Raw genomic sequence first — 225,244 nt, 5'->3', positions numbered from 1 at the left:
CCGCCGCACGGATGCACCGCGACTGGGGCACGCCCGTGTTCGTCCACCCGGGCGATCGGCACCTCGCCGCGCACCCGTACTCGTACCGACCGCAGACGAACCGCTTCGGGTTCGTCGCGCTCCACCCGGGTGGTCTGCGCCCCCTGGGTCGGATGCTGCTGGCCGGTGCGGTCACGGTCGACGGCATCGCGGACACCGAACCGCTGGAGAGCCGCGCCGACGTGCCGGGCAACCCGTGGATCATCGAGACCCCGGGGCACACCGACGGCCACGTGGCGCTGCACTTCGCCGACCGCGACGCCGTGATCGCCGGGGACGCGCTCGTCACCTTCGACCCGTACACGGGCGGGATCGGACCGCGGATCGTGGCACCCGCGGCGACCTCGGACGTCGAGACGGCGGTCGCGTCGCTCGACCGGCTCGCGGACACCGAGGCGAAGCACGTGCTGCCCGGCCACGGGCCGGGCTGGTCGCTCGGCGTGCGGCGGGCCGTCGCGCAGGCGCGGCGGGTGGCCGGCGCCGCCTGAAGCGGCGTCCAGCTCGCGAGTCCACGCGCTCAGCGACACCCCACGGGCGCTCCGGCGCGTGGACTGTCGGTGAGCGCGAAAGGTCTCGAGGGGGGTGCGCAAGACGCCACCGACGCGTTGGGCGCGACCAGAGCCGGCCTGGAGGCGCGGTGCGGGCCCGCCCCGCGCCTCCAGGCCGTGGGTGGTTGCGGTCAGGACGGGACGACGACGTCCTCGGGCAGACCGGACGCCGCGGAGCGGCCGGCGGCCTCCATCAGCGCCAGGCTCCGCAGGTTGTCGCGCCCGCTCGTCTCGGGGGTGGGGCCGCCCTGCACCGAGCGGGCGAACGCCTGCAGCCCGCCCTGGCGGTCGGTGTGCGCGAGCACGGGGAGCTCGACCGGCTCGGCGACGTCGTCCTGCGTGCGGCGGACGGTGACCCGGTCACCGTCGACCGCGTTCGGCTCACCGTCGCGGCTCGTGAACCAGAGCTCACCGTCCTCGCCCTCGATGCTCCACTCGCCGGCCCAGGCGGTGCGCGGGCCACGGCTCAGCCAGCTGCCGCGGTAGTTGACCACCGTGCCGTCGTCGAGCTCGATGATCATCGAGGCGACCGCTTCGTCCTGGTACTTGCTGTAGGCGGGGTAGCTGGCCTTGGCGAAGACCCGGACTGCCTCTTGCCCGGTGATCATCCGGAGCAGGTCGAAGTGGTGGATCGCCATGTCGTTGATCATCGCGTGCGGGAACCGGTAGTGCGGGTACGTCTCGGCGGGCTGGTCGTTGTCCCACTGCCGGAAGTCGACGTTGATCGCGGAGACCTCGCCGACGACGTCCGCCTCGAGCATCTCCTGCACCACCCGCGGTGCCGGGTACCAGCGGTAGTTCTGGCTGACCTGCAGCACCAGGCCGAGCTCCTCGGCGCGACGGACCGCGGTGACGGCCTCGTCGGTGGTGTTGGCGAACGGCTTCTCGACCAGGACGTGCTTGCCGGCATCGAGGGCCTCGAGCGCGAGCGGCACGTGCGTCACGGCCGGGGCGGTGATGACGACGGCGTCGGCCTCGACCGCGGCGAGCGCCTCGGTCAGGGACCCGAACGCCGCGGAGGCCGGGAGCCCGAGGTCGGTCCGCACGGCCTCGAGCGTCGGCGCCGACGGGTCGACGATCCCGACCACCTGCACTTCCGACACCTCTGGGATGGCGGTGCGGGCCCAGTTGCCGCCCCACCCTCCGAGACCGACGTGGATGATCCGGACGCTCATGCGTGCACTCCTTCGTGACTGCCGTCGTGGCTGGTGACGCACCACGGTCGCCGCGGTGCGTGCGTCCAGTCTGTCAGTGCGTGAAGGCGTACGCGATGAGCGCCATCGTCACGATGAACCCCGCCAGGTAGTTGATCCAGAGGAACCGCTTCCACCCGGCGTTCGCGGCCTCGGCGCCCTGGTCCGTGATGTTCCACCACGGCAGCACGTTGAGCGCGTACGGCACGACGACGATCGCGGCGATCGGGCCCGGGAACGCCGAGAACAGCAGCGCGACCCCGGCGACCAGGTACGCGACGAAGGCCAGGCGGACGGTGGCCCGGGCGCCGATCACGGTCGCGACGGAGCCGATGCCCCCGGCGCGGTCGGCCAGGACGTCCTGCACGGCACCGAACGCGTGCGAGGCCACGCCCCACAGGAAGAACGCGATGCACACAGCGACGAGCTCCCCGGTCCAGTGCGGGCCGGCGAGGGCGAGGCCGTAGATCGCCGGCGACACGAAGTGGGTGCTCGACGTGAGCGAGTCGAGGAACGGCTTCTCCTTGAACCGCAGGCCCGGCGCCGAGTACGCGATGACCGCGAACACGCTGATCGCCAGGACGAGCCACGACCACGGCCCGTTGCCGCTGACCGCGCCGAGCACCACGAGCGCGACGAGGAAGGGGACGTTCGTGACGACGACGGCCCACAGCGTGGTGCGGTGGACGCTCTTGTCGAGCAGGGCGCCCTCGACACCGCCCTTCCGCGGGTTGCGCAGGTCGGACTCGTAGTCGAAGACGTCGTTGATGCCGTACATCGCCAGGTTGTAGGGCACCAGGAAGTACACGACGCCGACCAGGAACGCGACGAGCGAGAATCCTCCGCCGCCGTCGACGCCGACCCCGCTGCCGAGCAGGTACGCGGCGCCGAACGGGTAGGCGGTGTTCACCCAGCTGATCGGGCGCGACGACACGAACAGAGCGCGCATGGTCGACGGCCTGGAGGCGGTGCTGGCGTTCACTTCGTGTCCTCCGCTGGTGCTGGGGTCGGGTCGGGCGCGGGGCGTGCGCCGGTCCGGTCGCGTGCGCCCGTCCGGTCGCGTGCGCCCATCCGGTCGCGTGCGCCCGTCCGGTCGCGTGCGCCCGTCCGGTCGAACAGGACCCACAGGCTGGGCAGCAGCACGATGGCGGACATCGCGTAGGCGAGGTCCTCGACCGGGATCGCACCGATCTTCGCACCGCTGATGAGCGAGGGGTCGTAGGCGACGATCCGCAGCGTGACGATGACGTTGTCGAACACCATCGTCATCACCAGCAGCGCGACGCCGGCGATCACGGACGTGAGCACCGCGACCCGGCGCCCGACCGCGGGCCGTCGACCCGCCGCACGGGCCCGGCGGGCGGCGACGATGCCGGCGACCACGGCCACGACCGCCGTGACGCCGAAGAACGGCAGGGCCAGGAGCGCGTACGCCCCGGTGCCGTTCACGCGCGCCGCCGATCGGTCGCCCGCTGCACCAGGGGCCGGACGAAGCCGACCAGGTCCATCGTCGAGTAGCAGAGCAGCAGCAGGAAGAAGAGCTCCTCGAGCGGGACCTCGGGCGCCAGGAGCACCCCGGTGAGCAGGTTCTGCGGCCCGATGAAGAAGATGCCGGCAGCGACACCGGCGACGTCCCACACCATGAAGAACGCGACACCGACGACCATCACGGCCGCCGCCCGCCACGGTGCCCGCCAGAAGAACAGCCGGAAGCGGGCGTCCAGCACGGTCATGCCGACCAGAGACACCACCAGGCCGGCGAGGTAGACCCCGGGCATCAGGCGGTCTCGGTCCGGTCCCGCGGAGCCCCGAGGGGTGTCGGCAGCGGCTCGGTGCTCCGGTCGCCGTGGATGCGCTTGAGCAGGACCTCGGCGCTGATCAGGCACATCGGCAGACCGATGCCCGGGATCGTCGAGGCGCCGACGTAGTACAGCCCCTCGACCTTCTTCGACACGTTCTTCTCGCGGAAGAACGCGCTCTGCTTCAGCGTGTGCGCCGGGCCGAGCATCGAGCCGTTCCAGGCGTTCAGGTCGTCCGCGAAGTCGCGCGGTCCGATCGTGCGTCGGACCCGGATGCGGTCGCGCAGGTCGGGCACCCCGGCCCGCTCGGCCAGCACGTCGATGGCACGGTCCGCGATCTGCTCGACCTGGTAGTCACCGGCACCGTCGATGCCGCCCTTGCCGATCGACAGGTCGGCGGGCAGGGGCACCAGGATGAACAGGTTGCTGGTGCCGGGCGGCGAGACGCTCGGATCGGTCTCGGAGGGGGCGCAGACGTAGATCGAGGCGGGGTCCGGCACGTGCCGGTCGTCCCCGAAGATCGCGCCGAAGTTCGCCTTCCAGTCCGCGGTGAACATCAGGGTGTGGTGCAGCAGGCCCGGCGTCGGACCGTCGATGCCGAGGTACACGAGCACCGCGCTCGGGCCCGGGTCGCGCTTCTTCCAGTGGTCGGCGCCGTGGGTGCGGTGCTCGCGGTCGAGCAGCTGCATCTCGGTGTGCTGCATGTCGGCAGCGCTGACCACGAGGTCGGCGGGGGCCGTGTGCTGCACGCCGTCGCGGTCGCGGTGGACGACCCCGGTGGCGACGCCGTCCTCGACGACGATCCGCTCGACCTTCGCACCGGCGATGATCTTCGCGCCCTCGGCCCGGGCGACCCGCTCGACGGCGGAGATCACCTCGGTGATGCCGCCCTTCGGGTAGAGCACGCCGTCGGCCAGGTCGAGGTGGCTCATCAGGTGGTACATGCTCGGCGCCGCGTACGGGCTCGTGCCGAGGAACACCGCCGGGTAGCCGAGGATCTGCCACAGGCGACGGTCGCGCACCGCGGTCTCGGCGAACGTGGAGAGCGGCTCGAGCAACAGGCGCGCCAGCTTGGGCAGGCGACGCAGGACGTCGGGTGCCGCGAGCTTCGTGAGGTCCTGGAAGCTCGTGTAGAGGAACCGACGCACCGCCATCGTGTAGGTGTCCTCGGCCGACGCGAGGTACTTCCGCATCCGCTCGCCGGCACCGGGCTCGATGGACTCGAACAGCGCGATGTTGGCCTCGGCGTCGGCCCGCAGGTCGATCGGCTCGTCGTGGCCCTCGCTGTAGACGCGGTAGCCGGGGTCGAGCTTCACCAGGTCGAGTTCGGCCTCGGCCGACGTCCCGAGCAGCTGGAAGAAGTGGTCGAAGACCTCGGGCATGAGGTACCACGACGGCCCGGTGTCGAACCGGAACCCGTCCTGCTCCCACGAACCGGCACGGCCGCCGAGCTGCGTGCGCTGCTCGAGCACCGTCACCGAGAAGCCGTCGCGTGCGAGCAGCGCCGCGGCCGCCAGGCCGCTGATGCCGCCGCCGATGACGACGGCGCGGCGCGCGGGCACCTTGCGCCGGGTGGTGGTGGCGACCGTCGTCGGTCGGGAGGCGCGGGGCGGGGTCATGAGGAGCCTCCCGGCCGGTGGGTGGTGACGCGTGACCGGAGCGGTGCGCGTCCGGCGAGGACCTGCGCGGCGAGGCGCACCTTCACCGGGTTGGGGACGCGCACGCGCGTCGTGACGAGGCGGCTCGCCGGCGTGCGCGCGAGTCGGTCGTTGAGTTCCTGGAACAGCGCGTGTGCGAGTCCGACCGCGTTGCGGGCGTCGGCCGGCAGCAGCCGGATCGTCCGTGCGGCGTGGTCGAGGTCGGCCTGCACGTCGGCGACCAGGCGGTCCTTCGTGGCCTCGTCGAAGGATCGGATGTCGACACCCGGGAAGTACGAGCGACCGAGCACCTCGAAGTCGGCGTGCAGGTCACGCAGGAAGTTCACCTTCTGGAACGCGGCGCCGAGCGCACGCGCCCCGGCGACGAGTTCGGCCTGGTCGAACGTCGGACGACCGGCCCGGTACACGAACGCGCGCAGGCACATCAGACCGACGACCTCGGCGGAGCCGTACACGTACGCGTCGAACGAGGCGTCGTCGTGCTCGGTGCGGTCGAGGTCCATGCGCATCGAGGCGAAGAACGGGGCGGTGAGCTCGGCGCCGAAGCCGGTGGCGCGGGCGGTGCGGGCGAAGGCGTGGACGACCGGGTTCACCGAGAAACCGAGCGCGATGGCCCGTTCGGTGTCGGCCTCGAGCTCGTCGAGCACCGTGCGGGCGAGCTCGCGGTCGAGCCCGGCCTCGGTCGCGGGGCCGTCGACGACCTCGTCGGCGACGCGGACCAGCGCGTAGACGTTCCGGATGTGCTCGCGTGTGTCGCGGGCGAGCATGCGGCTCGCCAGTCCGAACGACGTGGAGTACCGGTCGATGACGACACCCGACGCGGCCTCGGCCGTGGCGTCGTAGAGCTGGAGGCGAGCCGGACGGGATCCGGTCGCCGTGGTGGTGCTGTGGGTCACCGGGCGCGCTCCACGAGTTCGGTCACGAGGGCCTCCAGGCGGTCGGCGAGGTCGTACGGCAGCCGGGCGAGCTCGGCCCGGGCGAGTGCGGTGTGGTCGGCGACGCGTTCTTCCGCGGCGCCGCGCGCACCGCAGGAGACCAGGGTCGCACGGACCTCGTCCGCACGGGCCTCGGTCAGGTCCGGGTCGCCCAGGTACGGCTCGAGGTCCGGCCAGCAGTCCGTGGTCGCCGCGTAGGCGATGAGCATCGTGCGTTTGCCCTCGCGCAGGTCGCCCAGAACGGTCTTGCCGGTCATGGTCTCGTCGCCGAAGACCCCCAGCAGGTCGTCGACGATCTGGTACGCGATGCCGATCTCGCGACCGAAGGCACCGAGGGCGGTGACGATCTCCTCGTCGGCACCGGCCAGCACGGCCCCGGACTGCAGCGGAGCCTCGAACGAGTACACGCTCGTCTTCGCCCGCTCCATCGCCAGGACCTCGTCCACCGTCGGCATCACGCCGAGTGCCAGGTCGACGTCGGTCATCTCGCCGGCAGCGCTGGCGAAGACGGCCTCGTCGAACAGTTCGAGCAGTCGCTCGCGCCGAGTGCCGTCGACGCCAGCGGCCTCAATGAAACGGGGCGCACCGGCGAGGGCCAGGTCACCGGCGATGACGGCGGCGCTCATCCCCCGGTGCTCGGCGGTCGGCAGCGGCAGGCCGCCCGTCGTGCCGGTGTCGCGGAAGGACCCGGCGACGTTCGGCTGCCCGCGGCGCGACCAGTCACGGTCGATGACGTCGTCGTGCACCACGAGTGCGGTGTGCAGGAGCTCGTACGCCGCCGCGACGTTGGCGGCAGCGTGCGCGTCGGTGCCGCCCATGCCGGCGTACGCGGTCATGACCATGCGGGGTCGGAAGCGCTTGCCGCCCATGCTCGCCTTGCGGAGCACGCGCCACAGTTCTTCCGACGGTCGGCCGTAGCGCTCGGCGCGCGTCGACGACACGGCGAAGAAGCGCTCGAGGCAGTCGTCGACGAGCGCGAGGTCGATGTGCGGCACGGTGGTCGCTTCCTCGCTCATTGGCCTAACCTATCGAGACAGATGAACGCTTTCCCTGAATCCGTGGTGCTCCTGGCCGACGACCGTACCCCGATCGGCACGGCGGACAAGTTCACGGTGCACACAGCCCACACGCCCCTGCACCTGGCGTTCTCGTGCCACGTCCGGAACACCGACGGCGACGTCCTGGTGACCCGGCGAGCACTGTCGAAGAAGACCTGGCCGGGGGTGTGGACGAACACCTTCTGCGGCCACCCCGGTCCGGACGAGTCCTTCGAGGACGCCATCGCCCGTCGGGCCTCCCGCGAGCTCGGCATCACCGTGCGCGACGTCGAGGTCGTGCTGCCGGAGTTCCGGTACCGCGCGGTCGACGCCTCCGGCATCGTGGAGAACGAGGTCTGCCCCGTCTTCCGCGCCGTGACCGACGACACCCCTGCGCCCGCGGACGACGAGGTGGCCGAGTGGGCGTGGGTGTCCGAGGACTCTCTCAGGCAGGCCGTCGCCGGCGCGCCGTTCGCCTGGAGCCCGTGGCTCGGGTGGCAGCTCGCCGAGCTCGAGACCGCTGGGCTGCACGTCACGCGCTGACGCTCCCCCGCCTGCCGCGACGGGTTGTCCGACCCGAGCCGCAGGCGTACGCTCGACCGTCGGCAGCGCTCTGGGCGCCGCCACGACGAGACGAGAAGGGCAGGTGAGGCGCGATGTCGGGTGACCATCCTCGATCGGGCCGGCCGCCCGTGTCGGTCGTCGCGCCCGCTCGCTGAACCTGCCCCGCCCCGGATCACCTCCGGGGCGCCATCGCGCCCGCCTGCTCCCCACCGAAGGAGCACGCACATGGCACTGATCGACAACGCGATCTACGTCCGGGGACGCCGCGTGGAGTCTCCGTCGACCCTGTCGCGCCCGGCTCGTGGTGACCTGACGTGAATCGGGCTGCTCCGGCCCGACCCGCACGAGCTCGAGGCCGTCGCCACCGAGTTCGACCTGCACGAGAACGCCGTCGAGGACGCCCGCAAGGGACACCAGCGCGCCAAGCTCGAGCGCTACGGCGACACCCTGTTCCTGGTGCTCCGGCCGGCCTGGTTCGACCCGGCCTCGGGCACGGTGGAGTTCGGCGAGGTGCACCTGTTCGTCGGCGACCACTTCGTCGTGAGCGTCCGGCACGCCGCCCGACCCGACCTGGCGGTGCTGCGGGCACAGGTCGAGGCGGACCCGGAGTTCCTGGCGAAGGGGTCGGAGGCGGTGACCGCCGCTGTGCTCGACGAGGTCGTGGACGGCTACGGCCCCGTCGTCCAGGTGCTGCAGGAGCAGATCGACGCCATCGAGGACCAGCTGTTCGCCGGGCAGGTCGACCCCGGGGTCTCGAAGCGCATCTACCAGCTGCTCAGCGAGGTCCTGGCGTTCCAGCGGGCCACCACCCCGGTGCCGGCGATGGTCACGGGGCTGCTCCGCGGCGCCGACAAGTACGGCGTGGACGACGACGTGCAGCACCGACTCCGCAATGTGCACGACCACGCACTCCGCGTCACCGAGCGCGTCGACTCGTTCCGCGCCCTGCTCGAGAACGCCCTGACCCTGCACGCCACCCTGGTGTCGCAGGAGCAGAACGAGGCGATGCGCCGGATGACCAGCGCGAGCCTTGCCCAGGGCGAGGAGAGCCGGCAACTCGCCCGGGCAGCACACCGCCAGGGCGAGGAGGTCAAGAAGATCTCGTCGTGGGCGGCGATCCTGTTCGCACCCGGCCTGATCGCCGGCGTCTACGGGATGAACTTCGACCACATGCCCGAGCTGCACTGGCACTACGGGTACCCGGTCGCGATCCTCGGCATGCTCCTGCTGATGGGCGTGCTCTGGGCGATCTTCCGCAAGCGCAACTGGCTCTGAGCGGACGGCGGATCGACGCACAGGTGGCGTCGATCCGCCGGACGTGCATAATGATCTGGCCCGGAATGTGAACGTGCACATCGATGTGCCACGACACCCGGGCGGAAACGAGCAGCAATGGCGTCATCGCGGACACAGCAACCGCGTTCGCCCAGCATCCGTGACGTCGCACGGATCGCGGGCGTCTCGCACCAGACCGTCTCGCGTGTGCTGAACAACTCGGATGCGATCCGGGCCGAGACACGCGACAAGGTCCTGGCGGCCATGGAGCAGCTGCAGTACCGGCCGAACCGGGCCGCACGCGCCCTGGTCACGAGCCGGACCCACACGATCGGCGTCCTGACGGCCCGCCGCGCCCACTACGGTCCCGCCGTGGCACTGCAGGCGATCGAGGACGCCGCGATGCTCCGCGGCTACTCGGTCACGACGGCGAACATCGCCGAGGCGACCGACGCCGCCGTGCGGGAAGGACTCGGGCACCTGCTCGACCTCGACGTCGAGGGCATCGTCGTCATCGCGCCCCAGCAGCGGGTCTTCGACCTGATCGCGGAACTCGGCATCCGCACCCCCTACGTCACCATGCGCGCCAGCGTCGGCGAGGACCCGACGGCCCTGTGGGTGGACCAGATGGAGGGGGCACGACTGGCGACCGCGCACCTGCTCGACCTCGGGCACGAGTACGTCCGGCACATCGCCGGACCACAGGACTGGATCGAGGCCGACGCCCGCATGCAGGGGTTCCTGCGCGAGATGTCCGACCGCGACATGGCCGTCGCGCCGCCGATCCTGGGCGACTGGACCGCCGACTTCGGCTACCACGCCGGCCGTGAGCTGCTGCGGTGGCGGGACTGCACCGCGATCTTCTGCTCGAACGACCAGATGGCGCTCGGGGTGATGCACGCAGCGCGCTCGTACGGACTCGACGTCCCGGGAGACCTGTCCGTGGTCGGCTACGACGACATCCCGGAGGCGAAGCACTTCTGGCCGCCGCTCACCACGGTGCAGGTCGACTTCGCCGAGCTCGGGCGCCGCTGCGTGGACCTGCTGCTGCCGAGTGAGGGCGAACTGCTCCGCCCGATCGACATCGTCCCGCAGCTGGTCGTGCGCGCCTCCACGAGCGCTCCCCGCACGCGCTGACGCACCTCGGCCGCGACACGACCCGAGTACCTGCCACGAACTTTCGCCCAGGTACGCCCGAAACGACCCGGTACGCCCGAACCCACCAGGTACGCCCGAACCCACCCGGTACCCCCGGCAGTACCTGCCAGGAACGGGCATACCTGCCGCAAAGTTCCGACCAGGTACGCCCGAAGACACCAGGTACGCCCGGAACAACCCGGTACGCCCGGGACCTCTCGGTATGCCCGGAACCACCAGGCCGCCGCGGAGTACCTGCCATGTACGGGCATACCTGCCGCAAAGTTTCGACCAGGTACGCCCGGAACGACCAGGTACGCCCGAATTCACCGGGTACGCCCGGAACCGCACGGCGGCGGCGCACCGGCGAGCGCGGCTCCGGACGCGACCACGAAGCGGACGGGAGGCCCGTGGCGGGCCCGCCACGGGCCTCCCGACCGCGCATGCGGTTCCGCGCAACGAAACCCCCGTTCCCGGGGCCCCTGGCCCCAACCCGGGGGACGTTCTCGCCGTATCACGCACGCCGTTACGAAAACGCGACCAATCCGAATTGACAGCCGCACCGAGGCTGTGCGTAAATTGCCTCCGTCCAGCCGATGTGACCGTTCACATGAGCGTCACACCGAGCCGGATCCGGACGCGACAACGAAGTCCACACAGGCCCCCTGTGCTTTCGCTGCCGCAGCAGAACCACCCGAACACACTGCCGCACCGAAGCGGCAGAAGGAGATGCACTGTGGCGTCAACCCCGATCGACACCGGCCTCGAGACCCGGTCGATCACCGCACCCGAGACGATCCTCGAGATGCGCTCGATCACCAAGGAGTTCCCTGGTGTGAAGGCGCTGGCCGACGTCTCCCTCAGCGTCCGCGCCGGCGAGATCCACGCGATCTGCGGCGAGAACGGCGCCGGCAAGTCGACCCTGATGAAGGTCCTGTCCGGCGTCTACCCGTACGGCACCTACAGCGGCGAGATCGTCTACGAGGGCGAAGAAGTCCGCTTCTCGAACATCAAGCAGTCCGAGCAGGCCGGCATCGTCATCATCCACCAGGAGCTGGCGCTCATCCCGGAGCTCTCGATCACCGAGAACCTGTTCCTCGGCAACGAGCCGAGCCGCTTCGGGCGCATCGACTGGACCGCCGCGCAGCTGCGTGCGCAGGACCTGCTCGCCCGCGTCGGCCTGGCCGACGACCCGGACACGCAGATCAAGAACCTCGGTGTCGGCAAGCAGCAGCTCGTCGAGATCGCGAAGGCCCTGCACAAGGACGTCAAGCTCCTGATCCTCGACGAGCCGACCGCCGCGCTCAACGAGAACGACTCGCAGCACCTGCTCGACCTGATCGTCGGGCTGAAGGCCAAGGGCATCGCGAGCATCATCATCAGCCACAAGCTCAACGAGATCGAGCAGATCGCCGACGAGATCACGATCATCCGCGACGGCAAGGCCATCGAGACGCTCAACGTCAAGGCGGACGGCGTCAACGAGGACCGCATCATCCGCGGCATGGTCGGCCGCTCGCTCGAGTCGCGCTTCCCCGACCGCACCCCGAAGATCGGCGAGACCTTCTTCGAGGTCCGCAACTGGACCGTGCAGCACCCGATCGACGCGTCGCGCCTGGTCTGCAAGGCGTCGAACTTCCACGTCCGCAAGGGCGAGATCGTCGGCTTCGCCGGTCTGATGGGCGCCGGGCGCACCGAGCTGGCGATGAGCCTGTTCGGTCGCTCCTACGGCACCTGGATCGACGGCCAGATCATCAAGGACGGCCGCGAGATCAAGGTCACGAACGTCCAGCAGGCGATCGAGAACGGCATGGGCTACGTCTCCGAGGACCGCAAGGCACTCGGCCTGAACCTCCTCGACACCGTGAAGCGCTCGACGGTCGCCGCCGACCTGCAGAAGATCTCGAAGGCCGGCGTCGTCGACTCGCTCGAGGAGTACTCGGTCGCCGAGAAGTACCGCAAGATGCTCCGCACGAAGGTGCCGAGCGTCGAGGACAACGTCGGCAAGCTGTCCGGAGGCAACCAGCAGAAGGTCGTCCTGTCCAAGTGGATGTTCACCGACCCGGACATCCTGATCCTCGACGAGCCCACCCGCGGCATCGACGTGGGCGCCAAGTTCGAGATCTACGGGATCATCCAGCAGCTCGCCGCCGAGGGGAAGGGCATCATCCTCATCTCGTCCGAGCTCCCCGAACTCCTCGGTCTCTCCGACCGGATCTACACCATCTTCGAGGGCCAGATCACCGCTGACCTCCCGGCCGACCAGGCCGATCCCGAATCGCTCATGCGCAGCATGACCTCCGCGCGGAAGGGCGCCACCGCCTCATGAACAACCTGAAACTGCTCTTCGGCAAGGGCAACAGCATCGGCCAGTACGGCATGATCATCGCGCTCATCGTGCTGCTGATCTTCTTCTCGGTCACGACGAACGGGCTCATCCTCGAGCCGACCAACGTCATCAACCTGTTCCTGCAGTACTCCTACATCCTGATCCTGGCGCTCGGCATGGTCATGGTCATCATCGCGGGGCACATCGACCTGTCGGTGGGTTCGGTCGCAGCGGTCGTCGGCATCGTCGTGGCGCAGTCCATGGCCGTGTGGGACTTCCCGGTGTGGGCCGCCATCATCCTGGGTCTCGCGTGCGGTGCCCTGATCGGTGCGTGGCAGGGCTTCTGGGTCGCGTTCGTGAAGGTCCCGGCCTTCATCGTGACGCTGGCCGGTCAGCTCATCTTCCGTGGTGTGAACCAGATCATCGGCAACTCGACGTCGGTCCCCGTCCCGGACGCCTTCACCCCGATCGGCGCAGGCTTCCTCGGTGACTTCGGCCCCGACTTCGGCTTCAGCAACGGCACGCTGCTCATCGGCCTCGTCACGATCCTCGCGCTCATCATCATCGAGGCCCGTGGCCGTGCCCGCCGTCGGAAGATGCAGGCCGAGGTCCCGCCGCTGTGGGTCTCGATCGTCCGCACCGGCATCCTGGTCGCCGTCACGCTCGTCGCCACGTACCTGTTCGGCGCCGGCCCGGTCGGCACCTCGGTCCCGATCGTCGCGATCATCCTCGGCATCCTGACCATCGTCTACGGCTTCGTCACGAAGAACACGATCTTCGGTCGCCAGGTCTACGCCGTCGGTGGCAACGCCAACGCAGCCGTCCTGTCCGGCGTCTCGGCGCGGCGGGTCAACTTCTTCGTCATGATGAACATGTCGGTCCTCGCCGCGATCGCCGGCATGGTGTTCGTCGCCTACTCCGGCGCCTCGGGGCCCGCGGACGGCACCGGCTGGGAGCTCGACGCGATCGCCGCCGTGTTCGTCGGTGGCGCGGCGGTCGCCGGTGGTGTCGGCACGATCTCCGGCTCGATCATCGGTGGTCTCGTGATGGCGCTGCTGTCGAACGGTCTGCAGCTCATGGGCCTCGAGTCCAACCAGGTGCAGATCATCCGCGGCCTGGTCCTGCTCGTCGCCGTCGCCTTCGACGTCTACTCGAAGTCGCAGGGACGCCCGTCGCTGATCGGCGGCATGATGCGGCAGTTCCAGCGGAAGGACACCGAGCAGAACACGGTGGCCGCCCAGCAGCCGCGGTCCATCGAGGACCAGCCGGACAAGATCACCCTCCCCTAGTCCACCCCTCCCCACAGCGGGGCTCCGGCCCCACACCTCCTCAACGAAGAGAAAGCAATCACATGCGCAAGAAGATCGTCGCCGGCCTCAGCCTGGCGCTCATCGCGGGCCTCGCCCTCAGCGGCTGCTCGGCACGCGGCTCGTCCGACGACGCCGGCAGCACCAGCAGCATCAAGAAGGGCGACCTCATCGGCGTCGCCCTGCCGGCCAAGACCTCGCAGAACTGGGTCCTCGCGGGCGCCGCGTTCAAGAAGTCGATCGAGGACGCCGGCTTCAAGGCCGACATCCAGTACGCCAACGCCGGCAACCCGGTCCCCGACCAGCAGTCGCAGATCTCGGGCATGATCACCAAGGGCGCCAAGGCCGTCATCATCGGTGCCGCCGACGGTTCGCAGCTGACCGCGCAGGTCAAGTCCGCAAAGGACCGTGGCGCCGTCGTCATCGCCTGGGACCGCAACATCCTGAACACGAAGAACGTCGACTACTACGTGGCGTTCAACAACTTCAAGGTCGGCCAGCTCCAGGCCGAGGCGCTGCTCAAGGGCCTCGAGGAGAAGAAGGGCGACAAGCCGTACAACGTCGAGCTCTTCGCCGGTTCGCCGGACGACGCCAACGCGACCGTGTTCTTCAACGGTGCGATGGACGTCCTGCAGCCGAAGATCGACGACGGCACGATCAAGGTCGTCTCCGGTCAGACCACGTTCCAGAAGGTCGTCACGCAGGGCTGGCTCGCGCAGAAGGCCCAGTCGCGCATGACCGACCTGCTCTCGCAGTACTACACGGGTGACACCGAGCTCGACGGCGTCCTGTCGCCGAACGACACCCTCGCCCGTGCGATCCTCACCGCGACCAAGGCCGCCGGCAAGGACAACCCCGTCGTGACGGGTCAGGACTCGGAGACCGCGTCCATCCCGCTCATCATGCAGGGCACGCAGTACTCGACGATCTTCAAGGACACGTCGAAGGAGGCCCAGGCGGCCGTCGACCTCGTCTCCACGCTGTCGAAGGGCGACAAGCCCGACACGAAGATGGACAAGACGAACAACTACAACGGCAAGAAGACGGTCCCCGCGATCGAGCTCACGCCGGTCCTGGTCACCAAGGACAACGCTGTCGAGGCCTACAAGGGCAACGACACCCTCGAGGAGCTCGCCAAGAAGGGCTGATCTCCCCAGCACCACGGACGGCCCCGTCTCGCCTCGGCGAGACGGGGCCGTCCTGCGTCGTCCGGGGGCCGGCCACACGGCGGACGGGAGGCTCGGTGCACGTCGTGATCCGCGCCTCCAGTCCGCCGGGTGGTCCGCCCAGGGCACGTGGTCGCGGCCGGTCCGAGCCCCCGCCGGTCAGGGGTGGGCAGCGCGCAACCGGCGCGCGGCGTCGGCGAGGTGTGGGACGTCGGTGCGGGCGGTGCCGAACACCAGCGCCCGCGTCGTGTCGAAGTACCGCCGGGTCAGTCGCTCCCCCAGATCGGCCACGCGCGACCACGGGATGCCGGGCTCGCTCGCGGTGACCCCGGCCGGGAGCACCCGGACGGCCTCACCGATCTCGACCAGGCGCATCCGGACCGCGTCGTGCACCAGGTCCTCGGGTACCCGCTCGTCGTCGACGTAGCGCTGGATCGCCTCGCACGCCCGGAGGACGTCGTCGAGCCGGTCGCCGACGGCACGGCGGACGCCCTGCTCGGCACTCACAGCGGCACCGCGGTCCGGACGACCCCGGGGCGCATGCCCGCGGCGTCGACCACGTCGACCCGGACGCCGAGCAACCGCTCGGCGGCGTCCTGGATCCGCATGAGCGCGAAGATCCCGAGCCCTGCGTCGACGTCGACCATCAGGTCGACGTCGCTGTCCGGGCCGTCGTCACCTCGGGCGACGCTGCCGAAGATCCGGGGGTTCCGCCCGCCGAACCGCTGCACGATGTCGACGAGCTCCTGCCGGGCGGCGACCACCCGTTCGAGGAGCGGCTGGGGTTCCTCGACCGGCTGCAGGTCGATCGTCGTCGTGAAGCCCGCCGCCCGGAGCATCCGCTGCAGGGCGGCGAGCGACGGTTCACGCCGACCGTTCTCGTACGTGCTGATGACGCTCTGCGTGACGCCGGCGCGCCGGGCGAGCTGGACCTGGGTCAGTTCGGCGCGTTCTCGGGCGTCGCGGATGAGCACCGCGGCCGACAGTGGCGGGGCGGACCGTGGGGGAACAGCGGACATGCTGCAACGATACACAGCATCCAACATTTCGTCCGTCGCCGGACCGGCGCGGTTCAGCGGGGGTCGGAGACGTCCGCCCGGTGGAAGTTCTGCGCCGAGCGGGACGCCGTCGGGCCGCGCTGACCCTGGTAGCGGGACTGGTACTCGGCGGAACCGTAGGGCTTCTCGGCCGGGCTCGACAGCTGGAAGAAGCACAGCTGTCCGATCTTCATCCCCGGCCACAGTTTGATCGGCAGCGTCGCCACGTTCGACAGCTCGAGCGTCACGTGCCCCGAGAACCCGGGGTCGATGAAGCCCGCGGTCGAGTGGGTCAGGAGGCCGAGGCGACCGAGCGAGCTCTTGCCCTCGAGTCGCGCTGCGATGTCGTCGGGCAGCGTCACGACCTCGAACGTGGAACCGAGCACGAACTCGCCCGGGTGCAGCACGAACGCCTCGTCCGGGTCGGTCTCGACCAGGCGGGTCAGGTCCGGCTGGTCCACCGCGGGGTCGATGTGCGGGTACTTGTGGTTGTCGAACAGCCGGAAGAACTTGTCGAGCCGGACGTCGATGCTCGACGGCTGCACGAGCGAGGCGTCGTACGGGTCGAGGCCGATCCGGCCTTCGGCGAGCTGGGCGGTGATGTCGCGGTCGGAGAGCAGCACGGACGAAGCCTAGCGGCAGCGGGCGTCGCGCCGGTATGCTGCCAGGCTGCCCACCACCCGGGCGGGCGGCGTTCGGAGCAGTGATGACCACGTACACCGTCGACGAGATCACGGTGCCCGCCACCATGGACGACGACCCGGCGACCGTCGCGACCTTCGCCGAGTGGCTCGCGGTGTCCGACGGGGCCGAAGCCGCCGTGCACGGGCTGCACGAGTTGGCGTGGACACCGGAGGAGTACCTGCCGCTGTGCCGCGAGCCGGGCGCCCCGAGCCGGCTCGTCGTCGCCCGTGACGATCGCGGCACCGCGGTCGGTGCAGGCTCCTACGACACGAAGCAGGAGCCCGGCACCACCAACTGCTGGCTGACCGTCGGTGTCACCCCCGGGCACCAGCGCCGCGGTGTCGGAACGCTGCTCGCCGACCACCTGGAGTCGATGGCCCGCGCCGACGGGCGCACGCAGTGGAAGACGTACGCCGTCTCGCGGCAGGTCGGTCCCGCGTCCGGGCCGGGGTTCGTGCACGCCCCGACGGGGTTCGGCGCCGTCCCGGAGGACGAGGCCGGGGTGCGGTTCCTGACCGCCCGCGGCTGGCACTTCGGGCAGGTGAACCGGATCAGCCGGCTCCCGCTGCCCGCCGACGCATCCGTGGTGCGCGGACTGCACGAGCGGGCGTGTGCTGCCGCCGGTCCGGAGTACCGCGTGCACGCCTGGACCGGTCGCACGCCGGAGCAGTGGCTCGACGGCATCGCCCTGCTCGAGACCCGGATGAGCACCGACGCGCCCGCCGGGGACATGGAGGAGCCCGAGGACGTCTGGACCGCCGAACGCCTCCGGGAGCACGAGGACGAGCTCGCCCGGGCACCGCGCACCCTGCTCACCGTGGCCGTCGAGCACCTGCCGACGACCACCCTGGCCGGTTTCACACAGTTGTCCGTGCCGAACGATCCCGCACGCCCGGCACAGCAGTGGGACACCCTGGTGCTCCGCGAGCACCGCGGCCACCGGCTCGGCTGGCTGCTCAAGGTCGTCGGGATCCAGGAGCTCGAGCGGCGGTTCCCGGGGCGTCCCTCGATCATCACGTTCAACGCGGAGGAGAACCGCCACATGCTCGACGTGAACGAGGCCGTCGGGTTCGTCGGCGTCGGCTGCGAGGGCATCTGGGAACGGCGGGTCTGAGCGCGCATCCGAGGGGCCGCCTTCCAGCCGGCACGCCTACCATTGGACGGTCATGACCGTCACGTCACCCGAAACACAGCCCACCGGGTCAGCGCCGGACGCCGCCCCCGTCACCGGGCGCTCGTCCACCGTCGCGACGGTCCTCGTCATCGCGATCCCGTTGGCCGTCGCGTGCTCGATCCTCGGGCTGACGATCACCGGCGCGTTCAGCGCGGGTCAGCAGCTCGTGTCCGCCGGCGACGTCGTCGAGTACGGCCTGCCGATCGCCCGCGTCGTGCACGACACGATGGCTGCGCTGACCGTCGGGCTCCTCATCGTCGCGGCGTTCGCGCTGCCCGCGCAGAAGAAGGACCACGGCGCTCTGTCCAGCGTGCAGCACCGGGCCACCCGGTGGGCCGCGGCGACCGGCGCCGTCTGGTTCCTGGCAGCCGCGGTGAGCATCGTCCTGACCGGCGCGAACACCCTCGGTGTCCCGCTCACCAGCCCGGTGTTCGCCCGCAACTTCATGCTCTTCGCGTTCCAGGTCGAGATCGGCCAGGCGCTCGTGGTGTCGGCTGCCGCGATCCTGGTCGCCACGGTGGTCGCTGCGTTCGCCACCCGGGTGACGACCCTGGCGTTCGCCACCGTGATCGGCCTGTTCGCCCTGCTCCCCCTGGCCCTGTCCGGTCACGCCGCCGGATCGCTGGAGCACGCGAACGCGGTGAACTCGCTCGCGATCCACCTGGTCGGGGTGTGCGTGTGGGCCGGCGGCCTGGTTGCCGTGGTCCTGCTCCGCACCCGCACCAAGGGCGCGACCGGACGCGTCATCGCCCGGTACTCGACGCTCGCCGGCTGGTCGTTCGGGGCCGTGGCGTTCTCCGGCATCGTCAACGCGTCGCTGCGTCTGACCGGCCCGCTCGACCTGGTCACGACGACGTACGGCTGGCTCATCACCGTCAAGGCGCTCATCCTCGTGCTGCTCGGCGTCGCGGGCATCGTGCAGCGCCGGAAGCTCGTGCCCGGGCTCCTCCGCGCACCGCTCGACCGCCGCGTGTTCACCCGGTTCGCGCTGGCCGAGATCGTGTTCATGGCCGTGGCCATCGGCGTCTCGGTCGCCGTGTCCCGCTCGCAGCCGCCGATCCCGCAGACCCCCGCGACGGGCGAGGACACCCGCTCCGGCCTGATCGGGTTCCCGTTCCCGCCGGCACAGACCACGCAGACCTACCTGACCCAGTGGCACATCGACTGGGTGTGGCTCGGCCTGGCCGTCGTCGGGGCGATCTGGTACCTCCTGGCGGTGCGCAAGCTCCGGAAGCGCGGCGACGCCTGGCCCGTCGGTCGCACCATCGCCTGGCTGATCGGGTGCGCCCTGTTCATCTGGACCACGTCGGCCGGCCCTGCCGTGTACGGCATGATCCACTTCTCGTCGCACATGCTCCAGCACATGCTGCTGATGATGTTCGTCCCGCTGCCGCTCGTGCTCGGCGGCCCGGTGCTGCTCGCGCTCCGCACCCTGCCCGTCCGGAACGACGGCTCACGCGGCGCCCGCGAGTGGCTCATGCTCTTCGTGCACTCCCGCTGGATGCAGTTCCTCGGCAAGCCCGCCGTCGCGGGCATCATCTTCGCCGGGTCCCTCGTGGTGTTCTACTTCACGCCGGCGTACCAGGCCGCGATGCAGTCGCACGAGTGGCACGTCGCGATGATCATCCACTTCGTCCTGAGCGGCTACCTGTTCTTCTGGGTCTTCGTCGGTGTCGACCCCGGCCCGCAGCGCCCGCCGTACCCGATGCTCATCATCACGCTGCTCGCCACCCTGGCGTTCCACGCGTTCTTCGGCGTCGCGGTCATGACGTCGCAGTCGGTGTTCGCGCTCGACTGGTTCCACGCGCTGGGCCAGACGAACGACGCCGCACTGCTCGACGACCAGCACACCGGCGGCGGCATCGCCTGGGGCGCGTCGGAGCTGCCGATGGTGTTCGTGGCCCTGCTCGTCGTCCGGAACTGGATGCGCTCGGACAAGCGCGACGCCAAGCGCCTCGACCGCAAGGCCGACCGCGACGGTGACGCCGACCTCAAGGCCTACAACGAGCGCCTGGCGGCGATGAGCAAGCGGGACTGAACCGCCGGGCCGACCAGCGCAGGCAGCGCGGCAGGCCGACCGCGATCAGTCCCCGTGGACGATGCAGACCGCGTCGAGGTCCATCGCGGCCTCGAGCGCGGCCGAGATCCCCGATTCCCCGTCGGGGCCCGCGGGCGTGACGGTGTCGACCCACCACAACGGCGTCGCGAGGGTCGGGGCGTCGGGCAGGATCCGCTCGACCTCGTCGAAGGAGTCCACCCGGCGCACACCCAGCACGGTGATCACCGGGTGGGTGGCGTCACGGCACACCTGCATCATCGGGCCGTCGTCGAGCGCCCGGACGCCCCAGGTCTCGTCGTGCAGCAGGAGCGCCTCCGCCACCTCGCGCGTCTCCACCGGCTGCCGGCAGAGGATGGTGACGTCACGCGGCACCCTGACCGCCCACCATCCGGTCGTCGCGGACGTGGCCGTCGAGCGTGCCCTCGTCGTGCGCTGGGTCGAGCGGTGCACCGCCGACCAACTGCAGGAAGCGGTCCTCGTCGATGCGGTCGAGGAACGACTCGAGCGCTTCCCAGCCGTCCTCGAAACGGACGATCATCCCGCCGTCGGCGTCGACGTCAGCATCCGCTCGGGTCGACGAGCCGGAACCGGCTGCGAACGTCGCGGTCGTGGTGCGCGGCGGCGGCCAGACTCCGTCACGATCCAGGAAGCCGGCGGCCTCTGGGCCCACGACGACGGCGAGCGGCGACGGTTCGCCGTGCGAGACGGCCCGCACCAGGTGGTCGGCGTCGCCGCGGCGCTGCATGACCACGCCGAACACGGGGACGACCTGGTCGGCGACCCGCTGCACGGCGTCGAACATCCGGTTCGCCAGCCCTGGGTCGGTGTTCTCCTCGGGCACGGTGAGCACGGCGGACATCGTCTCGACGACGACCCCACCGACCAGGTGCGCTGTCATCGTCGCGGAGAACCCCTCGCCGACGGCGTACGAGGTCGAGATGCCGGGGGCCTCGTGCTTCGCGTACTGCGTCACGACCCAGCGGTCCCACGGCACGGTGAGCGGTTCGGCGGTGCCCCACCGGGTCGGGCAGGTGCCGACGGTGTGGCACAGCGCCTCGATCGCGGAGCCCATGTCGACCGCACGGCCCGGGTGGTGGCGGAGGGTCAGGTCGATGCTGATCTGTCGCACCGAGTCGGCCGAGACCGGGTGCTCGGGCGACGGGGTGCCCACGAGTTCGGGGCCGCGGTGCACGATGTCCTCGATGTCCGATGCGGCCACGCCGGTCCGGCCGTCACGCAGTGTGCCGTCGAAGTCGGACACCGCCCACGCGGCACCGTACGCGCCGAGCGCGTGCCGGAGTGCCGGGGTGATCGCCGCGGCCCGGCCGGTGCGGAGCACGACCGTCCGTCCGGCGTCCGCCGACCGGCGGAGCAGCGAGGCGAGCGCATCGGTCAGCCACACGACGGGCGAGGCGGACTCGACCACGATCGCCGAGCCGACCACGTCGTCGATGAGGGGATGCCTGACCATCCGGGTCCTCCTCGGTTCGGGGCTGGAACTCCCTGGACGGTACACACGGGGGCGACACCTGTCCGTCAGGCACGCAGCCTCACAGCGGAGACTCGGGAGGCGCGACACGCGCCCGCGAGACGGCGTACGGTGCGCGGTCGGCTGGCTTCCAGGCGAGAATCCGCTAGGCTTGCGGAGTCCCGTTCTGCGGGGCGCGCGAGTGTAGTTCAATGGTAGAACTCCAGCTTCCCAAGCTGGTAGCGCGGGTTCGATTCCCGTCACTCGCTCCGTCGGACGTACGCTCGCCGCATGTCGTTTCTCAACCCAGATGAGACTTCTGTCGAAGTAGTTGAGACTCCGGCCCCTGAAACGCGCACAACGTCGAGCTTGCCGACGCCGCGCACGCTTGCGCCACCCATTCCCTGGCACGGCCTTGAGGAGCGCGCAGACCTCGTTGCGCGGAATCCGCCGTCGTCCAGCACGGAGGGTCGGAGAGCACCGAGCGCACCTCGGCGGCGTCCTCGCCGCACAGGTCGAGGTGCACCCGGTTCTTGACGGTCTTCGGCTTCGGCACGAGCACGACGAAGTACAGCCCGAGCGCCCTTCGACCAGAACGCATACCTACCCTCAAGTGTCCGAGCTCAGCTACGAGGACTTCGCGAGTGTCGACTGCGCGCCGGACGACGATCCGTCTCAGTAGGCGATTGGCTATACCGTTCTACGGGTTGGCCGACTTCGTGGACGAAGAACAGCAACGGACTTCCACCGCTCGCCGGTCGACCTCGGTGCCCGAGCAGGCCTCAACGGGTACGGACGCCGCCTACAAGCGATCGCCTGCGTGAATCTCGAGGAGCTCCCATGACCGATGCCCAGCAAGGCACCCGTGCGTCACGCGTCGCTGCGACCCGCGAGGCGATCCTCACGTCCGCCGAGCAGCTCTTCGGTGAGTACGGCATCGCACATGTGTCCAGCCGGCAGGTCGGGGAGGCGGCCGGGCAAGGGAACACCGCTGCCGTCGGCTACCACTTCGGCGGCAAGGCGGAACTGATCCGCGCGATCCTCGCGCGCCACCAACACGCCATCAACGCGCTGCGACTCGCCGAACTCGAACGGGTCGGTGAGTCAGCGGACATCCGTGCGTGGATCGCGTGTTTCGTGCGCCCGACGACGACCCACCTCGAGTCCCTCGGCTCGCCGACCTGGTACGGCCGCTTCAGCGCACAGGTCGCCACCGATCCCGCGTGGGCTGAGATCGCCATGGACGAAGCGCGGGACACCCCTGGACTCATGCACATCACACGAGGGATCCAGAAGTGCGTGCCGGACCTCTCCGCACGTGTGTGTGCCGAACGGATGACGATGGGGCGCATCCTCCTCACGCAGGTCATCGCGGAACACGAACGTGCGCTCGAGCGAGGTGGCACCTGCATCTGGGAGAACTGGGCCGCTGTTGCGGACAGCCTCGTCGACGTCGTCTCCTCCCTGTGGCTCGCGCCGGTCGGCGCGGGCCACCACGGCTCGGACGCGGAGAGCACTGCACGCTGACTCGATGGTCCACCGTTCGGGGGACCCCGATCGCAGCGGGCATCAGAGGTTCCCCTGAGTTCAATCAAGCGTTTGATTCATCGCGGCTGAGCGGGTTGAATCGATGGTGGGCAACAGCTGTTGCCGCACCACGTGTCGACGAAACGCATGGTGCGCACCACCACCGTGAGGAGCACGATGACGAACACAGCACTGGCCAGCTCCATGGCTGCCAGCGACCTGGAGGAACTGCGCACCCGGTACCGGGCCGAACGGGATCGACGCATCCGCCCGGATGGATTGCGGCAGTACCAGGGCACGCGCGGCGCGTTCGGGTACTGGGCGACCGATCCATACACGCCACGCACCGACCGACCGGCGAAGACCGACCGAGTCGAGGTACTCGTCGTCGGTGGGGGGTTCGGCGGCCTCCTCACCGGGGCACGGCTGCGTCAGGCGGGCTTCACCGACATCCGCATGACCGAGGAGGGCGGCGACTTCGGTGGTACCTGGTACTGGAACCGGTATCCGGGCATCCACTGCGACATCGAGGCCTCCGTCTACATGCCGCTGCTCGAGGAAGTCGGGACCGTCCCCACCCGCCGGTATGCACCGGGCGAGGAGATCCGGCAGCACGCGGTGGCGATCGGCCGGCACTTCGCCCTGTACGACGACGTGCTGTTCCACACGCGCATCACGGAGCTCCGATGGGACGACGACGCAGCCGAGTGGCACGTCCAGACGGACCGCGGTGACGCGATGCGGGCGCGGTACGTGATCGTGTCCTCGGGGTCTTTGTCTCAGCCGAAGCTCCCGGCGATCCCGGGGATCGAGACGTTCAAGGGCCACACGTTCCACACCAGTCGGTGGGACTACGGCTACACCGGAGGTGATCAGACCGGTGGCATGACCGGACTCGCCGACAAGCGCGTCGCCGTCGTCGGGACCGGAGCGACCGGCATCCAGGTGATCCCACGGGTCGCGGAGGACGCCGAACACCTCACGGTGTTCCAGCGAACCCCGTCCAGCGTCGACGTCCGCGACAACCGGGACCTCCCAGCCGACTGGGCCACGGGCCTCCCGAGCGGATGGCAGCAGGAACGCATGGAGAACTTCCTCGCGGTCGTGTCCGGTGAAGAGACGGACGTCGACCTCGTGCAGGACGGTTGGACCTCCACCGCAGCGCTGCAGCGCACGATGCTCACCGGGCAGACGGAGGACACGCTCGACCCCGAGGAACGCGACCTGATGGTCGAGATCGCGGACGCCCGCAAGATGGACCAGATCCGTGCGCGCGTCGACGCCGTCGTCACCGACCCTGCGACCGCGGAGGTGCTCAAGCCCTGGTACCGGTACATGTGCAAGCGGCCGACGTTCAGCGACCAGTACCTCCAGGCCTTCAACCGTCCGAACGTGACCCTGGTCGACACGGCCGACACCGGTGGGATCACGTCCATGACCGAGACCGCTGTGGTGGTCGGCGACACCGAGTACGAAGTCGACGCCGTCATCTTCGCCACCGGGTTCGAGACCGGCGTCTCGGGCGTGGTCTCCGGAACGCTGCCCGTGCACGGGCGGGACGGCACGCAGCTGCTCGAAGCATGGACGCGAGGCCCGCGGACGTTGCACGGGTTCGTGTCACACGGGTTCCCGAACCTGTTCCACCTCGGGGCGCTGCAGAACGCGAACTCCGTGAACTTCGTCCACATCCTGCAGGAGCAGGCCACGCACATCACTGCACTGCTGGAACGTGCGCGCGACCAGGGCGCCCGACAGGTGGAGCCCTCGGTGGAAGCCGAAGATCGATGGTTGGCGACGATCCGCGAGGTGGAGGTGGACAACGCTGCGTTCCTGGCGGAGTGCACGCCCGGGTACTACAACGGTGAGGGCTCCCGGAAGCGCGGCGGCGGCGGGTACAGCCCCGGCCCGGTCCGGTTCCACCAGCTGCTCCGGCAGTGGCGGGAGACCTCGATCGACGAGGTCCTGGTGCCCGAACTCGCCGTCAGCGCCTCCTGATGCGCAAGCTGCACACGAGCACGAGCACGAGTACGCGGCGGAGACGAGCCGCGCGATCCGGCGGAGTGCGGATCGGCGCGGTGTTGACGTTGTCGGCGGCCGCAGCAGTCGTGCTGTCGGGCTGCGCCGCGCCCGCGGACGATGCGGTCCCGGCCGCAGCGCGCACGGACGACCAGACAGCACGCCGCGTCGTCCAGGTCGCGCCGGCACCAGAGCCCGGCTCCGGGTACGGACCGCTGCTGGAAGGGCCGTCGTTCGCTGCTGACGGGCGACTCATCGCCGTCGACGTCACCGCCGGGACCACACGGCCGAAGGTCGTCAGGATCGACCTCGACCGCCGGAAGGTAACGGCGTTCGGCGACGGTGCCGGTCTGACCGCGCCGACTTCTGCGCAGTTCAACCCGCGCGACGGCCGCTTGACCGTCACCGACTTCGCGACGGGGAAGGTCGTCAGCCTGGACGGCCGGGGAGGTGGCCTCCGCGTCGAGTTCGAGGGCCCCGTCGACGGCCGGCGGATGCAGCCGGACGACCTGACCTTCGACCCGGACGGGAACATGTTCGTCAGCGACGCGGCAGGGAACGCTGCGTCGACGGAGGATCCCGTCGGTCGGGTCGTCCGGATCGACGCGGCGACCCACCGCGCCACGGTGGTGGTCGATGCTCTCGCGTCGGCGAACGGGATCGCCTTCGACGAGGACCACCGTGGGCTGTGGGTGAGCGAGTACAACCGTAACCAGATCGACTACGTGGCTTTGGACTCGGAGCGGGAGGAAGCGACGGCGGTCCATCCGGCGATCCGCCCCGACGCCGGGGCGAGCCGCGTTGACTCCATCGCGATCGATGCTGCTGGGAACGTCTACCAGGGGTACGAAGGCAAACCCGTGATCGACGTCTTCAGCCGCGACGGGGCGTCCATCGCGCGGGTCAGTGTGCCCCGGTCAGATCGCGGGAAGGTGACGTCGGCGACGAACCTGGCGATCAGGCCCGGTACGACGCAGGCCTACATGACCGTCAGCGGTCCCGGTGGGTCGTTCGTCTACGGGTTCCGTGCGTACGGGAAGGGCACACCGCAGTCGAACGGCGGATGACGTCGCTACGAGCACCGTCACGGGACGCGGCAGCAGCTGCTGAGTTCGTCCCGGAGCGCTCCAGGTGCTCCGGGACGCTCCTGCGCAACGCGTGCGACCAACACCCTCGCCGCGACGGGACGGTCGGTCACGACGCCGTCCAGGCCGGCGCGCAGCATGACCCGCATCCTGACGTCGCTGTTTGCGGTCCACGCGTAGACCTCTCGTCCACGGAGGTGTGCACTGCGGATCACGGCGGAGGTCACCGATGCCTGCTCCACGGTGTAGAAGCCGACCGGGAGGTCCGGCAGCGGGCCGAAGTGCGGTCCCACGGTCAACCCGATGCGCTGCTCGGGCCGTTGCGCGAGCATCTGACGAACGACGGTCTGGTCCAGCGAGTGGAACCACGTGTCTTCCGGCGGGCCGACACTGTCGAGTTGCGCGAACAGTTCGGCGACCGATCGGTCGTCGGTGGCCGGCGTCGCCTTGAGCTCGATGAGCAGTGGCACGCCGAGTTCCCGTGCGCGGCTGACGTACGCGGACATCGTCGGGATGGTGCCAGCGTTGCCGTGCATCCGTACCGTCGTGCTCGTGACCGCGGCGGTCGTCATCGTGTCGATGTCCTCGTCGCGGCCGGCCAGCACGAGGAGGTTGGTGTCGTGGCTCGTGACGAAGGTACCGTCCCCGGTCTGCTGGACGTCCACCTCGACGCGGTCCGGGTGCAGGGCTGCCGCTGCTTCGAGGCCGGCGATGGTGTTCTCGGGCCCGCCCCGGTCGTACCCACGGTGGGCGATGACCAGGGGATCAGTCGACCGGTGCACGCCGACGGGCTGTGACACGGCACGCGACGGCACGAGGAGCGCAGTGCACCCAACGACGACGACGACCATCACCACGGCGACGATCCGACGGGATGTCGGACCCGGGGCGTCGACCCGTCCGCCGATCGGGCTCGCGATCCCCCTGGCGCTCTGCACGGTCGCCACGACGGAGAACGCGACCGCCTGCGCGGTCACCACCGTGAGCGCGGAGAGGACCAGGACGGGCAGGACGTCGACGACCGCCCGGAGCTGCTCGGAGGGGATGAGTTCGACGAGCGGAGTCGAGGACCAGACGACCAGGACGCGTGCGATCGCGGAGCCGACGAGCAGCACCGCGATCTGTCCCGCGACGGGCAGACCTGCGGAGCGGGTCACGCGGAGGCTCGAGAGCAGGCCCCGGATCGGCCCCTCCCCGGCGACGACCGTGAACGCCGGAGCGAGCACGACTCGGAAGCTGACGAACACGACCAGGGCGGCGAGGCTGCACCAGAGCGCTGCACTGAGCGGCGCCTTGAGGAACTCACGGCCGATGAACGGGGGAACTGCCAGTCCGCCGGTGACCGGCGCGAACACGGTAGTCCCCGCGAGCGGTTGCAGCACGGCGAGCTGCAGTCCGGTCACGAGGATGCCAGGCCGCAGGAGCCGAGGGGCAGCGGACCGGACCCCCCGCAACACCGTACGCACTGACGGTCGCCGGTCGGCCCGTCGGTGATCGGCGACCGCCAGGACGAGGACGGCCCAGCCGAGGGTGGCGGCCAGCGTGAGACCCGCGGCGGTCGCCATGCTGGCGAGAGCGACAGGGTCACCGATCAGGGTGACGAAGCCGGCCGGGGTCGCGGTGACCCCGCCGGCGCGGTCGGTCGCGAGCATGATCGACCACTGTGCCGTTGGGCGCACGATCACCGCGATGACGGCTGAGACCGCCAGGAGCAGCAGCCACACGCGGGCCGGGAGCCGGATCAGCTGGGTGAGCGTGTGGCGGATGGGCGGCACCACATGGCGGACGGGAGGCGCGACACGTGTCCGCATCGCGCCTCCCGTCCGTCGTCTCGTCGGCTCTGTTACTGGATGGACCAGCCGCCGTCGGACGGCAGGACGACCCCGTTGAGGTTCGTGCCGTCGTCGCTGAGGAGGAAGGTGATCGATGCAGCGAGCTGCTGTGCCGTGGCGACCGCCGGAATCGTCTGCAGAAAGGGCTGCAGGCGGGCTGCGCCCATCTCGGAGTCGAACCGGGTCGGGATGCCGGTGGCGACACCGCCCGGCGCGATCGCGTTCACCCGGATCCCGCTCGGGCCGTACATGAACGCGCTGCTCTTCGTCAGTCCGACGACGGCGTGCTTCGACGTCGTGTAGGCCATGCCGGCCGCGTTGCCGCGCAGTGCCGCCTCCGAGGCGATGTTGACCACCGAGCCGCGCCCTGCGGCGAGCATCGCCGGCAGGACCGCACGGGTGAGACGGAACGTCCCGGTGACGTTCACGCCCATGACACGCTCCCACACCGCGTCCGAGGTCTCGTGGAGCGGGGACATGGTGTCGGTGATGCCCGCGACGTTGGCGAGCCCGTCGATGCGGTCGCCCGCGGCCTGGACGACGCGCTGGACGTCGTCCTCGCTCGTGATGTCGCCGACGACCGTCACGACGTCGGCGTCGGGAAGTTCGTCGACCAGTGCTCCCAGACCAGCTTCGGCGATGTCGACCGCGATGACACGGCCACCTTCGCGGGCGATGCGGGACGCGGTGGCGCGGCCGATGCCGCCGCCGGCGCCGGTCACGACGACGGTCTGGCCAGCGAAGCGGCCCGGCACGATGGTCTCGCCGTTGTCGTCCGATGCCCCGTCGGTGGGCATTTCCCCGCCGTTCGCGGCGAGGACGAGGCCGTCGATGGCGGCCTGGGGAAGCTGGCCGTTCGAGAGCGCGACGAGCTGCTGCAGCGGCAGGCCGCGCGCGGGGGTGAGCGTTTCGGGGTCGGTGCCGCCCTGGGCGAGGAGGCCGCGGATGAGTTCACCGCCGACGGGGTGGTCCAGCCACGTGCCGACGGTGGAGGAGCCGGTGAGGATGACGTTGTCGTTCGACATGGTTGTGTCCTTTCTCGGGAGGCGCTCGAGAGCGCCCTCATGGACGGCGTGCGTGTGCACGCCGAGTGGTGGTCAGAATCCGACACCGGCGGCCGCGGTCACGGTCCCGCTCTCGACGCCGTCGGGGGTGCTCGAGCGGCGCTTCCGGGCCACTCGACCGGCCAGCACGGTCAGGACGACTGCGGCGACCGCCCAGATGCCGAGCTGCAGGATCCAACGACCGGCGTTCGCGCCGTCGAAGTAGATGATGCTGCGCATCGCTTCGTAGCCACCTGCGCCGAACCAGCTGTTGTGCACGCCCTGCCAGAACGTCGGCAGCATCGACACGGGGGAACTCCCACCGCTCGAGGGGAAGTTCAGTGCGACGAGGAACAGGATCTGCCCGAAGATCGCCGCGTTGCGGAGGAACGTGTTCAGCACGATGGAGAGCAACCCGACCGTGAACGTGTAGAGCATGCCCACCCCCAGCACTGCGGCGATCTCACCGAAGGTGCGGTCGTAGTCACCGACGAAAATGCTGAGCATCCCGAAGGCGATGACAGGGACGAGGACCGCCGCGATGGCGGCGACACCCGCGGCGGCCCGGGTCGTCGCTCGGGGCATGGCCTGTGCGACGACGGTGATGGTCATGAAGCCGCCGACGGTGCAGGCGACGAGGAGGAAGAACAGCACGCTACCGCCCGGGTCACCACTCGTGGTGGGAGCGACCTCCTTCGCGGTGACCGATCCGCCGAGCTCGTCGGCCACCTGGGCGCCGAGGTCCTGCACGGCGCCGACAGCGGTCCGGCCACCTCCGGAGGCGATGACCGTGGTCACGTTGCCGTCGTTGTCGATGAGGATCGCGCCGGCGGCGTCGCGGTCCGCCACGTCCTGCGTCGCTGCGGCGGTGCTCGTGGTGCGGGTGATCTCGAAGGCACCCTCGGCGCGGTCGTCGACCTTCGCGGCGATCTGCTTCGTGACGCTGGCCGGCCCCGCCACCGTGAGTGGGAAGTCGTGCGGAGCGGGTGCGTGGAGAGCGCTGAGGTAGCAGAGGCTGAAGGTGATGATGAAGAACAGCGGCATCATCACCACGGCGATGATGCGGGTCTTCGTGGAGGCTTGCCGGCGTTCATCGACGGAACCGGTGCTGACGACCTGGTCCAGGTGGTTCTCCGGCATGGTCATGAGGTCGCTGTCGCCGGTGGATTGGGGGGCGCGGTGTTCCGCGTGGGCGTTCATCGGGCAGTCTCCTCGGCGGTCAGTGCGGGCTGCGGTGCGGGCTGTTCCGTTGGTTCGACCACCAGGTGGCGGTGCTCCAGCGGTGCGGGGCGCAGCTCGGCGAGTTCGGCCTGCTGGTGTCGGTTGGTCTTGGTGAGGTGGACCACGAGGTTGACCAGCAGCAGTCCGACGGTCCAGGCGGCCAGCTGCGGCAGCCAGCGTCCGACGCCGTTGCCGCCGAAGTAGATCAGGGACCGGAACGACTCGTAGGCGCCGGCACCGAAGTAGGTGTCGTGGACGTGCTGCCAGAACGTGGGCAACATGTCGTGTGGGATGGCGCCGCCCCCCGACGGGAAGTTGAGGAAGACGACCAGGCCCATGATCGCGATGGTCGCCGCGTTCCCGAGGAACTGTTGCGCGAGGATCGCGATGTTGCCGACGGTGAACACGTAGAGCGCGTCGATCGCGAGGACGCCGACGATGGTTCCGAAGGATGCGCCGTAGTCACCGACGAAGATCGAGGCCATGGCGAACGTGAGGATCGGGGCTGCGATGGCGGACGCTCCGATGACGGCGAACCGGGTGGCGAGCTTCGCCTTCGGAGCGACCTGCATGAGCACGATGATCACGAGGTACCCCGCCAGCGACGAGTAGACGAGGAGGTAGAACAGCGACGTGCCGACGCTGTCTTCCTTCGACAGCGGGGCGACGTCGACGGTCTTCGCGGTCGTCCCCAATTGCTTTGCGACCTGATCGCCGACGGCCTGTACCGCTGAGGCGGCGGGTCGGCCGCCGCCGTTGGCGACGTAGGTGGTGACCGCGAACTGCTGCTTCTCCGCAGCGGAGGCCTTGTCGGCAGCAGTGGTGACCGGCTCGATCTTGATCGCTCCCGTCGTGTCCCGACGCTCGACGCTCCCACGTGCTTCGGTGAGGACGTCGGTCTGAGTCGCGGCGAACGCCGCTTGGTCGTCGAGCTTCGTCGTGATGTCGGTGACGACCTGCGCCGGCCCGGCGATCGTCAATGACAGGTCGTTCGGGGCTGGGTTGTGGATGGCGCTTCCGAACGCGAGCGGGAAGAAGACGACGAAGAACAGCGGCATGACGAACGCGGGCAGGACACGGAGGAGAGCGTTGCGCTCCTTCGGTTCCGCGTCGTCCTGCGGGGGGCTTGCTTGGGACATGACTCTCCTGGATCAACGATGTTGACAACAGTCAACCCTGTTGACAGCCTGTCTGTCAACACCGTTGACAAAATCCGGACGATTGCAGGACAGATGGGATGATCGAACGATGGACGACAAGGGAACGCGCCCGAGGGCGGACCGATCGGCGAAGGTCAAGGACGCCATCAGGGCCGCTGCGACGGCGATGTTCGCCGAGGAGGGCTACCACGCCACCGGTGTGCGGGACATCGCGCGGACCGCCGGTGTCGACCCGGCGATCGTCATCCGCCACTTCGGGTCGAAGGAGGGCCTGTTCCTGGAGACCATGTCGTTGCCCCCCGTGTGGCGGGAAGTGTTCGACGGGCCCGTCGACCAGGTGGGTCACGCGATCACGCGCCTGATCATGAGTGGACGAGAGGGCGGTCTCGGTCCGTACGCCGCGCTCATCCGCGCGTCCGACCGGCCAGAGGTGGCCGAGAAGCTCCGCCGAGCGTTGATCGAAGACTTCGTCATCCCGCTCGCTGCTCGTCTGGATGGGGAGGACGCCGAGCTGCGCGCCCACCTCTTCACGGCGCAGGTGCAAGGCCTGATGGACGTCCTCGCGGTGCGGCCGGACCAGTTCCTGTTGGACACTCCAGCGGACGTCATCGTTCGGTGGTACGGCGCTGCTCTGCAGCGCACGCTGACCGGTGCGCCCTGAAGCGCACGCGCAGAACGCACGGCGGAGTCAGTCACCGCCCCGAAGCGATGGTGCCGGTTCAGCCCTGTTCGGACGATGACCTCGAACCGTCTTCGGACTCGAGGTCGCGGAGGTAGGCGGTGAGGTCGAGTGGTTGCGTGTTGAGGAGCGTGATGTCCTCAGGTCGGATGGCTCGTTGCATGGCCTCGTCCTATCGGTTGATGACGCTGCGGGCACCGGCGTCGACGCCCATGGCGGCGAGGATCGTCATGAACCCCGTGAACCGGATGACTTCGGAGAGCCCCTTGAGGGTTCCCCATGCCGCGATCTGTGGCACACGGATGATCGCTCGGCGCTGCGAGGAACGGGTTGAGGCAAGTGGGGGGCGGGTGGTGACGGTCATGATCGAGTCCTTTCCAGAAGCGATACGTCGATCATCGATCGGCTGCGGATCGTGGGCGTCGTCGATCGGGACCGGCCGATGTACTGCGTTCGCAGTACACGTCACCCTGGCGGAACAGCCACACTCGGATGATGACGAGCACGGGCGACATCGCGCTGCCACGGAATCCCTGGTGGTTGCGGTGGCCGACCGTCCTCCCGATGGGTGCCACCGTCGTCGCGATCATCGCTGCCGTCATCGACAGCGTGCGCATCGTGCTGCACGGCGACACCCTGCTGCTGCTCGTCGGGGTCGTACTCGGTGCCGTGGGCGCCCTGATCGCTGGGCGCTGGCCCTGGCTCGGCCTGCTCCTCGCGGTCGCGGGTACCGCGATGACCGCCGTGCAAGCGTGGGATCCGACTGCTGAATGGACCATTGTCGTGTTCGTGCTCTTCGCGATCACGTTGCGAGGAGCTCCTCCCGTCCGCGGCATCATCGTGAGCGCGTTCCCCGTGTACCTCGTCGTGTCAGTGAACACGGGTGGGTACGTCAGCCCGGATGCGTTGGCAGCGTTCGCAGCGTGCATCGCAGGCGGAGCCGCTGGTGCTGGTATCCGCAGCCAACAGCAGTACTGGGCGAGCTTGCGGGCGCACGCCCGGGAAGCGATCGCGACACGAGATGCGGAAGCCAGTCGGCGAGTCGACGAGGAGCGCCTGCGGATCGCCCGCGACCTCCACGACGTGGTCGGCCACCAGATCGCGGTGGCGAGCATGCACCTCGGCGCAGTCGAAGTGACCGTGCACCACAAGCCGGATGCTGCCGCACGGGCAGCCGCGGAAGCACGCGAAGCCCTCCGCGCGGTGACCGGCGAAACGCAGCAGATCCTCGAGCTCCTGCGTTCCCGTGATCGAACCCCTGACCACACAGTCGCGGGCCTGGCGTCGTTGCCTGCGCTCATCGCATCGTTCGAGGGGGTCGGACTGGACATCCACAGCGACATCACCTTGCCGGCAGGTGAGGTGGCGCCCGTGACCGGGATGACCGTCTACCGCGTCACGCAAGAGGCGCTCACGAACGCCCATCGGTACGGCGCAGGCCAAGTCGCCCTCTCCATCAGCACCGACGGAGGCCACATCACGATCGACGCGCGGAACCGTCGCTCGACAGCAGACAATGGACACGGCAGCGGGTTCGGATTGATCGGCATGCGCGAACGCGTCGCCGCTGCCGGTGGCCTCCTTGACGTCGAGGACGACGAGGCGCATTTCACCGTGCGCGCCTCCATCCCGATCACGGAAGGACCACGCTGATGACGACGATCCTGCTGGTGGATGACCAGGCGATGATCCGCGTGGGACTGCGGACCATCCTCGACTCCCAGGACGACCTCACCGTCGTCGGCGAAGCCGGTGACGGCTTCGAGGCCCTGGAAGCACTCCGCACCACACCGGTCGACGTCGTCCTGCTCGACATACGGATGCCGGGCATCGACGGTGTCGAGACCACGCGTCGGATCCGCGCGACCTTCACGGCCGAGCAGACCAGGATCATCATCCTGACCACGTTCGAGCACGACGACATCGTCGTCGCCGCGCTGCGCGCCGGCGCGAACGGATTCTTGGGCAAGACCGTCGGACCGTCCGAGCTCGTCGCCGGGATCCGAGAAGTCGTGCTCGGTGGCGGTGCGCTCTCCGCGGCCGCACAAGCAGCCGTGATCAGCCAGGTGGCTGCGCAGCCTGCGCGGACAGTGGACCCCGACGTGCTCGCCCGCTTCGACGCCCTCACCCCACGGGAACGGGATGTCGTCGTGGCGATCGCGCACGGCGCCGACAACGAGGAGATCGGCCGGACGATGTTCGTCTCCCCGTTCACGGTGAAGACCCACGCCAACAGGGCCATGGCGAAACTCGGTGCCCGTGACCGAGCGCAACTGGTGTCACTCGCGTACCGGGCAGGCCTGGTCGACTGATTGTTTCTACTGCGATCGCAGTAGAGACGCCGCTTCATCGGGACGACGTCCCGCCGACCTGGTCGCCGGAGCATTGAGGAGTACCAGCCGCACGCCCTTGTGCGGCTTCCACTTCTCCACTCCGGGAGCATCATGCCCAAGGTCCTCGCCGCGATCGGACGCTTCAGCGCCCGGCACCGGCTCATCATCGTCGCCGCTTGGCTGGTGATCTTCGCCGCACTCACCGCGGTGACCGCCACCGGCATGAACACCGACGCGACCGGGTCCGCCGGCAACGACACCCCGGCCGCGAAGGCGCTCACCACCGTGCAAAACAAGTTCGACGTGGGCTCCTCGAACAACGGCGACGCGAAAACGTTGCAGCTGGTCCTCGAGACCCGCGGTGGTGCGAAGGTTACCGACCAGGCCACCGCAGCCGAGATCGCACAGGTCCTCACCGACGCGAAGAGCCTGCCGCACGTGAAGAGTGTCTCCGACCCCTTCGACCAGCAGAGCCCCATGGTCTCGAAGGACCGCACCACCATCGTGTCGACCCTGACGTTCTCCGGCCTCACCGAGGCGAACCAGGAGAAGACCTACGACACCGTCCTGGACTTCGCAGCCGATCAGCGAACCGACTTCCACGCGGAGGTCGGCGGGCACCTCTTCGGCGACACCTACGCCACCTTCGGCCCCGGCGAGGTCGTCGGCGTCCTGATCGCGTTCCTGGTGCTGTTCCTCACCTTCGGCTCGCTGCTCGCAGCCGGAGCGAACATGCTCGTCGCCATCACCGGCGTCGGCATCGGCACCGTCGGGGTTCTCGCGTACTCCGCCATCAACCCGATCCAGGGCACCACGCTGACGCTTGCGACGATGCTCGGTCTCGCAGTCGGCATCGACTACTCGCTGTTCATCCTCACCCGGTTCCGATCCGAGCTCCGCGAAGGACGCACCGTCGTCGACGCCGTCGCCCGAGCGACCGGAACCGCCGGGACTGCCGTCGTCTTCGCCGGCCTCACCGTCATCATCGCCCTCGTCGGACTCGTCGTGACGAACATCGAGACGATCACCGTGATGGGCTTCGCCGGCGCGTTCAGCGTCCTCATGGCCGTGCTCATGTCCCTCACCCTGCTGCCGGTGCTCCTGAAGACCCTCGGCCTGCGCGCGCTGCCCCGCAAGCAGCGCAAGCTCCTCGCCTCCGGCCAGTCCATCCCGCAGCGCCCCGCGGACCGGAAGAGCTTCCTGAATGGTTGGGCCACCTTCGTCACCAAGCGGCCCTGGCTGGCACTCTTCGGCGCCGTCGTCGTCCTTGGCGTCATCGCCGCACCCGTACTCGACATGAAGACCGCGTCGAACATCCCCGGCGGCTCGGACCCCGCCTCGTCTGAGCGGAAGGCGTACAACCTCATCGTCGACGAGTTCGGAGGCATCCAGTCACCGCTCCTCGTCCTCGTGCAGGGCGACGACGTCACGAGCAACCTCACCGCCGTCGAGGACGAAATCACGGCCCTCGACCACGTCGAAGCCGTCGTCCCCGGCCAGGTCACCAAGTCCGACGACGCCGCGCTCTTGACCGTCATCCCGACCGGCGGCCCCATCGCCGACAGCACGAAGCAGCTCGTCACCGACATCCGCGACGAAACCACCGCCATCAGCGGTGTCAGCGTCGAGGTCACCGGTGAGACCGCGATCGGTCTCGACAACACCGCGCAGATGAACCAAGCACTGATCACCTACATCATCGTGATCGTCGCCCTGTCGTTCCTGCTCCTGATCGTGATGTTCCGATCCCTGCTCGTGCCCCTGTTCGCCACCCTCGGCTACCTGTTCTCCGTCGGTGCAGCCTTCGGCGCATCCGTCGCGATCTTCCAGTGGGGCTGGCTCGACCCGCTCATCGCCGCCCCGCAGGGCGACCCGATGCTCAGCATCCTGCCGATCATCCTCGTCGGCGTCCTGTTCGGCCTCGCGATGGACTACCAGGTCTTCCTCGTCTCCCGGATGAAAGAAGAGCACTCCCGAGGCCTCAGCCCGAAGGACGCGGTGCACTCCGGCTTCACCAAGTCCGGCACCGTCCTCGTCGCCGCAGCGACCATCATGGCCGTCGTCTTCGCCGGCTTCGCCACCAGCGAGATGGCCGTCGCCGCCTCCATCGCCGTCGGACTCCTCGTCGGCGTCCTCGCAGACGCCTTCCTGGTCCGGATGATGATCATGCCGGCACTGCTGTCCCTGTGCGGTGAAGCCGCGTGGTGGATGCCCCGCTGGATGCAGAAGATCATCCCGAACCTCGACACCGAAGGCCACGGACTCGACCGCGCCAGCGAACACGATCGAGCGACGGGCAGCATCCCCGTAGCCGCAAACTAGCTCCCCAGACGAAACGGAGCGTCACGCTGCAGCCACAGCGGGACGCTCCGTTTCCTCACCCGGAAGGGGATCGGGTATCGAAACGCTTGCGGCCGTCTCCGGAGTGGCGTTCGAGCTAGGGACTGTAATGCGGTATGCGGTTTTGGCATGCCTGTTCCAAGGTCTCCGGCCAGCCAGGGGCCTCGCCGCCTTCTCCGTGACGTTGTCTATGAGCAGACGCTCGAGGCGATCGAGAACGGCACGCTTGAGGCTGGGGAGCGCCTGAACGATGAGGAGCTCACCAGCTGGCTCGGCGTTTCGCGCACCCCGGTGCGAGAGGCGATCGCGCGACTCGAGTCGGAGGGTCTCGTGGAGATGGGCCGCGAACCGGTATACGCGCGTCGCGAGCCTCTCTGGACCTGCGCACGATCAGGCGGCCATGCTCGTCGCCGCGCTGCACGCGCGGGTGATTGAGCACGCCCACGAGGCGACCGCTGATGCACGGAAGAGGGCTGCTGCTGCTGCTGCTGCTGCTGCTGCGAGCAAGCTCTCCGCTGATGTCGACGCGCACGACATCGAGGCGTACCGAGGTCTGCAGGACGCGGTTGCTGCGCTCATCGCAGGGTTCGATGACCCGCTCTTCACGGCGACGGAAGCGGCGGTGCGCAGCCGGTGCAGTCCATGCTGCTGCTCCGGACGCGAACATCGACTGGGACGCGGCGACTGCAACGGCGGGCGGACTCGCGAAGATCTGACCGTCGACGTTCGGCGTAGGGGACGTCCCGCGAGCCGACCCTTCAGCGCAGCGGTTTCTGCCTGACCCCGAGGTTCACCGCGGCTGCACCGAGTGCGAACCCGAGGACCGGGTCCTCAACTAAAACTGAACAACACGAAAACGACGGCGAAGCGCATCAGCTTTGCCGTCATTTTCGTCGTTCTGACCCGTCAGCCCGGAAGGTCTCACGTCTAGTGAGAAGAATCCGGACCGCGTCGATCTGGCCTTCTCGAGCAGCGCGGGTTCGATTCCCGTCACTCGCTCCGTCGGACGTACGCTCGCCGCATGTCCTCCTCTCCCGGTTCCCCCGAACACATCGCACCCGTGGTCGTCATCGGTGCCGGGGTCGTCGGCGCTGCGACCGCGTACGCGCTCACCGCCCGCGGCGAGTGCGTCCTGCTCGTGGAACAGCACGCCCGCGGGCACCACCTCGGTTCGTCACACGGTGCGACCCGGATCTTCCGGCAGGGCTACGCCGACCCGGAGTACGTCGCGCTGACCACGCGGGCGCTCGAACTGTGGGGAGCGCTCGAGGCCGCTGCTGACGAGGAGCTCATCGTCCGCACGGGGGCCGTCGACCACGGTCGGCCCGAGGTCGTCGACGCGATCGCCGCCGCCCTCGCCGACGCGGACATCCCGCACGAGTTCCTGACCCCGGACCAGGCGGCGGCGCGCTGGCCCGGGATCGCGTTCGAGGGGCGCGTGCTGACCCACTCCTCGGCCGGGCGCATCCGGTCCGACCGGACGATCGAGGCGTTCCTCACGCTGGCCGGACGGACCGGTCTCGCCGACCTGCGGTTCGACACGCGGGTCACCGGGCTCGAGGACCACGGTGACGACGTCACCGTGGCGCTGTCCGACGGCAGCGCGGTCCGTACCGCGTCCGTGGTGGCCGCGGTGGGCTCGTGGGCCCCCACGCTGGTCGGCGGGCTGCTCGCCGGACGCGGGTCGGGCCTCCCGGCCATCCGCGTCACCCAGGAGCAGCCGGCCCACTTCCCCAGCCACCTGCCGGACGCGGCCTGGCCGAGCTTCGTGCACTGGGCCGACGGCGACGACGTCTACGGGCTGCTCACCCCGGGCGAGGGCGTCAAGGTCGGGTTCCACGGCACCGGCCCCGTCGTCGACCCGGACCACCGGGACTCCACGCCGGTGCCGGCCGAGGCCGAACGGCTGCAGGCGTACGTCGCGCGGTACGTGCCGGGGGTGGACGCGACGAAGCCGACGTTCATCAGCTGCCTGTACGACAACTCCCCCGACGAGGACTTCGTCATCGACCGGGTCGGGCCGCTCACCGTGGCGACGGGGTTCTCCGGGCACGGCTTCAAGTTCGCGCCGCTGCTCGGTGAGATGCTCGCGGACCTCGTGACGGGCGGAGTGGCGCACCCGCGCTTCGCCCTGCCGGAGCCGGTGCCCGCGCCCTGACGCACCGACGGGTTCGCCGCACGCCGTCGTGTTCGTTCGACGCCGTCATGTCGTCGAGACGCCGCCGAATCCGGAGGCGTCTCGCGGACGACGCGGCGTCCTGCGCACACGCCGGCGTCTCACATGCGCGCGCACGCCGGCGTCTGGCGACCGGCCACTACGGTGGGAGCCGTGCGCATCATCGTGGCTCCGGACTCGTTCAAGGGCACCGCGACGGCGGCGGCCGTCGCCGGGGCCGTCCGTGCCGGCTGGCTGACCGAGCGGCCCGATGACGACCTGGTGCTCGTCCCGATGGCCGACGGCGGCGAGGGCACGCTCGACGCCTTCGAGACCGCCGTCCCCGGAGCCGTCCGGGTCCCCGTCACCGTGACCGGCCCGGGCGGCACCCGGGTCGGCACACACTGGCTGCGGCTGCCCGACGGCCGCGCGGTGGTGGAGCTCGCGGCGACGAGCGGCCTCCCCCTGCTCGACGCACCGATGCCGGACACGGCGACGAGCCGCGGGTTCGGCGAGGCGATCGCCGCCGCGCTCGACGCCGGTGCCACGGGGCTCGTGCTCGGCATCGGGGGCAGCGCGTCCACCGACGGCGGGCGTCCGGTGCTCGAGGCGCTCGGACTCGACAGCGAAGGCACCGACGGCCTCCGGGCACTCCCCCCGCTCGGCGTCACCGTGCTCACCGACGTGACCTCGCCGCTGCTCGGTCCGAACGGTGCCGCCGCCGTCTTCGGCCCGCAGAAGGGCATCACACCCGACCGTGTGGCGTCCTTCGACGACCGACTCGCCACCTGGGCCGCGCGCTTCCCCGACGTCGATCCGGGCACCCCGGGCGCCGGAGCCGCTGGCGGTGTCGGGTTCGGCCTGCTGGTGTGGGGCGCCGCGCTCGCCGGTGGGGCGGTAGCCGTCGCGGAGGTCCTCGGACTGCCGGCACTGCTCGGCGGTGCCGACGTCGTGATCAGCGGCGAAGGGTGCTTCGACGGCCAGAGCGCCGTCGGCAAGGTGCCCTCGGTGGTCCGTGCCCTGACGGCTGCGCACGCTCCCGGTGCCCGCTCGATGCTCGTCGCCGGCGCGATCGAGGCCCCGCTCGACGACTACTCGGCTGCCGCGTCGCTCACCGTGCTCGCGACGCAGACCACCGGCGAGCCAGACGACGCCCTCGCCGACCCGCTGCGCTTCGCCGCGATCGCCGGGCAGCGGCTCGCCCGGCTCGTCTGAGCGCGGCGCGCGGTCACGCTGGGCCGCGACCCGCCTGTCGGGAGGGCACAGGGGAGTCCTGGTTGTACCTCCCACCCGGCCGCGGGCTCGCGCACACTGGATCCGGGCCGGAACCGGCCCGCACCACCCCCACGAGGAGATCATTGCGCACCGTCAACGCCTACGCGGCACCGTCAGCCACCGAGCCGCTCGTCAAGACCACCATCACCCGTCGTGACGTCGGCCCGAACGACGTCGAGATCGACATCGCCTACGCCGGCATCTGCCACTCGGACATCCACACCGTCCGCGGTGAGTGGGGCCCCATCCAGTACCCGCAGGTCGTCGGCCACGAGATCGTCGGCCACGTCTCCGCCGTCGGCGAGAACGTCACGAAGCACCAGGTCGGCGACCGCGTCGGCGTCGGCTGCATGGTCAACTCGTGCGGCGAGTGCGAGAACTGCGTCGCCGGCAACGAGCAGTACTGCCTCAAGGGCAACATCGGCACCTACGCGAGTGTCGACGCCGACGGCTCGATCACCCAGGGCGGCTACTCGCAGGCCGTCGTGGTGAACGAGGACTTCGTCCTCCGCGTCCCCGAGTCGCTCGACATCGAGAAGGTCGCGCCGCTGCTCTGCGCCGGCATCACCACGTACTCGCCCCTGCACCACTGGAACGCCGGCCCCGGCACCAAGGTCGCCGTCGTCGGCATGGGCGGGCTCGGCCACATGGCCGTCAAGATCGCCGTCGCGCTCGGCGCCGAGGTCACCGTCCTGTCGCAGACCACCTCGAAGCAGGAGGACTCGCTGCGCTACGGCGCGAAGGCCCACTACGCGACGAAGGACCCGGAGACGTTCGAGAAGCTCGCGAACTCCTTCGAGCTCATCATCAACACCGTCTCGGCGAAGATCCCGATGGGCGACTACCTCGGCCTGCTCAAGGTCGACGGCACGCTCGTCAACGTGGGCGCTCCGGCCGAGCCGCTCGAGGTGCCGGCCTTCGCGCTCATCCCGCGTCGGCTCAGCTGGGCGGGTTCCGCCATCGGTGGCATCCGCGAGACCCAGGAGATGCTCGACTTCTGCGCCGAGCACGGCATCCTGCCGGAGACCGAGCTCATCAGCGCCGACCAGGTCAACGAGGCCTACGAGCGCGTGCTGTCCTCGGACGTCCGCTACCGCTTCGTGATCGACGCGGCCACGCTGGCGTAGTCGTCACCACCTGATCGACGGAAGGCCCGGTACCAGCTGGTACCGGGCCTCCAGTCTGTCGTCTCCGGGCCGTCAGCCGACCTCGTCACCGGACGGCAGCGCGCCGCACCAGTCGACGGAGCCCGCGTCGATGCTCGCCTCGAGCGCGCCGGAGGCCGCGTCGACGATACTCACGAGCTCGCCGGTCGCCGACTTCGTCGCGACCGCGACGAACTGGCTGTTCGGGGACGGGCAGACCGCGGTGACGCTCGCGTCGTCCGGGATCGTCACGGGCAGCCGGGAGGCACGTCCCCCGTCCACACGCACGATCCGTGCCGCGATGGTGCCGTCCGACCGCACGTCCCCCAGCACCCGCAGGTACGTGTCGTCGGACAGCTGGGCGATGCGGCCGAGGACGGCCGCATCGGTGCTCGCGGCTGGTGCCTGCAGCGCCGACTTCGACCCGTCGGTCAGGTCCAGCCGCTCGATGCCGGTGCCCGTCTCGACGACGGCCGTGGTGCCGGTGCCGACGAAGCCGTGCAGGTAGGTGGCGCTGCCGAGCCGGACCGGGTCGGCACGACCGCTCATGTCGACGAGCACCAGGTCGTCGCTGCCCGTCCGGACCAGCGCGCTCTCGGTCCGCGGCACGAAGGCCCACTGGGCGACCGTCATCGGCACGGCGCCCGTCTTCGGCTTGCCGTTCGCCGCGATCGCCGTGGGCATGTGGGTGCCCGTCATGTCGACCACGTACAGACCGGTGTTCCGGGACTGCCCGGTCGAGGTGTCGGCGTACTCGAACCCGAACGAGGCACCGTCGTCGGCGACGTGGAGCGCCGTGACGCGGCCCTCGGAGGTCGGCAGGGTGAGGTGTTCGACGGGGGCGTCGGCGTCCTGCACCCCACCGCTCAGCGCCACGATGTCGACGGACGAGCTGGCGTCCGTGCCGCTCACGACCACCAGGGAACGGCCGAGCCGGGCGTACTCCGAGATCGCGGTGCCCTCGTAGACGGTGGTGGCACCTCCGGCATCGAGGGATCGCCGGACGATGCGGTCCTTCGCCCCGGCCTGCCCCGGCACGAGTGCGAGCACGTCGGTGCTGCCGGTGCGGATCGCCGCCGTCAGGTCGGACGTGGCGCGCTGCCCGGGTGCCCGGACCCCCGCGACCGTCACGGTGTACTCGCGGTCGTATGCCAGGGGCCCGGCGAACTCGACCGCGATCGTGTTGCCGCTCGAGGTCACGGTGTGCGCCGCAGCCGGGCTGACCCGGACGTCGTCGGCGGCGACCCGCTGCAGCGCCTGGTTCGCCGTCAGGATCACCCGCTGGGCCGGACGGGTGACGAGACCGGTCGCGTCGTAGGACACGTCGCGGAGCCGCGGGCCCTGCTGCGAGCCGACGACCGCGGCGAGCGCGGCGACCACGGCGAGGACCACCACGACGGCGACGTACCGGCGGTGGAAGCGGTGCGCGACGGGGCGGCGCTCGCGGCGCTGGTCTCCGCGGCGCTGGTCTCCGCGGCGCTCAGAACTCATACGGGTCCTCGGGCTGCGCGATGTCGGTGATCTTCGCGGCCTTGACGACGATGCGGGCGTCGGCGGACTGGTCCGGGTTGGCGGCCAGCGCTCCGCGGACGGTGACCCACTGCCCCTCGTCGGGGGCGGTCCCGTCGCCGTCGCCGGTCACGACGCCGAGGCCGACCGGTTGCGCGTCCACGGCGCAGCAGCTGATCACGAAGCGGGTGAGGGTGAAGGACCCGTCGTCGCCCGGCACCACGAAGCCGGACAGTTCGACCTGCTTGCCGACGAGGGCCGTGGTGTCGGTGGTCTGCCGGATGAGCGCGGCCCAGTCCTTGACGCCGTACTCCGAGGTGTCGACGCCCTCGCTGCCGAGCAGCTGCACCGCGGACTCCGAGCCGGTCGCGTTGGACAGGGTCGCGGAGTCGACGCTCCGCTGCTGGGCGGTCCGGGCGGACAGGGTCGTCGGGGGCAGGACGAGCATCGCGACGGTCACGCCGATCGTGACGACGGCGGCGGCCCCGCCGAGGGCGAGGCGGACGGCGCGACCGCGGCCGGGGCGCGGCTCGTGCGCGTCGGCGTCGGCGTCGTGCCCGTGGGCATCGGCGGCGTCGTCGTGCTCGTCGGCGTGGTGCTCGTCCGCTTCGTCGCCGTGCGTGTGGCCGTACCCGCGTGCGGTGGCCACCAGTCCGGCGATCGACGCGGGTACCCCGACGGCGGCGAGCACGACCGTGAACACCGAGTACCGCGGGTTGATGTACAGGTCGAGGTGCCCGACCAGCGCGAGCCACAGCGTGCAGAGCGCCGCGGCCAGCACCGACCCGAGACCCAGGTACGCGGCCGCGTTGCTGCGTGCATCAGACGAGGACATTCATCACCAATCCGACGGCTCCGGCGAACAGGACGCACACGACGGACAGCAGCACCAGGAAGCGGACCCGGAACGTCGTGCGCAGCAGGGCGATCATCTTGACGTCGATGATCGGCCCGATGATCAGGAAGGCCGTGATCGACCCAGGCAGGAACGTCGACGCGAACGACAGCGCGAAGAAGGCGTCGACGTTCGAGCAGAGCGACACCGTCATCGCCAGCAGCATCATCGCCGCGACGGACAGCACCGGGTTCGAGCCGACGGCCACCAGGGTCGAGCGGGGCACGGCGACCTGGATCGCCGCGGCGAGGCCGGCACCGACGAACAGCGCCGGCATCATCGTCGCCGTCTCGCCACCGAACTGCGCGGCGCTCTGCCGCCAGCGGTGCAGGCCGCGGGGCGCTCCGACGGCCGCACGGCACCGTGCCTCGAAGGCGGGGAGCAGCAGGTCGGCCGGACGGCGGTGCGCGGCGACGATCCAGCCGACGAGGTTCGCGATGACGAACCCGCCGACGATGCGCACCGGCAGGATCCACCCCGACCAGCCGAACGCCTGCGCGGTGCTGATGATGACGAGCGGGTTGAGGATCGGGGCCGCGACGAGGAACGTGACGGCCTCGGCGGGGGTGAACCCGCGCATCATCAGGCCGCGGGCGAGGGGCACGTTGCCGCACTCGCACACCGGGAACAGCATGCCGATCAGGGAGATCACGGCGCGACGGCCGAAGGCGTTCTGCGGCAGGACCTTCTCGAGCGCGCCGACCGGCACCCAGACCTCGACGACGATCGACAGCACGATGCCGAGGACCACGAACGGCAGGGACTCGACGACGACGCTGATCGCCAGCGTGAGGAAGTCCTGCACGACGTCCGGCAGCCCGGTCGACCCGATGCTCGGGGAGAACAGCCGGATGCCGAGCAGGATCACGACGGCGAGCAGCACCAGGCCGGGGCCGGTGAGGCTCCGGGTGCGCTGCGGCGGCCGCGTGGTCGTCGTCACCGGGACAGGATAGGTGACGCGTCCTGCCCGCTGCTGCACGCGAGGCCTCGCACGGTGCGAGGGGGGGGCCGCGCGATCAGCCCGCGGTGACGCCGTCCAGGTGTCGGTCGAGCACGTCGATCGCCCAGTCGCCGGACTCCCCCGGAGCCAGCCGGACGACCTGCATCGCGAGCCCGTCCAGGAGCGCGTGCAGGCGGCAGGCCTCGTACTCCCGGTCGTCCGCCGGCACGCCGAGCAGCCGGAGGATCTCCTCACACCACGTCCGCATCGCCGCGACGGTCCGGTCGAGCGTCGGCCGGAGCGCGACGTCGGTGAGCGCGGCGTTGCCGAGTGCCAGGTAGACCTCGAGCTCGATGACCCGCTCCTCGTCGAGGGGCAGCAGCTCGAGCACGATCCGGCGTGCGCGTCGGGCCGGTGCCAGGTCAGCCGGGATGGCGTCGATGCGCTCCCGCGTCCGGTCGAACACGAGGGCGATGGTGTGCTCGCGGACGCTCGCCTGGGTCGGGAACGTGTAGCGGACCGTGCTCGGCGGCAGTCCGGCCTCGGCGGCGACGTTCCGCACGCTGAGCGCCCCGAGGCCGTCGCGGGCGAGGACCCGGCACGCCGCCTCGGACACGGTGCGGCGCCGTTCGTCGACGTCCATGCTCCTGGCCACGACGCCATACTCGCACAGTCGTACGAACTCGTGCTACCGTCGGTGTCGTTGTCGCACAGTCGTACGACAACGAGAACGAACGACTCCCGCAGGAAAGGACATCGTCATGGCATGGGCAATCCTCGTGCTCAGCGGCGTGCTCGAGGCCGTCTGGGCCACCGCCCTCAGCGCCTCGAACGGCTTCAAGAAGGTCGTCCCCACGATCGTGTTCGTCGCCGGGATGGCCCTGAGCATGGTGGGGCTGGCGTTCGCGATGAAGAGCATCCCGGTCGGTACCGCCTACGCCGTGTGGGTCGGCATCGGGGCGTCCCTGACCGTGGTCGTCGCGATCCTCCGCCGGCAGGAGGCCGCGTCCTTCGCTCGCCTCGCCCTGGTCTTCGGCCTGGTGGCGTGCGTCATCGGCCTCAAGGTGGTGAGCTGACGTGGCGTGGATCGTCCTGTTCGTCAGCGCCGCGCTCGAGACCGTCTGGGCGACTGCCCTCGGCGAGAGCGACGGCTTCACCGAGCTCCGACCGACGATCGTGTTCGCCGTCACGATCGTGATCAGCCTGGTCGCGTTCGGCTACGTCCTCAAGCACATCCCGATCAGCACGGCGTACGCGGTGTGGACCGGCACCGGCGCCGCCCTCACGGTGCTGTGGGGCATGGCCACCGGCGCGGAGCCCGTCACCGTGCTGCGCCTGCTGTTCATCGCCGGCATCGTCGGGTGCGTCGTGGGCCTCAAGCTCGTGCCGGCCCGCCCCGTCGCGGAGCCCGCTGCCGAGCTCACGCGCTGAGCGACAGCTCACGCACCAGCGACCCCGTGAGGTGTCGCTGACCCCGTGACGTCGGCGCAGGCCCGAGAACGCGCGCCGAGACGGACGGGAGGCCCGGTGCCAGCTGGCACCGGGCCTCCCGTCCGCTCGTGGTGGCGCTCACGGCACGCGTCAGACGGACGCGCCCGTCCACTCGTCCTCGGCGGCGACGTGGTCGCTGCCGACGGTGCCGGCCGCCATCGCGGCAGCGGCACGTGCCGCGTGCGACGGCGGGTCCGACGGGACGTCGGCGGGGCGACCCTCGTCGTTCAGCTTGCGCAGCTCCGGCACGATGTCCGTCGCGAGGATGTCGATCTGCTCGAGCACCGTCTTGAGCGGCAGGCCGGCGTGGTCGATGAGGAACAGCTGGCGCTGGTAGTGGCCGACGTGGTCCTTCATCGCGGCGTACCGGTCGATGACCTGCTGCGGCGAACCGACGGTGAGCGGGGTCTGGGCGGTGAAGTCCTCCATCGAGGGGCCGTGGCCGTAGACCGGAGCGTTGTCGAAGTAGGGCCGGAACTCGTTGATCGCGTCCTGCGAGTTCTTCCGCGCGAAGAACTGCCCACCGAGCCCGACGATCGCCTGGTCGGCGCGGCCGTGCCCGTAGTGCTCGAAGCGTTGGCGGTACAGGCCGACCATCTGCTCGGTGTGCTGGATCGGCCAGAAGATGTTGTTGTGGAAGAAGCCGTCACCGTAGTACGCGGCCTGCTCGGCGATCTCCGGCGTGCGGATCGAGCCGTGCCAGACGAACGGCGGGACACCGTCGAGCGGACGCGGGGTCGAGGTGAAGCCCTGCAGCGGCGTGCGGAACTTGCCCTGCCAGTTGACGACGTCGTTCTCCCACAGCTGGCGGACGAGCGCGTAGTTCTCGATCGCCAGGTTGACGCCCTGGCGGATGTCCTGCCCGAACCACGGGTAGACGGGGCCGGTGTTGCCGCGGCCCATCATCAGGTCCATGCGGCCGTCGGAGACCACCTGGAGCATCGCGTACTCCTCGGCGATCCGCACCGGGTCGTTGGTGGTGATCAGGGTCGTCGACGTGGACAGGGTGATGTCCTTCGTCTTCGCCGCCAGGTAGGCGAGCAGCGTGGTCGGCGACGAGGCCACGAACGGCGGGTTGTGGTGCTCACCGGTCGCGAAGACGTCGAGCCCGGCCTGGTCGGCGTGCTCGGCGATCGTCAGGATGTCACGGACGCGCTGGGTGTCGTCCGGCGTGGTGCCGGTCGTGGGGTCGGTCGTGACGTCACTGACCGTGAAGATGCCGAACTGCATGATGCGCCGCCTTTCGCGATTTCGATGCGTTTGCATCGACTTGCTGGGTACAACGTAGCGCACGCGTCAGCATTCCCGCCAGGCTCACGCCCGTCGGTCGGGCGGCCTGGAGGCCCGACTCGCCTCCCCGGGTCAGCGGGCGGCCGGCAGCGTGGCCGGGTCGGTGCGCGCGGCGTGGTGCATCCCGTCGAGGAACCACACGATGGTCACGACCGCCAGGACGCTCGCACTGGACGCCAACCGTCCCGCCACCAGGATCGCGGCGTGGTCGTGCGCGCCGTCGCCGGTCAGGCCGACCACGAGCGCCGCGACACCGATCGCCAGCGTGACCCCGGTCGCGACGAGGAGCACGACGCTCACCACCCGCCGCGGCCCCCGCCGGCCGTCTCGGTCGCCCCGGAGCCCGCGGTCGACCCGGGGCCCGACCGCGCGGACGATCCCGAGCCAGAACATCGCGATCGCGCAGGCACCGATGATGTCGCTGACCCGGTGCCACCCGTAGACCACGGTCTGGTTCGCCACGAAGACCGCGTACCCGGCACCGACGATGGTCACCAGCGGGCGGAACCGACGAGGGGTGACCATCAGGACCGCGAACAGCGCCGCCAGCGCGATCGTCGCGTGCCCGGACGGGAACGAGTTCGGCGTCGTCGACTGAGCGATCTCCGGGCGCACGGCGATACGCTTGACGAGCGTCGAGGTGGCCGCCGACGCGAGCACCACGAGCCCCGCGCCGAGCCCCACCGAGAGCCGCCGTCTGGAGAACGCCACGGCGACGATCACGACGACGAGCAACAGGATCACCGGCACCGAGATGACGTTGAGCGCAGTGTCCGAACTGAACAGGTCGGACTCCCGGACCCCGCCGAGCGCGGCGTCCTCCGCCTTCTGACCGACCGGGGTCAGCACCGCGACCCCGTAGACGAGAGGCACGATCACGAACCCCAGAGCCGCCAGCGCAGCCCACCGCACCCGTCGCGAGACCCACGGTCCGCGCGACTCGGATGCACTGCGCTCGGGTGTCAAGGTCACCGGGCTGGTCCTCCTCGGGGTGGTCGTCGTCGGGCTCGTCGCACGACTGGCGGCGGCGCTGCGATTGGGTCGGTCGGGGTCCGACACGATACCGTTGGAGCACCGGCCGGAGGCTGGGAACCGCACCCCCGTCGGCCGTGCACTGCGCGCTGACACGAGGGGATCGGTGATCCCCGCCGGGCCGTCGCACCACGCGGGACCGACGCACGTCGCGTCGGCAGTGTACGAGGAGGAAACCGAAGTGGCCATCAAGGAACCGGGCATCATCGCCTCGCCGAACCGGGGTCTCGCACTCACGGCCGGCAGCGTCCTCGCACTCTGGGGCGTCCTGGGCTTCTTCTTCGCCGCCGACGGCGACCCTGGCTTCTTCAACCGCCAGGGCGGCATGCTGTGGAACGCATTCGGCGTGAACCCGGCGCTCTGCCTGGTGTGGGTGCTGCTCGCCGCAGTACTGCTCATCACCGGCCTCGGCAACACCGTCGGATCGCGCAACGGCAACCTGCTCGTCGGGGCCCTGCTCGTCGTCTTCGCGGTGTACGGCTTCGTCTTCGTCGACACCTCGGCCAACGTCTTCGCCCTGAACACCACGGACAACGTGTTCCACGCGATCGTCGGTGTGCTCCTGCTGCTCACCGCGCTCGGTGCCGACAAGGAGAACCTCCGCGCCCTGCGTGCGGCGCGCGCCTGACACACCCGCTCGACCGCGCTCCCCGACGCCCGTCTGCCGCTCCGGCAGGCGGGCGTCGTCGTGTGTGCGGGGGGGTCCGGCGGTGTGTCGTCCGGTCACGACTCCCCGCTCAGGTCCGCCGGCCGGTCACGAACCGTCGTCCGTGGGACCGCGGAGCGACGAAACACGACCGCTCGAGGCGGGGCCGACGGGGAGTCGTGACCGCTCCACCGCGCCGTGGGGGGCGCTCGAACGGCGGCGCGGGCAGCCGCAGGTCGGACGCGTCAGTCGGCGTCGGGCTCGGCGTCGGGCTCGGCGTCGGGCTGCTTCTTCGGGGCCTCGAGCTCGGTGGCGACGATGCGAGGTGCCTCGGACATGAAGCGCCGGACGTCCAGGTCCACGATGATGTCCTGCGGCCGGAGCGGACGGGTGAGGAACAACCCCTCGAGCGAGGTCAGCCGCGACAGCGCCACGTAGGTCTGGCCTGCGCTGAACACCCGGTTGCCGAGGTCGACCACGGCCCGGTCGTAGGTGCTGCCCTGCGACTTGTGGATGGTCACGGCCCAGGCGAGCCGGAGCGGGAACTGCTGGAACTCCCCGACGGTGTCCTTCTTGAGTTCCTTCTTGTCCGCGTCGTACGAGTACTTGAACTTCTCCCACACCGACGGCTGGACCTCGAACGACTCACCGTCGACGTCGACCCACACGGTGTCGCGGATGGCCGTCACGATGCCCAGGGTGCCGTTCACCCAGCGCTGGTCGGCGTCGTTGCGCAGGAACATCACGTGCGCGCCGGGCTTCAGCTCGAGGGCTTCGTCGGCCGGGAAGTTCCGTCCGCCGAAGTCGCCGTTGACGTCGGCCTTGGCGGTCTTCACCTTGCCGGGCAGCCGCTCGAGGGCCGCCTTGTTGATCCGGGCGACCGTGTCGTTGCGGGTCGCCAGGGTGATGGCGTCGTCCGGAGCCGGACGTGCCCCGGCGGTGTTGAGCTGCTCGGCGATGTCCGCGGTGACCCGTCCGTGCCGGACGGCGGTGAGCATCGCGGCGAAGGCGTCGTCGCGCTGCCGGTGCACCGTGGCGAGCTCGATGATGTTGAGCTCGGCCTCGAGCCACACCTTGGCGTCGAAGAACCACATCGACCGGTAGTGGTCGGTGAAGTAGGCGCGCTCGTCGGCGTCGCCGGGTACCGGGGGCAGCTGGTACGGGTCGCCGAACATCACGACCTGGACGCCGCCGAACGCCTCGAACTGCCGACCACGGGCCTTGCGGAGCGACCGGTCCATGCCGTCGAGCAGGTCAGCGTTGACCATCGACACCTCGTCGATGACCAGGGTGTCGATCGTGTTGAGGAGCTTGCGGGTGTCCGGGCCCTGCCGCAGCTCGGCGTCGGCGATGAGTCCGATCGGCAGCCGGAACAGGGAGTGGATCGTCTGGCCGCCGACGTTGAGCGCGGCGACCCCCGTCGGGGCGCAGATGACGACCTGCTTCTCGGTGTTCCAGGACAGGTGGTTGAGCAGCGTCGACTTGCCCGTGCCGGCCCGGCCGGTGATGAACACGTGGTCGCGGGTGTGCTCGATGTACTCGAAGACCGCGCGCTGTTCGTCGCTCAGCTCGATGCTCATCGGGCGTCCGCCCCGGGCGAGGGTTCGAGGTCGTCGCTGCCGTCGTCGAAGTCCAGGTCGTCCTGGTCGACACGGGCAGCGGCGCCGGCGGTGACGGTCTCACCGGTGGCAGCCGCGTCAACGGCGTCGACCGGGTCTCCCCCGCCACGCCGCAGCCGCACGAGCACCACCACGACCACGACCACCAGGAGCAGCACCCCGGCGATGATCAGCACGAGGCCGGCCCGGGCCTGGTCGACGAGTGGATCGGGCCCCCACGTGCGGCCCATCGCGCCGAACCACGAGGCCTGCAGCAGCCCGAGCGGCCCGCGCATGGCGATCCCGAGGGAGACCGTGCCGGCCGCGATCACCACGGCCCCGACGATCCGGACGACCGCGGCAGCCGTGGTCGGACGACGGTGCCCGGCGGGGATCGGCGTGCAGAGCGTCGGGACGGCCAGCAGCCCGACCAGCAGGAACACGGCGTCGCTGACGGTGCGGCCGGTGGGGTCGCTCACCGACCACCGGACGGCATCGGTGGCGAAGAAGGCCCACCACAGGGCCGCAGCGAGCACGAACGCGGGGAACGGCTGCGCCAGGTACCGCACGGACGGGTGCTCGACGATGACGTCGGTCCACTCACGCACGCCCGTGCTGTCGTCGTCCCGGGGGTGCACGGCGGCGCGGATCAGTGCGACGGGTGCCGCCGCCCACACCAGGGCGGGGACCACCAGGCCGAGCAGCACGTGGGCACCGACGTTCGCCGAGACGAGGAACCGGTCGTACTGGTGCAGCGAGCCCGAGGTCGCGACCACCAGGGACACGATCGCCAGGGCCGCGGCGATCGAGCGTCCCACCGGCCACCGCACGCCGCTCCGCCGCAGTCGCACGACGCCGGCCACGTAGGTCGCGGCGAGCAGCACGGCGGCCATCAGCCAGAACAGGTCGATGTTCCACTGGGTCAGCCAGCCCCACGCACCGGGCGCGTGCGGCAGCAGGTCGTCGGTCAGGAGCTCCGCCGGGCTCGGGTCGGTGGTCTTGCTCAGGGCGATCTGGCCGACCGGCGTGGCGGTCCGTCCGAGTGCCGCCGCGAACCCCGACGCCACACCCATCACCGCGAGCTCGACGACGATGAGGGTCCAGAAGGGCCGCTGCCGACCGGGCGAGGTGGTCAGCGCACGGATGGCCCGACGGCGCTGCACCGCGCCGAGGACCCCCATGGCGACGATCGCACCGATCTTCACCAGGACGAGCGTGCCGTACGGGGTGAACAGGTTCGACAGCGCCCCGACGCGGATCTGCGCCGACGCGGTGCCCGAGACGGCGACGAGCACGAAGCAGCCGAGGGCGATGCTCGAGTACCGGGCCACCACCGCGGCCAGCCGGTCACCGGGCAGCACACCGCGCAGCAGCACGAGCATGACGAGCCCACCGACCCACAGCGCCGCACCGACCAGGTGCAGCCCCAGTGCCGTCACGGCGGCGTCGTGGCTGGCGGTGCCGGCGGCGTGGCCCTGCTGCGCGAGCGGGACGAGGCCGATCATCGAGACGCCGGCGGTCAGGGCGACCATGCCCCGCGAACGGACGGCGAAGCAGAGCACCGTGACGGCCGCGGCGACGAGGACGGTCACGAGCCAGGCGAGCCCGAGCTCCGTGCCGGTGAGGAAGACCCCCATCGACTGCCCGAACTGCTCGTCGATGCTGATGCGCGAACCGGCGACGCTGAGGAACGTGCAGAACGTGGCGACGGCCGACGCGACCGTCCAGACGCCACTGGCCCCGGCGGCGACGTCGATCGCGCGGTTCCACTCGGGGCCGGAGCGCGACAGGCCGATGGTCGCCAGCACGAGCCCACCGATCGTGGTGGCCGCGGACAGGTCGACGACGAGTCGGGCGATCGGCAGTCCGAAGCGGACGACGGGCCCCGGGTCGGCGATGAGTGCGGGGTTCGCGCCCCCGCCGATGACGAGTGCCGTGAGCAGCGCCACGAACCCGACGAGCAGGAGCACGGCGGGACCGGCGATGCGCGCGATCCGATTCACCCGTCAAGCCTAGGCGGTGCCCACCCGGCCGACGGACGGGGCAGGCCGATCTGTGCAGACCGGCACGGGCCTCCAGGCAGGACGCGCGCACCTGGCGCACGCACGCGGGCTCGCCCGAGCAGACGTCCACGGACGCACCGGGGAACGACGAAAGGGACGGCCGAAGCCGTCCCTCCCGATGCGTGGAACAGTCTTACTTGACCGCAGCCTTGAGCTTCGAGCCGGCGCTGACCTTGACCGAGTCGCTCGCGGCGATCTCGATGGCGTCACCCGTCTGCGGGTTGCGGCCGGTGCGGGCGGCGCGGTGCGTCTTCTCGAAGGCGATCCAACCGGGGATCGTGACCTTCGTGCCGTCCGCGACGGACGACGAGACGACGCTGAAGAGCGCGTCGACGACGCCGTTGACGGTGGCCTGGCTCTGGCCGGACTCAGCGGCGACGGCAGCGACGAGCTCGGTGCGGTTCAGTGACTTGTCAGCCATGGATGTCCTCCTCGGACTTCTTGCAGTATCGGTCGGACGCACGTGTCGTCCGGCGCCCGGAGCGGTTGCCCCGTGCCACGGTGCCAGTGGGCCGAGGGCCCGGCGGAACCGGAGTTGAACCTACCAGCCGCCGGGGGTGAAAACCGCCGACTCGCCCGGATTTCCGGGGTTGTCGGGGCTCCGAGGGGGTGCTGGAGGGGCAGATGTGACGAATGACGGCTCGCATGTACCCCGTACACAGCGAACGCCCCGCCACCAGGAGGTGACGGGGCGTCGTGTACTGCGAGTGCTTACCAGGAGCTCTTCGTGATGCCGGGGAGCTCGCCGCGGTGGGCCATGTCACGGAAGCGGACACGGCTGATGCCGAACTCACCGAGGTGGCCACGGGGGCGGCCGTCGATGGCGTCGCGGTTGCGGTACCGGATGGGCGATGCGTCGCGGGGCAGCTTCTGCAGGCCCACGCGGGCGGCCTCACGCGACTCGTCGGTGCCGTTCGGGTCCACGAGGGCCTTCTTCAGCTCGAGACGACGCTCGGCGTAGCGCGCGATGATGACGGCACGCTGGTTGTTCTTCGCGATCTTGCTCTTCTTCGCCATGCTTAGCGCTCCTCACGGAAGTCGACGTGCTTGCGGATCACCGGGTCGTACTTCTTCAGCACGAGTCGGTCGGGGTTGTTCCGACGGTTCTTCTTGGTCACGTAGGTGAACCCGGTGCCCGCCGTCGAGCGGAGCTTGATGATCGGACGGATGTCCTGACCTTTTTTCGCCATCAGATCTTCTCCCCACGGGCGAGGAGATCCTTGACGACGGACTCGATGCCACGTGCGTCGATCACCTTGATGCCCTTCGCGCTGAGCGTGAGCGTGACGTTACGACGAAGCGAGGGCACGTAGTACGTCTTCTTCTGCACGTTCGGGTCGAAGCGACGCTTCGTCCGGCGATGCGAGTGCGAGATGTTGTGACCGAAGCCGGGAACGGCGCCGGTCACCTGGCACACTGCTGCCATGGTTTCCTCCTGAGGTACCGTGCGACCGGACGGCCGCACCCAAGTTCACTTGCCTGGTGCACACGCGCACTGCCACCGGGGTGGCCGTGCGAGGGGGTTGTGTGCACCGCCCAGGTCCGCATCACCTGTCGAAGGAGAGCCGGACACCGCGCGACCGCGGCGTTCGCGACGGTCGGAGGGCTTGGAACAACGGGTCCGCCGCGCGGACGCGGAGAACCAGGGGTCCACGTTACGCGAGGACCGGGCGTGTCGCAAGCCGGGCCTCCAGGCCTGGAGGCCCGTGGCGGCCGGACAGGGCCCCTCACGCACCAGCGTGGTCGCCCTCACCGCCCGCACGACGGCGCGGGAGCCCGACCGGTGCCATGAGCAGGTACCGCTCCCGCCGGATCCAGTACAGGCCCGTCTCCCGCCGCTCCGCCCGGGTGGCGAACCGGTAGTGGAACATCCGCGCACGGACCCAGCGCGGCGGTTCCCCGTCGAACGGGTCGTGGGCGAGCAGCCGCAGCGTGGGCCGGTCGGCCTCGAGCAGCCGCACGACGAACACCCGGAACCACCGGTCGTCGGCGCCGAGGGCCAGGAACCACATCAGCCAGTCGAGCCGCAGGTGGTACGGCGCGAACTGGCCGGGCCGACGCCTCGGGTCGCCCGGCTTGCCGCGGAACTCGTACGGTTGCCAGTCCTCGTCGGACGGGTCCTCGGCCAGGGTCCCCTCGACGACGACCTCGTCGCGCTGCTGCGTCACGCTGCCGAAGGCACCGTAGGCGTTCGCCAGGTGCCACCGGTTGAACGAGGCGTTCATCAGCTGCCGCCGAGACACCAGGTTCTTCGCGGCCGGCCAGGACAACCACGCGAGCAGCACCCCGACGGCGACCGTCACCGCGACGAAGGAGACCGGCGTCGCGGTCGGCCCGGCGTCGACGGAGTCGTGCAGCCAGGGCAGCACCGCCGCCACCGACCGGTCGTCGATCGCGGCGAAGGTCAGGACGAGGGTGATCCAGTTCAGCCAGGCGAAGTTGCCGGAGACCACCAGCCAGAGCTGGGTGAGCAGGACGAGGGCGGCGGCGATCGACGCCACGGGCTGCGGCGCGAAGAGGAAGAACGGCACGACCAGCTGCACGAAGTGGCTGCCGAGCGTCTCGAACCGGTGCACGGGGCGGGGCAGCAGGTGGGCCGTCCGCGACATCGGGTTCGGCATCGGCTGCGTCTCGTGGTGGTAGTACAGCGCCGTCAGGTCGCGCCAGGAGCGGTCCCCGCGCATCTTGATCATGCCGGCACCGAACTCGAGCCGGAACACCAGCCAGCGCAGCGCGACGAGCACGACGATCGGCGGCGCGACGTCGTCGGAGCCGAGGAACGCGACGGTGAACAGCGCCTCGACCAGCAGGGACTCCCACCCGAAGGCCCAGAAGGTCTGCCCGACGTCGGAGATCGACAGGTACGCCAGCCAGAGCAGCAGGAAGCACAGCATCGGCACCCACCACGGGGCCCGTTGCGGGACCCCGACGACCAGGGCGAAGGACACCACCGCTCCCCCGCCGGCGAGCAGCCGCAACCGGTTGTCGGTGTAGCGCCACCACCGCCAGACCACCGGCAGTCGGCGGGCGTACGGGCGCTCCATGAACCGGGGCACCGGGAGCAGGCCGTGTTCCCCGACGAGCACCGGGAACTGGGCGAGGGCGGACAGGAAGGCGAGGCAGGCGATCGCCGCGACGCCGCGCTGCACCACGAACCGGGCGACGTCGTAGTCGGACGCGCCCGCCCACTGCGTCCAGGCTGCGAGGTCCACGGGCGGGACGCTACGCCGGGCGGGCTGCGGCTCGTCTCGGCGTCTCGGCGTCTCATCGGACGCGTCGCCTACGGCGCCTGCGTCGGCTTGGGCGCCAGCGCCTGCACCATCAGCTCCCCGAGCTGCTGCGGCGCCGTGAACATCGGCCAGTGGCCGGTCTCGAGCCCGACGATGGAGAGTTCCTCGGTCGCGACGAGCTCGGCCGCCCAGGCCTGGTGGTCCGCCACCATCGCCAGCAGCTCGGCGGCGGGGATCTCGCAGGTGATGATCGTCGCGGGGATCGTGTGCCGTGCCGCGTCGGCGTAGTGGAACCGGTCCGACGGCACCGAGGCCGGCTCGGGGATCGCCCGGCGCTCGACGTCCTGCCGGACCTCGGGCGTCATTCCCCGGACGGTGGCGGGTTCCCAGATGTCCCACGACGGCAGCGGCACGACCCCGTCGACCACGGGCAACTCGTCGTTCACGCACCCGCCCTCGGGCCCCGGGAACGTGTCGACGTAGAGCAGGTGCGCGACGAGCGACGGGCGCTGGTCGGCGGCCATGTACGCGATCGGCCCGGCACCCGAGTGTCCGGCCAGCACGACCGGTTCGTCGGCGGACGCGACGTCGTCCAGGATCGCGACCAACGCGGCGACCTGCTCGTCGAGCGTGTCGCCGTCGCGCGTCACCGCCTGCACCGAGTGCCCGGCCTCGCGGAGCACCGGGGCGACGTCGTCCCACGCGCTCGCGTCGAGCCAGAACCCGGGGACCAGGATGACGTGCATGCGGGGCAGGTTACTCGTCGGTGGCGGCGGTCGCGCGGGCTGCCGTGCAGACGGCGCACTCGCCGAAGATGTCGACGACGTGGCTGGCGTTGGTGAACCCGTTGGCGGCGGCGACGTCCTGCGCCCACTGCTCCACCGGGTCCGCCTCGATCTCGACGGTCCGGCCGCAGTTCCGGCAGATCAGGTGGTGGTGGTGGGCGTCCGTCGTGCACGCCCGGTACAGCGATTCGCCGTCCTGCTGCAGCGAGTCGGCGTCGCCCTCGGTGGCCAGGTCGGCGAGCGCCCGGTAGACCGTGGCCAGACCGATGGTCGAGCCCTCGTCCCGCAGGTGCTGGTGCAGCGCCTGCGCACTGACGAACCCCTCGGTGGAGTCGAGGGCACCGCGCACCGCCTCGCGCTGCCACGTGTTCCGCTTGGTCTTCTGCACGGCGTTCATGCTGACACCTCTTCCTTCCAACCGGCTGTCGACGTCGTCCCTGCCTGGAGGCCCGGCTCGCTTCCGCCACGCTGGTTCCGGCCGGCGACGCGGTTGCGTCCCCGCCTGTCGCGTCGCGACCCGATGATCCGGCAGACCACCCAGATCGCGAACGAGATCGTCGTCACGTACGGGCTGATCGGCAGGCCGCCACCCAGTGCGAGCAGGATGCCACCGACGACCGACGTCACCGCGAACACCGTCGACAGCACCGGCACGACGACCGGGTGCGAGCTGAGGCGCAGGGCGGCCGCCGCCGGGGTGACGAGCAGGGACAGCACGAGCAACGCACCGACGATCTGCACCGACACGGCGGTGGCCAGCCCGAGCACGAGCATGAACACGATCGCGAGGGTGCGCACCGGGATCCCCGCGGCCGCAGCGACGTCGGGGTCGACCGAGGCGAACATCAGCGGGCGCCAGATGACGAGCAGTGTCGCCACGACGATCGCGGCGACCACGATCAGGAACGTCAGCTGCGGGTTGTCGACCGAGACGATCTGCCCGGTGAGCAACCCGAACTTGTTGGCGGCCCGGCCCTTGTAGAGCGCCAGGCAGAGGATGCCGAGCCCGAGCCCGAACGGCATGAGGACGGCGATGATCGAGTTGCGTTCCCGGGCACGCGACCCGAGGACGCCGATGAGCAGGGCGGCGATGACCGACCCGACGAGTGAGCCGGAGACGACGTTCACCCCGAGCAGCAGCGAGGCACTGGCCCCGGCGAACGAGAGCTCCGAGATGCCGTGCACGGCGAACGGCATGTTCCGGGCGACGACGAACGGGCCGATGAGCCCGCCGACGATGCCGAGCACCGCGCCGGCCCAGATCGAGTTCTGCACCAGCGCGAGGAGCTGGCCGTAGTCCTGGAACGAGAAGACGGTCGACAGCAGGTCCATCAGATCCGCCCCTCGTCGGGCTGGTCGGCGTGCGGGTCGACTTCGCCCGGGTGGTGCTCGTGGGCCTCGTTCGCCCCGACGATGACGATGCGCCCCATGGTGCGGACGACGTCGACGGGCGTGCCGTACAGGTCGCTCAGGACGTCGGCTCGCAGGACCTCGTCCGGCGAACCGATCCGGAACCGACCCCCGGCGATGTAGAGCACCCGGTCCACGACGTCGAGGATCGGGTTCACGTCGTGCGTCACGAAGAGCACGGCGGCCTCGCGCTGCCGGCGCTCGCGGTCGATGAGCTCGGTGATCCCGCGCTGGTGCCGCAGGTCGAGCGAGATGAGGGGTTCGTCGCACAGCAGCAGGGCGGGGTCGGCGGCGATGGCCTGCCCGACGCGGGTGCGCTGCTGCTCGCCGCCGGAGAGCTCGGCGACGGGGGCGTCCGCGAAGGCGGTGGCGCCGACCTCGTCGAGGACCCGGTCGATGCGCATCCGGTCCGACTTCGAGGCACGTCGGATGCCCCACCGGTGCCCGGTCACGCCCTGGGCGATCATGTCCCGCGCGCGCAGGGGCGTCCCCGCCTCCATCAGACGCTGCTGCGGGATGTAGCCGATCTTCCGGTGGCCGCGGTGCACCGGCTGCCCGAGGAACGACATCGTGCCGCTCGTCAGCCGCTGCTGCCCGAGGACGGTACGGAGCAGTGAGGTCTTGCCGGCGCCGTTCGGGCCGAGGACCGCGACGAACTCCCCCGGCGCGAGGTCGAGGTCGAGGCCTGCCCAGAGCTTCCGGGCGCCGTAGGACAACCCGGCATCGCGGAGCGCGAGGACCGGACGAGCCGCAGCCCGGTCGTCCACCGTGGTGGTCGCCGGGCCGTGGGTCGCCGCTGCTGCGGTCGAGGTCGTCACTTCTGGAGCGCTGCCTTCACCGCGTCGATGTTCGCCTGCTGCCACGAGACGTAATCCTGCCCCTTGGGGAGCGTCTCCGTGACACCGACGACGGGGACGTCGTTCTGCTCGGCCGCCTTCTGGACCTGTTCGGTCTCGGGGCTCGACGCCTGGTTGTTGTAGGCGAGCAGCTGCACGCGCTTACCGGTGAACAGCGCGAGGGTGTCGCGGAGGGCCGCCGGCGGGACGTCGTCGCCTTCCTCGATGGCCTCGGAGAAGTCCGGCGGGGTCTCGTTCTCGAGCCCCATCGCGTCGAACAGGTACCCGGGCACCGGCTCGGTGTACGCCACCTTGTCGCCGGAGTCCTGCTTCTTGACGGCGTCGGTCTGGGACTCGAGGTCCTCGAGCTTGGTGGTGAGCGTGGCGGCGTTCTTCTCGAAGGCGTCCTTGCCGCTCTCGTCGAGCGCGCCGAGGTCCTTCGTGACCGCCTCGACCAGCTTCACCATCGTCGGGTAGCTGTAGAAGACGTGCTCGTTGAACTCGGCGTCCCCGCCCTCGTCGAGGCCGGAGAGCTTCACGACGTTGATCGTGTCGGCCTTGGTGTCCGAGGCGTTCGCGAGCGTCGTCATGAAGTCGTCGTACCCGCCACCGTTCTCGATGAGCAGGTCGGCCTTGGAAACGGAGAGCTGCGTGCGGGCGCTCGACTCGAACGAGTGCGGGTCCTGCGACGGGTCGCTCAGGATGCTCGTCACGGTGACGGCGTCGCCACCGATGGTCTTCACGATCGAGCCGTAGACGTTGGTGGAGGCGACGACGTTGATCGTGCCGTCACCGCTGGCCTCCCCCGAGGCGGACGAGGTGGCGCACCCGGTCAGGGCGAGCGCGGCGGCGCCGGCGACGAGCGGGAGGGCGAGGAGGCGGTTGTGCATGGCACGACGCTAACGCCTACTGATAACGATTGTCAAAACCGCTATGAGGGCTCTCAGCGCGACCGGGAGACGGACGGGAGGCCCGGTGCCAGCTGGCACCGGGCCTCCCGTTCGAACGACGCTCGCGTCTACGGCTTGGTGGCCGCGTCGATCGTGTTCTCGGCGATCGTGTCCTCTTCACGCCCGGGGGTGCGGAGGTTCCACTTCTTGATCACGAAACTGAACAGGAAGTAGTAGACGACCGCGTAGCCGAGGCCGATCGGGATGAGCCAGATCGCCCCGTCCGCCTTGCCGAAGTTCAGCACGTAGTCGATCGCACCGGCCGAGAACGAGAATCCGTCGTGGATCCCGAGGGCGTTCACCAGGGCGAGCGAGGTGCCCGTGAGCACCGCGTGGATGACGTACAGCGGGAACGCCACGAACATGAACGAGTACTCGAGCGGCTCGGTGATGCCGGTCACGAATGAGGTGAGGGCGGCGGAGAGCATGATGCCGCCGACGAGCTTGCGGTTCTGCGGCTTCGCGTTGCGCCAGATCGCCAGGGCACCGGCGGGCAGCGCGAACATCATGATCGGGAAGAAGCCGGTCATGAACGTGCCGGCCGTCGGGTCGCCAGCGAGGAACCGGTTCACGTCGCCGTGCACGGCGAGGCCGTCCGCGCCGGTGAAGCTGCCGAGCTGGAACCACGGGAAGAAGTTGAGCAGCTGGTGCAGGCCGACGGGGATGAGCATGCGGTTCGCGAACCCGAAGATGCCACCACCGATGACGGCGTTGTCCGCGACGGCCTGACCGGCTGCGGTGAGCGCGATGTCGAAGTAGCGGTACACGAAGGACATCAGGACCGCGATCACGAGACCGGCGGCTGCGGTCATGATCGGCACCAGACGGCGACCCGAGAAGAACCCGAGGAAGTCGGGCATCTTCGTGCGGTGGAACTTCTCCCACAGCACGGCGGAGACGAGACCCATCACGATGCCGCCGAGGACACCGAAGTTGATGGTGGCAGGGTTGCCGGCGGCGTCCTTCACCCCGTCGAGCACGATCGGCGACATGGCGGCGAACACCTGGTACATGACCATGTAGCCGACGACGGCCGCGAGCGCGGTCGTGCCGTCGGACTTCTTGGCCCAGCCGATCGCGATGCCGACCGCGAAGAGCAGCGGAAGCCATGTGAACACGGCCTGTCCGGCGGCCGCGATGATGGTCGCGCCCTGCTCGAAGCCGGGGATCGCACCGAGCATGTCGGACTGGCCGAGGCGGAGCAGGATGCCCGCGGCAGGCATGACCGCGATCGGCAGGAGCAGGCTCCGTCCGAGTCGCTGGGCGTTCGCGAAGAACCTGGACTGCTTCTTCTTCGGCTTCTTCTCCGGCACATCCGTGGCAGTGGTGGCGCTCATCGGAGGTCCTCTCGTCATTGGGTGGAGCTGTCGGGGTGAGTTGAGTCGTGCAGCCAGCGCAGGTAACCTCGGCGGTGTCGCCAGGTCCGGTCCTGTCCGGTCATGACCAGTTCCGTAGTCTGATCCGCGAGCGGTCCGGTGTCAACCTGCGACGCAAACCCTTAACGAGGAGGAAACGATGGCCGACATCAAGGCAGCCGACATCATCGCCGCACTCGGCGGTGCCGAGAACATCGAAGAGGTCGAGGGCTGCATCACGCGCCTCCGCGTCGAGGTCGAGGACGGGGACCTGGTCGACAAGGCTGCCCTGCAGGCCGCCGGGGCCCAGGCCGTCGTCGGTGGTGGCACCGGCTGGCAGGTCATCGTCGGCACGGTCGCCGACAACCTCGCCCAGGACATCCAGGACGAACTGTGACCGTCGTCCGCACCCCGTTCGGCGGCCCGGTCGTCGCCCTCGCCGACGTGCCCGACCCGGTGTTCGCCGGGCAGCTCGTCGGTGCCGGCGTCGCGGTCGACCCGACGGGCGTCGAGGGCGCGGTCACCGCGGTGGCCCCGGTCGACGGCACCATCGTGAAGCTGCACCCGCACGCGTTCGCGCTGCAGGGCACCGCGGGCACGGACATCTTGGTGCACGTCGGCATCGACACCGTGAAGCTCTCCGGCGAGGGCTTCGAGCTCCTCGCGACCGAGGGCGACACCGTCACCGCCGGTGACCCCGTCGTCCGGTTCACCCCCTCGGTGATCTCGGCAGCCGGGTACTCGCCGATCTGCCCGGTCGTCGTGCTCGGTTCGACGCCGGACAGCGTCGACCAGGGGACGGTGGGCACCACGGTGCTCGACGGCGACACCCTCTTCGAGGTCTGAGGGGTCTTCCTCGTCGGGAGCGACTGTGCGCTGCGGAACACCCGCGGCACACAGTCGCTTTCGCGTTGCTGGGCGGACTACGCGACCGCGGGGGTCGCGGTGACCTCCATCTGCACCCGGTAGCGGTCCGAGCGGTACCAGCTCCGGGTGTGCTCCACGGGGCGCTCCCCCGCGTACGACACCCGGTCGAACTCGAGCACCGGCGCTCCGGTCTTCGTCCCGAGCAACGTCGCGACGTCGTCGGCCGCCGGGTTCGCGGCGACGGTCTGCTGCGCGCGGTCGATGGGGGTGCCGTACTCCGTGGCGATGATCGAGTACACCGACCCGGACAGGTCATGGTCGAGCAGGCCCGGGAACGCGTCGGCCACGAGCCAGGCGTCGTCGATCGAGACCGGGGCGCCGTCGGCCATCCGCAGGCGCTTCACGTGGAAGGCCGGCACGTCCGGATCGATCCGCAGGGCCGCGGCGGTGTCGGCCGGCGGCACGCGTTCCTCGCGCACGAGCACCACGGTCGTCGGCTCGTGCCCCATCGCCCGCATCTCCTCGGTGAACGAGGCGAGGTGCAGCGTCGACTGCACCGGCCGGTGCGCGACGAAGGTGCCCTTGCCGCGGACGCGCTCGAGGTACCCCTCGTTGACGAGCTGCCCGAGCGCTTCACGCACGGTGATCCGGGAGACGCCGTACTCGGCGATGAGCTGGCGTTCGGACGGGATCGCGGCGCCGGGAGCCAGCCGTGTGGTGACGAGGTCGAGCAGGATGCGCCGCAACTGCTGGTGCTTCGGTTCGGCACCCTCGGTGATGCGGCTCGTCATGCGTCCCTCGTGCTCCGTTGCTGGTCCTGGGCGGTGGTCATGCGCGGACATGACCAGTTCCCATCACAGTAGCGAGTCAGGCCGGGAAGACCAACGTCGGTCGTCGCGGTCGCCATGGCGCATGCATTTCACATTCTTGACATCAGTGGTGCGCCGCTGCCACGATCGGTCGAGCCTCGGGCGGTCTCGAGCGACCGCCCGCTCCCGCTCGCCGCAAGGGGGACCATGAACATCCGATCGGTGACGCTCGCCTACTTCGTGCCGCCCCTCCTGGCCTCCGTTCTGGGCTTCATCGGCCTGGCGCAGGTCAGCGAAGCCGGCATCGTGGGCGCCTCGTCCGTGGTGACCGCTGCCGCCGGCGCTGAGACCAGATCGAACCAGCGGGTCGCGATCGCACTCGAGCAGGTCGCCGAGGCCGAGCACGCGACGATCGCCCGGGTGGTGGCGGACCGTGAAGCTCCGACGACGCGCCGCGTGGCGCTCGTCACCGACGCTCCCTCGAGCCGCGGAGCCGGCTGGCTCCTCGACGGGTACGAGGACTTCACGAGATCGATGGTCACCACCGTCCGTCCGATGTCGGAACTCGACCAGTTCGACCCGACCGGCTCGTACTCGGTCTTCGGGGACGACGATGCGCGGCGAGCCGTCGTGAGCGCACTGGCAGACGCCGGGTACGAGGTCAGCGAGGAGCGCGTGCCGCTCCTGCAACGCATCGGCGTCACCGACGGCTTGGATCAGACCCTGGCCCTGGTCGGAGCACTGGTCTCGGGATGCGTGGCGCTCTGCCTGATGACGACCGTCGGGGCCCCTCGCCGCAGCGCAGTCCGCCGACTGCACGGAGACTCCACAGCCGCCATCGTGATCCAGGAGCTGGCTGAGCTCCGGACCGCCATGCTCGTCACCGTCATCGGGGTACCCGTCGCAGCCACCGGGCTCTGGTTCTACAACGGGCTCACTTCGGCGGCGACCCTCGCCGCCGCGATCTCCGTGTTCTGCGTGGGGCTGCTCGCACCGGTCGTCGTCGCGCACACGATCGGCACGGTGGTCGCGTGTCGACAGCCGTTGGCCGCCGCACTGCGGGGCGCTCGACCAGCGGGCGCGCTCCTGCTCGTCGCACAGATCGCACGGGTGCCCGCGCTCCTGTTGCTCGTCGCGGCCGTCTTCGAACTGACCGGGGCAGTGACCACCGCACGACAGGGAACGGCAGAACGGGATCTTCGGGCGGCCGGTGACACCGTCCAGCTGTGGGTCACCCCGGATCCCCGCCCGGTCGAGGAGCAGGCCTACTGGGACCGCATCGGCGATTTCGCCGGTGGGGCGCTCGCGCGGCGTGATGCGTTCCTCGCCGCCGCGGTCGAGGTGTCGAGCGGCCGAGGGAAGTCGACGGTTCCTGCGCTCGTCGTCGACCAGGGCTACCTCGATCTGCAGGACGTCCGTTCCGCGGACGGGGCCCGCATCACCACCGACGGCGCGGAAATCGCCGTGTGGATGCCTGCCGACAGTGAGCTCTCCCGCGATCGGCTCGTCGAGGGTCTGACCGACTGGCAGTTGCGGGATGCACCCGACGCCCTCCTCGAGCACGTCACCGGTGGCACGCTGGCCCGCCAGCAGGTCTACTCGTACCCGGACGACGCGTCGTCGCGCGCGTGGCTCGACGACGCCGTGATCGTGGTCGTCCCCACGCCGGTCGACGTCTTCTCGGCCGATGAACTCGGATCGTGGTTGTCGACCGGAGACGTCGTCTTCACGTCCCGTGCTGCCGCCGAGCGGTCGATCGGCGCGTCGGGCATCCGCACCGAGTTCAGCGCGGTCGTCGCGGTGGGTCAGTCTGCGGCGGAACAGGCACGGCACGCAGCGACGACCGTGGCGGTCGGGACGGGCACCCTGGTCAGCACCCTCGCAGTCAGCGTCATGCTCGGGATGGTCGCCACGCTCGCGCACCGACGCCGTCACGGCCGTGCGCTGTTCGCGAAGTTCACCAGTGGCGTCTCGCCCGTCCGCACCGATGCTGGCCTGCTGACGATCGAAGCCGGTCTGGTCTCGATCTCCGCCATCGCCGTCGTCAACACCTGGTGGTCGCAACGCCCGGACGGGAGCGGGCTCAGATCGGCGCTCGACCCGGTGGCGCAGTCAGCCGGAGTCGCCGGGGCGATCGCACTCGTGGCGCTCGCGGCGGTGAGCGCCACGAGCCTCGTCGTCATGGCCGTCACGGCGCGGAGCACTGCACGCAACCGAGGGAGCGGACCACGATGATCGAGGTACGGAACGCATCGAAGCGTCGCGGAGGCCGCGCGCTGTGGCACGACCTGTCGTTCGTGGTGGCGGGGGGAGAGATCGTCGGCTTGGTCGGGCCGAGCGGCTGCGGGAAGTCGACGCTGCTCGACTGCATCGGGCACATCGATGCGCTCGACCTCGGCACGATCCGGATCAACGGAGAGTCAGCGGGTTCGAACGGGCGACGGGCTCGACTGATCCGGCGGCGCCACCTCGGGTACCTGTTCCAGGACTTCGGATTGGTGCCGGACATGACGGTCCAGTCGAACCTCGACGTGGTTCGCCTGCCAGACGGACGGCGGAGACACCGAGGCCTCCGGACGGGCGAGGCCCTGGACCGTGTCGGTCTGGCCGGACGCGGAACCGACCGGGTCCACGAACTCAGCGGCGGCGAGCAGCAACGGGTCGCGATGGCGCGACTCCTGGTGAAGCGTCCGTCGGTCATCCTCGCCGATGAACCGACGAGTGCCCTCGACGAGGACAACGCGGCGATGGTGCTCGACCTGCTGGGCGAGCTGGCGGCTGACGGAGCGGCCGTCCTGATCGCGACACATTCGTCGTCGGTCGAAGCGCGCGCCGCACGGAGCATCAGGCTCAGCGGACCCGCTGGCTGACGGGTCAGGCGTTGGCGACGAGCCAGGCGAACTGCTCGTCGGAGAGCAGCCGATCGGTCCAGACCTGCCCCTCGACCCCGGCGGCCGCTCGGTTCTGCGGGGCGGGAGCCCCCTGCCACACCAGCGACAGCCCGGCACGACGCAGCACGGCTGCAGATGCGGGGTTGTTCGTGAGCACGCGGCCGGTCACCGGGACGTCAGGAGCGGTGTCGGCGGCGGCACGGACGGCAGCGAGGGCGATCTCGGACGCGAAGCCCTGCCCCCATGCCGCGGGCGCCAGTCGGTACCCGAGGTTCCAGACCCCACCGGCGGTCATGTCGACGCCACCGACACCGACGAAGGCGTGGTCGGAAGCGCTGCGGACCGCCCAGGACCCGAGGCCGTGGCGTGCACGACCGCCGATCTTGCGCTGCACCATGTCCACACTCGAGCTCCGTGCCACGTGCCGGCCGGTGGGCAGGTGCTGCCACGTGCGGGCGTCCGAGAAGAGCGCGTGCACGTCGTCGATGTCGGCCGGGGTCAGCGGGGTGAGCAGGAGGCGATCCGTTCGGATCTCCTGCGAGGGGGTCAGGAGCTGGTGGACCATGCACCGATCATGCCGCCGACCCCCGACATCCGTGTGAACACCACGCGACGTTTGCGGAAGCCCGCAGATGGTGAGCAGAAATGGTCGAGTGGCTCGAAGCAACCCGACCATTTCTGCTCACGAAGCGGAACGACCTGCGCTAGTCGAGCAGGAGCGCGGGCTCCTCGAGCACTGAGGCGACGTCGTGCACGAAGCGGGACGCCACGTCACCGTCGACGACCCGGTGGTCGAACGACGCACCGATGGTCGTCACCATGCGCGAGCGGACCTCGCCGTCGACGACCCACGGCTTCGGCTTGATCGTGCCCATGGCGACGATCGCGACCTCGCCCGGGTTGAGGATCGGGGTCCCGGTGTCCATGCCGAACACACCGATGTTCGTGATCGACACCGTGCCGTTCGCCATCTGCTTCGGCGTGGTCTTGCCGTCGCGGGCGGTCAGCGTGAGCTCCTCGAGCGCCTGTGCCAGCTCGAGCAGCGACATGTCCTGCGCGTCCTTGATGTTCGGCACGATGAGCCCGCGCGGGGTCGCCGCGGCGATGCCGAGGTTCACGAAGTGGTGGACGATGATCTCGCGGTCGGTCCAGGTCGAGTTCACCGAACGGTTCCGGCGGACGGCCCAGATGACGGCCTTCGCGACGATGAGCAGCGGCGAGACCTTGACGCCGGCGAACGTCGGCGAGGCCTTGAGCCGCTTGACGAACTCCATCGTGTGGGTCGCGTCGACGTCGACGAACAGCGACACGTGGGGTGCCGTGAACGCGGACGTCGTCATCGCGGTGGCGATGGCCTTGCGGACGCCCTTGACCGGGATCGTCTCGCTGCGGACCTCGCCCCACTCGGGCGTCTCGATGTTCCGGAAGACGCTGGCCTGCTTCGCGTGCCGGATGACGTCGTCGCGGGTGACCTCGCCGGCCAGACCGGTCGCGACGATCTCGGTCAGTTCGACGCCGAGGTCCTTCGCGAGCTTCCGGATCGGTGGCTTCGCCAGCACGTTGGTCGCGGTGCTCTGCTTGTGCGCGGAGCCCGTGCCGAGGGCGCTGATCGCCTCGGCAGTGCTCTCCTCGCCCGGGTCGACGGAGGCTTCGGCAGCCGCGGCGGTGTCCACACTGGAGGCGCGGCTCGCCTCGGCCGCGAGCGCTGCGGCCCGGCGGGCGCCCGGCTTGCGACGGGAGGGCGACGAGGTCGCCGAGCCGTAGCCGACGAGGACGGCACCGGAGGACTCGTCCGTGCCCTGGACGGAGGCGTCGACCGCGACCGGCTGGACCGGCGCCGCCGGCGCGGCGGCAGCAGCCGGAGCAGGCGCAACCGGTGCGGGGGCAGCGGCACGTGCCGGCACCGCCGCGGGAGCGGGAGGGGTCTGCGCGACCGGGGCCGACGGTGCTGCGGGTGCCGGCGGGGTGGACGCAACCACGGGCGAGACCGGGGCGGTCTCGGCGACGGGCACCGCGCCTCCCGACTGTTCCGCAGGGGGCGTGAGGGCCGCTCCGGACGCGACCGAGGCGTCCGAGTCGACGCGGATGATCGGCTTGCCGACCTCGACCGTGTCACCCTCGGACACGAGCAGGCCGGTGACGGTGCCGGCGAACGGCGACGGCAGCTCGACGAGCGACTTCGCGGTCTCGATCTCGACGAGCACCTGGTCGACGGCGATCTCGTCGCCGATCGCGACGCGCCACTGCACGATCTCGGCCTCGGTGAGACCTTCACCCACGTCGGGCAGGGGGAATTCGGCGGCGGCCACTACGGCTCCTTCGTGGATCTGGTCGAGCTCGGTCGGACGGGTCCTCGGTCGGACGGGTCAGTAGGCGAGGGCGCGGTCGACGGCCTCGAGGATGCGGTCGGCATCCGGCAGGTGCAGGTGCTCGAGCTTCGAGACCGGGAACGGCACGTCGAAGCCGGACACCCGCAGCGGCGGCGCCTGCATCGTGTAGAACGCCTTCTCGGCGACGGTCGCGGCGATCTCGCTGCCGACGCTGACGAAGCCGGAGGCCTCTTGTGCGATGACCAGGCGACCGGTCTTGCGGACGGAGGCGAGCAGCGGCTCCCAGTCGATCGGCGAGATCGAGCGGAGGTCGATGACCTCGCAGCTGGTGCCCTCGGCCTCGGCGATGTCCGCCGCCTGCATCAGGGTGGCGACCATGGCACCGTGCCCGACCAGCGTGACCTCGGTGCCGGTGCGGGCGACGCGGGTGGTGTGCATCGGGACGTGGCCGTCGACGAGGTCCACCTGGCCCTTGGGCCAGTAGCGGGACTTCGGCTCGAGGAAGATCACCGGGTCCTTCGACGCGATGGCTTCCTGGATCATCCAGTACGCGTCGTTCGGCGTGCTCGGGCTGACGACCCGCAGGCCCGGGGTGTGCGCGAAGTACGTCTCCGGGGACTCCTGGTGGTGCTCCACGGCGCCGATGTGGCCGCCGTACGGGATGCGGATGACGACGGGCAGCGACATGTGTGCCGGCAGGCGGTTCGCCATCTTCGCGAGCTGCGAGGTGATCTGGTCGAAGCCGGGCCACACGAAGCCGTCGAACTGGATCTCGACGACCGGGCGGTAGCCGCGCAGGGCGAGGCCGATCGCGGTGCCGATGATGCCGGCCTCGGCGAGCGGGGTGTCCCGCACGCGCTCGGCGCCGAAGCGGTCCTGCAGGCCCTCGGTGATGCGGAAGACGCCGCCCAGCTGGCCGATGTCCTCGCCCATCAGCAGGACCTTGTCGTCCGCTTCCATGGCCGCGGCGAGCCCGGCGTTCAGGGCCTTGGCCATCGGCAGGGTCGGGGTGGGGTCGCTCGGGACCTCGCCGGCGCCCGGGTGGGAGCGCAGCGTGTAGTCGAAGAGCTGCTCGGTGGTGCTCATGCGTGGGCGCCCCCTTCGAAGCCGGCCTCGTACTGGGCGAGCCAGGCCTTCTGCTCGGTGATCCGCGGGTGCGGTTCGCGGTACACGTTGTCGAACATGACGTCGACGGACGGTGCGGTCAGGGCGACGGTGCGGCGTCGGACGTCGGCGGCGATGTCCTCGCCCTCTTCGTCGAACGCGGCGAACTGCTCGTCCGTCGCACCCTTCGAGCGCAGGTACGCCTCGGACCGGACGATCGGGTCGCGGAGGACCCATTCCTCGAGCTCGCCGTCGGCGCGGTACCGGCTCGGGTCGTCGGAGCTGGTGTGCGCACCGATGCGGTAGGTGTCGGCCTCGATGAAGGCCGGGCCCTGTCCGCTGCGGGCGTGCTCGGTCGCGACGACCGACGCCGTGTAGGACGCGAGGATGTCGTTGCCGTCGATCAGGACACTCGGGATCCCGAAGCCGCGCGGGCGGTCGACGAGCGGCGTCGGGGACTGCACCGACACCGGCACCGAGATGGCCCAGTGGTTGTTCTGCAGGAAGAAGACGACCGGGGCCTTGGTCGATGCGGAGAACACGAAGGCCTCGTTCACGTCGCCCTGGCTGGTGGCGCCGTCGCCGAAGTAGACGATCGAGCAGGCGTCACGGTCCGGGTCGCCCGTGCCGACGTCGCCGTCGAGCTTCTGGCCGAGCGCGTACCCGGTGGCGTGCAGGGTCTGCGAGCCGATCACCAGGGTGGAGATGTGCGTGTTGCCGCGCTGGTCCGGGTCCCACCCGCCGTGGGTCTGCCCGCGGTACATCGCGATGATCTCCATCGGCTCGACGCCGCGGTGCATGGTGACGGCGTGCTCGCGGTAGGACGGGAACACGTGGTCCTGGGCGCGGAGGGCGAAGGCCGAGCCGGTCTGCGCGGCCTCTTGCCCGTGGCTGGGCACCCACAGGCCGAGCTGGCCGGTGCGCTGGAGGTTGTGGCCGGCGTGGTCGAACCGACGGGTCAGCACCATGCGGCGGTGCATCGCCAGCAGGGTCTCGTCGGGGATCGCCCGCGCGGCGGCGGCGAACTCGGCGTTCTCGTCGGTCTCCACGAACCGACCCTCGGGGTCGAGGAGCCGGACGGTGGTCGTCGCGGGAGCCGCGGCGCGGAATGACATGCGGGCCAGCGTAGCGCCAGGCACTAGTCGGCCACCTGGAGGTCCCCCACAAGTGAGCGGGCTGTTTGGAGGAGCGTTTCCACAGCTTCGTGCTCGCCGATCGAGATGCGGATGCCCTCTGGCGGGAAGGCCCGGACGATGATGCCGGCGTCCTCGAACGCGGCCGCCGCGGTGGCCGTCCGCTCGCCGGTCGGCAGCCAGAGGAAGTTGCCCTGGGCGTCGGGGACGTCCCAGCCCTGTGCCCGGAGCTCGACGACGATCCGGTCGCGCAGGGTCGCGATCTCGGTCACACGTTCGAGCAGCTCGGCCTCGCGTTCCAGGCTGGCGAGCGCCGCCGCCTGGCCCTGGGCGGTCACGGACAGTGGGATGGCGCAGGCCCGGACGGCGTCGAGCACGTAGTCCGGACCGAGCGCGTAGCCCACCCGGAGCCCGGCGAGCCCGTACGCCTTCGAGAAGGTGCGGAGGACCACGAGGTTGGGGTGCGCGGCGAGCAACGGGTGGCCGTGCACGGCGGCGTCGTCGGTCACGAACTCGGCGTATGCCTCGTCGAGCACGACCAGCACCGACTGCGGCACCGCGGCCATGAACGCGTCGAACTCCGCGACGGTCACGATCGGCCCCGTCGGGTTGTTCGGCGAGCAGACGAGCACCATTCGGGTGCGCTCGGTGACGGCCGCGGCCATCGCGTCGAGGTCGTGCCCGCCGTCGGGTCGGTTCGGCACCTGCACGCTGGTGGCACCGGCGACCGTGACGACCCCGGGGTACGCCTCGAACGAGCGCCACGCGTAGACGATCTCGTCGCCGGGGCCGGAGGTCGCGCGGGCGAGCTCGTGCAGGATCGCGACACTGCCCGGGGCGACGTGCACCTGCTCGGCGGTCAGCCCGAAGCGGTTGGCCAGCACGGCGCGCAGGGCGAGGGCGGTGGCGTCGGGGTAGCGGTTGTACGAGGTCTGGGCCTGCACGGCCTCGACGACCCCGGGGAGCGGCGGGAACGGGTTCTCGTTGCTCGACAGCTTGAAGGCGGAGTCGGACGCCTGTCGCCCCTGCTTGTACGCGGGGAGGACGGCCACCTCGGGCCGGATGTGCACACGCTGCTCGCTCACGGGTTCAGGCTACCGGCAGGCCCACGGCACCCACGAGGGGAAGCGAGGGCATCATGGGCGCATGCGATTCCTCGTCCGCCTCGTCGTCAACGCCCTCGCGCTCTGGCTCACCACGCTCATCGTCAGCGGCGTCTCCGTCACGCCGTTCGGTGACGGCGGTACCACGGCGACCGTCCTCACCTTCCTGCTCGTGGCGTTCGTCTTCGGTCTCGTGAACGCGGTGATCGGCACGGTCATCCGGATCGTGGCGTTCCCGATCTACATCCTCACGCTCGGGCTCATCTCGTTCGTCGTGAACGCGATCCTGCTGCTCATCGTCGCGGGCATCTCGGAGGCGTTCGGCTTCGGGCTCGAGGTCGACTCCTTCGGCTGGGGCATCGTCGGCGCCTTCGTGCTCGCGGTCTTCGCGTGGCTCATCGGGCTCTTCGCCCGCCCGGTGCTCAACCGCCAGCGGGCGTGACCCCGGCGGACCTCGCGGAGGACCCCGCCCTGCGTCATGATGTGGTCATGACCCAGGACGTCGACGCCCCGTTCCGCGTCTCGTTCGTCTGCAGCGGCAACATCTGCCGCTCCCCCATGGCCGGTGTCGTGTTCGCGCAGATCGCCGCGGACGCCGGTCTGGCCGACCGGTTCCAGGTGGAGTCGGCCGGCACCGGTGACTGGCACGTCGGTGAACCCGCCGACGAGCGCACGATCGCAGCGCTGGCGGCGCGCGGATACGATGGCAGCAGGCATCGCGCCCGTCAGTTCGACCCGGACCGGTTCCCGGACCTCGACCTGGTGGTCGCACTCGACCGCTCCCACGAGCGCATCCTGCGTTCGTGGGCCCCGACCATGGACGACTCCGCCAAGGTGACGCTCCTGTTGCGGTACGACGCCGCCTGGCCCCAGCAGGCCGACGTGCCGGACCCGTACTACGCGGACCGGCACGAGTTCGACCGAGTGCTCTCGACCGTCGAACGGGCCTGCCGGGCGCTCTTCCACCAGCTCGAGCCGGCAGTCCGTCAGGGAGCCCCATGACCCCCCTTCCCCCGCAGCCGATCAGCCCGCTCGACGGGCGCTACTACCCGATCGTGCACACGGTGGGCGAGCACCTCTCCGAGGCCGGCCTCAACCGCGCGCGCATCGTGGTCGAGGTCGAGTGGCTCATCTTCCTGACCGACCACGCGATGTTCACCACCTCGCCGCTCAGCGTCGACGACAAGGCCGCGCTGCGCCGGATCGCCTCGACCTTCGGCCAGGACCAGATCGCGGAGCTCGCCGAGATCGAGGCGACGACCCGTCACGACGTCAAGGCCGTCGAGTACTTCGTGCGCCGACGGCTGTCCGAGCTCGGGCTCGACGCGATCGCCGAGCTCACCCACTTCGCCGCCACGAGCGAGGACGTCAACAACCTGTCCTACGCACTCACCGTGCGGGACACCGTCGACCAGGTCTGGCTGCCCGGCTTCCGCGCCGTGCTCGAGAAGCTCCGGACGCTCGCCGTCGAGCTGAAGAGCGTGCCGATGCTCTCGCACACCCACGGTCAGCCGGCCACCCCGACGACGCTCGGCAAGGAGCTCGCGGTCGTCGTCTACCGGCTCGAGCGCGTGCTCGCCCAGATCGAGGGCGGCGAGTACCTCGGCAAGTTCTCCGGCGCGACCGGCACCTTCTCGGCACACCTCGCCGCGGACCCCGAGGCCGACTGGCCCGCGCTGTCCCGCGAGTTCGTCGAGGGCCTCGGCCTGACGTGGAACCCGCTCACCACGCAGATCGAGTCGCACGACTGGCAGGCCGAGCTGTACGACCGGGTGCGTCACGCCAACCGGATCCTGCACAACCTGGCGACCGACGTGTGGACCTACATCTCGATGGGGTACTTCACGCAGATCCCCGTCGCCGGTGCCACCGGGTCGTCGACGATGCCGCACAAGATCAACCCGATCAAGTTCGAGAACGCCGAGGCGAACCTCGAGATCTCGTCGGCGCTCTTCTCGACGCTGTCCGAGACCCTCGTGACGAGCCGCCTGCAGCGCGACCTGACCGACTCCACCACGCAGCGGAACATCGGCGTCGCGTTCGGGCACTCGTTGCTCGCGCTCGACAACCTGCGCCGCGGTCTGGGCGAGATCGCCGTGAACGAGGCCAAGCTCGCCGACGACCTCGACCACAACTGGGAGGTCCTCGCCGAGGCCATCCAGACGGTCATCCGCGCGGAGGTCACCGCCGGGCAGTCGAACATCGAGGACCCCTACGCGATGCTCAAGGAGCTCACGCGGGGCAAGCGGGTGAGCCAGCAGGACCTCATCGTGTTCGTGAACCGTCTGGACATCTCCGACGGCGCGAAGGCACGGCTGACGAACCTGACGCCGGCGACCTACACGGGTCTGGCGGACGAGCTGGTCGACCACCTCGACGTCTGAGCGCGGAGCGCGCGCTCCGGGTCCGGCAGCAGCGCCCAGGCGGCCGGGAGGCTCGGTGCGGCCCCGCCGCCGACCGCACCCCCGTCAGGTGGTGACGTACAGGGCCTCGGCGACCAGCGCCTCCAGGACGCTGCGCACCACGGGCCGGACCGCACGGTCGGGCCGGACCAGCGCCTCGATCCGGCGCCCTGCGCGCACGTCGGCCAGCTCGGCCAGGTGGAAGCGCCCGGTGGCCCGCGTGCCCGACGTGTACCGCGGGACGAGTGCGATGCCGTGACCTGCCGCCACCAGGTTCTCGATGACCGGCAGGTGGATCGTGCGGAACGCGACGCTCGGCGGGGTGTCCGTCGCCGCGGCCATCGCGTGCAGCACACGGTCGATCGGGTAGCCCTCGGGCACGCCGATCCAGCGTTCCCCGACGACCTCGTCGATGCCCACGCGTGCGCGGCCGACCAGGGCGTGCCCGGGCGGCAGGGCCACGTCGAGCGGTTCGCGGAGGAGCGGCACGGTGTCGACCGATCCCTGGTCGGCCGGGCGCACGCCGTCCGACCGGTGTCCGACGACCACGTCGTGGTCGGCGGCGAGCGGTGCGAACTCCCCCTCGCTGACGTCCACGTCGACCAGGGTCAGCGCGATGCCGGGGTGCGCCTGCATCCGCGTGAGCACGCCGGGCAGCAGCAGTTCGGCGGCGGACGGGAAGATCGCCAGCGACACCGGTCCGGTCGTGCCACCGAGGTGTTCCTGCCAGGCGGCGTCCACCCGCGCGATGGCGGTCGCGACCCCGGACGCCAGGCCGGCGAGGACCTGGCCGTGCGGGGTCAGCCGGACGCCACGCCCGACGCGTTCGACCAGCGGGACCCCGACCTGCCGCTGCAGCGTCTGCAGCTGCTGGGAGACGGCGCTCGGTGTGCGGTGGGTGGCCTCGGCGACGGCCGTGACACTGCCACGCTCGGCGAGCTCGCGGAGCACCGCCAGCAGCTGCACGTCGAAGTCGACCATGCAGGGACCCTACATCGTGCTTCGTGAAGGTTTCGATGGACCTACAACGTGTGGGCCGGGACGATGAGGAGCATGACCGCTCGTGACCGTCTCCTCGCCGTCGTCGTGGCCGTGGTCTGGGGACTGAACTTCCCTGCGACGGCACTCGCGCTCGAGCACTTCCCGCCATTCCTGCTCGCAGCGCTGCGGTTCACGATCCTGGCGGTCCCGACGCTGCTGTTCGTGCCGCGGCCGCGGATCCCGTTCGGGCGACTGCTGCTCGTCGGTCTGGGCCTCGGCGTGCTGCAGTTCTCGTTCCTGTACCTGAGCATGGCGTCCGGCATGCCGTCGGGGCTGGCCTCGCTCGTGCTGCAGGCCTCCGCGCCCTTCACCGTGGTGCTGGCCGGGGTGTTCCTGCGCGAGCGGCTGACCGGCCGGCAGGTCGTCGGGGTGACCGTCGCCGTCGCCGCCCTGGCCGCGATCGCCCTGCACCGCTCCCAGACCGCCGCGCTGCTGCCCGTCGTGCTCGCGCTGTGCGGTGCCCTCGGGTGGGCGATCGGCAACGTCGCGACCCGGCGGGCGGGGGCCGCGAACCCGCTGCACCTGACCCTCTGGTGGGCGGTCGTGCCGCCCGTGCCGATGGCCGTGCTGTCGCTCGTGGTCGAGGGACCGGACCGCATCGGTACCGCCCTCGGCACCGCGTTCACGCCGGCGGCGCTGCCCGCCGACCTGGGCCTGCTCTACATCGTGGTCGTCGCGACCCTGGTGGGCTACGGCATCTGGTCACGGCTGCTGGCGACCTACCCCTCGAGCACGGTCGCGCCGTTCTCGATGCTCGTGCCGGTGGTCGGGGTGCTCGCGTCGTGGGCGGCCTTCGGCGAGGTGCCCGACCTGGTCGAGGTGCTCGCCGGCGCGGTCGTCGTGGCCGCCGTGCTGTGGTCGTCGCGTCCGGCGCGGGACCGCGGCCCGGGCCCAGACCCGGCGCCGGACCCGGCCCCGGTCGACGGCGTCCCGGTACCGGCGCTCAGCCCCGGTGCTGGCGGCGCTCCGCGATGATCCCGGCGAGCGCCCCACGCAGGTGCGGGTACCGGAACTCGAAGCCTGCCTCGGTCAACCGGGTCGGCACCACCCACCGGCTCTTCAGCACGAGTTCGGTCTCGGTGCGGATCGCGAACGAACCGAGTTCGAGCATCCACCGCCAGGTCGGCACCCCGAACCGGCGTCCGACGGCGTCGCGGATGGTCGCCATCACGGTGCGGTTGTCGGACGGGTTCGGGCTCGAGAGGTTGACCGGCCCCTCGATCTCCGGGTGGTCGCGGAGGAACCGGATCGACCCGAGGACGTCGGCGATGTGCACCCAGCTGAACCGCTGCCGACCGTGCGTGGGCCGGTGGTGGTGGTACGTGCCGGCGCGGAGCCGGGAGCGCGTCGGCACCCACGGCCCGTCGTACTGCGGCCCGCCGAGGCCGGCCTGCGCGAGCCGGAGGAGCGGCAGCAGGGCGCTGCCGTCGCCGAACACGATCGCCATCCGGAGTGCCACACGACGGGTACCGGGCAGGTCGGCGCCGAAGAAGGCGTCCTCCCACGCGCGGGCCACGGAGACCGAGAACCCCTCGCCGATCTCGCCGGTGGCTTCGTCCTGCGGGCGGTCGTCGGCGTGCCGGTAGATCGTCGCGGTCGAGGCGTTCATCCACAGCGGCGTCGGGTGCTCCGACGTCCGGATGGCCTCGGCGAGCTCGAGCGTGGTGTCCACCCGTGAGCGCATGATCTCCGCACGGTTGCGTCGGCCGTAGCGGCAGTTGACGCTCTTGCCCGCCATGTTCACGACCATGGCTGCACCGTCGACGAGTTCCCGGATGCGCAGGGTGTTGCCCCACACCGCGTCGCCGGTCCGGCCGATGGTGACGACCCGGTAGCCCTCTTCCGCGAAGGCGTCCCGCAGGTACCGCCCCACGAAGCCGCTCGCTCCCGCGATCACGACCTTCTGCTGCTCGACCATCAACGTCCCCCTTCAGGACCGGCATCGGGCACGACGGCGTACCGGAACGCCCCCTCGTACCGGTACAGCGTGCCGAGCACCGGCGCGGTGAGCACCAGGGACACGCGCTGCAGGTCGGCTTCGTCATCGAATCGTTCTGTGAGCGTCACGCGCGGGCTCAGGGCGGCCGGGAGGCGCAGATCGCGTCCCAGCGCACGGAACGTCACGCGCGTGGAGACCAGGCGCAGGGCGCCCGCGTCCGGGCCGTCCGCGTCGACCTGCGCCCGGAGTCGGGCGCTGACGCGCCCACGGCGACCGAGGTGGTCGACCAGGCCGTCGTGTTCGGCGGTGATGGCGTCCACCATCGTGCGGGATCCGGAGCGGAAGTGGAAGGTGCGGTGCGCGCGGACGGCGGGGCGGGCCTCCAGGCCGGTGCCGGATCCGCGACGGACGCGAGCCGGCAGGTTCTCGACCGTGAAGGGGACGTCCCGCTCCCAGACCGGGAACAGCACGGCGTCGCGTGCGAACACGGCGAGCAGGGGCCACAGCCATCGGCGCGGGGTGCCGACGACGCTGAACACGCCCTCGCCGGAGCCGACGTGCCCGGGCGGGACGGCACCGAAGTACGTCCGAAGTCGGGGGTGCAGCCGGGCCAGCACCTCGGGTGGTGTGGACAGCTCGTAGGGCGACCGGCTCACGCTGACGATCCTGGCATGTCGTCAGTGCGGATCCCTACGATGTCGCACATGGGACACGACCACGGGCACGGCGTCGGGCACGCCTCGGAGCGCGCCCTGCTCGTCGCGTTCTGCATCTCGGCGGGCATCCTGCTCGCCGAGGTCGTGGGCGCCGTGGTCACGGGTTCGCTCGCGCTGCTCGTCGACGCCGGGCACATGGTCGTCGACACCGGCGGACTCGGCATCGGACTCGTCGCGACGCGGCTCGCCCGCCGGTCGCCGACCGCCCAGCGCACCTGGGGCTTCCAGCGGGCCGAGGTCCTCGGCGCCACGGCGCAGGCCGCGATCCTGCTCGCCGTCGGCGTCTACGTGATCATCTCAGCGGTCCAGCGACTCGTCGTGCCGGAGGAGATCCACTCCGGGCCGCTGCTCGTCTTCGGCATCGTCGGACTCGTCGGCAACCTGGTGGCCTACGCGGTGCTGCTCCGGGCCTCGGGCGAGGGGTTCACCTCGCGCGCCGCCCGGCTCGAGGTCCTCAACGACACCCTCGGGTCGGTCGCCGTCATCATCGCCGCGATCGTGCTCATGCTGACGGGGTGGGAGCGGGCGGACTCCGTCGCCGCGATCCTGATCGGCCTGCTCATCCTGCCGCGGGCGATCCGGCTGCTGCGCGAGACCGCGAACGTGCTGCTCGAGTCGACGCCGCCGGGGCTCGACCTCGACGACGTGCGTGGCCACATCCTCGAGCTCGACCACGTCATCGCGGTGCACGACCTGCACGCGACGCTCGTGGCGACCGGCGTGCCGAACCTGACCGCGCACGTCGTCGTCGACGACCACTGCTTCTCGACGGCGCACGCCCCGGCGATCCTCGACGAACTGCAGCGGTGCGTGGCGGAGCACTTCGACGTGCCGGTGGAGCACTCGACGTTCCAGTTGGAGCCGTCGTCACACCGGCGGCACGAGTACGAGGTGCACGCGTAGGTCGGCGCTCGGCCGTCAAGCCCCGGTTTCGCGACGATCCACCAGGTGATCGACGCGTGGTCTGTCGCAGAACGGGTGGACAGCGCCGGGGTCAGCAGTCGTCGGTGCGCGTGGGGTACGCCGTGATCACCCGGTCGGTGGTGGCCGAGACGATCACCTTGACGAAGGGCTCGTCGTCGGGGCGTGAACCGTCGTCGAACCGGACGGGTGCGGCGTAGCAGACCTTGCCGTCGCCGGCGTCGAGCGGGAACCCGGGGCGCGGGTCCTCGAGCGCCGTCTGCACCGCCGTGAGCATGGCGTCGTCCCAGTCGCGCGAGCCGTGCCCGGTGACGACGTCCTGCCAGTCCGCGGTGTGCCGCACCCGGATGTGCTCGTAGCCCTGGGCAGCGGTGCCGCACTGCAGCGTGACACGACCCAGCGCCTGGGTGTCGTACTGCGCAACGGCAGCCTGGGTCGTGCTGTCGCACCGTGCGAGGGCGGCGGACCCGGGCATGTCCGGCCCCGTGCGGGTGATCGTGACGGTGCTGTCACCCGAGGGCGATGCAGCACCGGTCGTCTCACCGACGGTCGAGCCGCCGATGGTCGGGTCGTCAGCGCCCTGCCGTGCCGTCAGGAACAGCCCGCCGGCGAGGAGACCGGCGGCCACCACAGCCGCGATCCCCGTGATCACGGGACGGTTGCGGTTCCGGGGCACGCACCCAGTATGCCGGGAGTGCGACCGTACGACGGAACCAGGTTCCGGACACGGCACTGCGCGATCGCGTGGTTCGGTGTCCGGAACCTGGTTCCGGGATGCGACGGGCGGACGCCAGGCCCGCCACCCGTCAGGCGCGCGCGGCCAGCCGGGTGCCGGCGACGACGGCCAGGACGGCGACGAGCACGACGTACCCGATCAGGACGGGGAGCGTCGGGATCACCAGCAGCGCCGCGCCGACGGCCACGACCGGCACGGTGAGCCCGGCGTAGGCGATGAGGAACGTGGCGGCGAGCACGCCCCCACGGCGCTCCGGACCGACCAGTGCTGCGGCGCTGCCGATCGCGGCGCGGAACAGCAGGCCGACGCCGGCGCCCGCGACGACCCCGCCGCCGATGAACCCGGCGACCTGCAGCAGGACCGCGGCGACGGCGAGGACGACCAGCCCGACGACCAGCAGCACCATGCCCAGCCGGATCTGCGCACGCTGCGACAGTCGGGCGAAGACGATCTGCGACAGCGCACTCGCGGCGAAGACCCCGAAGGTCGTGGCCCCGGCGGCCAGGCGGTCGGTGACGTGGAAGGTGGTGCCGAGGAAGCTCGGCGCGACCGAGGTGAAGAGCCCCTGCACGGCGAGTGCGGCGAACGCGGCTGCACCGGCCGCCCAGAACGCGGCGCCCTGACCCTCGGGAGCCTGCATGCGCTGCGGGCGGTAGGCCACGGCTTGCTCGGGGCGGTCGACCGTCTCCGGTGCGGCCAGCACCAGCACGAACGCGACGGCCAGCGCGATCACGAACACCACGTAGGGGACCATGAGGGGCTGCCCGACGAACTCGGCGAGCGCTCCGCCGACCAGGGCGCCGAGCGACAGCCCACCGAGGTTCACCGCCCCGGCGGCGACGCTCGCCCCCTTCGCGGAGTCGCTCGACCCGGTCGCACGGACCCGGAGCTCGCCGAGGTGCGCCGTCGCGGTCGCCGTCAGCGTTCCGACACCGAGGCCGGTCACGAGCCGGGCGACGATGAGGCCGGTGACGTCGTTCCAGAGCAGGAACAGCACGGCGGCGACGAGCTCGAGGGCGATCGACACCAGGATGAGCGGGCGCCGCCCGTGCACGTCGCTGAGGTGTCCCGCCAGGTACAGCGACCCGACGACCCCGACGCCGTACGCCGCGAAGATCACCGTCGTGGTGAAGGTCGGGAACCCGTCGCGGGCCTGGTAGATGACGTAGAGGGGCGCGGGGACGGTCGCGAAGGCCATCACCGCGAGGAACGCGAAGGCGACGACCCAGAAGCCGAAACCGTGGCGCCGACGGGTGTGGACACGGCGTCCGCGCGGGGCGACGACACGGTCGCTCGCGGATGCAGCAGCGGCGGCGGTGGTGGTGGCGGGGACGGTGCCCGTCGGGGTGTCGGTGACGGTTGACATGCTCCGATGATCGCGCTCGGGGTGCATCGAGTCCAACGGATGCGCTTGATGTGCACGATCGATCTGCTCGATACTCGGACGATGGAGACCCGACTGCTCGAACAGTTCGTCACCGTCGCCGCCGAGGGCAGCGTCACCCGCGCCGCGGAACGACTCTGGGCGGCGCAGTCCACGGTGTCCGCGGGCGTCGCCTCACTCGAGCGCAGCTTCGGGGTGCGGCTCTTCGACCGCACCGGCCGACAGCTCGTCCTGACCCCCGCCGGCGAGGACCTGCTCCCCCACGCCCGCGCGGTGCTCGAGTCCCTCGACCGGATGCGCGACCTGGCCACCGCCGACGACGCCGAGCTGCGGGGACGGGTGCGGCTCGGCATCTTCACGAGCATGGACATCGTCGACCTGACGGGCGTGCTGCAGCGGTTCCGACGGCAGCACCCGCTCGTCGCCGTGGAGCTGATGACCTCGCCGTCGGGGACGACCGGGCTCGTGCAGGACCTGGTCGCCGGGCGGCTCGACATCGCCTACACGGGCCTGCCCACCGTGCCCGCCGGCGTCGTCGTGGAGCCGTTGCGGGAGATGCCGTTCCGGGTGTTCACCGCGTCGGACCACCCGCTCGCCGGCCGGTCGTCGGTGTCGCTCGCCGAACTCGCCGATGAACCCTTCGTCGACACGGCGCACGGGTTCGGCAACCGGATCATCCTCGACGGGGCACTCGAGCGGCTCGGCATCCGGCGGCGCATCGTCGCGGAGATGAACGACATGCCCGCCGTGATCCGGTTCGCCTCGGCCGGGCTCGGCGTCGGGGTCGTGCCGGACTCGGGGGTGCGGTACGACGGTGCGGTGCTCGACCTGGAGGACGAGGTCGACCCGCTCCGCATCGGTCTCGCGGTCCGGACGTCCCCGGAGCCGAGCCGTGCGGTCCGGACGCTGGCACGCGACATCGTGGCGGCGCGGGTGGGGTGACGCGGGGCGTGGTCGGTGTGCTCCGTGAGCAGGAACGGTCGCGTCACGGTGCGCGAGGCGACCGTTCCTGCTCGCGATCCGGCCACCGACGGACTGGAGGCACGGGTCGGGTCCGTCACGTGCCTCCAGGCCGTCAGTCCCCCCAGATCTCCCCGACGACGGCGTCCAGCAGACCGTTCGTCGGGAAGTTCGCCTGCCGGATCACGATGAAGGTGTCGTCGCGCAGGAAGAAGGTGGAGACCTGGTCGACCGGGCCGGTCTGGGCCCGGACGGACGACTGGCACACCCGGCCGCCGTCACGGTCCTCGCACTGGAGCGGACTGGTCGCGAGCACGTCCGCGGCACCGGGTCCGGCCGTCCCGATGGTCATGGTCAGCCCGCTGACGTCCGCTCGAGGGTCGGACCACCGGCAGATGATCTCCGACTCCCCGTCCGCCCAGGTGACGTCTTCACCATCGCCGCCGGCCGTCCCGTCCTTCGCTTTCGAGATCTCGGTCAGCGGATTCTCCCCGAAGAGCCGCGTGTAGTCCTCCGCCGGCACCATGTCGCGACAGGTCGCCGGGATCGTCGCCACGGTGGGGGTCCGGGTGGGCTTCGGGATCGGGGCGCCCGTGATCGGGGCGGAGCTCGGCGTGGTCGCGGAGGGCGAGGGCTCGGGCTGCTGGGTCCGGGTGGGAGCGGCGACCGGGTCGGCGTTCTGCTGCGACAGGGTCAGGGCCACGGCGCCGGTCGCGGTGCCGAGTGCCAGCAGGGCGACGACGCCGATCACGACCCCCGAGCGACCACGACGTCGCTTCGGGCGGGGCGTGGCGCGTTCGAGGACGTTCTGCTTCATCGAGACGAGCATGCGCTGCAGCTCGTCTCCCTGGGGAGGTTCAGTGTTCATCGTGCATCACCGCCTTCTTGAGTCGACGTCGGTTGCGGGAGACCCGCTGGGTGACCGCCCCGACCGTGAGCCCGAGGAGCTCCGCGGCCTCGGCGTAGGAGTACCCCTCGAGGAGGCAGAGCTCGCAGATGCGGCGGTCGAGGTCGGGGAGCGCGGCGATCTCGGCACGGACCCAGCGCAGGGTCTCGCGGGCCTCGTCGTGGTCGGCGGGCGAGGCGAGGTGCTCGGGGAGTTCGTCCGCGCGACGACGGGCCTGCTTGCGTCCGGTGTTGAAGGCGTGGTTGCGGCAGACGACGAGCAGCCACGGCAGCACGGTGTCCGCCGGCAGCTCGAGGGTCGCCGCCCGCTGCCAGAGCGTGAGGAACGCGTCCTGCACGATCTCCTCGACGTCGGACCGGTTGTCCACGAGTGCCCAGGCGTACCGGGTGAGCGTGGCGGCGTACCGATCGAACGCCCGTGCGAGCGCTCCGGTGTCCCCCTGTGCCATCGCACGGACGAGTCCTTCGTCCGTGTCGGTGCCGGTCGTCACGTCCACATCCCACCTCCTTCACCCAGAGGTGTCGGCAGGACGCGGGATCCTGACAGGACCGTTCCTGATCCGTGACCTCGGGCGTGTCAGGCGTCAGGACGCGATCGCCGCTGCGTCAGCCGTCAGTGGAAGTCGTCGCCGTCGCCCTCGCCCGGCGTCTTGTGCCCGCCGAGCATGTCGTTGTCGTCCTGCTCGCTCGACGAGGCGAGCTGCAGCATCGCGAGCACGACGACGACCACGATGAACGCGACGCCGAGGAAGATCACGGCCAGCTGCAGTTCCCGCGTCGAGAACAGCACGACGAGCCCGGTGAACACCGCGACGATCGCGGAGATCCCGAGGAGCTCGACCGGGCGCAGACGGTCACGACGGCTGGGGGTGGTCATGCGTGTGGTGCTCCGTCCGGGGCGACGGCCGGCGTGGCCGTGCCCCACTTGTGCGAGAGGCCGGCGATCACGTGGAAGACGGCCGTGATGGCGAGGTACGCGCCGAGCAGGCCGACGAGCACGATCGAGGCGTCGAGGGTGCCGGTGACCTGCTCCACGCCACCGAGCTGCTGGGAGTAGTCCGGCGGCGTGACGAGGAAGGCGACCGCGAGCAGCAGCGTCAGGCCGCCGATCGTGGTCCAGTCGCGAGCGAAGGGCGAGCGACGTCGGGCACGGAGCCCCTGGGACAGCTCGAGGGCCCCGGTCAGCACCGCGAACGCGACGATGACCGTGATGAAGGCCGGAAGCCCGAACCCGTTGCACGCGAACGCGGCGACCGCGGCGACCAGGGTGATGACGGACTGCAGCAGGGTCGTGCGGCGCGAACGGCCGTCGAGGGACAGTCGGGAGATCCCGGCGAACAGGAGCACGAGGCCCTCGACCAGGGCGAAGCCGCCGAACAGCACGAGACCGTAGCCCGCGGCGTGGTTGGTCGAGAAGGTGATGACCATCGCGACGACCGCTGCGGGGACCGCCCGGAGGATCGGGATCGGCCAGTACCGCGCGCGCTGGGTCGCGTCTTCCACGGTGGTGGCGTCGTCCACGGTGTCGGACACGAGACCTCTTTCGGGCATGCGGATCGTGGATCCGATCCTACCGCCGGTGGGGTGAACGCCCGACCGGCGGCGGCTCCACCCCCTGTGGACGTGCACACCCGTGCGCTGGGACGGCACCGCTGTCCGGTGCCGTCCCGGCGGTGTCAGGGCTGCTGCGGGTCGTCGGTCGGCGCGTCCCGGCGGGCACGACGTCGGGCGAGCCACCAGCACACGGATCCGACGGCGGCGGCCAGGGCTGCGAGCGCGGCGGCGAGGCCGACCCCTTCGGAGCCGGTGTAGGCGAGGGCTCCGACGGGCGCGGTGGCCCCGTGGTCAGCTGCCGGAGCACCCGCACGCCCGTCGTCAGCACCCGCCGCGGGGCCGTTGCCGTCGCCGGAACCGCCATCACCGGAGCCGTCCCCGTCGTCCGGTGCCGGACCGGTCGTCGGCGCAGGGCTCGGCGCCGGTCCCTCGTCGCCCGGGTCGACGACGATCGCCACACCGGTGGACGGGTCGCCCCCGTCCGGGTCGGTTGGCGAGGTCGCGGTCGCCACGTTCACCACGTCGGATCCGTCCCCCCGGTACCCGGGGTCGAGCACGGCGCGGATCCGGAAGGCGCGGGTCTCCCCCACGTCGAGTGAGGTGTCGGATCGGCACGTCACGCGCTGCCCCTCGGCGGTGCACCCGTCGTCCGAACCGGCGAAGCCCATGGCCTCGGGCAGGTCGTCGACGGCCCCGACGTGCTCCGCGACCGCTGGGCCCCGGTTCCGTGCGGTCACCAGGTACTCGACCTCGTCACCGGGTGCGACGGTCGACGGCGACACGGACTTGTCCGTCTCGACGTGCGCGACGGCCACCGGTGCCGTCGCGGTCGTGCTCGCCCGCGAGACGTTGTCCGTTTCGTTCGTGTCGGACAACGACGCAGGCGTGGCGATCGTCGCGACGCTCTCCAGGCTCCCCTCGGTGCCCGCGGCGACCCGCCCGTCGATCGTCACCACGGCCGAACCGTCGCGGGGCAGGGACAGGTCGGTCGCCACGTCACCGCTCCCCGTCGCGGTCGCGCAGGCGGAGCCCGCCGCCGCGGTGCACGTCCAGGTGACGTCCTCGATGCCGTCCGGCACGTCGACGCGCAACGGGCTCGGATCGGAGGCGTTCGGGCCGGGGTTCCGGGCCGTGACGTCGTAGCGGACGGGGTCGCCTGCCGCGACGGTCGCGGGCAGGTCGTGCTCGACCGACAGGTCCGCCGGCTTCCGGACCTGCAGCGCATCGACCTCGTGCTTGTCGACGTGGCTGCCGGTGGCCGCGGCGAACCCGAGGCGGAGCGTGCTCGGCAGCGGGGCCTGTCCGTCGCCGTGCAGCGGCACGGAGTCCAGCACCGTCCGCAGGGCTCCGCCGGCCTGGATCCGGACCGTCACGGCGAGGCCGCCGTCGGCCTCGGGCAGCAGGGTGACGCGGACCTTCCGCGGTGCGGCGCCGTCGGTCACCGTGCCGCCGGGGGCCGCGACGCCGGCGACGTACCGGTAGCCCTCGGTCCCGTCGCCCGAGCCGCGGACGACGACGTGGTCGGCCTGGGCACCGGGACCGGAGTCGTTGATGCGCGACGAGAAGTTGCCGTAGTGGTCGATCGCGACGGCGGCGAAGCCGCCGGGGACCCCCGGAAGGTCGCACGGGCGTCCACCGCCCTCGGTCACGGTGCTGCGGCAGGCGTACCCGAGGCCGGCGCCGTACGACCCGACACCCTGTGGTGCGGCCCCGTCGGCCAGGTACAGCAGCAGGCCGTCGGCCCCGGGGTCGTCCTTCGCGGTGTACATGGCGTAGGTGAACTCGATCTCGAGCCCGGTGTCGGAGGGGAACGTGTCGTTCGTCGACCAGGCCCCGGCCTGGTTCCGGACGTCGTCGGTGAGTCGCAGGCGGCCGTCGGACACCGCGGCGTCACCGTGCAGGGTGCCGCCTGACGCACTGGAGAACTCGTTGACGTAGGGGAAGTCGAGCGCAGCGGCGCTCGACCCGGACGGGAGCACGGCGGGCGCCGCGAGCACGCCGAGCGCGGTCAGCGCGGCGCCGACCGCAGCGAGGCGACGGACGACCCGCGACCGGAGTGGCCGTGGACCGGATGCTGGAGCAGTGGGATCTGTCATGCCCCGATGCTCGCGATCGGGAGGTCACCCCCGGGCGGCGGCGAAACGATCTGTGGAACGTCACCACGGGCCTCCGGGCTGTGGAGGAAGAACCTGTCCGCTCAGGCCAACCACACCGTCGTCTCGCCGGGCAACACACCGGACGAGACCTCGTCGAGCGGGCACGACGCGACGACGACGGTGCCGGCGGGTAACGGCAGCGGCTCCGTGCCGAAGTTCGTGAACGATCGCCAGCCGTCGTGCCGGGCGAACGCCACGACCTCGGAGCCGGACTCCAGCCACGTCAGCGCCTCCCCCTGCTGCAGCCGGCGTCGTGCGGCCAGCGCCCGGCGGTACAGCGACAGGGTCGACTCGGGATCGCCGTCCTCGGCCTCGACCGAGGACTCCCCGAAGTCCTGCGGCTGCGGCAGGTGCGGTGCGACGTCCCCGAAGCCGAACGACGGCCCGGAACGCGTCCACGGGATCGGCACCCGGCAACCGTCCCGGCCCTTCGCGGTGTGCCCGGTGCGGAGCCACTTCGGGTCCTGCAGCAGGTCGCGCGGGATCGCGGCGGCCTCGTGCAGGCCGAGTTCCTCGCCCTGGTAGACGTACGACGACCCCGGCAACGCCAGCATCAGCAGCGTCGCGGCACGTGCCCGGCGGAGCCCCCGTGCGCGGTCGAGCTCCGGCGTCGTGCCGTCCGTCATGAGCCAGGCATCGGTGTCGGTGCCGTCCGGCAGGCCGTACCGGGTGGGGTGCCGCACGACGTCGTGGTTCGACAGCACCCAGGTGCTCGAGGCGCCCGACTGCTCGGAGGCTGCCAGGTTCCGCTCGATGATCCGACGGAAGGCGTCCGGCTCGAAGGGGGACTCGAGCAGGTCGAAGTTGAAGGCCTGCCCGAGCTCCGTCGGCCGGGCGTACAGGACGCGGCGGGGCGCGGGGGCCCAGGCCTCGGCGACCGCGGCACGGGGCGGCTCGTACTCGTCGAGCACCCGGCGCCAGGTGGCGAAGATCTCGTGCACCTCGTCGCGGTCGTACAGCGGGTCGGAGCCGTCGAGCGGCAGGTCCTGCTCGTTCGAGGGCCGGTATGGGGTCGACAGGTCCTTCGCCAGACCGTGCGCGACGTCCACGCGGAACCCGTCGACACCGCGATCGGACCAGAAGCGCAGGGTGTCCTCGAAGTCGGCGCGGACCTCGGGGTTCGACCAGTCCAGGTCCGGCTGCTCGGGGGCGAACAGGTGCAGGTACCACTGCCCGTCCGGTACCCGGGTCCACGCGCTGCCGCCGAAGTTCGACACCCAGTCGCTCGGCGGCAGTTCCCCGGAGTCGCCGGACCCCTCGCGGAACACGTACCGCGCACGCTCGGCCGACCCGGGCGGGGACGCCAGTGCGGCCCGGAACCACTCGTGCTGGTCCGAGGTGTGGTTCGGCACGATGTCGACGATGACCTTGAGGTCGTGCTCGTGGGCGGCCCGGACCAGGGCGTCGAGGTCGTCGAGGGACCCGAGCTTCGGGTCGACGGCCCGGTAGTCGGCGACGTCGTAGCCCCCGTCGGCGAGCGGCGACGGGAAGAACGGGGAGAGCCACAGCGCGTCGACGCCGAGCGACGCCAGGTACGGCACCCGGCTCGTGATGCCCGCGACGTCACCGAGTCCGTCGCCGTCCGTGTCGGCGAAGCTGCGCGGGTAGACCTGGTAGACGACGGCGTCGCGCCACCAGGTCGGATCGGTGGTTCGAGGCGTGCTGGCCGGGGTCCGAAGCGAGGTCACGACGCCACCGTACCCAGCGTTGGGAATAGCGCGCCCGACGATCGGATTGGTTGTCGCTGACACCTTTCCGTCCAGCAACAGCATCCCGCAACAGAAGGAGCTCCATGACGAACGTCCTCGTCCTCGTCGGCAGCCTGCGCGCCGACTCCATCAACCGCAAGCTCGCCGAGGCCGCCGCGCACCACGCGCCGGAGGGCATCGAGCTGCACACCTTCGACGGCATCGTCGACCTGCCGTTCTACAACGAGGACATCGACGGCGACACCCCGCCCGCCGCTGCCGTCGCCTTCCGCGACGCCGTCGCCACCGCGGACGCCGTCCTGCTGATCACCCCCGAGTACAACGGCACCATCCCCGCCGTCCTGAAGAACGCGCTCGACTGGGGTTCGCGTCCGTTCGGCGCCTCGCCGCTGTCCGGCAAGCCGCTCGCCGTGATCGGCTCGGCGTTCGGCCAGTACGGCGGCGTCTGGGCGCACGACGACGCCCGCAAGGCCGCCGGCATCGCCGGCGCGAAGGTCCTGGAGGACGTCAAGGTCGCCATCCCGCAGTCGGTCGTCCGCTTCGCGGAGACCCACCCGCGTGAGGACGCCGAGGTCACGACGCTCGTGCAGGGCGCGCTCACCGCGCTCGCCGAGGCCGCAGCCGGCACGGACGAGCAGGCAGCCGCGTAACGCGACCGACCGTCGGACAGGAGGCCCGTGGCGACCCCGCACGGGCCTCCTGTCCGTCCGGTGCGGACGCATCGGACGTTGCGGACGCACCGTCGTGGCGGAACCCGGGAGTCCGCTAGACGACCGAGATACGAGACGGGTTACCCTGAACGCCATGTCGACGCAGGAGATCACCGAGGCGTCCGGGTACTGGTTCCCGGACGACGACGCGACCCAACGCGGGGTCGCGGTGCTCAACGCCCTGCGCCGGTACCGATCCGCCGAGACGGCCATGCGCCGCCGGACCCGTGACTCGATGGGCATGGGCGAGACCGACCTGCTCGCCGTGCGCTTCCTGCTGCAGGCGCAGCGCTCCGGCACCGCCGTGAGCCCGAAGGACCTCGCCGCGTACCTCAAGATCTCGTCGGCCTCGACGACGATCCTGATCGACCGCCTGGTCAAGTCGAACCACGTCCGCCGCGACCCGCACCCCACCGACCGCCGGGCCCTCGTCATCACTCCGACGACCGAGACAGACGACGAGGTCCGCGCCACGCTCGGCGTGATGCACCGCCGGATGATGTCGATCGCCGAGGGACTCCCCGCGTCCGAGGCGCGGATCGTCGCCGGCTTCCTGGAGCAGATGCGCGAAGCCGTCGACCAGGTCGACCCCGCGCCGTCGCACTGAGCGGCATCGCGCCGGACGACCTCGGGGGACGCCGCCTCCGAGCGCACTGAGAGCGTGCACTGCGCGACCGCGTAGACCGGAACGGTCACACCGACGCGAAAGGAGCCACAACCATGCACGCTTCGGACAAGATGGCCAAGAACCTCCAGGCGGTCCTCGTGGACCTCATCGACCTGCACCTGCAGGGCAAGCAGGCCCACTGGAACATCCTCGGCACCAACTTCCGCGACCTCCACCTGCAGCTCGACGAGATCGTCGACGCGGCTCGTGAGTTCGCCGACGACACCGCCGAGCGCATGCGCGCGCTGTACCTCGTGCCGGACGGCCGCTCGGCGACCGTCTCCGCGGGCAGCCACCTCGACGCGTTCCCCTCGGGCGAGATCACCACGCACGACGCCATCGACCAGGTCACGCTCCGGCTGTACCAGGCGACCGGCACCATGCGCGACGTCCACGACGAGGTCGACGAGGAAGACCCGACGACCGCGGACCTGCTCCACGGCTTCATCGAGCGCCTCGAGCAGCTCGCGTGGATGGTCTCCGCCGAGAACCGCGCGCCCAGCACCCCGCTGGCCTCCGCCACCACGCCCGCCGTCGCCGACGCGTCGGCGCACGCGTAGGGGCCCGGGTGGACCTCGGTATCCAGGGCAAGACCGCGCTCGTCTTCGGCGGCGACTCCGGCATCGGCTGGAACACGGCGCGCATCCTCCTGGCAGAGGGTGCGACCGTGGTCGTCACCGACATCGACCAGAGCCGTCTGGACACCAGTGCGGACCAGCTCGAGGCACCGCTCGGCAAGCTGCACGCCTTCGCCGCCGACGTCCGGAGCGCCGAGAGCCTCGCCGCCCTGCACGACCAGGTGCGCGAGGCCGTCGGCGAGATCGACATCCTGGTGCAGTCCTCGGGCGTCACCGGCGCCCAGGGCATGTTCCACGAGATCGACGAGGCCGGCTGGGCGGAGACGATCGACATCGACCTGATGGGGCCGGTGCGGATCACCCGCGAGTTCATCGGCGACCTGCGCCAGGGCGGCTGGGGCCGCATCGTCTACCTGGTGTCCGAGGACGCCTCGCAGCCGTACGACGACGAACTCCCCTACTGCGCCGCCAAGGCCGGGGTGCTCTCGTTCGCGAAGGGCCTGTCGCGCTCCTACGCCTCCGAGGGCCTGCTGGTGAACACGGTCTCCCCCGCGTTCATCCACACGCCGATGACCGACGCGATGATGGACAAGCGGGCCAAGCAGCGCGGGACCTCGTTCGACGAGGCCATCGGCAGCTTCCTCGAAGAAGAGCGGCCGTACATGGAGCTCAAGCGCCGCGGCGAGCCGGAAGAGGTCGCGAACGTCGTGGCCTTCCTGTGCTCCGACCTGGCCAGCTTCGTGAACGGCGCCAACTACCGGGTCGACTCCGGCTCGGTCGCCACGATCTGATCGTGGCGCCACAGCACCGCCAGGAGGCGTCATGACCGACTTCCGCTACCTCATCGTCGGCGGCGGGATGGTCGCCGACGCCGCTGCCCGTGGCATCCGCGAGCTCGACACCGACGGGTCGATCGGGATCCTCAGCGAGGACGTCGACCGGCCCTACGCGCGGCCCGCGCTGTCGAAGAAGCTCTGGACCGACCCGGACTTCAGCTGGGACGAGAAGGTCGACCTGCACACCGAGGAGACCGGGGCGCAGTTCGTCCTGGGCACCACGGTGACCGCGATCGACCGTGCCGCGAAGACCGTCACGACGGCCGACGGCGCGACCCACGGCTACGAGCGGCTCCTGCTCGCGACCGGCGGGAAGCCCCGCGGGCTGCCGGGGCTGTCCCCGTCGGCACGCGTGCTCGACTACCGCAGCGCGTCGGACTACCGCCGGCTGCGTGAACTCGCGGACGCCGGGGCACACGTCGCCGTCGTCGGCGGCGGGTACATCGGCCAGGAGATCACGGCGGGCATCGTGCAGAACGGTGCGAGCGTCACACTGGTCGACCCGGACGAGGTCGTCGGCGGCCGGATGTTCCCCGAGGATCTGGCACGGGCGTTCCAGCAGCGCTTCGTCGACCACGGTGTGGAGCTCCGCACCGGCCGTCGGGTGTCCGAGGGCACCGAGACGGCGGACGGCGTTCGGCTGACGCTCGACGACGGCTCCGTGGTCGAGGCCGACGCCGTCGTCGCCGGACTCGGCATCGAACCCGCGACGCAGCTCGCCTCCGACGCCGGACTCACCGTCCGCGACGGCATCGTGGTGACCTCGACGCTGCTCACCGACGACGACTCCGTGTTCGCCGCCGGTGACGTCGCCGAGTACCCGGACCGCATCCTCGGCACCCGCCGGGTGGAGCACGTCGACAACGCGCAGCAGCAGGGTCGGCAGGCCGGCCGCAACCTGGCCGACGCCGACGAGACCTACGACCACACGCCGATGTTCTACTCCGACGTCTTCGACATGGGGTACGAGGCGGTGGGGCAGGTCAGCGCGGAGCTCCGCACGGTCGAGGACTGGCAGGACCCCACGGTGACCGGCGTCGTCTACTACCTGGACGACGACGACACGGTCCGGGGCGTGCTGCTCTGGAACGTCTGGGACAAGACCGACGAGGCCCGCAAGGTCCTCGCCGAGGCGAACGCGCTCACGCCCGACATGCTGCCGGGCCGCATCACGCCCTGACCGCTCGCCCGTCGCGGTGGTCGCGACGGCCTGGAGGCCCGGTGCCGGTCCGTCGGACCGGCACCGGGCCTCCAGGCGGTCGCCCGCACGTCGCGACGCCCGCTGCTTCGACCGTGCTCGCTACTTCGACTCGGGCGCGACTTCGTCGACGACCGCACGGCGGTCCGCCGGGTCGACCGGCAGGTCGTCGCCGTCCGCCATCGCGACGGCGTGCGCGGACTTGGCCGCCTCGAGCGTCTCGTCGTCGTTTCGAGCCATCCCGAACAGCTCGATGAACCGCGACTTGACCAGCAACCAGGCGTCGCCCGGGCTGAGCCGGGCCAGGTCCGACGACGTCGAGTCGTCGTGCACCCGCTGCAGGGACGACACGCCCCGGTCGGGGATCCGGTGGTCGACGTGCGCCACCGCGAGCCGCGCGACCGCGTCGGCCTGTGCGTGCATGACCGAGTGTGCGCCGTCGACGACCTCGCGGAGGACCGCGTACGGGAACACCCGCGCCAGCCGACGGACCCAGTCCCGCGGCACCATCGCGTCGTGCTCACCGCGGACGATCAGGGTGCGGGCCTGCACGTGGGCGGCGCGCTCCTCGATCGGGAACGCGATCATCCGTGGCAGGACCTTCCGGAACCAGTGCCACCCGCACAGCGCGTACGCCGTGATGCCGTGCCAGCGGACCGCGGCGGGCTCGTGCAGCGTCGACCGCAGGAACCGGAAGGCCGACTGCCGCACCGTGCGTGCCGACGAGTCGACCACCGGGCTGATGAGCACGAGGTCGGAGATGCCCGGACGGCGGGCGGCGACCTCGGTGACGACCTGCGTGCCCATCGAGTGCCCGACCAGGACCGGGTCCTGGAGCCCGAGGTCGTCGATGACCCGTTCGACCGCGTCGGCGTAGCGCTCGATCGTGACCGTGCCCCGGAACGGCGGGACACCGGCGAAGCCCGGCAGGTCGAGCGCGTGCACCGGACCGTTCTCGTTGAGGTGCGGGGCGAGCCGCTCGTAGTAGGTCGACGCGATGCCCAGGCCCGCGACGAGCACGAAGGCCCGCGCGCCCGGCTCGCCGATCGAGCTCACCCGGACGTAGGTGCCGTCGACCGCGACCCGGTCGACCTGCACCGTGACGTCGGCGTCCTCGGCCTGGGCGAGCTCGCCGGCAGGGTCCGGCCGGGGTGCCTGGCGTTCGTCGTCCACGTGGGTCTCCTCCGGTCGGGCGGTCGCCCAGGATACCCGGCCGCCGTCCGCGCGGGCGGCGACGACGTGCTCAGCCGCTGAAGGTGTTCGCGGGGAACCCGTGCACCGTCGTCGGCACCGCGAAGACCGCGCCGGAGGGCGGCGCCTGCTCCAGGTCCTGCTCGGTGAGGTTCTCGCGAGCCGTCCCGACGAAGAGCGTCGACATGTCCCGGCCGCCGAACGCCACCGAGGTCGGGTTGGCGACGGGGAGCTCCACCGTCTCCAGGTGCGAGCCGTCGGGCCCGTAGCGCTCGACGCGGGATCCGCCGTAGATCGCGCTCCAGAAGCAACCCTCGTCGTCGCGGACCAGGCCGTCGTGCGCGTGACCGACGATGAACGGCTCGAGTTCGCCGAGCTCGCCGTCCGGGCCGTACGACCCGCGGAAGACCGTCGAGGCGCTGGTGTCGGTGACGTACATCGTGCGGCCGTCCTCCGACCACTCCATGCCGTTCGTCACGCCGAAGCCACCGCGGAGCACCCGGGTCGTGCCGTCCGCCTCGATCGAGTAGAGCGCCGCGTCGGGTTCGCCGGTCGTCACGTTCATGCTGCCGACCAGGAACCGGCCGAACGGGTCGCACTTGCCCTCGTTGAACCGGTTGCCCGAGGTGCTGTGGGTGACGCGGGCGATCTCGCGCTCGACGGCACCCTGCTCGTCCGTCACCACGACGGTGTCGCCGAGGGCCGCGACGAACCCGCCGGAGGCCCGGGGCTGGAAGCTCGCGAGCGGGGGCGGCAGCGGCACGCTCGACCGCACGGTGCCGTCGGCCTCGGCGGTGTTGAGGGTGCCGAGGGTGATGTCGGCCCACCGGAGCAACTGTGCGGACGGGTCCCAGACGATGCTCTCGGCGAGGACCGCTCGGGCGTCGGCGAAGACGGTCGCGGGGCCGGTCGTGACGTTGGTGCTCATCGACCCCGTCTACCGCGGGGGCGGTCCGTGCCCGCTCAGGCGTGGGGACGGCGGCGAGACGGCGGCGGCGGCGGCGGCGGCGAGTTCACGGGCTCAGCGACACCTCACGCCCGCTTCGGCCCGTGAGGTGTCGCGGAGCGCGAAGGTCCGCGCAGGTCCGGTCGTCCGTACGTCCGCGGGTCAGAGGCGGGCGAACCGTGCGCGGAAGAAGCTGTAGACGCCGAAGGCCAGGAACCCGATGCCGATCGCGACGAGGACGAACACCCCGCCGGGCATGCTCCGCACGGCGTCGAACGCGGCGTCGAGCCCGGTGGCCTGGTCGGGGTCGCTCCGCAGCCCCGCGACGGCGATGAGCACGCCCACGATGACCACGGCGATCCCCTTGCCGACGTAGCCGACGACGCCGAGGACGGTGACCACGCGGTCGAGCTGGCCCGGCGGTCGTGTGATCTGCTTGCGGAACGACCGGCGGCAGCCGATCACCACGAGGCCGATGCCGACCGCGACCGCGATCGCCCCGGCGAGGAGCAGCACGAACACGCCACCCGGCGTCGCCAGGGTCTTCGCCGCGGCACTCTGCGACGAGCTGCTCGAGCTCGACCCGGCACCGAGCGCGTACGAGGCGGCCGAATAGGCGATCACGCCGTAGACCACGGCCTTCGCGACGTCCTTCAGCCGGGCGAGCCAGCCGCGGGTGGTGTCGGAACGGCCACCGACGATCGCCTCGACGATCAGGCGCACCGTGAGCGCGGCGGTGCCGACGGCGATCAGCCAGAGCAGGAACACGCCCCCGGGGATCGCGGCGATCTGCTGCAGCGCACCGGACTGGTCCGTCTCGCCGCCGGACGACGCGTTGCCGATGCCGAGCAGGATCGCCAGGTACCCGATCAGCAGGTGGACGATGCCACTGCCGACGAACCCGGCGCGTGCCGTGACCTCGAACCAGCGGCTGTCGGCCGCTCGCCGGACCTGTCGTCCGGTTTCCTTCGCTGCGTGCTCCGCCGTGTCGCTCATCACGCCCCAGCGTGCCCGACGCGTCCCGTCCTGTCCGGGGCGCGCCAGGCCCTGCGCTCCGCCACGTGGCGGACCGGAGGCCCGTGGCGGCGCCGCCACGGGCCTCCGGTCCGTCGGTGGGCGCGTCTCAGTCGCCCTTCACGTTGACGACCTGCCGCAGGGTGTGCCGGATCGACACGAGGTCCTCGGCGTCCGCCATGACCTGGTCGATCGGCTTGTACGCCGCCGGGATCTCGTCGAGGAACGCGTCGGTGTCGCGGTACTCGATGCCGGCCATCGCCTCGCGCAGCTGCTCGTGGGTGAAGGTCCGCCGGGCCGCGCTCCGCGAGAACAGCCGGCCGGCACCGTGCGGGGACGACTCGAGCGAGGGCTTGTTGCCGCGTCCCTCGACCACGTACGACGCGGTGCCCATCGACCCGGGGATCAGGCCGGGCTGACCGGCCTTCGCCTGGATCGCACCCTTGCGCGAGACCCACACCGACTTGCCCCAGTGCGTCTCACGCTGCGTGAAGTTGTGGTGGCAGTTGATCCGCTCGCGCTCGTCGACGGGCGTGCCGACGGCCTCGGACAGCTGCCGGACGACGCGGTCCATCATCTCCTCGCGGTTGAGCAGCGCGAAGTGCTGTGCCCACCGGAGCTCGGCGATGTACCGGTCGAACTCCGGCGTGCCCTCCACCAGGTACGCCAGGTCGGGGTCCGCCAACTGGATCCACCACCGCTCCATGGCCTGCTTGGCGACCTTGATGTGCCGCTGCGCGATCTTGTTGCCGACGCCCCGCGACCCGGAGTGCAGGAAGAGCCAGACCCGGTCCTGCTCGTCGAGGGAGACCTCGATGAAGTGGTTGCCGGACCCGAGCGTGCCGAGCTGGTTCCGCCACCCGCCGTGCACGCCGTCGGGGTCGAACCCGGCGGTCTCGGCCATCGCCTCGAGCTCGGCGATCCGGGGTGCGGCGGTCGCCACGATCTTCCGGTTCGACGCACCGGCCGACAGCGGGATCGCGCGCTCGATCTGCTCGCGCAGCCCCTGCAGGTCGGCGGGCAGGTCGATGGCGGTGAACTGCGTGCGGACCGCGATCATGCCGCAGCCGATGTCCACGCCGACGGCCGCCGGCATGATCGCGCCGAGGGTCGGGATGACGGACCCGACGGTGGCTCCGAGGCCGAGGTGTGCGTCCGGCATGAGGGCCAGGTGCGGGAACACGAACGGCATGCGCGCGGTCGTGCGGGCCTGCTGCTCGGTGTTGTCCTCGAGCATCGAGGCCCAGCTGAGCAATCGGTCGTTGATCTTCTTCATGGAGTCGTCTCGCTTTCGTGAGCGTCGAGGTGACGGTCCGAGACGGTCGTACGCCTGGCCTCCTGGTCGCCGCCGGACGTGGCGGACGGAAGGAAGCGGTGCTGACGAACGCCCCGGGCCGGGTGGGCACGCAGGCGTCGTGTGACGTCGCGTGCCTACGCGGGATAGCGGAGGGACCACTGCTGCTCGGGCAGCACGGCGGCCGCGGCGAGCTGGAGCTCGACGCGTTCCTCGTTGTGCTGCACGGCGCGCATGCGCGGTCCTTCCGGTGTGCCCGGGGCGGGCGGTCTGCCGATCGGCAGGAGCACGACGCTAGTGCGACACGCCCGGGATGCGCAAGTCGCGTGGGCGTGTCGGTCGTGCTCCGGGGGTGCTCCGGCGGTTCTCCGGCGGTTCTCCGGCGGTTCTCCACAGGCTGGAGGCTCGGCGTGCGTTCTCCACGAGGGGTACGTCCGCCTGATGGTCGCCGCCGGGGCCGGGGCAGGCTGGACGCATGACCGAGCGCACGCGAGACACCCCCGACGCGACGGAGAACGAGGAACGGACGAACGGGTACGTCCCGCTCCGTTCGTACGGCGCGATCGGCGACGGGCGGACGGTCGCCCTCATCGCGCTCGACGGGCGGATCGACTGGCTGCCGATCCCGTCGATGGACTCACCGCCGGTGTTCGCGAGCATCGTCGACGCGGAGCACGGCGGACACGTCGCCCTGCGGCCCGTGGACGACCAGGCGCAGGTGTCCCGCGCCTACCTGCCGGGGACGAACGTGCTCGTGACGACCTGGACGACCCCGTCCGGCACCGCCACCGTGACCGACGCCATGGTCACCGGGGTGGCCGGACGTCTGCCGTGGGCCGAGATCGCCCGCTGCGTGCAGGGGGTCGACGGTTCGGTCGAGATGGAGTGGGCGGTCGTGCCCGGCACGATCCTGAACACCGCGGAGCCGCGCCGACTCGACACCGTGAACGGCACGGTGATCGGCGTCGACGGCGTGACCATCGCGATCGTCGAGCAGGGCTTCGAACCGGTGCACGACGACGGCCCCCGGTTCTCGGGGCGGTTTTCGACGACCGAGGGCTCGAAGTCGATCCTGACCATCGTCGGCACGTACGACGAGCCGATCTTCCTGCCAGAGCCGGAGCGCACGCTCGAAGGGGTCGACCGCACGATCGAGAACTGGTCGACCTGGTCGAAGGAGTTCAGCTACGACGGACCGTGGTCGGACGCGGTCCAGCGCAGCGCCCTCGCCCTGAAGCTCCTGATCTTCGCCCCCACCGGCGCCATCGCTGCGGCCCCGACGACGAGCCTGCCGGAGGACCGCACCGGCGGGAAGAACTGGGACTACCGGTTCGCCTGGGTGCGCGACCTGGCGTACACGGTGCACGCGCTCACCCGCTTCGGCCTGCGCGAGGAGACGCACGCCGCCGTGTCGTGGGTGATGCGCACGATCGCCGAGCACGACGAGACGATGCCGATCTTCTACGGACTCGACGGGTCGAAGAGCGACACCGTCGAGGAGCGCGACGTCCCGGGCTGGAACGGCATCGGCCCGGTCACGATCGGCAACCGGGCTGGCGACCAGCTGCAGCTCGGCGTCTGGGGCGACGTGTTCGAGATCATGCGGCAGTACGTCCGAGCCGGCAACGTGCTCGACCGCAAGACGGCTTCGGTGCTGCAGGACCTCGCCGACGACGCGTGCCACCGCTGGGTGGAGCCCGACTCGGGCATGTGGGAGCTGCAGGAGGCGCAGCACTACACGACGAGCAAGATCGGCTGCTGGCAAGCGCTCGACGCGGCCGTCGAGCTGCACGACGCGGGGATGATCGACGGCCCGCGCGAGAAGTGGATCGAGAACCGCGAGCTCATCGAGGACTGGGTCGCCGAGAACGGGTGGAACGAGGAGCTCGGCCATTACGTCATGTACCCGGGCACCGACGCGCTCGACTGCTCGATCCTGCTGCACGCGATGTCGGCGTTCGACCGTGGACCGCGCATGGACTCCACGATCCGGGCCATCGAGGAGCAGCTGCAGCACGGGCCGCTGGTGTACCGGTACTCCGGCATCCAGGACGAGGAGTCCCCCTTCGTGGCGTGCTCGTTCTGGCTCGCCGCCGCGCTCGCGTGCGTCGGACGCATCGACGACGCGAAGCAGCTGATGGACGACATGGTTGCGCAGGCGAACGACGTCGGCCTGTTCAGCGAGATGCTCAGCGCCGTCGACGGGGACTTCATGGGCAACATCCCGCAGGGGCTGTCGCACCTGGCGCTCATCCAGGCCGCGATGACCATCGAAGAGGTCTCGGAGAAGTCCTGACCGGCCTGGACGGCCCGTCGGGAGCGCGGGGCATCATGGTCTGACGATGAACGACGTCGATGCACGGATGGACCGGCTCCGCAGGGCCGCCCGCTACCGCTACCAGCAGCTCGTCGACCAGGAGATCGAGCGGGGGTCGCTCGACCCCGACGAGGTGCGCTCGGAACGTGAGGAACGTCGGCTGCTGAAGGCCGCCGACGTCGCCGCGCACGCCCGGGCCCAGATCGAGGAGGCCGAGCGCCGCGGGGTCTTCGAGGGCAACCCGTACCACGGCAAGCCGCTGCCGGGCCTCGACGGGCAGCACGACCCGGACTGGTGGATCAAGTCGAAGATCGAGCGTGAGGACATCCGGGGCATCGCGCCGCCGGCCCTGGCGCTGCGGACCGAGGACGCCGAACTCGACGACGCCCTCGACGCCCTGTCGCTCGAGACCGACGTGCGCGACGTCCTCGTGGACTTCAACGCGCGGGTGAAGGAGGCGCGGCGGCAGCTGCTCGGCGGGCCGCCGGTGGTGACGCCGATGCGCGACGTCGAGGCCGAGGTGCTCGCCTGGCGGGAACGCCGCGAGGTGCGCATGGCTTCGGCCGCGCGGGCTGCGGAGCAGGCGCGGCTCGAGGCGAAGCCGCGGCGGTGGTGGCGGCGCGGCTGAGCGGTGCCGAGCTGCGGTCCGGGGCGAGATTTCGCGCTGAGCGACAGTTCTCGCAAACGTGGGCGCGTGAGGTGTCGTCCAGCCCGTGAGGACGGCGGATGCCGACCCGGTGTACGCGCACGACGGACGGGAGGCCGAGTCCCGGCAGGGGCCGCCGGCCCGGCGCGCGGACACGACGGACGGGAGGCCCGGTGCCAGCTGGCACCGGGCCTCCCGTCCGTCTGTGCGCCCGTTCTTTCCCATCGCGCGCGCGTTGGTTCGCAAGAACGGGCGTACCTGGTCGAAACAACCCACCAGGTACGCCCGGTTCCACCAGGTACGCCCGGTTCCGCCAGGTACGCCCGGTTCTGCTCGGCGCACGACGCACGACGGCCCGGACCGCGCTGCTGCGTGGTCCGGGCCGACTGTGGTGGTGCGGCAGGTGTTACTTGATCTGGGCGGTGATGGTGGCGGTGCCGACGAGGAGGCCGCGCTTGACGGCGTCGGTGCCGAAGGTCTTGTTCAGCAGGCCGGCGGCGTCTTCGCTGACGTGGACGGTGGTGCCGGTCAGGATGGCGTTGTCGCCCTCGAGCTGGAGGGGCTTGAGCGAGCCGCCGTGCAGCTCGAACAGGAACGCGTTGGCCGCGGCGACCTTGCCGTTGACCAGGACGTCGCCGTAGAGCTTGGACGAGCCCGGGTTCACGACGAAGTTCTCCAGCGTGACGGTGGTGTCGCCGGCCTTCAGGGTCAGACCCGAGTCGTCGTGGTTCAGCAGGCCCTGCACGTAGGGGCGGTAGTTGCCGTCCGGGGACCAGTAGGTGACCGACCCGGCGGTGATCGGGAACGACACCGACCCGTCGGCGAGGGTCGCGTCGCCGGAGACGCCGGGGGTGAGCTTCAGGGCGGTGAGGGCGTCGGTGAAGCCGGAGTCGAGCTTCACGGCGGTGGAGCCGCCGAGGACCTCGGGGACCGAGGCGACGGGTGCGGGGATCTTCGACTCGGACGACGAGGACACCGTGTGCACGTTCGGGGTGGCGGCCTGTGCGGAGGAGATCCCGAACGCGGCACCGCCGAGGACGAGGGCGCCGGTCGTGGCGAGGGTGATGGAGGTCTTGAGGCTCTTACGCATCGTGATCAGTCCTTTGCTCTGGAGGCGCTCCGGCCGGTGGCCGAACGTGCACGCTGTGCGCACGCTTGCTGTGAGCAAGCTGTAGACCGGCCAACTGTGACCGGAGAGCGCCCTGGGCTTTTGCCCTGTGCAAGTGATTCGGCACCCCCGCCCGAACGGTTTGGGACGAGTTTCCTGAGGTGCCGCAACCCGGTGTTTCGTACCGTGTACCCATGGCTCCAGCACACATCTCCACCACCGACCGGCTCCGGGCGGTCGACGCCTGGTGGCGCGCCGCCAACTACCTGACGGTCGGGCAGATCTACCTGCTGGACAACCCGATGCTCACCAGGCCGATCGAACCGGACGACGTCAAGCCGCGGTTGCTCGGCCACTGGGGGACCTCCCCCGCACTGAACCTCGTGTACGCGCACTGCAACGCGCTGATCACGGAGACCGGGCGCGAGTTCCTGTACATCTGCGGCCCGGGGCACGGCGGCCCGGCGATGAACGCGAACGCCTGGCTGGACGGCACGTGGAACGAGCTGTACCAGGACGTCGACCTGCAGCGGTTCTTCCGCCAGTTCTCGTTCCCCGGCGGCATCCCCTCGCACGCCGCCCCGGAGACCCCCGGCTCCATCAACGAGGGCGGTGAACTCGGCTATTCGCTGTCGCACGCCTACGGTGCGGCGCTCGACAACCCGGACCTCGTCGTCGCGTGCGTGGTCGGTGACGGTGAGGCCGAGACCGGTCCGCTCGCCGGGTCGTGGCAGGCGCACACGTTCCTCGATCCGGTCTCCGACGGCGCCGTGCTGCCGATCCTCAACCTCAACGGCTGGAAGATCGCGAACCCGACCGTCCTGGCCCGCATCCCCGACGAGGACCTCACCGCGTACTTCCGCGGGCTCGGCTACGACCCGATCGTGGTCGACTCCCGCCGCGTCGACGACGACCCGTACGCGGTGCACGCCCTGTTCGACGGTGCCCTGCGACGTGCCCTCGCCGGCATCGACGACATCCAGGCCGCCGCCCGCGCCCAGGCCGCCCGTGCCGCCGCGGGGCAGCCCGCCGGTGCCGCCGACCTGCGTCCGCGCTGGCCGATGATCGTCCTGCGCACCCCGAAGGGCTGGACCGGCCCGAAGGAGGTCGACGGCGAGCAGGTCGAGGGGACCTTCCGCGCGCACCAGGTGCCGCTGCCCGCGGTGCGCGAGGACGACGGCCACCGTGCCCAGCTCGAGGAGTGGATGCGCTCGTACCGCCCCGAGGAGCTCTTCGACGCGGACGGCCACCCGGTCGGCATCATGACCACGATCCGCCCGACCGGTGACGAGCGGATGAGCGCCACCCCGCACGGCAACGGCGGTCGGCTGCGGACCGCGCTCGACCGGCCGCCGCTCGAGCCGTACGCGGTCGAGGTCGGTTCCACGGCGTCCGCGACGGGCACGCTCGGCCCCTGGCTCGCCGCACTCATCGAGAAGAACGCCTCGACCTTCCGGCTCTTCGGCCCGGACGAGACGATCTCGAACAAGCTCGACGCCGTGTTCGACGTGACCTCGCGCGTCTGGCGGGCTCAGCGCGCCGCCGGCGACGAGCACCTCGCCGCACGCGGGCGGGTCACCGAGGTCCTGTCCGAGCACCTGCTCGAGGGAATGCTCGAGGGCTACGTGCTGTCCGGTCGGCACGGGATGCTCAACACCTACGAGGCGTTCGCCCACATCATCGACTCGATGGTCGGGCAGTACGCGAAGTGGCTGGAGTCCTCGACCGACATCGACTGGCGGGTGCCGGTGTCGAACCTGTCGCTCCTGCTCTCGTCGCACGTCTGGCGACAGGACCACAACGGGTTCTCCCACCAGGACCCCGGGTTCCTCGACGTCGTCGCGTCGAAGCAGCAGGACCTCGTCCGGATCAAGCTGCCGGCCGACGCCAACACGCTGCTCGCCGTCGCCGCGCACGCGATGGAGACCACGGACCGCATCGAGGTGATCGTCGCGGGCAAGCACCCGGAGCCGGTCTTCCTGTCCCTCGACGACGCGGTCGCGCACGCGAAGGCCGGACTCGGCGTGTGGGACTTCGCCGGCACCGAGCAGGCCGTCGGGAAGGTCGACGTCGTGCTCGCCTGCGCCGGTGACGTCCCCACGGTCGAGGCGATCGCCGCCACCGACATCATCCGGAAGCACGCTCCCGGCGTCGGGGTCCGCGTGCTCAACGTCGTCGACCTGCTGGCGCTCGGTGACCCGCGCAAGCACGAGCACCCGATCCCGGACGAGCAGTACGACGCGCTCTTCCTGCCCGGCACGCCCACGGTCTTCGCGTTCCACGGGTACCCGACCCTCGTGCACCAGCTGACGTACCGCCGGAACGGGCACGACGACCTGCACGTGCACGGGTTCCTCGAGCAGGGCACGACGACCTCGCCGTTCGACATGCTGATGCGCAACGAGATGGACCGCTTCGCCCTGGCCCACGACGCCCTGACGCGGGTGGATGCCGAGGCGCACGCCGACCTGCTCACGAAGCTGTCCGAAGCGCGTGACGCTGCGCGGACGTTCGCGTACACGAAGGGCGAGGACCACCCGTCGCTCGCGGGCTGGGAGTTCGCGGGCTGGCCCCAGGACGAGCCGGCCAGCGGCGGGACCGGCGGCGACCCGGGTGCGGGCGAGACCGAGGCGGCTGCGCCCGGCAACTGACGCGTTCCTCCACAGCCCAGGAGGCCCGGAGCACCCTCCACAGGACCGGTCACGCCCGCCACGTGGCCGGTTCCGTGCTGTCAGGGTTCCGGCATGGACATCGGCTGGACCAATGCGCTCGTGTCGGTCACGAGCGCATCCGTCGCGTTGGGTGCGCTCGTCGCCTCGGTGCTCGACGGGCGCGCAGGACGGCGAAATGCAGAGTTCTCGGTGCACCGCGATCTGTGGTGGCAGCGTTGGTCACGGGTCGCCGACCGGGCGACCTCGGACGACGAAGGAGAGCGCGCGGCTGCCGGTGTGATGTCCGCTGCGCTGGTGACCCGCAGTTGGACGACCGCCGACGGCCGCTGGGTCGGCCAGGCACTCGACGACCTGACCGCAGCGACGAACGAAGGAGCGAACGATGATCTCGAAGCTGAGTGACAAGGACTTCAAGCGCTGGCTCGACGGACGCGAACTGACGACGCCCGCACTGCTGGCAGACCCGCACTACGGTCCCATGATGCGGGCGAAGGGCGCCGAGGAAGAACTCCGCCAGGCGCGGATCGAATGGCGCGAACGGCAGGAGCGCGCCCGGGCGCGGAAGCTCCGGTACGAGGCGTCCTTCGGCGAGAGCTGAACCGATGCCCTGCGAGCCTGCCACGCTGGGACCGTGACCGAACTCGTCATCCCGGCCCCGAGCCTCCCGACCGTGCCCACGACGACGGGCGCGCGTTTCCCCGTCCGCCGCGTGTTCTGCGTCGGCCGGAACTACGCGGCGCACGCTCGCGAGATGGGCCACGACCCGGACCGCGAGCCGCCGTTCTTCTTCACGAAGCCGGCCGACGCCGTCGTGGTCGACGGCGTCGACACCCCGTACCCGCCGCTGACGCAGCAACTGGAGCACGAGGTCGAGCTCGTCGTCGCGATCGGCACCGGCGGCACGGACATCGCCGTCACCGATGCCCTCGCACACGTCTGGGGCTACGCCGTCGGGATCGACCTCACCCGCCGCGACCTGCAGGCCGAGGCGAAGCGACTCGGGCGGCCGTGGGACACGGCGAAGGGCTTCGACGCCTCGGCCCCGATCGGAGCCATCACCCCGGCGGCCGAGGTCGACCCCACCACCGGCGCGATCGAGCTGACGGTGGACGGGGAACTCCGTCAGTCGGGCGACCTGGCCGACCAGATCTGGTCGGTCGCCGAGACGATCGCGGCCCTGTCACGGTCCGTGGCGCTCGCGCCCGGCGACCTCGTGATGACCGGCACTCCTGACGGTGTCGGCGTGCTCGAACGCGGCGCCGTGCTCGTCGGCACGATCGCCGGCGTCGGCGAGGTCCGGACCCGGATCGTCTGAAGCACGTGTCGGCGATGTGTCGACGGGCTGGGAGCGTTCGCAGGCAGCACGGGTAAGTCTTGGGCATCGTCGCGGGTGGGGCCCGCGGCGGACACGGGGCGGCGCATCGCGACGGGGCGACGCGGACACCCCGGGACTGCCGGAGGTACCACCGTGCTGGAACACGACCTGCTCGCCACGTCCTGGACGTGGGCGGGCGACGAGAGCGTTCGCGACCGGGTGCACGCCGTGGGCGCCGCCGGGTTCGCCGGCCTGTCGCTGTCCCTCGACGACCTGCACGAGGTCCGCGCGACGACGGGCTTCGCCGAACTGCGGCGCATGCTCGACGCCGCCGGCATCGTCTGGGTCCAGCTCGGACCGCTGGACCGTTGGTGGACGTGCACGAGCCGCACCCAGGACGAGGACGCCGACCGCGGTGTCGTGCTCGAGGCCGCGGCGACGCTGAGCGCCTGGCAGGTGGTGGCGCGCGCCGACACCTCGTTGCCCGGAGCCTCCCCCTCGACGATGGCCGACGACTGGTTCGCGCTCGCCGACCAGGCCGAGGCGGTCGGAGCGCAGCTCGTGCTCGAACCGGAACCGTGGTCGAACCTGCCCACGATCGAACGGGCCTCCCGTTTCGTCGCCGCTGCCGGACACCCGAACGGCGGCCTGCTCATCGACGCCATGCACGCGCTCCGCGGCGGTTCCACCCTCGCGTCGATCCGGCAGGGCGTCGCACCGGGGGTCCTCGCAGCCGTCGAGCTGAGCGACGGGCTGCTGCACACCCCGAGCGGGATGACCCTCGCCGAGGAGTCCCGGACGGCACGGTACCTGCCCGGTGCCGGAGCGTGGGATCTGCCCGGCTTCGTCCGGACCGTGCGCGAACTCGGATTCGCCGAGCCGTGGGGCGTCGAGGTCCGGACGCCGGCGCACCGGGCGATGCCCGTCCGCGATGCGCTCCGGACGGCTGTCGCCGCCACCCGTGCGGTGCTCGACGCCGCCGATGCGTACGGCGCCCCGGCCGCTCCGGCGATGCCCTCGACGCCCGCGCCGACGTCCGCGGTGGACTTCGAGCCACCGCACACCGGCCGGCACGACCCGACGCACGGTGCCCGCCGTCGGGACGCCGACACAGGGACGCCCGCGTAGGTTGCTGGCATGACTGATCAGGCAGCACACGACGACGACCTGCTCCGCCGTTCCCAGGAGTCCATCGACGAGGCGAAGGCCGCCGCGGCCGAGGTGAGTGAACCAGAAGAGGACGAGCTCATCGAGGAGGACGCACCCGTCGCCGACCGCGCGGTGCCCGCCGACGGCCCTGCACCCGCGGCCTGACCCCGTACTGATCCGACAACAGGATCTCTCCGGACAGACGAGATCGCCGGGCGACCATCGAGGTCGCCCGGCGATTCTTCTTGCCGCTCATGTGACGATCCGGCCACTCGGTCCGTCTCACCAATGGACCCACCGGTGGCCTTGCGGCGAGCCCGGTGCGGGGCTTCGTGGCCGGTCTCCCTGAACCGGCTGGTCACGTGCCTCGGCGACGGTCCGTGCGCTTCCTGATCCAGCGTGCGGGCCGTCGGGTCTGTCGGACCCGTCGAGCGGTCGGGCGTTCAGGCCGCCCCGGTCAGTCGTCGTCCTCGTCGGCGAGGAAGTCCGCGTACCGGACCTCGGTCTCCGTGGTGCCGGTGCCCGGTTCGACGGACCGCTGCGACAGGTCGTCCCCCGTGATCGCGACACGTTCTGCAGCCGTGTAGGGCGGCAGGTACTTGCTCGAGTTCATCCTCGGAGCCCCCTTCGTCCCGGCGAACGTAACAGCCGATGGCCGATCGTGGCCAGCGGTGCCGATACTGTCCCCCGCGCAGGCTCCGGACGGGGGACGGATGTTCGCCAGCGGCTGACCCCATGCGCACGCATGTGGCCCCGAAGACGAAGCGCGCGTCAGGTCTCCCGCACGACGTCGTCCGGTTCCTTGTCCACCCGCCACCCCCGCCAGGACGGCTGCCGGAGCCGTCCGTCGCCGGTCCACTCGGCGAACTCGACCTCGCCGACGCGCTTCGGCGTGACCCAGTGCGCATCCCGAGCGTCAGGTCGTGGGACGTCGACGAACGGCGGGGTCTTCCGTTCCAGCTGTGCGAGGACAGCGGCGATCTCGTCGAGGTCGCGGTCACGGAACCCGGTGCCGACCTTGCCGACGTACTCCAGCCCGTCGGGGCCGGGCACCCCGAGCAACAGCGACCCGATCCCGCCGGCACGCCGCCCGCTGCCCGGCTTCCAGCCACCGACGACGACCTCCTGCGTGGCGTGGTGCTTGAGCTTCAGCCAGGCCTCGGACCGCCGGCCCTCGGCGTACTTCGACGACCGCTTCTTCGCGACCACGCCCTCGAGGCCCTGCTCGCGCGACGCAGCCAGCACCGCGTCGAGGTCGCCCTGCGCCGCCGGCGGCACGTCGATCGCACCGCCGGGTTCCACGACCGTCTCGAGTGCCTGCCGCCGGGCGTCGTAGCCGAGCCGCGTGAGCTCGTGCCCGTCCGCCTCGAGCACGTCGAACAGCAGGAACCGCACGGGCGTCGTCTCCTGCGCGCTCCGGACCTCGCGCGCCTTCGTCAGGCCCATGCGGTTCTGGAGCAGCTGGAACGAGGGTCGGCCACGATCGTCGACGGCCACGATCTCACCGTCGAACACGCCGTCCACGCCGGCCCGCTCGCCCAGTTCCTGCAGCTCGGGGTACTGGGCCGTCAGGTCGTTGTCGTTGCGGCTGCGCAGGGTCACCGACCCGTCGCGGACCGTCGCCAGCGCCCGCACCCCGTCCCACTTCATCTCGAAGGCCCAGTCCGTCGGGTCCAGCCCGGGCTCGCCCTTGGCCAGGGTCGCCTGCATCGTCCGACGCTCCGACGGCGGGGTCTCGGCGTCCGCGGCCCCGCTGATCCGTCGCTGCCCGGCGCGGTGTGCATCGCCGTGCCCGTCCGACGGCCGGTCCGCCCGTCGCGCCACCGCCGGCCCCGCAGAGCCGCTGGCGTCCGCCAGCCGTTCGGGTTGCTCCTTCGTGCGGTGGATGAGCCAGTTCTTCTCGTCCCCGCCGCCACGGCCGCGGGTGTGCAACAGCGCGAGGCGGCGAGCGCCGCCCGCCCGGCCGTGCAGCGTGACGATGACCTCCTGCCCCTCGCGCCACTTCTCGAGCTCGTAGGTACCGTCGTCCCAGATGGTGACCGTGCCGCCGCCGTACTCGTCCTTCGGGATCGTGCCCTCGAACGACCCGTACTCGAGCGGGTGGTCCTCGGTCTGCACGGCCAGGTGGTTCTTGCCCGGGTCGGTGGGCTCGCCCTTCGGCAGGGCCCAGCTCACCAGCACCCCGTCGTGCTCGAGCCGGAAGTCGTAGTGGTCGCGGGTGGCGTGGTGCTCCTGGATGACGAAGGTCGGTGTGCCGTCCTTCCGCACGGTGGGTGCGCCCTCGGGCACGGGCTCCGGAGTCTTCGAGGCGTCACGCTTCGCCCGGTAGGCGGCGAGGCGGTCCCGTGCGGGCTGCTCGGCGTCGTTCGCGCGCTCGGTCCGGTCGCTGTCCCAGTGACCGTGGTCGTCGCGCCCGACGGCCAGCGAGGCGGAGGCGACCGGGTGCAGGAAGTCCCCACGGGCCTCCAGGCGTTCGAGGACCTCGTCCAACGTGAGCTGCGCGAGCCCGCGTTCCTCGAGCTCCTTCCAGGTGCGGGGCGCTGCGACCGTCGGCCGCTCGCGGCCGCGCAGCGAGTACGGGGCGATGGTCGTCTTGTTGCCGTTGTTCTGCGACCAGTCGACGAAGACCTTGCCCTTCCGCTCGGCACGGCTCATCGACGACAGCACCAGGTCCGGCAGGTCCGTCTCGAGGGCCTTGGCCAGTTCGTGGGCGACGTCGGAGACCTGCGCCGTCGTCGCTTTGCCGTCGAGGGCCGCGTACAGGTGGATGCCCTTGGAGCCGGAGGTCACCGGGTACGGGTCGAGTCCCATGCCGTGCAGGATCTCGCGCGCGGCCACGGCGACCTCGACGCACTCGGGCAGCCCCACACCCTCGCCCGGGTCGAGGTCGAGGACGAGCCGGTCCGGGTTCTGCTGCGCGCCGCGCGGGCCGAACCGCCACTGCGGGACGTGCAGTTCGAGCGCGGCCTGCTGCGCCATCCACACCAGGGTCGGCAGGTCGTCGACGATCGGGTACTCGTTGTCGTGCTCCGAGTGGTGGATGGTGTGGTGCCGCACCCAGTCGGGGGCCGAGTCGGGCAGGTTCTTCTCGAAGAAGACCTTGCCCTCGACACCGTTGGCCCAGCGCTTCCGGGTCACGGGGCGGTCCTTGACGTGCGGGATCATCCACGGCGCGACCCGCTCGTAGTACTCGATCACCCGACCCTTCGTGGTGCCGGTCTCGGGGTAGAGCACCTTGTCGGTGTTGGTGAGCGCGAGCCGCCGGTCCCCGACGAGGACGACGGTCTTGCGCGAGGCGGGACTCACAGCGCCACCCCGGTCGCTCCCGCCACCGTCAGGGTCGTGCCGGACGTGTACGACGACTCGGGCCCGGCCAGGTAGACGTAGGCGCTGCCGAGCTCGACGGGTTGGGCGGGACGGCCGAACGGGGTGTCCTGGCCGTACGCCGCGATCTCGTCGCCCGGGTAGCTGATCGGCTGCAGGGGCGTCCACACCGGCCCGGGCACCACCGTGTTGGCCCGGATGCCCTTGCTCGCGAGCTGCCGCGCGAGCCCGTTCGTGTAGGTGATGATCGCGGCCTTCGTCGCGGCGTAGTCGATCATGCGGTCCTGCGGCTGGTACGCGGACACCGAGCTGGTGGTGACGATCGAGCTCCCCGGCGCCATGTGCGGGACGGCAGCGCGGACGAGCCAGAACAGCGAGTACAGGTTGACCTTCATCGTGCGGTCGAAGTCCTCGGTGCTCTGCACGGTGATGTCCTCGTGCACCTGCTGGTGACCCGCGACCAGCACGAGCGCGTCCAGGCCACCGAGCTCGCTGACGGCGTCCTGCACCAGGACGTCGCAGAAGGCCTCGTCCGTCAGGTCGCCGGGCAGCAGCACCGCCTTGCGCCCGAGGTCACCGATGACGTCGCGGACCTGTTCGAGGTCCTCGCGTTCCTCGGGCAGGGCGTTCAGGGCGACGTCGGCGCCTTCCTTCGCCATCGCGATCGCCGCAGCGCGCCCGATGCCGGAGTCCGCGCCGGTGACGAGCACCCGGTACCCGCGCATCCGCCCGGTGCCCAGGTAGCTCGTCTCGCCGTGGTCGGGGGCGGGGTCCATCGCACTCGCCAGCCCGGACCCCTGCTGGGTCTGCGCGGGGAACGGCGGACGGGGGAACTGGTCGCGCGGGTCCTGCTTGTCGAGCTGGCTCATGGGCCCATCGTGCTCGCGCCGGCCTCGCGGCGGTCCAGCGAACCGGACATCCGTGGAACGATTCCCCGGACGACGGACCTGAGGAGGAACCGCCGGCTCCGGGCACGCACGCGTGCGGGCGGGCATCATGTGCGCATGAGGTCGATCTGGAAGGGCTCCATCGCGTTCGGGCTCGTCAACGTGCCCGTCAAGGTCTACGCGGCCACCGAGACGCACGACGTGTCCCTGCACCAGGTCCACGACGAGGACAAGGGCCGCATCCGGTACAAGCGTGTGTGCGAGTTCGGCCACGAGGTCGAGTACGCCGACATCCAGCGCGCCTACGACGACGGCGACAAGACCGTGGTGCTCACGGCGGACGACTTCAAACAGCTCCCCGAGGAGCAGTCGCACGAGGTCGAGGTGCTCGAGTTCGTGCCCGTCGAGCAGGTCGACCCGATGATGTTCGAGAAGACCTACTACCTCGAGCCCGACTCGCGCTCGCCGAAGGCGTACGTGCTGTTGCGCGAGACCCTGGCGAAGACCGACCGCCTGGCGATCGTGCAGTTCACCCTGCGCCAGAAGACCCGGCTCGGGGTGCTCCGGGTGCACGACGAGGTCATCCTGCTGCAGGGGCTGCTCTGGGGCGACGAGGTCCGCGCGGCCGACTTCAAGACGCTCGACACGTCGGTGAAGGTCAGCGCCAACGAGCTGAAGATGTCGTCATCGCTCGTCGAGAGCATGTCCACCGACTTCGACCCCGATCGCTACACCGACTCCTACCAGGAGGAACTGCAGCAGCTGATCGACGCCAAGCTCGAGGCGGGCGACGACATCGACACCGAGAAGACCTTCGGCGCACAGGACGACGAGGACGACGACGACGAGGGCGGTGACGTGCTCGACCTGATGGCCGCCCTGCGTGCGTCCGTCGACAAGAAGCGGACGGGAGGCTCGGGGTCGCGTTCGTCGTCGACCTCACGGTCGTCGTCGGGTTCCGGCTCGGGCACGTCCGGCTCGGGCTCCTCCGGCTCCGGCAGGAAGGCGCCGGCGAAGAAGGCGCCGGCCAAGAAGGCCGCGGAGAGCACGGCCGAGAAGGCCCCCGCGAAATCGGCGCCGAAGAAGGCCCCGGCCAAGAAGGCCCCGGCCAAGAAGCCCGCCGCCAAGAAGCAGGCGAGCTGACCGCTCCGCTGGGCGCCCCGTTCCTCGCCTCGGAGGACCCGTTCAGCCGGACGACGAGCGCTCGTGCTCCTGGTCGACGTTCCGCTCGCTCCGGCGCAACCCGAACGGCAGGGCCGTCCACAGCGCCGCCGTCGCCACGAACACCGCGACCCCGCCGATCACACCGCCCGGACCACCGAGCACCACGTCGAAGACGAAGTAGACCGTTCCCGAGAAGAGCAGCGCACTCGCGATGAGTGCGGCGAGCAGGATGACGTTGCCGGCGCGGACCAGGTCGTGCTTCTGACGCTGCCGGAACACCAGCCGGTGCGTCGCCACGGCGGACAGCGCCACCACGGTGACGACGACCGCCAGGACGACCAGGACGAGGTAGACCGTCTCCTGCCGGTCGGACAGCTCCGTGAACCGCTGCTGGAACGGCAGCGTCAGCAGGAACCCGGCGAGGATCTGCGTCCCGGTCTGCACGATCCGGAGCTCCTGCTGGATGTCGGCCCAGTTCCGGTCCCACCGTTCCGTCGGCGTCTCGTGCCGGCCGCGTTCGGTCTCGCTCATACCGCGAACCTACCCAACGGGGCGTCGACGACTACGAGCTGCGACACGAGCCGGTAACACCGATCGGGGACACTGGTCGGATGACTCCACAAGAGCCTGGGAGCCTGCAGTCGTCATCCGAGACCGCAGGCCCACCCGTCACCGTGTCCATCACCCGCCTGGTCGAACCGGAGCGGATCCCCGAGGTCACCCGCTGGGTGCAGTCCGGGGTGAACCTGGCGAACCGCTACCCCGGCTTCCTCGGCTCCGGGTGGGTGCGTTCCCGGGCGCAGTCCCGCGAGTGGCACATGCTCTACCGGTTCGCCGACCACGACTCCCTGGCCACGTGGGAGAACTCCGACGACCGGCTGCGCTGGCTCGACCTGGGCCGTGACCTGGTGGTGGAGTCCCGCGTCGAGAAGCGCACCGGCATCGAGGGGTGGTTCGACGTCCCGCAGGACGCCCCGGCCTCGAGCGCTCCCCCACGGTGGAAGCAGTCCGTGAGCATCTGGCTCGGCTTCTTCCCGGTGAACCTCGCGTTCACGTACCTGATGGCCTGGCTCGTCCCCGCGTTCGCGCACGTCGCGATCCTGCCCCGGGTGCTCATCACGACCGTCGTGCTCACGCCGATCATGACGTTCTGGGTGCTGCCGTTCGTGACGAAGCTGATCCGTCCGTGGCTGCTCGCACCGCCGAGGCAGCGCGGCTAGATCGACGGGCCGCTACGGGGTCCCGAGGACCGACAGCTGGTCGAGCCGCTCGAGGATGACGCCCTCGCGCAGTGCCCACGGGCAGATCTCGAGGCCCGGCAGGTCGAAGATGTCCAGGCACGCCTCGGCGACGAGCGCCCCGGGCACCACCTGGTGTGCGCGGCTCGCCGAGACGCCCGGCAGCGCAGCGAGTTCGTCGACCGACATCGTGAGCAGCTCCGGCAGGCGCTGCCGCAGCACTGCGCCGTCGAGGGCACGGGGCACGAGCGGTCCGGCGGCGGACGGCGCGGCTCCGCAGATCCGGGCGATCGACCGGAACGTCTTCGAGGTCGCCACGGCCCGGTCCGGGCGGCCCGAGCGGAGCAGCCGTCCGGCGTCCCGGGCGATCTCGACGCGGATCTCGTGTCGGATGCGGCGGACGTCGTCCTCGGTCGGGGTGCCGGCGGCGAAGTAGGAGCGCGCCAGGCGTGCGGCGCCGATCGGCATCGACCACGCGACGTCCGGTGCCTCGTCGGCACCACCGGCGATCTCGAGCGAGCCACCGCCGATGTCGAAGACCGCCAGGCGCCCGGCGGACCAGCCGAACCAGCGGCGCACGGCCAGGAAGGTCAGTCGTGCCTCGTCCGAGCCGGACAGGACGGCCAGCTCGACCCCGGTGGACGACTCGACGTGGGCGAGCACGGCCTCGGAGTTGCCGGCGTCGCGCACCGCCGAGGTGGCGAACGCGAGCATGTCCTCGCAGCCGCGCTCCTCGGCGACGCGGACGGCGTCGGCGACGAACGTGGTCAGTGCGTCGATCCCCTGCTGGGTCACCGCGCCCGAGGCGTCCAGGTGCTCGGCCAGCCGCAGCGGCTGCTTGAACGAGGACGCCGGCAGCGGCGCGGCGCCGCCGTGGGCGTCCACCACGAGCAGGTGGCCGGTGTTGGACCCGATGTCGAGGACTCCGACGCGCATGGGCACAACGCTAGTGGGCCGCGCAGTCAACACACGGCCGGGAGGCAGGGGTCACGCCCGCAGGAACGCCTCCAGCTCGGCGGTGGTCGGGTACGAGGCCTGAGCGCCCGGCTTGGTCGCGGCGTACGCCCCGACCCCCACCGCGAACCGAGCGGCGTCGACGAGGGTGTCCCCCGCGGCCAGACGCAGCGCCACCGCACCCATGAAGGCGTCGCCGCAACCCGTGGTGTCCACCGGCTCGACCCGCACGGCGTCGATCGACACCGGCTCGGCACCCCCGTCGTGCACGACGCAGCCGGCACCGCCGCGGGTGACGATCGACCGTGCGACGCCGTGGTCACCGAGCGCCGCGGCCTCGTGCTCGTTCACCAGCAGCACGTCGGTCAGCTCGAGGAGCTCGGCCGGCACGGCGCCGAACGGTGACAGGTTCGTGAGCACCGTGACCCCGGCGGCGTGCGCGGCACGGGCGGCGGCGAGGACGACGTCGATCGAGACCTCGAGGCAGAGCCCCAGCACCGCGGCGCCGGCGAAGACGTCGGCCGGCACGTCGTCCGGCGTCAGCGTGCCGTTCGCCCCGGCGGAGATCACGATGGTGTTCTCGCCTGCGGCGTCGACCGTGATGACGGCGGTGCCGGTCGCCGTTCCCTGACGGACGGCGACGTGCGTCGTGTCGACCCCCGCAGCCGCGACGGAGTCGCGGAGCAGCGCACCGTTCCCGTCGTCGCCGACCGCACCGATCATGCGCACCGTGCCCCCGAGCCTCCCGGCAGCCACCGCCTGGTTGGCGGACTTGCCGCCGGGCAGGATCGCGAGGTCGGAGCCCTGCAGGGTCTCACCGGGCTGGGGGAAGCGCTCGGTGCGGACCACCAGGTCCGCGTTGAGCGACCCGACGACGACGATGCTCTCGGTCAACGGACGGTCTCCTTCTGCGGGGCGACGGACGTGGTCTCGGCGCCTTCCGGACGGGGGATGAGGAACGAGATCGCGAGCGCGACGGTCGTGATCGCGGCCCCGAGCAGCATGCCACCGGAGTACCCGGCGGTGCCCGCGGAACCGCCGACGCCGAGCGCGATCTGCAGCGCGGGCAGGACCGCGAAGCTGACCCCGGCGCCGAGGTTGAACGCACCGGCGTTCAGGCCCGGCAAGAACCCGGGGTTCGACTCCGGCGACAGCACGATGCCCAGGCCGTTCAGGATGATGTTCGCGATGCCGGCGTAGGTGATGCCGATCAGCACGGTCGCGGTGACCAGCACGGGCAGCGAGTGCACGCCGACGAGCGCCATCAGGACGGTCGAGACGATGCTGCCGATGAGGCCGACGCGCAGGACGGCGCGGTACCCGATGGTCGGGGCGAGTCGGCCGGCGAAGGGTCCGACGATCCAGCCGACCAGCGCGTACGGGGTGAGGAACACGAGCGACGCCAGGTCGGCCTCCATCCCGAAGCCCGCGTCACCGTTCTGCGCGAGCGAGGTGACCAGGCCGTTGACGACCGCGAAGACGCCCGTCATGGTGAGGAACGTCGTCGCCAGGAGCGCCCAGGTCGCACGGCGCTTCAGGAACCGGGTCTCGACCAGGGGTTCCCGCACCCGCGACTCGACGGCCCAGAACACGGCGAAGGCGACGAGCGCGACGACGACGCCACCGACCACGAGCACGGGGTTCGCGGCGCCGAGCTTGCCGGCCTCGTTGAACGCCGTGAGCAGCGCACCGACGCTCACCACGAGGGGGACGACACCGATCCAGTCCATCCGGGTACCGGCGGAGGGCTTCGACTCGACCCCCCAGACGGCGACCAGGAGCAGGGCGAGGACGGTGACGACGGCGATGACCCAGAAGATCCCGCGGAACCCGAAGTTCGTCGCGATCCACCCGCCGGCCAGGGCGTCGACGCCCGCGATGCCGCCGTTCACCGCGGTGAGCAGGCCGAGGGCGGCGCCGTAGCGCTTCGGGTCGCTGATCTCGTTGCGCAGGACGAGCAGGCAGATCGGGACGACCGGACCGGTGACGCCCTGGATGATGCGACCGGCGAACAGCATCGGCACGTTCACCGCGAGCGCGGCGACGATGCTGCCGACGAGCATCACGGCGAGCATGCCGATCAGCACGCGCTTGCGGCCCAAGATGTCGGACAGCCGCGGCAGGAACAGCGAGAACAGCGCCGCGAGGGTGAAGTACAGGGTCTGCGACAGGCCGATGGTGGCGTCGTCGGTGTTGAGCTCCCGCGCCATCGTGACGAGGGCGGGGCTGAGCATGCTCGCGTTCAGCTGGAACGCGATGCACGCGGCGAGGAGCGCGGCGGTGAGGGCGCCGATCGACTTCTTCGTCGAGGTGGTGGTCATGGGGGTTTCAGCGCTCCGGGGTCGTGGTGATGCCGGCTTCGACGGCGTCGGCGGCGGCACGTGGGGTCCAGCCGGTGTCGGCCGTCTCGCCGATGCGCTCGAGGGCGTCGACGACGAGGTCCCAGAACCGGCCGTGGTCGAGCTCCATCGCGGCGCTCGTGCGGCAGTCCTCGGGTGCGGGGGCGCGGAAGTCGGCGACGGTCATGCCCAGGGTCAGCGCGCCCTGCGTCTCGACGTGGATCGGGACCTTCACGGCGCGGACGATCGTGGGGTCGATGACGTACGCGACGGCGCAGGGGTCGTGGACCGGCGGGGCGTCGAAGCCCTGGGCGTCCTTGTAGGTCTGGCCGAAGAAGTCGAGCAGCTCGCCGACGAACGCGGCGGGGGCGGTGCCGACGCCGGCGATGCGCGCGGCGACCTCGGGGGTGGCGAGGGCCTGGTGCGTCAGGTCGAGGCCGACCATCACGACGTCCCAGCCGGCCTCGAACACGATGGCCGCGGCCTCGGGGTCGATGACGATGTTGAACTCGGCGACCGGGCTCCAGTTGCCGACGTGCACGCCGCCGCCCATGAGCACGACCTGCTTGACGCGCTCGACGATGCGGGGCTCCTTGCGGGCGGCGAGGGCGATGTTCGTCAGGCCGCCGGTCGGCACGAGGGTGACCATGCCGGGCTCGTGGGCCATCACGGTGTCGATGATCAGGTCGACGGCGTGGCGCTCGTCGAGGTCGAACGACGGCTCGGGGAGCATCGGGCCGTCCAGGCCGCTCTCGCCGTGGATGTCCGGTGCGACCTCGATCTGGCGCAGCAGCGGGCGGGCGGCTCCGGCGGCGAACGGCACCCCGGTGATGCCGGCGATGCGGGCGACGGCCAGGGCGTTGCGGGTGACCTTCGGCAGGGTCTGGTTGCCGACGACGGTGGTCACGGCGAGCAGCTCGATGGCCGGGCTGCCGTGGGCGAGCAGGAGCGCCACGGCGTCGTCGTGGCCGGGGTCGCAGTCGAGGATGATCTTCGCGGCGGGCTGGGTCGCATCGGGCACGCTGGGCGCTCCACTTCTTCGGGGAATCGAGGTGAGTGCTCGACGTGGTGGGGATCCACGGGCCGGCAGAGCGCTGGCGTCGTGGCGCGTCAAGCGTTTGACATCGAAACACGTCAAACGCTTGACGTCAAGTTCGACCACCACGCTCGCTAGCATCGACGAGTGCCCTCCCCCGCCGCCCCGAGCCGTCGTGTGACCGCTGCGATGGTGGCCGAGCGTGCGGGCACGAGCATCGCCACGGTCTCCCTCGTCGTGAACGGCAAGGACCGCGGGCGGGTCTCCGCCCCCATCGCCGCGCGGGTCCGCGACGCCGTGGACGACCTCGGCTACGTCGTCGACCACGCCGCCAGTTCACTCGCGCGCGGCAGCGGCGACCTCGTCGTGTTCATCGCCCCCGACCTGTCGAACCCGTTCTTCGCCGAGGTCATCCGTGGCGTCCGCGACACCCTGGGCGACCGGTTCCAGCTCGTGCTCTCCGTCACCGAGCGGGGTGCACAGCCCGTCGCGGCCGACGTCCGGCGGTTCGAACGGCTCCGGCCGGCCGGCATCCTGGTCGACGCCCCGGCGGCCGACGAGCCGATGTCGGCGAGCGTCCCCGTGGTGCTGCTCGACGCCCCCGGTGGGCCCGAGGCAGTCAACTACGACCTCTCCACGGGCGTGCACGACCTCGTCGCCCACCTGCACGACCAGGGACACCGGCACGTGGGCTACCTCGACGGCACCTCACGGGCGGCGACGTTCGGCGTGCGCCGTGGACTGTTCGAGCAGGCCTGTGCGGACGCCGGCATCACGGTCTCCGAGGTCACCGCCCGCGCCGACCTGACCGTGGAGGCCGCGGCCTCGGCCACCGAGCACGTCATCGAGGCTTGGCAGGACGACGACGTCACCGCCGTCGTCGCGGCCGCGGACACCCTGGCCTACGGAGTCCTGCGGGTCGCCGGCGCGCTCGGCATCGCCGTCCCCGGCGCACTCGCGGTCGCGGGCTTCGACGACCTGCCGTCGTCGTCGGTCACCGCGCCGGCCCTGACGAGCGTGGCGCTGCCCGGTGCCGACCTCGGTCGCGCTGCGGCACTGCGACTCCTCGCGACGCTCGACGGCACGGCCGCCGAGCCAGCGGCCCTGCCGACGCGGCTCGTGCCGCGCGCGAGCACCGGCGCGTAGCGCCCCGTGCCGGCGCGGCGTTTCGCGTCAGGCGACACTCCACGGGTTCCCGACGGCGAAAGATGTCGCTGGGCCCGAAGTGACGGCGCGCGGTGGCCGCAACCAGACGACGGACGGGAGGCCCGGTGCCAGCTGGCACCGGGCCTCCCGTCCGTCGGTCGGTGGCGTCTACCGGTCGGTGTCCCGCCCCGGTGCGGAACCTTCCGGTGCCGCCGCGTGCTCCGCACGCGCCGCACGCTGCGCACGCTCGAGCTCGTCGGCCTCGTCGCCGCCGACGGCCTCGCCACGGGCGACCATGCCGGCTGTGTCGGAGAGCGTGATCTGCGGCAGGAACAGTGCGAGCAGGAACGCCACCGCGATGAAGGGCAGCAGGTACCAGAACACCGGCGCCAGGGAGTCGGCGTAGGCGTTCACGATGCCGTTCTGCACCGCCTCGGGCAGCTTCGCAACCGTCGCGGGGTCGATGCTCCCCGCCGACGACGCCGCATCGGTCGCCGACCCGCCTGCACCGCGGAACACGTCGGTCAGCGACGTCGTGAGCCGCGCGGTGAAGAGCGCACCGAAGACGGCGGTCCCGAGCGAGGCACCGACCTCGCGGAAGTAGTTGTTCGTCGAGGTGGCGGTACCGACCTGCTCGGCGGGCACGGCGTTCTGCGCGACGAGGACGACCACCTGCATGATCAGGCCGAGCCCCGCACCGAAGACGAACAGGTACGCGCAGATCAGCCAGATCGGGGTGTCCGCCGCCAGCTGGGTCATCGCGAGCATCGCGATGGCCACCAGGACCGTGCCGACGATCGGGAACATCCGGTAGCGCCCGGTCTTGGTGATCAGGACACCCGAGGCGATCGAGGTGCCGATCAGGCCGGCCATCATCGGCAGCATCAGCAGGCCGGAGACCGCGGCCGAGGTACCAGAGGCCATCTGCAGGAAGGTCGGGACGAAGCCGATCGCGGCGAACATGCCGATGCCGAGCACGAGGCCGATGCCGGTCGCCAGCAGGAAGGTGCGGTTGCGGAAGAACGACAGCGGGAGCACCGGGTCCTGCGCACGGGACTCGACGAACACCAGGAGCGCTGCCGAGACGACGAGACCGGCGAACCAGGCCCAGGTCTCGGGGGCGTCCCAGCCGTGGTCCTTGCTGCCGCCGAACTCCGAGAAGAACACCAGGCACGTGGTCGCGGCGGACATGAACAGCACGCCGAGGACGTCGATGCGCTTCGTCGCCTTCTTGTTCGGCAGGGTCAGCGCGAACCACGCCACGAAGAACGCCGCGATGCCGACCGGGATGTTGATGTAGAACGCCCAGTTCCAGGTGAGGTGGTCCACGAAGAAGCCACCGAGCAGCGGGCCACCGATGGCGGACAGGCCGAAGATCGCACCGAGCGGGCCGAGGTACTTGCCGCGCTGCGAGGCCGGGACGATGTCCGCGATGATCGCCTGCGACAGGATCATCAGACCGCCGCCGCCGAGCCCCTGCATGGCGCGGAACACCACGAGCTGCGTGAAGTCCGTGGCGAACGCACACCCGGCCGACGCGATGGTGAACAGCGCGATCGCGATGAGGAACAGGTTGCGGCGGCCGAGGACGTCGCCGAACTTGCCGTAGACGGGCATCACGATGGTGGAGGCGAGCAGGTACCCGGTCGTCAGCCAGGCCTGGTGCGCGACGCCGCCGAGCTCGCCGACGATGGTCGGCATCGCGGTGGAGACGATGGTCTGGTCGAGGCTGGAGAGCAGCATCCCCGCGATCAGGGCGGAGAAGATGATCCAGATGCGACGCTGCGTCAGGAGCAGCGGGCCGTCGGAGCCTGGGCGGGCACGCTTGGTGGTGCCCGGCGCGGTGGCGCTCATGTGGTGTGTTCCCGTTCGGTCGTGGTGACCGCCCTGAGCAGGCGGAGGTTCTCGGTGAGCAGCGCGTCGAACGTCGGCCCCGTGGCCTCGTCGAAGGCGTCGTCGAAGTACTCGGTCGCGGTGGCCTTCATCAAGGCGGCCGCGGCCTCGGTGACCAGGCGCGGTCGGCGGTCGGCGGGGTCGTCCCACCCGAACCGTCGCCGCAGGGCCACGGTGATCCGGGCGAGCTGCACGTCGGTCGCCGACAGGAACCGTGCGACGAGTGCCGGCTCTCGCTCGAACACCCGGCGGACCAGGGCCTCGTCGGCGCGGGCGATGCCGACCCGGTGGAACTGGTCGATCGCCAGCGCGACGATCGACCCGAGGGGATCGAGCTCGCCGGGGACGACCCCGCCCGCGGCGTAGGCGTCGATCGCCTCGACGTCGGCGTTGAGCTCGATGCCGAGCACGGCGTCGTCCTTCGACCCGAAGTGGTTGAAGAACGTGCGGCGCGACACCCCGACGGTCTCGCAGAGCTGCTCGATGGTGAAGCCGTGCAGCCCGTGTTCGACCGTCGCCCGACGTGCCTCGACGATCATGCGTCGGCGCAGCGCGCGGGTGCGTTCGGTGGTGCTCACCGAGCAAGAATTGCACTCTCCTGCTGAAAGTGCAATACGGGATGGGGCCGGGCTACAGGGCCTTCTCGAAGCAGAACGACCACGGCATGGTCGCGACGTAGGGTTCGTAGACCGCGATCTGGTCCCACCCGGTCTTGCGGTAGAGCGCGACGGCGTCGGGCTGCTTGTCGCCGGTCTGCAGGATGAGCCGCGGGGCGCCGAGTTCGCGGCCGACGCGCTCGCACTCGTCGAGCAGCGCGGTGGCCGCACCCTTGCCGCGCGCCGAGGCGAGCACGATGAGCCGCTTCAGCTCGACCTCGTCACCCAGACGCCGGACGGCGATGTGCCCGACCGGCTCACCGGACTCGTCGACGGCCAGGATCGACGTGACGACGGTCGACGGGTCGACGCTCAGCGCACGGCCCCGCTCGGCGGTGACCGCCGGGTCCTCGCCGGCGTTCGCCGACCCGTAGCGCTCGTGCATCTCGTCGTCCATGCGGGCGCGGAGCACCACGCTGCGGGGGTCGTCCCAGGACACGCGTTCGATCGTGATCACGAACGTCGATCCTGGCACGGGCGACCGACGACGCGGAAACCGACGGCGCCCGTCAGGCGCGCTGGCCGAGGGCCGCGATCGGGCCCTCGCCGGCGCGGAACGCGGCGAGCACTGCGGCCGCGTCGTCGTACACCTCGGCCGCCCCGGCACCGCGGAGCTCGTCACCGCCGATGCCGCCGGTCATCACACCGACGCACCGGACCCCCACCTTGCCGGCGGACTCGACGTCCCACATGGCGTCCCCGACCATCACGGCGTCGTCGGCGGAGACCCCGGCCTTGCCGAGCGCGACCCGGATGATGCCGGGGTCCGGCTTCGCCTGCTCGACGTCCTCGGAGCTGGTCTCGGCGGTGACCCACTCACCCGCGTCGAGCAGTTCGCGCAGGCGGGCGAGTTCGTGCTCGGGCGCACTGGTCGCCAGGACCACGGCGTGCCCCGCTTCGGCGACGGCCTGCAGGAGCTCGCGCGCACCCGGCAGCAGCCGGAGCCGCGGCGTCTGCTCGGCGTAGTAGGCGGTGTGGAACTGCTTCGCGGTGTCGCGGGTCTCCTGGGACGCGTCCGGCAGCAGCGTCTCGAGCAGCTTCGCCGAGTCCATCCCGATCGCGCGGTGGATCCGCCAGGCGTCGACGGACTCCCCCGCCGCCAGGAACGCCCGCCACCACGCGTCGATGTGCGCGTAGTTCGAGTCGGCGAGGGTGCCGTCGATGTCGAAGAGGACTGCTGTCGTGGGTGCGTCGGCCATCCCACCATGCTGCTCGGGAGGCCCGGATCGGCTCCCAGGGGCGGCCCGCGTCCGTCAGACGGTGATCGTCTCCCCCGCCGGCAGGATCAGGACGGGTACCGGCCCGAGACCGTCCGGTCCGAGGAAGCGCGCGGCGGACTGCTGGCCGAGTTCGCTCAACATCGCCTCGTGGATCTGCACGGCCCGCTCCGGCGCCACGGCTCGCACGTAGTCGACGGCCTGGGCGGTGTTCGTCCACGGCCCGCTCGTCGGCAGGAGCAGGGTCGGCACCGGGACACCGGGCTCGAGGTACGCGTCGCCCGGGTGGAACACCGCGTCGTCCACCAGGTAGCCGACGTTCGCGGTGGACGGGATGTCGGGGTGGATGACCGCGTGCTGCTCGCCGAAGACCCGGACGGAGAACGGTCCGACGGTGATCGTGTCGCCGTCGCGCACCGCTGCGACCCGGCCGTGGTGTTCACCGAGCTGCTCGACGACGGTCTCCGGACCGCGGACGACGAGGTCCGGGTTCCCGGCGAGCCCCGCACGCAGGGCGTCGATGTCGAAGTGGTCGGGGTGGTCGTGCGTGACGAGGACGCCCGCGGCCCCGCGGACGAGGTCGACGGCCTCGGGCGTGAACACCCCGGGGTCGATGACGAGGGTGACGCCGTCCTGCTCGAGGACGACGGTGGCGTGGTTGTACTTCGTCAACTCCATGCGCACAACTGTACAGCGGTGTTGTACTTCTGCGGCTGCCGGGAAGGTGAAGGGTCGTTCAGTCGGCCCGGCGGGCGACCCGCTCGAACAGCTCGGGCAGGCGGCGCAGCAGCGCACGCTCCTCGGCGTCGGTCTCCTCGCGGATCGCGGCGGCCAGCCAGTCCGTGCGGGCGTCCGTGTCCCGCTGCAGTGCGGCCCGACCGGCGTCCGTGATCCGGATGACCGACGCTCGGCGGTCGGTGTCCGACGCCGTCCGGTCGACGTAGCCGAGCTCGGCCAGTTCGCCGACCGTGCGGGACTGCCCCTGGTGCTTCACCCCGCGGCGGCGCGCGAGTTCCGCGATCGTCATCGGGCCCTCGCGGTGCAGGAACCCGAGGGTGGTGGTGTGCGTGGCCGGCAGCGCGTCCGCCTCGCGTCGTGCGGCACGCACGACCCGGCCGATGGACTGTCGGAGCTCCGCAGCGAGCTCGTCGATCGGGTCCATGCCCGGAACGCTACCGCTTCACGGACGGGAGGCACGGTGCCAGCTGGCACCGTGCCTCCCGTCCGTCATCGGGTTCCGCTCAGCTGCTGCGGACGTCGTCCGCCGCACCCTGCGCGTTGTCCTTGACGTCGGACGCGGCCCCCTGCGCCTCGCCCTTGACCGTCTGCGCGGCTTCCTGCGCGGTGCCCGCGAGGTCCTGCGCGTGCCCCTTCGCCACGTCGCCGAGCTGCGAACCGGCGTCCTTCGCCTGCTCCTTGACCTCGTCGACGAGCGGTGCAGCCTTGTCCTTCAGCTCACCGGCGAGTTCTTCTTCCTTCTCGGTGGTCGGCAGGAGCGACGACACGAGCCAACCGGCGCCGAACGCGATGAGGCCGACGGCCAAGGGATTGCCCTTCGCCTTCTCGACGCCCTTCTGGGCGACGTCCTTCGCCTGGCCGGTCGCGCCCGAGGCGGAACCGGAGGCGCTCGAGCGGGCTGACTGGGCCGCGCCCATCACGGACTCGCGGACGTCCTGGAACCGGCCCTTCACCTTCTCGCTCTGGCGGTGGGCGATGGACGACGGGCTGACCTTGTCGGCGAGGGCGTCGACGTCGGAGCCGAGTTCGCCGCGGGTGCGCTCGATGTCGGCGCGGATCTCGTCTGGGGTGCTCATGGCTTCCTCCCGGTGTTGGGCTTGAGTGTCTCGGGGACTTCCTTGGCGGTCTCGACCGTCTGCGGGGCGCCCTTGATCTCCTTGATCTCCTTGCGCCCGCGGACGGCCAGGATCGCGGCGACGATCGCGTAGACGACGGCGATGATCAGGGCGGACCAGGCGTTGCCGATCAGGTAACCGAGGCCCCACCACGCGGCGATCGACAGGAACAGCAGGGCGAACACGGCGGTGAGTCCGGCGCCGCCGAACATCCCGCCCGCCTTGCCGGCCTTCTTCGCAGAGTCGGTCAGCTCGGCCTTCGCGAGGGCGACCTCCTGCCGGAACAGGCTGGAGAGGTCGCGCGACACGTCGGACAGCAGCTCACCGAGCGGTGTGGTCGCAGCGCGCTCCTCGGGAGTCGGTTCGCCCAGGGGTGTCGTGCCGGGGACGGACTGGCTCATACGCCACTCCCCGATCCGGTGGTGCCGTCGCCGGCCTCCTTCTCGTGCTTGACCTCGGTCGCGAGCGCCTTGGTCAGGCGGCCGGCCAGCAGGCCCGCGCCCGCGGCGATCGCGATGAAGGTGCCGGGGCGCTTCGCGGCGAAGGTCTTCACCTCGTCGAGCAGCGAGCCCGGGTCGCGGTTCTCGAGGAACCCGGCGGCCGAGGTCGCGCGGCCCGACAGGTCGCGGACGACCTTCGAGGCGACGCCCTGCTCGTCGTCGTTCTCGGCCATGCGCCCGAGCTGCTCGCCGAGGGAGCGGAGTCCGCCGGCAGCGCGCTGCTGCTGCTCGCCGGCCTGCTGCTTGAGGTTCTCGGACGCCTGGCCGTAGAGCTGCTTGGCGTGGTCGGTCGCCTCGGAGGCGACCTTCGACGCCTGCTCCTTGGCGGTGCCCGCGACGTTCGCGGCCTTCTCCTTGGCGTCGCCGGCGACGTCCTGCGCGGCGCCCTTCGCCGCGTCGGCCTTGCCGGAGCCGCTGCCCGAGTCACTGCCGGAGCCGCTGGCGCTGCCAGCGCCGCCGGCGGAAGCGGCGGACGGGACGGCGGGGAGCTGCTCGTCGGCCGGGACGGCGTCGAGGGGTGCGTCGAACGGCACCTCGGCGGCGCTGTCGCCGTACGGGTCGTAGGTCTGGGGCGCACCGGGGTCGGTGGGTCGCGCGGCGGGGGTGCCGCTGGCGTACGACGGCACCGTCACGCCGGGGGCGACCTCGTGCCCCTCGGAGGCTGCGGTGCGGTCGTGGATGGGCGTCCCGGAGTCGTTCCCGGGTGGGTTCGTGGTCATGGTCGGCCTTCCGGTTGTCGTCGTCCCCGGCGTGCACCGGGGGCGTTTCGCCATCGAACGTGCGCGCTGCCCTCTGGGTCAGGACCCAGGAATGCCGGGAAACGCGGTCCGGCAATCCGCACAGGCGACAGCCGGTTGGATCGACGGATGCCCCGTGTCTCGGTCGTGATCCCCGTGCGGGACGATGCCGTGCACCTGCGCCGGTGCCTCGCCGCCCTCGCGGCCCAGACCCGGCCGGCCGACGAGGTCGTCGTGGTCGACAACGGCAGCACCGACGACAGCGCGGCGATCGCCCGGGACGCCGGTGCGGTCGTGCTGACGGAGCCGGTGCGCGGGATCGCCCGGGCCTCGGCGCGCGGCTACGACCGGGCGACCGGCGACGTCGTCGTGCGGCTCGACGCCGACTCCGTCCCACCGCCGTCCTGGATCGCCGACGCCGTCCGCCTGCTCGCCGACCCCGATGTCGTCGCGGTCACCGGTCCGGGCCGGCCCCGGGGCGGTGGCCCCGTGGTGCGCCGACTGTGGGACGCCGTGTACATGGGCCCGTACTTCGTGCTGATGCGGGGTGCGCTCGGACACCCACCGTTGTTCGGGTCTGCCATGGCGATGCGCCGGTCGACCTGGGCCGCGGTCGGCGGGCGAGCGCACCGGGACGACGCCGAGGTGCACGACGACGTCGACCTGAGTATGCAGCTCGACCCGGCCTGGCGGGTGGTGGCCGACCCCGTGCTCACGGTGCAGGTGTCCGCGCGACCGTTGTCGGGCCTCCCGTCCGTCTGGGTGCGGACGCGACGCGCCTTCCACACGTTCCGCGTGAACGGCCGGCGGGCGAACCCGGTGCGCCGGTGGGCACGACGGCTGCGGTCGCGGTCGCGGCGGTGGTGGCGCGGCCGCTGACGACGCCCTCGGTCAGCCGCTCACCGAGCGGCGGGTCGGGACCGCACGTGCGCCCGCTCGCCCTGCGGCCCGTACAGGCACAGCACCTCGGTGACCGAGTCGGTCACGTTGCCCATCCAGTGCGGTGTGTGGGTGTCGAACTCGGCGACCTCACCGGGACCCAGGTCGAGGTCGTGCTCCCCCAGCACCAGCCGGAGCCGTCCGGACAGCACGTAGAGCCACTCGTAGCCCTCGTGCGTCTTGAGCGACGGGTCCCCGCCCGGGGTGTTCGGCGGGAACAGCTGCTTGAACGAGCGCACCCCGCCGGTCCGCTTGGTCAGCGGCACGACCACGCGGCCGCCGTGCACCTCGGGCTTCATGTGCACGCGCGGGTCGCCGGTCTGCGGTGCGCCGACCAGGTCGTCGAGGGGCACCTGGTACGCCCGGGCGAGGGGCAGCAGCAGTTCCAGCGTGGGCTTCCGCTGCCCGGACTCGAGCCGCGACAGGGTGCTCACCGAGATCCCCGTCTGATCGGACAGTGCCGCGAGTGTGACGTCGCGGTGGGCGCGCAGCGCGCGCAGTCGGGGGCCGACCCCGTCGACGACGTCGGCCGTCGTGCGCGTGGCGGCCGCATCCCGGGTGCTGTGTCCCATGCCGGCCATGTTGCCACACCGGCAAAGTTCGTTGCTGTCTACTCATGACCGGCCGCATGATCAGCGCATGCCTGAACACTTCGACGTCATCGTCATCGGCGGCTCGGCCGCCGGCCTCTCCGCCGCCCTCATCCTCGGCCGTTCGCGGCGCTCGGTGCTCGTCGTCGACTCCGGCGAGCCGCGCAACGCCCCGGCGGCCGGCGCGCACAACTACCTCGGCCACGAGGGCGTCGCGCCCGCCGAGCTGATCCGCATCGGTCGCGCCGAGGTCGCCGCCTACGGCGTCCAGGTCACGGCCGGGAGGACCGTGGCCACGTCCGCCACGACCGGTGACGGCCACGACCCGGTCGGTTTCTCGGTCACGCTGGACTCCGGCGCGGTCGTCACGGCACGCAGACTGGTCGTCGCCTCCGGCGCCGTGGACGTCCTGCCCGAGGTCCCGGGCCTGGCCGAACAGTGGGGGCGCGGGGTCGTGCACTGCCCGTTCTGCCACGGGTGGGAGATCCGCGACCAGCGGATCGGGGTGCTCGTCACGACGCCGAACGCCGCACACCACGCGCTCATGTTCCGGGCGCTGAGTGATCGGGTCACCGCGTTCCTGACGGACCCGGCACTGATGGACAACACGACCCTGGCCGGTTTGGCCGCACGCGGCATCGCAGTCGTCGAGGGACCGGTCGCCGCCGTGGTCTCCGAGGGTGACCGGCTGACCGGGGTCCGGCTCGGCGACGGTTCCTTCGTCGAGCTCGATGCCCTGGCCACGGCGAGCCGGCCCGAGGCGCGGGTGGACTTCCTGTCCGGGCTCGGCCTCGCCGCCACCGACCAGTTCATGGGCGACCACCGCTTCGCGACCGCGCTGACCGTGGACGCCGCCGGGCAGACCGCGGTGCGCGGGGTCTACGCGGCCGGCAACGTGACGGCCCCGATGGCGACGGTCATCGCGTCGGCGGCTGCCGGCACCCAGACGGGCGCTGCGGTGCACGGCGACCTGGTGCAGGCCGACCTGGCCGCGGCGCTGGCCGGGGTCGGCGCTGTTTCGGGCACTGTTTCGGGCTGAGCGACAGTTCGCGGGGCCGGTCGCGCGTGCAGTGTCGGTGAGCGCGAACTCGGCGTGGTCAGTCGACGCGGTAGCCGGCCTGTGCAGCCAGCAGCGGCGCGAGCGTGTACAGCTGGTCGGCGCCGATCGTGGCCCCGCGGAACCCCTCGAGCCGCTCGACCCGATCGAGGTCCGCTCCACGCAGGTCCACGTGGTCGATGCGGGTGTTCGACCCCTCGGCGGCGCGGATGCTGCTGCCGTCGAACGACACCCGCAGCAGCTTCGCGTCGGCGATGTCGAGCTCGTCGATGACGCAGTCGCGGAACACCACGTCGGTGATCGTCGAGCCGCGCAGGTTCACGAACCCGAACTTCATGCCGACGAACTCGACGCCGTTCAACCCGGAGTCGTACAGTTCGGCCGAGCCGACCCGACCGCCGGAGACCCGGACCTCGCGCCACGAGCTGCTCGACGCCCGCAGGATCGGGGCGTCGAGCGAGTCGATGAGCGAGTCACGGACCCGGAGCCCACGGAAGTCCGCGTCGCCGCCCCGGAACGTGTCGATGACGCACTCCTCGATCTCCAGGTCGGGCAGCCGCTCGCCGGCCAGGTCGAGGACGTCGATGCGCTTGCCCTCGAGGCGGTCCCCGGTCAGGACGTCACCGGGAGCTGGCGTCCAGTCCTCGAGGTTCGTCGGTTCGGTCAGGGTGATGCGCGGGGCGTCGGTGCCGGAGGAGCGTGCCATGCCCCCAGTCTGGCGGTGACCGCCGACCCCGGGGGTCACCGCCGGGGTCGGGTGAGGACGCTGTCCAGCCGGTAGTCCTTCGCGGGGCCCCGCGCTTCCCACCGCACCGTCCAGCGGTCTTCGTCGCCGTCGAAGGCACCCGTGTAGTCGTCCGGAGCGCAGGCGTGGGCGACGCTCGTGCCCCAGACCCAGTCGTGGAAGACCCGACCGTCGGAGAAGTGCATGGTCCAGCCACCGTCGGGACCGCGCCGGAGGAGGAGAGTCCGGGACACCGGGGTGGACCGGCCGTCGAAGGTCATCACGCCGGACTCGTCCCAGCGAACCTCGTCGTCGCCGACCAGAGTCAAGGTGGTGGTCCCGGTGACGGTCCCCGCGGCCCCGGCACGGTGGTCGTGCACGGTGCGGTCGAGGTCCCACACCCCGAGCAGGTCCGTCGGCAGCAGCACCCGCCCACTCTACGTCCGGGTCAGCGAACCCCGCGGGGTGGCGGGTTCACGTCGTCCTCGTGCTGGACACTCCTGGGGATCAGGGCCCGGAGCCCCACGACGGCGGCACCGCCGACCGACGCTGCGAGGATGCCGAGCGCGATGCCGCCGGTCGAACCCTGGCCGTAGTTGGACCACGGCAGACCGGCTGCCCACTGCACCGCCGGTCCGACCACCAGCAGGGTGCCCGTCGGCGCCACCACGACGACGAACTTCCGCGCGCTGCTCCACTGGGGTCGCAACAGGGTGATCGCTCCCGTCAACGCCGCGATCGACGCCGCCCCGTAGACCCAGGACGAGCCGGACAGGCGCCAACCGTCGAACGCGAGCCAGTCCTGGACACCCTGCACGGTTCGCTCCCACGCGTGCGCCCGCTCCGTGCGCCCGGAGACGATGGGCAGCGGCCACCCGATGACGGCGAGTACCCCGGTCACCGCAGAGACGACGCCCAGGACCCGCGGCCAGAAGCGCGGTCCGACAGCGGGCTCGACGTCGAAGTCGGGGATGCTCAACCGCGCAGGGCCTCGGCCCGCGCGGCTCTGCGCTCGTCGTCGGTGATGACACCGCGGGCGTGCAGCTCGTCGAGTTCGAGGAGCCGCTGCTCCGGCGAGGTCCGCCGGGCACCGTGGGGGCGCCGACTGCGGACCACCGCGATGCACACGGCGGCGATGACCGCGACGACGACGAGCGCCATCAGCAGGGTCCAGACGAGGTCGTAGACCGGCGGGATCAGGGGGTTGTGCACTTCTTCGGAGGTGATCATCGTCCGCGCAGGGCCTCGGCTCGGGCGCTGCGGTGCTCCTCGTCGGAGATCACGCCGCGCGCGTGCAGGTCGTCGAGTTCGGCGAGGCGCTGTTCGAGCGGCTTGTCCGGTGCGAACGTACGGCTCTGCATCGCCTGGTACGCGATGTCCTCCTGCATGGTGAGGGGGTTCTGACCACGGTCGGCCATCCGCTTGCCCCGGTAGAGCGTCAGGATGACGATCGACAGGGTCGTGAGGATCGTCAGCGCCGCGACGACCCCGAACGCGATGCCGAACCAGCCGTCGAACAGGTCGGGCATCCCCGACTCCCCCGGCCCCTCGAGCTCACTGAACGCGGACCAATTGAGCACCATCGCACTCCCCCTTCTCACAACGACGAGCGAAGCGTAGCGCGAGACGGGGAACACGAGCGGGCGTTCCTTCCCAGAACGCCCGCAATGGAATGTGGAACCGGGCGTACCTGGTCAGAACTTCCGACCCGCTACGCCCGGAACCACCCGGTACGCCCGAAACCACCCGGTACGCCCGAAAGCACCCTGTACGCCCGGAACCACCCGGTACGCCCGAAAGCACCCGGTACACCCGGGACGACCAGGCAGCGCCCCCCGCCCCCGGCCAGCCCGAGCCCGCTCAACCGCGGAGCGGCCCCGACCCCGGAACGTTCGCACCGTCCGCGTACCCGGCCACGAGTGCACGCAACGCTTCTTCGGAGGTGTGTCGGGCCTCCCATCCGAGCACCGACCGGGCACGGTCGGTCCGCATGATCGGCACGCCGGCGGCGATGTCGATCCACCCGGCGTCCGTCGGCTGCAACCGCAGCCGCCACGTCACCGTCACGATCCCGCGCAGCAACCGCAGCGGGATCCGCACGGCACCGAGCATGCCGAAGGCCCGGGCCAGTCTCGGCGGGTTGAGCACGGGCGAGGCCGCGATGTTGAACGCCCCCGCTGCCCGTCGGTCGACCGCGCGCCAGTAGGCGTCGGCGACGTCGTCGGCGTGCACGGCCTGGAACACGAACGGGTACGGCAGCGGCAGCACGAGCCAGCGGATCCACCGCACGATCGACATGGGCACGAGGTGTCCGAGGAACAGCCCCCGGATCTCGGCGGCGGCGTCCCGCTGGAAGATCAGCCCCGGACGCAGCCGCGTGAGGGTCACGGAGGGGTGGTCGGCCTCGAACGCGTCCATCGCCGCTTCGTTGGCTGCCTTGTGGATCGAGTACGTCGCCGTCGGGATCCCGTCGGCGGGCCAGCTCTCGTCCACGGGGGTGTGCTTGCCGTCGACGTCCACCCCGCGGTACGCGCCGACCGAGGACGCCACGACGACCTGGGGCACCTCGGCGCGCGCGACGGCTGCCAGGACGTTCGCCGTCCCGGTCACGTTCGTGCGGTGCTGCGCCGGGATGTCGTGCGTCGGTTGGAGGGCCCACGCCAGGTGGACGACGGCATCGGCGCCCTGGAACACGGCCGTGAGCTGGTCCACGGCGTCCGCGGCCCCGACGTCGACGGCGTGCCAGACGGCAGCGGCGTACGGCTCGGCGCGCAGGTCCGGCAGCCGCCGGGCGACGCCGACGATCCGGACGCCAGCGGCGTCACCGTCGCCGTCGGCGCGCACGGCTGCGAGCCGACGGAGCACCGCCGTCCCGACGTTGCCGGTCGCGCCGACGACGACGATCCGCATCAGGCCGCGGCCATCGCGGGGTCGAGCACGACCTTGACGCAGTCGTCCTGCTTCTTCTGGAAGACCTCGTACATGTGCGGGGCCTCCTCGAGCGAGACGCGGTGGGTGGTCAGGTCGAGCGTGCCGAGCGGGTCCGACGGGTCGGAGACGAGCGGCATGATGTCGTCGATCCAGCGCTTCACGTTGCACTGGCCCTCGCGGATGGTGATCTGCTTGTCGAACAGCGTCATCATCGGCATCGGGTCGGCCATGCCGCCGTAGACACCGCTCAGCGAGACGGTGCCACCGCGGCGGACCAGGTCGATCGCCGCGTGCACGGCGGCCAGCCGGTCGACGCCGGCGGTCTCGATCGCCTTCTGCGCGAGCTTGTCGGGCAGCAGGCCGGCGGCGCGCTGTGCGAAGCCCGCCATCGGGTTGCCGTGGGCCTCCATGCCGACGGCGTCGACGACCCCGTCCGGGCCGCGGCCGTCGGTCAGGTCGACGAGCTCGGGCACCAGGTCCTTCGTCAGGTCGAACACCTCGGCGCCGTGCTTCGCCCCCAGGTCACGGCGGACCTGCTCGGGGTCGACGGCGAGCACGCGGTAGCCGAGGTGCTTGCCGATGCGGGCGGCGAACTGGCCGACCGGGCCGAGGCCGAGCACGGCGAGCGTGCCGCCCTCGGGGACCTGGGCGTACTGCACGGCCTGCCACGCGGTCGGCAGGATGTCGCTCAGGAACAGCCAGCGGTCGTCGGGGGTGCCGTCGTCCGGCACGACGATGGGGCCGTAGTCGGCGTGCGGCACACGCAGGTACTCGGCCTGGCCACCGGGGACCTGGCCGTACATCTTCGTGTAGCCGAACAGCGACGCACCGGTGCCGTACTCGGTGACCTGGGTGGTCTCGCACTGCGACTGCAGGCCGTGCTGGCACATCCAGCAGTGGCCGCAGGAGATGTTGAAGGGGATGACGACGCGGTCACCGACCTTCAGGTTCGTGACGCCGGACCCGACCTCTTCCACGATGCCCATCGGCTCGTGGCCGAGGACGTCGCCGCGGTCGATGTACGGGCCGAGCACGCGGTACAGGTGCAGGTCGGACCCGCAGATCGCCGTGGAGGTGATCCGCACGATCGCGTCGGTCGGCTCCTGGATGGTCGGGTCGGGGACGGTCTCGACGGACACCTTCTCGGTGCCCTGCCAGGTCAGTGCGCGCACGTCGCGTTCCTCTCGTGGTCGCTTCGAGCCGGCCTGGAGGCACGACTCGCGTTCCCCTCCTCGGTACGCGCCCGCCCCGTGGACGCTCCCAGCCCCGCGTCCCCCTCGCGCACGTCGGCGCGGGCGGGCGGCGGTGCGCTCGACGTCAGCCGAGGACGGCTGCGAGGACCCGCTCGTGCTCGTCGCGGTCACCAGGTCCGGCACTGCCCGCGAGCATGATGAGTGCCTTCCACAGCGCCCATCCCCGTGCGCGCGCCCACGTGTCGTCGTCCAGGTCGACCGACTGCCGGAACACCCGTCGCGCCGGGCCGTCCAGCATCGTCCACGCGAGCACGAGGTCGCACGCCGGGTCCCCCACGCCGCACGTGCCGAAGTCGATCACCGCGCACAGCCGCCCGGTGTCGTCGACCAGCAGGTTGCCCGGGGCGACGTCACCGTGGAACCAGACGGCCGGCGCGTCCCACCGGCTGGCGAGGGCCTCGGCCCAGACCGCTTCGCACGCGCCGCGGTCGACGACGGAGCGGCCGGCCCTGCCGCTGCCGAGCGTGTCGAGCGCCGCCCGCACCTCGGCGTCGTACACGGACGGGTGCTCCCCGCGGTGGAACGAGTGCGCACCGGCGGTGGGGCCGCCCGTCGCCGGGACGCTCCGGAGCTGCCGGAGCACGGCACCGACCTCGGCCGCGAAGCGCTCGTGGTCGAGGTCGTCGACCTGCACGGCCGGCACCCCGTCGAGCCACCGCCGCACCGACCACGGGAACGGGTACCCCTGGCCCGGTTCCCCGAGCGCCACGGGTTCCGGCACGGCGACGTCGAGCCGCCGGGCGAGGTACGGCAGGACGTCCTGCTCCTTCTCGACCGCGGGCACGTAGCCGGCCGCGCTCGGAAGTCGCACCGACAGGGCGTCTCCGAGCCGGTAGGTGCGGTTGTCCCAGCCCTGGTGGTCGACCTCGCGCACGGGCAGGTCGGCCCAGTCGGGGAACTGCTCCGCGACGAGTCGTTCGACGAGTCCGGCGTCGATCCGGGGCACCTCGGTGTGCATGCCCGCAGCATAGGCGTCGGACCCGACACGGCGGTGGGGCCGGTACACGACGGCGGCCTCCGGCGGGGCGGACCCGCACCGGGCCTCCCGGCCGTCGCCTCAGGCGGGTTCTGCCAGGGCGAGCAACGCGTCCCGCGCGACCGCGAGCGCCGTCAGCCCCGCAGCCGGTCGCGCTCCCCCGGCGGCAGGTGCTCGGTGGCCGTCCGGCGGGCGGCCGGGCTGAGGAACCGGCCGCTCTGCTCGAGGAACGCCACGAGCGCCGCCTCGGACGCTCGCTTCCCCGTCTCGCGCAGGACCAGCCCGAGTGCCGACTGCACCGTCTCGCTGCGCTCCCGCACCAGGCGCCCGGCGATCCCGAGTGGCAGCTCGGCGTCGCCCTGCTTCACGAACGCCAGGGTCGCCACGACCGCGATGCGGCGGACCATCGCGACGTCGGACTTCGCGAGCGCGAACAGCGGGCCGGTCGAAGCGCCCACCAACGGGGCGCCGACGAGTTCCTCGGCGGCCAGGTCGACGAGCACCGGGTCCTCGAACCGCTCGGCCTTCGCCGCGGACAGGTACTCGTCGGTGAGCTCCGGATCCGGGTGCGCCCGCATCGCCTGCACGAGCAGCAGGACGGCGACGAGCTTCGCGCCGTCGTCCTCGCTCCAGAGCAGCGCCGAACGCTCCCCCTCGTCGAGGTCGTGGAACTGTCGGGCGACCCGTCGGGCCGCGGCGACGTCGCCGGTGGTGCGGGCGAACGCCGCCAGCACGGCTTCCGCGTCGCGCCCTGCCGGCAGGCCCGTCACGCGACCTCCCCGTCGCTCGCGTCGTTCTGTGGTGCCCTCCGACGCCCGCGGCTGAGCACGATGACCGCGACGACCACCAGGAACGCCGCGAACAGCCAGGTGCCGGCCTGCGGGTCGACCAGGCGCGCCAGCAGGGCACCACCCGGCGAGCAGACGGCGGCGGTGATGCCGACCGTCAGCCCGACCCGCAGGTCGGCCGCGCGACGCCGCAGGTTCGCGACCGTCCCGGACACCGACGTCGGCACCATCGTGAGGAGCGACGTGCCCTTCGCCAGCAGGTCGCCGGCGCCGAGCACGACCTCGAGTCCCGGCACGATGACGACCCCGCCACCGACGCCGACGAGCCCGGACAGCACCCCCGACAACAGCCCGAGCAACAGCAGGACGATCGCCTCGACGACCCCGAAGTGCACCTCGCCGCCGCGGGTCGGCACCGTGGTGAACAGCGAGACGAGCACGACGGCGATGAACCCGACGAAGATCCACGGCAGCACGCGGAGCGGCAGGGCACGGAGCAGCCGGGCACCGATCGGCGCGCCGATGACGCTGCCGACCGCCAGGGTCAGGGCCGCGAGCCAGTGCACCTCGCCCTGCACGGCGTAGGTGACCGCACCGACGACGGCCGCGGGGGCGATCGCCACGAGCGAGGTGGCCGAGGCCCGACGCTGGTCCATCTGCGCGAAGGCCATGAGCGCCGGCACCACGACGACCCCGCCGCCGACGCCGAACAGCCCGGACAGGACCCCAGCCAGGACCCCGATCGCCACCAACACGAGCACCGTTCCGCCGCGTTTCCTCATCACCGCAAGGCTAGACGCGCTCGACGCCGCTCCCTCGCACGGTGCGGGGTCGCCCGCGCTCGGAGTGCAGGAACGGTCGGCTTCCCGAGGGCGATCCGACCATTCCTGCTCACGAAGCGAACGTCAGCTCGCGAAGCGCTGCGTGGCCTCGCGGATGGTCTCGGCGTGCGGACGGACACGGTGCTCCGGCGTGGCGTCAGGAGCAGTAGTCGGCCACCGGCTCGCTCGTGCCGGCCACGAAGACGGTCACCACGCGGTCGCTCCCCTCGCCGAACTGGAAGACGATGTACCGCTCGCCGGACCGAGCTGCCCAGAACGTGTCACGGGTACCACCCGCCGCGTCCGTCCGTGTCTGGACCAGGTCCGGGTAGGCGCTCCTGACCTCGGCGAGGGTGCTGCCCAGACCGACCCCCTCGAGCGTCTTCGGGCCGACCTGCTGTCCTGGTGCGGCATCTTGCCCCTGCTGGATGACGACCGTACCGACCGTGCCGCCGGCGACGACCTCGACGACGCGCTCGCCGCCGGGTCCGTCCCAGATCCGGGAGTTCGTGTTCGGGCAACCGAACGGGTAGATCACGGTCCCCGTGTCGTCGATCAGGGGCGGCGCAGGCGAGAACGCCGCCCGCAGTGCGGCGTCGTCGGACCCGGCGGGGCTGCCGAGCGTCGCCGGCCCGACGGCATCCACAGAGATCGTCCACGTCGACCAGTCCGTCGCCGAGTACGGCGGGGCGGTCGGCGTGGGCGTGGGCGTGGGCGTCGGTTCACCGACGACCGGCGCCGACGACGGCGTGACGGTCTGGCTCGGCTGGCTGGTGGCGCTCGGCGTGGGCTCGGGCTCGGTGGACGACGTCGGGATGAGCCCGAGCGCGACGCCACCACCCGCCGTACCCACGGCGAGCAGGGCGATGACGGTGATGACGATGCCGGTGCGACGTCCACGGCGCTTCCGCGGTTCGGCCCGCTCGAGCACGTTCTGCTTCATCGAGACGAGCATGCGCTGCAGGTCGTCTCCGATCGGGGGCTCGGAGTTCATCGCTGCACCTCCTTCGTCGCTCGGGACCCACGCCGTGGCGTGGGTCCTTGCGGGCGGAGTCCGAGGTGCTGTGCGGCTTCCGACCACGTCCGCCCCTCGACGAGACAGAGCTCGACGAGTCGTCGGTCGGTCTCGGGCAGGGCGAGCAGGTCGTCCTCGACCCAGCGCAACGGCGAAGCGCCGCCGCTGTCGACGGCACCACTCGTCCGGGCGTGTGACCGGCAGACGGCCAGGAGCCACGGCAGTAGCAGACCGGTGGGCAGGTACAGGCCGTCGGCGTGCTGCCAGAGCGACAGGAACGACTCCTGCACGACGCGTTCGACGTCGGTCGGCGTCGCGGAGACCGCCCACGCGTAGCGCGTCAGCACCGGGGCGAACCGGTCGAACGCGGTCGCCAGTGCGGTACGGTCCCCGGCGACCATCTGGCGCACGAGGCGTGAGTCGTCGATCGTCACAACACTCCCTTCACTTCAGGAGTGTCGCGAGATCGGCCATCCTGACAGCCGAAGCGCCCGGTTCGGCCGCATCACCGGAAGTGCAACACCGAGAGCGGGTCGATGAGCGAGCCGGCCTGGCGCACCTCGACGTGCACGTGGGGCCCGGTGGACTGCCCGGTGTTGCCGGACTTGCCCACCTCGTTGCCCTTCGACACGATCTGCCCCTTCTTCACTCCGATCTTGCTGAGGTGCGCGGTGAGGACGGTGGTGTTGCCGTACGTGACGACGACGTAGTTGCCGTAGGACGCGTGGTTCGCGACGGTGGTGGTGACCGTCCCGGTACCCGAGGCGTACACGGGCGTACCGATCCCCACGGACGAGTCGGTGCCCTGGTGGTAGCGCGGGACGTGTCCGACGCCACGGTCGTCACCGTACCGGCCGGAGATCTTGGTGCTGGCGACCGGCCACAGCAGCCCGGTCACGGGCCGGGTCGACCACGCCCGGGTGTCGGACTTGCCGTAGAGCACGACGTTGCCGTCGACCTGCACGAGGAGCCGTCCGCCGCCGGCACGGCTCGTGGCGCTCGACCAGAGCCACTTGTTCGCGGCCGAGTAGACGGCGAAGTTGCCGTCGGCCTGCACCGAGGCGTAGGCCCCGACGTTCCCGGCGGTCTTCGTCGCCCAGACCTGCTTGCCGTTGACGACCTGCGCGAGCACGCCGTCGGCGCGCATGGTGAGGGTCCGGGCGTTCGTGGAGTCGGACCGCAGGACCGTCCCCGGCAGGATGAGGTTCCCCGCGGCGACGCTGTCCTGGTACGTGGGGAACTCGACGACGCTCTTGTTGGCGGTGTTGATCATGCGCATCGTGCCGTCCGGCCGGACCCCGAAGTTCCGGCCGACGTGCCCGGCGCCGCCCCACAGCGCGATCCGCACGTTGTTGTGCACGATGGCGAGCGTGCCGTTCGCCCGGATCTGCGCGAAGGCCCCGGACTTGCCGGACGTGTTCGACGCCCAGAGCACCTTGCGACCGATGCCGTACTCGACGAGGTTGCCGTCGCCCTGCATGACGAGCTGGAACTGCCCGTTGTTCGAGGTCACCGAGTCGCCCGGCCAGAGCGTCTTGCCCGCGGCGACGGTGCCCGTGTAGACGATCGGGGCGGCGGCGGCCGGGGTGGCGGTGCTCACGAGCCCCGTCGCGACGGCGGCGAGCGCGACGAGCGCTGCGACGACCCGAGCGCGGACTGGGCGGAGGCGAGCCGAAGACGACGAAGTGCGGCGCATGAGTTCCCTGAGCTGGGACCGCAGGGAGGCGGTCCGGGTGGCGGACGCGCCCCTGCGCGACCGTTCGGCGGCACGTCGGTTACGCGCCGCCGAACGATGGTCACCTTTTCCGGGGGGAGAAACAACCCCCTTGACGCGGTGGGGCAACCCCAGTTCCGGGGGTACGCGACGGGGCACGAGCAGGAGGGCGGCAGGCTGCGGCAGCTGTCATCCGGTGCCGGGACGCCCGGAGCGCGCAAGATGGTGTCATGCCGACGCTCAACCCCGCCTTCGTCCCGCCCGCAGCGCAGACCACCCGTCCGGACCTGCAGGGGACGTTCGGGATGGCGGCCTCGACGCACTGGATCGCGACGGCGACCGCCCAGTCGGTGCTCGAGCGCGGCGGCAACGCCTTCGACGCGGCCGTTGCCGGGGCCTTCGTCCTGCAGGTCGTGGAGCCCCACCTGAACGGCCCCGGCGGTGACCTGACAGCGGTCTTCGCGACGGCCGCGAACCCCGTGCCGACGGTGCTGGTCGGTCAGGGCCCCGCGCCCGAGGGCGCGACCCCGGAGCACTACCGCGCCGAGGGCCTCGACCTGGTCCCCGGCTCCGGCGCGCTGGCCGCCACCGTCCCCGGCGCGGTGGACGCCTGGCTGCTCCTGCTCCGAGACCACGGCACCTGGGAACTGGCCGACGTCCTCGCCCCCGCGGTCGGGTACGCCCGCGACGGCCACCCGGTCGCACCCGCGGTGATCCGGACGATCACCGCCGTGCGCGAGCTGTTCGAGCAGCACTGGCCCACCTCCGCCACCCAGTGGCTGCCGGGAGGCACGGTGCCGGTCCCGGGGGACCTGGTGCGCAACGAGGCACTCGCTGCGGTGCTCGACCGGCTGGTCGAGGCCGGTGCCGGTGCCGGCAGCCGGACCGGCCGCATCGATGCGGCCCGGTCCGAGTGGGCGGAGGGGTTCGTCGCCGAGGCGATCGACCGGTTCGTCCGCGAACCGCACCGGCACGCCTCGGGCACCGACCACGCCGGTGTCATCCGGGCGTCCGACCTGGCGGCGTTCCGCGCGACGTACGAACCCGCGACGACCGCCGAGTTCCGCGGTTGCACGATCGCCAAGACCGGGCCGTGGGGCCAGGGGCCGGCGCTGCTCCAGACCCTGCGGCTGCTGGAACCGCTCGACGACGCCCTGCTCGACCCGTCGACCGAGCTCGGTGCGCACACGATCGTCGAGGCGCAGAAGCTCGCCCTCGCCGACCGTGAGGCGTTCTACGGCGACGGCGAGGTCCCGATGGACGTCCTGCTCTCCGACGCCTACGCCGACGAGCGCCGTGCGCTGATCGGCGAGCGGGCCTCGGCGGAGCTCCGACCCGGCACGATCGCCGGGGTCGAGCACACGCTGCCGCCGGTCCGGACCTCGTACGACTCCGCCGGTTCGGTCGGGGTGGGCGAACCGACCGTGCAGGTCGCCCGCGACACCGAAGCCGACACCGAGGTCCCGCCGGCCGCTCCGCTCGAGGACCGCGGTGAGCCGTTCGTGACCGCCGACGGCGAGACCCGCGGCGACACGTGCCACATCGACGTCGTGGACCGCTGGGGCAACATCGTCAGCGCGACCCCTTCCGGCGGATGGCTGCAGTCGTCGCCGACGATCCCCGAGCTCGGGTTCTGTCTCGGCACCCGCCTGCAGATGACGTGGCTCGAACCGGGCACGGCCTCGACCCTGCGCCCCGGCGAGCGCCCCCGCACCACGCTGACCCCGACCCTGGTGCTCCGCGACGGTCAGCCGGTCGCCGCGCTCGGTTCCCCCGGTGGTGACCAGCAGGACCAGTGGCAGCTGCTGTTCCTGCTGCGCTGGATCGTGGGCGGGTACTCGCCGCAGCAGGCCATCGACGCACCCGCGCTGCACACCACGTCGTTCCCGGGGTCGTTCTGGCCGCGCACGTGGGAGCCCGCGGGCCTGGTCGTCGAGGACCGCCTGGGAGACGAGGTCATCGCGGCACTCGCGGCCCGCGGACACGTCGTGACCCGCGGCGGTGACTGGAGCCTGGGCCGACTGTCGTGCGTCACCCGCGACCCGGACACCGGGATCCTCGGTGCCGCCGCGAACCCGCGGGGCGCGCAGGGTTACGCCGCGGGACGCTGACCGCGCGCGTTCCTTCCCAGAACGCCCGCGCTACAAAGTGGAATCGGGCGTACCTGGTCAGAACTCCCGACCAGGTACGCCCGATTCGACCAGGTACTCCCGCGCCTCAGAGCGTCGGGACGACCACCGCGCGACCCGAGAGCTCCCCGGCCTCGAGCTTCCGGTACGCCTCCAGTGCGTCGGACAGCGCGTACCGCTCGACGTCGGGGACGATCTGCCCGGCGCGGTACATCGCGACGACCTCGTGCAGGTCCTCGATCGTGCCCCAGTAGGTGTTCGTGATGGTCGACTCGTACGGCGTCGCGAAGAAGTTCCACTCGGTGGTGCCACCGGCGATCCCGACGACGGTGAACCGCCCGCCGACCGCCATCGATGCCTGCGCGACCTTGATCGTGGGGGTGGCACCGACGAAGTCGAAGGCCGCGTCGACGCCGCGTCCGCCGGTGATCTCGCGGATGCGCTCGGCCTGGTCCGGGCCGCCGGGGACGGTGATCGCGCCGCGGGCGGCAGCGCGGTCCATCGCGTCCTGCTTCATGTCGGTCGCGATGACCGTGGCACCGGTGAGCGCCGTCAGGATCTGCACGGCGATCTGCCCGAGGCCACCGAGCCCGACGACGAGCGCGAAGCGACCGCCCCCGGCCAGGTTCGGCAGGGAGTTCTTGATCGCGTGGTACGGCGTGAGCGCGGCGTCGCTGAGCGGTGCGGCGGCGATCGGGTCGGCGTCACCGAGCGGCACGAGGTTCCGCGCCGGGACGCTGACGTACTCCGCCATGCCGCCGTCACGGCCGAGGCCGATGCCCATGTACGGGTTCGTCGCGGCGTTCTCGCAGTAGGTGTCCTGCCCCTTCGAGCAGTACGAGCAGTGCCCGCAGCCGACCGGCCCGTACACCAGGTAGGCATCACCCTCGGCGAAGCCGGTGACCCCGTCGCCGACGGCCTCGACCCAGCCGGAGTTCTCGTGGCCGAGCACGAACGCGGGGGCCTGGGCTCCCGGCTGCCCCTGCTGGAACTCGCGGTACACGGCGACGTCGGAGTGGCAGGCACCGGCGCCGGCGACCTTGAGCAGGACCTCACCCGGCCCGGGTGCGGGCTTCGGGACCTCGGTCAGGGACGGGAAGGTCTGGTACTGCTCGAACACGACGGCGCGCATGGGTTCTCCTTGTTGTGGACGACGGGTCTACGGGGATCCGTCGGGCGTCAGGAGGGGTGCGGCGTCGCGGCGGATCGAACGATCCGGTTCCGCTATCGTACACCTGTTGTTTTGCGCAACGCATGTCGCTCGGCTCGCGTCCGGCCGAACCCTGCGTCTTCCCCGTGAGCCCGTTGCGAGAACGGTCGTTCTCCGATTGACTCGGGAACAGCGGTCCCGTTCGGGGCCGCTCCCCCACACGAAAGGAGCGGGCATGCCCACTCGCACCGCACGCACCGCCTGGAACGGCGGCCTCGAGGACGGTTCCGGCCAGGTCGAACTCTCGAGCTCGAAGGTCGGCACGTACGACGTCTCGTTCCCGAAGCGCACCGCCGAGGACGCCGGCGGCACCACGAGCCCCGAGGAGCTCATCGCCGCCGCCCACTCGGCCTGCTACGCCATGCAGTTCTCCGCGGTCCTCGGCGAGGCCGGCGGCACGGTCGAGGCCCTCGACGTCAAGGCCGACGTCTCGCTCGGTCCGGACCCGGCCGGCGGCTTCCGTCTCACCGGCATCGTCCTGACCGTCAGCGGCGAGGTCTCCGGCATCGACGAGGCGGCCTTCCTCAAGGCCGCCGAGGACGCCAAGGCGACCTGCCCCGTCAGCAAGGCGCTGACCGGGGTCGAGATCACGCTGCACGCGACCTTCGAGCAGTAGGCGCGGAACGCAGGAACCGTCACCACCTGACGGACTGGAGGCCCGTGGCGGGGTCGCCACGGGCCTCCAGTCCGTCGCCCACCTACGCTGGGTGCCGTGCCCCGATTCCTCGCCACCCCGACCCTCGTCGCCCTCTGGCTCGGCCTGCTGGCCGTCGTCGTCGGGATCGTGTTCGCGCTGACGGCTCCGCCGTCGTCGTCCGGCTGGTTCGCGTACGCGCCCCTGTCCGACTACGCGTTCGTCGCGGGCGTCCGCCCCTGGCAGCTGACCGCCGGACCGGTCCTCGTGCTGGTGGGCGCGGTCGTCGCGGCCTTCGCCCTCGGTCGTCTGAGCACGCGCCGCCGGAGCTGATCCGGACGCGTCCAGGGGACGCCCGGACTCGGCCGCCGTCGACTGACACCATGGCGTGATGGCCGAGCAGCACCCCCCGGGCGCGCACAAGCCGGGCCGCCCGCCCCGGCCACGCCGCCGCAGTCTCGCGCAGCACGACCTGCGCGACGCACGAGCCCGCCTGCGCGGGACGATCTACGAGCACGTCGAGCCCGACGCCAAGAGGCGCGACCAGTACACGGCGACCCAGATCGTCGACTTCTGCCTCGACCTGGCCGAGGTCATGCTCGCCTCCGGTGCCGACACCCGTAGCGTCGAGACGGCCGTCGTCGCGGTCTCGACGAAGTGGAACCTCGCGCCGCTCGACCTCGACTTCTCCGGCAGCTCGGTGACGATCCAGTACGCCCCGGCCGACGTCCCGCCGCTCGTCAAGGTCCGCACCGTGCGGTCGGACGGCTCCGACCTCGACAAACTCGCCCGCGCGAACCAGATCGTCGACGACCTGATCCACGACGACCGCGACATGACCTCGGCGGTGAACGCCCTGGTCGCCGTGCTGCGACTCCCACCGCGCTGGCCGATGTGGCTGTCCGACGTCGGCCTGTCGATCCTCGGCATCTCGATCGCCGTGCAGGCCGGAGGCGGCTGGCGGGCCGGCCTCGGGGCGTTCGTGCTGATGCTCGGGATCATCGTCTCCGGGCGCTGGCTCACCGACCGGGGCTACCCGCAGTTCTTCGTGTCCGGGGCGCAGGGCGCGGTGGCGTCGGCGATCGGCACGCTGGCCATCTGGGCCGGGGTGCTGAACGCGAACGGTGCGGCCACGATGGTCGCGGCGCTCGTGGTGCTCCTGCTGCCGCACCCGTCCCTGGTGACCTGGGCACAGGACGCCATCTCGGGGTTCCGGGCGATGGCCGTGGCCCGGGCGTTCCACATCGGGCTGGTCATCGCGGCGATCGTGGTCGGGGTGCCGGCCGGGATCGCGATGACGCACTGGCTGCAGATCGAGGTCGACCCGTCCGGCATCGTGACGCAGACCCTGCCGCTCTGGGCGTCGCTGTCACTGACCGTGGTGTCGGCCGGCGCCAACTGCTTCGTGCAGCAGGCCAGCGCCCGGGTGATCCCGGTCGCCGTGGTGTTCTCCGTCGCCGCCGGTGCGTCACTGTGGGCGCTGCGGCAGGCCGGGCTGCCGCTCCTCGGGGCGACGTTCCTGGCGGCGGTGCTGCTCGGGGTGCTCTCGACCTACGCGGCCGTCCGGATGCGCACGGCCGTCGCGGCGATCGCGGTGCCGGCCTTCTGCGGGGCACTGCTGCCCGGTGTCGCCGTCTCGAACGCCCTGCTGAACTTCATGTCCGGGTCGTCGAGCGCCGCGCTCGACTTCGTGGCGGCGGTGTCCGTGGCACTGGGGATCGGTGCGGGCCTGGTGCTCGGCGGGCTCTTCGCGACACCGGGTGCCCGTCGAGCGCTCCGCCGGACGCGTCGGGTCGTCGTGCACTCGGTCCACAACGACACCACGGCGCTGCGGGTCATCCGTGACACCGGGTACGACCCCGGCGACGGCTCGGTGCCGCGCGGATCGCGCTCCGGCGGCGCTTCGTGAGCAGGGCTTGCGCTTCGTGAGCTGCGCTTCGTGAGCAGAAGAGGTCGGGTGCGGCGCACGCACCCGACCGCTCCTGCTCACCGAGTGGGTGTGCCGCGCTCAGCCGGCGTCGGACACCGCGCTCGACACCGCGGTCGGGGCGTCGTACTCGCCGTCCGGGATCGCGCGGAGCGCCTCGAGGACGTCGTCGGGGGCGCCCTCCTGCTCGGCCGTCGAGACCACGTCGTCCTTGGACGCCGGGTAGTCGATGCCGCTCAGGTACTTCTGGACCTGGATGGGGTTCGGTGCTGCCATGTCGGTTCCTTCCGTCAGGTTGCGACTCCCGGAGTACCCGCGGGGCGCTGCACGACGGCGCAAGGAACGCGCTCCGCGGACGAACCGCCGGTCAGATCTCCCAGCTGCCCGAGTCGTCGTCGTCCCACATCGCCAGACGGCGGGCGGCCTGCGGCTCGTACCGCTCCATCCAGCCACGCTCGAGCCGGGCGACCGCGCGGTCGAACGCCGCCACCAGGTCGAGCTCGGCGCGCAGCAGGGCCTGCAGCTGCAGCCCCTCGTACAGGGCGATGAGCTGCTCGGCGCCGCGGCGGGGGTCCATCGTGTGCGGGGCACGGCCGATCGCGACGTCGTGCTCCAGGCCGCGCTTGATCTGCGCGAAGAAGAGCTGGTACCGCGACCGCAGGTAGGTCGCCATCGGGTGCGCCGGGTTGCCCGCGACGGACAGCAGGGCGACGAGCAGGCGCATCAGGGCCGGGTCCTCGGCGTTCGAGGCGACGATGGCACGGAGCAGGTCCACGGTCGAGCCATCGCCGACCTCGTGCGTGACCTCGTCCATCCGGGCGCCGTTCCAGCGGTCCAGCGCGGCGAGGACCAGGCCGTCCCACGACGGGAAGTGCTGCTCCAGCTCGGCGACGCTGATGCCCATCCGCTCGGCGACCTGCACGGGCCGGGCTTCGTGGAAGGGGACGTCCCGGAGCAGGTCGACGGTGGCACCCACGATCGTGATCCGCAGGTGCAGCGTGGCCGCCGCGGCCGCCGCGGCCTGCGTGTCGGCGCTGGTGTGTTCGAGCATCGTGCCCTCCGTCGTCCCCGGACGTCCTGTCCGTGTCACCCCTGGTCCGGGGCACCTCCATCCAAACGCAGAACGGGGGACACCAGAATCCCCGGTACGGGTGTCGGCACAAGGGGGGACAGACCACGACGTCGAGCCCGTTCGCGGCCGTCCGTGCGACCATGCCGACATGACCCCGAACGACCCCACTGCCCAGGGACTCGCGACCATGGCCTCGACCGGCTTCGAGTTCGGCGGCGACCCCGATCAGGTGGCGCACGACGTCCGGGCCATGTGGGAACAGCTCGGACGTCCCGCCGGTGCGTTCGAGGCGGCGGCGCGAGCCATCGCCGTGCTGCCCCAGCGCCCCGAGGTGCCGATCGCCGACCAGGCCCGCCGTCGCGCGTTCGAGCAGGCGATCGGCATCAACCCCGTCGAGGTCGAGCTGGCCGCCGCGATGTCCGCGCGCGAGCTCCTCGAGCGGATGGCTCGCTCCGTCAGCTGCTGAGCCGGCGCCCGCACGAAGAGAACCAGGTTCCGGACACCGCACCGCGCCACTGCACGGTGCTGTGTCCAGAACCTGGTTCCGCCGGACTCCCGCCGGACTCCCGCCGGACTCCCGCCGCGGTCGCTACGGCGTCGGCATCCCGCCGTCGACGTGCAGCGTCTCGCCCACGACGTACGACGACTCCCCGCTCGCCAGGAACACGTAGGCCGGCGCGAGCTCGGCCGGCTGCCCCCAGCGGCCCAGGTAGGTCTGCTCGCCCGCGCTCGGCAGCGCCTCCGGCGGCTGGCCACCGGCCGGCTGCAGCGGCGTCCAGATCGGCCCCGGGGCGACCGCGTTGACACGGATCCCCTTCGGCGCGAGCTGCGCCGCCAGGCCCTTCGCCATGTTGTTCACGGTCGCCTTCGTGGCCGCGTAGTGCACCAGGTGCGGCGACGGGGCGTACGCCTGGATCGACGTCGTGTTGATGATCGTGGAGCCGGGCTGCAGGTGCGGCACGGCGGCCTTCGTGATGCGGAACGTCGCGTAGGCGTTCGTCTTGAAGGTCTCGTCGAACTCCTCGTCGGAGATCTTGGTGATGTCGTCGACGTTCTGCTGCTTGCCGGCGTTGTTCACCAGGATGTCGAGGCCACCGAGCTGCTCGACCGCGTCGGCGACGAGCTGCTCGCAGACCTCGAGCGAGGTGATGTCACCCGGCAGCGCGACGGCCTTGCGCCCGGCGGCCTCGATGAGCCCGACGATGCGGTCGGCGTCCTCCTGCTCCTCGGGCAGGTACGAGATCGCGACGTCCGCACCCTCGCGGGCGTAGGCGATGGCCACGGCGGCACCGATGCCGGAGTCGCCACCGGTGACGAGCGCCTTGCGGCCGGTCAGACGACCCGAGCCGCGGTAGGTGTCCTCACCGTGGTCGGCGGGGACGTTCTGCGCCATCTCCGCGTCGGTGCCGGCACCCTCGAGGTACTGCTCGTCGGGCTTCTTGTCGGCGTACATCTTCGTGGGGTCCTGCATCACGTACTGGTCAGGCCCGGTCTGGTCGTTCTGCTGGTCCGTCATGCCGCCGACGGTACGCAGGGGGTCGCTGCGGGCCGTCCAGGAGGCTGTCCCCCGCCGCGCGGAGCGGCCTGCGCCCGCCTGCCGCACCGCTCCAGGGCCGGCAGGTGCGTGATGCTCGTTTGTCACGGTCCGGTGACGGGCAGGCTCCGATTCGGTAACACCTGTCGTTCTGTCCCGGTGGAGGCCCTACCGTCGAACGGTGACTCCTCGGACCCTGCTGGCGCTCGGCGCCGCCGTGCTGGCCTTCTCGGCCGGTGCGCTCGCGTTCGACGGCACGCCAGGGGTGGGCGCGGACGCAGCCGTGGCGGCGGAGACATCCCACGATGCCGCACCGGTCCGGGTGTCGGACGCGAAGCTCCGACGGGTCGACTCGATCGAGCTCGACGCCGAGGCCCTCGTGCTCCGGAACGGCGGCAAGACGGTCCTCGAGTCGTCGATGCGCGACTCCCGGCTCACCGTGACCGTGCTCGACCGCTTGCTCGGCACGCCGTCGCGGACACAGACGGCCGAGGGCGACGGTGGCGCGTGCTTCCCCGCCGGCACGACCTACACCTGGGGTGGCGCCATCCGCGTGGCCGCCCTGCGCTCCGACGCCCGAGCGGGCAACGCCGTCGAGGTCCGGATCCTGCGTGACTCGGTGCGGAGCCGCTCGGGTGCCCGGATCGAGCTGACCGGCCCTGACGGCATCCAGGTGGGCGACGACCTGGACGAGCAGATCGCCGACGCGCCCCGGTCGCACCGGGTGTCCTACGGCTCCGACGACTCCCGCGCCTGGCAGCTCCTGCTGCAGGAGGGCTGGGACGAGGCTCCCGCGACGGACGACGATGCCCAGGACGCCACAGACGTCGGCACGAACGGGGTGTCCGCGCTGACGAACGAGACGACGGTCACGGTGCTCGGTTCCCCGATGCCCGTCCACGCACGCCGGAGCTGCTGACGCGGGTCAGATGCGCAGGGTCGCCACCACCGGGAAGTGGTCGCTGGCGAACCAGGTCTCCGGGCCGTCGTGGTCGATCACGACGCGGTCCACGCCGCTGACACCGCGGGTGAGCACCCAGTCGATCCGTTCCCCGGAGTCGACCGGCGGCTGCCAGTCGTTGAACGTCGCGGTCCGGTCGGACGGATCCCCCGCGGTCAGCCAGGCATCGGCGAACCCGGCCTCCGAGAACACCCTCGACGCGGTGCCGCTCCCCGCGGGCTCGTTGCAGTCGCCCGCGAAGACGACCGGACCGGTCTCCCCGGCGAGCCGTTCCGCGATCAGGGCGGCGCTCCGACCCCGGACCTCGTCACCGTGGGGTCCGGGCTCGTGGTCGAGGTGGGTGGTGAGCAGGGTGAACGCGGGTCCCTCGGTGTCGAGGAACCGGGCGTGGTTCGCGATCCGCGGGTACAGGCTGCCCCAGGTGTTCGAGACCGGCTCGTCCGGGGTGTCCGACAGCCAGAACGATCCCTCGTCCGACGGGCGGAACCGGTCGCGGCGGTAGAAGACGGCCGCGTGTTCCCCGGCGTCGCCGCCCTCGCGCCCCTGCCCGACGTCGGCGTGGTCCGGCAGCCCGGCGCGCAGGTCGTCCATCTGGTGCGCGAACGCCTCCTGCACGCAGAGCAGGTCGGGGTCGTGCCGGCGGATCACCTCGAGCACGATCGGCAGGCGGGCCGGCCAGTCGTGCGCGGGGTCCGGGTTCTTGATGTTGTAGGTCATCAGGACGATCGGGCGTGCGGCGCTGGTCACTCCACGAACCTACCGACGCCTCGCCTGGCCGGTTCCCATCAGTTGATGCAGGTGCCCTCGGTGCCGTAGTTGTGCACGTCGGTCGACTTCGGCGACGGTTCCTTCGCGGGCTGCTCCGCCGGCTTCGAGCCCGAGCCCGAGCCGCTGTCCGCCGGCGTCGAGGGCGCGGCGCTCGGCTCGGTCGCGACCGGCTTCGCGGTCTTGCCGTCGGTGCCGAGCACCAGCGTGACGCCGGTGACCGCGTTGGTCCGGACGGCGACGGCGCCCGGCACGACGGCCGCGACGGCCTTCGCCTGCGACTCCTGGCCGGCCGGGTACTGCACCTGCGTGACCTTCGTGGTGGACGAGGACCCGGCCGGTGCGACCTGGAACCCGCGAGCCGTCAGGACCTGCCCCGCGGCGGTGGCCGCACCCTGCGCACCACTGCCGTTCAGCACGGTGACGGACGTGTTCGCCGGTTGCGCCGGACCGGCGGCGGTGTAGGCCTCGGGCTCGCCGACCAGGCCCTGCACGAAGGCCGGCAGCCCGACGGTGTCCACCTCGACGATGGAGAGCGCCGATCCGTTGACGTAGATCGTCGGGGTCCCGAGGGTCGGGATGGTGGCCGACTGGATGTTCGCGGGCCGGAGGTTCCGCATCTGCGAGGCGAGGTCGATCAGGTTGGTGTCGGTCTGGATCGATCCCCCGACGGCCTTGAGGATGTTGCCCATCTTCACCGGGTTGAGCAGCGTGCCCGCCGAGGTGACCTTCCGTGCCTCCTGGGACAGGAAGTACTGCTGACGGATGTTGCGGTCCAGGTCGCCATTCGGCAGGCCGTGGCGCTGTCGCACGAAGGACAGCGCCTCCTTCGCGTCCAGCGAGGACTTGCCCGCTGGCAGGTTCACCCCGGAGAACGGGTCGTTGGTGGCCTGGTTGAGGCACACCTCCACCGGCCCGAGTTCCTTCACGACCTGGTAGAAGCCGAGCAGCGAGACCCGGACGTAGTGGTCGATCTGCAGCCCGCTCAGGTTCTCGATGGTCTTGATGAGCATCTTCGCACCGCCGGTGTCCCCACCGCCGTTGAGCGTGCCGTAGTAGAACGCGCTGTTGAGCTTGCCCTTGCCGACGTCCGGGATGTCGACGTACGAGTCGCGGGGGAACGAGATCATCGTCGCCTGGCTGCCGTCGGCGTTGATGTGCAGCACGATCATCGTGTCGGTGTTCGTCGCGCCGCCGTCGTCCTCGGTGCTGAGCTCGGCGAGCTGCTCCGGGGTGGCGTTGTCCGGTCGGTGGTCGTCGCCGACGAGCAGGATGTTCTGCGCCTTGCCGTCGACGTCGTTCTTCTCGTCCTTGTCGCCGGTGATCGCGTTGACGATCGTGACGCCGTCGGACAGCTGGTTGTACGCGTACGCCGCGTACCCGCCGCTCAGCAGGAGGGCCATGGTGAGCACCCCCGCCACCGCCGGGAACACGACGCCAGCGCGTCGCTTCTGGCGCCCGTGGCGCGGCGTCGCGGCACCGCGGCGCGCGGGCTCGGTCGTCTGCTCGGGTTCGTTGCTCACCGGGAAACCATAACCGGCGCGCGCACGACGGACATGGGATGCGCCTGGCAGGTCACCCCATGCCCGCTGTCGCGTCCCTCACCGGACGGCGAGGCCCTGCTTGTTCGTCTCACGGGCCCGCAGCACGGTGATCCCCGTGATCGCCGCAGCCGCCATGACGTAGAAGGCGGGCGCGAACGTGTTGCCCGTGGCACTGATGAGCCACGTGGCGAAGTACGGCGTGATGCCGCCGAAGAGCGCGACGCTGATGTTGTAGGCGATGCCCATCGACCCGTAACGGATCGCGGTCGGGAAGAGTTCGGCCATCGCCGCGCTGACGGCACCGTCGAACGCCGCCATGAACAGGCCGAGCAGCACCATCGCGCCCGCGGCCGCCCAGAAGTTGCCGGCGTCCATGAGCATCAGCGTCGGGTAGGTCAGCACCAGGAAGCCGGTGCAGCCGGCGAGCATGACGGGCTTCCGGCCGATCCGGTCCGACAGCAGACCGAAGAACGGCACGAGTCCCGCGATCACGAGGAAGCCGATCACGACGACCCCGTACGACACCAGCGGCGAGTACCCGAGGTCGGCCTGCAGGTACGACGGCATGAAGGTCTGCAGGATCCAGTGGCCGACCGCCTTGAGGACGACGAAGCCGATGCAGAACAGCAGGGCCTTCCACCCGGTGCGGAGCGAGCGACGCAACGGGTTCGCCGCGACCTCGCCCTTCGCCTTGAGTGCCCGGAACTCGGGGGTGTCCTCGAGCCGGCTCCGGAGGTACAGGCCGACCAGTCCGAGCGGGACCGCGATGAGGAACAGGACGCGCCACCCCCACGTCTCGAGCGCGTCGTCGCCCGCGAGCGCGGTGAACAGGAACACCAGCCCGCCACCGACGATGAAGGCCGCGAACCCGAAGACGTCGATGAAGCTCGTCACGAAGCCCCGTCGGTTCGAGGGCGCGAACTCGGCCAGGAGCGTCGTCGCGCCGGCACCTTCGCCACCGGCGGCGAAGCCCTGCACGAGCCGGACCAGCACGAGCAGGATCGGTGCGAGCAGGCCGACGCTCTGGTAGGTCGGCAGGATGCCCATCACGGCCGTCGCTCCGCTCGTGATGAGGATGACCGTCGCGAGCGTGGTCTTCCGGCCGACCCGGTCGCCGAGCGAGCCCCAGAACAGACCACCGAGCGGGCGCATCACGAAGCCGGCACCGAACACGGCGAACGCGGAGAGCAACGCCACCTGGGGGTCGCCCTGCTTGAAGAAGTACAGCGAGATGACCGTGGCCAGGGTGCCGTAGAGGCCGAAGTCGAACCACTCGACGAAGTGGCCGACGCCCGCGGCGACGATCACCTTCCGCATGCCCTGTCGGCGCGCGTCGTCGCCCAGTGCTGCCTGGGCGTCCGGGGGGCCGGCGGCGTCCGCGCTCGTGCGCGTTCGGGTTCCGTCGCTCATGGGGTGACCTCACACTTCGTTGTCGAGAGTTCGTTGACGATAGCACTTGCTGGGCACACTTTGCCACACAGTGGGAAGGAAGCGCCAGAGAGTGATACCGTCACCGCCATGCAGTCCCGTGAACAGCACCACGACGTCGTGGTCGTCGGAGGCGGTCTCGCCGGCGTGTGCGCCGCGGTCGCCGCCGCACGCCTCGGCTCCAGCGTCGCCCTCGTCACCAACCGCCCCGTCCTCGGTGGGAACTCCTCGAGCGAGATCCGGGTGTGGGTGGTCGGGGCGACCGCGCACGGAACCCATCGGTTCGCCCGCGAGACCGGGATCATGGGTGAGCTCTTCCTCGAGAACCAGTACCGGAACCCGCAGGGCAACGCGATCTACTGGGACCAGGTCGTGCTCGACCTCGTGCGCGCCGAACCGAACGTGCACCTGCACCTCAACACCGACGTCCGGATCGTCACGACCGCCGACGACGACGGCGCCACCCGGATCACCTCCGTCACGGGGTGGACGATGGGGTCCGAGATCGAGACGACCTTCACCGCGCCGGTGTTCCTGGACTGCACGGGCGACGGCCTCGTCGGCGCACTCGCCGGGGCGTCGTTCCGGACCGGCCGCGAGGGACGCGCCGAACACGGTGAGGCGTGGGCGCCGGAACAGCCCGACGACGAACTGCTCGGCAGCTCGATCTTCTTCTCGACGCACGACACCGGTCGGCCCGAGAAGTTCGTGCCACCGTCGATCGCCGTCGACCTGACGACGACACCGATCCTGGCCAACCGGGCCATCAAGACCGGGGACAACGGCTGCAACTACTGGTGGATCGAGTGGGGCGGTGCGCTCGACACCGTCGCCGAGAACGAGCGGATCCGCGATGAGCTCTGGGGCGTCGTCTACGGGATCTGGGACCACATCAAGAACTCCGGCGCCTTCGACGCCGAGACCCTCACGCTCGACTGGGTGGGTGCGATCCCCGGCAAACGGGAGTACCGCCGGTTCATCGGCGACCACACGCTCACCCAGCAGGACCTGCTGTCGCAGCGGACCTTCCCCGACGCGGTGGCGTTCGGCGGCTGGTCGATCGACCTGCACCCCGTCGAGGGCGTGTACGCCGAGACCGCAGGCGCGCAGCAGCGGTACACGGACGGCACCTACGACATCCCCTTCCGTTCCCTCTACTCCGCGGACGTCGCGAACCTGCTCTTCGCCGGCCGGAACATCTCCGCGTCACACGTGGCGTTCGGCTCCACGCGGGTGATGGCCACGTGCGCCACCCAGGGCCAGGCCGCCGGCACCGCCGCACACCTCGTCGCCCGGCACGGCACGACGCCCCGCACGCTCGGCGCCGACCACGTCGAGATGCTCCAGCAGACACTGCTCCGCGAGGACGCCCCGCTCATCGGGGTCCGGGCCGTCGACGGTGCCGACCTGGCCCGCCGGGCGACGATCACCGCGAGCAGTGAACTCACCTCGATCGACACCACCCCGTGGGCGACCGCCGACACCTTCGCACTCGATCGCGACGTCGCGATCGTCCTGCCGGCCGACCCGGCGCTCGGCTCCTTCGCGCTCCGGACCGTCGCCGACGACGACGGCACCGCGGCCGAGCTCACGATCGAGCTCTGGACGACCGGCAAGCCGCAGAACTACGCCCCGATCGAGCACGTCGCCACCCACACCGCTGCGGTGGCTGCCGGATCCGGGGAGGCGGTGGTGGACCTCGCGTTCCGACCCGGAGAGCCGTGCAACGCGGTCGTCGTCGTCCGTCGTGCCCCCGGCGTCCGTCTGGTCCTGACCGACGGGCACCCGTACGGGGTGCTGGCCCTCCGTGCCCGCACGGCCGACGACGAGCAGTTCGACGACCACATCCCCGAGGAGTCCGACCAGCCCGTGACCGACTGGGAAGCGCGCGCCCTGCGCGGACGGTCCTTCGCGTTCACCGCAGCCGGCGCATCGGACGCGTGGCGGGCCTCCAGGGTGGTCGACGGGTACCAGCGTCCCTTCGGCGGCCCGCACCTGTGGTCGTCCGAGGCCGGCGACGGCCGAGCCGCCCTGACACTCGACTGGACGGAGCCGATCGACGTGCGCCAGGTGCGGATCGTGTGGAACGACGACGTCGACGCCGACCTCATCAACCTGCACCACCACCGCACCCACTGGGACGCCGTCCCGACGCTCGCCCGTGACTACCGCATCGAGGTGTCCGTCGACGGCTCGTGGCGGCAGCTCGAGACCGTCACGGACAACCGGCACCGGCATCGCGTCCACGACCTCGCCCCGGTGCGGACCGACTCGCTCCGCGTCGTCGTGACCGCCACGAACGGGTCGCCGTTCGTCACGGCGAGCGCCGTGAAGGTCTACTGACCCACCTGCAGCACCCACAACGATCAAGGGAGATCGCCATGCGCCTGCGCGCACACACCATCGCGACGGTCGTCGCGCTGTCACTCGCCGCCGTCGGCACGTCCGGGCCGGGAGGCGCGGCTGCGGTCGCGGACACCGCCGCCAGTCCGTCAGCGGTCACCGCCGGCACCGCCACGATCCAGCCCAACCCGGGGAACCCCACCTCGCCCACCGCGACCGCGCACACCGTCTCGGCGAACGGGACGGCCGTGCCGGTCAGGGCCGAGTCGGTCAGCGGCACCTCGCACGACGTCGCGATGTTCGCCAAGGGGGCCGGTACGGCGACCGTCAGCGTCACCATGCCCGGCCTCGCCGCGTCGGCCACACCGGTCGTCACACCACGGACGCTGTCGATCGCGACGACCCGCTCCGGTTCCACGATCACGTTCACGATCCGCGACGCACACCCGCTCGTGATCGAGACGCCCGGCGTTCGCGCACTGTTCCTCTTCGTCACACCGGCCGAGACGACCGTGCCGTCCGCCGCTGACCCCTCGGTCCGGTACTTCGGCCCGGGCGAGCACGGCGCCGGAGTCATCCGCCCGACGTCCGGGCAGACGATCTACCTGGCTCCCGGTGCACTGGTGCACGGTCGCATCGACGGTGACGGCGTCACCGGCGTGCGGGTGCTCGGCCGTGGGATCCTCGACGCCGGCGACGACACCTCGCGCACCGCGAAGACGATGGCGATCCGGTTCCGCGACAGCTCCGACGTCACGGTCTCCGGCATCGGCGTCCGGAACGCACAGTGGTGGCAGACGCTGTACATCCGGTCGTCGGGCATCCACGTGTCGTGGACGAACCTGATGGGCACGCTCATCAACAACGACGGCATCGACACCGACGGCGTGCAGGACATGGCGGTCGAGCACAACTTCGTGATGAGCGGCGACGACGGCTTCGGCTGGCACGCCCTCGACGCCGCCACGAACGGCGAGCCGGAGACCCGCGGGCTGCACGCCCTCGACACCACCTTCTGGAACGTCACCGGCGGCAACCCCGTCCGGTTCGGCTCCTCGATGGAGACGTCGCTGTTCACCGACATCTCGATCACGCAGTCGTACGTGCTCCGCGCCAAGGAGGTCGCCCTGAAGTTCGACGTGCAGGACTGGGCGACGGTCTCCGACGTCACGGTCGACGGCTTCCACGTGGAGTCGCAGCCGGTCGGGAAGCGAGCGATCGTGCTGCAGGTCCTCAAGGGGCAGTACTCGAACGACACCGGCTACCGCGACGAACGCGGTCGGATCACGGGCATCACGATCCGCCACTTCACCGACGTCACGGCGGACTCCGTGACGCTGTCGGGCTGGGACGCCGCCCACGGGATCTCGGGCGTCGCGTTCCAGGACGTCGTGCTCGGCGGGGTGCCGCTGACAGCTGCGCAGGTGCGCTCGAACGCGTTCGTCAGCGGCGTCACGGTGTCCTGATCGCCGTCGCAGACCAGAATGAGGGGATGACGACCACCCCTCCGAACCAGAGCGTCGAGCGCGCCGCGGCGGTCCTCGGCGCGCTCGGTGCTGCTGACGGGCCGATGCGTGCCTCCGACATCGCGCGGGCGATCGGCCTCGGGACATCGACGACGGGTCGGCTCCTCGCGACGCTCGAGTCGCTCGAGTACGTGCGCCGCGATCCCGATTCGCAGGGGTACTCGGTCGGTCGCGCCGTGCTCGAACTCGCCAGCCAGGGGCTCAACCACAACCCGGTGCACCGGGAGAGCCGGGCCGCGGCGCAGGAACTCGCGCACCGGATCGGCCTCACCGCGAACGTCGGGGTGCGCGACGCCGCCTCGTGCATCTACCTCTGCCACTTCGAGGGGTCACTGGCCCCGAAGTCGCACACCATGATCGGCATGCGACAGCCGCTGCACGCGTCGGCACTCGGCAAGGCCCTCATGCTCGACCTGTCACAGGTGGACCGGGAGCGGCTCCTCGGTGCGGACCTGGCGCGGTACACCGACCACACCATCACGTCGCACGACGCCCTGACGGCCGACCTGGCCGTCTCGGCGAAGCGCGGCTGGACCGAGGAGAACCAGGAACTCGCGCTCGGCCGGTTCTGCATCGCAGCGCCGATCAGGAACGCCTCGGGGGACACCGCGGCCGCGCTCTCGATCTCCGGACGCCTCACGCAGCTCCGCGACCGTGACCTCGGATCCCTGGCCGAGGACCTCATCGAGGTCGCCGACCGCATCAGCGTCGGTCTCGGGATGATCAGCGCCGTCGCGCACTGACGGCTCGCCTGGTCGCGTGGTGACGCGGTGACGGCCTGGAGGCGTGTGGCGGGGCGGCCACGCGCCTCCAGGCCGTCGCCTGGTCGCGTCCGGAAGGCTAGTCGCGCGACGGGAGCAGGTGGATCGCCTCCATGGCGAGCTCGGCGGCGATGGGGTCCTTCGCGACGACGGCGTCCTTGAGCTTGGTCAGCTCGGGCAGGATCACCTCGGCCGGCAGGAGCTCGGCGAGCTCCGGCACGCGGAGCTTGAAGGAGAGCCCGTCCGTCGTCGAGTTGCAGAGCTGCACGAGCGACGGGTTGCCGCACGCGTCGGCCCACATCGAGTAGATGCCGGCGCCGTCGCGGGCGACCTGGTCCTGCTCGTCGGCGCCCACCCGCGCGTGCACGTCGTCGAGCATCTTCACGATCTTCTTGCGCTGCGCGTCGGTGAACCGGGGCACCGCGAGCCGCACGACGCCACCGTAGATCACGCCGAGGGTGCGGTACGCGTCGAGGAGTTCGTCCTTCGTCGGCGCCGCGACCCGGGTGTAGCGGTTCGGCGCCATCTCGATGAGTCCGGCCCGGGCGAGTTCGGCGAGGGCCTCGCGGATCGGCGTCCGGGAGACCCCGAGCCAGGCGATCAGGTCGTCGTCGTTGAGCCGTTCCCCGGGCTCGAGCGTGCCGTCCATGATGGCGTCGCGGATCTTGTCCTGCACCGTGTCACGGAGGAGCTTGCGCTCGGCAGCGGGCTGCGTCGAGGGAACTGGCATGGGTCCAGCGTGTCACATGTCAGGGTTCGTGCGCGAGAGGCGCGACGGCCACCAGGCCCGGTGCCCGAGGTCGTAGGCCAGCGCCGGCACGAGCAGCGAGCGGACCACGATCGTGTCGAGCAGGACGCCGAACGCGACGACGAACGCGATCTGCACGAGGAACAGGATCGGGATCACGCCGAGGGCGGCGAACGTGGCGGCGAGCACGACGCCCGCCGACGTGATCACCCCGCCGGTCACCCCGAGTCCGCGCAGGACGCCCTCGCGTGGACCGTGCCGCAGTGCTTCCTCGCGCACTCGTGTCATGAGGAAGATGTTGTAGTCGACGCCGAGGGCCACCAGGAACACGAACGAGTACAGCGGCACGCTCGGGTCCGCGCCCGGGAAGTGGAACACGTGGTCGAAGACGAGCGCTCCGACACCGAGGGCCGCCGCGAAGGACACGATCACGCTGCCGATCAGGACGAGCGGCGCGACGACGCTGCGGAGCAGGAGCATCAGGATCAGCAGGATGACGACGAGCACCACGGGGATGATGAGCGTGCGGTCGCGGATCCCGGTGTCGTTCGTGTCGACCGCCGTCGCGGTGACGCCTCCGACGATCGCTCCCGGGTCGACCCGTTCGACGGCGGTGCGGAGGTCGCGGACGGTCTGCTCGGCGGCGTCCGAGTCGGCGGCGTCGGACAGCGTCGCCTCGAGCAGGACGTCACCGCGGGAGACGGTCGGCGTGCCGCTGCCGGCGGCGTCCCCGGTCACCGGGACGGTACCGGCGGGACTGTCCTTCGCTGCGGCGACCACACCGTCGACCCCGTCCACCGCGGTGATCGCGTCGACGAGCTGGTCGAGGTCGCGCTCCGCACCGATGACCTGCGCCGGGCTGCCGGAACCGCCCGGGAAGTGGTCGGCCAGCACGTCCTGACCGTCACGGGCCTCGGACGACCCGATGATCAGGTCGCTCTGCGGCACCCCGTCCGCCTTGAGTCCGAACAGGCCGGCGCCCATCGCGAGCAGGCCGACCGTGCAGACGATCCACACCACCCGGGACCGCCGAGCGACGAGCCGGCCGACGCGCGCCCAGATGCCGCGGGCGTCCGGACCGGTGAGCTCGGGGTGGGCGCTGCCGAACGCCGGACGCAGCGGCCAGAACGCCGCGCGGCGGAACGCGAGCAGCAGCGCGGGCAGGAGCGTCAGGGCAGCGAGCAGGCTGAACGCGATGCCGATGGCCGCGACGGGGCCGAGCGCCTTGTTCGAGTTGAGGTCGGAGAGCAGCAGGCAGAGCACCCCGACGATCACCGTGCCGCCCGAGGCCAGGATCGGCTCGAGGCTCCCCCGCAGGGCGGCCTTCGTCGCGTCCCAACCGGTGCGGTGGTCGCGCAGCGCCTCCCGGAAGCGCGAGGTGTACAGGAGCGCGTAGTCCGTCGCCGCGCCGATCACCAGGATCGACAGGATGCCCTGCACCTGCCCGTTGACCGTCACGATGTCGGCCTCGGCGAGCCACCAGACCACGAGGATCGAGGCGCACAGGGCGAAGGTGGCGGTCCCGAGCACGAGGACGGGCAGCAGGGGTGATCGGTAGACGATGATCAGGATCACGAACACCGCGGCGAGCGCCACCCCGAGCAGCAGTCCGTCGATGCCGGCGAAGGCCTCGGTCAGGTCCGCGGTGAACCCTGCGGGACCGGTGACGTAGCCGCTCACACCGGACGGGAGCGCATCGTCGACGTCGGCCCGGATGGCCTCGACCGCGTCCCCGGTCTCGGCGTCCTGCGTGAGCGTGGCGACGATCTCGACCGCGTCGCCGTCCTCGCTCGGGATCACCGGGCTGACGGCCTCGACGTCGGCGCGGTCGGACAGCGTCGTGACCAACGCCTTCGCGTCGGCGAGGTCCGTCGACGTCAGGCCACCCTCACGCTCGAGGACGATGATCGCGGGAGCCCCCGACTCGTCGCGGAACTCCGAGGACCGTTCCTGCACCTTGGTGGCGTCGGCCGAGGCCGGTAGGAACGAGGTCTGGTCGTTGGTGGAGACCTCGGAGATCTTGCCGAAGAACGGACCGCCGACGGAGGCGATGCCGAGCCAGACCACGATGACGAGCGCGGGGAGGACGATGCGGAGGAAGCGGGACACGTCGGTGAGCGTACACCGATCATCAGCATGCTGATTACTTGACGGTCGAGCGCACCTGCCGACCGTAGAATCACGACATGCAGGACATGACCGAGCAGTGGCCCCTCGGACGCCTGCTGTCCGCGGCCGCACGGTCCGTCGAACGGGACTGGGACGAACGCCTCCGCGCCATCGGGCTCTCGCACGCCGCGGTCGTCGCGATCGACATCCTCATCCGGACCGGACCGACCGGCGCCGACACCATCGCCCGCACGGCCCGGGTCCAGCCGCAGACGATGTCCCGCACCCTCGAGCGGATGGAGCGGGACGGTCTCGTCGAGCGGACCCCGCACCCCGCCGACCGTCGGCGCCGCGTGGTCAGCGTGACGCCCGCCGGCCGGTCCGCTTGGGAGACCGCGCGGCACATCGAGCGCGAGGTCCTGCCGGAGGACCCGGCACTCCGGACGGCACTTGGCGAGCTGCTCGCCAAGCCACAGCCCGAGTGAAACACTGTTCGTGAAATACCACATGCGGTAAGATCCCGTGGTCGGTCCGTGCCGACCTGACCACAGGAGCCCCGCATGTCCGAACGCCGAGCCGCCCGGGCGGCCGCAGCACACACTCTCCGCGCACCCGGTCGCAGCACGCGGCGACGGCGACCGTTCCTGGTCGCCCTGATCGCGACGCTCGGCTCGCTCGTCGGTGTCGCCCTGGTCATCGCCGTCGTGGCGAGCGTGTTCGTCGGCGGACTCGCGCGGAGCTTCGATGCCGGTCGCGACACCATCGCCGACCCGTTCCCGAGCGGTGCGCGACCGAGCACGTCCGGCGGTGAGAACATCCTGCTCATCGGGTCCGACACTCGCGCGCAGGGCGGCCCCGAGGGTGCGCGGCCCGAGCTCGGCGGGCGCTCCGACACCCTGATGCTGGCGCACGTCCCCGCCGACCGACAGCACGTGTACCTCATGTCGATCATGCGCGACTCCTGGGTCGAGGTCCCCGGACACGGGCGCGCGAAGATCAACGCGGCCTACTCCTGGGGTGGGGTCGCCCTCACCACGGAGACCGTCGAACAGCTCCTGGACATCCGGATCGACCACGTGGCGGAGATCGACTTCGCCGGGTTCGAGGACATGACCGATGCCCTCGGCGGCGTCACGGTCGACTCCCCCCGGGCGTTCTCAGCACGCGGCCACGACTTCACGGCCGGGGCGAACCGGCTCGACGGGGCCGCAGCACTCGCCTTCGTCCGGGAGCGCTACGCCTTCGTCGACGCCGACCACACCCGCGTCCGCAACCAGCAGGCGTTCATGCGCGGCGTCGTGAACGGGCTGCTGTCCCGCGGCACCGTCACGAACCCCGGTCGCATCCAGGACTTCGTCGCGGCGACGAGTGCGCACCTGTCGGTCGACGCAGGGTTCTCGTTCGCACGGATGGCGGAACTCGGGTGGTCGCTCCGAGCGGTCCGGGCAGACGACCTCGTGACCTTCACCGTGCCGACCGCGGGCTCAGGGACGGCACCGGACGGGCAGTCGATCGTGAACCTGAACGAGCTCGCCGTCGGCTCCCTGTCCCAGGCGCTCCGGTCCGACGACGTCGCCGGCTGGCTCGCCGACAACCCGCAGTAGTCCAGTACCGCGAGGCCGCACGCACGACGACGCCCCACGACTCGAGATCGTGGGGCGTCGTCGTGTCCGGTCTGCGGAGAGATCAGGCGGGGAGCTGGAGCTCCTGGCCGGCGTAGATCAGGTTCGCGTCGTCGATGGTCGACGTGTTCGCGGCCCAGAGCTGCTTCCAACCGCCGTCGACCCCGAGCTTCGTCGCGATCGTGTCGAGCGTGTCGCCCGAGGCGATCGTGTACGTCTTGCCGCTCGTCTCGACCGGGGCCGGCTTGCTCGGCGTCGTCGCTGCCGGGGCGGGCGTCGACTCGGTCGTGCTCGGCTGCGGGGCGGCCTGCTCGGCAGGAGCCGGTGCCGGAGCGGCAGGCTGCGGGGCAGCCTGCTCTGCGGGCGCCGGAGCCGGTGCGGGGGCCGGGGCGGCCGCGGCGGGGGCTGCACCGCTGGTGCCGCTCAGCCCGAGCTGGGCGGAGCAGGCGGGCCATGCACCCCAGCCCTGCGAGGCGAGGACACGCTCGGCGACGGCGATCTGGGCCTCGCGGCTGGCGGAGGCGGGGTTGCCCGCGCCACCGTTCGCCTGCCAGGTACCGAGGTTGAACTGCAGGCCGCCGTAGTAGCCGTTGCCGGTGTTGATGGCCCAGTTGCCGCCGGACTCGCACTGCGCGAGCTGGTCCCAGGTCGAACCGGACGCTGCGTTCGCGGGGGCTGCCGCGAGGCCGACACCGGTCGCTGCGATGCCGGCGAACGCCAGGCCACCGACGATGGTGCGGGTACGGGAAAGCTTCTTCATGTGATTGCTCCACCGGGGTCACGAGCCGCATCTGCTGCGGAATCCACTGCCCACCCCGACCGATCGCGGTCGATTGTGGGGGTGCGCCACCGGGGGCAGTGGTCATCGGGCCGGCGGCACCTCGGTCGGCAACCATAGGAAACTCTTGACCGTTATCAAACCGAGACAAACGGTTCTACCCGTAGATGCTATGTACCCCTACCCCGAACCTGAACGGGCACATCCCCATGGGCATGGTGATCGAGCCGTACCCGGGTACGTGTCCTTGGCAATTCCCTGGCAATGCCGATCGGCGCTCGGGATCAACCCCGTGTGAGCAGGGTCACGGCCTCGAGGTGACCGGTCTGCGGGAACATGTCGAGCACCCTGGCCCGACGCAGCCGGAACGACGGCATGCGCGCCAGGTCCTTCGCCAGGGTCACGGGGTTGCAGCTCGAGTACACGACGTGCTGCACGTCCGACTCCTCGAGCCAGGTCGACAGCCGCTCGCCGATCCCGCGACGCGGCGGGTTCACGACGACGAGCTCGGGCACCGCGTCCGGACGGGCGCGGAGTGCGTGCTCGGTCGCGTCGTCGGCGGCGAACCGGAGGCCCTCGAGGCCGGCCTCACGAGCGGACTGCCGCGCGGAGCGGATCGCCTCGGCACTCGTCTCGATGCCGGTCACCACGCGACCGGGGCGGGCTGCGTGCAGCGCGAACCCGCCGACGCCGCAGTACAGGTCCCACATCGACGCGGGATCGAGCTCGTCGATCCAGGCCGTCGCCTGCGCGTACAACTCGGTCGCGACGCCGGTGTTCGTCTGGAAGAAGCTCTGTGGCCGCAGGTGCATCGTGATCCCGCCGAGCCGCATCGGCAGCGTCTCCTGCTCGGTCAGCACGATCTCGCGGTCGCCTTCCGTGACGGCCTTGTGCTCGGGCAGCAGGTTGACGGTCACCACGACCGCGTTCGGCAGTGCGGCGCGCAGGGCGTCGAGGTGCTGCCGGAGCCGTGGCAGCTGTCCCTCGGAGCGCAGCACGAACCGGATCATCAGCTCGCCGTCGGGCGACTCGGTGACCAGGACGTACTTCAGCTCGCCCCGGCGCGCGGCGACGTCGTACGGGATCAGCCCCGCGGTCGAGACGAACTCGGCCAGCACGGGCAACGCGTGCCGGATGCCGGGCGTGCAGATCCCGCAGTGCCGCAGGTCCACGCCGCGCTGCCGGTGGTCGAGGATCCCGACGGTGGGGTGCTGGACGGATCCGCCCACGACCATCTTCGCCTTGTTCCGGTACCCCGACTCCGGACTGGTGATCGCGGGCGACCAGGAGACCGCTCCGGGACCCCCGGCAGCTTCGACCGCGTCGTGCAGGAGCTCGCGCGTCCGGAGTTCCTTGTCGAGGACCTGGTCGGCGTAGGGCTGACCCATGAGCGTGCACGACCGGCACACCCCGCGGTCGAAGTAGTCGCACTGCATGGCCGAGTCAGGATACGGCAGCGTCCCGCGTCGTCGTGGCGATCCGGTACACCGACGTCGTCGCGGTCAGGAACAGCGTCGTGCCGTCGTCGCCGCCGAAGCACAGGTTCGACGTGACCTCCGGCACGGCGACCTCTCCGATCCGGGCTCCCTCGGGGTCGAACACGACGACGCCGCGGTGGGAGGACGACCAGACGTTGCCGTGCACGTCGACCCGGATGCCGTCCGGCGCTCCCTCTCCGGGCTCGAGCCGCGCGAACACCCGGCCGTTCTTCAGCAGGTCGCCACGGCGGTCGTAGGCACGGATCACCGGCTCGTCGCCCGACGAGCTCGCGATGTACAGCACCCGCTCGTCCGGGGCGAACGCCAGGCCGTTCGGCTCGTCCAGGTCGGTCGCCACGGGTCGCAGGTCCCCGCCCTCCGGTCCGCACCGGAACACCCAGTGGTCGCCGTACTCGCGCACGCCCGGGTGCCCCTCACGCGGCTGGGTGATGCCGTAGGCGGGGTCGGTGAACCAGACGCCGCCGTCCCGCGCGACCACGACGTCGTTCGGGGAGTTGAAGCGGCCCCGGTCCCACACGTCGACGATCGGCGTGACGACTCCGTCGCGGTCACGCTCGACCCGACGCAGGCCGTGCGAGCACTGCACGACGCTGCCGTCCCGATCGAGCGTGCGGCCGTTGGTGAACTCGACACCGTCCGCGTACACCGAGGTCTCCCCCGAGTCGGCGTGCCACTGCAGGATCCGGTCGCCAGGGATGTCGGACCACCGCAGCGTGCGCGTCGACGGGATCCAGCAGGGCCCCTCGGCCCAGGTGCTGCCGGTGGCGATGCGCTCGAGCGCATCGCGGTCCGGCACGAGGTCGTCGAGCAGCACGGGTTCTCCTTCGAACGGGGTGCCCACCCTACTTTCGTCAGGCCGCGGCCGCCGCCTCGCTGCGTCGTCGCAGGGCCTTCTCGATCGCGGAGATCGCGAGGCCGAGCAGGATCGACGCCACGACCGCGAGGGTCGTGACGAGGAAGGGCTGCTCGCGGCTCCAACGCCCGGTGGCCGAGGCGATGCCGACGCAGTACGCCGCCCAGACGACGTCGGCGAGCACGCAGCTGAGCAGGAACCGCCGGAGGTCGAGCCCGCTGTCCGCGCCGACCAGGTTCGTCGTCAACCGACCCATCGGGATGAAGCGTCCGAGCACCGCGATGCGCCCGGGAGCTGCACGGTAGCGGCCGTCGATGGCGTCCCGGGCCGCGCGGACCTTCGGACGCGAGAACCACGACCTCGAGCCGAGGTCGACCGAACGCGCCAGGTGGTAGAGCCCGAGGTCGCCGAGGACCATGCCGATCGACGCCGCGACGACGAGGAAGAGGACCGGCAGGAGACCGCCGTCACCGCCCACCAGGAGGGTGCCGATCGCGACGACGAGTGCCTGACTGGGCAGGAAGACCGCGACACTGCCCACGGCGAGCACGAGGCCGACCACGAAGAACGCCCACGGGGTCCCGACGAGCTGGACGACCAGGTCCTGTGCTGCGTCCACGACTCACCCTCCACGGGCACCGGAGGGGCACACCGGGGTCCATCCTCGCAGGTCCGGGGCGCTCCACTCACGTGCGGTCGACGATCGCCCGCATCGTCGAGGCTGCTTCGTCCGGACGACCGTCGAGGACGGCATCGGCGAGAGCGAGGTGGAGGCCGACGTCGTGCCGGTCCGGGCGGACGCTCCCGCGTTCGCGCAGCACCTGGCCGACGACCTGGTGCAGTCGTCGGTACAGCGCGTTGCCGGACAGGTCGAGCACGAGCGCGTGGAACCGCACGTCCGCGATCACGAAGTCGAGGCGGTCGTCGCGGGTCGCGGCGGCGGCGAGTTCGTCGGCGGTGGTGCGGAGGGCCTCCCGTCGGTCCGCGAACTCGTCGAGCGCTGCCCGCCGGGCTGCTGCGGCAGCAGCGGCGGGTTCGACCGCCGCACGCAGCTCACGGAGCTCGGCCGCCACGCGGTCACCGTCCGGGCCCCGCAGCCGCCACCGCACCACGCGCGGATCCAGGACGTCCCACTCCCGCATGCCGAGGACGGTCACGCCGACCCGCTGCCGCGCGGCGAGCAGGCCGAGGGCGACGAGGACTCGGACGGCCTCGCGGACGATGCTGCGACTGGCACCCGTCCAGGCCACCAGGTCGTCGATGCTCCGGCGGCTGCCCACGGCGACGGCACCGGAGACGACGGCGGCACCGACCTGGTCGAGGACCCGTTCGAAGGTGCTCGTCACCGCTGCGAGACAGGCGACAGCACGAGCTCGTCGATGCGCACGTGCGCCGGCGCCCCGAGCACGAACGCGACCGTCCGCCCCACGTCCTCCGGCTGGAGCATGCGCTGCCGGGCGGCCGCATCGGGGACCTCCGGCCGCTGGTCGAGGAAGTCCGTCGCCACGTCACCAGGACACAGGTGCGTGGCACGGACGCCGTGCTCGGCCTCCTGCTGGTTGAGCGTGCGGACGACCGAGGCGAGCGCGGACTTGCTCGCCGAGTACGCGACACCCGCTCCCGGCTGGAAGGACCACCCGGCGTACGACGACACCACGACGACCACGCCGCCGGCCACGCGGAGTGCCGGCAGCGAAGCGTCCACCAGCGTGACGACGGCGGTGAGGTTCGTGTCCACGATCGCGCGGAAGTCGGTGAGCGACTGGTCGTCCCACCGGCGTCGCGGGGCGTTGAGTCCGGCCGCCAGCACGAGCCCGTCGAGCCGGCCGTGCCGCTCGAGCACGGCGTCTCGCGCGGCGGTGACGGCGTCGGGGTCGTTCGCGTCGAGGGGCAGGACGTGCGCGGTTCCCCCCGCGCCGCGGACGGTGCGCGCGACCTGCTCGAGCCGGTCGGCACGACGTCCGCTGAGCACCACGGTCCAGCCGTCCCGCACCGCCGCCTCGGCACTCGCGGCTCCCATGCCGCTGCCTCCACCAGTGACCCAGAGCACACGCTGATCCGTCATGCTCGAATAGTATGCCTATTGAAGGCACCGACGACGGGAGCAACGATGCACCTCGACCTGACCGACCGAGTGGTCGTCGTGACCGGCGCAGCGCGCGGGATCGGCCGCACACTCGCCGACCGCTTCGTCAGCGAGGGGTGCCGCGTCGTCGCGCTCGACCTGGCCTTCGAGCCGGACTTCCCGCTCGACCACGTCGTGTGCAACGTCGCCGACCCGCAGTCGGTGCACGACGCCGTGGACGAGGTCGTCGGGCGGCACGGCACGATCGACGTGCTGGTCAACAACGCCGGCATCAACGTCACGGGCACCGTCGCCGAACTGGAGTGGGACGCCTGGCGACGCTGCATGGACGTCAACCTCGGCGGCACGTTCCTGATGAGCCAGGCCGTCGCTCCGGTGATGCAGGCGGCCGGACGCGGTCGGATCATCAACGCCGCCTCGTTCGCGGCGATCGTGCCCAGCGTCGGGAGCGCGGCCTACGCGGCGTCGAAGGCCGCCGTCGTCTCGTTCACCCGCGTCCTGGCGTCGGAGCTCGGCCCGTGGGGGATCACCGTGAACGCCTACGCACCGGGCATGGTGCCGACGGCGATGAACGGCTTCGCGACGATGCCGACCGAGGCGCAGGACCGCCTGCTCGACACGCTGTCGCTCCGCCGGTGGGAGACGCCGGACGACGTCGCCGACCTGCTCGTCTTCGTGGCGAGCGACGCTTCCGGGTACATCACCGGCACCCTGCTCGACGTCTCCGGCGGCAAGCTCGCGACGCAGATCCCGGCTCGCGCGCACGGCCGGACCTGAGCGGACTGCTGTCCGGCCGCACAGGTTCTCCACATGGGTCGCTTCGTAAGCTGTGAGAGCCCAGTGAGCCGGACTGCAGCCCGACCCCGAGGAGGTGCCCGATGGTCCTCGTCCTCGTCGCGTTCGCGATCGTCGCCCTGATCGTCCCCGCCCTGACCCCCGTCCTCGGCCGCCGCGTCTTCTACGTCGCGGCCCTCGCCCCCGCCGCGGCGGCGGTGCTGACGATCGCCCAGACCGACGCCGCCCTGCACGGCAGCGTCGTCGAACGGCACCGGTGGGTCCCCCAGCTCGACCTCGACGTCACGCTGCGGATGGACGCCCTGTCGTGGGTGCTCGCACTGGTCGTGTCGATCGTCGGCGCGTTGGTGCTGGTCTACTGCGCCTCGTACTTCGAGCGGGACGAACCCGGGCTCGGTCGGTTCGCCGGGGTCCTGACCGCCTTCGCCGGCTCGATGTACGGACTCGTGATCGCCGACGACGTCATCGTGCTGTTCGTCCTGTGGGAGGCCACGACGGTCTTCTCCTACCTGCTCATCGGGCACGACGCCGCGAAGCGTGCCAGTCGCGCCGCCGCCATGCAGGCCCTGGTCGTCACCACCGCCGGTGGTCTGGCGATGCTCGCGGGCCTCGTGATGCTCTCGGTCACGGCGGGCACGACCTCGCTGTCCGCGATCGTCGCCGATCCCCCGAGCGGCACGGTCGTCTCGGTGTCGGTGGTCCTGGTGCTGCTCGGAGCGCTCACGAAGTCGGCGATCGTGCCCTTCCACTTCTGGCTCCCCGCCGCGATGGCCGCACCGACCCCGGTCAGCGCGTACCTGCACGCCGCGGCGATGGTGAAGGCCGGCATCTACCTGGTGGCCCGGCTCGCGCCCGCGTTCGCGCTGCTCGACGGCTGGCGCGAGACGATCACACTGCTCGGCGTCGCCGGGATGCTCGTCGGCGGGTACCGGGCACTGCGGCAGACCGACCTCAAGCTCCTGCTCGCCTACGGCACCGTGGCCCAGCTCGGGTTCCTCGTGCTCGCCGCCGGCTGGGGTGCCCCCGCGGTCGCCCTCGGTGGGGTCGCACTCCTCGTGGCCCACGCCGCCTTCAAGTCGACGCTCTTCCTCGTGGTCGGCGCGATCGACCACATCACCGGCACGCGTGACCTCGGCCGGCTCAGCGGACTCGGGCGCGCCCGCCCGTGGCTGGCGGTCGTCGCGGTGCTCGCGCTGGTGTCGATGGCGGGGATCCCGCCGACGATCGGGTTCGTCGCGAAGGAAGCCGTGCTGACCGGGTTCACCGAGTCCCTGCACGGCCCCGACGCCGGCTGGGCCTGGTTCGCCCTGATCGGCGTGACGGTCGGTTCGGTGCTGACCGTGGCCTACTCGCTGCGGTTCCTGTGGGGCGCCTTCGCCCGCAAGCCCGGTGTCGCGACCACCGAGCCGCACGCCCTGCACGGCCTCGCCGTCGTGCCCTCGGTGCTCGCGCTGGCCGGGCTCGCACTCGGCCTGCTCACCCCGGTGGTCGCGCACGGCATCGAGCCCGCGGCGACGACCGCAGCGCTCGGCGGCGAGGAGGTCCCGCACCTCGCGCTCTGGCACGGCCTCGAGCCCGCGCTCGGTCTGTCCGCGATCACCCTCGTGGGGGGCCTCGCACTGTTCGCCCTGCGGCGTCCGGTCGAGGCGCTCCAGCACCGGCTCGCCGGGTTCCCGAGTGCCGCGGGCACCTACCGGCACGGCATGCGACTGCTCGACCGCGGAGCGACCGGACTCACCGCGAGCCTGCAACGCGGCTCGCTCCCCTACTACCTGACGGTGATCCTGTCGGTCTTCGTCGCCGGGGCGCTCGCCAACCTGGTGCTCGGCGGGCCGTGGGAGTTCCACGTCCGGTTCGCCGACACGTGGGGCCAGATCCCGGTGATGATCGTGATGTCGATCGCCGGCATCGCGGTGCTCACGGCGAAGACCCGGTTCGCCGCCGCGGTCCTGGTCGGCGTCACCGGCTACGGCCTCTCGGTGCTGTTCGTCCTGCACGGCGCCGTCGACCTCGCCCTGACGCAGCTCGTGGTCGAGACGGTCACCCTGATCGCCTTCGTCCTGGTCCTCCGACGGCTGCCCCCGCGCATCGCCACGACCAACCCGTCGCGGTTCCGGGTCGTGCGGGCACTCTTCGCCGGTCTGGCGGGGCTGACCCTGGCGATCGTCGTCGTCGTGGCCGCCTCCGCCCGCACGGCACGCCCCCTCTGGCCCGACCTGCCCGCGCTGACGAGCTCGTTCGGGCACGGTCTGAACGTCGTGAACGTCGCCCTCGTCGACCTGCGCGGCTGGGACACCCTCGGTGAGCTCACCGTCGTGGTCGCCGCAGCCACCGGCGTCGCCAGCCTGATCTTCGTGAACTCGCGCGAGGACACCCTGCCCCGGTTGCGGGACCTGCCGGAGACCCTGACCGCGAACGGCGAGCGCACCGACGGTGAGCCACGCGCCTGGCTACCGACGAGCGCCGCGATCCCGACCGGCCGCTCGGCCCTGCTCGACGTGGTCGTCCGACTGCTGTTCCACGGCCTGATCGTGCTGTCGCTCTACCTGCTGTTCGCGGGCCACAACTCGGCAGGTGGCGGGTTCGCCGGAGGCCTGGTCGCCGGCATCGCCCTCGCGGCCCGCTACCTGGCCGGCGGTCCCGCCGAACTCGGCGCCGCGGCCCCGGTGCGCGCCGGTCGCCTGCTCGGCCTGGGTGTCGCGACGGCCGCCATCACGGCGATCGTGCCGCTGTTCTTCGGTCGCGAAGCCCTGTACTCCGAGTTCTTCCAGGCAACCGTCCCGATCCTCGGACACGTCGAGTTCGTCACCGCGACGTTCTTCGACATCGGCGTGTACCTGGTCGTCGTCGGCCTGGTGCTCGACGTCCTCCGCAGCCTCGGCGCCGAGGTCGACCGGCAGCGCCTCGAGGACGCCTCGACCCCGACCCGCGACACCACCGAGGAGTCCGTCAGCGACACCCTCGATGCCCCCACCCCGGAAGGGAGCGCCACATGACCGTCACCCTCGTCCTCGTGATCGCCATGGCGGTGCTGTTCTCGTGCGGCGTCTACCTGCTGCTCGAACGCTCCCTGACCCGGATGCTCCTCGGCTTCCTGCTGCTCGGCAACTCCCTCAACCTGTTGCTGCTGGTGATGTCCGGCGCCGCGGGCGACCCGCCGATCGGCACGAGCGCCGAGAACATCACCGACCCGCTCCCCCAGGCGTTCGCCCTGACCGCGATCGTGATCACCTTCGCCGTGAGCGCGTTCCTGCTGGCCCTGATCCACCGGTCGTGGCAGCTGTCCCGCGCCGACGAGGTCGAGGTCGACGAGGCCGACGCCGCCATCGGCCGTGACCGCGACGAGCCGGCCGACGAGGACCCGGAGACCACCACCGACGCAGAACAGGAGGCGACCCGATGACCTGGCTCGTCCCGCTCCTCGTCCTCGTCCCGCTGCTCGGTGCCGCGGTCGCGCTCGGACTCCTCCGCCACCAGAAGCTCCAGCGTGCGATCACCGTCGTGGTGCTCGTCGTGGCGCTGGCCGTGGCCGCCACGCTCATGGTCCTGGTCGACCGGCACGGCACGATCGTGGTGCAGGTCGGCGGCTGGGACGCCCCGTACGGCATCTCGCTCGTCGTCGACCGGCTGAGCGCCCTGCTGCTCACCGTCAGTGCGAGCGTCCTGCTGCTCGTCCTGCTGTTCTCGATCGGGCAGGGCCTGGCCGCCGACGACGAGGACGCCCCGGTCACGATCTTCTACCCGACGTACCTGGTGCTGGCCGCCGGCGTGCTCGACTCGTTCATCGCGGGTGACCTGTTCAACCTGTACGTGGCGTTCGAGATGCTGCTGGTGGCGAGCTACGTGCTCATCACCCTGGGCGGCAGCGAGCAGCGCGTCCGGGCCGGCACGACGTACATCGTCACGAGCCTGATCGCGTCGGCGATCTTCCTCGCCGCCATCGGTCTGGTCTACGGCGCCACCGGCACGGTGAACATCGCCCAGATCAGCGAGCGCGTCGCCGACCTGCCGGAGCACGTCCAGCTGCTCCTGCACACGATGCTGCTGATCGGGTTCGGCATCAAGGCGGCCGTGTTCCCGCTGGCGTTCTGGCTGCCGGACTCGTACCCGACGGCCCCGGCGCCGGTCACCGCGGTCTTCGCGGGCCTGCTGACCAAGGTCGGCATCTACGCGATCATCCGGCTCGAGACGGTGATCTTCCCGCGACCACAGCTCAACGAGGTGCTGCTCGTCGTCGCCGCACTGACGATGGTGGTCGGGGTGCTCGGCGCGGTGTCGCAGACCGACGTGAAACGGCTGCTGTCCTTCACGCTGATCAGCCACATCGGCTTCATGGTGATGGGCGTCGGCCTCGGCACCGTCGCGGGCACGGCGGCCGCGGTGTTCTACACGGTGCACCACATCGTCGTGCAGACCACGCTGTTCCTGGTGTCCGGCCTGATGGAGCGTGTCGGCGGGACGACCTCGACCCGGTCGCTCGGCGGACTACTGAAGGCCGCACCGCTGCTGGCCGCCCTGTACCTGATCCCCGCGTTCAACCTGGGCGGGATCCCGCCGTTCTCCGGCTTCATCGGCAAGCTCGGTCTGTTCCGCGCCGCCGCCGAGGACGGTTCCCCGATGGCGTACGTCACCATCGGCGCCGGCGTCGTCACCTCGCTGCTCACCCTGTACGCGCTCATGCGGGTCTGGGACGCCGCCTTCTGGCGGCCGAAGCCGGCGGCCGAGGCCGCCGCCCCGCACGCGACGAGCGCCGAACCGCACGCCCACCTGCGGTCGCCGGAACCGGCTCCGCTCACCGTCTCCGAGGAGACGGGCGAGGCGTACCACCCGGGAGGCTCGGTGGCGGTCACCGACGCACCGCACGCGACCCGTGCCTCCAGTCCGACCACCGGCGCGACCGAGGCGATCGGCGAGGCTCCCGAGAAGGTGCGCCTGCCGCGCATGCTCGTCGGCGTGACCACCGTCGCGGTGCTCGGGTCCGTCGCCCTGACCGTCGTCGCCGGCCCGCTCTACGGCTACGCGACCCGCGCAGCGGAGTCGCTGGAGTCGCCCGACCGCTACGTGCAGGCCGTGCTCGGAGGTGAACGATGACCGACGTCCGCCGCATCTCCAACGCCAGGCGGATCGCGCTGGCGTGGCGCTACGACGTGCCCCTCGTCGCGGGGCTCACCGTGCTCTGGGCGCTGCTCTGGGGGTCGTGGACCCCGCTGACGCTGCTGTGCGGCATCGTCGTGGCGCTCCTCGTCACCCAGGCGCTGCCGCTCCCGCCGGTCCCGCTGTCCGCACGGTTCTCGATCGTGCACGTGCTGCGGTTCCTGGTCGTGTGGTCCGGGCTCGTCGTCGTGGCGTCTTTCCGGGTCGCGTGGGTCGCGTTCCGTCCCCGCGGTGTGCGGCGCAGCTCGATCACGCTCGTGCAGCTGCACTCCACGTCCGAGATGACCTTCACGCTGGCCACCCTCGCGATCTCGCTCGTGCCCGGCTCGTACGTCGCCGACGTGGACCTGCGGCGCCGTCGCCTGCTGATCCACGTGCTCGACACCGAGCGCCTGGATCAGGTCGAGGACGAACGCCGCGTCGCACTCCGGATCGAGGCCATGGTCATCCGCGCACTGGGGTCGAAGCAGGACGTCTCCGAGCTGTCCGAGCCGCTGCCGGAGGTGACCCGGTGAGCCCCGCCGTCGTCGTGACGGGGATCGCGATCGTGCTCGTCCTCGCCCTGCTGGGTGCCACCCTGGCCCTGGCGGTCTACCGGATCGTGCGCGGGCCGACCATCCTCGACCGCATGATCGGCTCCGACATGGTGCTGACCACCGTGCTCGTGGTGATCGCCGCCGCGATGGTCATCCGCCAGGACCTGACCGGCATCCCCGTGCTCGTGGTGATCTCGGCGACGAGTGTGTTCGCCACGGTCGCCGTGGCCCGGGCCGTCACCCCCTCGGCGGATCCGTCCGACGAGGGACTGACCGTCACCACCCCCGAGCGTGCCGAGGAGGACCAGCCGTGATCGAGATCATCGAGTCGTTCGTGGACGACGCCGGCATCCGCGCCTGGATCGCCATCGGGCTGCTGCTCGTCGGGTCGCTGCTGTCGCTCGGTGCGGGGGTCGGCATCGTCCGGTTCCCGGACCCGCTCGTCCGTCTGCACGCGATGGCGAAGCCGCAGGTGCTCGGGCTCGCGCTCGCGCTGGCCGCCATCGTCGTCGCGGTGTGGACGTGGACGGCGTTCTGGGTCGTGCTGCCGATCATGGTGTTCCAGCTGTTCCTGGTGCCGGTGTCGACGCACATGATCGCCCGCGCCGGGCTGCGCGCCGACGACTACCGGCACGAGGACCTGCTCGTCGACGACACCGAGTCCTGAGCGTTCGCGAGCCTCGTCCATTCCCTTGACGGACCGGAGGCCCGTGGCGGCGTCGCCACGGGCCTCCCGTCCGTCAGGCGCTCACGTTCGCGGTCAGGCGGTCGCGACCCGACGCGGGAGCTGCAGGTTGAGGACGGCGGCGACCACGACGATCGCGGCGGAGACCGCCGGCAGCAGCATCGCTGCGGCGGTGCCGTGGTGCTCGGCGACGTCACCGGTGATGGCGGAGGCGATCGACTGGCCGACGATGACGGCGGACCCGAGGATCGTCATGGTGGTGGCGGACCGGCCGACGGGTGACCGGTCCGAACCGAGGCTGTACTGGGCGACCAGGGTGGGTCCGATCCCGATGCCCATGACCGCGAGGACGACGCCCGCGGCGACGACGGAGTCGGCGCCGGCGAACGCGACCGCACCGGCGAGGAGCACGACGCCGAAGACGAGCCAGCGCCAGCCGAGGCCGAAGGCCCGGGGGAACGCCGCGGACCCGAGTGCCAACCCGGCGGAACCGATGCCCATCAGGCCGTAGAGCAGGCCGGCCTGCGAGGCCTCGCCGTGGGTCTCCATGAACGCCGTCAGCGAGGTGAGGGTCGAGCCGAAGAACAGGCCGATGCCGAGGATGCCGACGACCACGACGACGAGCCGCGGGCGCAGCAGCTGCCGTGCGGGTGCCTGCGTCGACTCCGCGTGCTGGCCGACCACGAGCTTGCCGGTCGGGTGCAGCGCGAACGCCGTGACGAACACGAACGTCAGGACCGAGGCGCCGGCGACGGCCACCCACGGGGCGATCGCGCTGGCGAGGATGCCGACCAGGAACGGGCCGATGATGAACACGGTCTCGTCGGCGGCGGACTCGTAGGCCATGGTGCCGCTGAGGGTCTTCTCGCGCCGCGCCGGGGCCATTCGCTGCCGGATGATCGCGACGAGCCGCGTGCGGGACATCGGGGCGACCTGCGGGGCCGAGGCGCCGATGCAGAACGCGACGGCGAGCACGGCGAGGTCGGGCGCGGTGCCGCTGACGACGAACGGGAAGAACCCGAGCAGCGCCGCGTTCACCAGGCCGACGGGGACGAGCACCGCCCGCTGGCCGAAGCGGTCCGCCGCGGCGCCGACCATCGGGCCGAAGATCGCGGATCCGATGCCGACGGCGGCGGAGTTGATGCCGCCGAGGGCGACGGAGTCACGGGCGGCGACGACGAAGGTCAGGACGCCGACCACCATCATCGCGAACGGGAGCCGGGCGATGAACGCCACGGGGAAGTACCAGCGCCCGGCGAGCGAGACGAGCGAGCGGTCCGGAGCGGGCGGGGCGTCGCTGGTGGGCGGAGTGTCGCCGGTGGAACGGGTCTGGAGCATTGGGGTGTGCCTTCTCGGCCCGCCCGGTTCGGTGGCGGCGGACCCATCGGGTGCCGCCGTTGTCCGCCGGGGAGCCGGCGGCCGGTAGATACACACTGCGTGTTGTCGAACGCTGTCGATGGTACCAATCGGCCGCCGCGCACCGGAGGAGTTCGCTCCGGGCGCCGTCCCGCCGGTCACGACACCCCGTTGGCCGTCCGCGGTGCGGTCGCAGACCGTCGCCTGCGGCACCGCCAGCCGACACTTCATGACCGGTCGGCACGCGGCCCGCGACGTGTCGCGACCGGTCGACGGACGGGAGGCGCGTGATGGGGCGCCCCGCGCCTCCCGGCCGCCGCGCCACGCGCCCAGGGCCCCCGCACCGGTCACGACACCCCGTCGGCCGTCCGCGGTGCGGTCGCAGACCGTCGCCTGCGGTGCCGCCAGCCGACACTTCGTGACCGGTCGGCACGCGGCCCACGACGTGTCGCGACCGGTCGACGGACGGGAGGCGCGTGACGGGGCGCCCCGCGCCTCCCGGCCGCCGCGCCACGCGCCCAGGGCCCCCGCACCGGTCACGACACCCCGTCGGCCGTCCGCGGTGCGGTCGCAGACCGTCGCCTGCGGTGCCGCCAGCCGACACTTCATGACCGGTCGGCACGCGACCCACGACGCGTCGCGACCGGCCGACGGACGGGAGGCGCGTGACGGGGCGCCCCGCGCCTCCCGGCCGCCGCGCCACGCGCCCAGGACCCCCGCACCGGTCACGACACCCCGTCGGTCGTCCGCGGTGCGGTCGCAGACCGTCGCCTGCGGCGCCGCCAGCCGACACTTCGTGACCGGTCGGCACACGACCCGCGACGTGTCGTGACCGGGCCGCCGCGCCCCGTGGCGCTCGGGTCAGGAGACCTCGCCCGCGCGGGCTCCCGCCCACAGGTCGACGTCCGTGATGCCGACGGAGTGCTCGTCGATGACACGGAGCTCCTCGTCGGTGAACGAGGTGTTCGACAGCGCGGCGACGTTGTCCTCGAGCTGCGACACCCGCGAGGCACCGATCACGAGTGAGGTCACCCGCTCGTCGCGGAGCGCCCAGGCGAGGGCGAGCTGCGCGAGGGACTGTCCGCGCGCGGCCGCGACGTCGTTCAGGGCACGGAGGTGCTCGACGACCTCGGGCGTGATGCTCGACGCGTCGAGGGACTTGCCCGCTGCCGCCCGGGAGTCCTCGGGCACACCGTTCAGGTACTTGCCGGTCAGGAGCCCCTGTGCCAGCGCGGTGAAGCCGATGACGCCGAAGCCGAGCTCGCCGGCGGCGTCGAGCAGCCCCTCGGTCTCGATCCAGCGGTTGAGCATCGAGTACGAGGGCTGGTGGATGAGGAGCGGCGTACCGAGGTCGCGGAGGATCTCGGCTGCCTGACGGCTGCGCTCGGCGTCGTACGACGAGATCCCGACGTACAGCGCCTTGCCCTGCTGGACCGCGGTGTGCAGGGCGCCCATCGTCTCCTCGAGCGGGGTCGAGGCGTCGAGACGGTGCGAGTAGAAGACGTCGACGTAGTCCAGGCCCGTGCGCTGCAGCGACTGGTCGAGCGAGGCGAGCACGTACTTGCGCGAGCCACCGCCCTGCCCGTACGGCCCCGGCCACATGTCCCAGCCGGCCTTCGTCGAGATGACCATCTCGTCGCGGTAGGGCCGGAAGTCCTCACGCATCAGGCGGCCGAAGTTCACCTCGGCGGCTCCGTACGGCGGGCCGTAGTTGTTCGCGAGGTCGTGGTGGGTGATCCCGAGGTCGAACGCCCGGCGGCTGATGGCACGCTGGTTCTCGAAGGGCATGTCGTCCCCGAAGTTGTGCCAGTACCCCAGGGAGAGCAGCGGCAGGTCGAGGCCCGAGCGGCCGGTCCGGCGGTACGTCATCGAGTCGTAGCGGTCGTCACTGGCGATGTAGGTCATGGGACGAGCCTGGCACTCGATCGGGCCCCGGCCTCGCATGCTTCGCTTCGCGGACCCATGATGGGTGCACGAGACCACGAGGAGACGACGATGGCACGGACGACGAAGACCGAGACCACCTTCACCGACGAGGAGCGTGCGGCGATGCAGGAGCACGCCGCGGAGGTCAAGCGCGCCCGCGGCACGAGGGGCACCAAGGCCGAGAAGGCAGCGGCCGACGCGGCTGCGGTCGAGGCGAAGATCGCCGAGATGTCCCAGTCGGACCGGGGGCTGGCGGAGCGCATCCACCGCATCGCGCTCGAGGTCGCGCCCGAGCTCGCGCCGAAGCTCTGGTACGGCATGCCCGCCTACGCACGGGACGGCAAGGCGGTGTTCTTCTTCCAGGACGCCGCGAAGTTCAAGGCCCGCTACGCGACGCTCGGGTTCCAGGACTCGGCCGCGCTCGACGACGGCACGTTCTGGCCGACGTCGTGGGCGATCAGCCCCGAGTTCTCCGAGGCCGACGAGGCACGGGTGGCCGACCTGATCCGTCGCGCGGTCGGCTGACGGTGCTCGGGCTGGGCGCCGCTCCGGTCTTCGCCCTGCTGTTCCTGGTGCTGTACGTCCTGGGGCGGCGACGTGACCCGCGGATGCTCCGCAACGGGGTGTTCCTGACGGCGGCCGTGCTGTTCGGGCTCGCGACGGTCGTGGCCGTGCTGACCAGGGTGGTCCCCGGGTTCAGCCTGCTCGTCGCCGTGGTGCTGCTGCTCGTGCCGCTGGCCGTCGTGGTGCTCGGGGTCGCCCTGGTCGCGAACGGCCTGCAGATGCTCCGGGCCGAGGGGCGCAGCGTCGGCAACCTGCTGTCGCTCGCTGCCGGGGTGGCGGTGTTCGTGCTGCCGGCGGTCGCCATCGCCCTGCTCGTCTCGGGCAGCGGCGAGGGCTTCACACTGTGGGACGGCACGAAGATCGCGATCGCCGTGCTGATGGTGTTCGTCTGCGGGTACTTCGCGCTGTCGCTGGTCGCGTTCGCCCTGTACTCCGTGGTCTACGGGCGGACGCGGCACGGCATCGTCCCCGACACGATCGTGGCCCTCGGCTCCGGGCTCGTGCACGGGGAGGTCCCGCCCCTGCTGCAGAGCCGGCTCGACCGGGCGCTCGGCGTCTACCGGGCCGAACGGGCGGCCGGACGCCGCCCGCTCCTCGTGCCGTCCGGCGGACAGGGCGACGACGAACCCCGCCCCGAGGGCACCGCGATGGCCGAGTACCTGGTGGCGCACGGTGCCGACCCGGACGACGTCGTCGCGGAAACCGCGTCGCGCAACACCCGTGAGAACCTCCGGTTCTCGCGGGACGTGCAGACGGCCGCCGGCCGGGACGGCCAGATGGTCGTGGTCACGAACAACTACCACGTGCTGCGGGCCGCGACCCTGGCCCGTCGCCTCGACCTGCCCGCCCAGGTCGTCGGTGCTCGCACGGCGGCCTACTACGTGCCGAGTGCGTTCCTGCGGGAGTTCGCCGCGGTGATCGTCGAGCACCGCTGGCTCAACGTGGTCGCCTGCACGCCGTTCGTGCTGTTCACCGGGTTCCTGCTCTGGGAGTCGTTCCAGCAGTAGGATCTCCACCATGGTCGAGATCTCGGCGCCGCGGCCGACCGACCTGCTGCCCATCGGCGAGATCGTCCGCCGCACGGGGGTCGCCGCCTCGGCCCTGCACTTTTACGAGCGCAAGGGCCTGATCCACCCGGAGCGCACTGACGGCGGCACGCGGATGTACCCGCGGCACGTCGAACGGCGGATCGCGATCATCCAGGTGGCCAAACGCCTCGGCATCCCGCTCAGCGAGGTCGCCGAGCAGTTCGAGGCGCTGCCCGCCGACCGCATGCCCTCGCTGCGCGACTGGAACCGGTTGAACGAACGGTGGCGCGCACGGCTGCGGGCCCGCCAGCTCGAGCTCGAGCGCCTGCAGCAGGAGATGACGCAGTGCATCGGCTGCGGGTGCGTCTCGCTCGGGGCCTGCTCGGTGGTGAACCCGGGCGATGCCCTGGGCGACGAGGGGCACGGAGCGCGTCGCCTGCTGCCGATCCAGGACGAGGCGGCCGACGATGCCGACACCGCTGCCGACGACGCAGCTGCTGCCGCCGACGCCGCCGCGGACGCCGTCGCCTAGCCCGCGCGGAGCCCGTCGTCGATCCGCTGCAGCAGCTCCAGCGCCTCGACCGCACCCCGTTCGTCGCCGCCGAGGGCCGTGCGGAGCTTGCCGGACCAGTGCCGGTGGAGCCGGTCGACGCTCTCCTGGGCCAGGGCGGTCGAGTGCAGCTGCACGGTCCGGGCGTCCGCCGGGTCCTGGCGCCGCTCGACCATGCCCTTCGACACGAGCGACCGGAGTGCGACGCTGAGGTTGCTGCGCTGCAGGGCGGTCGCCTCGGCGGTGGCACTGGGCGAGGTGCCGGGATTGCGGTTGATCCAGCGCATCACGAGCGCTTCGGTGCCGGTCAGCGGCACGATGTCGAGGGTCTCGGAGCCGTGTGGATCGATGTCACGCGCGATCCGGAGCAGGACGTCCGCGAACTCGGCGAGGACGTGGTCGGACACGGCGGAGTGCATGACCGTACTGTACCGATCTCCGGCGATGAGTTATGCTTTCATAACCATGACCACGGACACCGGATCCATCCGCGCGACGATCGCGACACCCACGACCAAGCAGCAGGGCATCACGACCGCGCTGCTCCTGGTGCTCGGCCTGCTCAGTGCCGTCGCCCCCTTCGCCACCGACCTGTACCTGCCGGCGTTCCCGCAGATGACCACCGAGCTCGGGGCGAGCGCGACCGCCGTCCAACTCACCCTCACCGCGTTCCTGGTGGGCGTGACCGCGGGCCAGCTCGTGTTCGGTCCGCTGTCCGACCGGTTCGGCCGCGTGCCGCCGCTCATCGCCGGTGCCGCGGTGTGCGTGCTCGCCAGCATCGCCGCGGTGCTCGCGCCGAACATCGGCGTGCTCATCGCGGCCCGCCTGCTGCAGGGCCTCGGCGGCGCGGCCGGCATGGTGATCAGCCGTGCGGTCATCTCCGACCTGGCGACCGGCAAGTCCGCAGCCCGCGCGTTCTCGCTCATGATGATCGTCGGCGGGGTCGCCCCGGTCGTCGCACCGCTGCTCGGCGGCCTGCTCACCGGCCCGATCGGCTGGCGCGGCCTGCTCTCGATCGTGCTCGGCCTGTCGGTCGTCATGCTCATCGCGGTCCTCGCCGTGATCCGCGAGACCCACCTGAAGGAACACCGCGACGCCCTGCGTGCGGAACGCCGTGGCTCCGGCTCGGCCCTGCGTGCCCTGCGCTCCCGCACGTTCCTCGGCTACACCGCGGTGTTCGGCTTCGCGTTCGCCGTGATGATGGCCTACATCTCCGCGTCGCCGTTCCTGTACCAGGACATGATCGGCTTCGGCACGGTCGGCTACGGCCTGGCCTTCGGGCTGAACGCCCTGGCGCTCATGGGCGTCAGCATCCTGTCCGCCAAGCTCACCGCGACCCGTTCGGTGACGGGCGTGCTGTCGCTCGGCATCGTGCTGGTGCTCGCGTCGACCGTGGCGTTCGCGCTGCTCGTCGTCTCCGGGGCGCCGGTCATCTGGCTCGCCGTGCCGCTGTTCACCGCGGTCGGTTCGCTCGGCCTGGTGCTCGGCAACGCCACGGCACTCGCTCTCGGTGCCGTGCCGTCGGCCGCTGGCAGCGCCTCGGCCGTGCTCGGTGCCCTGCAGTTCGGGCTCGCGGCGCTCGTGTCCCCGCTCGTCAGCATCGGCGGCTCGGACACCGCGGCGCCGCTGGCGATCGTGATGCTCGCCGCGGCCGTGGTGGCCGTCGTGGCGCTGCTCGCCGCGCGGGGCCGGACCAGCACGCTCCGCTGACCCGGAACGGCACCACCCGCTGGCCCACCCGGACCAGCCCACCCCGGACCCCCGGCGTCAGCCCCGCCCCGGCCGCAGGAACGGCACCCGCGGCATGAGCCAGTCGACCCACACCACCCGGACCCCCGGCGCCACGGCCAGTGCCCACAGGATCGAGGCGGCAGCGTCGGTCGGGTAGTGGACCGCGTCGATCGACACCGCGAAGAACACGACCACGATGGCCACGACCCCGAGCGTCAGCGCGAGCCGGTGCCACCGGGTCTCGCGGAGCAGCCAGATCAGGGCGATGACGAACGCCGTGATGTAGACGGTGTGCCCGCTCGGGTACCCGGGGTCGGGCTGCACGGGGAACGGGTGCGGCAGCACGGCGACGTCGGGCCGGGCGCGGTGCACGATCTCCTTCACGATCGCGGACGGCACCCACGTGATCGCGATGGTGCCGCCGAACGCCAGGGCGGGTCGCAGGTCTCGCGTGCGCCACCAGACCACGGCGACGACGACGACCGTGATCCCGATCGCCGGTGCCGGACTGATCACGTGGTAGACCGCCGTGCTGAACGCCCCGACGAACCCGGTGTGCAGCGCGTTGAGGGCCTTCGACAGCCCGAGGTCCACCGTGCCGAGGGTGAACCCGACGATGGTGATGACGACGACCGCGATGACGGCGATCGCCACCGAGACGAGCGGGTACGGCGAGCGCTCCAGGATCCCATACGTGGCTGGCTCCCGTCGGCGGGGACGGAGGAGCGGCGCGTCGTCGGTCATCCGGTCATCGTCGCAGCCCAAGCTCGACAGGCAGGGGCGAGCGGGCCTCACGATGATCCGAAAGCGTTCAGCGCAGCGGTCGCGAGTAGACAGGGCACATGCCAACCGTTGCCGAGAACATCGTCGCCACCCTCCGGGCCAACGACATCCACCGGGTCTACGGTCTGCCCGGGGACTCCCTGAACGGCTTCACCGACGCCCTGCGCAAGGACGGCACGATCCGGTGGGAGCACGTCCGTCACGAGGAGGCAGCCGCGTTCGCCGCCTCTGCCGAGGCCGCCCTGACCGGTGACCTGACCGTCTGCGCCGGCAGCTGCGGGCCCGGCAACCTGCACCTGGTCAACGGCCTGTACGACGCGAACCGTTCGCGGGTGCCCGTGCTGGCGATCGCGGCGCACATCCCCACGGCGGAGATCGGCTCCGGCTACTTCCAGGAGACCCACCCGCAGGAGCTGTTCCGTGAGTGCTCCGTCTACGTCGAGTACGTCGCCGACCCGGTGCAGATGCCCCGCCTGCTCGAGATCGCGATGCGCGAGGCGATCGAGAAGCGCGGCGTCGCGGTCCTCGTGATCCCGGGCGACGTCCTGCTCGCCGAGGCGAAGGACGACCGCGCCACTCGCATCGAGCGGGCCACCCCGCGCATCGTGCCGAGCGAGGCCGAGCTGCAGCGCACCGCCGACCTGCTGAACGGTGCCGACCGGATCACGATCCTGGCCGGAGCCGGCGTCGCGGACGCCCACGACGAGGTCGTCGCCCTGGCCGAGCGACTGCAGGCCCCGATCGTGCACGCGCTGCGCGGCAAGGAGCACATCGAGTACGACAACCCGTACGACGTCGGCATGACGGGGCTGCTCGGCTTCGCGTCCGGGTACCGCGCGATGGAGGACGCCGACGTCGTGCTCATGCTCGGCACGGACTTCCCGTACCAGCAGTTCTTCCCGGCCGAGGCGAAGCACGTGCAGGTCGACATCCGAGGCTCGCAGCTCGGCCGGCGGCACCCCGTCGACATCGGGCTGGTCGGCACCGTCAAGGACACCGCCCTCGCGCTCCTCCCGCTGCTGACCGGCTCGCACCCGACGAAGCACCTGGAGGACTCGCTCGGGCGCTACCGGAAGACCCGCGAGAAGCTCGACGACCTGGCCGTGCCCGCCGGCAGGAAGAAGCCGCTGCACCCGCAGTACGTCACCCGGGTGCTGGACCGGCTCGCCGCCGAGGACGCCGTCTTCATCCCCGACGTCGGCTCCCCCGTCGTCTGGGCCTCGCGCTACCTCACCATGAACGGCAAGCGCCGACTGATCGGCTCGTTCGTGCACGGCACGATGGCGAACGCCGTCCCGCAGGCGATCGGTGCGCAGACGGCGTACCCGGACCGGCAGGTGATCGCTCTTGCCGGTGACGGCGGGCTGACGATGCTCCTCGGTGAGCTCATCACGATCGTGCAGAACAAGCTCCCGGTGAAGATCGTCGTGTTCGACAACTCGTCGCTCAACTTCGTCGAGCTCGAGATGAAGGCCGCCGGCTTCGTGAACTACGGCACCGAGCTGCAGAACCCGGACTTCGCCGCCGTCGCCGAGGCGATCGGCATCAAGGGGTTCCACGTCGACGTGTCCGACGACTTCGAGGACGCGATGGCCGCCGCGCTCGCGCACGACGGCCCCGCGCTCGTGTCGGTCCGCGCGAACCGCCAGGAACTGTCCATGCCCCCGGCGGTCACCCTGGAGCAGGCGAAGGGCTTCACGCTCTACGCCATCCGCACGGTGCTGTCGGGCCGCGGCGACGAGCTGCTGGACCTCGCGTCCACCAACGCGCGCCAGCTGCTGTAGACGCGACCGGACGACGGCCAGGAGGCCCGTGGCGGCGCCGCCACGGGCCTCCTGGCCGTCACGGCGTCACCACCCGAGCGGCTGGCCGTCCTCCAGGAACACACCGGTCGGGCCCTCCGGGCCCGCGTTCGCGGCGGCCGCGATCGTCGCGGCGCTGACCTCGACAGGGCGACCGTGCGGGTTCGGCATGCCACCGAACTCGGTGGCCGTGTAGCCGGGCTCGATCGCGACGAAGTGCACCTCGGGCACGACGCGGGCGTACTGCACCGTCAGCATCGAGACGGCCGCCTTGGACGCGCCGTAGACCACGGCCGGCACGGTGAACGCCGGCTTCGACGGGTCGTGGGTGGCGGTGAAGGATCCGAGCGCGCTCGACAGGTTCACCACGATCGGGTTCGCGGAGCGACGCAGGAGCGGCAGCGCGGCCTCGGTCGCGCGGATGGTGCCGACGGCGTTCGTGTCGAAGACGGCGAGTGCCTCGGGGCCGCTCTGTCCCCAGACGGCGATGCCGGCGTTGTTGACCAGGACGTCGAGGCCGCCGTTCGCGTCGACGTGGGCGAAGGCCGCGGCGACCGAGTCGTCGTCGCGGACGTCGAGCTGGACGGAGCGGGCGCCGACCTCGGTGGCGACGGCGGCGCCCTGGTCGGCGTCGCGGGCGCCGATCCAGACGGTGTGGCCCGCCTCGACGAGCTGGCGGGCGGTTTCCTTGCCGAGGCCGCGGGTGGCCCCGGTGATGAGTGTCGTTGTCATGGGTCCAGCGTCACGCTCGGCGCCGACCTCAGGGAGTCGCCCGGTTGTCGTAGGACCGTCAGGGCCAGGACTCGACCGCTCGACGCGCGCAGACTGGGGACATGGCGGACACGGACTTCGGGCACACCCTGCGGCGGCTGCGCGACCACGTCTCCCCCGACGCTGCCGGCATGGTCGTCGGGCCGCGTCGACGCGCAGCCGGGCTGCGGCGCGAGGAACTGGCGCAGCTCGCGGGGATCTCGGCCGACTACCTGACCCGGCTCGAGCAGGGGCGGGCGACCTCACCGTCCGCCCAGGTGGTCGAGGCGCTCGCGCGGGCGCTGCGGGTCGCCGATGCCGACCGCGAGCTGCTCTACCGGCTCGCCGGGCACGCGGTCCCCGGAGCCGATGTGGTTCCGTCGCGGATCCCACCGAGCGTGCAGCGACTGCTCGACCGACTGGCGGACACCCCCGTCGCGGTGCTCGACGCCGCGGGGAACCTGCTCGTCGCCAACGCCCCGTACGACGCGCTGATGGGGCCGATCGGGGCACTCCGCGGGAACGACCGGAACACGGCGTGGCGGCACCTGGTCGGATCCGGCAGCCGAGCCGTGCACACGCCCGAGGAGCAGGCGGCGTTCGAGGCGAACCTGGTGGCGGGGCTCCGGATGACCGCGGCCCGCTACCCGCTCGACCGCCAGCTGCAGCAGCTCGTGCGGGACCTGCGGGCGGCGAGTCCGCGGTTCGTCGAGCTGTGGGACTCGGGCGCGACCGCGCTCGGCGAGACCGCCCGCCGGAAGGTGATCGACCACCCGGACGTCGGGCTGATCACGCTCGACTGCGACACCCTGGTCGTCGGGCCGGAGGACCTGCGGATCCTGGCGTACACGGCCGTGCCCGGGTCGGTGGACGCGGAGCGGCTGGCGCTGGCGATCGTGGTGGGGACGCAGTCGTTGGTGGAGTGAGGCGAAGTCACTGTGGTTGTGCGGTGCGGGTCCGCAGTGACCCCGCCGGCTTCAGTCGGCGACAGCCGCGACGGCTTCGATCTCGACCAGTTGGTCGTCGTACCCGAGGACCGTGACCCCGAGCAGAGTGCTCGGCACGTCGTGAGTGCCGAAGGCATCGCGGACCACCTGCCAGGCGGTGACGAGATCAGCCTGCCGCGAGGACGCCACGAGCACCCGGGTGCTCACGACGTCCTCGATGGAGGCACCTGCCGCACGCAGCGCCTCCTGCATGGTCTCGATGCACCTGGCGGCCTGGCCCGCGTGGTCCCCGACCGCGACGGTCGACCCGTCCGGGGCGAGCGGGCAGGCCCCGGCGAGGAACACGAGCCGCGTCCCAGCCGGCACGGTGGACGCGTACGCGTACTGCGCCACGTCGCTCAGGACGTCGGACCGGATGAGACGGACAGCGCTGGCCATCGCCCCATCCTGCCCGCGATCGCTGAGCAGCCAGGCCGAGAGAGACCAGCACCTGGTGCTCTGCACGGCCCCGGCCGGTTCACCCGACGCGGATGCCCTGGCGCTCCTCGGGCTGCTCGGCGTCCTCGACGTCGAACACGACGCCCCGGGCACTCGCTGCACCGATGAACTCGGCCACCGGCCGGTGCTCCGGGTGCGGCAAGTACTCGGCGAGCGCGGCACGATCGCGGAACCGGACGACGAGCATCCAGTGGAACCCGCCCTCCAGTCCCTCCGTGCTCACGCTCGTGCCGGACTGCACCGACTCGACCCCCTCGATCCGTGGCAGGTGCTCGCGCGACAGGGCCGATGCCTCGGACGACCGGTCCTCCCCGTCCCACTCGACCAGCACGGTGTGCGTCACTCCGGACACGTGGTCCCCTTCCTCGAACGCAAGAACACGAAACCCAGAACCTCAGAACGCCGGCGTCCCACCGGCGATCGTGATCGTCGACCCGGACTGGTAGCTCGACTCCGGGCTGACCAGGTGCACGTAGGCGGCGCCGAGCTCGGCGGGCTGCCCGGGGCGGCCGAACGGCGAGCTCTCGCCGAAGTGCGACACCGTCTCGGCGTCGTCGGAACCCGGCTGCAACGGCGTCCACACCGGCCCCGGCGCGACGGAGTTCACACGGATGCCCTTCGGCGCGAGCTGCTGCGCGACGGCCTCGGTGAAGAGCTTGATCGCGCCCTTCGACACGGCGTAGTCGATCTTGTCCGGCGAGGGCGTCGACGCCTGGATCGAACCGGTCGTCACGATGGTCGACCCGGGCTCGAGGTGCGGCACCGCGGCCTTGGTCAGCCAGAACAGCGAGTAGATGTTGGTCTTGAAGGTGGAGTCGAACATCGACGTGTCGAGCGTCAGGATGTCCTCGTTGCTCTCCATGCGACCCGCCACCATGACCAGGGTGTCGAGGCCGCCGAACTCGTCGACGCCCTTCTGCACCAGATCCGTGCAGTACTGCTCGTCGGAGATGTCCCCGGGGAACAGCACGGCCCGACGGCCTTCTGACTCGAGCAGGTCGCGGACCTGTTCCGCGTCCTCCTGCTCGTCCGGCAGGTACGAGAGCACCAGGTCCGCTCCTTCGCGCGACAGCGCGATAGCGGCGGCACGGCCGATGCCGGAGTCGGCACCGGTGACGATGCCGCGGTACCCCTTCAGGCGTCCGAGCCCGACGTAGCTCTCCTCGCCGTGGTCGGGCTTCGGGTCCATCTTCCACGCGGCGCCCGGCAGCGACTGCTCCTGCTTCGGGTACGGCGGTGCCGGGTAGAGGGTGTTCGGATCGCGCTTCTCGTACTGGCTCATGGCCCCACTGTCGTCGCAGCGCCCGCACGGGCGCTCAGCTGGTGGGTGACGGACGCTGAGCAGGCGACCGGGTCCTGGAAGACGGGTGGGGACGGACCGGAGGCGCGGTGCGGGCCCGCACCGCGCCTCCGGTCCGTCAGGTGGCTCAGACGCCGGCCGTGGTCCGGATCCAGGACGAGGCCTGCGACAGCAGGGCGTAGTTCGAGCCGGCCCTGGTGTTCGCACCCGGGTCGGCGCTGTCGCCGGTGGAGCAGACGGCGACGACCTTGCCGTTGACGAGCAGCGGGCCGCCCGAGTCGCCGTGGTTCGAGGCGCCGGTCACCCCGGTGAGGTGCTGGGCACGACCGTTGAAGGCGTCGGTGCTCGCGCCGGTGAGCGAGACGGTGGCCTGGTAGAGGCCGTCGGACTGTGTCGCGTTCGCGCGCAGGCCGTAGCCCTGGATGGTGCCGGTGCCGCTCGACTTGGCCGTCGCGGTGAGGTCGAGGGGTGCGTAGGTGGACAGCGAGTAGGCGGTCCGCAGGTGCACGAGCGCGATGTCACCCGCCGGCGATGCGCTGACCCGGTCGACGGCGACGGCCGCGCCGCGGTTGACGGTGGAGTTGGAGTGGTACACGTTCATCGCACCGATGCCGTCGATGCAGTGCCGGGCGGTGAGGATCCACGAGGCGTTGAGCTGCTCGCCGGTGCAGTTGCTGACGTAGCCTGCGGGGATGCTCCCGCCCGAGGCTTCGAGCTGCACCGCCCACGAGGTGGTGGGGGCCTTCTCGCCGCCGACGACCTTCGTGCTGACGGGCAGCGCGGACGCGGGCGAAGCGGCGAACACGCCGGCGGTGATGACGGCGACCGCGGCGAACGCGGCTGCGATGGACTTCTTCATGACGACTCCTCTGTCGGTGAAGCACCTGCCAGTTGCTCTGTGCAACTGATGCGTCATCCTGACCCCCTGTCCGGGGGTCGCACCAGTCCGCACTTCGACGGACGCGCCTGCTTGCGGACTCGAGAGCCGTGATCCGGTACGCGAACTGGCTGAGCCGTGCGCCATCGGTCTGGTCGTAGCGTCGAAGCATGACGACCAGTGACGCGATCAACCTGCCGGATCGGTTGACTCCGGCCCTGGACACCGACCTCGAGGTGCTCGACGCCATGGACCGTGTCATCGCGGCGTGCGTGGAGGGGACCTCGGCGACGGAGGCGGGGATCGTGCTGGCCGACCGGTACGGCGTACTGCAGGTCATCGCCTCGACGAGCGAGCGCAGCAGCGAGGCCGAGGAAGCGCAGCTCGGCACGAACGAGGGCTCGTGTCTCGACTGCTACCGGACCGGGAAGACGATCGACGTGCCCGACGTGTCCACGCACGAGTCGGAGTGGCCGACGTTCGCGGCGACGATGCGCGAACGGGGGCTGCAGGGCACGTTCGCCGAGCCGATCCGTCTGCGGGACCGGACCATCGGCTCCCTGTGCGTCTTCGCCGACCACACCCGCGGGCACAACGACCAGGACGTCGTGCTGCTCCAGCTGCTCGCCGACGCGGCTTCGGCTGCCCTGGTCCGACAGCGCGACCGCGGGGTGTCGACCACGATCGAGGAACAGGTCGAGGACGCGCTCGAGGCCCGGGTGCTCCTCGAACAGGCCAAGGGCGCACTCGCGTACCGACGGGGCATCCGGATGGACGAGGCGTTCCAGATCCTGCGACGTACTGCTGCCGGTGCGGGCCGCGGGATCCGGGCCATGGCGGAGGACGTCGTGCACCGGGGTGCCGACCTCGGCAGCACCGGCTAGACCGGTTCCGTCCGGAGGACCAGCCCGTGGTGCTGCGTGGTGAGCGACACCGCGACCACCTCGCCGAACGCATCACCGTCGAGCTGCACACGCTCCGGGGTGTCGACGGTCAGCCGCAGCGTCCGTGCCCGGGTGTACCGGAGCGCACGGGAGGTCGGCAGCACCCGGGCCAGGAGCCGCCCGAACCGGGTGCGCGCGAAGAACCGGTTGAGCGTCAGGGCGTACCCGACCTTGGTCCACCCGAACCACCCGGCCGGCCGGAACGCCACGGCGTCGAGGATCCCGTCGTCCGGGCGGGCAGCGGGGAGCAGCAGGATGCCCGCGGTCAGGGTGCCGCAGTTCCCGACGATGATCGTGTGCGCGCTCATGCTGCGGAGCGGGCCGTCGTCGATCCCGTAGTGCACCGGGATCCGCCGGTTGCCGATCACGGACCGGGCGATGGGATCCGAGTAGGCCACCCACCCCAACCGCTTCTTCACCCACGCGTTCGTGTCCGCGGCCATGCTCGCATCGAGCCCGATGCCGGTCATCACCAGGAACGCGTGCGACGTCGTGGTGCCCGACGGGTCGGTCAGGTCGGCCAGCCCGACGTCGATCGGGCGGTCCGTCCCGCCGAAGCCCGCACGGACGGAGCGCACCAGGTCGCCGAGGGGCAGCCCGAGGTTCCGTGCGAACAGGTTGCCGGTGCCGCTGGGGACGAGCGCGACCGGCGTCCCGGTGCCGCGGAGTTCCTCGGCGACGACCCGGAGCGTGCCGTCCCCGCCGGCGACGAGGACGACGCTCGGGCGGGCGTCGCGCGCGGCCCGTGCGGCAGCCCGTCCGTCGTCGTCGGCCCTCGTGACGAACCAGAGCGACTCGGCCCATCCGTGGACGCGCTCCTCGGCGGCGAGCACCGCTCGGAGGCGCGCCTGGTCGATCTTGGTCGGGTTCACGACCACCGCTGCCCGCAGCTGGTGGGCGTCGTTCGGGAGGTTCGGCACGGGGCAGGGCGGGGCGGGGCTCAGTGGATCCGGAGTTCGGTCACCATGGGGCAGACGAAGGGGTCGCGGGCGGCGAGGCCGACGCGGTTGAGGTAGCGGACGACGATGCCGTAGGAGCGCAGCAGCGTCGTCTCGGTGTAGGGCACGTCGAGGGTGTCGCAGTGGTCACGGACGAGCAGGCGGGCCTGCTTCAGCGCCGGACGCGGCATCGACGGGAACAGGTGGTGCTCGACCTGGTAGTTCAGCCCGCCCATCAGGAACGACACCCACCAGCCGCCACGGATGTTGCGCGAGGTGCGCACCTGACGGGATAAGAAGTCGACCTTCGCGTCGTGCGCGATGGTCGGCATGCCCTTGTGGTTCGGGGCGAACGAGGCACCCATCATCACGCCGAACACGGCCAGCTGCACCCCGAGGAACGCACACGCCATCCCGAACGGCAGGAACCAGAACACGACCGTCAGGTAGATGGCGAAACGCGCCACGAGCAGGATGCCCTCGAGGACCCGACCCCGGGTGTCGCTGCGGCCACCGGTGCCCCGGAGGACCGACACGACGGCAGCCCGGTGCAGGTTGATCCCCTCGAGCGTGAGCAACGGGAAGAACAACCAGCCCTGGTACTGCACGAACACCCGGAGCGGCCTGTTCGTCACGGCGGCGGCGTCCTCCGGCAGGAACCGGATCGCGTCCGGCGCGATGTCCGGGTCCTTGCCGACGGTGTTCGGGTTGCCGTGGTGGCGCGTGTGCTTGTTCATCCACCACGAGTAGCTGAGGCCCACCAGGAACGTGCCGAGCCAGCGGCCCGCGCGGTCGTTCCACTTCTGGGACTCGAACACCTGACGGTGCGCGGCCTCGTGCGACAGGAACGCGAACTGCGTGAACAGCACGCCCAGCGCACCGGCCACGATGAGCTGGAACCACGAGTCACCGAGGAACGCGAACACGACCCAGCACGCGGCCGTGGCCAGGACGAGCGCGGAGAACAGCGCCCAGTAGAAGCCCCGACGGCGCTCGAGCAGCCCGGCTTCCTTCACCTGCGCCAGCAGCGCGGAGTAGGACGAGGTGCCGCCGGTCCGCGGTCCGACCGGAGAGCCGGTCTTCCGGTAGCCGCTGGCGAGGGGTTTCGAGCTGGTCTCCCGCTGCGGGCTGGTACCGGCGTGCTGCGTCGTCATGGATTCCCTGGTCGTCATCGGAATGGCGGAACGTTCCGGCGGCCGGGGTCTGGGGCAGCTGCTCCAACGCTAGAGCCGCCGCGCTCCCGGGTGCAAGCCACAGGTCCGCGTGTCCGCTGCTCGGTTACGGTTGTCCCGCCTGCTCGACGGAAGGACCGCTCCACATGACCGAGGTACGCGAAGCACGACTGGTCGAGACGTTCGTGACCCTCACCGACAGCCTGGTGGCGGACTACGACGTGGTCGACGTCCTGCAGACGCTGGTCGACCGGGCAGTGGAGTTGTTCGACGCCGCCGCGGGCGCGATCCACCTGCTCGACCAGCAGGACGAGCTGCGCGTCGTCGCGTCGACGAGCGAGCGCAGCAGCTTCATCGGTCTGCTCCAGCTCAACGCCGGTGAGGGGCCCTGCATCACCGCCGTGACCACCGGCCGGCTGGTGACCTCGGAGAACGCCGACGACCTGCGGCAGCACTGGCCCCGGTTTGCCGAGGCATCGAGGGCTCGCGGCTACGCGGGCGTCCACGCCATCCCGCTCCGGCTGCGGGACACCACCGTCGGGTCGCTGAACCTGTTCCGCGAGACGGAGGGAGCGCTGAACGGTGCCGACGCCCGAGCCGCGCAGGCCCTCGCCGACGTCGCGACCATCAGCCTGTTGCAGCAACGGACCCTCGAGCACGCGACACTCACCGCGGAGCAGCTCCAGCGTGCGCTCGACAGCCGGGTCGCCATCGAACAGGCCAAGGGGTACCTCGCACGTGCGGCCGGGGTCGACGTCGAGGAGGCCTTCGGCATGATCCGTCGCTACGCCCGCACACACCAGCGCTCCCTGAGCCAGGTCGCCGCAGCCGTGGCACGCGACGACGTCCCGCTCGCCGACCTCATCGGGGCCGGAGTGTCCTGAGGGTTCCCTCGGGACGGTCCTCACCGGTGCGACGCGCGGGTGCCGGTCGGGTAGCGGCCCCGGCCCGGGATCGTGTGCCGGATGCCCCCGGCCGGGTCCGGCACGTCGCCGCCGTACCGTGGGATCACGTGCAGGTGGGCGTGGAACACCGTCTGCCCGGCTGCCGCGCCGTCGTTGAACCCGACGTTGTACCCGTCAGGTCGGTACCGGTCGTCGAGCACCAGCTTGAGTGCGCGGACGAGCCGCGTCATCGCGGCGACTTCGTCCGCGGTGGCGTCGAACCACGACACCACGTGGCGCTTCGGGACGACCAGGCTGTGCCCGGTCGAGACCGGGTTCGCGTCCAGCAACGCCACGACCAGGTCGTCCTCGACGAGCCGGGAGGCCCGTGGCACGTTGTCGAAGACGCATCCGGTGAGCGCGTCGTCACGGTCTCGGGCGTCGGGTTCGGGGATCAGCGCGTGCTCCAGAACGAGATGGTCCGGCTCTCGTCCCGCACGACCGCGGTGTGCGACGACGCCCGGTCGGCGACCGGGCGGTTGCCCTCGCCGCCGTACCAGTAGGAGACGTACCGGTTCTGGCTGGGTGACCATCCGACCACCTCGACCTTGTACCGGCCGGGGCTCAGGACCACGCCGAAGATGCCGCCGCGCCCCGGCGACCAGTAGACCAGGCGGGTGTCGAAGGTGCTGCCGATCGACTCGCCGTACACGTGCACCGTGGCCCCGGTGAAGTCGGTGTCGAGCTGCGGGTTCACGATGGCGGACAGGGTGACCCCGACGGTCGAGCTCGCGCCGACGTCGTCCAGCACGGTCTCGGCCCGGCCGCCCGCCTGGTTCGCGACGCGGACGTAGGAGCGCGGCGCGGTGGAGCCGGGGTCGCGGTGGAACCCCCACGACTGACCGCGCAGCGCCGGCCACGAGTCGAGGGACTCGTCGTGCGCGTTGACCTGCACGCTGTAGTCGTCGCTCGGCAGGCCGTGCACCCAGTAGTGCCCGTCTCGGGCGGTGACGGTGCGACGCACCGTTCCGGTGTTCCAGCCGCGCACGACGACGGCCGCGCCGGACAGGTCGGCGCCGTACGGGTTGTGTGCGGTCCCACCGATCGATGCGCCGCGTCGCACGACCAGGACGACGGTCTCGTGCGCTCCGGGGCCGACCGTGATGCCGGTGCGCTCGGCGGGGAGCACGTCGTCGAAGCCGTACGAGCCCTCGCGCTCGCCGTGCAGGCTCCACGTGCCGGACGGGACGGCGTCGAACGTCAGCCGCCCGCGTGCGTCGCTCGAGGCAGAGGCCGTGGTCGCGCCCTCCGGGGTCCGCAGGTCGACCACCACCCCCGACATCGGCAGCGGGCGCTTCTCCGGGTGGGTGAGCATCACGGTGAGCGCGCCGTCGTCCGGTGCTGCCAGGGCCGCGGTCGTCGGTGCGAGGATCACCCCGACCAGCGTCAACACGGTCGTGATGCCGACCACCGTGCGTCGTCGAGTCGTCATGGCGTACCCCTGCTCCCCTTGCGAGGCCGCCCCTGACCCCGTTGCAGTGGAGCGTAGACGTGTCGAGGCGCCTGCGCACCGTCGCCGGATGTGCACTGCTCGCGGGGTGCTGGCAACGGCGAAGGACCCCGCGACCGGGGTCACGGGGTCCTTCGGGGTTCGTCAGATGCGGCCGACGGTGCGACGGCGACGACGCAGCAGGACCATGAGGGTTGCACCCGCGGCGAGCAGCGCGGCGGCGATGCTCAGCGGGACGGTCGGGTCCGAGCCGGTGAACGCGAGCTCACCGGTGGGCTGGTCGGTTCCGCCGCCACCACCGCCGGTGCCTGCGGTCGCGGGGCCGCTCGGGGTGTCGGTGGGCGCCACTGCGGGTGCCGTCGGGGTGGGCGTCGCGGTCGGCACCGGAGCCGGGGCGCGGACGGTGATCGTGACGACGCTGGTGTCGTCCGGGCTGGTGCCGTTCGACGCGGTGATCGTCACGGTCGAGGTGCCCGGGGTGGTCGGGGTGCCGGAGATGACGCCGGTGGTGCTGTCGATCGTCAGGCCGTCGGGCAGGCCCGTGGCTGTGAAGGTCGGGTTCGGGGTGCCGGTCGCGGTGACCGTGGACGAGTAGGGCACGTCCACGGTGCCGTCGGACGGGGTGCCCGAGGTGATGGTCGGCGACTCGGACGGGGTGCCCGGCGCGGGGCAGCCGTTCGATGCCGTGATCGGGTTCGTGTCGAGGGTGACCGCGCCGGTGCGGGCCAACAGTCGGCCCTGCACGGTCGCGCCGGTGGTGGCGGTCACGGACTGCTGCGCCAGGACGGTGCCCTGGAACCGGGCGCCGGTGCCGACGGTGGCGGAGCTGCCGACCTGCCAGAACACGTTGCACGAGCTGGCACCGCCGGTGATCACGATCTGGCTGGCGGACCCGATGGTCAGGGTCGACGCGGCCTGGAACACCCACACGGAGTCCGCGCTGCCGGCCAGGGTCAGCGCACCGTTGTTCGCCAGGGCGAGGGCGCCGCCGGAGTACACGCCGGGTGAGAGCGAGAGGCCGTTCAGCTCGGTCAGACCGGTCTGGGTCGGGGAGAGCGACGCGGCGACGTTGTACGCGGTGGTGGTGTCGCGCTGGGCCTGTGCGGCTGCGGCGTCGGTCTGGTGCGTGGTGCCGTTGACGACACCGTCGGGTGCGCCGCCGAAGCCGGTGATGGACGTGCCCGGCGACAAGCCGAGGTCGCCGTTGATCACGGAGGGGCCGGTGTTCGTGACCGCGCTCGCCCCGAGGACGCCGTAGGTCGAGGCCGTTCCGAGGTTGACGGGGCCGTCGATGACCGTGGCGGCCGATGCCCCACCACCGGTACCGAGGGTGATCAACACGGCGGCGGCGGCCGCCGACACGACCAGGAGGGAACTGCGTCTGAGATGGCGAGCGTGCATGGTCCGGCCTCTTCCTGCAAGGAGAGGCGGGGTGACGTCGGCGACGAGCGCGCATTCTCAGTGGCTCGAAGTATGGCCCTCCGCACAGCGATCACCTAGGAATGTCTGGACATTCGCTCAAAGCCTGGCAGTTGGCCTGGCTGTCTAGGCGATCCCGGCCTGTTGGCGCATGCTCACCACAGGTTGACCGGTCGCTCTCACCAGCGGACGGGTAGGGAGTTCGGGTCTCCCGTCAGCCGGTGTGGCACCGGTCCCGGGTAGGACCGGTCGCCCGCCCCCGGCCACACGGCGAAGGGCCCCGCGATGGAGATCGCGGGGCCCTTGCTGGTGCCTGGTGCTACTTGATGACGACCGTGATGGTCGGGCTGGTGCTCGTGGCGATCTCGGAGGTGCCGAGGAAAACGGCGTGCAGCTTGTGCGTGCCCTTCTTCAGCTTGAGCGCCGAGGTGTTCGTGCCGTGCGACACCTTGACGTCGGCGAGGCGCTTCGAGCCCTCGTAGATCCGCACGGTGCCGTCGACACGGAAGCCGGTGGCGCCGACCTGCACGCTCGCCTTCCCGCCGCTGTACTTCAGGACGGCACGGGACGGGGCCTTCGACACGGTCACCGTCGTCGCCTTGGCCGTCGTCGAGTCCGTGCCCGAGTAGGTCGTGTCGGCGTTCGCGAACGAGGCCGTCACCGAGTGCTTGCCGATGGCGAGGGCGCTCGGCAGCGTGGTGCTGGCCGTGCCGTTCTTCACCGGAGCTGTGCCGAGCACCGTCTTGCCGTCACGGAAGGTCACGGTGCCCTGCTGGGCACCGACCCCGCCGCCGATGGTCGCGGTGACCGTGACGGGCGTCTTGGTGCGGTACGTCTGCGTCGCAGCCGACACCGAGAGCGTGGTGGTCGTCGTCGGCAGCGTGGCGTGCAGGTTGAACTTGTCGACCGTCGAACCGATCGCGGCCGGGTCGGCGGTGGCCGTCGGCTGGAGCGTCACGCCGCAGCTGTCGACCTTGCCGTGCTGCACCGCCGAGTTGAGCGTGGTGCAGTCGCTGGCACGGATGTTCTCGACGGCGAGCTTGTCGTCGGTGACCGAGACCTTCACGAAGGTGCGGACGTGCTCCTGGTTCTCGACCGAGTTGGCGAAGTGACGCTGACCCGTCGGGTCGAGCGGGTCCGCGCCGTAGCCGCCCTGGGTGGCGTCCGGGGTGGTGAGGTCGTAGTACTTCGAGCCCGAGGCCGAGTTCGCCGTCATGTAGATGACGCCGCCGGGGCCGGAGAAGACGTCGGGAGCAGCGGGCTGCTCGTTGACGTTGGCCTTCTTGCCGTTCTTGATCGCGTAGCTGCGCGAGTAGGAGTGGTCGTGGCCCTGCAGGACGAGGTCGACGCCCATGTCCGAGAACGAACGCGTGAAGTCGAACCGGCGCTGCTGGTTGTCACGGTCGTTCGCGTGGTCGGCGGGCGAGTAGATCGAGTGGTGGTAGACCAGCGTGGTCCACTTCGCGTCGTCGCCGTGACGGGTGATGACGTCGCGCACGTAGTTCACGTGGGCAGCGTCCGAACCGGCCGCGTAGGCGTTCGAGTTGATGTCGATGAACAGGACGCCCTTGTACATGTACCAGTAGTCGCCACCCGAGTTCGCGGTCGTGTTGCCGCCCGGGTAGAAGTCCGGCACCTTCAGGGAGTTCGGCACCTGGTTGTGCTGCTCGTAGGCCTTGCCGCCCACGTCGTGGTTGCCGATGGTCGAGGCCCACGGGTAGCGCTTCAGCACGTCGCTGCTGTCGGCGAAGGCGCCCCACTCGTACTCGTTGTTGGCGTGCTCGACCTGGTCGCCACCGGAGACCAGGAGCTCGGCGTCCGGCTCGGTCGACGTGGCGTACTTCAGCGTGTCCGCCCAGCCCGCGCCGTCGTCGTCGGTGAAGCCCGACGATCCGATCTGCGGGTCGCCGAAGAACAGGAAGTCGAAGTCGCCGGAGAAGCTCTTCGTGGTGAAGGTGTACGACGCGGACCAGGCCGAACCGTCCGCCGCACCGACGTGGTACGTGTACGAGGTGTTCGGCTCGAGGGCCGAGATGGTCGCGTGGGCGTTGATGTAGCCCGACTCGGCGGCGATGCCGGGGATGCTCTTGGTGTTCGAGTCGGTCGCGCTCGTGTCGGCTGCAGTGTTCGCGGCCTTCGACGCGGCGATCGTCTGCTTGGCGTCGGTGAAGCCACCGTCCGTCATGGACGCGGTCTTCTGGATCTCGAGCGACTGCGCGACGTTGGTGGGGAAGTACCACGAGGCGATGCGCTGGCTCTCGGTCGCGCCGACGCCGAGCAGGATGTGGATCGGGCCACCGGTCGAGATGTTGGTGGTGGGGGTGTTCGTCGCAGCGGTGGCGGCGTTCGTCCCGACCATCGAGGCACCGGCGATGAGCGCCGCCCCGAGGACGGCTCCGCAGACGCGGAGGGTGGTGGTTCTGCGCCGGGTAGTGGCGCCGGACAGGAGACTCATGTGGGTCCGTTTCTCAGACGTGGGATGGTGCAGCACGGAAGACTCTGCATGCACCGCAAAACGTCTTGGTGAACGCTGAGTGACGGTTCGTCGCTGTTCAGGAACGAGCTCGACCTGTCGACGTTCCCTTGCGACCGTCAGCCCGCCGCCAGCCGTTCGACGAACCAGATCATCCCCATCACGAACACGCCGGCGGTCACGGCGCCCGTCACCCAGAGCGACGCCCGGTGTGCCTTCCGCCGCAGCAGTGAGAGCGGCGGGAACACGATGACGATGATCGCGAGCTGCACGGCCTCGATGCCGACGTTGAAGATCAGGAGCGAGACGAGCAGCTGCCACGAGAACGCCTCGTGGATGCCCAGCGCCCCGGCGAACCCGAGCCCGTGGATGAGCCCGAAGGCGAAGACGACGGCCAGGCGGGTCCACCCGGCACGATCGAGCGAGAAGTGTCCGTGCTCACCGACCACCAGCTCGTCGGCCCGCGATCGACGACGCCAGAGCCGCCACAGGTACCAGCCGGCGACCGCGGCGATCGACAGCGCGATGAGCGGTTCCACGACGATCGCGGGCGGGCTGACCACTCCGAGGGCGGCGAGGATGAACGTGATCGAGTGCGCGATCGTGAACGCGGACGCCGTGTAGACGACCTCGCGCAGTCGACGCGACCCGGCGATGAGCGCCACGAGGAACAGGATGTGGTCGATCCCGGTCAGCAGGTGCTCGGCGCCGAGGCGGAAGAACTCCCAGAAGCGCTCGCCCGCCGACTGCTCGGTCGAGAACGTGCGCTGGGAGGCGTCGAGGGTGGCCGAACCGGTCCGGTCGTCGACGTCGTAGGTGACGATCGTCTTGGTGTCGCGCACGAAGGTCTCGTCGTCGGGGAACAGCTCGGACGACACCACGTGCCCGGACTGCGTCTCCGAGGGTTCCGGGCAGGTGAAGTCCGCGGTCACGTGGGCGTACGGCACCTCGTCCTGCAGATCGACCGTGACGGTGTCGTCGAGCGTGCCCGTGCAGGCCTGCCCGCCGGCTCCGGTCACCGTGAAGCGGTCGAACACGTACTTCCCGATCGCGTCGGTGTGCGCCTCGGCAGCCGTCACCATCCCCGGGAAGTCCCCATCGTCCCAGGCCGTCTGCCCCTGCTCGTGCAGCGTGTCGTCGTGCTCGCTCGTGGCCACCGAGACGAGCATCAGGTCGTACTCGAGCCCGAGCTCCGCCTGCACGACCGTCGGCTCCGTGGACGTGACGTCGGCGTACACGACCGAGCTGAAGCCGTGCGCCGACGCCGGCGCCGCCCCCGCGAGCACACCGATCACGACCACCCCGAGCAGCACGAGCGCGGCGACGACCCGTGCGACGAGCGCGGACGCGGGAGACGAGTGGGCAGGGCGGGCGCGCAGGAGCGCGGCGGTGGTTCCGGAGGGCACGCGCAGACGATCCGGCCCGCAGACGACCGGCAGGTGAACAACCGGTGACCAGCGGCGGGACGGGTGTTGGACAGGTCCCCCGACCGGCCCGGGGCGGCCGTCGGGCGTGCTTGCATGGTGCCGTGACCCGCATCGCCACCCGGACGACCGTCCTGTTGACCGCCGTCGCCCTCGCCGGTGTCGGCGCCGTCCTGCTGGCCGGCTGCTCCGGGGCGTCGGACGGCACCACCGGCGGCGCCGGCCCGACGGCGACCGCGTCGGCGCACGCCTCGGCCGGGGTCCTGGGCGCCGGGTTCTCCGACCCCGACCAGCCGCCGGCGCCCGAGGCCACCATCCACCCGGAGCCCGGTTCGTGGTCCGGTGTGCACGCCCCCACCGGCTACGACGTCGTGCTGCTCTCCGACGCTGGTGACGCCGCCGACGCCCCGACCCGTACCCTGCTCGACGCCGTCGAGTCGTGGGCCGCGGACGAGGACGTCACCGTCACCCCGGTCTCGGCGAAGGACGCCGACGACCGCATCGCCGCGGTCCTGCGCGCCGTCGACGCCGAGCCCGACCTGGTCATCACCGTCGGCAACCACATGGTCGACCCGCTCGCGGCCGTCTCGCCGACCGCGCTCCACCAGCAGTTCCTGGTCGTCGGTGCCGAGATCGCCGAGCCGACGTCGAACGTCACGGCGGCGGACTGGACGGGCGGCGGGTTCCGCGGCGAAGGCCTCGGCCCGTCGAGCCACTACGACCCCGAGACCTTCACCGAGGACCGCGCGGCCCGTGGTCTGCGCGCCGGGCTCGCCGCCGTGCTCCACGACCTGCGCGGCATCGTCGTCTGGGTGCCCTGACCCTGGCGGTCCCCCGCTACGCGGTCTCCGGCTCCAGCACGCGCGCTCGCACCTGCGCCGCCGCGCCGAGTGCGACGGCGTCGGACCCGAGCGTCGACTGCGCGAGCCGGATCGTCGCCCCGCTGACCGGCGGTTCCGCGGCGATCGCCGCCGTGATGGCCGGTTCGAGCAGGTCCCATGACCGTGCGATCCCGCCGCCGATCAGGACGGTCGTGACGTCGAGGATCCCCGCGGTCAGCAGTGCGGCACGGGCCAGGCCCCACCCCGCGGTGGCGAAGACGGCGGCCGCGTCGGCATCTCCGCCGCGCGCGGCGACGGCGACGTCCCGTGCCGAGAGCATCCGCCCGGAGCGCTCGGCGTAGCGGTCGGCGATGCCGCGTGCGCCCGCGATGGTCTCCAGGTGCCCGGTCTGTCCGCAGGTGCACCGGGCGTCGCCGAAGCCGGGGACGTGGCCGATCTCACCGGCGGCGCCGCGCGGGCCGGCGAAGAGCCGTCCGTCGAGCACGAGCGCACCGCCGACGCCGGTACCGAGGGTCATGCCGAGCACGTCGGACTCCCCCACGACCGCGCCGGTGGCGATCTCGCCGAGCAGGAACGCGTTCACGTCGTTGTCGAGGGTCGCGGGGACGCCGAGGGCGTCCGTCACCGCCCGGGTCACGCCGTACCCGGCCCAGCCGGTGAACGAGTTGCCGGTGACCAGGACGGTTCCCGTGGTCCGGTCGACGACACCGGCCGCGCCCACCCCGACACCCGCCAAGGAGGCCCGGTGCGTCTCGAGCAGACCCGTCACGGCCCCGAGTGCGGCCGTCACGATCGCCGCCCCGCCCGCGTGCGCGGGCGTCGGCAGGTCGAGGCGGTCGATGACCTCGAGGTCGGGCGTGGTCAGGACGACCTTCGTGTTGGTGCCGCCGACGTCGACCCCGGCCAGGACCCGGGTCACGCGGTCACCGCCGCGAGCGAGGCGAGGCGCGCGGTCCGACGCTGCCGTTGCAGGACCGGGTCGGGCACCGGTACCGCTGCGAGCAACCGCCGGGTGTAGTCGGTGGTGGGGTGCAGCAGCGTCGTGCCGGTGGTGCCCTGCTCCTCGACGACGCCCTGGCGCATCACCACGACGCGCTCGGCGAAGTGCTGCACGACGGCCAGGTCGTGTGACACGAACAGGCACGCGAACCCCAGGTCGTCCTGCAGCTCGCCGAGGACCTCGAGCACGGTCTCCTGCACGCTGACGTCGAGCGCCGAGGTCGGTTCGTCGGCGACGAGCAACCGCGGTTCGAGCACCAGCGCCCGGGCGAGCGAGACCCGCTGCCGCTGCCCGCCGGAGAGCTCACGCGGCGCACGGGACGCCAGGGTCCGTGGCAGCCGCACCGCGTCGAGCACCTCGTCGATGCGGCGACGGCGGTCGGCCGAGGACATCCCGCGACGGTGCACGGCGAGGGGTTCCGCGATGCACTCGGCCACGGACATCCGGGCGTCGAGGGACGCCACCGGGTCCTGCAGCACGACGCCGATGCCGGAGCGGAGGGCACGACGGTCACGGCCCTTCGCGGTCCGCAGGTCCTGCCCGAACAGCGACACCGTGCCGGACGTCGGCTTGATGAGCCCGAGTGCCACCCGGGCCGCGGTCGACTTGCCGGAGCCGGACTCGCCGACCAGGCCGACGGTCTCACCGGCGTGCACCGCGATGTCGATGCCCGCGAGCGCGTGGACGGCACGCGCCCCGCGCCCGAACGTCACCGAGACGTCCCGCAGGTCGACCACCGGGGCCGCACCGGGCCTCCCGGCCGTCTCGGTCCCCGTGTCGGTGACGGGAGCCGACGGACGATCGCCCGCCACGTCGAGCCGCGGCACCGCGGCGAGCAGCCGCTTGGTGTACTCGTGCTCGGGGCGGAGCAGGACGTCCTCGACCCCGCCGGTCTCGACGATCTCGCCCTGGAGCATGACCGCGACCCGGTCGGCGAAGTCCGCGACGACCCCCATGTTGTGCGTGACGAGCAGCACGCCGGTGCCGGTCTCGACGGCGAGCGCACGGAGCAGCTCGAGGATCTCGGCCTGCACGGTCACGTCGAGGGCCGTGGTCGGCTCGTCCGCGATGAGCAGCTTCGGCGCGTTCGCGATCGCCATCGCGATGACCACGCGCTGGCGCTGCCCACCCGACAGCTGGAAGGGGAACGACCGGGTGCGCGACTCGGGGTCGGGGATGCCGACGCGACGGAGCAGGTCGACGGCCTCGGCCGCGGCGGCGGACGCGGAGACGTCACGGTGGTTCCGGATCACCTCGGCGATCTGCGCACCGACGCGGGTGAGCGGGTCGAGGGCGGTCGCGGGCTCCTGGAAGACCATCGAGACGGTCGAGCCCCGCAGTGCCCGGAGCGCGGGTTCGGGTGCACCGACGACCTCGTGCCCGGCGACGACGGCACTGCCCGAGGCCGTCGCGTTGCCGGAGAGCAGCCCCATCGCGGCGAGTGCGACGGTGGACTTGCCGGAGCCGGACTCGCCGACCAGGGCGAGGGTCTCGCCGGGGGCGACCGACAGGGACACCCCCCGCACGGCGTCGACGGTGCCGGACTCGGTGCTGAAGGTGACGCCGAGGTCGGTCGTCTCGAGGATCGGTTCGGTCGTCATCAGCGGCCCCGTACGTCGAAGGCGTCCCGCAGTCCGTCGCCCACCGCGTTGAACGCGCAGACGACCAGGATCACGGCCAGACCCGGCGGCACGATGAGCCACCAGCGTCCGGAGTAGGCGGCGGTGAGACCCGCCGAGAGCATGCCGCCCCAGTCCGTCGCGGGCGGCTGCACGCCGAGCCCGAGGTACGAGACGTAGGCGACCAGCAGGATCGCGTCGGCGACCTGGAACGTCGCCGCGACGACGATCGTCGACACCGAGTTCGGCAGCAGGTGCTTGCCGATCGCGCGGGCGTGCGAACCGCCGATCGCGCGCAGCGTCAGGACGTAGTCGCGGTTCTTGAGCGACAGGGTCTCGGCGCGGATCAGGCGGGACGGCACGAGCCACGACACCAGGCCGAGGATGACGATGAGGCCGCCGACCCCGGGGTTCGTGATCGCCGAGATGACGAGCAGGATGAACAGGGCCGGGATCGCGATGCCGGCGTCGACGACGCGCATCATCAGCGCGTCGACCCAGCCGCCGACGTACCCGGCGACGGAGCCCCACAGCGTGCCGACGACGGTGGCCAGGACCCCGGCGGCGATGCCCACCATCAGGGAGACCTTGCCGCCGTACATCAGGCGACCGAGGACGTCGTGGCCCACGGCGTCGGTGCCGAGCCAGTGCGCGGCGCTCGGGCCCTGGTTGGCCTGCTCGAGCAGCGTGTGGGTCTGGTCGGTCGGGTACACGAACGGGCCCACGAAGCAGAACAACACGATGACGACGATCAGGGCGAGGCCGATCACGGCGAGGGTGTTGCCCCGGAACCGGCGGGCGGCGAGCCGGAACCCGGTGGCCGCGACGGTGACGGGGGCGCCCGGGGCTTCGGGGGCCATCTGGACGGCGGTCATGCGCGGCTCGCCTTCACTCGCGGGTCGATCAAGGACTGTGCGACGTCGGCGAGCAGGGTGCCGATGACGGTCGCGATGGAGATGACGAGCACGCAGCCGAGCAGCGTCGGGTAGTCGGAGGACTGTGCGGCGTTCCAGAACAGCAGCCCCATGCCGGGGTAGTTGAACAGCTGCTCGGTCACCAGGGCGCCGCCGAACAGCACCGGCAGGTAGTACCCGAGCATCGCGACGACCGGGGTCAGCGAGTTCCGGAACACGTGCCGACGCAGGATCGTCGCGGTCGAGGCGCCGCCGGCACGGGCCGTACGGACGTAGTCCTCCTGCAGGTTCTCGAGCGTCGAGGCGCGCATGTACCGACTGAACACCGCGATCATCGCGAGGGCTCCGGTCACCACGGGCAGCACGAGTCCGGCGGGGTCCTGGAACACCTCGGCCAGGGTGGTGCCGCTCGGCGCCTGGGACGGCAGCCACGGCAACTGCTGGCTGAAGACGATGATCAGGACGAGACCGAGGAAGAACGCCGGCGTCGAGTAGAAGACGAACGCCAGGGCGGTGGCGGCGTAGTCGACCGCTCCGTTGCGGCGGGCCGCCTGGAGCATCCCGACCGGGATCGCGACGACGAGTCCGAGCACCGCGGAGATGCCGGTGAGCACGAGGGTCTTCGGCAGGCGCTCGGCGATGAGCTGCGAGACCGGCTCGTTGAGCGTGTACGAGGTGCCGAGGTCGCCGGTCAGCAGACGACCGAGGAACCGCAGGTACTGCACGGGCAGCGGCTGGTCGAGCCCCTGCGCCTGGTTGAACTGGGCGATCTGCGTCGGGGTCGCGGAGACGCCGAGCACGCCGCGGGCGGGGCCGCCGGGCAGCGCGTGCAGCAGGCAGAACACCACGACGGTGACGATGAGGATCACCGCGAGCGCCTGCAGGACGCGCCTGGTGAGGTAGAGAGCTGTGGTCATGCGGCTTCCGATGGTCGGATTGGAGACGTGCGAGGGACGGAAGGCGCGGGGCGCGTCGGACGCGCACCGCGCCTCCCGTCCGTGGTCACGGTCTTACTTGTTCCACTTCCACTGGGCCGGGTGGAAGTTGGCGAGCGAGTCCTGGTCGAAGCCGGACAGGCCCTTCTTGACGACCGAGATCTGGTAGTCGGGGCTCGGCAGCCAGATCACCGGAAGGTCCTTCGCGACCGCTGCGCTGTAGTCCTGCACGGCGGTGGCGTCGGTCGAGGTGGTGGTCGCGTCGATCAGGGAGTCGACCTGTTCGTTCGAGTAGCTGCCGAAGTTCGCCGAACCGCCGGTCTGGAAGAGCGACTCACCGGTCGGGTAGGCCGGGAAGTACCAGCTGCCCGCGGTGCCGAAGAACGACAGGTCCCAGTCGCAGCTGGCCTCGTCCGAGGTGCAGGTCGGGGTCTGCGACAGCACGCTCGACACCGGTGCCGTCTTGATGGTGAAGTCGATGCCGGTCTTCGCGAGCGAGGACTGGATCGCGCTCATCATGTTGTCGGTCACGGTCGAACCGGACTGCGACAGCACCTGCATCGAGAACTTCGTGCCCTGCTCGACGCCCTCGCCGCACTGGCTAGCGGACGTGCCCGGGTCGGTGCAGACCATCGTGCCGCCCTGCTCCTTCCAACCGTGGCTGGTCAGCAGGTCCTTGGCCTTCGAGGTGCTGAACGGGTACGGGTTCGACTTCTGCACGTCGGAGACGTAGTCGGACTCCTGCGCCTGCGGGATCGGACCGTACGTCGAGGTGGCGGTGCCGTTGAAGACGACCTTCGACAGCGACGTCTGGTCGATCGACATCTGGACGGCCTGACGGGCGTACAGCTGCTTGAAGACGGCGCCCATCGTCGGGTTGTTGAAGTTGTACGGCATGTACGTGATCGCCCAGCCGGTCCACGGCTCGACCTCGTAGCCCTTCCCGGTGAAGGACGACTTCTGGTCCATGTCGGTGGCGTTGATGTAGCCGTAGTCGACCTCGCCCGAACGGACGGCGTTCACCTCGGCGTCGGCGGTGGTGAAGGGCAGCAGGTTCACCGTGGTGATCGACGGCTTCTCACCACCGTCGTACTTCTCGTTCGCGGTCAGGGTGACCTTGCCGGCCGTGGTGAAGGTCTTGACGCCGTAGGGGCCGGAGATGGTCTTCCACAGGTCGTCGGTGGCGTAGTCGGAGATCTTGCCGGCGGCGGTGTTGAGGTACTTCCACACCTGCTTCGCGCCGGCGGTGGTCTCGTCGGCGTCGGTCACCTTCGCGGTCGCGCTGGTCTTGTCCCAGGCGTGCTGGGGCAGCGGGATGATGTGGCTCAGCTGGTTGGCGAGCATCCAGTCCGCGTTGTAGGCCTTGTCGAACGTGATGGTGAAGTGCGTGTCGTCGACGGCCTTGAACGACGTCCAGTTGTCCGGCGCCTTGCCCTTGGAGTACGAGCCCCACTGGTCCTTGTTCGCCTTGATCAGGTTGAACCAGAACCCGACGTCGCGGCTCGTGATCGCCTCGCCGTCCGACCAGTGCCGGTCGCCGAGCGTCATGGTGACGCTCTTGCCGTCGTCGGCGAACTGCGCGTCGGTGGCGACGGAGCCGGCCTTGTTCCACGCGATCTTGCCGGTGGACCCGTCGTACGCGACGAGCGGCTCGTACAGCGACTGGGCGATGGAGCCGTTGTTCGTGTTGAGGTGCGCGGCGGTGCCGATCGGCAGGATCCAGTTCGGCGTGAAGTTGGCGGGGAGCGCGTAGTCGATCTCGTCGGTCGATCCCTGCGAGGCGTTGCCGCCTCCGGAACAGCCGGCGAGCAGCGCGCTCACGGCGATCGCAGCTCCGGTGAGGAGCGCCCAGCGACGGGGCTTGGACATGCGGTGTCTCCTTGTGCGAGGGACTTCGGGGAGGTGGAGCACGGGTGCCGAGCGGCACGAGGACAGTCAAGGACCAAAGCGATTGGAAAAACAAACATCTCGATGTAAAAACTGCGTTACTGCGGAACGGACGAAAGGGTGGACTGCTCGATCCGCCCCGTAGGCTCGCGGCAGAACGGACCACCGACCGGTGTTCCGTTCCCGTTCCGCCCGGATTGGAGAAAGTCGTGGCCGATCTCAGCGCCCGCGTCCTGGAGCTCGTCGCCTCGGGGCAGGCCGCCAGCCGGACCGAGATCGCGAAGGTGCTCGGAGCCGCTCCCTCGACCGTCTCGCACGTCGTCGGCCAGCTCCTGGAGCACGGGATCCTCGCCGAGGAAGGCACCGACGTCTCGACCGGCGGTCGCCCCCGCAAGGTGCTCCGCATCGGCGGCGTCGACGAGTACGCGGTCGCCGCGGACGTCGGTGGCGGGCACGCGCGCATCGGCGTGGTCCTGCCAGGAGGCGCGCTCGAGTCGGTCGCGAACGTCCCGTTCGCGCTCTCCGACGGTCCGACCGCCGGGCTCCAGCGCCTGGCCGCGCTGCTCGAGCGGCTCGCCGACGACCGTGGTCGCGAGGGACTGCGGGGCGTCGGGCTCAGCCTGCCGGGGCCCGTCGACGTCGTCGCCGGCGTCGTGGACCTGCCCAGCCGGATGCCGGGGTGGAACGGGTTCCCCGTGGCCGCGTGGCTGAGCGACCGGTTCGGCCTGCCGGCGATCGTCGACAACGACGCGAACTGCATGGCGGCGGGTGAACAGACGGTGCAGGACCCTGCTCGACGCCAGACCATCACGATCAAGGCCGGGTCGGCGATCGGCGCGGGCATCGTCATCGACGGTCGGCTCTACCGCGGGTCGACGGGGGCCGCCGGGGACATCACGCACGTGCGGATCGACGCCGCCGGGGACACCCCGTGCTCGTGCGGCAACACCGGCTGCCTCGAGACGGTGGCGTCCGGGGCCGCCCTGGTCCGGATCCTGTCGAACGCCGGGGTCGACGTCGCCTCGACCGCCGACGTCGTCCGGCTCGCCTCGGACGCGCATCCCGAGGCCACCCGTGCCGTTCGGATGGCGGGCAGGTACCTGGGCGAGGTGCTCGCCGCCAACGTGAACTTCTTCAACCCGGACGCCGTGTACCTGGGCGGCATCCTGTCGACCCTCGACCCGTTCATCGCCGCCGTGCGGAGCCAGCTCTACGAGAGCTGCCACCCGCTGATGACCCAGCACCTGGCCATCGAGCCGGTGTCGCTCGGCGCCGATGCCGGGCTCGTCGGCGCCGGGCAGTTCGCGCTGCAGCGGGGCCTCGCCGCCTCGCTCGAGGAGCTCTCCGCACCCATCCCCCAGTCCACCACCAGGAACAGGAGCGTCCGTGTCTGAGACCGGCCCCGTCACCCCCGCCGTCCCCGTCGCCCCCGCTGGCGCCCGTCGTCCGGTCATCGCGATCGCCGGCCTGGCCATCGAGACGTCGACGTTCACACCGACCCGGACGCACGCCCCCGCGTTCCACCCGGACCGCGGGGACGAGGCCGTCGCCCGGTACCCGTTCCTGGCGACCATGGCGGACCGGGCGGACTTCCGCGGGGCGCTCATCGGGCACGCGCTGCCCGGCGGGATCGTCGACCGGGCATCGTACGAAACCCTGGCCGACGAGATCGTGGACCGGCTGCGTGCGCTGGGTCCGGTCGACGGGCTCTGGTACGACATCCACGGCGCGATGGTGGTCGAGGGACTCGACGACGCCGAGACGGACCTGCTCGGCCGCATCCGCCAGGTCGTCGGCCCCGACGTCATCGTGTCCGCGTCGATGGACCTGCACGGCAACGTCACGCGCGAGCTCGCCCACCGGGTCGACCTCGTCACCTGCTACCGGATGGCCCCGCACGAGGACACCCTCGAGACGAAGGAGCGCGCCGTCCGGAACCTCGTCGACGTGCTCACCGAACGACCCGTCGGTGCGCAGCGCCCCGTGAAGGCCTGGATCCCGATCCCCGTCCTGCTGCCGGGCGAGCAGACCTCGACCCGTCTCGAGCCGGCGAAGTCCCTGTACGCGCAGGTCCCGCTCGTCGAGCAGACCGAGGGCGTGCTCGACGCCGCGATCTGGGTCGGGTACGCGTGGGCCGACCAGCCCCGCGACCAGGCCGTCACCGTCGTCACCGGGTGGGACGAGGTCGCCGTCGCCGCCGGTGCCGAGCGGCTCGCGGCGGCGTTCTGGGACGTCCGCGAGGACTTCGTGTTCGTCGCCCCCACCGGCACGTTCGACGAGTGCCTCGACGCCGCGCTCGCCCCGGGCGCCGCGAAGCCGTACTTCGTCTCGGACTCGGGCGACAACCCGACGGCCGGCGGCTCCGGGGACATGACCTGGGGCCTGACGCAGGTGCTCGCCCGCCCGGAGTTCCAGGACCCGTCGGGCCCGACCGTCATCTACGCGAGCGTGCCCGGACCGGCCGCCGTCGCCGCTGCGGTGGACGCCGGCGTCGGTGCGACGATCACCGTGACCGCCGGCGCCGAGGTCGACGACGTGCACGCTGGTCCGATCACGATGACCGGCCGGGTGCACGCGATCAAGCACGGTGACCGCGACGCCGAGACGGAGGTCGTGCTGCAGGTCGGCAGCGTCTTCGCGATCCTGACCAAGCTGCGGAAGCCCTACCACCACGAGCACGACTTCACCGACCTCGACCTGGCGCCGCGGCAGGCGGACGTCGTCATCGTGAAGATCGGGTACCTCGAACCGGAGCTGTTCGACATGTCCGCCGACTGGATGCTCGCGCTCACCCCGGGCGGTGTCGACCAGGACCTGCTGCGCCTCGGGCACCACAGGATCGAGCGCCCGATGTTCCCCTACGATCGAGTGTTCCCGACGGCACCGGACCTCCGCGCCCGCATCGTCCCCGCCTCCAACGAACCGCTCGGAGCCCCTGCATGAGCACCACCGCCGCACTCGAGATCGCCGTCACCTCACCGGCGGGTGCGATCACCGCGCGGGACGGCGGTGCCGACCGCGTCGAACTCTGCGTCGGGCTCGAGCTCGGCGGGCTCACCCCGTCGCAGGCCCTGGTGGAGACGACCCACGAGACCGGGATCCCGGCGCACGCGCTGGTCCGCTGCCGTCCGGGCGGGTTCGTGCACTCCCCCGACGAGGTCGAGCTCATGGTGCGCGAGGTCCGCACGGTCCTGCGCTCCGGGGCCGCCGGCGTCGTGGTCGGTGCCCTGCGCCCCGACCGGACCCTGGACGAGGACGCCCTCCGCCGCTTCGTGGACGCCGCCCGCTCGGTCAGCGCCACCGCCGAGGTCACCCTGCACCGTGCGATCGACCACGCGACCGACCCCGTCGCCGCTGCCGGGTCGCTCGCGGCGCTCGGGTTCACCCGCGTCCTGACCTCGGGGGCCGCCCCCACCGCGGTCGCCGGCGCCGAGACGATCGCACGCATGGTCGAGGCCGCCGGGCCCGTGCAGGTGATGGCCGGCGCCGGGGTCACCCCCGCCGACGTCCGCGCGCTGCTCGCCACCGGTGCCGCCGCCGTGCACCTGTCGGCCAAGCGACCGGCCGCGGACAGCGCGCACGCCGGGGTGCCGATGGGCGCCGGGGACGACGGCTCCGCGCACTTCGTCACCGACGCCGAGGTCGTCGCGGCCGCGCGGCGCGCGCTCGACGCCTGAGTCGTCCCGGACCCGCACCGGGTCCCCGGACCCACACCGCGCTCCGGACCCGCACCGGGTCGGTGGTGCGGCGCGTGGCGGACGCGCACCGCGCCTCCAGGCCAATCCGTGACCACCCGGAGGGACCCGCTCCTACGGTCGACACCACCTGACCGAACGGAGAACCGTGTCCGCTCCCGTGACCGACAGCACCGAACCCGACACCCGTCGCGCCGAGGTCGCGCGGTTCCTCGAGGAGCGCCGCGAGCACCTGGTGCGGCAACTCAGCGAGTGGGTCCGCATCCCGTCCGTCGCATCGCAACCCGAACGGGCGATCGACGTCGACCGGTCCGCGCACTGGCTGGCCGGAGCGATGCGCGAGGTCGGCCTCGAGACCGAGATCCTGCAGGCCGGTCCCGCACCGGCCGTGTACGCCGAACTGCTCGTCGACCCGGCGCTGCCGACTGTGCTCGTCTACAGCCACCACGACGTGCGGCACGCGAAGCCCGAGGAGTGGCACGAGACCTCACCGTGGGAACCCGCGTTCCGCGACGGACGCCTGTACGGGCGAGGGGCGTCCGACGCGAAGGGACAGGTGCTCGCCCACCTGTGGGGGCTGCGCGCGCACCTCGCCACCCGACCCGACGGCACCCCGGCCGTGAACCTCAAGTTCCTCGTCGAAGGAGAAGAGGAGCTCGGCTCCAGCCACTTCGCCGACCTGCTCGACGCCGAGCAGGAGCGGCTGGCGTGCGACGTCGTCGTGTTCTCGGACACCCTGCAGTGGAAGGCCGGCAACCCCGCCGTCGTGACGTCGATGCGTGGCATGACGGGCGCGACCCTCACCGTCACCGGGCCCGCACGCGACGTCCACAGCGGCGCCGTGTCCGGCCCCGCGCCGAACCCGGTGCACGCGCTCGTCACCGTGCTCGCGGCCCTGCACGACGACCAGGGCCGCATCACGATCCCCGGGTTCCTGGACGACGTCGACGCGCTCACGGACGAACGCCGTGCCGAGCTGCAGGCACTCGACTTCGATCCCGACGTCTGGGTCGAGCGCACCGAGACCGGAGCGATCACCGGCGAGGCGGGGTACTCGGTCGAGGAGCGCCTCTGGGCACGACCCTCGATCGAGGTGCTGACCCTGCTGGCAGGCGACCCCACCGGGTTCCCACGAGCCGTGGTCCCGCGCGAAGCCACCGCCGAGATCAGCATCCGGACCGTGCCGGGGCAGCGCGTGCAGGCCGTCGCCGAGCAGCTGCGCCGGTTCGTCCGGGACACGATGCCCGACGGGGTGGCCTACGAGCTGACGATCCCCGAGGAGACCGGCCAGGATCCGTACGTGACCCCGTCGGGCCCCGAGCTCGACGCGCTCGTGCGGGCGATGGAACTCGGGCACGGCACCGAGACCGCCGGGCGGATGGGCAACGCCGGGGGCGGTCCCGCGGAGCTGCTCGGCCGGGTGTTCGACGTCCCCGTCCTGTTCGTCGGCACGGGACTGCCGGAGGACCACTGGCACTCCAGTGACGAGAGCATCGACCTGCGGACCCTGCTCGACGGCGCGGCGACGATCGCGCACCTGTGGAGCGAGCTCGGTGCCGAGGGGAATGGACTGCAGCACTCCGGGGCTTGATGTCCCCATGACATCGTCAGCAGAACGCCGCGGGTGGCTCAGCGTCACGTCCGTCGCACTCGGGTCGTTCGTGCTCGTCCTGTCCGAGTTCCTGCCCATCGGGCTGCTCCCCGCCATCGCCGACGACCTCGACGTCGGCATCGGCACCGCCGGTCTGATGGTCGTCGCCACCGGACTCGTCGGAGCCGTCGCGGCACCGGTCGTCACCGTCCTGACCTCGCGACTCGACCGCCGGGTGGTGCTCGTGTCCCTGACCGTGCTGCTCGTGGTCGCCGACGGCCTCGCCGCGATCGCGCCGTCGTTCTGGGTGCTGCTGATCGCACGGATGCTGCTCGGTGTCGGCATCGGGGGCTTCTGGGCCATCGGCGCCGGGATCGCCGGGCGACTCGTCCGGCCGGAGCTGACGATCCGCGCGACCTCGCTCATCACCGCCGGCGTCTCCGTCGCGACCGTCGTGAGCCTGCCGCTCGGCGCCCTGGTGTCGTCGCTCGCCAGCTGGCGCCTCGGCTTCGTGATCGGCGGGGTGCTCGGTCTCGTCGCGCTCGTCCTGCAACTGGCGATGCTGCCGAAGATCCCCGCGCAGCAGCGGGTGCGGTTCGCCACGCTCGGGTCGCTGCTCCGCGTGCCCCGCGCCCGGGTCGGGCTCATCGCGGCGGCCTTCGTCTTCGCAGCCCAGTTCGCCGCGTACACCTACATCGCGCCGTACCTGCAGCAGCTCGTCGGCGTCGGCCCGGACACCGTGACGATCGCGCTGCTGGTGTTCGGCGTCGCGGGCATCGTCGGGAACTTCGCCGCGGGCTTCACGCTCGACCGCAGTGTCCTCGCCACCATCGGGGCGTCGAAGTTCGTGCTCGCGGCGGCCGTCGTGCTGCTGCCGCTGCTCGCCCACTCCGTCGTGGGGGTCTTCGTGCTGCTCGTCGTGTGGGGCCTGGTGTGGGGTGCGCTGCCGCTCGGGATGCAGACGTGGATGTCGACGGCGTCGCCGGCCGGGTCCGAGACCGGGCTCGCGCTGTTCGTCACGACGATCCAGCTCGCGATCGCCGCCGGTTCGGTGCTCGGTGGTGCCGCCGTGTCGTCGTTCGGTCTGGCTGCCGACTTCTGGCTGGCCGGCGGGGTCGCGATCGTCGGTGCCGTCGTGCTCGTCGCGATGGGGCTGCGGAAGTCGAGTGCCGTGCCGTCGGTCGAGCCGGTCGCGGCCGACCACGTTGCCGCCGAGCCGGTCGCGGCCGACCCGACGCCGACCGCTCCCGTGGCCGTCGCCTGCCCCTGACGCCGGTCGGGGACTGGTCGGGGGCGGTCGGGACCGGTCGCAAGACACCGGTGTTCGCGCGTTGAACACGTGCAGACCGCGGTTCAACGGGCGAACACCGGTGTTTTGCGGAATCGGTCAGGTCAAGGCGACGACGCGGTCGGCCGCGACGATCGCGGCGGGGTCGTGGGCCGCGTGCACGACCACGACCCCTGCCGCGGCCTCGTCGGCGAGCGCCGCCACCACGAGCGCCGCCGACTCGGCGTCGACCCCCGCGGTCGGTTCGTCCACCAGCAGCACCCCGGCCCGCTGTGCCAGCCCGAGCGCGACGAGCGCGCGCTGACGCTGCCCGCCTGACAGCTCCTCGATCGGCCGGTCTGCCAGGTCGAGGACCGCCATCCGCTCGAGCTGCGCGTCGACGATCACACGGTCGGTGCGTCCGAGCGGCCGCCACCACGCGCGGTGCCGCCACCGCCCCATCGTCACGGCCGCGCGGACGGTGAGCGGGAGCGTGGTCGGCGGCACGGACTGGGTCACGTAGGCGACACCGTCGGACGGGAGGCCCGTCACCCTCCCGGCGGTCGGCCGCACGACGTCCGCGACCACGTCGAGCAGCGTCGACTTGCCCGAGCCGTTCGGTCCGGTGAGCGCGGTGACGACCCCGGCGGGGAACGTCACGTCGAGCGCGTCGAGGACGGTCCGGTCGCCGAGGACGGCCGTCACGCGGTCCAGGTGGACGGCGGATCGGGGCTCGGTCGGCTCGGTCGGCTCGGTCGCAGGCACCTGAGCACGCTATCAGTATCGATACTCGTTTTCATGTAGCGTCTCGGACCGTGACCTGGCTGACCGATCCGTTCTCCGTCGACTTCATGGTGCGCGCCCTGGTCGGCGGCTCCCTGGCGGCGGTCCTCTGCGCCGTGGTCGGCACGTGGGTGCTGGTCCGGGGCATGGCGTTCCTGGGCGAGGCACTCTCGCACGGCATGCTGCCCGGCGTCGCGATCGCCACCCTGACCGGGATCCCGCCGGTGCTCGGCGCCGCGGTCAGCGCGGGCGTGATGGTGCTCGGCATCGGGGCACTGCGACGTCGTGCCCGGCTGTCGTACGACACCTCGATCGGCCTGCTCTTCGTCGGGATGCTCGCGCTCGGCGTGATCATCGTGTCGTCCTCGCGGTCGTTCGCCACCGACGTCACCGCCATCCTGTTCGGCGACGTCCTCGCCGTGACCCGGGCCGACGTCGGCGGCCTTGCGATCGCCGCAGCCGTGGCCCTGGCCGTCGCCGTGGCGTTCCACCGACCCTTCACCGCGCTGGCGTTCGACACCCGCAAGGCCACGACGCTCGGACTGCACCCACACCTGGCCGAGGTCGTGCTCATCGGGCTCGTCACCCTGGCGGTCGTCGCCTCGTACCGGGCCGTCGGCACCCTGCTCGTCGTGGGCCTGCTGCTCGCGCCGGCGGCCGCCGCCCGCGCCTGGACCCGGCACGTGGCCTCGACGATGCTCCTCGGCGCCGGCATCGGTGCCGCCGCCGTGCTCGTCGGGCTGCTCGTCTCCTGGCACGCCGGCACCGCCGCCGGCGCGAGCATCGCCGCGGTCGCCGTCGGCAGCGTGGTGGCCTCGCGCACCCTGGCCGTCGTCGTCCTGCGGCGCACCCCGATCCCCACACCGGCGCGCGCGGCCGCGCCGGCAGCACCACGATCCGCCGCACCGTCTCGAGAGGGAGCATGAAGCACTCGACCACCAGCCGCGCCCCCGCGCGCCTCCTGTCCACCATCGGCCTCGCCACCGGCCTGGCCCTCACCGTCACCGCCTGTTCCACGGGCACCCCGTCGGCCGACAGCTCGACCGGCACCGCCCGTCCCCACGGTTACGTGGCGGGCGCGAGCGAGTCCCAGGAACCCCAGGTGGGCCTCCTGGCCGTGTCGGCGACCGGCGCGACCGCGCTGCACGACCTGCTTGCCGAGGAGACCACCGAACTCGAGGACGTGGACGCACCGGAGCACTCGGCGACCGACGGCCGGTTCCTCGTGACGAGCGGTGCCGACCGCACCACGATCGTCGACGGCGGGTCCTGGACGGTCGACCACGGCGACCACACGCACTACTACGCCGCCGAGCCCCGGGTCGTCGGCACGATCGACGGCGGCGGCCGGGTCGCGGTGCACTCGTCCGAGACCATGACGACGATCACCTGGCCGGACCGGGCCGAGGCCGTCGTGCTCGACCGCCAGGCACTGGGCCAGGGCGAGGTCGACGAGACCGCCCGGATCGACGCGAGCGTCCTGCTGCCGATGGGCGAGCAGCTCGTGGCGGCCGACGGCGACACGGTCCGCGTGCTCGACGCGGACGGCGAGGCGACCGACGCCGCCGACACCGCTGAGCAAGCGTGCACCGACCCCGCCGGCGGGATCGTCACCCGCGCCGGCGCCGTCGTGGGCTGCGCCGACGGAGCGGTCGTGGTGGACGACGCCGGCGAGACCTCGTTCGTCGACCTGCCCGACGGCGCCGAGCGTCCGACGGCCTTCGCCGCACGTGCCGGTCGGCCCACCGTCGCCGGACTGGCCGGCACCACCGGGTTCTGGTTGCTCGACGTGCGACAGGGCTCCTGGCGGCTCGTGCCGACCGATCGCCCACTGCGGGCCGTGGTCGCGGTGGACGACGAGGACGAGCACGTGGTCGGGGTCGACGACTCCGGGCGGGTGATCGTCGTGACCGCCTCGACGGGGAAGGTCGCCACGACCGAACCACTGATCGACGCCCGAGCCGGCGACACCGGCACCGACCCCGCACCGCTGCTGCAGCTCGACGCCCAGCGCGCCTACCTGGCCGACCCCGCGGACGGCACCGTGCACGAGATCGACTTCGCCGACGGCGCCCGGGTCGCCCGCACGATCGAGCTCCCCGTCGCCCCCGTCGCCTTCGCCGAGGTCGGACTGTGACGGGCACCAGGGCCCTGACCGCGGGCCTCGTCGCCGCGGTCGTCGCCCTCGTCGCCACCGGGTGCACCACCGCAGGCTCCGACCGCCCCCTCGTCGCGGTGACCACGAACATCCTCGGTGACGTCGTCAGCGAAGTCGTCGGGGACCAGGCCGACGTCATGGTCCTCATGCCCCCGGGCGCCGACCCCCACTCGTTCGAGGTCTCCGCGCAGGAAGCCGCACGACTGCGGAGCGCCGACCTGGTGGTCGAGAACGGGCTCGGGCTCGAAGAAGGGGTCGCCCGCCACGTCGCGGCGGCGGCCGAGGACGGCGTGCCGGTCTCCACCGCCGGAGACGCGTTCGACCCGCTGGAGTGGACCACCGAGGACGACAGCGGGCCCGACCCGCACTTCTGGACCGACCCCGCCCGGATGGTCGACGTGGTCGAGGCCCTCGACCAGGACCTGCGCGACGCCGGGATCGAGCCGACCGGCACCGACGCCTACCTGGACGAGCTCCGCGACCTGGACGACACGATGACGACCGCGTTCCGTGTCGTGCCCGAGGAACGCCGGGCGCTCGTCACGAACCACCACGTGTTCGGCTACCTGGCCGACCACTACGGGTTCCGGGTCATCGGGGCGGTGATCCCGAGCGGGACCACCCTGGCCTCCCCGAGCGCCGCCGACCTGCGCGACCTGGCCGACGCGATCGACGGGGCGGGGGTCCGGACGATCTTCGCCGACGCCTCGCAGCCCGCGCGACTGGCCGAGGTGCTGGCGGAGGAGGTCGACCTGCACGTCGAGATCCGACCCCTGGCGACGGAGTCCCTCACCGAGGACGGCGACGCCGCCACCTACCTCGGGATGATGCGCTCGAACACCGAGGCCATCGTCGACGGCCTGTCGATTGGTATTTGAGAATGAGAATCAATACAGTGAGCGACATGACGAACACGAAGACGCTCCGGGTCGTGTGGCCCGCCGCCCTGCTCGGCGCCGCCGCCCTGGCCCTGACCGGGTGCGCGACGAACACCGCCGACGCCGGGTCCGAAGACACTGCGACCCCGAAGGCCGACGGGACCCGCATCACCCTGACCTACGACGGTGGCCTCCTCGTCCTCGACCAGGACCTGCAGGTCGTGGCCGACGACGCGATCGACGGCTTCACCCGGGTCAACCCGGCCGGTGACGGACGCCACGTGCTCGTCACGGTGCCCGAGGGCTTCCGGGTCCTCGACACGCAGGCCGAGCCGGCCCTGACCGACGCGGTGTTCCCCGCCGACACCGGCGGCCACGCGGTCGTCCACGGCGACACCACCGCACTGTTCGCCGACGGCACGGGGGACGTGACGACGTTCGACCACACCGAGCTCGACGGCGCCGAGCTGCCCGAGGTGGAGACGACGAAGTCCGAGGCGGCCCACCACGGCGTCGCGATCGAGCTCGAGGACGGCACGCTCCTGACGACCATCGGCACCGAGGAGAGCCGGTCCGGCGTGCGCGCCCTGGACGCCGACGGCGAGGAGATCGCCCGGTCCGAGGAGTGCCCCGACGTGCACGGCGAAGGTGCGGTCACGGGTGAGGTCGCGGTGTTCGGCTGCACCGACGGCGCCCTGGTCTACGACGACGGCGCGTTCGAGAAGATCGACGCCCCGACCGAGTACGGCCGCACCGGCAACCTGTTCACCACCGAGGACTCGTCCGTCGCGGTCGGCGACTACAACGACGACCCCGACAGCGAGGGCTACCTGCTCGACCAGATCGCCCTGATCGACGCGGCCTCGGGCGAGTACACCGTCGCCGACATGCCCGACGGCGTCGGCTTCACCTTCCGCGACCTGGCCCGCGGCCCCGGCGACGAGGCCGTCGTGCTCGGCTCCGACGGCGCGCTGCACACCTTCGACGAGACCACCGGCGAGCAGCTGGAGTCGTACCCGGTGATCGACGCGTGGGAGGGCCCGGCCGAGTGGCAGGACGCCCACCCGGCCCTGAAGGTCGAGGGCGACGTCGCCTACGTCACCGACACCGCCGAGCAGAAGGTCCACGCGGTCGACCTGACCACCGGCGAGGTCATCGCCTCGAGCGACGAACTGCCGGGCGTGCCCAACGAGATCGCGGTCGCGTAGGGCTGGAACCGACCCGAGACGCGACAGGAGGCCCGTGGCGATCCCGCCACGGGCCTCCTGTCCGCTTTCAGCGCGTGGACCGCGCGACGTCAGCCGCCGTGCGTCAGCCCTTGACCGGGATCGACTGCGCCTTGAGCGCCGCGATGGTCTTGGACTGGCCCGACTCGAGCGCCTCGGCCAACGTGCCCGAGCCGGACGCCGCCTGCCCGAAGCCGTCGGACACGTCCGAGTAGGTCTGCGTCATCGTCGGGCCCCAGGTGAAGGGCTGGATGTCCTTCGCCGCGGTGGCGAACTCCTCGTAGATCTTCTGGCCGCCGTAGAAGTCGAGCCCCTCGGTCAGGGCCGGCAGGTCGGCACCGGTGGTCGAGGCCGGGTACAGGTTGGCCTCCTTGTTCAGTGCGGAGAGCGCCTCGGTCGAGGTGTTCAGCCAGACCAGGAACTTCGACGCCTCGGCCGGGTGCTCGCTGCCCGCGAAGACGACGTTCGACGAACCGCCCCAGGCGGCCGACTTGATCTCGCCGGACTCCCACTGCGGCATCGGCGCGACGGCCCACTTGCCCGAGGTCGACGGCGCACCGCTCGAGATGGTGTTCGCACCCCAGACCGCGGAGACCCAGGTCCAGTCCTTGCCGCTGTCGTAGGCGCTGTTCCACTGGTCGGTGAAGCTCGGCAGGGTGTTGACGAGCTTCTTGTCGATCAGGTCCTGCCAGTAGTCAGCGACCTTCTTCGACGCGTCGTCGTTCAGGTTGACCTTCCAGTCCTGGCCCGAGTTCTCGAACCACTGGCCACCGGCCTGCGAGACGAGCCCGGCGAACTGGTTGACGTCGCCCTTGGCGAAGTTGGTGATGTTGCCGCCGAGCGCCTTGATCTTGACGGCGTCCTCGGCGTACTCCTCCCACGTCTTCGGGGCGTCGAGACCGGCCTTCTCGAACAGGTCCTTGCGGTAGTACAGCGCCATCGGACCGGAGTCCTGCGGCACCGCGTAGACCGACTTCGACTCGCCGAACGTGACCTGGTTCCACAGGCCGTCGGAGAAGTCCTTCTCCGCGTCGCTGATGCCGGCGCACGCGCCGATGTCCTCGAGGCCGCCCTGCACGCGGAACGCCGGCAGGGTGTCGTACTCGACCTGGCCGATGTCCGGCGCCTGCTTGGCCTTCAGCTGGTTGAAGAAGTTCTGGTAGGTGCCGCTGTTGCCGTTCGCGACGATCGAGACCTTGACCTGGATGTCCGGGTTGGCCTTGTTCCAGATCGCGACGACCTTGTCCATGTTCGGCACCCAGGTCGTGAAGTCGAGGGTGACCTTGCCGTCCGAGGGCTTGCAGCTGGCGGCCGCGGTGTCGGATCCGCCGCCGCTGCTGCTGCCGCCGGTGCTGCAGCCGGCGAGGGCCACGGTGGCGGCCACGGCGATCGCGGTGACGCTGAGGAACTTCGTTGTCTTCATGCTGTTTCCGTTCGGATGTGGTGTGGGGAGGGCTGGTGCGGGAAGGGGTGCGGGTCGAGGGGCTCCGCCGGAGCCGAGGCCGGAGCGCCAGAAGCGCTGCAGGCTCAGGAAGGCGATGAGCAGCGGGATGATCGAGACGAACGACCCGATGAGCACGAGGGTGCGCAGGTCCGGGTACTGGTTCACGCTCGAGTTCCACGTGTAGAGGCCGAGGGTGACGGGGAACAGCGACGAGTCGCGGAGCATCACGAGCGGCAGGAAGAAGTTGTTCCAGACGGCGACGAACTGGAACAGGAAGATCGTCACGAGCGCGGGCGACATGAGCCGCACCGCCACGGTGAAGAACGTCCGGACCTCGCCGGAGCCGTCGATGCGAGCGGCCTCGATGATCTCGTCCGGCACGCTCGACGCCGCGAACAACCGCGACAGGTAGACGCCGAACGGGCTGACGATGCTCGGCAGGAACACCGACCAGAACGTGTCGGTCAGGTCGACCTGGCTGAAGATGAGGAACAGCGGCAGGGCCAGGGCGGTCGCCGGCACGAGCACGCCGCCGAGGAACACGTTGAACAGCACCTCGCGGCCGCGGAACCGGTACTTGGCCAGGGCGTACCCGCACATCGCGGAGAGCACGGTGCCGAGCAGGCCGGCGACCCCGGCGTAGGCGATGCTGTTCAGCAGCCAGCGCAGGTAGATGCCGTCCTGCCGCGTGAACAGCTCGACGAGGTTGCCGGAGAAGTCCTGCACCGAGGTGGCGCTGAACCACAGCGAGAACGTCGAGTTGAAGTTCGCGGCGGTCTTGGTGGACGAGACCAGCAGCCAGAAGATCGGCAGCAGGAAGTAGAGGGTGAAGACCCCCATCACGATCATCGCGGCGCTGCGCGAGATGACGCTCTCACGGGGACCGCGCGCTCCGCGCTGGTGCGGACGGGAGGCCCGGTTCGGCTCGAGCGGTCGGCCGACGTCGCGGACGAGGTCACCTGGGGACGGGGCGTTGACGGTCATTCGGCGGCCTTCCGCTGGGTCAGTCGGAGGAACCCGATCGACAGGACGAACGTGGCGACGGCGAGGACGACCGAGAACGCCGCGGCGAGGTTGAAGTTCGGCACCGAGGACGTCGAGTAGACGAGCATGTTCGGCGTGAAGGTCGACGAGATGGTCGAGGTGAACTGGCGGAACACGGTCGGCTCGGTCAGCAGCTGCAGCGTGCCGATGACGGAGAACACCGCGGTGAGGACGATGGCCGGCACCACGAGCGGGATCTTGATCGACAGGGCGATCCGGAGCTGGGACGCACCGTCGAGCTTCGCCGCCTCGTACACCTCGGCGGGGATCGCGAGGAGCGACGAGTAGATGATGAGCATGTTGTAGCCGACGTAGACCCAGGTCACGACGTTGGCGACGGCCCACAGCACGGTGCTGCCGCCCAGCAGGTCGACCCGCGAGGTCACCGCGGAGAACGGCGACAGGTCGGGGGCGTAGAGGTAGCCCCACATGATCGCGGCGATGACGCCGGGCACCGCGTACGGCGCGAAGAACGCCAGGCGGAAGAACCGCTTGCCGCGCAGCAGCGGGGAGTCGAGCAGCAGGGCGAACAGGAGCGCGAGCCCGAGCATCACCGGCACCTGCACGACACCGAACAGCAGCACGCGGAGCACCGAGCTCCAGAACTCGCCGTCCTGGAACACCAGGGCGTACTGGCTCAGACCGCCGAAGACCTGCGTCGGGGCGCCGAACGTGCCCTGCCGCTCGATCTTCTGCAGCGACTCCCACACGGCGTAGAGGATGGGGACCAGGTAGAACGCCGTGAACAGGACGGCGAACGGCAGGACGAAGATCGCGATCGCGCGGCGGTAGCGGAACCCGCCGCCCCGGCGTCGTCGGGTCGCGCTGGGCGACTGTGCGGTGGTGGTCATGAGCGGTTCCTGTCGGTGCGGATGATCTGGGTCCCGCCGGGGGCGATGGCGGTGGTCCCGGTGACGGGGCGGTCGGCGACGAGCTCGTGGCCGACCTCGTGGTGCTCGACGGTGCGGTCGGAGTGGTTCAGCAGGAAGACCCACTCGTGGGTGTCGTCCCGGCGACGCACGACCTCGAGTCCGGGGCGGACGGCGGGGTCGGCGCGCACCCCGGCCTCGTCGAGGACGCGGTGGACGAAGCCGCCCAGCGCACCGGCGTCGAGCACCGTGGACGTGTACCAGGCGGTCCCCGCGCCGTGCTCGTTGCGGGTGACGGCCGGACGGCCGGCGAGCGAGCCCTCGGCGTAGTCGACGACGCTCGTCGCACCGCGCAGCTCGACCGGCTCCGACCAGACGCTGCCGGTCGTGCCGTCGGACAGCGCGATCGTGGCGTCCGCGGCGAGCGGGAGGAACTCGTCCACCCGCACGCCGAGCAGGTCACGGAAGGCGCCCGGGTAGCCGCCGGTGCGGACCCGGTCGCGCTCGTCGACGATGCCGCTGAAGCAGCTGACGATCGCGTGCCCGCCGCCGGCGACGTGGTCGGCGATGACGGCCGCGTGCTCGTCGCGGACCAGGTACAGCTCGGGGACGACGACGAGCGCGTACCCGTCGAGCGGTGCCCCGGGGGCGACGACGTCGACGGTCACGCCGAGGTCCCAGAGCGCGGCGTGGAACGCGTGGACCTGCTCCAGGTAGCGGAGCGCGGTGCTGGGGTGGGCCTCGAGGTCGGCGGCCCACTGGTTCTCCCAGCTGAACACGAGCGCGACGTCGGCGACCACACGCGACCCGCGCAGCTCACCGAGCCGCTCGACCAGGGCGCCGAGCGCGACCACGTCGTGCCAGGTGCGCGACTCGGTGCCGGCGTGCGGCAGCAGCGCGGAGTGGAACTTCTCGCTGCCCTGCACGGATGCGCGCCACTGGAAGAAGCAGACCCCGTCGGCCCCGCGGGCGATGTGCGCCGCGGTGTTCCGGAGCATCTCGCCCGGGGCCTTCGCGACGTTGTGCGGCTGCCAGTTGACGGCACCCGTCGAGTGCTCCATGAGCAGCCAGGGGGCGCCGCCGGCCAGGCCACGGGTGGTGTCGGCGGCGAAGGCGAGCTCGACGTGCGGCCGGGGCAGGCGGTGGTCCAGGTAGTGGTCGTTCGCGATGACGTCCATGTCGCCGGCCCACGACCAGTAGTCGAGCGCCGTGATGTGCGCGGCGACCATGAAGTTCGTCGTGACGGGCTTGTCGCTCAGCTCGCGCAGGACGGCGGCCTCGGCACGGTGGTGACCGAGGAGCTCGTCGGACGAGAACCGGTCGAAGTCGATGGTCTGCGCGGGGTTCGTGAACGACAGCGTCGCGCGGGGCGGCAGCACCTGCTCCCACGCGGAGTAGCGCTGGCTCCAGAACGAGGTGCCCCAGGCGGCGTTGAGTGCGTCGACCGTGCCGTACCGGGCCTGCAACCAGCCGCGGAAGGCCTGGGCGGAGACGTCGCAGTAGCAGTGCGCGTTGTGGCAGCCGAGCTCGTTCGACACGTGCCAGAGCCGCACGGCGGGGTGGTCGCCGTAGCGCTCGGCGGTCGCGCGGACCAGGGCGAGGGCGTGCTCGCGGTAGACCGGGGAACTCGGGCAGAACGCCTGGCGGCCACCGGGCCAGCGGGTGGTGCCGTCGGCGACGACGGGCAGGACCTCGGGGTACCGGGTGGTGAGCCACGGCGGCGTCGAGGCGGTGCCGGTGCCCAGGTCGACCCCGATGCCTGCGCCGTGCAGCAGCTCGATGACGGTGTCGAGCGCGGCGAAGTCGTACTCGCCCTGCCGGGGCTCGACGTGCGACCAGCCGAAGACGTTGATCGCGACGAGGTTCACGCCGGCCGCACGCATGAGCCGGACGTCCTCGACCCACACCGCGGGGTCCCACTGCTCGGGGTTGTAGTCGCACCCGAACGCGAGGCCCGTCGAGCCGAGGCCGAGCGCGCCGGTGGCGGTCGTCGGCAGGGTGGTGGTCGTCACGGCGATCCTCGCTGATCGGGGCGACCCCGGCCGCCTCGGTCGTGTGCGACCCCTTCGACGGCGAAGGCCACCCAGTGTTCTGGGAGCGCTCCCAGTCCGCACCGGCCGATCGGGGCCGGAGATTTCTGGGAGCGCTCCCAGATCAAACACCAGCGGCTGCATCCTGTCAACTGCGAGGCGTTCCGAGGGCTCCTCGGCGCCGGATATGGTTGCCCCATGTCCGAGGTCCGATCCGCTCGTCAGCGCGCCACGATCCAGGACGTCGCCGACGAAGCGGGGATGTCGCGCGGCACCGTCTCACGGGTGCTGAACGACGAGCCGTACGTGTCGCCCAAGGCGCGCGAGGCCGTGCAGGACGCCGTCCGACGCGTCGGCTACGTGCGCAGCGCCGCAGCCCGCAGCCTGGTCACCCGGCGATCCGGGGCGATCGCGCTCATCGTCCACGAACCCTCGGTCGTGGTGCTCGACGACCCCAACATCGGCAACATCCTGATCGGCACGAACGCCGTGCTGTCCGACGCCGACCAGCAGCTCGTCACGATCATGGTCGACTCCGCCCGCGACAGCGAACGCGTGGTCGAGTACCTGCGCGGCGGGTTCGTCGATGGCGCCATCGTGCTGTCCGCCCGCGACGGCGACCCGATCACCGGCGCGATCGAGGAGATCGGCATGCCCGCGTGCTTCGTCGGGCACCCGTCCGACGCCGCGAACATCTCGTACATCGGCATCGACAACCGCGCCGCAGCCGAGCAGATCACCCGGCGCCTGATCGACACCGGTCGACGACGGATCGGGATGCTCGCCTCGGGACTCGACCGCGACTCCGGCCAGGACCGTCTGGCGGGGTTCACCGCGGCACTCGGCGAGCGCTTCGACCCCGACCTCGTCGCCCGGAACCCCCTGTTCAGCTACACCGCCGGCGCCGAGGGCATGCGCGAGCTGCTCGAGCGAGCCCCGGACATCGACGGGGTGTTCGCCGCGTCCGACGCGGTCGCCGCCGGTGCCATGGACGTGCTGCAGCGCAACGGCAGGAGTGTCCCCGGCGACGTCGGCGTGGTCGGCTTCGACGACAGCGCCTGGGCGCTGCGGTGCGACCCGCAGCTGTCGACGGTGCGGCAGCCGGCGCGCCTGCTCGGCGAGCAGGCGGCGCACCAGGTCCTCGAGCAGATCGGCGGCGCCGACGACGGTCCACGCGGTCTGCTGTTGCCGACGGAGGTCGTCTGGCGCGGGTCCGCGTAGCCGGCCACGGAACGCCACGGGAGGCCCGTGGCGGCGTCGCCACGGGCCTCCCGTCCGTCCATGGGTGCGTCCCGCACCCGGCTGGGTCAGCCCTGCGGGGGCGAGTAGAGCTGCAGGTCGTTGCCCTCGCTGTCCTTGAAGGGGATGATCTTGCCCCACGGGTGCTCGCTGATCTCGCCCTGGATGTCCGCGCCGCGCTCCTTGAGCGCGGCGACCTCGTCCTCGATGCTGCCGTCCGGCTGGAACGACACGACGGCGCCGCCGTCGCTCGCCTGAGTGGCGGACTCGCGCCCGTTCAGGCCGATCATCAGGCCGCCGGCGTCGATCTCGCTCCAGTCGTCGGACTGGTCCTTGACGGTGAGACCGAGCGTGTCGCGGTAGAACGCGACGGCGCGCTCCATGTCGCTGACCGGGACCCAGACTGCTGCGACTCCACTTGCCATGGTGTTTCCTCTCGTCGTGGTGTGCCGTGGACGGTAGGCAGCGCTCGTGCACGGAGGCACAGGGTCACTGTCCCCCGAACGCATCAGCGCACGACACTGCAAACCGACCGCGGAAGCGCTCCGAATGTCATGTGCGCCGCACGCTGCGGCGCGTACAGAAAAGAGGGCTGATCATGACCAGCAGCGCAGCAACCGCACGCACCGGCTCTGGCTCGACGTGGACCCAGCGGGGCGCGTTCGTCTTCGGTGTCGTCTTCCTGATCGTCGGCATCGCCGGGTTCATCCCCGGACTCACCATGGACATGGGCTCGATGTCCATGGCCGGCCACGGCTCCATGGCCCTGCTCCTGGGCACGTTCCAGGTGTCCGTCCTGCACAACATCGTGCACCTGCTCTTCGGCATCGTCGGCCTGGTCGCCGCCCGCCGCGCCGCCTCCGCCCGCCTGTACCTGCTCGTCGGCGGCATCGTCTACCTGGTGCTCTTCGTCTACGGCCTGTTCACCGCCGGCATGGCAGACCCCGCCAACTTCGTGCCGCTCAACAGCGCCGACAACGTCCTGCACGCGTTCCTCGCGGTCGCGATGATCGTGCTCGGCTTCGTCCTGCCGCGGATCGGGACGCGCACCGCGCGCTGAACCACAGCACACACCGGACGGGAGGCCCGTGGCGACACCGCCACGGGCCTCCCGTCCGTCGTCAGGGGCGTCCGTCGTCAGCGTCGACGACACCCGGGGTCGGGGTCGTGCCGGTGAAGGCGTCGCGCATCGCGCCGACACCGCGCTGCGGGTGGGCGCGGTCCAGGTACTTCGCCCGCGACTCCTTGCGCGGTTCCGGATCGGTGCGCATCGCCTGGTTCCGGTCCTGCTGCAGTGCGCTGTCCACCTCCCCCTCGCGGTTGAACGACCACATGAGCATCGGATCGCCGATCGGCAGGTCGTGTGCGGGCTGCGATCCCATCGGGGTGCTGTGCCAGGTGTGCCACGTCTTGCCGTACGAGTTCACCAGGTGCCCCATCAGCTCGGTCTCCACCGCGATCGGCAGGCCCGGAGCGACGAGTTCGCCGGAGAACACCTCGTGGTTGTGCGGGTGCCACGACGCCTGCTCGTCCTCGGGCAGGGAGTCGAACAGCCGCTCGGACACGATGTACTCGATGCCGATCAGGTTCGCGTCGGCGGTGTTGCCGTCGAAGAGCACGCACTGCAGCATCTCGGCGTTCACCACCTTGCAGAAGTGGTGCGCCTCCATCTGCACGTCGGGCTCGCCCTTCACGCAGTGGAAGCCGACCACGTAGACGTCGAAGCCCCGCAGCGGCGCCGAGGTCTGCAGCAGATCGGCACCGCGGTCGAGCAGGGCGAGCTCGAAGCCGCCGGCTGCTCCGGGCGGGGTGACACCGGTCTTCCGGTCGTGCACGGTGGGGTTCAGGGGCATGGGGGCGTCCTTCCGTCCGTTCGAGGTGGGCGCCATGCAACCCGGCAGCCCCTCGGAACGCTGTGTGGTTGCGGCGTACTGTCCGCTGCATGCCCGCACTCATCGACACGTTCACACTGTCCAACGGTCTGCACATCCCGAAGATCGGCTTCGGCACGTGGCAGATCCCGTCCGGCTCCGACGCGTACGACGCGACGAAGACCGCCCTCGAGCTCGGCTACCGCCACATCGACACCGCCCTGGCGTACGGCAACGAGGCGAGCGTCGGCGAGGCCGTCCGCGACAGCGGCATCCCCCGCGACGAACTCTTCATCACCACGAAGCTGCCGGCCGAGATCAAGACGGCCTCGGGCGCCCGCGACGCCTTCGAGGAGTCGAGCAACAACCTCGACCTCGGACACGTCGACCTGTACCTGATCCACGCGCCGTGGCCCTGGGGCGACATGGGATCCGACCACCGCGACGGCAACGTCGAGGTGTGGAAAGTCTTCGAGGAGCTCTACGACGCCGGCCGCACCAAGAGCATCGGTGTCTCGAACTTCGCCGTCGCCGACCTCGAGGACCTGCTCGGCCGCGCGGACGTCGTCCCGCACGCCAACCAGATCCGCTGGTTCATCGGCAACACCCAGGACGAGACGACCGCCTTCGACCGCGAGCACGACATCTTGACCGAGGGCTACTCCCCGCTCGCCACCGGCGGACTGCTCGAGAACGAGCAGATCGCCGAGATCGCCGCGAAGTACGACAAGACCGTCGCCCAGGTCGCGATCCGCTACCTGCTCGAGAAGGACGTCCTGCCCCTGCCGAAGTCCACGACCCCGGCGCGCATCGCCGAGAACGCCGACGTCGACTTCGTGCTGGCCGCCGAGGACGTGGCCGCGCTCGCCGCGCTCGAGGACACCGCGAGCTGACACCGGCCCACCCCGGACTGGAGGCGCGGTGCCCACTGGTACCGCGCCTCCGGTCGGCACATGCCGAATCACGGGCGAGCCTCACCCGTCGTGCGTTCGCACCGTTCCTGGCGAGCTGCTTCGTGCCGCCTGGTCGCTCCGCGTACCCGATCAGCTTCAGCCCATAACGGGTTCTGTCTC

General features: G+C 71.2%; 222 protein-coding genes, 1 tRNA gene and 2 pseudogenes (1 of these 225 cut by a window edge). 92 read left to right on the top strand and 133 right to left on the bottom strand.

All coding sequences use genetic code 11. The features are described 5' to 3' along the window. Nucleotides 1–527: the 3' portion of an MBL fold metallo-hydrolase gene (locus DEJ30_RS01385; RefSeq protein ID WP_110858708.1), read on the top strand. 214 nt of this gene lie to the left of the window's left edge; the window shows 527 of its 741 coding nt (coding positions 215–741); the start codon falls outside the window, past its left edge; the stop codon is at nt 525–527. A gap of 191 nt (nt 528–718) precedes the next feature. On the opposite strand, the gene DEJ30_RS01380 is transcribed toward DEJ30_RS01385, so the two are convergent. The 7 genes from DEJ30_RS01380 to DEJ30_RS01350 all read right to left on the bottom strand — a co-directional run bounded on the left by DEJ30_RS01380 (nt 719) and on the right by DEJ30_RS01350 (nt 7,188). Further along, complete coding sequence (locus DEJ30_RS01380; RefSeq protein WP_110858707.1) at nt 719–1,762, bottom strand: Gfo/Idh/MocA family protein; 1,044 nt, start codon at nt 1,760–1,762, stop codon at nt 719–721. Between the two features lie 73 nt (nt 1,763–1,835). After that, nucleotides 1,836–2,729, bottom strand: coding sequence for a prenyltransferase (locus DEJ30_RS01375; RefSeq protein ID WP_110858931.1), 894 nt, complete (start codon nt 2,727–2,729; stop codon nt 1,836–1,838). A gap of 29 nt (nt 2,730–2,758) precedes the next feature. Next, nucleotides 2,759–3,229 carry a lycopene cyclase domain-containing protein gene (locus tag DEJ30_RS01370; protein ID WP_181419946.1) on the bottom strand — a complete coding sequence of 157 codons (471 nt, stop codon included), beginning with the start codon at nt 3,227–3,229 and terminating at the stop codon, nt 2,759–2,761. Beyond that, on the bottom strand, nt 3,226–3,558 hold the full coding sequence (locus tag DEJ30_RS01365) for a lycopene cyclase domain-containing protein (RefSeq protein WP_027464925.1): 333 nt from the start codon (nt 3,556–3,558) through the stop codon (nt 3,226–3,228). Before DEJ30_RS01365 ends, DEJ30_RS01370 begins: the two co-directional genes overlap by 4 nt. Beyond that, the gene (gene crtI / locus DEJ30_RS01360; RefSeq protein WP_110858705.1) at nt 3,558–5,198 is read right to left on the bottom strand and encodes a phytoene desaturase family protein; all 1,641 of its coding nucleotides are present in this window, start codon (nt 5,196–5,198) and stop codon (nt 3,558–3,560) included. The genes DEJ30_RS01365 and crtI overlap by 1 nt, the downstream gene beginning before the upstream one ends. Next, nucleotides 5,195–6,133, bottom strand: a complete 939-nt coding sequence (locus DEJ30_RS01355; protein ID WP_110858704.1) for a squalene/phytoene synthase family protein — start codon at nt 6,131–6,133, stop codon at nt 5,195–5,197. The genes crtI and DEJ30_RS01355 overlap by 4 nt, the downstream gene beginning before the upstream one ends. Continuing rightward, a complete protein-coding gene (locus DEJ30_RS01350) occupies nt 6,130–7,188 on the bottom strand; it encodes a polyprenyl synthetase family protein (protein WP_181419945.1) in 1,059 nt (352 codons plus the stop codon). Before DEJ30_RS01350 ends, DEJ30_RS01355 begins: the two co-directional genes overlap by 4 nt. 21 nt (nt 7,189–7,209) lie before the next feature. On the opposite strand from DEJ30_RS01350, the gene idi reads away from it, so the two are divergent. The 6 genes and pseudogenes from idi (at nt 7,210) to DEJ30_RS01320 (ending at nt 14,969) form a co-directional block, all read left to right on the top strand. Then, on the top strand, nt 7,210–7,752 hold the full coding sequence (idi, locus tag DEJ30_RS01345; protein ID WP_071246200.1) for an isopentenyl-diphosphate Delta-isomerase: 543 nt from the start codon (nt 7,210–7,212) through the stop codon (nt 7,750–7,752). Nucleotides 7,753–7,998: 246 nt separating this feature from the next. Further along, a pseudogene (locus tag DEJ30_RS01340) lies at nt 7,999–9,048 on the top strand (magnesium and cobalt transport protein CorA). A gap of 117 nt (nt 9,049–9,165) precedes the next feature. Continuing rightward, the gene (locus DEJ30_RS01335) at nt 9,166–10,185 is read left to right on the top strand and encodes a LacI family DNA-binding transcriptional regulator (RefSeq protein ID WP_017886425.1); all 1,020 of its coding nucleotides are present in this window, start codon (nt 9,166–9,168) and stop codon (nt 10,183–10,185) included. An 805-nt stretch (nt 10,186–10,990) separates the two neighbouring features. Continuing rightward, nucleotides 10,991–12,514, top strand: coding sequence for a multiple monosaccharide ABC transporter ATP-binding protein (mmsA, locus tag DEJ30_RS01330; protein ID WP_181419966.1), 1,524 nt, complete (start codon nt 10,991–10,993; stop codon nt 12,512–12,514). Continuing rightward, entirely contained in the window at nt 12,511–13,803 is a 1,293-nt protein-coding gene (gene mmsB / locus DEJ30_RS01325; RefSeq protein WP_110858703.1) for a multiple monosaccharide ABC transporter permease, read from the top strand. The genes mmsA and mmsB overlap by 4 nt, the downstream gene beginning before the upstream one ends. A gap of 62 nt (nt 13,804–13,865) precedes the next feature. Next, nucleotides 13,866–14,969 carry a sugar-binding protein gene (locus DEJ30_RS01320; protein WP_027464932.1) on the top strand — a complete coding sequence of 368 codons (1,104 nt, stop codon included), beginning with the start codon at nt 13,866–13,868 and terminating at the stop codon, nt 14,967–14,969. Between the two features lie 177 nt (nt 14,970–15,146). Here the strand turns inward: DEJ30_RS01320 and DEJ30_RS01315 are convergent, their stop codons facing one another. Genes DEJ30_RS01315 through dcd form a run of 3 tightly spaced genes read right to left on the bottom strand, consistent with a single transcriptional unit; the run spans nt 15,147 to nt 16,647 of the window. Beyond that, the gene (locus tag DEJ30_RS01315; protein WP_110858702.1) at nt 15,147–15,494 is read right to left on the bottom strand and encodes a DUF86 domain-containing protein; all 348 of its coding nucleotides are present in this window, start codon (nt 15,492–15,494) and stop codon (nt 15,147–15,149) included. After that, nucleotides 15,491–16,006: a helix-turn-helix domain-containing protein gene (locus tag DEJ30_RS01310; RefSeq protein ID WP_181419944.1), complete on the bottom strand. Its 516-nt coding sequence runs from the start codon at nt 16,004–16,006 to the stop codon at nt 15,491–15,493. Before DEJ30_RS01310 ends, DEJ30_RS01315 begins: the two co-directional genes overlap by 4 nt. 53 nt (nt 16,007–16,059) lie before the next feature. Beyond that, nucleotides 16,060–16,647, bottom strand: a complete 588-nt coding sequence (gene dcd / locus DEJ30_RS01305; protein WP_027464935.1) for a dCTP deaminase — start codon at nt 16,645–16,647, stop codon at nt 16,060–16,062. 83 nt (nt 16,648–16,730) lie between these two features. Between dcd and DEJ30_RS01300 the strand changes: the two genes are divergently transcribed. Both DEJ30_RS01300 and DEJ30_RS01295 read left to right on the top strand, forming a co-directional pair. Further along, the gene (locus DEJ30_RS01300) at nt 16,731–17,822 is read left to right on the top strand and encodes a GNAT family N-acetyltransferase (RefSeq protein ID WP_181419943.1); all 1,092 of its coding nucleotides are present in this window, start codon (nt 16,731–16,733) and stop codon (nt 17,820–17,822) included. 52 nt (nt 17,823–17,874) lie between these two features. Next, nucleotides 17,875–19,920, top strand: a complete 2,046-nt coding sequence (locus DEJ30_RS01295; protein ID WP_110858699.1) for a cytochrome c oxidase assembly protein — start codon at nt 17,875–17,877, stop codon at nt 19,918–19,920. Between the two features lie 45 nt (nt 19,921–19,965). On the opposite strand, the gene DEJ30_RS01290 is transcribed toward DEJ30_RS01295, so the two are convergent. Both DEJ30_RS01290 and DEJ30_RS01285 read right to left on the bottom strand, forming a co-directional pair. Then, nucleotides 19,966–20,277, bottom strand: coding sequence for a hypothetical protein (locus DEJ30_RS01290; RefSeq protein WP_146243392.1), 312 nt, complete (start codon nt 20,275–20,277; stop codon nt 19,966–19,968). Between the two features lie 25 nt (nt 20,278–20,302). Next, the gene (locus DEJ30_RS01285) at nt 20,303–21,412 is read right to left on the bottom strand and encodes a DUF6177 family protein (protein WP_110858698.1); all 1,110 of its coding nucleotides are present in this window, start codon (nt 21,410–21,412) and stop codon (nt 20,303–20,305) included. 195 nt (nt 21,413–21,607) lie between these two features. Here DEJ30_RS01285 and DEJ30_RS01280 point away from each other — a divergent pair. From DEJ30_RS01280 to DEJ30_RS01265, 4 genes are all read left to right on the top strand, one after another. After that, nucleotides 21,608–21,678: transfer RNA gene (locus tag DEJ30_RS01280), tRNA-Gly, on the top strand. Between the two features lie 571 nt (nt 21,679–22,249). Further along, entirely contained in the window at nt 22,250–22,936 is a 687-nt protein-coding gene (locus DEJ30_RS01275; protein WP_110858697.1) for a TetR/AcrR family transcriptional regulator, read from the top strand. Nucleotides 22,937–23,113: 177 nt separating this feature from the next. Beyond that, on the top strand, nt 23,114–24,931 hold the full coding sequence (locus tag DEJ30_RS01270; RefSeq protein WP_110858929.1) for an NAD(P)/FAD-dependent oxidoreductase: 1,818 nt from the start codon (nt 23,114–23,116) through the stop codon (nt 24,929–24,931). A gap of 80 nt (nt 24,932–25,011) precedes the next feature. After that, complete coding sequence (locus DEJ30_RS01265; protein WP_258369764.1) at nt 25,012–26,019, top strand: SMP-30/gluconolactonase/LRE family protein; 1,008 nt, start codon at nt 25,012–25,014, stop codon at nt 26,017–26,019. A 17-nt stretch (nt 26,020–26,036) separates the two neighbouring features. Here the strand turns inward: DEJ30_RS01265 and DEJ30_RS01260 are convergent, their stop codons facing one another. The 4 genes from DEJ30_RS01260 to DEJ30_RS01245 all read right to left on the bottom strand — a co-directional run bounded on the left by DEJ30_RS01260 (nt 26,037) and on the right by DEJ30_RS01245 (nt 31,272). After that, nucleotides 26,037–27,812 (bottom strand): glycerophosphodiester phosphodiesterase family protein, encoded by a 1,776-nt coding sequence (locus DEJ30_RS01260; protein WP_181430050.1) that lies wholly within the window; start codon nt 27,810–27,812, stop codon nt 26,037–26,039. A 68-nt stretch (nt 27,813–27,880) separates the two neighbouring features. Continuing rightward, nucleotides 27,881–28,894 (bottom strand): SDR family NAD(P)-dependent oxidoreductase, encoded by a 1,014-nt coding sequence (locus DEJ30_RS01255; RefSeq protein ID WP_110858694.1) that lies wholly within the window; start codon nt 28,892–28,894, stop codon nt 27,881–27,883. Between the two features lie 72 nt (nt 28,895–28,966). Next, complete coding sequence (locus DEJ30_RS01250; RefSeq protein WP_146238463.1) at nt 28,967–30,058, bottom strand: hypothetical protein; 1,092 nt, start codon at nt 30,056–30,058, stop codon at nt 28,967–28,969. 50 nt (nt 30,059–30,108) lie between these two features. Then, nucleotides 30,109–31,272, bottom strand: coding sequence for an ABC transporter permease (locus tag DEJ30_RS01245; protein WP_110858692.1), 1,164 nt, complete (start codon nt 31,270–31,272; stop codon nt 30,109–30,111). Between the two features lie 109 nt (nt 31,273–31,381). Here DEJ30_RS01245 and DEJ30_RS01240 point away from each other — a divergent pair, with 109 nt between their 5' ends. Then, nucleotides 31,382–31,954 carry a TetR family transcriptional regulator gene (locus DEJ30_RS01240; RefSeq protein ID WP_110858691.1) on the top strand — a complete coding sequence of 191 codons (573 nt, stop codon included), beginning with the start codon at nt 31,382–31,384 and terminating at the stop codon, nt 31,952–31,954. A 58-nt stretch (nt 31,955–32,012) separates the two neighbouring features. Here DEJ30_RS01240 and DEJ30_RS18450 read toward each other — a convergent pair whose 3' ends face one another. Together DEJ30_RS18450 and DEJ30_RS01235 are read right to left on the bottom strand one after the other, a co-directional pair. After that, on the bottom strand, nt 32,013–32,135 hold the full coding sequence (locus tag DEJ30_RS18450) for a hypothetical protein (protein ID WP_258369763.1): 123 nt from the start codon (nt 32,133–32,135) through the stop codon (nt 32,013–32,015). Between the two features lie 9 nt (nt 32,136–32,144). After that, complete coding sequence (locus DEJ30_RS01235; protein WP_110858690.1) at nt 32,145–32,336, bottom strand: hypothetical protein; 192 nt, start codon at nt 32,334–32,336, stop codon at nt 32,145–32,147. 200 nt (nt 32,337–32,536) lie between these two features. On the opposite strand from DEJ30_RS01235, the gene DEJ30_RS01230 reads away from it, so the two are divergent. The 8 genes from DEJ30_RS01230 (at nt 32,537) to DEJ30_RS01200 (ending at nt 41,202) form a co-directional block, all read left to right on the top strand. Then, nucleotides 32,537–33,625, top strand: a complete 1,089-nt coding sequence (locus DEJ30_RS01230) for a sensor histidine kinase (RefSeq protein ID WP_181419941.1) — start codon at nt 32,537–32,539, stop codon at nt 33,623–33,625. Next, a complete protein-coding gene (locus tag DEJ30_RS01225) occupies nt 33,625–34,284 on the top strand; it encodes a response regulator transcription factor (RefSeq protein WP_110858688.1) in 660 nt (219 codons plus the stop codon). Before DEJ30_RS01230 ends, DEJ30_RS01225 begins: the two co-directional genes overlap by 1 nt. 132 nt (nt 34,285–34,416) lie before the next feature. Continuing rightward, nucleotides 34,417–36,627: an MMPL family transporter gene (locus DEJ30_RS01220; protein WP_110858687.1), complete on the top strand. Its 2,211-nt coding sequence runs from the start codon at nt 34,417–34,419 to the stop codon at nt 36,625–36,627. A 147-nt stretch (nt 36,628–36,774) separates the two neighbouring features. Continuing rightward, nucleotides 36,775–37,080, top strand: coding sequence for a GntR family transcriptional regulator (locus DEJ30_RS18445; protein ID WP_181419940.1), 306 nt, complete (start codon nt 36,775–36,777; stop codon nt 37,078–37,080). Further along, entirely contained in the window at nt 37,046–37,426 is a 381-nt protein-coding gene (locus DEJ30_RS18440) for a hypothetical protein (RefSeq protein WP_181419971.1), read from the top strand. Before DEJ30_RS18445 ends, DEJ30_RS18440 begins: the two co-directional genes overlap by 35 nt. 240 nt (nt 37,427–37,666) lie before the next feature. Beyond that, entirely contained in the window at nt 37,667–38,803 is a 1,137-nt protein-coding gene (locus DEJ30_RS01210) for an FAD-dependent oxidoreductase (RefSeq protein ID WP_110858686.1), read from the top strand. Nucleotides 38,804–38,926: 123 nt separating this feature from the next. Continuing rightward, nucleotides 38,927–40,015 (top strand): glycerate kinase, encoded by a 1,089-nt coding sequence (locus tag DEJ30_RS01205; RefSeq protein WP_110858685.1) that lies wholly within the window; start codon nt 38,927–38,929, stop codon nt 40,013–40,015. A gap of 143 nt (nt 40,016–40,158) precedes the next feature. Beyond that, complete coding sequence (locus DEJ30_RS01200; protein WP_110858684.1) at nt 40,159–41,202, top strand: NAD(P)-dependent alcohol dehydrogenase; 1,044 nt, start codon at nt 40,159–40,161, stop codon at nt 41,200–41,202. A gap of 72 nt (nt 41,203–41,274) precedes the next feature. Here DEJ30_RS01200 and DEJ30_RS01195 read toward each other — a convergent pair whose 3' ends face one another. From DEJ30_RS01195 to DEJ30_RS01180, 4 genes are all read right to left on the bottom strand, one after another. Next, a complete protein-coding gene (locus DEJ30_RS01195; RefSeq protein WP_110858683.1) occupies nt 41,275–42,711 on the bottom strand; it encodes a hypothetical protein in 1,437 nt (478 codons plus the stop codon). Then, nucleotides 42,701–43,564, bottom strand: a complete 864-nt coding sequence (locus DEJ30_RS01190; protein WP_110858682.1) for a TIGR03943 family putative permease subunit — start codon at nt 43,562–43,564, stop codon at nt 42,701–42,703. The genes DEJ30_RS01195 and DEJ30_RS01190 overlap by 11 nt, the downstream gene beginning before the upstream one ends. Then, nucleotides 43,551–44,564 (bottom strand): permease, encoded by a 1,014-nt coding sequence (locus DEJ30_RS01185; RefSeq protein ID WP_110858681.1) that lies wholly within the window; start codon nt 44,562–44,564, stop codon nt 43,551–43,553. The genes DEJ30_RS01190 and DEJ30_RS01185 overlap by 14 nt, the downstream gene beginning before the upstream one ends. Before the next feature lie 76 nt (nt 44,565–44,640). Then, on the bottom strand, nt 44,641–45,219 hold the full coding sequence (locus DEJ30_RS01180) for a TetR/AcrR family transcriptional regulator (protein ID WP_258369761.1): 579 nt from the start codon (nt 45,217–45,219) through the stop codon (nt 44,641–44,643). 106 nt (nt 45,220–45,325) lie between these two features. On the opposite strand from DEJ30_RS01180, the gene DEJ30_RS01175 reads away from it, so the two are divergent. Beyond that, complete coding sequence (locus DEJ30_RS01175) at nt 45,326–45,640, top strand: multidrug efflux SMR transporter (RefSeq protein WP_027464946.1); 315 nt, start codon at nt 45,326–45,328, stop codon at nt 45,638–45,640. Between the two features lies 1 nt (nt 45,641). Next, a complete protein-coding gene (locus tag DEJ30_RS01170; protein ID WP_027464947.1) occupies nt 45,642–45,995 on the top strand; it encodes a multidrug efflux SMR transporter in 354 nt (117 codons plus the stop codon). Between the two features lie 150 nt (nt 45,996–46,145). On the opposite strand, the gene DEJ30_RS01165 is transcribed toward DEJ30_RS01170, so the two are convergent. Together DEJ30_RS01165 and DEJ30_RS01160 are read right to left on the bottom strand one after the other, a co-directional pair. Further along, nucleotides 46,146–47,285: a CE1758 family FMN-dependent luciferase-like monooxygenase gene (locus tag DEJ30_RS01165; protein WP_027464948.1), complete on the bottom strand. Its 1,140-nt coding sequence runs from the start codon at nt 47,283–47,285 to the stop codon at nt 46,146–46,148. A gap of 132 nt (nt 47,286–47,417) precedes the next feature. Continuing rightward, nucleotides 47,418–48,317, bottom strand: coding sequence for a phosphatase PAP2 family protein (locus tag DEJ30_RS01160; protein ID WP_181419939.1), 900 nt, complete (start codon nt 48,315–48,317; stop codon nt 47,418–47,420). 241 nt (nt 48,318–48,558) lie between these two features. On the opposite strand from DEJ30_RS01160, the gene DEJ30_RS18000 reads away from it, so the two are divergent. Beyond that, a complete protein-coding gene (locus tag DEJ30_RS18000) occupies nt 48,559–49,005 on the top strand; it encodes a DUF4383 domain-containing protein (RefSeq protein WP_181419938.1) in 447 nt (148 codons plus the stop codon). Nucleotides 49,006–49,268: 263 nt separating this feature from the next. On the opposite strand, the gene DEJ30_RS01150 is transcribed toward DEJ30_RS18000, so the two are convergent. The 13 genes from DEJ30_RS01150 to DEJ30_RS01090 all read right to left on the bottom strand — a co-directional run bounded on the left by DEJ30_RS01150 (nt 49,269) and on the right by DEJ30_RS01090 (nt 61,232). Continuing rightward, a complete protein-coding gene (locus DEJ30_RS01150) occupies nt 49,269–50,603 on the bottom strand; it encodes an ATP-dependent RecD-like DNA helicase (protein ID WP_110858677.1) in 1,335 nt (444 codons plus the stop codon). Next, entirely contained in the window at nt 50,600–52,624 is a 2,025-nt protein-coding gene (locus DEJ30_RS01145) for a cytochrome c oxidase assembly protein (RefSeq protein WP_110858676.1), read from the bottom strand. Before DEJ30_RS01145 ends, DEJ30_RS01150 begins: the two co-directional genes overlap by 4 nt. A gap of 193 nt (nt 52,625–52,817) precedes the next feature. Further along, on the bottom strand, nt 52,818–53,105 hold the full coding sequence (locus tag DEJ30_RS01140; protein WP_017886454.1) for an HU family DNA-binding protein: 288 nt from the start codon (nt 53,103–53,105) through the stop codon (nt 52,818–52,820). Nucleotides 53,106–53,395: 290 nt separating this feature from the next. Beyond that, on the bottom strand, nt 53,396–53,701 hold the full coding sequence (gene rpsN / locus DEJ30_RS01135) for a 30S ribosomal protein S14 (protein ID WP_017886455.1): 306 nt from the start codon (nt 53,699–53,701) through the stop codon (nt 53,396–53,398). 2 nt (nt 53,702–53,703) lie between these two features. Further along, on the bottom strand, nt 53,704–53,874 hold the full coding sequence (gene rpmG, locus DEJ30_RS01130; RefSeq protein ID WP_017886456.1) for a 50S ribosomal protein L33: 171 nt from the start codon (nt 53,872–53,874) through the stop codon (nt 53,704–53,706). After that, nucleotides 53,874–54,110, bottom strand: coding sequence for a 50S ribosomal protein L28 (rpmB, locus tag DEJ30_RS01125; protein WP_027464952.1), 237 nt, complete (start codon nt 54,108–54,110; stop codon nt 53,874–53,876). Before rpmB ends, rpmG begins: the two co-directional genes overlap by 1 nt. Before the next feature lie 301 nt (nt 54,111–54,411). Then, nucleotides 54,412–55,896 (bottom strand): lipase maturation factor family protein, encoded by a 1,485-nt coding sequence (locus DEJ30_RS01120; protein ID WP_110858675.1) that lies wholly within the window; start codon nt 55,894–55,896, stop codon nt 54,412–54,414. A gap of 68 nt (nt 55,897–55,964) precedes the next feature. Then, nucleotides 55,965–56,660 (bottom strand): alpha/beta fold hydrolase, encoded by a 696-nt coding sequence (locus DEJ30_RS01115; protein WP_110858674.1) that lies wholly within the window; start codon nt 56,658–56,660, stop codon nt 55,965–55,967. 10 nt (nt 56,661–56,670) lie between these two features. Next, the gene (locus DEJ30_RS01110) at nt 56,671–57,096 is read right to left on the bottom strand and encodes a Fur family transcriptional regulator (protein ID WP_027464954.1); all 426 of its coding nucleotides are present in this window, start codon (nt 57,094–57,096) and stop codon (nt 56,671–56,673) included. Beyond that, a complete protein-coding gene (locus DEJ30_RS01105; RefSeq protein ID WP_110858673.1) occupies nt 57,093–58,031 on the bottom strand; it encodes a metal ABC transporter permease in 939 nt (312 codons plus the stop codon). Before DEJ30_RS01105 ends, DEJ30_RS01110 begins: the two co-directional genes overlap by 4 nt. Continuing rightward, nucleotides 58,031–58,876, bottom strand: a complete 846-nt coding sequence (locus DEJ30_RS01100; protein WP_110858928.1) for a metal ABC transporter ATP-binding protein — start codon at nt 58,874–58,876, stop codon at nt 58,031–58,033. Before DEJ30_RS01100 ends, DEJ30_RS01105 begins: the two co-directional genes overlap by 1 nt. Before the next feature lie 47 nt (nt 58,877–58,923). Next, the gene (locus DEJ30_RS01095) at nt 58,924–59,835 is read right to left on the bottom strand and encodes a metal ABC transporter solute-binding protein, Zn/Mn family (RefSeq protein WP_110858672.1); all 912 of its coding nucleotides are present in this window, start codon (nt 59,833–59,835) and stop codon (nt 58,924–58,926) included. Between the two features lie 128 nt (nt 59,836–59,963). Further along, nucleotides 59,964–61,232 carry a PTS transporter subunit EIIC gene (locus DEJ30_RS01090; RefSeq protein WP_110858671.1) on the bottom strand — a complete coding sequence of 423 codons (1,269 nt, stop codon included), beginning with the start codon at nt 61,230–61,232 and terminating at the stop codon, nt 59,964–59,966. 178 nt (nt 61,233–61,410) lie between these two features. Between DEJ30_RS01090 and DEJ30_RS01085 the strand changes: the two genes are divergently transcribed. Both DEJ30_RS01085 and DEJ30_RS01080 read left to right on the top strand, forming a co-directional pair. Next, nucleotides 61,411–61,647 carry a PTS transporter subunit EIIB gene (locus DEJ30_RS01085; protein WP_017886464.1) on the top strand — a complete coding sequence of 79 codons (237 nt, stop codon included), beginning with the start codon at nt 61,411–61,413 and terminating at the stop codon, nt 61,645–61,647. Then, complete coding sequence (locus tag DEJ30_RS01080) at nt 61,644–62,096, top strand: glucose PTS transporter subunit IIA (protein WP_110858670.1); 453 nt, start codon at nt 61,644–61,646, stop codon at nt 62,094–62,096. The genes DEJ30_RS01085 and DEJ30_RS01080 overlap by 4 nt, the downstream gene beginning before the upstream one ends. A gap of 77 nt (nt 62,097–62,173) precedes the next feature. Here the strand turns inward: DEJ30_RS01080 and DEJ30_RS01075 are convergent, their stop codons facing one another. Then, nucleotides 62,174–62,908, bottom strand: coding sequence for a GntR family transcriptional regulator (locus DEJ30_RS01075; RefSeq protein WP_017886466.1), 735 nt, complete (start codon nt 62,906–62,908; stop codon nt 62,174–62,176). Nucleotides 62,909–63,133: 225 nt separating this feature from the next. On the opposite strand from DEJ30_RS01075, the gene DEJ30_RS01070 reads away from it, so the two are divergent. Together DEJ30_RS01070 and DEJ30_RS01065 are read left to right on the top strand one after the other, a co-directional pair. Then, complete coding sequence (locus tag DEJ30_RS01070) at nt 63,134–65,161, top strand: hypothetical protein (RefSeq protein ID WP_110858669.1); 2,028 nt, start codon at nt 63,134–63,136, stop codon at nt 65,159–65,161. Beyond that, nucleotides 65,158–65,796, top strand: a complete 639-nt coding sequence (locus tag DEJ30_RS01065) for an ABC transporter ATP-binding protein (protein WP_110858668.1) — start codon at nt 65,158–65,160, stop codon at nt 65,794–65,796. Before DEJ30_RS01070 ends, DEJ30_RS01065 begins: the two co-directional genes overlap by 4 nt. Nucleotides 65,797–65,800: 4 nt before the next feature. Here the strand turns inward: DEJ30_RS01065 and DEJ30_RS01060 are convergent, their stop codons facing one another. The 5 genes from DEJ30_RS01060 to DEJ30_RS01040 form a co-directional block, all read right to left on the bottom strand. Beyond that, on the bottom strand, nt 65,801–66,382 hold the full coding sequence (locus tag DEJ30_RS01060; protein ID WP_181419937.1) for a GNAT family N-acetyltransferase: 582 nt from the start codon (nt 66,380–66,382) through the stop codon (nt 65,801–65,803). A 139-nt stretch (nt 66,383–66,521) separates the two neighbouring features. Beyond that, nucleotides 66,522–68,126 (bottom strand): dihydrolipoamide acetyltransferase family protein, encoded by a 1,605-nt coding sequence (locus DEJ30_RS01055; RefSeq protein ID WP_110858666.1) that lies wholly within the window; start codon nt 68,124–68,126, stop codon nt 66,522–66,524. A gap of 57 nt (nt 68,127–68,183) precedes the next feature. After that, on the bottom strand, nt 68,184–69,143 hold the full coding sequence (locus tag DEJ30_RS01050) for an alpha-ketoacid dehydrogenase subunit beta (RefSeq protein ID WP_110858927.1): 960 nt from the start codon (nt 69,141–69,143) through the stop codon (nt 68,184–68,186). An 86-nt stretch (nt 69,144–69,229) separates the two neighbouring features. Then, complete coding sequence (locus DEJ30_RS01045; RefSeq protein ID WP_071404900.1) at nt 69,230–70,366, bottom strand: thiamine pyrophosphate-dependent dehydrogenase E1 component subunit alpha; 1,137 nt, start codon at nt 70,364–70,366, stop codon at nt 69,230–69,232. Nucleotides 70,367–70,389: 23 nt separating this feature from the next. After that, a complete protein-coding gene (locus DEJ30_RS01040) occupies nt 70,390–71,469 on the bottom strand; it encodes a histidinol-phosphate transaminase (RefSeq protein ID WP_110858665.1) in 1,080 nt (359 codons plus the stop codon). A gap of 61 nt (nt 71,470–71,530) precedes the next feature. Between DEJ30_RS01040 and DEJ30_RS01035 the strand changes: the two genes are divergently transcribed. The 3 genes from DEJ30_RS01035 to purB are packed head-to-tail and all read left to right on the top strand — an operon-like array spanning nt 71,531 to nt 73,871. Continuing rightward, the gene (locus tag DEJ30_RS01035) at nt 71,531–71,929 is read left to right on the top strand and encodes a phage holin family protein (RefSeq protein ID WP_110858664.1); all 399 of its coding nucleotides are present in this window, start codon (nt 71,531–71,533) and stop codon (nt 71,927–71,929) included. A 47-nt stretch (nt 71,930–71,976) separates the two neighbouring features. After that, on the top strand, nt 71,977–72,489 hold the full coding sequence (locus DEJ30_RS01030; protein WP_017886476.1) for a low molecular weight protein-tyrosine-phosphatase: 513 nt from the start codon (nt 71,977–71,979) through the stop codon (nt 72,487–72,489). Continuing rightward, a complete protein-coding gene (purB, locus tag DEJ30_RS01025) occupies nt 72,486–73,871 on the top strand; it encodes an adenylosuccinate lyase (RefSeq protein WP_110858663.1) in 1,386 nt (461 codons plus the stop codon). Before DEJ30_RS01030 ends, purB begins: the two co-directional genes overlap by 4 nt. 84 nt (nt 73,872–73,955) lie before the next feature. Here purB and DEJ30_RS01020 read toward each other — a convergent pair whose 3' ends face one another. Continuing rightward, the gene (locus DEJ30_RS01020) at nt 73,956–74,870 is read right to left on the bottom strand and encodes a LysR family transcriptional regulator (RefSeq protein ID WP_110858662.1); all 915 of its coding nucleotides are present in this window, start codon (nt 74,868–74,870) and stop codon (nt 73,956–73,958) included. A gap of 72 nt (nt 74,871–74,942) precedes the next feature. On the opposite strand from DEJ30_RS01020, the gene DEJ30_RS01015 reads away from it, so the two are divergent. Then, entirely contained in the window at nt 74,943–75,905 is a 963-nt protein-coding gene (locus DEJ30_RS01015; RefSeq protein WP_110858661.1) for an EamA family transporter, read from the top strand. On the opposite strand, the gene DEJ30_RS01010 is transcribed toward DEJ30_RS01015, so the two are convergent. Both DEJ30_RS01010 and DEJ30_RS01005 read right to left on the bottom strand, forming a co-directional pair. Further along, on the bottom strand, nt 75,874–76,848 hold the full coding sequence (locus DEJ30_RS01010) for an epimerase (RefSeq protein ID WP_110858660.1): 975 nt from the start codon (nt 76,846–76,848) through the stop codon (nt 75,874–75,876). The genes DEJ30_RS01015 and DEJ30_RS01010 overlap by 32 nt on opposite strands. Then, entirely contained in the window at nt 76,848–77,525 is a 678-nt protein-coding gene (locus DEJ30_RS01005) for a DUF4166 domain-containing protein (protein WP_110858659.1), read from the bottom strand. The genes DEJ30_RS01010 and DEJ30_RS01005 overlap by 1 nt, the downstream gene beginning before the upstream one ends. A 48-nt stretch (nt 77,526–77,573) precedes the next feature. On the opposite strand from DEJ30_RS01005, the gene DEJ30_RS01000 reads away from it, so the two are divergent. Next, a complete protein-coding gene (locus DEJ30_RS01000) occupies nt 77,574–78,488 on the top strand; it encodes a cation diffusion facilitator family transporter (protein ID WP_110858658.1) in 915 nt (304 codons plus the stop codon). 91 nt (nt 78,489–78,579) lie between these two features. On the opposite strand, the gene DEJ30_RS00995 is transcribed toward DEJ30_RS01000, so the two are convergent. Continuing rightward, on the bottom strand, nt 78,580–79,182 hold the full coding sequence (locus tag DEJ30_RS00995; RefSeq protein ID WP_111123554.1) for a hypothetical protein: 603 nt from the start codon (nt 79,180–79,182) through the stop codon (nt 78,580–78,582). Nucleotides 79,183–79,312: 130 nt separating this feature from the next. Next, nucleotides 79,313–80,608, bottom strand: coding sequence for an MFS transporter (locus DEJ30_RS00990; protein ID WP_110858656.1), 1,296 nt, complete (start codon nt 80,606–80,608; stop codon nt 79,313–79,315). 48 nt (nt 80,609–80,656) lie between these two features. Here DEJ30_RS00990 and DEJ30_RS00985 point away from each other — a divergent pair, with 48 nt between their 5' ends. Continuing rightward, nucleotides 80,657–81,568: a LysR family transcriptional regulator gene (locus tag DEJ30_RS00985; RefSeq protein ID WP_181430048.1), complete on the top strand. Its 912-nt coding sequence runs from the start codon at nt 80,657–80,659 to the stop codon at nt 81,566–81,568. A 133-nt stretch (nt 81,569–81,701) separates the two neighbouring features. On the opposite strand, the gene DEJ30_RS00980 is transcribed toward DEJ30_RS00985, so the two are convergent. From DEJ30_RS00980 to DEJ30_RS00955, 6 genes are all read right to left on the bottom strand, one after another. Continuing rightward, complete coding sequence (locus DEJ30_RS00980) at nt 81,702–82,454, bottom strand: hypothetical protein (protein ID WP_146238462.1); 753 nt, start codon at nt 82,452–82,454, stop codon at nt 81,702–81,704. Next, nucleotides 82,444–82,983, bottom strand: coding sequence for an RNA polymerase sigma factor (locus DEJ30_RS00975; protein ID WP_081827229.1), 540 nt, complete (start codon nt 82,981–82,983; stop codon nt 82,444–82,446). Before DEJ30_RS00975 ends, DEJ30_RS00980 begins: the two co-directional genes overlap by 11 nt. Before the next feature lie 122 nt (nt 82,984–83,105). Beyond that, a complete protein-coding gene (locus DEJ30_RS00970) occupies nt 83,106–83,369 on the bottom strand; it encodes a hypothetical protein (RefSeq protein ID WP_027464979.1) in 264 nt (87 codons plus the stop codon). Continuing rightward, nucleotides 83,366–84,025: a DUF308 domain-containing protein gene (locus tag DEJ30_RS00965; RefSeq protein ID WP_258369760.1), complete on the bottom strand. Its 660-nt coding sequence runs from the start codon at nt 84,023–84,025 to the stop codon at nt 83,366–83,368. Before DEJ30_RS00965 ends, DEJ30_RS00970 begins: the two co-directional genes overlap by 4 nt. Nucleotides 84,026–84,168: 143 nt before the next feature. Beyond that, on the bottom strand, nt 84,169–86,142 hold the full coding sequence (locus DEJ30_RS00960) for a DUF11 domain-containing protein (protein WP_146238461.1): 1,974 nt from the start codon (nt 86,140–86,142) through the stop codon (nt 84,169–84,171). Nucleotides 86,143–86,243: 101 nt separating this feature from the next. After that, nucleotides 86,244–87,890 (bottom strand): glycoside hydrolase family 13 protein, encoded by a 1,647-nt coding sequence (locus DEJ30_RS00955; protein WP_110858651.1) that lies wholly within the window; start codon nt 87,888–87,890, stop codon nt 86,244–86,246. A gap of 104 nt (nt 87,891–87,994) precedes the next feature. On the opposite strand from DEJ30_RS00955, the gene DEJ30_RS00950 reads away from it, so the two are divergent. The 5 genes from DEJ30_RS00950 to DEJ30_RS00930 all read left to right on the top strand — a co-directional run bounded on the left by DEJ30_RS00950 (nt 87,995) and on the right by DEJ30_RS00930 (nt 91,882). Next, nucleotides 87,995–88,561: an NADPH-dependent FMN reductase gene (locus tag DEJ30_RS00950; RefSeq protein WP_027464982.1), complete on the top strand. Its 567-nt coding sequence runs from the start codon at nt 87,995–87,997 to the stop codon at nt 88,559–88,561. Between the two features lie 154 nt (nt 88,562–88,715). After that, on the top strand, nt 88,716–89,228 hold the full coding sequence (locus tag DEJ30_RS00945) for a MarR family winged helix-turn-helix transcriptional regulator (protein ID WP_027464983.1): 513 nt from the start codon (nt 88,716–88,718) through the stop codon (nt 89,226–89,228). Between the two features lie 113 nt (nt 89,229–89,341). Continuing rightward, nucleotides 89,342–89,848, top strand: coding sequence for a Dps family protein (locus DEJ30_RS00940; protein WP_017886495.1), 507 nt, complete (start codon nt 89,342–89,344; stop codon nt 89,846–89,848). Between the two features lie 8 nt (nt 89,849–89,856). Then, nucleotides 89,857–90,657: an SDR family NAD(P)-dependent oxidoreductase gene (locus tag DEJ30_RS00935; protein WP_110858650.1), complete on the top strand. Its 801-nt coding sequence runs from the start codon at nt 89,857–89,859 to the stop codon at nt 90,655–90,657. 31 nt (nt 90,658–90,688) lie between these two features. Further along, on the top strand, nt 90,689–91,882 hold the full coding sequence (locus tag DEJ30_RS00930) for an NAD(P)/FAD-dependent oxidoreductase (RefSeq protein WP_110858649.1): 1,194 nt from the start codon (nt 90,689–90,691) through the stop codon (nt 91,880–91,882). A 120-nt stretch (nt 91,883–92,002) separates the two neighbouring features. Here DEJ30_RS00930 and DEJ30_RS00925 read toward each other — a convergent pair whose 3' ends face one another. From DEJ30_RS00925 to DEJ30_RS00910, 4 genes are all read right to left on the bottom strand, one after another. After that, the gene (locus tag DEJ30_RS00925) at nt 92,003–93,073 is read right to left on the bottom strand and encodes an alpha/beta fold hydrolase (RefSeq protein ID WP_110858648.1); all 1,071 of its coding nucleotides are present in this window, start codon (nt 93,071–93,073) and stop codon (nt 92,003–92,005) included. Nucleotides 93,074–93,143: 70 nt separating this feature from the next. After that, nucleotides 93,144–94,019 carry an SMP-30/gluconolactonase/LRE family protein gene (locus tag DEJ30_RS00920; RefSeq protein WP_110858647.1) on the bottom strand — a complete coding sequence of 292 codons (876 nt, stop codon included), beginning with the start codon at nt 94,017–94,019 and terminating at the stop codon, nt 93,144–93,146. 180 nt (nt 94,020–94,199) lie between these two features. Beyond that, nucleotides 94,200–95,033: a DUF1206 domain-containing protein gene (locus DEJ30_RS00915; RefSeq protein ID WP_110858646.1), complete on the bottom strand. Its 834-nt coding sequence runs from the start codon at nt 95,031–95,033 to the stop codon at nt 94,200–94,202. 127 nt (nt 95,034–95,160) lie between these two features. Continuing rightward, entirely contained in the window at nt 95,161–96,327 is a 1,167-nt protein-coding gene (locus DEJ30_RS00910; protein ID WP_110858645.1) for an RtcB family protein, read from the bottom strand. Nucleotides 96,328–96,820: 493 nt separating this feature from the next. Between DEJ30_RS00910 and DEJ30_RS00905 the strand changes: the two genes are divergently transcribed. Beyond that, nucleotides 96,821–98,641, top strand: coding sequence for a glycoside hydrolase family 15 protein (locus DEJ30_RS00905; RefSeq protein ID WP_110858644.1), 1,821 nt, complete (start codon nt 96,821–96,823; stop codon nt 98,639–98,641). A 46-nt stretch (nt 98,642–98,687) separates the two neighbouring features. Continuing rightward, nucleotides 98,688–99,290, top strand: coding sequence for a DUF1992 domain-containing protein (locus DEJ30_RS00900; protein ID WP_110858643.1), 603 nt, complete (start codon nt 98,688–98,690; stop codon nt 99,288–99,290). A gap of 424 nt (nt 99,291–99,714) precedes the next feature. Here DEJ30_RS00900 and DEJ30_RS00895 read toward each other — a convergent pair whose 3' ends face one another. Then, the gene (locus DEJ30_RS00895) at nt 99,715–100,398 is read right to left on the bottom strand and encodes a hypothetical protein (protein WP_110858642.1); all 684 of its coding nucleotides are present in this window, start codon (nt 100,396–100,398) and stop codon (nt 99,715–99,717) included. A gap of 212 nt (nt 100,399–100,610) precedes the next feature. Here DEJ30_RS00895 and DEJ30_RS00890 point away from each other — a divergent pair, with 212 nt between their 5' ends. From DEJ30_RS00890 to DEJ30_RS17995, 6 genes are all read left to right on the top strand, one after another. Next, nucleotides 100,611–103,067, top strand: a complete 2,457-nt coding sequence (locus DEJ30_RS00890) for a phosphoketolase (protein WP_110858641.1) — start codon at nt 100,611–100,613, stop codon at nt 103,065–103,067. 93 nt (nt 103,068–103,160) lie between these two features. Continuing rightward, nucleotides 103,161–103,490: a hypothetical protein gene (locus DEJ30_RS00885; RefSeq protein ID WP_110858640.1), complete on the top strand. Its 330-nt coding sequence runs from the start codon at nt 103,161–103,163 to the stop codon at nt 103,488–103,490. Continuing rightward, nucleotides 103,471–103,686, top strand: a complete 216-nt coding sequence (locus DEJ30_RS00880; RefSeq protein WP_110858639.1) for a hypothetical protein — start codon at nt 103,471–103,473, stop codon at nt 103,684–103,686. Before DEJ30_RS00885 ends, DEJ30_RS00880 begins: the two co-directional genes overlap by 20 nt. Nucleotides 103,687–103,719: 33 nt before the next feature. Continuing rightward, complete coding sequence (locus tag DEJ30_RS00875; RefSeq protein WP_110858638.1) at nt 103,720–104,403, top strand: fumarylacetoacetate hydrolase family protein; 684 nt, start codon at nt 103,720–103,722, stop codon at nt 104,401–104,403. A 153-nt stretch (nt 104,404–104,556) separates the two neighbouring features. Next, nucleotides 104,557–105,531: a sugar phosphate isomerase/epimerase gene (locus DEJ30_RS00870; protein WP_181419935.1), complete on the top strand. Its 975-nt coding sequence runs from the start codon at nt 104,557–104,559 to the stop codon at nt 105,529–105,531. A 9-nt stretch (nt 105,532–105,540) separates the two neighbouring features. Continuing rightward, on the top strand, nt 105,541–105,717 hold the full coding sequence (locus DEJ30_RS17995; RefSeq protein ID WP_181419934.1) for a hypothetical protein: 177 nt from the start codon (nt 105,541–105,543) through the stop codon (nt 105,715–105,717). Nucleotides 105,718–106,009: 292 nt separating this feature from the next. Here DEJ30_RS17995 and DEJ30_RS17990 read toward each other — a convergent pair whose 3' ends face one another. The 3 genes from DEJ30_RS17990 to DEJ30_RS00860 form a co-directional block, all read right to left on the bottom strand. Further along, entirely contained in the window at nt 106,010–106,165 is a 156-nt protein-coding gene (locus DEJ30_RS17990) for a hypothetical protein (protein ID WP_155896954.1), read from the bottom strand. 158 nt (nt 106,166–106,323) lie between these two features. Further along, nucleotides 106,324–108,858: an ATP-dependent DNA ligase gene (locus DEJ30_RS00865; RefSeq protein ID WP_110858636.1), complete on the bottom strand. Its 2,535-nt coding sequence runs from the start codon at nt 108,856–108,858 to the stop codon at nt 106,324–106,326. Continuing rightward, on the bottom strand, nt 108,855–109,745 hold the full coding sequence (locus tag DEJ30_RS00860; RefSeq protein ID WP_071245906.1) for an SDR family oxidoreductase: 891 nt from the start codon (nt 109,743–109,745) through the stop codon (nt 108,855–108,857). The genes DEJ30_RS00865 and DEJ30_RS00860 overlap by 4 nt, the downstream gene beginning before the upstream one ends. Before the next feature lie 135 nt (nt 109,746–109,880). On the opposite strand from DEJ30_RS00860, the gene DEJ30_RS00855 reads away from it, so the two are divergent. After that, the gene (locus DEJ30_RS00855) at nt 109,881–110,906 is read left to right on the top strand and encodes a Ku protein (RefSeq protein WP_110858635.1); all 1,026 of its coding nucleotides are present in this window, start codon (nt 109,881–109,883) and stop codon (nt 110,904–110,906) included. 42 nt (nt 110,907–110,948) lie between these two features. Here the strand turns inward: DEJ30_RS00855 and DEJ30_RS00850 are convergent, their stop codons facing one another. Beyond that, nucleotides 110,949–111,458 (bottom strand): DUF6328 family protein, encoded by a 510-nt coding sequence (locus DEJ30_RS00850; RefSeq protein WP_110858634.1) that lies wholly within the window; start codon nt 111,456–111,458, stop codon nt 110,949–110,951. 80 nt (nt 111,459–111,538) lie between these two features. On the opposite strand from DEJ30_RS00850, the gene DEJ30_RS00845 reads away from it, so the two are divergent. Then, the gene (locus tag DEJ30_RS00845; protein WP_110858633.1) at nt 111,539–112,147 is read left to right on the top strand and encodes an antibiotic biosynthesis monooxygenase; all 609 of its coding nucleotides are present in this window, start codon (nt 111,539–111,541) and stop codon (nt 112,145–112,147) included. Nucleotides 112,148–112,159: 12 nt separating this feature from the next. Here DEJ30_RS00845 and DEJ30_RS00840 read toward each other — a convergent pair whose 3' ends face one another. Genes DEJ30_RS00840 through DEJ30_RS00825 form a run of 4 tightly spaced genes read right to left on the bottom strand, consistent with a single transcriptional unit; the run spans nt 112,160 to nt 116,479 of the window. Then, a complete protein-coding gene (locus DEJ30_RS00840) occupies nt 112,160–113,101 on the bottom strand; it encodes a Ppx/GppA phosphatase family protein (RefSeq protein ID WP_110858632.1) in 942 nt (313 codons plus the stop codon). 51 nt (nt 113,102–113,152) lie between these two features. Beyond that, nucleotides 113,153–114,013 (bottom strand): ribokinase, encoded by an 861-nt coding sequence (locus DEJ30_RS00835; protein WP_110858631.1) that lies wholly within the window; start codon nt 114,011–114,013, stop codon nt 113,153–113,155. Next, nucleotides 114,010–115,440: an MFS transporter gene (locus tag DEJ30_RS00830; RefSeq protein WP_110858630.1), complete on the bottom strand. Its 1,431-nt coding sequence runs from the start codon at nt 115,438–115,440 to the stop codon at nt 114,010–114,012. The genes DEJ30_RS00835 and DEJ30_RS00830 overlap by 4 nt, the downstream gene beginning before the upstream one ends. A gap of 7 nt (nt 115,441–115,447) precedes the next feature. Continuing rightward, entirely contained in the window at nt 115,448–116,479 is a 1,032-nt protein-coding gene (locus tag DEJ30_RS00825; protein WP_110858629.1) for a nucleoside hydrolase, read from the bottom strand. Between the two features lie 162 nt (nt 116,480–116,641). On the opposite strand from DEJ30_RS00825, the gene DEJ30_RS00820 reads away from it, so the two are divergent. Beyond that, nucleotides 116,642–117,640, top strand: a complete 999-nt coding sequence (locus tag DEJ30_RS00820; protein WP_258369759.1) for a LacI family DNA-binding transcriptional regulator — start codon at nt 116,642–116,644, stop codon at nt 117,638–117,640. A gap of 168 nt (nt 117,641–117,808) precedes the next feature. On the opposite strand, the gene DEJ30_RS00815 is transcribed toward DEJ30_RS00820, so the two are convergent. From DEJ30_RS00815 to DEJ30_RS00775, 9 genes are all read right to left on the bottom strand, one after another. After that, complete coding sequence (locus DEJ30_RS00815) at nt 117,809–119,494, bottom strand: MDR family MFS transporter (RefSeq protein ID WP_110858628.1); 1,686 nt, start codon at nt 119,492–119,494, stop codon at nt 117,809–117,811. Then, complete coding sequence (locus tag DEJ30_RS00810; RefSeq protein WP_258369758.1) at nt 119,491–120,111, bottom strand: TetR/AcrR family transcriptional regulator; 621 nt, start codon at nt 120,109–120,111, stop codon at nt 119,491–119,493. Before DEJ30_RS00810 ends, DEJ30_RS00815 begins: the two co-directional genes overlap by 4 nt. A 52-nt stretch (nt 120,112–120,163) precedes the next feature. Next, nucleotides 120,164–120,646 (bottom strand): GNAT family N-acetyltransferase, encoded by a 483-nt coding sequence (locus DEJ30_RS00805; RefSeq protein WP_110858627.1) that lies wholly within the window; start codon nt 120,644–120,646, stop codon nt 120,164–120,166. A gap of 52 nt (nt 120,647–120,698) precedes the next feature. After that, nucleotides 120,699–121,388, bottom strand: coding sequence for an HAD family hydrolase (locus DEJ30_RS00800; RefSeq protein ID WP_110858626.1), 690 nt, complete (start codon nt 121,386–121,388; stop codon nt 120,699–120,701). Between the two features lie 54 nt (nt 121,389–121,442). Beyond that, nucleotides 121,443–122,084 (bottom strand): MBL fold metallo-hydrolase, encoded by a 642-nt coding sequence (locus DEJ30_RS00795; RefSeq protein ID WP_110858625.1) that lies wholly within the window; start codon nt 122,082–122,084, stop codon nt 121,443–121,445. 58 nt (nt 122,085–122,142) lie between these two features. Next, complete coding sequence (locus DEJ30_RS00790) at nt 122,143–122,568, bottom strand: MarR family winged helix-turn-helix transcriptional regulator (RefSeq protein ID WP_110858624.1); 426 nt, start codon at nt 122,566–122,568, stop codon at nt 122,143–122,145. A 79-nt stretch (nt 122,569–122,647) separates the two neighbouring features. Next, nucleotides 122,648–123,220 (bottom strand): DUF3618 domain-containing protein, encoded by a 573-nt coding sequence (locus DEJ30_RS00785; RefSeq protein ID WP_110858623.1) that lies wholly within the window; start codon nt 123,218–123,220, stop codon nt 122,648–122,650. Next, nucleotides 123,217–123,660, bottom strand: coding sequence for a phage holin family protein (locus DEJ30_RS00780; protein WP_110858622.1), 444 nt, complete (start codon nt 123,658–123,660; stop codon nt 123,217–123,219). Before DEJ30_RS00780 ends, DEJ30_RS00785 begins: the two co-directional genes overlap by 4 nt. Further along, complete coding sequence (locus DEJ30_RS00775) at nt 123,657–124,478, bottom strand: hypothetical protein (protein ID WP_110858621.1); 822 nt, start codon at nt 124,476–124,478, stop codon at nt 123,657–123,659. The genes DEJ30_RS00780 and DEJ30_RS00775 overlap by 4 nt, the downstream gene beginning before the upstream one ends. A gap of 147 nt (nt 124,479–124,625) precedes the next feature. On the opposite strand from DEJ30_RS00775, the gene DEJ30_RS00770 reads away from it, so the two are divergent. Then, nucleotides 124,626–125,375, top strand: coding sequence for a glycosyltransferase family 2 protein (locus DEJ30_RS00770; RefSeq protein WP_110858620.1), 750 nt, complete (start codon nt 124,626–124,628; stop codon nt 125,373–125,375). Between the two features lie 20 nt (nt 125,376–125,395). On the opposite strand, the gene DEJ30_RS00765 is transcribed toward DEJ30_RS00770, so the two are convergent. After that, nucleotides 125,396–126,016 (bottom strand): helix-turn-helix domain-containing protein, encoded by a 621-nt coding sequence (locus DEJ30_RS00765; protein ID WP_110858619.1) that lies wholly within the window; start codon nt 126,014–126,016, stop codon nt 125,396–125,398. A 58-nt stretch (nt 126,017–126,074) separates the two neighbouring features. Between DEJ30_RS00765 and DEJ30_RS00760 the strand changes: the two genes are divergently transcribed. After that, nucleotides 126,075–127,064, top strand: coding sequence for an NAD(P)/FAD-dependent oxidoreductase (locus tag DEJ30_RS00760; RefSeq protein ID WP_110858618.1), 990 nt, complete (start codon nt 126,075–126,077; stop codon nt 127,062–127,064). Between the two features lie 58 nt (nt 127,065–127,122). Here the strand turns inward: DEJ30_RS00760 and DEJ30_RS00755 are convergent, their stop codons facing one another. From DEJ30_RS00755 to DEJ30_RS00695, 13 genes are all read right to left on the bottom strand, one after another. Then, nucleotides 127,123–127,788: a pentapeptide repeat-containing protein gene (locus tag DEJ30_RS00755; protein WP_110858617.1), complete on the bottom strand. Its 666-nt coding sequence runs from the start codon at nt 127,786–127,788 to the stop codon at nt 127,123–127,125. A gap of 35 nt (nt 127,789–127,823) precedes the next feature. Continuing rightward, nucleotides 127,824–128,234 carry a DUF6314 family protein gene (locus DEJ30_RS00750; RefSeq protein ID WP_110858616.1) on the bottom strand — a complete coding sequence of 137 codons (411 nt, stop codon included), beginning with the start codon at nt 128,232–128,234 and terminating at the stop codon, nt 127,824–127,826. Between the two features lie 20 nt (nt 128,235–128,254). Beyond that, a complete protein-coding gene (locus tag DEJ30_RS00745) occupies nt 128,255–128,785 on the bottom strand; it encodes a hypothetical protein (RefSeq protein WP_110858615.1) in 531 nt (176 codons plus the stop codon). Beyond that, nucleotides 128,782–129,036: a hypothetical protein gene (locus tag DEJ30_RS00740; RefSeq protein WP_110858614.1), complete on the bottom strand. Its 255-nt coding sequence runs from the start codon at nt 129,034–129,036 to the stop codon at nt 128,782–128,784. The genes DEJ30_RS00745 and DEJ30_RS00740 overlap by 4 nt, the downstream gene beginning before the upstream one ends. Continuing rightward, nucleotides 129,033–129,389 carry an SHOCT domain-containing protein gene (locus tag DEJ30_RS00735; protein WP_110858613.1) on the bottom strand — a complete coding sequence of 119 codons (357 nt, stop codon included), beginning with the start codon at nt 129,387–129,389 and terminating at the stop codon, nt 129,033–129,035. The genes DEJ30_RS00740 and DEJ30_RS00735 overlap by 4 nt, the downstream gene beginning before the upstream one ends. 277 nt (nt 129,390–129,666) lie before the next feature. Next, nucleotides 129,667–130,716: an NAD-dependent epimerase/dehydratase family protein gene (locus DEJ30_RS00730; RefSeq protein ID WP_110858612.1), complete on the bottom strand. Its 1,050-nt coding sequence runs from the start codon at nt 130,714–130,716 to the stop codon at nt 129,667–129,669. Next, the gene (locus DEJ30_RS00725) at nt 130,716–131,909 is read right to left on the bottom strand and encodes a zinc-dependent alcohol dehydrogenase (protein WP_110858611.1); all 1,194 of its coding nucleotides are present in this window, start codon (nt 131,907–131,909) and stop codon (nt 130,716–130,718) included. Before DEJ30_RS00725 ends, DEJ30_RS00730 begins: the two co-directional genes overlap by 1 nt. Before the next feature lie 145 nt (nt 131,910–132,054). Next, nucleotides 132,055–132,948, bottom strand: coding sequence for an aminoglycoside phosphotransferase family protein (locus tag DEJ30_RS00720; RefSeq protein ID WP_110858610.1), 894 nt, complete (start codon nt 132,946–132,948; stop codon nt 132,055–132,057). 152 nt (nt 132,949–133,100) lie between these two features. Beyond that, a complete protein-coding gene (locus DEJ30_RS17985; RefSeq protein WP_181419933.1) occupies nt 133,101–133,736 on the bottom strand; it encodes a DNA alkylation repair protein in 636 nt (211 codons plus the stop codon). After that, complete coding sequence (locus tag DEJ30_RS00710) at nt 133,733–134,536, bottom strand: sulfite exporter TauE/SafE family protein (RefSeq protein WP_110858609.1); 804 nt, start codon at nt 134,534–134,536, stop codon at nt 133,733–133,735. The genes DEJ30_RS17985 and DEJ30_RS00710 overlap by 4 nt, the downstream gene beginning before the upstream one ends. Nucleotides 134,537–134,732: 196 nt before the next feature. After that, nucleotides 134,733–135,569, bottom strand: coding sequence for a hypothetical protein (locus DEJ30_RS00705; protein WP_110858608.1), 837 nt, complete (start codon nt 135,567–135,569; stop codon nt 134,733–134,735). Further along, entirely contained in the window at nt 135,566–136,024 is a 459-nt protein-coding gene (locus DEJ30_RS00700; RefSeq protein WP_110858607.1) for an RNA polymerase sigma factor, read from the bottom strand. Before DEJ30_RS00700 ends, DEJ30_RS00705 begins: the two co-directional genes overlap by 4 nt. A gap of 71 nt (nt 136,025–136,095) precedes the next feature. Continuing rightward, the gene (locus DEJ30_RS00695; RefSeq protein ID WP_110858606.1) at nt 136,096–137,286 is read right to left on the bottom strand and encodes a peptidoglycan DD-metalloendopeptidase family protein; all 1,191 of its coding nucleotides are present in this window, start codon (nt 137,284–137,286) and stop codon (nt 136,096–136,098) included. A gap of 248 nt (nt 137,287–137,534) precedes the next feature. On the opposite strand from DEJ30_RS00695, the gene DEJ30_RS00690 reads away from it, so the two are divergent. Continuing rightward, nucleotides 137,535–139,415 (top strand): gamma-glutamyltransferase family protein, encoded by a 1,881-nt coding sequence (locus tag DEJ30_RS00690; protein WP_110858605.1) that lies wholly within the window; start codon nt 137,535–137,537, stop codon nt 139,413–139,415. A gap of 106 nt (nt 139,416–139,521) precedes the next feature. On the opposite strand, the gene DEJ30_RS00685 is transcribed toward DEJ30_RS00690, so the two are convergent. Continuing rightward, the gene (locus DEJ30_RS00685; RefSeq protein ID WP_071245854.1) at nt 139,522–140,565 is read right to left on the bottom strand and encodes an NAD(P)-dependent alcohol dehydrogenase; all 1,044 of its coding nucleotides are present in this window, start codon (nt 140,563–140,565) and stop codon (nt 139,522–139,524) included. Nucleotides 140,566–140,818: 253 nt separating this feature from the next. Here DEJ30_RS00685 and DEJ30_RS00680 point away from each other — a divergent pair, with 253 nt between their 5' ends. The 3 genes from DEJ30_RS00680 to DEJ30_RS00670 all read left to right on the top strand — a co-directional run bounded on the left by DEJ30_RS00680 (nt 140,819) and on the right by DEJ30_RS00670 (nt 143,186). Continuing rightward, nucleotides 140,819–141,259 (top strand): OsmC family peroxiredoxin, encoded by a 441-nt coding sequence (locus DEJ30_RS00680; RefSeq protein ID WP_027467170.1) that lies wholly within the window; start codon nt 140,819–140,821, stop codon nt 141,257–141,259. Nucleotides 141,260–141,355: 96 nt separating this feature from the next. Further along, a complete protein-coding gene (locus tag DEJ30_RS00675; RefSeq protein ID WP_110858604.1) occupies nt 141,356–141,610 on the top strand; it encodes a hypothetical protein in 255 nt (84 codons plus the stop codon). 58 nt (nt 141,611–141,668) lie between these two features. Continuing rightward, complete coding sequence (locus DEJ30_RS00670) at nt 141,669–143,186, top strand: threonine/serine exporter ThrE family protein (RefSeq protein ID WP_110858603.1); 1,518 nt, start codon at nt 141,669–141,671, stop codon at nt 143,184–143,186. Between the two features lie 99 nt (nt 143,187–143,285). Here DEJ30_RS00670 and DEJ30_RS00665 read toward each other — a convergent pair whose 3' ends face one another. Continuing rightward, nucleotides 143,286–143,480, bottom strand: a complete 195-nt coding sequence (locus tag DEJ30_RS00665; protein WP_027467172.1) for a DUF2795 domain-containing protein — start codon at nt 143,478–143,480, stop codon at nt 143,286–143,288. Between the two features lie 91 nt (nt 143,481–143,571). Further along, nucleotides 143,572–144,255, bottom strand: coding sequence for a TetR/AcrR family transcriptional regulator (locus tag DEJ30_RS00660; RefSeq protein WP_027467173.1), 684 nt, complete (start codon nt 144,253–144,255; stop codon nt 143,572–143,574). A gap of 169 nt (nt 144,256–144,424) precedes the next feature. Here DEJ30_RS00660 and DEJ30_RS00655 point away from each other — a divergent pair, with 169 nt between their 5' ends. Further along, nucleotides 144,425–144,742 carry a hypothetical protein gene (locus DEJ30_RS00655; protein WP_027467174.1) on the top strand — a complete coding sequence of 106 codons (318 nt, stop codon included), beginning with the start codon at nt 144,425–144,427 and terminating at the stop codon, nt 144,740–144,742. A gap of 123 nt (nt 144,743–144,865) precedes the next feature. On the opposite strand, the gene DEJ30_RS00650 is transcribed toward DEJ30_RS00655, so the two are convergent. Continuing rightward, nucleotides 144,866–145,792, bottom strand: coding sequence for an SDR family oxidoreductase (locus DEJ30_RS00650; RefSeq protein WP_110858602.1), 927 nt, complete (start codon nt 145,790–145,792; stop codon nt 144,866–144,868). Nucleotides 145,793–145,991: 199 nt separating this feature from the next. Between DEJ30_RS00650 and DEJ30_RS00645 the strand changes: the two genes are divergently transcribed. Then, on the top strand, nt 145,992–146,729 hold the full coding sequence (locus DEJ30_RS00645) for a hypothetical protein (protein WP_110858601.1): 738 nt from the start codon (nt 145,992–145,994) through the stop codon (nt 146,727–146,729). A 6-nt stretch (nt 146,730–146,735) separates the two neighbouring features. Here the strand turns inward: DEJ30_RS00645 and DEJ30_RS00640 are convergent, their stop codons facing one another. From DEJ30_RS00640 to DEJ30_RS00630, 3 genes are all read right to left on the bottom strand, one after another. Continuing rightward, the gene (locus tag DEJ30_RS00640; protein WP_110858600.1) at nt 146,736–147,518 is read right to left on the bottom strand and encodes an endonuclease/exonuclease/phosphatase family protein; all 783 of its coding nucleotides are present in this window, start codon (nt 147,516–147,518) and stop codon (nt 146,736–146,738) included. 38 nt (nt 147,519–147,556) lie between these two features. After that, nucleotides 147,557–149,059, bottom strand: a complete 1,503-nt coding sequence (locus tag DEJ30_RS00635; protein ID WP_110858599.1) for an LCP family protein — start codon at nt 149,057–149,059, stop codon at nt 147,557–147,559. Between the two features lie 78 nt (nt 149,060–149,137). Further along, nucleotides 149,138–150,490 carry an MFS transporter gene (locus DEJ30_RS00630; RefSeq protein ID WP_110858598.1) on the bottom strand — a complete coding sequence of 451 codons (1,353 nt, stop codon included), beginning with the start codon at nt 150,488–150,490 and terminating at the stop codon, nt 149,138–149,140. A gap of 108 nt (nt 150,491–150,598) precedes the next feature. On the opposite strand from DEJ30_RS00630, the gene DEJ30_RS00625 reads away from it, so the two are divergent. Genes DEJ30_RS00625 through DEJ30_RS00615 form a run of 3 tightly spaced genes read left to right on the top strand, consistent with a single transcriptional unit; the run spans nt 150,599 to nt 155,120 of the window. Continuing rightward, the gene (locus DEJ30_RS00625) at nt 150,599–152,851 is read left to right on the top strand and encodes an FAD-dependent oxidoreductase (RefSeq protein ID WP_110858597.1); all 2,253 of its coding nucleotides are present in this window, start codon (nt 150,599–150,601) and stop codon (nt 152,849–152,851) included. 38 nt (nt 152,852–152,889) lie between these two features. Further along, nucleotides 152,890–154,317: a hypothetical protein gene (locus DEJ30_RS00620; RefSeq protein WP_110858596.1), complete on the top strand. Its 1,428-nt coding sequence runs from the start codon at nt 152,890–152,892 to the stop codon at nt 154,315–154,317. Nucleotides 154,318–154,343: 26 nt separating this feature from the next. After that, entirely contained in the window at nt 154,344–155,120 is a 777-nt protein-coding gene (locus tag DEJ30_RS00615) for an IclR family transcriptional regulator (RefSeq protein ID WP_027467181.1), read from the top strand. Nucleotides 155,121–155,217: 97 nt separating this feature from the next. On the opposite strand, the gene DEJ30_RS00610 is transcribed toward DEJ30_RS00615, so the two are convergent. Next, entirely contained in the window at nt 155,218–155,868 is a 651-nt protein-coding gene (locus DEJ30_RS00610) for a GntR family transcriptional regulator (protein WP_110858595.1), read from the bottom strand. Nucleotides 155,869–155,880: 12 nt separating this feature from the next. Continuing rightward, nucleotides 155,881–157,995, bottom strand: coding sequence for an efflux RND transporter permease subunit (locus DEJ30_RS00605; protein WP_110858594.1), 2,115 nt, complete (start codon nt 157,993–157,995; stop codon nt 155,881–155,883). 77 nt (nt 157,996–158,072) lie between these two features. Here DEJ30_RS00605 and DEJ30_RS00600 point away from each other — a divergent pair, with 77 nt between their 5' ends. Beyond that, the gene (locus tag DEJ30_RS00600; RefSeq protein WP_110858593.1) at nt 158,073–158,480 is read left to right on the top strand and encodes a MarR family winged helix-turn-helix transcriptional regulator; all 408 of its coding nucleotides are present in this window, start codon (nt 158,073–158,075) and stop codon (nt 158,478–158,480) included. A gap of 75 nt (nt 158,481–158,555) precedes the next feature. Continuing rightward, nucleotides 158,556–159,599 carry an LCP family protein gene (locus DEJ30_RS00595; protein WP_110858592.1) on the top strand — a complete coding sequence of 348 codons (1,044 nt, stop codon included), beginning with the start codon at nt 158,556–158,558 and terminating at the stop codon, nt 159,597–159,599. A gap of 82 nt (nt 159,600–159,681) precedes the next feature. Here DEJ30_RS00595 and DEJ30_RS18585 read toward each other — a convergent pair whose 3' ends face one another. The 6 genes from DEJ30_RS18585 to DEJ30_RS00565 form a co-directional block, all read right to left on the bottom strand. Further along, on the bottom strand, nt 159,682–160,377 hold the full coding sequence (locus tag DEJ30_RS18585; RefSeq protein WP_110858591.1) for a transglycosylase family protein: 696 nt from the start codon (nt 160,375–160,377) through the stop codon (nt 159,682–159,684). A gap of 302 nt (nt 160,378–160,679) precedes the next feature. Further along, complete coding sequence (rlmC, locus tag DEJ30_RS00585; protein WP_110858590.1) at nt 160,680–161,831, bottom strand: 23S rRNA (uracil(747)-C(5))-methyltransferase RlmC; 1,152 nt, start codon at nt 161,829–161,831, stop codon at nt 160,680–160,682. Between the two features lie 7 nt (nt 161,832–161,838). Next, nucleotides 161,839–162,735 carry an SMP-30/gluconolactonase/LRE family protein gene (locus DEJ30_RS00580; RefSeq protein ID WP_110858589.1) on the bottom strand — a complete coding sequence of 299 codons (897 nt, stop codon included), beginning with the start codon at nt 162,733–162,735 and terminating at the stop codon, nt 161,839–161,841. Nucleotides 162,736–162,745: 10 nt separating this feature from the next. Then, entirely contained in the window at nt 162,746–163,366 is a 621-nt protein-coding gene (locus tag DEJ30_RS00575) for a DedA family protein (RefSeq protein WP_110858588.1), read from the bottom strand. Nucleotides 163,367–163,433: 67 nt separating this feature from the next. After that, nucleotides 163,434–164,093 (bottom strand): FadR/GntR family transcriptional regulator, encoded by a 660-nt coding sequence (locus DEJ30_RS00570; RefSeq protein ID WP_110858587.1) that lies wholly within the window; start codon nt 164,091–164,093, stop codon nt 163,434–163,436. Continuing rightward, nucleotides 164,090–164,812, bottom strand: a complete 723-nt coding sequence (locus DEJ30_RS00565; protein ID WP_258369756.1) for an SDR family oxidoreductase — start codon at nt 164,810–164,812, stop codon at nt 164,090–164,092. The genes DEJ30_RS00570 and DEJ30_RS00565 overlap by 4 nt, the downstream gene beginning before the upstream one ends. A 45-nt stretch (nt 164,813–164,857) precedes the next feature. Between DEJ30_RS00565 and DEJ30_RS00560 the strand changes: the two genes are divergently transcribed. The 7 genes from DEJ30_RS00560 (at nt 164,858) to mnhG (ending at nt 171,985) form a co-directional block, all read left to right on the top strand. Next, nucleotides 164,858–165,610 (top strand): SDR family NAD(P)-dependent oxidoreductase, encoded by a 753-nt coding sequence (locus tag DEJ30_RS00560; RefSeq protein WP_110858585.1) that lies wholly within the window; start codon nt 164,858–164,860, stop codon nt 165,608–165,610. 101 nt (nt 165,611–165,711) lie between these two features. Beyond that, a complete protein-coding gene (locus tag DEJ30_RS00555) occupies nt 165,712–168,624 on the top strand; it encodes a Na+/H+ antiporter subunit A (RefSeq protein ID WP_110858584.1) in 2,913 nt (970 codons plus the stop codon). Continuing rightward, nucleotides 168,621–169,031, top strand: a complete 411-nt coding sequence (locus DEJ30_RS00550; RefSeq protein WP_110858583.1) for a Na(+)/H(+) antiporter subunit C — start codon at nt 168,621–168,623, stop codon at nt 169,029–169,031. Before DEJ30_RS00555 ends, DEJ30_RS00550 begins: the two co-directional genes overlap by 4 nt. After that, a complete protein-coding gene (locus DEJ30_RS00545; RefSeq protein WP_110858582.1) occupies nt 169,028–170,719 on the top strand; it encodes a Na+/H+ antiporter subunit D in 1,692 nt (563 codons plus the stop codon). Before DEJ30_RS00550 ends, DEJ30_RS00545 begins: the two co-directional genes overlap by 4 nt. Beyond that, entirely contained in the window at nt 170,716–171,297 is a 582-nt protein-coding gene (locus tag DEJ30_RS00540) for a Na+/H+ antiporter subunit E (RefSeq protein WP_110858581.1), read from the top strand. The genes DEJ30_RS00545 and DEJ30_RS00540 overlap by 4 nt, the downstream gene beginning before the upstream one ends. Beyond that, the gene (locus DEJ30_RS00535) at nt 171,294–171,632 is read left to right on the top strand and encodes a sodium:proton antiporter (protein WP_110858580.1); all 339 of its coding nucleotides are present in this window, start codon (nt 171,294–171,296) and stop codon (nt 171,630–171,632) included. The genes DEJ30_RS00540 and DEJ30_RS00535 overlap by 4 nt, the downstream gene beginning before the upstream one ends. Further along, nucleotides 171,629–171,985, top strand: coding sequence for a monovalent cation/H(+) antiporter subunit G (mnhG, locus tag DEJ30_RS00530; protein ID WP_071245814.1), 357 nt, complete (start codon nt 171,629–171,631; stop codon nt 171,983–171,985). The genes DEJ30_RS00535 and mnhG overlap by 4 nt, the downstream gene beginning before the upstream one ends. A 93-nt stretch (nt 171,986–172,078) precedes the next feature. On the opposite strand, the gene DEJ30_RS00525 is transcribed toward mnhG, so the two are convergent. Then, a complete protein-coding gene (locus tag DEJ30_RS00525; protein WP_110858579.1) occupies nt 172,079–173,341 on the bottom strand; it encodes an MFS transporter in 1,263 nt (420 codons plus the stop codon). Nucleotides 173,342–174,220: 879 nt separating this feature from the next. Further along, the gene (gene mgrA, locus DEJ30_RS00515) at nt 174,221–175,264 is read right to left on the bottom strand and encodes an L-glyceraldehyde 3-phosphate reductase (RefSeq protein ID WP_071245810.1); all 1,044 of its coding nucleotides are present in this window, start codon (nt 175,262–175,264) and stop codon (nt 174,221–174,223) included. Between the two features lie 90 nt (nt 175,265–175,354). On the opposite strand from mgrA, the gene DEJ30_RS00510 reads away from it, so the two are divergent. From DEJ30_RS00510 to soxR, 3 genes are read left to right on the top strand one after another with little or no spacing between them, the layout of a single operon-like run. After that, a complete protein-coding gene (locus DEJ30_RS00510) occupies nt 175,355–175,810 on the top strand; it encodes an iron chaperone (protein ID WP_220032909.1) in 456 nt (151 codons plus the stop codon). Nucleotides 175,811–175,812: 2 nt separating this feature from the next. Next, nucleotides 175,813–176,856, top strand: a complete 1,044-nt coding sequence (locus DEJ30_RS00505) for a YdcF family protein (RefSeq protein WP_258369755.1) — start codon at nt 175,813–175,815, stop codon at nt 176,854–176,856. A gap of 10 nt (nt 176,857–176,866) precedes the next feature. Continuing rightward, entirely contained in the window at nt 176,867–177,409 is a 543-nt protein-coding gene (gene soxR / locus DEJ30_RS00500) for a redox-sensitive transcriptional activator SoxR (RefSeq protein WP_110858576.1), read from the top strand. On the opposite strand, the gene DEJ30_RS00495 is transcribed toward soxR, so the two are convergent. Continuing rightward, entirely contained in the window at nt 177,406–177,846 is a 441-nt protein-coding gene (locus DEJ30_RS00495) for a MarR family winged helix-turn-helix transcriptional regulator (RefSeq protein WP_258369754.1), read from the bottom strand. The two genes, soxR and DEJ30_RS00495, sit on opposite strands and share 4 nt — an antisense overlap. Before the next feature lie 46 nt (nt 177,847–177,892). Between DEJ30_RS00495 and DEJ30_RS00490 the strand changes: the two genes are divergently transcribed. Then, the gene (locus DEJ30_RS00490) at nt 177,893–179,137 is read left to right on the top strand and encodes a multidrug effflux MFS transporter (RefSeq protein ID WP_110858575.1); all 1,245 of its coding nucleotides are present in this window, start codon (nt 177,893–177,895) and stop codon (nt 179,135–179,137) included. Between the two features lie 57 nt (nt 179,138–179,194). Here DEJ30_RS00490 and DEJ30_RS00485 read toward each other — a convergent pair whose 3' ends face one another. Continuing rightward, complete coding sequence (locus DEJ30_RS00485; protein ID WP_110858574.1) at nt 179,195–179,902, bottom strand: phosphatase PAP2 family protein; 708 nt, start codon at nt 179,900–179,902, stop codon at nt 179,195–179,197. A 98-nt stretch (nt 179,903–180,000) separates the two neighbouring features. Between DEJ30_RS00485 and poxB the strand changes: the two genes are divergently transcribed. Further along, on the top strand, nt 180,001–181,725 hold the full coding sequence (poxB, locus tag DEJ30_RS00480) for a ubiquinone-dependent pyruvate dehydrogenase (RefSeq protein WP_110858573.1): 1,725 nt from the start codon (nt 180,001–180,003) through the stop codon (nt 181,723–181,725). Nucleotides 181,726–181,791: 66 nt separating this feature from the next. On the opposite strand, the gene DEJ30_RS00475 is transcribed toward poxB, so the two are convergent. Continuing rightward, the gene (locus tag DEJ30_RS00475) at nt 181,792–182,475 is read right to left on the bottom strand and encodes an SDR family NAD(P)-dependent oxidoreductase (protein ID WP_110858572.1); all 684 of its coding nucleotides are present in this window, start codon (nt 182,473–182,475) and stop codon (nt 181,792–181,794) included. A 101-nt stretch (nt 182,476–182,576) separates the two neighbouring features. Between DEJ30_RS00475 and DEJ30_RS00470 the strand changes: the two genes are divergently transcribed. Beyond that, nucleotides 182,577–183,419, top strand: coding sequence for a helix-turn-helix transcriptional regulator (locus DEJ30_RS00470; protein ID WP_110858571.1), 843 nt, complete (start codon nt 182,577–182,579; stop codon nt 183,417–183,419). Nucleotides 183,420–183,470: 51 nt separating this feature from the next. On the opposite strand, the gene DEJ30_RS00465 is transcribed toward DEJ30_RS00470, so the two are convergent. From DEJ30_RS00465 to DEJ30_RS00445, 4 genes are all read right to left on the bottom strand, one after another. Then, a complete protein-coding gene (locus tag DEJ30_RS00465) occupies nt 183,471–183,878 on the bottom strand; it encodes a RidA family protein (protein WP_110858570.1) in 408 nt (135 codons plus the stop codon). A gap of 79 nt (nt 183,879–183,957) precedes the next feature. Continuing rightward, nucleotides 183,958–184,290 (bottom strand): Dabb family protein, encoded by a 333-nt coding sequence (locus DEJ30_RS00455; protein WP_110858569.1) that lies wholly within the window; start codon nt 184,288–184,290, stop codon nt 183,958–183,960. A 42-nt stretch (nt 184,291–184,332) separates the two neighbouring features. Continuing rightward, nucleotides 184,333–185,220 (bottom strand): SDR family oxidoreductase, encoded by an 888-nt coding sequence (locus DEJ30_RS00450; RefSeq protein WP_110858568.1) that lies wholly within the window; start codon nt 185,218–185,220, stop codon nt 184,333–184,335. Between the two features lie 145 nt (nt 185,221–185,365). After that, the gene (locus DEJ30_RS00445; RefSeq protein ID WP_110858567.1) at nt 185,366–186,097 is read right to left on the bottom strand and encodes a trypsin-like serine protease; all 732 of its coding nucleotides are present in this window, start codon (nt 186,095–186,097) and stop codon (nt 185,366–185,368) included. A gap of 188 nt (nt 186,098–186,285) precedes the next feature. Between DEJ30_RS00445 and DEJ30_RS00440 the strand changes: the two genes are divergently transcribed. Then, nucleotides 186,286–186,999 carry a GAF and ANTAR domain-containing protein gene (locus tag DEJ30_RS00440; protein WP_110858566.1) on the top strand — a complete coding sequence of 238 codons (714 nt, stop codon included), beginning with the start codon at nt 186,286–186,288 and terminating at the stop codon, nt 186,997–186,999. Here the strand turns inward: DEJ30_RS00440 and DEJ30_RS00435 are convergent. Together DEJ30_RS00435 and DEJ30_RS00430 are read right to left on the bottom strand one after the other, a co-directional pair. After that, entirely contained in the window at nt 186,996–187,979 is a 984-nt protein-coding gene (locus DEJ30_RS00435; RefSeq protein WP_110858565.1) for a diacylglycerol kinase family protein, read from the bottom strand. The two genes, DEJ30_RS00440 and DEJ30_RS00435, sit on opposite strands and share 4 nt — an antisense overlap. 20 nt (nt 187,980–187,999) lie before the next feature. Continuing rightward, nucleotides 188,000–189,151 carry an acyl-CoA desaturase gene (locus DEJ30_RS00430; protein ID WP_110858564.1) on the bottom strand — a complete coding sequence of 384 codons (1,152 nt, stop codon included), beginning with the start codon at nt 189,149–189,151 and terminating at the stop codon, nt 188,000–188,002. A gap of 164 nt (nt 189,152–189,315) precedes the next feature. Between DEJ30_RS00430 and DEJ30_RS00425 the strand changes: the two genes are divergently transcribed. Next, complete coding sequence (locus DEJ30_RS00425; RefSeq protein ID WP_110858563.1) at nt 189,316–190,053, top strand: GAF and ANTAR domain-containing protein; 738 nt, start codon at nt 189,316–189,318, stop codon at nt 190,051–190,053. 20 nt (nt 190,054–190,073) lie between these two features. Here DEJ30_RS00425 and DEJ30_RS00420 read toward each other — a convergent pair whose 3' ends face one another. The 5 genes from DEJ30_RS00420 to DEJ30_RS00400 all read right to left on the bottom strand — a co-directional run bounded on the left by DEJ30_RS00420 (nt 190,074) and on the right by DEJ30_RS00400 (nt 196,861). Then, nucleotides 190,074–190,448 (bottom strand): HIT family protein, encoded by a 375-nt coding sequence (locus tag DEJ30_RS00420; RefSeq protein ID WP_220032908.1) that lies wholly within the window; start codon nt 190,446–190,448, stop codon nt 190,074–190,076. Between the two features lie 59 nt (nt 190,449–190,507). Further along, the gene (locus DEJ30_RS18360) at nt 190,508–191,545 is read right to left on the bottom strand and encodes a carboxypeptidase-like regulatory domain-containing protein (RefSeq protein WP_110858561.1); all 1,038 of its coding nucleotides are present in this window, start codon (nt 191,543–191,545) and stop codon (nt 190,508–190,510) included. A 162-nt stretch (nt 191,546–191,707) separates the two neighbouring features. Continuing rightward, nucleotides 191,708–192,964, bottom strand: coding sequence for an ice-binding family protein (locus tag DEJ30_RS00410; RefSeq protein WP_110858560.1), 1,257 nt, complete (start codon nt 192,962–192,964; stop codon nt 191,708–191,710). 337 nt (nt 192,965–193,301) lie between these two features. Continuing rightward, nucleotides 193,302–195,437, bottom strand: coding sequence for an Ig-like domain repeat protein (locus DEJ30_RS00405; RefSeq protein WP_111090111.1), 2,136 nt, complete (start codon nt 195,435–195,437; stop codon nt 193,302–193,304). Nucleotides 195,438–195,574: 137 nt separating this feature from the next. Then, complete coding sequence (locus DEJ30_RS00400) at nt 195,575–196,861, bottom strand: HupE/UreJ family protein (protein WP_110858559.1); 1,287 nt, start codon at nt 196,859–196,861, stop codon at nt 195,575–195,577. 122 nt (nt 196,862–196,983) lie between these two features. Here DEJ30_RS00400 and DEJ30_RS00395 point away from each other — a divergent pair, with 122 nt between their 5' ends. Then, entirely contained in the window at nt 196,984–197,700 is a 717-nt protein-coding gene (locus tag DEJ30_RS00395; protein ID WP_110858558.1) for a hypothetical protein, read from the top strand. A gap of 16 nt (nt 197,701–197,716) precedes the next feature. Here DEJ30_RS00395 and DEJ30_RS00390 read toward each other — a convergent pair whose 3' ends face one another. The 5 genes from DEJ30_RS00390 to DEJ30_RS00370 all read right to left on the bottom strand — a co-directional run bounded on the left by DEJ30_RS00390 (nt 197,717) and on the right by DEJ30_RS00370 (nt 204,058). After that, on the bottom strand, nt 197,717–198,640 hold the full coding sequence (locus DEJ30_RS00390; protein WP_027467215.1) for an ROK family protein: 924 nt from the start codon (nt 198,638–198,640) through the stop codon (nt 197,717–197,719). Further along, nucleotides 198,637–200,322: an ABC transporter ATP-binding protein gene (locus DEJ30_RS00385; RefSeq protein WP_110858557.1), complete on the bottom strand. Its 1,686-nt coding sequence runs from the start codon at nt 200,320–200,322 to the stop codon at nt 198,637–198,639. Before DEJ30_RS00385 ends, DEJ30_RS00390 begins: the two co-directional genes overlap by 4 nt. Further along, on the bottom strand, nt 200,322–201,215 hold the full coding sequence (locus DEJ30_RS00380) for an ABC transporter permease (protein ID WP_110858556.1): 894 nt from the start codon (nt 201,213–201,215) through the stop codon (nt 200,322–200,324). The genes DEJ30_RS00385 and DEJ30_RS00380 overlap by 1 nt, the downstream gene beginning before the upstream one ends. Further along, nucleotides 201,212–202,171 carry an ABC transporter permease gene (locus DEJ30_RS00375; RefSeq protein ID WP_027467218.1) on the bottom strand — a complete coding sequence of 320 codons (960 nt, stop codon included), beginning with the start codon at nt 202,169–202,171 and terminating at the stop codon, nt 201,212–201,214. The genes DEJ30_RS00380 and DEJ30_RS00375 overlap by 4 nt, the downstream gene beginning before the upstream one ends. Nucleotides 202,172–202,264: 93 nt before the next feature. Then, nucleotides 202,265–204,058: a peptide ABC transporter substrate-binding protein gene (locus DEJ30_RS00370; RefSeq protein WP_110858555.1), complete on the bottom strand. Its 1,794-nt coding sequence runs from the start codon at nt 204,056–204,058 to the stop codon at nt 202,265–202,267. Nucleotides 204,059–204,285: 227 nt separating this feature from the next. Between DEJ30_RS00370 and DEJ30_RS00365 the strand changes: the two genes are divergently transcribed. From DEJ30_RS00365 to DEJ30_RS00345, 5 genes are all read left to right on the top strand, one after another. Then, nucleotides 204,286–205,470, top strand: a complete 1,185-nt coding sequence (locus DEJ30_RS00365; protein ID WP_027467220.1) for an ROK family protein — start codon at nt 204,286–204,288, stop codon at nt 205,468–205,470. After that, on the top strand, nt 205,463–207,019 hold the full coding sequence (locus tag DEJ30_RS00360) for a M81 family metallopeptidase (protein WP_110858554.1): 1,557 nt from the start codon (nt 205,463–205,465) through the stop codon (nt 207,017–207,019). The genes DEJ30_RS00365 and DEJ30_RS00360 overlap by 8 nt, the downstream gene beginning before the upstream one ends. Continuing rightward, a complete protein-coding gene (locus DEJ30_RS00355; RefSeq protein ID WP_110858553.1) occupies nt 207,016–207,753 on the top strand; it encodes a copper homeostasis protein CutC in 738 nt (245 codons plus the stop codon). Before DEJ30_RS00360 ends, DEJ30_RS00355 begins: the two co-directional genes overlap by 4 nt. 178 nt (nt 207,754–207,931) lie before the next feature. Continuing rightward, nucleotides 207,932–209,362: a M20/M25/M40 family metallo-hydrolase gene (locus tag DEJ30_RS00350; RefSeq protein ID WP_110858552.1), complete on the top strand. Its 1,431-nt coding sequence runs from the start codon at nt 207,932–207,934 to the stop codon at nt 209,360–209,362. A 7-nt stretch (nt 209,363–209,369) separates the two neighbouring features. Beyond that, a complete protein-coding gene (locus DEJ30_RS00345; protein ID WP_110858551.1) occupies nt 209,370–210,632 on the top strand; it encodes an MFS transporter in 1,263 nt (420 codons plus the stop codon). Between the two features lie 117 nt (nt 210,633–210,749). On the opposite strand, the gene DEJ30_RS00340 is transcribed toward DEJ30_RS00345, so the two are convergent. After that, nucleotides 210,750–211,394, bottom strand: a complete 645-nt coding sequence (locus DEJ30_RS00340) for an ATP-binding cassette domain-containing protein (protein WP_258369753.1) — start codon at nt 211,392–211,394, stop codon at nt 210,750–210,752. Nucleotides 211,395–211,444: 50 nt separating this feature from the next. On the opposite strand from DEJ30_RS00340, the gene aztB reads away from it, so the two are divergent. Genes aztB through DEJ30_RS00320 form a run of 4 tightly spaced genes read left to right on the top strand, consistent with a single transcriptional unit; the run spans nt 211,445 to nt 215,656 of the window. After that, a complete protein-coding gene (aztB, locus tag DEJ30_RS00335) occupies nt 211,445–212,338 on the top strand; it encodes a zinc ABC transporter permease AztB (protein WP_110858550.1) in 894 nt (297 codons plus the stop codon). Then, complete coding sequence (locus tag DEJ30_RS00330; RefSeq protein ID WP_110858549.1) at nt 212,335–213,549, top strand: ABC transporter; 1,215 nt, start codon at nt 212,335–212,337, stop codon at nt 213,547–213,549. The genes aztB and DEJ30_RS00330 overlap by 4 nt, the downstream gene beginning before the upstream one ends. Beyond that, complete coding sequence (locus DEJ30_RS00325) at nt 213,546–214,448, top strand: metal ABC transporter substrate-binding protein (RefSeq protein ID WP_258369752.1); 903 nt, start codon at nt 213,546–213,548, stop codon at nt 214,446–214,448. Before DEJ30_RS00330 ends, DEJ30_RS00325 begins: the two co-directional genes overlap by 4 nt. Before the next feature lie 26 nt (nt 214,449–214,474). Beyond that, entirely contained in the window at nt 214,475–215,656 is a 1,182-nt protein-coding gene (locus DEJ30_RS00320; RefSeq protein ID WP_110858919.1) for a hypothetical protein, read from the top strand. Between the two features lie 103 nt (nt 215,657–215,759). On the opposite strand, the gene DEJ30_RS00315 is transcribed toward DEJ30_RS00320, so the two are convergent. From DEJ30_RS00315 to DEJ30_RS00300, 4 genes and pseudogenes are all read right to left on the bottom strand, one after another. Further along, nucleotides 215,760–217,097, bottom strand: a complete 1,338-nt coding sequence (locus tag DEJ30_RS00315; protein WP_110858918.1) for an ABC transporter substrate-binding protein — start codon at nt 217,095–217,097, stop codon at nt 215,760–215,762. Between the two features lie 66 nt (nt 217,098–217,163). Beyond that, nucleotides 217,164–217,985 (bottom strand): annotated as a pseudogene (locus DEJ30_RS18625) (carbohydrate ABC transporter permease); the annotation flags it as partial. 113 nt (nt 217,986–218,098) lie between these two features. Further along, entirely contained in the window at nt 218,099–219,013 is a 915-nt protein-coding gene (locus DEJ30_RS00305; protein ID WP_027467229.1) for a carbohydrate ABC transporter permease, read from the bottom strand. Next, entirely contained in the window at nt 219,010–221,043 is a 2,034-nt protein-coding gene (locus DEJ30_RS00300; protein ID WP_110858548.1) for a beta-galactosidase, read from the bottom strand. Before DEJ30_RS00300 ends, DEJ30_RS00305 begins: the two co-directional genes overlap by 4 nt. A gap of 216 nt (nt 221,044–221,259) precedes the next feature. Between DEJ30_RS00300 and DEJ30_RS00295 the strand changes: the two genes are divergently transcribed. Beyond that, nucleotides 221,260–222,282 (top strand): LacI family DNA-binding transcriptional regulator, encoded by a 1,023-nt coding sequence (locus tag DEJ30_RS00295; protein WP_110858547.1) that lies wholly within the window; start codon nt 221,260–221,262, stop codon nt 222,280–222,282. Between the two features lie 86 nt (nt 222,283–222,368). Here DEJ30_RS00295 and DEJ30_RS00290 read toward each other — a convergent pair whose 3' ends face one another. Beyond that, nucleotides 222,369–222,725, bottom strand: a complete 357-nt coding sequence (locus tag DEJ30_RS00290) for a VOC family protein (protein WP_110858546.1) — start codon at nt 222,723–222,725, stop codon at nt 222,369–222,371. A gap of 173 nt (nt 222,726–222,898) precedes the next feature. Between DEJ30_RS00290 and DEJ30_RS00285 the strand changes: the two genes are divergently transcribed. Next, nucleotides 222,899–223,360 (top strand): DUF4383 domain-containing protein, encoded by a 462-nt coding sequence (locus tag DEJ30_RS00285; protein ID WP_110858545.1) that lies wholly within the window; start codon nt 222,899–222,901, stop codon nt 223,358–223,360. A gap of 61 nt (nt 223,361–223,421) precedes the next feature. Here the strand turns inward: DEJ30_RS00285 and DEJ30_RS00280 are convergent, their stop codons facing one another. Then, nucleotides 223,422–224,153, bottom strand: coding sequence for an OBAP family protein (locus DEJ30_RS00280; RefSeq protein WP_110858544.1), 732 nt, complete (start codon nt 224,151–224,153; stop codon nt 223,422–223,424). Nucleotides 224,154–224,242: 89 nt separating this feature from the next. Here DEJ30_RS00280 and DEJ30_RS00275 point away from each other — a divergent pair, with 89 nt between their 5' ends. Next, complete coding sequence (locus tag DEJ30_RS00275) at nt 224,243–225,064, top strand: aldo/keto reductase (RefSeq protein ID WP_110858543.1); 822 nt, start codon at nt 224,243–224,245, stop codon at nt 225,062–225,064. The last annotated feature ends 180 nt before the right edge of the window (nt 225,065–225,244 follow it).

The organism is Curtobacterium sp. MCPF17_003 (genome assembly GCF_003224385.1).
GTDB classification, from domain to species: Bacteria; Actinomycetota; Actinomycetes; order Actinomycetales; family Microbacteriaceae; genus Curtobacterium; species Curtobacterium flaccumfaciens.
Note: the sequence above shows the minus strand (reverse complement) of the source record. Positions and strands in the feature narration are given on the sequence as shown.

Coding starts and splice junctions, on each gene's coding strand:
- DEJ30_RS01380 (WP_110858707.1), bottom strand. CDS start 1,762: ATGAGCGTCCGGATCATCCACGTCGGTCTCGGAGGGTGGGGCGGCAAC.
- DEJ30_RS01375 (WP_110858931.1), bottom strand. CDS start 2,729: ATGCGCGCTCTGTTCGTGTCGTCGCGCCCGATCAGCTGGGTGAACACC.
- DEJ30_RS01365 (WP_027464925.1), bottom strand. CDS start 3,558: ATGCCCGGGGTCTACCTCGCCGGCCTGGTGGTGTCTCTGGTCGGCATG.
- crtI (WP_110858705.1), bottom strand. CDS start 5,198: ATGACCCCGCCCCGCGCCTCCCGACCGACGACGGTCGCCACCACCACC.
- DEJ30_RS01350 (WP_181419945.1), bottom strand. CDS start 7,188: ATGAGCGAGGAAGCGACCACCGTGCCGCACATCGACCTCGCGCTCGTC.
- idi (WP_071246200.1), top strand. CDS start 7,210: ATGAACGCTTTCCCTGAATCCGTGGTGCTCCTGGCCGACGACCGTACC.
- DEJ30_RS01335 (WP_017886425.1), top strand. CDS start 9,166: ATGGCGTCATCGCGGACACAGCAACCGCGTTCGCCCAGCATCCGTGAC.
- mmsA (WP_181419966.1), top strand. CDS start 10,991: ATGCGCTCGATCACCAAGGAGTTCCCTGGTGTGAAGGCGCTGGCCGAC.
- mmsB (WP_110858703.1), top strand. CDS start 12,511: ATGAACAACCTGAAACTGCTCTTCGGCAAGGGCAACAGCATCGGCCAG.
- DEJ30_RS01320 (WP_027464932.1), top strand. CDS start 13,866: ATGCGCAAGAAGATCGTCGCCGGCCTCAGCCTGGCGCTCATCGCGGGC.
- DEJ30_RS01310 (WP_181419944.1), bottom strand. CDS start 16,006: ATGTCCGCTGTTCCCCCACGGTCCGCCCCGCCACTGTCGGCCGCGGTG.
- DEJ30_RS01300 (WP_181419943.1), top strand. CDS start 16,731: ATGACCACGTACACCGTCGACGAGATCACGGTGCCCGCCACCATGGAC.
- DEJ30_RS01295 (WP_110858699.1), top strand. CDS start 17,875: ATGACCGTCACGTCACCCGAAACACAGCCCACCGGGTCAGCGCCGGAC.
- DEJ30_RS01285 (WP_110858698.1), bottom strand. CDS start 21,412: ATGGTCAGGCATCCCCTCATCGACGACGTGGTCGGCTCGGCGATCGTG.
- DEJ30_RS01275 (WP_110858697.1), top strand. CDS start 22,250: ATGACCGATGCCCAGCAAGGCACCCGTGCGTCACGCGTCGCTGCGACC.
- DEJ30_RS01270 (WP_110858929.1), top strand. CDS start 23,114: ATGACGAACACAGCACTGGCCAGCTCCATGGCTGCCAGCGACCTGGAG.
- DEJ30_RS01255 (WP_110858694.1), bottom strand. CDS start 28,894: ATGTCGAACGACAACGTCATCCTCACCGGCTCCTCCACCGTCGGCACG.
- DEJ30_RS01250 (WP_146238463.1), bottom strand. CDS start 30,058: ATGACCATGCCGGAGAACCACCTGGACCAGGTCGTCAGCACCGGTTCC.
- DEJ30_RS01245 (WP_110858692.1), bottom strand. CDS start 31,272: ATGTCCCAAGCAAGCCCCCCGCAGGACGACGCGGAACCGAAGGAGCGC.
- DEJ30_RS01240 (WP_110858691.1), top strand. CDS start 31,382: ATGGACGACAAGGGAACGCGCCCGAGGGCGGACCGATCGGCGAAGGTC.
- DEJ30_RS18450 (WP_258369763.1), bottom strand. CDS start 32,135: ATGCAACGAGCCATCCGACCTGAGGACATCACGCTCCTCAACACGCAA.
- DEJ30_RS01235 (WP_110858690.1), bottom strand. CDS start 32,336: ATGACCGTCACCACCCGCCCCCCACTTGCCTCAACCCGTTCCTCGCAG.
- DEJ30_RS01230 (WP_181419941.1), top strand. CDS start 32,537: ATGGGTGCCACCGTCGTCGCGATCATCGCTGCCGTCATCGACAGCGTG.
- DEJ30_RS01225 (WP_110858688.1), top strand. CDS start 33,625: ATGACGACGATCCTGCTGGTGGATGACCAGGCGATGATCCGCGTGGGA.
- DEJ30_RS01220 (WP_110858687.1), top strand. CDS start 34,417: ATGCCCAAGGTCCTCGCCGCGATCGGACGCTTCAGCGCCCGGCACCGG.
- DEJ30_RS18445 (WP_181419940.1), top strand. CDS start 36,775: ATGCCTGTTCCAAGGTCTCCGGCCAGCCAGGGGCCTCGCCGCCTTCTC.
- DEJ30_RS18440 (WP_181419971.1), top strand. CDS start 37,046: ATGCTCGTCGCCGCGCTGCACGCGCGGGTGATTGAGCACGCCCACGAG.
- DEJ30_RS01210 (WP_110858686.1), top strand. CDS start 37,667: ATGTCCTCCTCTCCCGGTTCCCCCGAACACATCGCACCCGTGGTCGTC.
- DEJ30_RS01205 (WP_110858685.1), top strand. CDS start 38,927: ATGCGCGCGCACGCCGGCGTCTGGCGACCGGCCACTACGGTGGGAGCC.
- DEJ30_RS01195 (WP_110858683.1), bottom strand. CDS start 42,711: ATGAGTTCTGAGCGCCGCGGAGACCAGCGCCGCGGAGACCAGCGCCGC.
- DEJ30_RS01190 (WP_110858682.1), bottom strand. CDS start 43,564: ATGTCCTCGTCTGATGCACGCAGCAACGCGGCCGCGTACCTGGGTCTC.
- DEJ30_RS01175 (WP_027464946.1), top strand. CDS start 45,326: ATGGCATGGGCAATCCTCGTGCTCAGCGGCGTGCTCGAGGCCGTCTGG.
- DEJ30_RS01165 (WP_027464948.1), bottom strand. CDS start 47,285: ATGCAGTTCGGCATCTTCACGGTCAGTGACGTCACGACCGACCCCACG.
- DEJ30_RS01150 (WP_110858677.1), bottom strand. CDS start 50,603: ATGAGCATCGAGCTGAGCGACGAACAGCGCGCGGTCTTCGAGTACATC.
- DEJ30_RS01140 (WP_017886454.1), bottom strand. CDS start 53,105: ATGGCTGACAAGTCACTGAACCGCACCGAGCTCGTCGCTGCCGTCGCC.
- rpsN (WP_017886455.1), bottom strand. CDS start 53,701: ATGGCGAAGAAGAGCAAGATCGCGAAGAACAACCAGCGTGCCGTCATC.
- rpmG (WP_017886456.1), bottom strand. CDS start 53,874: ATGGCGAAAAAAGGTCAGGACATCCGTCCGATCATCAAGCTCCGCTCG.
- rpmB (WP_027464952.1), bottom strand. CDS start 54,110: ATGGCAGCAGTGTGCCAGGTGACCGGCGCCGTTCCCGGCTTCGGTCAC.
- DEJ30_RS01115 (WP_110858674.1), bottom strand. CDS start 56,660: ATGCACGTCATCCTGGTCCCCGGGTTCTGGCTCGACGCGAGCGCGTGG.
- DEJ30_RS01110 (WP_027464954.1), bottom strand. CDS start 57,096: ATGAACGCCGTGCAGAAGACCAAGCGGAACACGTGGCAGCGCGAGGCG.
- DEJ30_RS01105 (WP_110858673.1), bottom strand. CDS start 58,031: ATGGACCTGCTGTCGACCGTCTTCTCGTTCCAGGACTACGGCCAGCTC.
- DEJ30_RS01095 (WP_110858672.1), bottom strand. CDS start 59,835: ATGCACAACCGCCTCCTCGCCCTCCCGCTCGTCGCCGGCGCCGCCGCG.
- DEJ30_RS01090 (WP_110858671.1), bottom strand. CDS start 61,232: ATGAGCGCCACCACTGCCACGGATGTGCCGGAGAAGAAGCCGAAGAAG.
- DEJ30_RS01085 (WP_017886464.1), top strand. CDS start 61,411: ATGGCCGACATCAAGGCAGCCGACATCATCGCCGCACTCGGCGGTGCC.
- DEJ30_RS01075 (WP_017886466.1), bottom strand. CDS start 62,908: ATGACGAGCCGCATCACCGAGGGTGCCGAACCGAAGCACCAGCAGTTG.
- DEJ30_RS01070 (WP_110858669.1), top strand. CDS start 63,134: ATGAACATCCGATCGGTGACGCTCGCCTACTTCGTGCCGCCCCTCCTG.
- DEJ30_RS01065 (WP_110858668.1), top strand. CDS start 65,158: ATGATCGAGGTACGGAACGCATCGAAGCGTCGCGGAGGCCGCGCGCTG.
- DEJ30_RS01060 (WP_181419937.1), bottom strand. CDS start 66,382: ATGGTCCACCAGCTCCTGACCCCCTCGCAGGAGATCCGAACGGATCGC.
- DEJ30_RS01050 (WP_110858927.1), bottom strand. CDS start 69,143: ATGGCCAAGGCCCTGAACGCCGGGCTCGCCGCGGCCATGGAAGCGGAC.
- DEJ30_RS01045 (WP_071404900.1), bottom strand. CDS start 70,366: ATGTCATTCCGCGCCGCGGCTCCCGCGACGACCACCGTCCGGCTCCTC.
- DEJ30_RS01035 (WP_110858664.1), top strand. CDS start 71,531: ATGCGATTCCTCGTCCGCCTCGTCGTCAACGCCCTCGCGCTCTGGCTC.
- DEJ30_RS01030 (WP_017886476.1), top strand. CDS start 71,977: ATGACCCAGGACGTCGACGCCCCGTTCCGCGTCTCGTTCGTCTGCAGC.
- purB (WP_110858663.1), top strand. CDS start 72,486: ATGACCCCCCTTCCCCCGCAGCCGATCAGCCCGCTCGACGGGCGCTAC.
- DEJ30_RS01020 (WP_110858662.1), bottom strand. CDS start 74,870: ATGGTCGACTTCGACGTGCAGCTGCTGGCGGTGCTCCGCGAGCTCGCC.
- DEJ30_RS01015 (WP_110858661.1), top strand. CDS start 74,943: ATGACCGCTCGTGACCGTCTCCTCGCCGTCGTCGTGGCCGTGGTCTGG.
- DEJ30_RS01010 (WP_110858660.1), bottom strand. CDS start 76,848: ATGGTCGAGCAGCAGAAGGTCGTGATCGCGGGAGCGAGCGGCTTCGTG.
- DEJ30_RS01000 (WP_110858658.1), top strand. CDS start 77,574: ATGGGACACGACCACGGGCACGGCGTCGGGCACGCCTCGGAGCGCGCC.
- DEJ30_RS00990 (WP_110858656.1), bottom strand. CDS start 80,608: ATGTCAACCGTCACCGACACCCCGACGGGCACCGTCCCCGCCACCACC.
- DEJ30_RS00985 (WP_181430048.1), top strand. CDS start 80,657: ATGTGCACGATCGATCTGCTCGATACTCGGACGATGGAGACCCGACTG.
- DEJ30_RS00980 (WP_146238462.1), bottom strand. CDS start 82,454: ATGAACACTGAACCTCCCCAGGGAGACGAGCTGCAGCGCATGCTCGTC.
- DEJ30_RS00970 (WP_027464979.1), bottom strand. CDS start 83,369: ATGACCACCCCCAGCCGTCGTGACCGTCTGCGCCCGGTCGAGCTCCTC.
- DEJ30_RS00960 (WP_146238461.1), bottom strand. CDS start 86,142: ATGACAGATCCCACTGCTCCAGCATCCGGTCCACGGCCACTCCGGTCG.
- DEJ30_RS00950 (WP_027464982.1), top strand. CDS start 87,995: ATGACGAACGTCCTCGTCCTCGTCGGCAGCCTGCGCGCCGACTCCATC.
- DEJ30_RS00945 (WP_027464983.1), top strand. CDS start 88,716: ATGTCGACGCAGGAGATCACCGAGGCGTCCGGGTACTGGTTCCCGGAC.
- DEJ30_RS00940 (WP_017886495.1), top strand. CDS start 89,342: ATGCACGCTTCGGACAAGATGGCCAAGAACCTCCAGGCGGTCCTCGTG.
- DEJ30_RS00930 (WP_110858649.1), top strand. CDS start 90,689: ATGACCGACTTCCGCTACCTCATCGTCGGCGGCGGGATGGTCGCCGAC.
- DEJ30_RS00920 (WP_110858647.1), bottom strand. CDS start 94,019: ATGAGCACCAACGTCACGACCGGCCCCGCGACCGTCTTCGCCGACGCC.
- DEJ30_RS00915 (WP_110858646.1), bottom strand. CDS start 95,033: ATGAGCGACACGGCGGAGCACGCAGCGAAGGAAACCGGACGACAGGTC.
- DEJ30_RS00910 (WP_110858645.1), bottom strand. CDS start 96,327: ATGAAGAAGATCAACGACCGATTGCTCAGCTGGGCCTCGATGCTCGAG.
- DEJ30_RS00905 (WP_110858644.1), top strand. CDS start 96,821: ATGACCGAGCGCACGCGAGACACCCCCGACGCGACGGAGAACGAGGAA.
- DEJ30_RS00900 (WP_110858643.1), top strand. CDS start 98,688: ATGAACGACGTCGATGCACGGATGGACCGGCTCCGCAGGGCCGCCCGC.
- DEJ30_RS00895 (WP_110858642.1), bottom strand. CDS start 100,398: ATGCGTAAGAGCCTCAAGACCTCCATCACCCTCGCCACGACCGGCGCC.
- DEJ30_RS00890 (WP_110858641.1), top strand. CDS start 100,611: ATGGCTCCAGCACACATCTCCACCACCGACCGGCTCCGGGCGGTCGAC.
- DEJ30_RS00885 (WP_110858640.1), top strand. CDS start 103,161: ATGGACATCGGCTGGACCAATGCGCTCGTGTCGGTCACGAGCGCATCC.
- DEJ30_RS00880 (WP_110858639.1), top strand. CDS start 103,471: ATGATCTCGAAGCTGAGTGACAAGGACTTCAAGCGCTGGCTCGACGGA.
- DEJ30_RS17995 (WP_181419934.1), top strand. CDS start 105,541: ATGACTGATCAGGCAGCACACGACGACGACCTGCTCCGCCGTTCCCAG.
- DEJ30_RS17990 (WP_155896954.1), bottom strand. CDS start 106,165: ATGAACTCGAGCAAGTACCTGCCGCCCTACACGGCTGCAGAACGTGTC.
- DEJ30_RS00860 (WP_071245906.1), bottom strand. CDS start 109,745: ATGAGCCAGCTCGACAAGCAGGACCCGCGCGACCAGTTCCCCCGTCCG.
- DEJ30_RS00855 (WP_110858635.1), top strand. CDS start 109,881: ATGAGGTCGATCTGGAAGGGCTCCATCGCGTTCGGGCTCGTCAACGTG.
- DEJ30_RS00850 (WP_110858634.1), bottom strand. CDS start 111,458: ATGAGCGAGACCGAACGCGGCCGGCACGAGACGCCGACGGAACGGTGG.
- DEJ30_RS00845 (WP_110858633.1), top strand. CDS start 111,539: ATGACTCCACAAGAGCCTGGGAGCCTGCAGTCGTCATCCGAGACCGCA.
- DEJ30_RS00840 (WP_110858632.1), bottom strand. CDS start 113,101: ATGCGCGTCGGAGTCCTCGACATCGGGTCCAACACCGGCCACCTGCTC.
- DEJ30_RS00830 (WP_110858630.1), bottom strand. CDS start 115,440: ATGACCACCACCTCGACGAAGAAGTCGATCGGCGCCCTCACCGCCGCG.
- DEJ30_RS00815 (WP_110858628.1), bottom strand. CDS start 119,494: ATGAGCGCCACCGCGCCGGGCACCACCAAGCGTGCCCGCCCAGGCTCC.
- DEJ30_RS00800 (WP_110858626.1), bottom strand. CDS start 121,388: ATGGCCGACGCACCCACGACAGCAGTCCTCTTCGACATCGACGGCACC.
- DEJ30_RS00795 (WP_110858625.1), bottom strand. CDS start 122,084: ATGGAGTTGACGAAGTACAACCACGCCACCGTCGTCCTCGAGCAGGAC.
- DEJ30_RS00790 (WP_110858624.1), bottom strand. CDS start 122,568: ATGGACCCGATCGACGAGCTCGCTGCGGAGCTCCGACAGTCCATCGGC.
- DEJ30_RS00785 (WP_110858623.1), bottom strand. CDS start 123,220: ATGAGCACCCCAGACGAGATCCGCGCCGACATCGAGCGCACCCGCGGC.
- DEJ30_RS00780 (WP_110858622.1), bottom strand. CDS start 123,660: ATGAGCCAGTCCGTCCCCGGCACGACACCCCTGGGCGAACCGACTCCC.
- DEJ30_RS00775 (WP_110858621.1), bottom strand. CDS start 124,478: ATGACCACGAACCCACCCGGGAACGACTCCGGGACGCCCATCCACGAC.
- DEJ30_RS00770 (WP_110858620.1), top strand. CDS start 124,626: ATGCCCCGTGTCTCGGTCGTGATCCCCGTGCGGGACGATGCCGTGCAC.
- DEJ30_RS00765 (WP_110858619.1), bottom strand. CDS start 126,016: ATGGCCGGCATGGGACACAGCACCCGGGATGCGGCCGCCACGCGCACG.
- DEJ30_RS00760 (WP_110858618.1), top strand. CDS start 126,075: ATGCCTGAACACTTCGACGTCATCGTCATCGGCGGCTCGGCCGCCGGC.
- DEJ30_RS00755 (WP_110858617.1), bottom strand. CDS start 127,788: ATGGCACGCTCCTCCGGCACCGACGCCCCGCGCATCACCCTGACCGAA.
- DEJ30_RS00740 (WP_110858614.1), bottom strand. CDS start 129,036: ATGATCACCTCCGAAGAAGTGCACAACCCCCTGATCCCGCCGGTCTAC.
- DEJ30_RS00735 (WP_110858613.1), bottom strand. CDS start 129,389: ATGGTGCTCAATTGGTCCGCGTTCAGTGAGCTCGAGGGGCCGGGGGAG.
- DEJ30_RS00730 (WP_110858612.1), bottom strand. CDS start 130,716: ATGCGGATCGTCGTCGTCGGCGCGACCGGCAACGTCGGGACGGCGGTG.
- DEJ30_RS00720 (WP_110858610.1), bottom strand. CDS start 132,948: ATGCACACCGAGGTGCCCCGGATCGACGCCGGACTCGTCGAACGACTC.
- DEJ30_RS00710 (WP_110858609.1), bottom strand. CDS start 134,536: ATGAGGAAACGCGGCGGAACGGTGCTCGTGTTGGTGGCGATCGGGGTC.
- DEJ30_RS00705 (WP_110858608.1), bottom strand. CDS start 135,569: ATGAACTCCGAGCCCCCGATCGGAGACGACCTGCAGCGCATGCTCGTC.
- DEJ30_RS00695 (WP_110858606.1), bottom strand. CDS start 137,286: ATGCGCCGCACTTCGTCGTCTTCGGCTCGCCTCCGCCCAGTCCGCGCT.
- DEJ30_RS00690 (WP_110858605.1), top strand. CDS start 137,535: ATGCCGACGCTCAACCCCGCCTTCGTCCCGCCCGCAGCGCAGACCACC.
- DEJ30_RS00685 (WP_071245854.1), bottom strand. CDS start 140,565: ATGCGCGCCGTCGTGTTCGAGCAGTACCAGACCTTCCCGTCCCTGACC.
- DEJ30_RS00680 (WP_027467170.1), top strand. CDS start 140,819: ATGCCCACTCGCACCGCACGCACCGCCTGGAACGGCGGCCTCGAGGAC.
- DEJ30_RS00670 (WP_110858603.1), top strand. CDS start 141,669: ATGGCCGAGCAGCACCCCCCGGGCGCGCACAAGCCGGGCCGCCCGCCC.
- DEJ30_RS00665 (WP_027467172.1), bottom strand. CDS start 143,480: ATGGCAGCACCGAACCCCATCCAGGTCCAGAAGTACCTGAGCGGCATC.
- DEJ30_RS00660 (WP_027467173.1), bottom strand. CDS start 144,255: ATGCTCGAACACACCAGCGCCGACACGCAGGCCGCGGCGGCCGCGGCG.
- DEJ30_RS00655 (WP_027467174.1), top strand. CDS start 144,425: ATGACCCCGAACGACCCCACTGCCCAGGGACTCGCGACCATGGCCTCG.
- DEJ30_RS00650 (WP_110858602.1), bottom strand. CDS start 145,792: ATGACGGACCAGCAGAACGACCAGACCGGGCCTGACCAGTACGTGATG.
- DEJ30_RS00630 (WP_110858598.1), bottom strand. CDS start 150,490: ATGAGCGACGGAACCCGAACGCGCACGAGCGCGGACGCCGCCGGCCCC.
- DEJ30_RS00625 (WP_110858597.1), top strand. CDS start 150,599: ATGCAGTCCCGTGAACAGCACCACGACGTCGTGGTCGTCGGAGGCGGT.
- DEJ30_RS00620 (WP_110858596.1), top strand. CDS start 152,890: ATGCGCCTGCGCGCACACACCATCGCGACGGTCGTCGCGCTGTCACTC.
- DEJ30_RS00615 (WP_027467181.1), top strand. CDS start 154,344: ATGACGACCACCCCTCCGAACCAGAGCGTCGAGCGCGCCGCGGCGGTC.
- DEJ30_RS00610 (WP_110858595.1), bottom strand. CDS start 155,868: ATGCCAGTTCCCTCGACGCAGCCCGCTGCCGAGCGCAAGCTCCTCCGT.
- DEJ30_RS00600 (WP_110858593.1), top strand. CDS start 158,073: ATGCAGGACATGACCGAGCAGTGGCCCCTCGGACGCCTGCTGTCCGCG.
- DEJ30_RS00595 (WP_110858592.1), top strand. CDS start 158,556: ATGTCCGAACGCCGAGCCGCCCGGGCGGCCGCAGCACACACTCTCCGC.
- DEJ30_RS18585 (WP_110858591.1), bottom strand. CDS start 160,377: ATGAAGAAGCTTTCCCGTACCCGCACCATCGTCGGTGGCCTGGCGTTC.
- rlmC (WP_110858590.1), bottom strand. CDS start 161,831: ATGCAGTGCGACTACTTCGACCGCGGGGTGTGCCGGTCGTGCACGCTC.
- DEJ30_RS00565 (WP_258369756.1), bottom strand. CDS start 164,812: ATGACGGATCAGCGTGTGCTCTGGGTCACTGGTGGAGGCAGCGGCATG.
- DEJ30_RS00560 (WP_110858585.1), top strand. CDS start 164,858: ATGCACCTCGACCTGACCGACCGAGTGGTCGTCGTGACCGGCGCAGCG.
- DEJ30_RS00555 (WP_110858584.1), top strand. CDS start 165,712: ATGGTCCTCGTCCTCGTCGCGTTCGCGATCGTCGCCCTGATCGTCCCC.
- DEJ30_RS00550 (WP_110858583.1), top strand. CDS start 168,621: ATGACCGTCACCCTCGTCCTCGTGATCGCCATGGCGGTGCTGTTCTCG.
- DEJ30_RS00545 (WP_110858582.1), top strand. CDS start 169,028: ATGACCTGGCTCGTCCCGCTCCTCGTCCTCGTCCCGCTGCTCGGTGCC.
- DEJ30_RS00540 (WP_110858581.1), top strand. CDS start 170,716: ATGACCGACGTCCGCCGCATCTCCAACGCCAGGCGGATCGCGCTGGCG.
- DEJ30_RS00525 (WP_110858579.1), bottom strand. CDS start 173,341: ATGCTCCAGACCCGTTCCACCGGCGACACTCCGCCCACCAGCGACGCC.
- mgrA (WP_071245810.1), bottom strand. CDS start 175,264: ATGACCTACATCGCCAGTGACGACCGCTACGACTCGATGACGTACCGC.
- DEJ30_RS00510 (WP_220032909.1), top strand. CDS start 175,355: ATGGCACGGACGACGAAGACCGAGACCACCTTCACCGACGAGGAGCGT.
- soxR (WP_110858576.1), top strand. CDS start 176,867: ATGGTCGAGATCTCGGCGCCGCGGCCGACCGACCTGCTGCCCATCGGC.
- DEJ30_RS00495 (WP_258369754.1), bottom strand. CDS start 177,846: ATGCACTCCGCCGTGTCCGACCACGTCCTCGCCGAGTTCGCGGACGTC.
- DEJ30_RS00490 (WP_110858575.1), top strand. CDS start 177,893: ATGACCACGGACACCGGATCCATCCGCGCGACGATCGCGACACCCACG.
- DEJ30_RS00485 (WP_110858574.1), bottom strand. CDS start 179,902: ATGACCGACGACGCGCCGCTCCTCCGTCCCCGCCGACGGGAGCCAGCC.
- poxB (WP_110858573.1), top strand. CDS start 180,001: ATGCCAACCGTTGCCGAGAACATCGTCGCCACCCTCCGGGCCAACGAC.
- DEJ30_RS00475 (WP_110858572.1), bottom strand. CDS start 182,475: ATGACAACGACACTCATCACCGGGGCCACCCGCGGCCTCGGCAAGGAA.
- DEJ30_RS00470 (WP_110858571.1), top strand. CDS start 182,577: ATGGCGGACACGGACTTCGGGCACACCCTGCGGCGGCTGCGCGACCAC.
- DEJ30_RS00465 (WP_110858570.1), bottom strand. CDS start 183,878: ATGGCCAGCGCTGTCCGTCTCATCCGGTCCGACGTCCTGAGCGACGTG.
- DEJ30_RS00450 (WP_110858568.1), bottom strand. CDS start 185,220: ATGAGCCAGTACGAGAAGCGCGATCCGAACACCCTCTACCCGGCACCG.
- DEJ30_RS00445 (WP_110858567.1), bottom strand. CDS start 186,097: ATGAAGAAGTCCATCGCAGCCGCGTTCGCCGCGGTCGCCGTCATCACC.
- DEJ30_RS00440 (WP_110858566.1), top strand. CDS start 186,286: ATGACGACCAGTGACGCGATCAACCTGCCGGATCGGTTGACTCCGGCC.
- DEJ30_RS00430 (WP_110858564.1), bottom strand. CDS start 189,151: ATGACGACGCAGCACGCCGGTACCAGCCCGCAGCGGGAGACCAGCTCG.
- DEJ30_RS00425 (WP_110858563.1), top strand. CDS start 189,316: ATGACCGAGGTACGCGAAGCACGACTGGTCGAGACGTTCGTGACCCTC.
- DEJ30_RS18360 (WP_110858561.1), bottom strand. CDS start 191,545: ATGACGACTCGACGACGCACGGTGGTCGGCATCACGACCGTGTTGACG.
- DEJ30_RS00410 (WP_110858560.1), bottom strand. CDS start 192,964: ATGCACGCTCGCCATCTCAGACGCAGTTCCCTCCTGGTCGTGTCGGCG.
- DEJ30_RS00405 (WP_111090111.1), bottom strand. CDS start 195,437: ATGAGTCTCCTGTCCGGCGCCACTACCCGGCGCAGAACCACCACCCTC.
- DEJ30_RS00385 (WP_110858557.1), bottom strand. CDS start 200,322: ATGACGACCGAACCGATCCTCGAGACGACCGACCTCGGCGTCACCTTC.
- DEJ30_RS00380 (WP_110858556.1), bottom strand. CDS start 201,215: ATGACCGCCGTCCAGATGGCCCCCGAAGCCCCGGGCGCCCCCGTCACC.
- DEJ30_RS00375 (WP_027467218.1), bottom strand. CDS start 202,171: ATGACCACAGCTCTCTACCTCACCAGGCGCGTCCTGCAGGCGCTCGCG.
- DEJ30_RS00370 (WP_110858555.1), bottom strand. CDS start 204,058: ATGTCCAAGCCCCGTCGCTGGGCGCTCCTCACCGGAGCTGCGATCGCC.
- DEJ30_RS00355 (WP_110858553.1), top strand. CDS start 207,016: ATGAGCACCACCGCCGCACTCGAGATCGCCGTCACCTCACCGGCGGGT.
- DEJ30_RS00345 (WP_110858551.1), top strand. CDS start 209,370: ATGACATCGTCAGCAGAACGCCGCGGGTGGCTCAGCGTCACGTCCGTC.
- DEJ30_RS00330 (WP_110858549.1), top strand. CDS start 212,335: ATGAAGCACTCGACCACCAGCCGCGCCCCCGCGCGCCTCCTGTCCACC.
- DEJ30_RS00320 (WP_110858919.1), top strand. CDS start 214,475: ATGACGAACACGAAGACGCTCCGGGTCGTGTGGCCCGCCGCCCTGCTC.
- DEJ30_RS00315 (WP_110858918.1), bottom strand. CDS start 217,097: ATGAAGACAACGAAGTTCCTCAGCGTCACCGCGATCGCCGTGGCCGCC.
- DEJ30_RS00305 (WP_027467229.1), bottom strand. CDS start 219,013: ATGACCACCACCGCACAGTCGCCCAGCGCGACCCGACGACGCCGGGGC.
- DEJ30_RS00295 (WP_110858547.1), top strand. CDS start 221,260: ATGTCCGAGGTCCGATCCGCTCGTCAGCGCGCCACGATCCAGGACGTC.
- DEJ30_RS00290 (WP_110858546.1), bottom strand. CDS start 222,725: ATGGCAAGTGGAGTCGCAGCAGTCTGGGTCCCGGTCAGCGACATGGAG.
- DEJ30_RS00285 (WP_110858545.1), top strand. CDS start 222,899: ATGACCAGCAGCGCAGCAACCGCACGCACCGGCTCTGGCTCGACGTGG.
- DEJ30_RS00280 (WP_110858544.1), bottom strand. CDS start 224,153: ATGCCCCTGAACCCCACCGTGCACGACCGGAAGACCGGTGTCACCCCG.
- DEJ30_RS00275 (WP_110858543.1), top strand. CDS start 224,243: ATGCCCGCACTCATCGACACGTTCACACTGTCCAACGGTCTGCACATC.